Origin of the sequence: Amycolatopsis anabasis (assembly GCF_009765355.1) — a bacterium.
GTDB lineage: Bacteria > Actinomycetota > Actinomycetes > Mycobacteriales > Pseudonocardiaceae > Amycolatopsis > Amycolatopsis anabasis.
Genome location: NZ_VTHK01000012.1, coordinates 55,941 through 224,873, shown reverse-complemented (window position 1 = coordinate 224,873; position 168,933 = coordinate 55,941). Strand labels below are relative to the sequence as shown.

The following is a 168,933-nucleotide window of genomic DNA, read 5'->3' as shown; positions in this document are numbered from 1 at the left end:
CCGATGGTACTGCAGCCGAAGGGCTGTGGGAGAGTAGGACATCGCCGAACACAACATGAGAACAGGCCCGGAGCCTTGGTCGAGAACCCGTAGGGTTTTCCCAGGCTCCGGGCCTGTTTCAGTTCTGCCGGGTGATGCCCCGCCGCCGGACCGGTGAGGAGAACACCAGGGACGTCGTGGTCTCCCCGTAACGCTGGATGCGCTCCACCAGACTCTCCAGTTCCCCAGTGGAACCGCAGCTGATCCGGAGAAACCAGCACTCGTCGCCGGTGACGTGATCGGCGGCCAGTACCTGAGGCAGCGCGAGGATCGTTTCGCGGAAACGGGTGCCGTCCAGGCTGCGGACCTTGGCACGCACGATCGCCGCGATCGGCCGTCCCAGCTTCTCGGCGTCGACCTGCGCCGAGTACCCGGTGATGATCCCGCGCTCCTCCAACCTGCGGACCCGTTCGGTGGCTGCGGGCGCCGACAACGACACGCGCCTGCCGAGCTCGCTGTAGCTCATCCGGGCGTCCGCCTGCAACAGTTCGAGAAGCTGCCAGTCGACGTCGTCGAGATCCACCTTCAAACTCCAGCTCATCCGGGCACGCGGGCTTGAAATCCCAGGTCTTGGCGGTGTGGAACCTGGATTCGACCATGGGAACACAGCCCGCGGGCCCGGAGGATTGAGCTATGACCAATCCCTCCCGCGTACTCGCCCAACCCGCCGCGACGCCACCGGCCGCGGCCGCGTACTTCGCCGCCGAACTGGCTTTCGACGTGGACCCCGACGACCTCGTCCGTGATCTGCTCGGCGGCAACCAGCAGGGCTACCTGGTCGTGGAGACCCGGGCGCCGGAGGCGTTCGCCGCGGTACGCATCCCCGGTGCGATCAACCTGCCCTACCGCGAGATGACCCGGGAAACGACCGCTCGCCTTGATCGCGAACTCGTCTACGTCTGCTACTGCGAGAGCTTCCAGTGCAACGCGGCGACCAAGGGAGCGCTCAACCTGGCCAAGCTCGGCTTCCAGGTCAAACGCCTCGCCGGCGGCATCACGGCCTGGCAGTTGGCCGGATACCCCGTCGAAGGCGAGCGCGCCGCCGACCCGGCGCCCGCCATCGGCTGTGCCTGCTGATCCGCCCATATTTCCGTGGACCGCGTCCCGGCGTCGGTGTGATCGTGTGCGTATGGAGATCACTCTGCACACCGATGTCCCGGAATTCGTCCGCTACGCGCGGCCGTTCTACGAGGCCGACCCGGTCGCGCATACCGGAGCGCTGACCGCGCTGGCCAACGTCGAACGTACCGGGAAGTGGGCAGTGCTCGTCACGGTTCGCGATCGGGGCGAGTTGTGCGGCGTGATGATCGGCGACGGTGACCGGCCCGCCGGGGTCAGCGGCCTGCCGGTCGCGGCCGCGGCACCCGTCGCCGCCGCGCTCAGCGATGCGGGCGTCGAGCTCACCGCGGTCTCCGGGCCGCGCGAACCAGCCGAAGCGTTCGGCGACGCGTGGTCCCGGGTCACCGGCGGGCCGGTGCGCCAGGTGTCCCAGCAGTGGCTCTACGTCCTGGACTCCCTCGCGGAACCGCGCCGCCCTCGGGGAGAGTTCCGCGTCGCCACCGCGGCCGACATTCCCCGGATCGCCCGATGGCGCGTGGACTTCACCACCGAGCTCGAGCCGGTCGTCACGCCCGACGAGGACTCCGCCGAGGTGGTGCGGGTCGCCATGGCGCAGGGCGGAGTCCACGGCCTCTGGTGCGTGGACGGAAATCCCGTCTCGATGGCCCTGGGCCGCGCGCCGGAAGGCGGCGTCTCGCGCATCAGCTTCGTGTACAGCCCGCCCGGCCAGCGAGGCCACGGCTACGCGTCGGCCGTCACCGCGGCGGTGACCCGGCAGGTCCTGGACAACGGCGTGCGGAACGTCGTCCTGCACGCCGACGCGAACAACCCCGTCGCCAACGCCATCTACCAACGCCTCGGCTTCCTCACCCGGCACCAGGTCCTCCGCCTGGCGTTCCCGGTCGCGAAGAAGTAGGAAGGGACCTTTACTCCTCTTCACCGGAAGTAAAGGTCCCTTCCTATCGCTGGGGATACGCTGGACAGGGTGAGCACACCACGACTGTTGATCATTCAGCCCGACCCGCTGGACCCGCCGGGCCCGTTCGGTGACTGGCTGATCGAGGCCGGCGCGGAACTGGACGTACGGCAGCCGCCGCAGGAGGAGCTGCCGGAAAACCTCGACCACTACCAGGGGCTGGTGTGCCTCGGCGGGGCGATGGGCGCGGAGGACGACGCCGATCACCCGTGGCTGGCGAACGTTCGCCGGTTGCTCGCCACGGCTTCCGCCGCGCGCCTGCCGACCCTGGGAATCTGCCTCGGCGCCCAGCTGCTGACCGTGGCCACCGGCGGCCGCGTGGTGCGGGGCGGCAACGGACCCGAGGTCGGTCCCGCGCTGGTGTCCAAGAAGGACCTGGCGTGGATGGATCCGCTCTTCGCGGACCTGCCCCTGATGCAGGATGTCCTGCAGTTCCACAACGATGCCATCGAACAGCTGCCGTCGGGCGCGGAGTTGCTGGCCTCGGCACCGGCCTACCCGAACCAGGCGTTCCGGTTGAACCGCTGCGTTTACGGGGTCCAGTTCCACATCGAAACCACCCCCGAGATCGTACGGAAATGGGCGCGAGACGATCCCGAGATGGCGGCGTTCGCCCGTGCGGGTGTCTTCGAAACCGACAGCCTCACCCAGGTGCACGCCGACATCGCGCACACCTGGCGACCCTTCGCGCACCGGTTCGTCCGACTGGCCGACGGGACGCTGGAACCAGCCGCCGATTCCGGTAAAACGTTGCCGCTCGTGTAACACCCCCCGACGAAAGTCCTAACGGCACCTTAACGCTCGGGTACCTCCGTCAGGTACGTTGCGGAAGTAGTCCCAACGGGTTCGGAGGTCGGGGTGGACCCTACGCTGCTGGTCGTCGTCGTGATCGCCACGGCGTTGGTCTTCGATTTCACGAACGGATTCCACGACACGGCCAATGCGATGGCCACGTCGATCGCAACCGGCGCACTGCGTCCCAAGGTCGCCGTCGCGCTGTCCGCGGTGCTGAATCTCGCCGGCGCGTTTTTGTCCATTGAGGTCGCCAAGACGATTTCCAGCGGGCTGGTCGACGACAGCAAGGTCGGCCCCGCCATCGTGTTCGGCGGGTTGATCGGCGCCATCATCTGGAACCTCTTCACGTGGTTCGTCGGGCTCCCATCCAGCTCGTCGCACGCGCTCTTCGGCGGGTTGATCGGCGCGACCTGGGTCGCCGCGGGCAGCGACTCGGTGCACTTCATGAAAATCCTGGACAAGGTGCTGCTGCCGGCGGTGGCGTCGCCGGTGATCGCCGGTGTGGTCGCGATGACGGCGACCTTCCTGGTGTACCGGTACTTCGTGCGCACCAGGAAGCCCGAGAAGCGGGTGTCCGGATTCCGCGTCGGCCAGATCATCTCCGCCTCGCTCGTGTCGCTGGCGCACGGCACCAACGATGCCCAGAAGACGATGGGCATCATCACGCTGACCTTGATCAGCTCGGGCCACCTCGCGCCCGGCTCCACCCCACCGGCCTGGGTGATCGTCAGCGCGGCGCTGGCCCTGGCGCTCGGCACCTACCTCGGTGGCTGGCGGATCACCTACACGCTGGGCAAGGGACTCACCGATATCGAGGGGCCGCAGGGGTTCTCCGCGCAGACCAGTTCGGCCGCGGTCATCCTGGTGTCGTCGCACCTGGGTTTCCCGCTGTCCACCACGCACGTGTGCTCCGGCGGCGTACTCGGCTCCGGCGTCGGCCGACGCGGCGCACCGGTCCGCTGGCGCCTGGCGGGTCGCATGGTCATCGCCTGGCTGTTCACCCTGCCCGCCGCCGCCGTGGTCGGCGCGGTCGCGGGCAAGATCGCCGCCCTGGGAACCGCCGGGACGATCGGCGTCGGCCTGGGCGGTGTCGCCGTCGGCGCCGGCGTCTACCTGCTCTCCCGCCGCAAACCGGTCACCGCGCACAGCTTCCACGTCCCCGAGCCGTCCGCCCCCGGCACCGAACCCGAACGCCTCGCCGCCTGACCCCGAAGCAGGAAGGGAGCTTTACTCCAGAACAACCGGAGCAAAGCTCCCTCGCTACCGGCTATCGAGAGCGAAGGTCCCTTCCTGCCGGTTTCGCCGGAGTCCGCTGCCGGGCGCGCCTGGAGCAAAGGTCCCTCGCTGCGGAGCCGGGGCAGCGAAGGTCCCCCGCTGCCGACTTGCCGTAGCAAAGCTCCCTTGCTGCCTTCCTGCCCATTACGGTGAGGGGTGATGACAGAGCGAGCCCGGGCCAGCGCGTCGACGGCGAGGTACGGCTTCACCGACGGCCGCGCCGAGGAGCAGTTGCGCGCGGCGGGCTGGTGGGGGGCGAGCGGCCCGACAGACGGCAGCGTCGAGATCCTCGTCGCCCTGTCCCGGAGCGCCGACCCCGATCTGGCGCTTCGCGGCCTCGAGCGGATCCGGGAATCCGACGAGTCCGGCTGGCCCGAACTCGCCGCGGCACTGCGCACGGATCCGGCGTTGCGCGGTCGCTTGATCGGCGTGCTCGGGACGTCCACCGCGCTCGGCGACTTCCTGGTCGGCGCGCCCGGCCGGTGGCGCGGTCTCGCCGGATCGCCAGCCACCGCCACCGAGGAGTACACCGCCAAACTGCTGACCGCGGTCGGCAGCGGGACGCGGGAGCCGCTCACCGAGAACGCGGCGGAGCAGGCGCTGCGGGTCGCATATCGGGCGTTGCTGCTGGAGATCGCCGCGGCCGACCTCGGGTACGTGGTCGAATCCTGCCTTGATCGGCCGTCGTACGCCGACGTGGCCGCGCGGCTCACCGCCCTCGCCGAGGCCGCACTGATCGCGGGACTGGCGGTCGCCGAGTACGAGATCGGGGCTGCCGACGAGGCGCGCCTGGCCGTGATCGCTATGGGCAAATGCGGAGGACGCGAGCTGAACTACGTCAGCGACGTGGACGTGATCTTCGTGGGTGACGGCGATCCGCAGGTCGCGACCCGGCTCGCCAGCACGATGATGCGCGTCGTCGGCAAGGCCTGCTTCGAGGTCGACGCCGCGCTGCGCCCCGAGGGCAAGGCCGGAGCCCTGGTCCGCACCCTCGACGGGCACACCGCGTACTACCAGAAATGGGCGCGCACCTGGGAGTTCCAAGCGCTGCTCAAGGCACGCCCGGTGGCCGGCGACGCCGACCTCGGGCGGCAATACGCCGAGATGGTCGCCCCGATGGTGTGGTCGGCGGCGGATCGCGAGAATTTCGTACCCGATGTCCAGCAGATGCGTCGCCGGGTGGAGGGACACGTACCGTCGGAACTGGCCGAGCGCGAGCTCAAGCTGGGCCGCGGCGGGCTGCGGGACGTCGAATTCGCGGTGCAACTGCTGCAACTCGTGCACGGCCGGGTGGATCCCGAACTGCGTTCGGCGTCCACTATGGATGCCCTCAAGGCCTTGGGCGCGGGTGGTTACGTCGGCCGGGCGGACGCCGCCGAGCTCGCGGACTCGTACGAGTTCCTGCGCAAGGTCGAGCACCGGTTGCAGCTCCGACGACTGCGCCGGACCCACCTGTTCCCCGCCGCGTCGGAGATCACCGAACTGCGCGTGCTCGCCAGGGCCACCGGGATCCGTCCGGCCCGGGGGCGCGGTGAGGGCGAGGTGCTTCTCGCCGAATTCCGCCGGCACGCGCAGCGCATCCGCCGCCTGCACGAGAAGCTGTTCTACCGCCCGTTGCTGCAGTCGGTCGCGAACGTGCCGACCGACGCCCTGCGGCTGACGACCAAACAGGCGGCCAGCCGGCTGGCCGCCCTGGGGTACGCGGCACCGGACGGGGCGCTCCAGCACATCAAGGCGCTGACCGCGGGAGTGTCCCGGCGGGCGGCGATCCAGCAGACCTTGCTGCCGGTGCTGCTCGGCCTGTTCGCGGACACGCCGGATCCGGACGGCGGCCTGCTCGCCTACCGCAAGGTTTCCGAGGCGCTGGAGGCCACACCGTGGTACCTGCGGGTGCTGCGGGACGAAGGCGCGGTCGTGGAACGGCTCGCCTTCCTGCTCGGAACCTCGAGACTGGTCCCCGATCTCCTGGCGCGCGCGCCCGAGGTGCTGCAACTGCTGGGCGATCCGGAACGCCTCGCCGGGCGCTCACCCGCCGAGGTCGCGACCTCGCTCCGGGCCGCCGTCCGGCGGCAGCCCGGCCTCAACGCGGCCGTGGCGACCGCGCGTTCGCTGCGGCGGCACGAGATGTTGCGGGTCGCCTCGGCGGATTTGCTCGGGCTGCTCGACGTGCGAGCCGTCTGCGAAGCGTTGTCCAAGGTATGGGTCGCCGTGCTGCAGAGCGCGCTGGCCGCGGCGATCCGCAAGCGGGAAGCCGAACTGGGCAGCCAGCCCGCGAGTATCGCGGTGATCGGTATGGGCCGGCTCGGTGGCGCGGAACTGGGCTACGGCTCGGACGCGGACGTGCTGTTCGTCTGCGAACCCGCCGACGGGGTGCCGGATTCGGACGCCGTCCGGTACGCGTCCTCGGTCGCGGAAACCGTGCGCAAGATGCTCGGTGCGCCCAGTTCCGACCCGGCGCTCGTGGTGGACGCGGATTTGCGACCCGAGGGACGCAACGGTCCGCTGGTGCGCACGCTGGAGTCCTATCGGGCCTACTACCAGCGCTGGGGCGAGGTGTGGGAGGCGCAGGCGCTGCTGCGCGCGCGGTTCGTCGCGGGCGACACCGGACTCGGCGAGCGATTCGTCGCCGCGATCGACCCGATCCGGTATCCGGACGGTGGTCTGGAGCCGGCCAAAGCGCGCGAGGTGCGCCGCATCAAGGCCCGGGTGGAGACCGAGCGGATGCCCAAGGGGGCTGATCCGACCCGGCACACCAAACTGGGCCGGGGCGGGCTGGCCGACGTGGAATGGACCGTGCAGCTCTTCCAGCTCCAACATGCCCACGAGGTGCCGGAACTGCGCACCACGTCAACCCCGGGCGCGCTCGCCGCACTGGCCGAAGCCGGGCTCGTCGATCAGGCCGACGCCGACTCCCTGACCGAGGCGTGGCTGCTGGCTACCCGCGTCCGCAACGCGGGGATGCTCGTGCGTGGCAAGGCGGTCGACGAGGTCCCCAGTTCGGGCCGCGAACTTGCCGCGGTGGCACGCGTGCTGGGCTACTCCGCCGAGGACGACCCGGGCGAATTCCTGGACGCCTACCGCCGCACCACCCGCCGCGCCCATGCCGTCGTGCAGCGCCTCTTCTACGAGATCCCAGGGTGAGGAGCAAGGGACCTTTGCTCCAGCTCACCGGCAGCGAGGGACCTTTGCTACCGCGAGACGTGAGTGAAGCTCCCTTGCTCACATCCGCTGCGCCCGGAATGTCCTGCCGACTTAGGGTGAGGTGGTGAGTGAGCGGGAGCCGATGCGCGTCCAGATCAAGGTTCGGCACTACGAGCTGGACACGCTGGGACATCTGAACCACGCCGTGTACCACTCGTATGCCGAGGTGGCGCGGCTCGAGCTGCTGGAGCGGGCCGGCGTGCTCGCGGATGGCCTGCGCGAAGAGCAGCTCGGTTCGGTGATCCTCGAGACGCATGTCCGGTTCCGCCGCGAGTTGCGCGCGGGCGACGTCGTCGAGGTCACCTGCGACACCGTGTTCGGCGAGGGCAAGACCTTCCAGATGAACTCGAACATCTACAAACTCGACGGCACGCTTGCCGCCGAGATCAGCTGCACCCTCGGCCTCATGGACCTCGAGCGCCGCAAGCTGGTCGAGGACCCACGCGCGCGGTTCGAGCGCGCCGGAGTCGATCTCAAGGTTCTGTCGACCGCCGAATAACCGCTGCTACTCGGTGTGCACCGGGTAGCTCAGCGCGATGCTGCCGCCGGTCGCGTAGTTGGCGACCCCCGCGAGCGCGGTCCAGGCCCAGCACGCCCAGCACAAAGAAACGCCGACGGCGAGGGTGTTTCCACTCCTCGCCGCCGGCGTGTCCGGGTTATCGCCGACGTACGGTCACACGTCGTAGTAGAGCGCGAACTCGTACGGGTGCGGGCGAAGGCGCAGCGGGTCGATCTCGTGCTCCCGCTTGAAGCTGATCCAGGTCTCGATCACGTCCGGGGTGAAGACGCCGCCTTCGAGCAGGAAGTCGTGGTCGCGCTCCAGGGTGTCGAGCACGGTGCCCAGGTCGCTCGGCACCAGCTTGACGTCCTTCGCCTCCTCGGGCGGCAGCTCGTAGAGGTCCTTGTCGATCGGGTCCGGCGGCTCGATCTTGTTCTTGATGCCGTCCAAACCGGCCATCATCATCGCCGCGAACGCCAGGTACGGGTTGCCGGAGGAGTCCGGGCAGCGGAACTCGGCGCGCTTGGCCTTCGGGTTGTTGCCGGTGATCGGGATTCGCACGCACGCGGAGCGGTTCCGCTGCGAGTAGACCAGGCTCACCGGAGCCTCGAAGCCCGGGACCAGGCGGTGGTAGGAGTTCACCGTCGGGTTGGTGAACGCCAGCAGGCTCGGCGCGTGCTGGAGCAGGCCGCCGATGTAGTGGCGAGCGGTGTCGGACAGGCCCGCGTAGCCGGATTCGTCGTGGAACAGCGGCGTGCCGTCCTTCCACAGCGACTGGTGGCAGTGCATACCGGACCCGTTGTCGCCGAACAGCGGCTTGGGCATGAAGGTCGCGGTCTTGCCGGCGGCCCACGCGGTGTTCTTCACGATGTACTTGAACAGCTGCAGGTCGTCCGCGGCGTGCAGCAGGGTGTTGAACTTGTAGTTGATCTCGGCCTGCCCGGCGGTGCCGACCTCGTGGTGGGCACGTTCGATCTCGAAGCCGGAGCCGGTCAGGTTCTGCACGATCTCATCGCGGAGGTCGGCGAAGTGGTCGACCGGCGGGACGGGGAAGTAGCCGCCCTTGTACCTGGTCTTGTAACCGCGGTTGCCGCCCTCTTCGTCGGCGCCGGTGTTCCACCAGCCCTCGACGGAGTCGATCTCGTGGAAGGAGCCGTTCTCCGCGGAGTCGAAGCGTACCGAGTCGAAGATGTAGAACTCGGCCTCCGGGCCGAAGAACACCGAGTCGGCGACGCCGGATTCGGCGATGTACTGCTCGGCCTTGCGCGCGATGTTGCGCGGGTCCCGGCTGTAGGGCTCGCGGGTGAACGGGTCGTGCACGAAGAAGTTGATCGAGAGAGTCTTCTGCTTGCGGAACGGGTCGATGCGCGCGGTCGCCGGGTCCGGGAGCAGGAGCATGTCCGACTCGTGGATCGACTGGAAGCCGCGTACCGAGGAGCCATCGAACGCCAGTCCCTCGTCGAAGGCATCCAGGTCGAAGGCCTTCGCGGGAACGGTGAAGTGCTGCATCACGCCCGGCAGGTCGCAGAACCTGACGTCCACGAACTGCACATCCTCATCGGCGATGAGACGTTGGATATCGTCTGGAGTAGTGGACACCCTCGGTGACTCCTTCATATTCGTTGCCGTCGGCAATACTCTCTTCGGCTCACGCTAAGAGCGCGGTGTTGCCCGACCATCACCCGGATGTTTCGCCGATGTTAACGGATGGGTGGATATCGGGTAGTGGACCAGGGCGGATGCGGCCGGCGCCAGCGGCATACCCTGGACGGGTGGCGAGATGGACCGGCGAGTGGTTATCCGGACCCAACGCGGCGTTGGGCGGCGACGGTGAGCCGCCGCGCTGGCGAGGTGAACGGCTGGGCCTGCCCGAAAGCGGGGCCGGCGCGGTGGCGGGCGGTGGCGCCCGCCTGCTCGCACTGGTCCTCGACCTGGTGCTCGCATCGCTGGTGACCTCGTTGTTCATGCGGCCCGACCTGCAGGACTCCGCGTTGATGCAGTCCTACAACCTCTGGGCCGGAGTGGTGTGGGCCGTGCTTACCGTAGTCCCGGTCACATTCTTCGGTTTCACCCCGGGTATGGCGGCGCTCGGCATCCGGGTGGCACGGCTGGACGGAGCCGCGATGGTCGGCGGGTGGCGCGCGTTCGTGCGCGCCGTGCTGACGTTCCTGATCATTCCGGCCGTGCTGCGGAACCTCGACGGCCGGAGCTGGCTCGACCGGCTGACCGGCACCGTCGTCATCCGCATGCGCTGACGTCGCCTGCGGGAAGGGAGCTTCACTGCTGCTGGTCGGCAGGAAGGGACCTTTGCTATCGATCAGGCACAGCGAAGGTCCCTTCCTGCCGCCGCGGCCCCGCCCGCCCGGTTACCGGGGCTGGGCGGGGCGAGCGGTGACCGTGGGTGGTGGGCGGTTGGTGGCTTGGCGATGCGCGGTACGCAGTTCCCGGATGACCGCGGCGGGGTCGTGGCGTATGCGGGAAGGCAAGGTGCGCACGACGACGACATCCGCGGCGGCCAGCGCGGTGCCGTCTCCGGTGGCGTCCGCGTGGCGAGCCGGGCCGATCCGGTACTCGTGCGAGTCGATCTCCCACGCCAGACCGACGTCCTGCCAGTAGGCGTCGGCGAAATCGAGCAGCTTCCCGGAGCGGTCGCGGATCTCGACGTTCCACTCCGGTTCCGGCAGGTCGCTGCGCTCGATGAGGGCGCGGCCCCACTCCTCGGCAGCGGACCGGACACCCCGGTCGATCTCGTTGATCACCCGGCGGGGAAGCGCCGATCCGATCGTGGTGCCCGCTTCGAGTTCGTGCCGCAGTTCCAGCGGATCGCAAAGCCCGCGTTCGACCGCGTCCGTGATCATCGCGCGCACATCCTCCAGCCGATCCATCCGGTGGGCGGCGTCGATCAGCGCGCGGGCGAGCGGGGCGACCGGAAGGCCGTTGATCTCCACCGGCACCGGTAGGTGAATGGTGCGTTCGACGAGGGCGAATCCGCTGGTCGCGACCTTGCTCTCATGCGGAATGAGCACATGCACCCGGCGGTCGTTGGGGAGCTGCTTGACGCCGTGCAGGCGGGCCGCCTCGACACCGGTGACCATGGCCTTCTCACCGGCGTGGGTCAGTGCGGCCCAGCTCAGCTGGTAGCGCGTGGGCGGGCCGTTGTTCAGCATGACGACACCGGGTATCAGGCGTCGCCAGGGGCCCTCGGGGCGGCAGCGGGTGGACACGGCGGAATGCGACATTCCGAGCGCGACCAGTGTCGCCCGCGCGGCTATCCCACCGGGGAACATCTTGTTCAGCGCTTCGTGCTGGGGCACGCGTACTTTCGACACGCGGTCATGGTGTGACTACACACCGACAGTTCCGGTGTTTCGGGCTCCCAGAACAGTAGGAAGGGACCTTCACTGCCGAAAATCGGTAGCGAAGGTCCCTTCCTACTGCGCGTCAGCGGCGGCGGATGGTGCGCTGGACGTTGCGCATCTTGGCGCCCTGCGGCATCGGGCCCTTGGGCATGGCGGCACCTCGGTTGCCGAGCGCGGCCAGCTTCGCCTCGAGCGCGTCGACCTGGGCGGGTTTCAGGTTGCGCGGGAGCTTCATCAGGTAGCCCTGGAGCTTGCGCAGCGGGACCTGGTTTTCCTCGTGCCCGATGATGACGTCGTAGATCGGGGTCTCGCCGACCAGCCTGGACACGCGCTTCTTCTCCTGCGCGAGCAGGCCCTTAACGCGGTGCGGCGCGCCTTCGGCCACGAGAATCACCCCGGGCCCGCCGAGCACCCGGTGCACCGCGTCGAGCTGCGTCGTGGCCGCGACCGTCTGGGTCACCCGCCACCGGCCGCGCAGGTTGTCCAGTGCCCACGCGGCGGCGCCCGGCTGGCCGTCGGCCTTCGTGTACACCGTCTTCTGCACCCGCCGGCCGAAGATGATCACAGCGGCGAGCAGCCCGAGCAGGATGCCGACCGGCAGCAGCATCCACTGGATGCCGAAGATGAATCCGAGCCCGAACACCACGCCCGCGACGACGAGGAACGAGCCGAGCATCCACGGGATGAGCGCCTTGTCTTCCTTGCGCTGCATCTTGAACGCTTCGAAGATCTGGCCGCGCCGAGCCTTGCTCGCCGCACGCTTCTCCTTCTTGGCCTGCCTGGCAGCCTCTTTGTCCTGCTTTCCCGCCATATGAACCAGGATACGGCCGGGTGGGCACCCTCACCGCCGTCGGCCCCCTCTGCGAGGATGCATCGGTGGTTAGCGCACCTGCCTCCAAGACCAGGCCGGGGCTGCTGGACGGCCTGGACCCCGAGCAACGAGCCGCCGCCAGCGCGCCGCGCGGGCCGGTTTGCGTGCTGGCCGGCGCCGGTACCGGGAAGACGCGAACCATCACGCACCGCATCGCCCACCTGATTCGCTCCGGACATGTTGCCGCTGGTCAGGTGCTCGCGGTGACTTTCACCGCCCGCGCCGCGGGGGAGATGCGCTCCCGGTTGCGCGGTCTCGGCGTGGACGGCGCGCAGGCGCTCACCTTCCACGCCGCCGCCCGTCGCCAGCTGCGGTACTTCTGGCCGCGAGTGGTCGGCGACCGGCCCTGGGACCTGCTCGAAGGCAAGTTGCGGTTCGTCGGACAGGCCGCCCAGCGTGCCGGGGTCGGCACCGAGGCGGAGATCCTGCGCGACCTGGCCGGGGAGATCGAGTGGGCGAAGGCCTCGCTGGTCAGCCCGGACGACTATCCCGCGGTCGCCGCCCGGACACAACGGGACATCCCCGCCCCCGCCGCTCGCGTCGCCGAGGTCTACCGGGGCTACGAGAAGATCAAGAACTCGGCTCAGCTGCTCGACTTCGACGACCTCCTGCTGCACACCACCGCGGTGCTCGAGGAGCACGGGGAAGTCGCTCAGGAGTTCCGCGACCGCTACCGCTGCTTCGTCGTCGACGAATACCAGGACGTGACCCCGCTGCAGCAGCGGCTGCTGGACGCGTGGCTCGGCGGACGCGACGACCTGACCGTGGTCGGCGACGCCAACCAGACGATCTACTCGTTCGGCGGCGCGTCCCCCCGCCCGCTGCTGGAATTCACCCGTCGATTCCCCGAGGCCACGGTCGTCCGCCTCGAGCGGGACTACCGGTCGACTCCGCAGGTCGTCTCGCTGGCCAACAAGGTGATCGGGGCCGCGCGCGGCCGACCGGCGGGGTCGCGCCTGCGCCTGCTCGGCCAGCGGCCCGAGGGACCTGAGCCGCGGTTCGCCGAATTCGAGGACGAGCCCACCGAAGCCGCCGCGGTGGCCGCCCGGATCCGGCAACTGCTCGACATCGGAGTCGCCGCCAGCCAGATCGCGGTCCTCTACCGGGTGAACGCGCAGTCCGAGGCCTACGAGCAGGCTCTCGCCGAGGCGGAGATCCCGTACCTCGTCCGAGGCGGCGAACGGTTCTTCGATCGGCGCGAGGTACGACAGGCGATGGCCGCGCTCCGCACCGCGACGGGCGCCGCGGACGACGACCTGGTCACCACGGTCCGGCGGGTGCTCGCCGGGGTCGGCCTGACCGAACAACCTCCGGCGGGGGGTGCGGCGAAGGAACGCTGGGATGCGCTGCTCTCCCTCGTCGAGGTCGCCGAGGAGCTGTCGGCCACGGTCGAGGGCGCGGATCTGGGGCGGTTCGTCGCCGAACTCGACCAGCGTGCCGCTGCCCAGCACCCGCCGACGGTGGAAGGCGTCACGCTCGCCTCGCTGCACGCCGCCAAGGGGCTGGAGTGGGACGCGGTGTTCCTGGTCGGGCTCGCCGAGGGCACGATGCCGATCCAGCACGCCGACGGTGACGACAACGCGATCGAGGAGGAGCGCCGGCTCTTCTACGTGGGGGTGACCCGGGCACGGGAACATCTGTGGCTTTCCTGGTCCCTGTCCCGGCATCCGGGTAGCCGGCGCCTTCGGAGGCGGAGCAGGTTCCTCTACGGCCTGCTGCCGGAGGATCACCCGGCGGCCAAGGTCGGGCGAGCCAAATCCGGTATGGGTTCGGGCCCGAAGCCGCGCTGCCGGGTCTGCGGCGGACCGCTCACCGAGACGCTGGACATCAAGCTCGGACGGTGCGGCAAGTGCCCATCCAACGTGGACGAAGACCTGCTTGAGCGGTTGAAGAACTGGCGGGTGGAGCGGGCGAGGGAGCTCAAGGTCCCCGCCTACGTCGTCTTCACTGACGCCACCCTGGTGGCGATCGCCGAACAGCGGCCGACCGACAACGGGGCGCTGGTGTCGATCTCGGGCATCGGGCCGACCAAGCTGGAGCGGTTCGGCGCCGAGGTGCTCGCGGTGGTCCGCGAGGGCGATCACTCTTGACCGCGTTTCGGCCCTGATCCGCGCGGCAGAACCGCTGGTCGGAGGCGATCTTCGCCGCCAAGGAGAGATTTAGGGAAAATAAGTTGCCCCGGTGTGCTCGTGGGCAATAGCCTGCACAGGCGCGGGTGAAGAGCCCGGGGAGAATCCGCTTGTCGACTGGGGCGACGGGCGTCGGACAGCGAGAGGAGGTGCCAAGGTGATGAAGAACTTCACGATGATCGGCAACCCTGGCACCACGCTGTCCTGCGCGAGCGGGAAAGGCGCGTTGACCGGCCAGGGCACCGCCATGTTCGGAGCCAATGAGCGACGGCAAGTGATGACCAGTGGCCTCATCGCCCCGCGTCGTCACCGTTATGACGGGACCCTTGTGTCCCTCGCCGAAGCCGCTCGCCCGGCCTTCAACCCGTCCACCGCCGATTTGGTGCAGATCAAGCAGTTCTGTGTTCCGTTGTCTCGACCGGAGCGAAGTCCCTGACACCGTCAGGACGAGAGGCTCACGGAGGCCGCGGAACCGTACATCGGTACCGCGGCCTTCGTGTTTTTTGGGGTTCAGCAGTGTCCACATCCACCAACCAAAAACCGTTACGACACAAAGGAGAACGGGAAATGTCTTCGGCAATCGCCTTCGCGTCAGAGAGGGCGTTACCCGACGGACTCACCGACAGCCTGGGAGTCGGTGAGCTGCTCGACACCGTCGCGTCGCCCGATCGCGACTTGCCCTGCCGGACCGGTGACGCGGACCTCTGGTTCGCCGAGTCCCCGGCGGACCTGGAGCAGGCCAAGCGCTTCTGCGCGGACTGCCCGGTCCGGGCGGCGTGCCTGGCCGGCGCGCTGGCCCGCCGCGAGCCGTGGGGCGTCTGGGGCGGCGAGATCTTCGAGCGCGGTGCCGTGGTCGCGAGGAAGCGGCCCCGGGGGCGTCCGCGCAAGAACGCCGTCGCCGAGCAGCCCGTCGCGGAACAGCCCGCCGAGCAACCCGCACGCGAACAGCGGAGCGCGGCCGCATGACCGTCGCGCCAGTCACCACCCGAAAGCACAACGCGACGCTCGGCCGTCCGAGCGCAGCGCCCACCATGATCAAGGAGATTACCGAAATGTTGATCTATGAAGAACTGGCCAGAGCCCGAATACGGGAGTTGGAAGAGGCCATCCACACGCAGCGGGCGCGAGTCGGCGCCCGCGCCGGACACCGGATAGCCCGCTGGATCACCCGCCGGGCCCGGCGCTAATCCGTCCGGAGACCGGAGCAAGGGACCTTTACTACCGTTCAACGGCAGCAAAGGTCCCTTGCTCGCTCCCGGAGCCGGTGTTAGATGGGGGCCGTGGCACATACGCACGATGACGTGGACTGGGCCGAGCGGTTGCCGGCTTTGCGCAGGGCTGACGAACTGGACGCCGAGGCGCTCGCCGAGGCCGCCGCGCGCCTCACCGGAGGCCTTCCCGCGGGCGCGACCGTGGTCGACGTCGGTTCAGGGGCCGGTGGAATGAGTGCCGCCCTGGCCACCGTGCTGAGCAAGCAGGCTGGCGGCCGCCTGGTACTGGTCGACGCCGTTCCGGAACTGCTCGCCGCCGCCACCGAGACGGCCACCGCCGCGGTGTCCGGCGTCAGCGATGGACAAGCCGTGCGCATCGAGACGGTGCACGCCGACGCCGCTGCCGAGGACTTGCCCGAACACGTCCCGCCCGCCGACCTGGTGTGGGCGTCCGGGCTGGTGCACCACCTGCCGGATCAGCAGGCCGCCGTGGCCACCCTGACCGGGATGCTGCGCCGGGCGGGAATTCTCGCCCTGGGCGAAGGCGGCCTGGACACCCGGTGCCTGCCGTGGGATCTCGGTGTCGGCGAGCCGGGGCTGGAGCAGCGGCTGCTGGCCGGACGCGCCCGATGGTTCCTCGACATGCGCACCGCCATGCCCGGCTCGGTGCGCATGCCTTACGGCTGGAGCGAAGCACTGAATCGTGCCGGCCTGATCGACGTTGGTTCGTTCAGCACTCTGATCGATCACCCCGCTCCCGCATCTGCCGCGTTGCGCGCGTACGTGGTGGGCCAGATCGAATGGCTCGCCGACACGGCCGCTGACCACCTCGGTGAAGACGATCGGAACGTGGTGCGGCGGCTGCTCGATCCGGACGCCGCCGAGTTCCTCGGCAACCGGGACGATTTGTACCTGCTCACCTCGCACACCATCCACTATGGACGTAAGCCGTGACGGAAACCGCGCCTGCGGCGTGCTTCCGCTGTGGGGCCGTCCGAGATCCCGATGCCGACCCGGTCGCGGCGCTGGCCTGGGTCGCCGAGCGGGATCGCGGAACCCTGCGGTGGCTCTGCCCTGCCTGCGCCCGCGAGCACGCTCGCGACATCGAAGGAAAACTCCCTGGCGAATACTGGTGAGCTTGCTCAGCGCGTGCCCGGATCATGCCGCGCGCTCCATACCGTGGGGCTGAATCCGAGGCCGTGGCCGACGAGTCCCCTCGCCGAACGCGCTGGTCAGTTCGCGGATGACGGCTTCGGGTTCTTCATGCAGCCGTTCCGGCCTGGTGCGAACCAGGATCACTCCGGCCGCGGTCAGCGCCAGGTGCGTCATCTTCGGCTCGGTTTCCGGGCAACCCTGCGCGCCGAACTGCCAGCCCACCGCGACGTCGTGCCACCACGCATCCACGTGGCCGATCGGCCGGCCGCGAATGTCGCGGACCGTCACGTTCCATTCCGGCGCGGGCAGCGGGGCGCGTTTGACCAGGCGACGGGCCAGCCCCTGGACATAGGTGTCGCCCATGGAACCGAGATGGCGCAACAGAGCACGAACCGCCGCCGAGCCACGCTGGCTGCCGGCGTCGAGTTCGGCACGCAACTGTTCCGCCGTGCACAGTCCGTAGTAGACGGGCAACGTCACCAGCCGCCGGAGCACGTCCGGATCGTGCGCCTGCCGGGCGACGTCCAACGTGGCCCGGGTCGGCGGCGCGAACGGTAGCCCTTCCAGGAATACCGGTTGCGGTACGCGGGAAGTTCTTTCCAGGACCAGGAATTCCTGCGTCTGCATCCGCCGGGAGGAAGGAACGAGCAGACGCACCCGTGGGGGTAACGGCATGCTCATCCCGTATGCGCACAGAGCGTCGATTCCGGTGATCACCGATTCCGGGCCGGCTCGCGCGATCGCGGCGCGAAGTTGCTGGCGGCGGGTGGGTTCTCCACCACTCAACAGAATCACGCCGGGCAGCAGTCGCCGCCACGGACCGTCGGGCCGGCATCTCGCCGCGATCGTGCTGTCGGACATCCCCATCTTGCGCAGCTGAGCTGTCGTGATGATGTCGTCTAATGCGGTGCTGTTGAGCGCCGTTTCGTAGGCGCGTGTTGTGTGGGTCATGAGTCGAGCTTGCTCGTGCGCTCGTCGGGATGGAACCGGGCTCGGGGAAATGTGGACAACTCGCGGCGCGAGTGGTCATTTCGTGCGATTTTCCGCGCGGCTGTGGACAACTCGCCGGTTGAGAAGTGTCAGTCGGCGAATCCCGGCTGCCACCGCTCCACAATGGCTCGTGCGGGGATCTCCGCGTCGAGCTGGCACAGGATTCCCGTCGACCCCGCCGTTACCCGGTGGATCAGCAGATATTCCGGGGGGAGGTTCAGCGAGCGGCCGGTGCGGAAGTCCTGGCCGCGGGTGTCGCCCACCCGCCCTGCCTGCCGCTGCATCCAGCGGCGGGTGAAATGAAAGCGTTCGGTCGCCAACGGCTCGGTGAAAGGAGCGAGATATGCGAGTACGTCATCGGCACTCAATTCGGTGTCGGCCCGGATGAAGCCGGAATCGCGCAGGAGCTTCATCAGTTCATTCGAGCGGCCGTCGAGGGCGAGCCGGGTCATCTCACCGAGATGCCGGGGGATGCCCTGAGGCAACCGGGCGACCGCGCCGAAGTCGATCACGCACAGCCGGCCGTCGTCGAGAAGCATGAAATTGCCGGGATGCGGGTCCGAATGCAGCAGGCGGGCTCGCTCGGGCGAGGAATAGTGAAACTCCGCCAGCAACCTGCCGACCTTGTTGCGGGTTTCCGGCGTCCCGTCCTTGATGATTTTGGCGAGTGGAGTGCCGGTGATCCACTCGCTGACGACGACCTTCGGCGCGCTCGCCACCACCTTGGGGATCAGCACTTCCGGGTCGCGGTGAAACGCTTTGGCGAACCCACGCTGGTTCTCCGCCTCCGCGCGGTAGTCGAGTTCCTCGTTCATCCGCGCGGCAAGCTCGGCGAGCAGCGGTTTGACCTCGGTGCCCGGGATGAGGGCCTGAAAGAGGCGGCTGAACCGCTGCAACTGGCGAAGGTCGCTGCGTAGCGCCTCGTCGGCGCCGGGGTACTGGACCTTGACCGCGACTTCGCGTCCGTCGTGCCACACCGCTCGGTGGACCTGCCCGATGCTGGCGGCGGCCGCTGGTTCGTCGTTGAACTCGCGGAATCGTTCCCGCCAGGCCCGGCCGAGTTGCGCGGCGAGCACTCGATGGGTTTGCCGGGCCGGCATCGGCGGCGCGGCGGCCTGGAGCTTGGTCAAGGCGTCCCGGTAGGGCGCGGCCATCTCGTCCGGCACCGCGGCCTCGAACACGCTCAGTGCTTGGCCGAACTTCATCGCGCCGCCTTTGAGCGTGCCGAGCACCTCGAACAACTGCTCGGCCGCTTTGGCGGAGAGCGCCGCGTTGACCTCCTTGGCGCTTTGACCGGTGAGGCGCTTGCCCCAGCCGCCTACCGCCCGGCCCGCGATACCGAGCGGCAGGCTGGCCAGCTTCGCGGTTCGTGCCGCCGCCCGGCGAGGGATCACGGCATCGGTCCGGTCATCGGTCGAATCGCGATAATCGCTCACCTCTGCGATTCTGCCTTGCCGATCAAGGTCGGCGCAGCCGATCCAGGGAGGACTTGCGATCTACGCCACCGCGCGTACGCCGGCACCGTCCGAACGCGCTCGTCAGGCGTTGGTGCGGGCGGCCTCGCAGGTGCAGGCGGGATGCGGCGGCCATTCGGTGCGGCCCATGGTGCCTTCGTAGGTGTCGATCTCGATGGTCGCGTTCCACACCGGCGGCGGGCCGTCCCCCGGGTTCAGGATCCGCAGGACCTGGCCGCACGCCATCGCCGCGGTGGCGTGCACGCTGGCGAGATCGGCCTGCTGACGCCGGCCGGCCAGTTGGCTCGCGACCTTCGGCCAACATGCGTCGAGAGCAGTTCGATGGAGATCCGCGCAGCGCAGGCAACTGCTCCGGCCTGGCAGGACCAGCGGCCCAACGATGCCCAGGCCATCGCGGATGCGCACCGCCAGATGGGGCACGCTTTCGGCGACGAGCATGCAGACGACCTCGGGTGCGGGTACGACGGCGTCGGTGAGGACGACCAGTTCGGGGCGCCGATCGCTGGGCAGGCGCCCGGTCCTGGTCGCCGGATTCGTCCGCCGGATCGCCGCGATCGACGCGGCCGCCCGGGACGAGCCGAGGTCCGACTCGACGTAGCCGCAGCCCAGGTCCTCCTCGGTGACGTTGCCACTCGTTTCGACGTGGATGCGGCCGATCCCCGCCGCGGCGAGTTGCGTCGCCATCGCGATCGCCAGGCGGCCGCTGCCGTGCAGGACGACCGCGGCGTGCTCGCGACGGGTGGCGATCTCCTGGCGCGGCCGCCTGGAGCGCAGGGACCAGAGGCCAGCTTCGGCGGCCGGTCTCCGGTGGCGCGCGGGTGGCCCCGCGTCCTCGATCAGGCCGAGCTGGGTGAGCCCGGTGAGTACCGCGCGAAGCTCCTCGACGTGTTCGCTCTTGGCGAGCGCGAGCAGGGCTTCGGTCCGCCTGGTCCCGTCCAGGCTGCGGAGCGCCGCGACCAGATCGGGCGGTAGCCCGCTGGCCATCACGCCGTGCCGGGGATCAAGGCCGATCTGGATCTCGTCTTCACCCCGTTCCAGCACTTCGAGGCCGGTGAGGAGCCTCGGCCATTGAGGCAGGGTGACCTCGGGAAACTCGGTGAGTTGATCTGTCATGGGCAAAGCGTGACAACACCTCGCTAACCAGCCGCTAAGCAAGGTGCCGAGTTATCCACAGGTGTGGCTAAATGTGGACAACTCGGCCGATGTGACTTTCCAGCCATCGGAGTTGTCGGTCTCTGGCCGTACCGTGAATGGGTGGTCGAAGCACGGGTGCCCTCACTGGGGAGCCGGGACAAGAAGGCCCGGCAATCGCAGCCTTCACAACAAAAGATCGAGGTGCGGCGGAGCGCACGGCGTCGTCGCACGGTCACCGCGTACCGGGAAGGCGACACGCTCGTCGTCCTGATCCCGGCCAAGATGAGCCGTGCCGAGGAGGAACATTGGGTCGCTGAGATGGAGCGCAAGCTACAGCGCACCGAGAATCGGCGAGCGTCCCCGGCCAGGGCGTCCGACGCTGCCCTCGAGGCCAGGTGCTTGCAACTTTCCACCCGCTACCTGGACGGCACGGCGACCCCGGCGAGCGTGCGCTGGGTTCCGCCGATGCGGACGCGGTGGGCGTCGTGCACACCGGCCGACGCCACCATCCGGGTCAGCGAACGTCTGCGTGACGTTCCGTCCTGGGTGCTGGACTACGTCCTCGTGCACGAGCTCGCGCACCTGCTGGAGGCCGGGCACAACGCGCGGTTCTGGACCCTCGTCCGCAGGTATCCGAAGACCGAGCGGGCGATCGGTTACCTGGAGGGACTGTCCGCCGCAGCAGGCTGGGGCATCACCGAACTGGACTCGGACGACTGAGGCGAGGAGGCGACACATGGACAGGTCAACCACCGCAGGACGGCACCTCGGGTGGACGCCGCGACCTGCGCGGGGACCAGCCCCGCGGGGTCAGGCCTGGCCGGTCTTGCCGTCGTCGCCCTTGTCCTCGTCCGCCTTGGCCTGCTCTTCGGCGCGCTGGGTCCGCTCCAGTTCGGCGATCGGGTCGAGGTCGGCGTCCGCGCCGCCCTCGGCGCCGAGCCGCTCGGCGAACTCCATCGGGTCGTCCAGGTCCTCGGTGTTCGGCATCAGGTCGGGATGGGACCACAGCCCGTCCCGCTTCTCGGTGCCGTGCTGCTCGCCGACCAGCTTCCACAGCGCCGAAGCCGCGCGCATGCGGCGGGGCCGCAGTTCGAGGCCGACGAGCGTGGCGAAGGTCTGCTCGGCCGGGCCGCCGGTGGCACGCCTGCGCCGCAGCGTCTCGCGGAGGGCGTCGGCGCCGGGCAGCCGGTCGCCGATCGCGTCGGCGACCACGACGTCCACCCAGCCCTCGACGAGGGCGAGCAGGGTCTCCAGCCGGGAGAGCGCCGCCTGCTGCTCCGGGGTGGTCTTCGGTTCCAGCAGGCCGGAGGACATGGCCTCCTCGATGCTGGCCGGATTGTTCGGGTCGACCTGGCCGGCGAGCTGTTCGAGCGCCGACGTGTCGACGGTGATGCCGTGCGCGAACTCCTCGACCGTCGCGAGCAGGCGCTGCCGCAGCCAGGGGACGTGGGCGAACAGCCGTTGGTGCGCCGCCTCCCGGGCGGCGAGGAACACCAGCACTTCGCTGCTCGGCAGCTCGAGGCCCTCGGTGAACTTCTCGATGTTCGCGGGAAGCAGAGCCGAAGTGGCGTCCGGCCCCAGGGGAAGCCCGACCTCGGTGGAGGTGAGCACTTCCGACGCGAGCTGAGCCAGCGCGTTGCCGAGCTGGGAGCCGAAGGCCATGCCGCCCATCTGACCGACCATGGACAGCAGGGGGCCGGCCGCCTGCTTGGCCTCCGCGGGGAGTGCCTCGACCCAGGCGCCGGATACCTGCTGAGCGACCGGATCGCACAGCCGCTGCCAGGTCGGCAGGGTCTTCTCCACCCAGTCGCGGGCCGACCAGGCCACCGAGGTGGACGCGCCCGCGGGCAGGATCGTGGCGGCATCGAGCCACAGTTCGGCCAGGTGGGCGGCGTCGCGCACCGCGGTGCCGGAGTCGCCAGCCGAGGAGAAACCGACCTTGGCCTCGCCGGAGCTGGTGAGCTTCTGCACGGCGATCTGCTTGGCCAGGTCGTAGTTCACCGGGCCGGACGAACTACCGGCCTGGCTGAGCATCTGCCCGAGCTGGCTGAGCATCTGGCCCAGCTGGTTGAACGCGTCGGCGCCCATGTCGGGCTGCTGCTGACCGCCACCCTCCGCGGGATCGTTTTCGCGGCGCTTGTCGGGATCGGGTGGACCGAAGCCGAATGGGGGATTGCTCATAACACCACCGTACGCGGCCGACGCACTCGGCATTGCGCCAGCCGGATGCCGTTCACCTCGTGGGGCGTGGCCTCCACACTGATCGTATGCCGGTGACCGTACGCTGTCTCGGGTGACGGAGCCCCGCGACGAACCCGCAGCCAGAGGCGCCAGGCAGGCGAACGCGTCGCCTGGCGGGACGACCGCATCCGCGGAGCACGCGGAACGCGGACAACCTGAACCTTTTCCGCCACCGCCCAGCCCAAGCCGCGCGGACGGCGGAACGCGGCTGAGCAGGCGTGGCTGGACGCTGCTGCTCAGCGGGCTGCTGGTGGTCGCCTTCGGGCTGACCGGCGCGTTCGTGCGCGTTCCCTATGTCGCGATCGGCCCTGGCCCCACTTACGACACGCTCGGTCAGGCCGGTGGCGTTCCGGTCATCCAGATCGACGGGCAGCAGAGTTACCCGACGTCGGGTGAGCTGAGGATGACGACCGTGTCGCTCAACGACGAGGTCAGCCTGTTCGGGGCGCTCGGGCTGTGGGTGAGCGGCCGGTACGCGCTGGCCCCGCGCGAGGAGTACTTCAAACCGGGCGAGAGCGACGAGGAAGTCAAGCGCGAGAACGTCCAGCAGTTCCAGGATTCGCAGAGCAACGCCGAGGTCGCCGCGCTGCGCCACCTGGGCTTCCCCACGAAGGTGCTCGCGAAGGAGATCGTCTCGGGCAGCCCCGCCGACCACGTACTCGCCGCGGGTGATCGGCTACTGGTAGTGAACGGCAAGGAGATCAAGAACGAGGAGGACGTGCGGGCCGCGCTGGCCGGCACCAAACCCGGTCAGTCGATCTCGATCACGTTCCAGCACGACGGCCAGCCGCAGCGGACCGAGTCGCTGGTGCTGGGGCAGAACAAGGACCGGCCCGAGGGGTTCATCGGTCTGCAGCCGATCGACCGCGCGGACGTCGGGTTCGATGTCAAGATCTCGCTCCAGGACGTGGGCGGGCCGTCCGCGGGCCTGATGTTCGCGCTGGCGATCGTGGACCGGCTCACGCCGGGCGAGATGGTGGCGGGGGAGCACGTCGCGGGTACCGGTGAGATCACCGAAAAGGGTGAAGTCGGGCCGATCGGCGGGATCTCGTTCAAGGTCGTCGCGGCGCGCGAAGCCGGCGCGACGGTGTTCTTGACCCCGGAGAGCAACTGTTCGGAGGCGGCCGCCGCGGCTCCGGAGGGCCTCAAGCTGGTCAAGGTGACCAGCCTCGACTCCGCCCTCACCGCCCTCGATGATCTCAAGGCCGGTCGCCCCACCCCGTCCTGTTCGTAGCGTCGCGGCAGGAAGGGACCTTTACTCCGGTTCAACAGGAGTAAAGGTCCCTTGCTCCCCGCAGACGGGAGCGAATAGGCCTTCCTGCAAGTTTCCAGGCTAGGGGGCCAGGGTGGCGCGCAGGGCGGTGATGAGGTTCGGGGCGAGGTCGGGGTGTTCGATGATTTCGTCGACCGCGGCGGGGTCGGGCGTACCCGCGGCGCCGGTCGGGGACGGGGCCGAGTCGGTGGCCCCAGCTTGGACGGCTTCCGGAACTTCGGCGGGGGACGTCGGCGATTGGGCGCGCAGGCGCATCACGCAGGCGCCTTGACCGTCCCGCAGCACCGCGGCGACCAGCCGGGCTTCGGTGCGCCGCGGGTGATCGGCCGCCGCCTGCCGAAGCCGTTCGGCATCCCCCGCGCCCTCGTCGGGCAGCTCCGCCTCGGCATCCGGGGGCAGCACGATGATCTCCTGCGCGAGCGCGCAACCCGCGACGGCGTCGGGCCACGCGATGGTCGCCAGCGCTTCGGCCAGATCGCCTTCGGGCAGGGCCTCCTGGGCCACCGGGGTCAGCGGACCGGCGTCGCCGAGCTGCTCGGCGAGTTCGGGTTGCTCCCGAATCAGCGCTTCGGTCGGCACGAGCGCGAACAACTGCGGCGGCTGGTCCCACCCGCCGGATGCCACGAATTCCTCGACTTCACGGGCGAGGGCGGCCACACTCGTTTCCGCCGCCTGATTCTCACTCTGCGCCATTCGGCCATCGTCGCAGGCGCGCCTGGAAGGTGTCGCCCCGCGTCCGGTTTGGGTGGTTCCGGGAACTCGGAACACCATCCGTAGAGTTAGGTAGCCAGGGGTAGCTTGCGGGTGCCGGCAACCCCGGGAAAGAGATCACGACATCAGGAGCGTGTGCAGTGGCCAGTCGGCCCCCTGTCAGCCTGCCGAAGCTGTCCCGGCGTAGCCGGATCCTGCTGATCATCGCGGCCATCGTCGTACTGGCCCTGTTGCTCGGCGCGCGGTTGCTGGATACCTATGTCGACTGGCTGTGGTTCGGCGAGGTGGGGGCACGCAGCGTGTTCAGCACGATCGTGCTGACCCGGATCGTGCTGTTCTTCGCGATCGCGGTGCTGGTCGGCGGCCTGCTCGCGATAAGCCTGACGATCGCCTATCGAACCAGGCCGGTGTTCGTACCCATTTCCGGCACCGACGATCCGCTGGCCCGGTACCGCTCCGCCGTGGTCGGCCGGATCCGGTTGTTCGGTATCGGCATCCCGGTGATCGCCGGGGTGATCGCGGGCGCCACCGGACAAAGCGACTGGCAGCGCGTGCAGCTCTTCCTCAACGGCACCGAGTTCGGCCAGACCGACCCCGAGTTCGGCAAGGACATCGGCTTCTACGCGTTCGACCTTCCCTTCTACACCTGGCTGCTCGGCTGGCTGTTCATCGCGCTCGTGGTGAGTTTCTTCGGCGCGCTGATCGCGCACTACCTGTTCGGTGGCATCCGCCTCGCGGGCAAGGGCGGGCAGCTCGCCGGTCCGGCCCGGGTCCAGCTCTCGGTGACCATCGGGATCTTCGTACTGCTCAAGGCGGTCGAGTACTTCTTCGATCGGTACAACCTGCTGTTCTCCGACCGCAACGCCCCGCTTTTCTACGGCGCCACCTACACCGACCTGAACGCGGCGCTGCCCGCGAAGCTGATCCTGCTGTGCATCTGCGTGTTCTGCGCGATCGCGTTCTTCGTCGGCGCCTTCCTGCGCAACATCCAGCTGCCGGCGATCGCGCTGGTGCTGCTGATCCTGTCCGCGATCATCGTCGGCGCGGCCTGGCCCGCGGTGCTCGAGCAGTTCTCGGTGCGGCCCAACGCGAACGAGAAGGAAGCGCTGTCCATCCAGCGCAACATGGACGCCACCCGGAACGCCTACGGCCTGACCAACGTGCAATACGAGCCCTACAGCGGCAAGTCGCAGGCCACCGCGGCGGACATCAAGGCGGATCAGGGCACGATCCCGAACATCCGGCTGCTCGACCCGAACGTGCTGAGCCCGACGTTCACCCAGCGGGTCGCGCGGGAGAACATCTACGGCTTCCCGCAGAAACTGGACATCGACCGCTACACGGTCAACGGCAAGACCCAGGATTACATCGTCGCGGCCAAGGAGATCCGGACCGACGGCCTCGCCGAGAACCAGCGCAGCTGGATCAACCGGCACCTCGTCTACACCCACGGAAACGGGTTCGTCGCCGCCCCGGCGAACACGATCGACCGCGCGGTCCAGGGCGCCAACAGCGACGGCGGATACCCGGTCGCCTCCACCAGCGACACCCAGAACCCCAAGGGAAGCGGGATCGAGGTCACCGAACCCCGCATCTACTACGGGGAACTGGCCACCGACTACGCCATCGTCGGTGGCGCGCCGGGCAAGGCGCCCGGTGAGTACGACACCGCCGCCGACCGCAACTACCTGTACCAGGGCACCGGGGGCGTGCCGATCGACAACTGGTTCAACCGGCTCGTCTTCGCCGCCCAGTACGGCGAGCGGAACATCCTGTTCTCCGACGCCATCGGCGACGGCTCCAAGATCATGTACAACCGGGATCCGCGTGAACGCGTCCGCAACATCGCGCCCTGGTTGCAGGTCGACGGCGACCCGTATCCGGCTGTGATCGACGGCAAGATCCAGTGGATCGTCGACGGCTACACCACGATCGACAACTACCCCTACGCCCAGAAGACCGGCTTCGGCGCCGCGACACAGGATTCGCTCTCCGGCGTCGCGCGGCAGGCGAACAACTCGATCAACTACATCCGCAACTCGGTCAAGGCGACCGTGGACGCGTTCACCGGCCAGGTGAACCTGTACTCGATCGACGACAAGGAACCGGTGCTCAAGGCGTGGGAGAACGTCTTCCCCGGCATCGTGAAGCCGAGCTCGGAGATCTCGCCGAAACTGCGTGAGCACTTCCGGTACCCCGAGGACATGTTCAAGGTCCAGCGCGAGCTGCTGTCCAAGTACCACGTGCAGAACCCGCAGGAGTTCTACACGACCCAGACCTTCTGGAACGTGCCCCAGGACCCGACCCAGGAAGGCGGCATCAACCCGGACGCGTCCGGCGTCGCCAAGCAGCCCGCGTACTACGTCCTCGCGGAAGTCCCGGGCGAGGACAAGTCGAAATTCCAGCTCACCAGCTCGCTGACCGCGCTGCAGCGGCAATACCTCGCCGCCTGGGTATCGGTCTCCTCCGATCCCGAGGACTACGGGACCATCCGCGTGCTCCGACTACCCACGGACGGCAGCGCGCAGGTCGACGGCCCGGTCCAAGTGCAGAACAGGTTCCAGAGCGACGCCAAGTTCGCTCAGGACCGGACGTTGTTCACCAACCAGAGCGTCAACGTCATCTTCGGGAACCTGCTGACCTTGCCGGTGGCCAACGGCTTCCTCTACGTGGAACCGGTGTACATCCAGCAGCGCAACCAGAACAGCTATCCCCAGCTGGCACGGGTACTCGTGTCGTACGGGCCGAAGATCGGCTTCGCCCCCACCCTGGACGAGGCGCTCAAACAGATCTTCGGGGAGAGTCCGGGCACAACGACGCCGCCCGTGCAACAGCCACCACAGAACCCGACGACCACCCCCACGACGCCGAGCCAGACATCGCAGACCCCGGCGCCGCCGCCGACCGGCCAGGCCAATCCCGAACTGGACAAGGCGGTCGGCGAGATCCAGGCGGCGCTCGCGAAGCTCCGGGCCGCCCAGCAGTCCGGGAACTTCGCCGACCAGGGCGCCGCGCTGGCCGAACTCGACGCCGCCGCCAAGCACTACGAGACCGCCAAGAACGCCGGCGGCCAGACCGGCGGAGGGTGACACTGCTTACGAACGGGACACCCGCTTTGCACTCCGGCGAAACCGGAGCGTAAAGTAGGTGTCACCGACGCGGGGTGGAGCAGCTCGGTAGCTCGCTGGGCTCATAACCCAGAGGTCGCAGGTTCAAATCCTGTCCCCGCTACAGATGATGGATGCCGAGTGTCCGCGGAAGGCGCGGACCTCGGCATCTTTCGCATTGCACTGGGGGTCCGACCCCCAGACCCCGGCCAGGAGGGACTCCGTCCCCCTGGACCCCCTGGCGGGGGCTGCGCCCCCGTACCCCCGATTGGGGGCTTCGCCCCGTACCCCCGGTGGTGGTTGCGATTTGTTGGTGGGTGCGGCTTGGGTTGGGTGCACGATTGGGTGATCTTGGCTGGTGGGGGAGGGCGCGATAGGGAGGGACCTTTGCTCTTGCTGGGCAGGAGCGAGGGAGATTTGCTGCGGTTTGAGTGGAGTAAAGGTCCCTTGCTGCTGCGGCTCGCGCGGGGACGGGGTGTCGGTCCGTTGTGGACGAACGGTGGGCGCGGTGGCCGGTTGGACGGTGAGGTGGGCGATCGGGTACACCCCCGGCGCGGTACCCGATCGCACCTCACCTCCCCCACACCGGTCAAGAGCAGGGAGGCTCCACGCAGATACATGGCGCGGGGAGATTTCTTCGAAAAGTTTGGCGGAGATCGTCTTCGGCGCCGGTCGGGAGCGTTTGCTAGCCGCCGAACATTCGGCGGACGCCGGCGATGAGCGGCGTTTTCGTGCCCGTGTCCGTGGCGACCATGACATACCGCGCCACGGCGTGAACCACCCGCCGATCGCCCACCAGGCCGTCGAAACCGATCGTCAGCGAGGTCTCGCCGACCCGGTCCGCGCGCACCTGGAACCGGAGCAACTCGTCGAACCGGGCCGGTGCGAAGTAGCGGATGCGGAACTCGGCCAGTACGAAGTCGACGTTCTGGCGTTCCAGTTCCCGGTAGTCGCCCAGCCCCGCTCGCAGCGTTTCCACCATCGCCGCCTCGCAGAACACCGCGTACCGCGACGCGTGCACCACGCCCTGCCGGTCGCAGTCCACCGGCCGGATCCGGACCGTGTGCTCGTGCACCACCGGTGCGCTCACGCGATCTCCTCCCGTCGCCCGTGCATTGGCCCGCCGCGGACGGTATCGGACCAGGTCACGACCGTCCTCCCGCCACAGAGGGAACCCGCCGTAACGGCCGGATCAGGCACCCGCTACAGTTGACATCACAACGACGCGGGGTGGAGCAGTTCGGTAGCTCGCTGGGCTCATAACCCAGAGGTCGCAGGTTCAAATCCTGTCCCCGCTACAGAGGTTGGAGGCCCGTGCCTGCGGAAAGCGCAGGGCGGGCCTCTTTCGTGTTGTTCTGGGGGTCCAACCCCCAGACCCCGGCCAGGAGGGCTCCGTCCCTCTGGACCCCCCCCTGGAAGGGGCTGCGCCCCCTTGGACCCCCGATTGGGGGCTTCGCCCCTTGCCCCCGGTGGTGGTTGTGTTGGGAGGGGTGCGGTCGGTTGGTGTTATGGGGTTGGTTATGGGGCCCGTTGGGTGAGTGGGTCTACATAGGACTGTGTTGGGGGCACTAGGCCGAAAGGGGGATTTCGGGTGGGTGTCTAGCCATTGTGGACGGAAGCGGTGACCACTGTGGACAGATGGGGCGAAAAGTGGGAACGTGGAGGTGTGTCTGATTTGAATGCAACAGCCGCAGCATTGCTCGGGCTGCTCCACGACGGCCCCGCCACCGGTGGCCAGCTGGTCGCGGGCGCCTACGAGCGCTTTGGCGCCTTCTTCAGCGTCACCCGGAGCCAGGTGTACCGGGAGCTGCCCGCGCTGTCCAAGGAAGGCCTTGTCCGTCTCGGCAAGCAGGGCCCGCGTTCCAGCCAGCAGTACGTGCTCACGGCGGCCGGCAAGAAGGCCTTCAAGGCCTGGCTGACCTCCGAGGCTGGTCCGGACCACATGCGCAGCCCCACGATCCTGCGCTTGGTCAACGCGAGCGCGCTGACCCCGAAGCAGCGGGCGACGCTCGTGGACAACGCCCGGGCCAGCTACACCCAGGAACTGGACGAGGCCAAGGCCGCCACCAAGGCCGCCGAGGACCCGTACGCCAAGGCGGTCGCGGAGTTCGCCCAGGCGCACGCCAAGGCGGCCCTGAAACTGCTGGACACCATCCCGCAGGCGTGAAAACGGCGCCCGGAGCGTGGCCGGGACCCGGTTACCGGTAACCGGCCGCGGCTCTTGGCGTAACGTTGAACGCCGTGAGTGTTGAGTTCGAAGCAGAGCTGAAGGACCTTGCCGGCAAGCTGACGCAGGTCGAGTCGGTGATGGACCTCGAGTCGCTGCGCGCCCAGATCGCCGATCTGGAGCAGCAGGCCTCCAGCCCCAACCTCTGGGACGACCCGGAGGCGGCGCAGAAGGTCACCAGCCAGCTCTCGCACAAGCAGAGCGAGCTGCGCCGGGTCTCCGACCTGCGCCAGCGGCTCGACGACCTCGGCGTGCTCTACGAGCTCGCCGAAGCCGAAGGTGACGCGGCCAGCCGCACCGAGGCGGAGAACGAGCTCACCGGGTTGGCCAAGGACGTCGACGCGCTCGAGGTGCGCACGCTGCTGTCCGGCGAGTACGACGAGCGCAACGCGGTGGTCACCATCCGCTCCGAGGCGGGCGGCGTGGACGCGGCGGACTGGGCCGAGATGCTCATGCGCATGTACCTGCGCTGGGCGGAGCGGCACGGCTACCCGACCGACGTCTACGACATCTCCTACGCCGAAGAGGCCGGGATCAAGTCCGCGACGTTCAAGGTGAGCGCCTCCTACGCCTACGGCACGCTGTCCGTCGAGCAGGGCACGCACCGGCTGGTGCGCATCTCGCCGTTCGACAACCAGAGCCGGCGGCAGACATCCTTCGCGCACGTCGAGGTGCTGCCCGAGGTCGAAGAGGTCGACCACGTCGACATCCCGGAGAAGGACATCCGGGTCGACGTTTACCGTTCGTCAGGGCCTGGTGGGCAGAGCGTGAACACCACCGACTCCGCGGTGCGCATCACACACTTGCCGACCGGGGTCGTGGTGTCGTGCCAGAACGAGAAGTCGCAGCTGCAGAACAAAGCCGCCGCGCTGAAGGTGCTGCAGGCCAAGCTGTTGCAGCGCAAGAAGGAAGAAGAGCGCGCCGAGATGAACGCGCTCAAGGACGGCGGCTCCAGCTGGGGCAACCAGATGCGGTCCTACGTGCTGCACCCGTACCAGATGGTCAAGGACCTGCGCACCGACTTCGAGGTCGGGAACCCGTCTTCGGTGCTGGACGGCGACATCGACGGCTTCCTCGAGGCCGGGATCCGTTGGCGTAAGCAAACCACGGCGGCCTAGGCGAGCTGCCAAAAAAGCAAGGGACCTTTACTACGGTTCAACCGGAGTAAAGGTCCCTCGCTCTCGTTGAGCCGTAGCGAAGGTCCCTTGCTGCCGACGCCAACCCCGGCTTAACGAGCGGCATGAGTAGGATGCGCAACCGTGATCCGGCTCGAAGAGGTTTCCAAGGTCTACAAGACCTCGACCCGCCCCGCCTTGGAGCGGGTATCCGTCGAGGTGGACAAGGGCGAGTTCGTCTTCCTGATCGGTCCGTCCGGATCGGGGAAGTCGACGTTCCTACGGTTGCTGCTGCGTGAAGAGGTGCCCACCAAGGGTCGCGTTTTCGTCTCCAACTTCGACGTCGCCAAGATGGCCCGGCGCAGGGTCCCCCGCCTGCGCCAGACGATCGGCTGCGTCTTCCAGGACTTCCGCCTGCTGCCCAACAAGACCGTCGCCGAGAACGTGGCGTTCGCGCTCGAGGTGATCGGCAAGCCGCGCCAGACGATCCGGAAAGTGGTGCCCGAGGTCCTCGAGCTGGTCGGCCTCGACGGCAAGTCCGACCGGCTGCCCACCGAACTCTCCGGCGGCGAGCAGCAGCGCGTCGCCATCGCCCGGGCGTTCGTGAACCGGCCGCTGGTGCTGCTGGCCGACGAGCCGACCGGGAACCTGGACCCGGACACCAGCCAGGACATCATGCTGCTGCTCGAGCGCATCAATCGCACCGGCACCACCGTGCTGATGGCGACCCACGACCACTCGATCGTCGACTCGATGCGGCGCCGCGTGGTCGAGCTGCAGCTCGGCAAGGTCATCCGCGACGACGCCCGAGGGGTGTACGGCGTGGGCCGCTAACCCCGCCGGCGCCATCCCCGCCCACACCCCCCGCCAAGCCCCCGACCCACAAGGGACAGTCCCCGATGCGTGCCAGTTTCGTCTTCAGCGAGGTCATCACCGGTCTCCGCCGGAATGTCACGATGACCATCGCGATGATCCTCACCACCGCGATCTCGCTCGCCATGCTCGGCGGCGGCCTGCTCGTGGTGCGAACCATCGACAAGATGAAGGTGAACTACCTCGCCGACGTCGAGGTGACCGTCTTCCTCACCGAGGACATCAGCGCGAACGACAAGAACTGCGCGCAGCAGACCTGTGCCGCGATCCGCCAATCGCTGGAAGGCAACAAGGCGGTCGAGTCGGTCATCTACGAGAACCGCGAGGACGCCTACAACCGGTTCAAGAAGATCTTCGAGAGCCAGCCGGAACTGGTGCAGCTCGCCCGCCCCGAGTCGCTGCCCGCCTCGCTCCGGGTGAAACTGGTCGACCCGCAGCGCAGCGACGCGGTCGTGCAGGAGTACACCGGCAAACCCGGGGTGGACAAGGTCGACGACCAGAACAAGTTCCTGGACCGGTTCTTCAGCCTGCTCAACGGCGCCCGGAACCTGACCTTCGTGATCGCGCTCATCCAGGCGATCGCCGCGTTGCTGCTGATCTCCAACACGATCCAGATCTCGGCGTTCACCCGGCGAACCGAAGTCGGGATCATGCGCCTGGTCGGCGCGACACGCTGGTATACCCAGCTGCCGTTCCTCCTGGAAGCCGTCGTCGCCGGGGTGATCGGCGCGGTGCTCTCGATCGGCTTCCTGGTGGGGGCGAAATTCGCCTTCCTGGACCAGGTTCTCGGCGCGATGGGTGGTGTCGTACCGCAGATCTCCGCGTTGGAAGTGCTCTTCCCGGTCGCACCGATCCTGCTCGGCGTGTCCATCGTGATCTCCGCGATCACCGGCTACGTCACCCTCCGTCTCTACGTGCGGCATTAACCGGCTGCTCACGCCCGGAGAATCACGTAGAGTCGCGATTATGTCCAAGGAACGTGGCCGCAAAGTGATCGTGTCGAACCGCCGTGCGCGGCACGACTACTCGATCCTGGACACCTACGAGGCCGGTCTGGTCCTCGTGGGCACCGAGGTGAAGAGCCTGCGCGCGGGCAAGGCATCGCTGGCGGACGCCTTCGCGACCGTCGACGACGGCGAGGTGTGGCTCCGCAACGTGCACATTCCGGAGTACGAGCAGGGCACGTGGACCAACCACATGCCGCGGCGGAACCGGAAACTGCTGCTGCACAAGGGCGAGATCGAAAAGCTGATCGGCAAGACCAAGGAGGGCGGGCTCAGCCTCGTCCCGCTGTCCCTGTACTTCAAGGACGGCAAGGTCAAGGTCGAGATCGCGCTGGCCAAGGGTAAGAAGGCCTACGACAAGCGCCAGGCCCTGGCCAAACGCGACGCACAGCGGGAGATGTCCAGGGCCATGGGACGGGCACTGAAGGGGCGCTACTGAGTACGCGCTTCGGGCCGGGGTCCGATGAGGACGTCGCGGCCTGGGTTCGTTCGCTCGGCCTGGACGGCCTGGTTGATCTGCACGTGCATTTCCTGCCCGAGCCGATGCTGCGCAAGGTGTGGGCGTACTTCGACCAGGCCGAGGAGCATTACGGCACACCGTGGCCGGTGCACTACCGGCTGCCCGAGGATGAACGGGTCGCGGTGCTGCGCTCGCTCGGCGTGCGGTGTTTCGCGCCGTTGGTCTACCCGCACAAACCCGGGATGGCCGACTGGCTCAACGGCTGGGTGCGCGAGTTCGCCGACCGCACCCCGGGTGCGGTGCCCACCGCCACGCTGTACCCCGAGCCCGGTGCGGCGTCCGCTGTGGAATCCGCGCTGCGCGCGGGCATTCGGTGCGTGAAGGCGCACGTGCAGGTGGGCGCCTACGATCCGCGGGACCCGCTCCTCGACGGCGCGTGGGGCGCCCTCGCCGACGCGGGAGTTCCCGTGGTGGTCCACTGTGGACACGGACCGAAACGCGGCGACTACACCGGCCTGGACGTGTTCGGCGAGGTCCTGGCCCGTCATCCGCGGCTGGTCGCGGTGCTCGCGCACGCCGGGATGCCGGAGTTCGAAGCGGCGGTCGAACTGGTTCGCCGTTATCCGCGGGTGCACCTGGACACGACCATGGTCGGCGTTCCGTTCACCGAGTGGATGTCGCCGCTGCCCTCGAACTGGCCGGACCTGCTGGTCGAGATCGCGGACCGGGTGGTGCTGGGCACCGATTTCCCGAACATCCCGTATCCCTACGCCACACAGCTCGAGGCGATCGCCGGCTGGGCTGCCGACGATCGCCTCGGTGAACCGTTCCTGCGTGCCGTCCTGCACGACACCCCGGCCAAACTGCTCAGCGTTTGACGGCCTCCACCCGGGCCACCGCGCGGCCGAGCACGTAGGTGGCCGCTTCGCGGACCGGCAGCCGCCGGCCCGCCAGCGCGAACGCGGTGACCACGAGCGCCACCCAGGGGAGCGGACCGCTGAGCAGGCCGCCGCCGAGCGGGGCGGTGAACCCGTGCGCGGCCAGGCCGAGCAGCCCCGCGGAGCCGAGCACCGCCGCGACCGCGAGCTGTGCGGCAGGCGCGGTCACCGCGCCACCGGGCCGCCGGGTTTCGAAGCGGCCGAACACGCGCAGCAGGGCGGTGAGCACGAGTGCGGCGGCGGCGACCCAGACCGGAACCATGGCCAGCCAGAGCACGGTGCCCGGTTCGGGGGTGGCGTAGCCCAGGCCGAGCACGCTGATCCCGGCGACGACCACCAGCGCCGGCATGTGCCAGAGGTAGACGCTCATGAACCGCGGCCCGATCCAGCGCAGTGCCGTGGCCATCGCGGGCCGGGCGGCGAGCGCGTTCAGCGCGGGGCGGAGGAAGAGCAGCAGACCGATCTGGCCGACCGCCAGGCTCACCAGCAGCACGGTCGGCGGGCTCATGTTCGACACCGGCGCGCCGGGCATCCCGATCATGCTCGCCGGATACGGCCCGAAGGCCACCAGCAGCGCGGTGACGGTGAAGCCCGCGATCGACAGGCCGAGCGCGGACCGCCGGTCGAGCGTGCCGAGGCGGCCTTCGGCGTAGTGGAAGCCGAGCTGGTGCACGGCCAGCCAGACGAACACCGCGTTGGCGAAGCCGACCAGCCCCAGGTCGTTGAACCGGGCGATGTCGACGCCCACCGCGAGCACGGCGAGCACCGCCGGGACGGCCAGGCCCCACCTGCGGTGCGCCGCGGCCAGCAGCGGGGTGGCCAGCACGGTGATCAGGTACACCGCGAGGAACCACAGCAGCTGCGCGGCGATCGCGCCCGCGACCTGGAGTGGTTGTTCCGGGACGCCGAACTGGCGCAGGAGGTCCGGGACCACCAGCCACACCGCCATCAGCGGCAGCACCGGCATCAGCAGCCTGCGCACCCGGCCGGCCAGCCAGTCCCGGGCGGACGGGGCGGCCCGCAGCGACATCAGGTTCGCCGCGCCGCCCGCGAAGAAGACCAGCGGCATCACCTGGGACAGCCAGGTGACGATCCACCAGCCCGGGGTGGCCAGGGCGTTGCCGGTCGCGAGGTGACCGGCGGAGTAGGAGAGCACCGGCATGATCCAGTGCTGGGAGATCACGGCGAGGATCGCGCCGGCGCGGACGACGTCGAGGAAGGTGTCCCGGCCGCCGCGACGCGGGGCGGCGGGGCGCTGCAGGCTCGGTTGCATGGGGTAAAGCCTGGTCGCCGAGCGTGCTCGGCACAGCCAGGCAGGCCACCGTCTTGACGTTCGGCTTTCCGCCGTGGTTCTGGTGGGGCTTTCCCTACTAGTGCTCGCAGGTCTCGTCGGAGTTGAGCCCGCACAGCCGGTACTCCCAGCCGGTCTCCGCCGAATAGCCGAGCTCGTAATGCGTTTCGATCTTGGGGCCGTCGTGCAGGTGGACGTGCCGCATCACGGTGCCGCTGACCGGTTCGGCGTCGCCAAGATCCTGCACTCGGCCGTCCAGCGGGCCGCCGAAGAAGCGGACGATCGCCTCGGTCATCGGCACTCCTCCTCGCGGTCGCCGGCGTTCGCCCCATCGTAGGTGAGCCCGGAACGCGATGCCGCCCTCAGACGGGTGACGACATCCTCACCACACCGGCCGCAGGGTGATCCGGCGCTCCCGGGCCGCGTCGTCGACGTAGGCCAGCAGGTCCTGGCGCAGGTGGTCCAGCCGTTCCCGGCCGACCAGCCGGGCCCAGCGGTCCTCCGCTTCCTCGGACAGGGCGACGAAGCGCTCGATGCACCGCCAGCCGCGGGCGGTCAGCGAAACCAACCGGCTCCGGCGGTCGGTCGGATGCGGCCTGCGTTCGACGTAACCGCGTTTGACGAGCTCGTCGACCAGCTGGACGGCGGCCTGCTTGGTGATGCCGAGGTGGTCGCCGAGCTCGACCGCCGTCGCGCCGTCGCGGTGGGAGAGGTACTGGAAGGCGAATCCGTGCGCTGGGCGGACGTCCGCGAACCCTTCCGCGGCGAGCTGCTCGTGGATCTGGTCCAGCACCGCGCGGAACGTCAGCGCGAGCAGGGCGGGCAGGTCGCCTTCGGCCACGTTGCGACTCCTTTGGTCAAGTAGCTTGACTACTTGGTCAAGTCTCTTTACCTTATAACTCGTCAACCAACTTGACTACTTGGAGGTTATACATGACTTTGGCGACCCTCGCCGAGGCGCCGGTCTTCGAGAACGGGGGCTTCGTCTTCCGTTCCCTGGGGGTGCCCAGCCGCGGCTCGACGGAACTCGCGGTCTGGACCGTGGAGGTGGCTCCCGGGGCGCGGAGCGAACGGCACACGGTGAGCCGGGAGGAGGTCTTCGTGCTGCAGTCGGGTTCGGTGCGGATCGAGGTGGGCGACGCGGTCCACGAACTCGGGCCCGGGGACGCGGTGATCGCCGCGCCGGACACGCCGCTGCGGCTGGCGAACCCGGGCGGGGAGGCCGCCCGGCTGACCGTGTGCACGTCGAAGGGGATCCTGGGCACGCTCAACGGCCGCACCATCGCCCCGCCCTGGGCCCAGTAGCCCCGGGCTCGCGGCGGCAGGAAGGGACCTTCGCTATGGCTCAACCGGAGCGAGGGACCTTTACTCCTGTTGAACCGGAGTAAAGGTCCCTTCCTGCCGCCGTCAGCGGCCGAGGTAGGTGAGCACGGCGCGGACCCGGCGGTGTTCCTCGGAGCTGGCTTCCAGGCCGAGCTTGGCGAAGATGTTGCCGATGTGCTTCTCCACCGCGCCGTGCGAGACGACCAGGGAGTTCGCGATCGCCGTGTTGGACAGGCCCTGGGCCATCAGCCCCAGCACCTCGGTTTCGCGGGCGGTCAGCGAGTCGAGCGGGTTCTTCCGGCCCCGCGCCATCAACTGGGCGATGACATCCGGGTCGATGGCCGTGCCGCCGCCGGCGACCCGGCGCACCGCGTCCAGGAACTCGGCGACGTCGGCGACCCGTTCCTTGAGCAGGTAGCCCACCCCACCGGCGCCCCCGGAAAGCAGTTCGACGGCGTAGCTCTCCTCGACGTACTGCGACAGCACCAGCACCGGCAGCCCGGGCATGGCCTCACGGGCGCCGAGCGCGGCGCGCAGGCCCTCGTCGGTGAACGTCGGCGGCATCCGCACGTCCACGATGGCCAGGTCGGGCCGGTGCTCCTTGACCGCGCTGAGCAGGTCGTCGCCGTTGTCCACGGCGGCGACGGTCTCGATGTCCTCGTCGGCGAGCAGCCGCTGCACCCCCGCGCGCAGCAGAACGGCGTCCTCGGCGATCACAACTCGCATGAATGGACCCTACGGGCCGAGGGCCCCTCGGGGGTCTGGGGGTCGTCCCCCAGATAGATACAGCACTCACGACCGGGTTACCACTGGCACGGCAGGTCGGCTCGAATGACCGTGGGCCCGCCCACCGGACTGACCACGGTGATCACCCCGTCGATCGTGGCCGCCCGGTCGGCCAGCCCGGCGAGCCCGCCGCCGGGACGCATCTCCGCGCCGCCGTGGCCGTTGTCGGTGATCTCCACGACCACCTTGTCGTCCGTCCGCCACACCTTGACCCCCGCCTCGGTGGCGCCCGAATGCTTGGCGATGTTCGTCAACGTCTCGCCGACGATGAAGTACGCCGTGGTCTCCACCGCCGCCGGCGGGCGCGGTTCGCAGTCGACCGAGACGTCGACGTGGATCGGCGACTTGGCCGCCTGGGCGGACAGCGCCGCGTCCAGACCGCGGTCGCCGAGCACCGCGGGGTAGATGCCCCGGGCCAGGTCACGCAGCTCGGACACCGCGAGCTTCGCGTCGACGTGGGCCTCGTTGATCAGCTCGCGCACCGCGTTCGGATCGTTGTCCAGTTTCGTCTTCGCCCGGCCCAGGCTCATCGCCACCGCGACCAGCCGCTGCTGCGCGCCGTCGTGCAGATCGCGTTCGATGCGCCGCCGCTCGGCCTCGGCCGCGTCCACCCCGCGGGCCCGCGACGCCTGCAGCCGCTGCGCCTTGACCTCCAGCCGCTGCGCGCGGTTCGGGCCGAGCAGCGACATCGCCAGCTGACCGTGCGTCCAGCCGATCCACGGCACCACCCAGATCGCCAGCGGCACCAGGATGATCGCGGCCAGGCCGACGGCGAACTCGAGGATGCCGAGCGGGAACGAGATCATCAGGTAGGCGAGGTCGCGCCAGGTGGTCGGATCGACCAGCCGGGTCCGCCAGCGGCGCAGGAAGTTTCCCTCGGCCGGGAGCCGTTCGGCGGCCGGCAGCTCGGTGTTCAGCGTCGCGCGGACCCAGCGGCGTTCCACATCGCCGAACCCCCGCACCATGCTCGTGGTGAAGATCAGGATCGGGATGCCGATCCAGATGATCGTGGTGGCGATCCCGACCAGGCCCAGCGTCACGATCAGGACGAACTGGAACAGCCGCAGGACGAAGCTGCCGACCATGAACCCGATGGCCTTCGCCGCGTGCGGTCGCGGCTGGTCGAGCGGGCCCTGTTCCTCGGCCATCCGCCGACCTCCTGCCAACCCAACGGTGCTGGTCACCATCCTGCCACCGTGCTCATGCTCCCCGGCTCCCGAGCGGGCGCACCGGCTTCGGCGAGCCGGCGGACACTCGGCGCCGGGCCGAGCAACGCCCGCGCGAACCGGGCGTGCGTGGTCCCGAGTGCCCTGGTCAGCGCCATCGAAAGGGCGAGGAACAGGACCCCGAGCGCCGCCCACGGCAGCGCCTCCACCGTCGAGTCGACGGTGATCCACCGGACGTCCCACGCCGGGAAGTAGTAGGCGCCCTCGGGCAGGAACCGGAAGTAGATCGGCAGCGCGGTCAGCGCGAGGCTGGTCGCCCAGAACACCACCACCAGGACGAACTCGATGATCCCGAGCGGGAACAGCAGGACGAAGTACGCGATGTCCCGCCAGGTCGCGCCGTCGCCCAGCCGCGCCTTCCAGCGCGCCTTCTGCCCGCCGTCGGGCAGCGGCCGGTACGGGATCGCGATGTAGGTGTTCAGCAGGGCGTAGACCCGGGCCCGTTCGACCCGCGCGGCGCCCCGGGCGATCAGCACGGCCAGCGCCGCGAGCGGCAGCCCCACCCACACGATCGCCGTGCCGATACCGGCGGTGATGAGCGTGAGCAGCGTGACGAAGCCGGCGATCCCCACCGGCAGGTTCATCAGCAGGTACGCGACCGAACCGCCGACCGAGGGGCGTGGCCGGGTGCCGTCCTGCTCGACGAGGGCCGAAGTCATGGCTGGTTCCTTTCTCGGGGTGTCGCGAACCAGCTTCGCCCGCGAGGGCCCCGCCAACCATGGTGTGCACGGGCATCTCGCAGGTAGGGCTAACCCCACCGCCGCGCCGCGGGGGTGAGGGAAATATCCCGCTTGCCCGGCGCGTTATCCTGTGTGGGTTGTGATCCACCAGCAAGGGGGTGAACGGTTTCGACTCTGGACGTTGATTCAGGGGAAGCGTGCCGGTGCAGGCGAGAGACCACCGTAAGCGTCATCGCAAACCAATAAGCGCCAAGGCCAATAGCCAGCGCGACTACGCCCTCGCTGCCTAAGCGACGGCTAGTCTGTCGGCCCGGGAGTGCCTCCGTCCCGGTCGCCGGCATCAGCTAGGAGGCTTACCGCCGGTCCCGGCCACGGGGACCGGTTGGGAAACCCACAGTGGCTGGGCCCGTCACCTTGGCTTGTTCGCGTGACCAAGGGGGCCGAGTAGAGACCTAGCGGACTGCGCACGGAGAAGCCCTGTTGAGGCGGCAGAGGACCCGGGTTCAATTCCCGGCACCTCCACTCGTGGCGGCGAGTGCTCGCGGAGAGCGCTCGCCGCTTACTCGTGTTCGGACATTTCTTGTGGGGGCCGAGCCCCCGCACCCCCAGCCGGGGGCGCGCCCCCGGACCCCCATCCGCGGTGGTCGCTTTGGGCGGGTGGGGGACAGTCCCGAATTATGCGGCACGGTTGCGTTGGTGGGGGATTTCCGGTGTTGGGTGGTCGGTGGTCATTTCTTCGCGCAGCGTGTTGTGGACGTGGCGGGCGGCGGTGCGGAAGGCCAGGAGGAGCCCGGCGATCAGGACGAGGGCTGCGACGGTCAGGGGAGTGATGGTGGGCTCCGTGGGTGAATCGGCGGGGCGCTGAACGGACCCGTACACGATTGCCGGTGCGGCGCGTGGGAACCAGGGCATACCGTCCCGGACTGGACAGGGGCGAAAGTCCCTCAGCGGGTGGCCGGTGGCCGGGGTTTGCGCCTTGCGGCGTAGACGGCGGCTTCGGTTCGGCGTTCGAAGCCGAGCTTGTGCAGCACCGCGGACACGTAGTTCTTCACCGTCTTCTCGGCCAGGAACAGCTTCGCCGCGATCTGGCGGTTGGTCAGCCCGTCCGCGACCAGCTCGAGCACCCGCCGCTCCTGCGGGCTGAGCTGCGCGTACCCGGAGTCCTGCTGATTGCCCTCGCCGCGCAGCTTGCTCAGCACCGACGCGGTCAGGTGGGCGTCGAGCAGGGAGCCGCCCGCCGCGACGCTCCGGACCGCGGAAACCAGACTGGTCCCGCTCACCTGTTTCAGCAGGTACCCCGAAGCGCCCGCCATGATGGCGCCGAACAATGCCTCGTCGTCGGAATAGGAGGTGAGCATCAGGCAGGCGGGCGGCGGATCCACCGACGCGCGAATATCGCGGCACACGCTCACGCCTTCGCCGTCCGGCAATCTGACATCGAGAATGGCAACATCCGGTTTCGCCACCGGAATTCTGGCAAGGGCTTCGGCCGCCGAACCGGCCTCACCGGCGACTTCGAGATCGTCTTCGGCTTCCAGCAAGGTTTTCAGTCCGGTACGGACGACTTCGTGATCATCGAGCAGGAACACCGAAATCGTCATGCCCGTGCCTCCCGGAAAACCGATCACCCTCTCAAGGGGACCGTCCACACCAGTGTGGTACCACCCTCGGGCACGCTTCGCACAGTGCAATTCCCCTTTCGCGATGCCGCGCGTTCGGCGAGATTCGCGAGCCCGCTGCGCCGCGTGACGCCGACCGGAATTCCGGCGCCGTCGTCGGTCACCGTGACGGTCAGTTCCCGGCCCGCCCGGTCGACCACCACGCTCACCGCAACCGAGGTCGCCGCGGCATGCCGGGCCACATTGGACAGCGCCTCCCGCACGGTCGCGATCAGGTCGTCCCGCAGCGGGGCGGGGACCGCCGTGTCGAGCGGCCCGTCGAAGTCGATCCGCGGTTCGAAGCCCAGCATCCCCGCGGCTTCCGTCCCGAGCCGCAGCAACTCGGCGCGCGGGCTGTCCCGGCCCTCGGCCGGTTCCCGCAGCGAGAAGATGCTGTTGCGGATGTCCCGGATGGTGCGGTCGAGTTCGTGCACGAAACCGGTGACCCGGTCGGCGACCTCGGCCTCGGTGATCATCTTGCTGAGCCCGGCCAAGCCGAGCCCGGTCGCGAACAGCCGCTGGATCACCAGATCGTGCAGATCGCGGGCGATCCGGTCGCGGTCGGAGTACACGGCGAGCCGCCGCCGGTCCTCCTCGGCGCGGGCGAACTCCATGGCCAGTGCCGCGTGCCCGGCGAAGGTCTGCGCGAGTCGCACCTCCTCGTCGGTGAACGGGACCTTGTCCCCGATCTTGGCCACCATGAGGACGCCGAGCGTTTCCTCGCCGACGGTCAGCGGGACGGCCACCGCGGAGTCCAGATCCTTCACCAGCGCGGGCAACGAGATCCCGGTCCCGGCCTGCTGCGCGACCACGTGATCGCCGTACTGCCGGACGACCACCGGCTTCCCGCTGGTGAAGGCGAGCCCGGTCGCGGTGCCCTTCGCGGGCACGGTGATCCCGGCGAGCCGGGACACGGTTCCCGGCTCGTCCGATTCGACCACCTCGAACACCAGGGTCGACCGATCGCCTTCCCGCGGGCGCGCGATGCCGCCGACCGTGGCACCGGCGACCAGCCGCGCGCGTTCGGCGATCAGGTGCAGGGCCGCGGTCGGGTCCTCGCCGGTGAGCAGGGCGCTGGTGACCTGGTGCGAGGCTTCCAGCCAGCGTTCCCGCCGCCGCGTTCGTTCGAACAGCGTCGCGTTCTCGATGGCGACGCCCGCGGTCACCGCCAGCGCGCCGATGGATTCGCGGTCCTGCTCGGTGAACGGCTCACCACCGGGTTTCGGCGCGAGCTGAAGGGTGGCGAACACGGTGTCGCGGACCCGGATCTCGACCTCGAGCGAACCGGGGCCGATGCGTTCCGGCCGGGGACCGGCCTCGGCGACCCGCGTGCCGTCCTCGGCCGTCGTGAGCGCACCGTAACCGGCGCCGACCAACTCGCACGACGACTGCACGATCCGGTTCAGCACGTCGGGCAAGCTCAGGTCGGCGGCGACCCGCACCACCCCGTCCAGCAGGCGGCGGACATTGGATTCGATCACCACACCCCTACTGCCGTCACCTCGGTGTGGTCGGTGCCGTCAGGGGGTTCGTTACTGCCAGCCGAGGCCCTGAAGTCGGCGGCCGTTCACCACTTCCGCCGGGAGCCGGATTCGCCGATCGTCGGTCGCCGGATACTCCCACCGCAGGCCGGGCAGGCCGCTGAGCGGGTCCGGCGCCGTGTCCTCGCCGGCGCGGCCGAGCACGGTGACGCACCAGCCCTCGGTCAGGTCCGGCGCGAAGGAATCCGCCTCGAAGGCGATCACCGAGTCGTTCGCGGCGGCGAACAGGGCACTGTCCGCGGGCGCGGGGAAACACACGCAATCGCCGTTCAGCAGGAACCGCACCGGCTGCACCGCGGGTAGTCCGCGATTGGTGAACACGACCCTGCCGATCGGCGCGGTGCGCAGCAACGCGAGGCACTGGGCGCGATCGAGCACCTCGGGGGCGGAGGAGTCCAGCATCGAGTGCCTCGGCATTCGTGGTCGCAATGGTTTCGAGACTCACCTTCGCCCGATGGAGTGAACCTCGGTAGGGCCATAGGACCCGGTCGGCCGGGTGAGTGTTCAGTGCGCGCGGAGGAACCCGGTGACGGCCTCGACGTAGTCCCGTGGGCGCGTCACGAGCAGCGAATGCCCGCCGTCGGGGAACATCCGGAGTTCGGCCCCGGGGTGCAGGTCGAGCAGGCGGCGGGTGTGGGTTTCGGTGATGCTCCGGTCGTCGGCCGCCTTCAGCACCAGGATCGGGCCCTGCCACGCCTCGGACTTCCGCAGTTCGGGTTGGCGGCGCGCGAGGTCGAGCAGCATGCGGAGGGAGCCGATCGCGTCCCGCGGGCCGCCCCGCTCCTGGGCGGCGTCCACCTGTTCGGTCCAGAACTCGGCCTCGCCGGAGTCCTGCCACACCGCGCGCAGCGCCTGCCGGGTCAGCTCGCGGTAGTCCGCCCACGGGGTGTTCTCGATTTCGGCGATGCGCCCTTCGAGCCGCTCGACGTCCTCCGGGCCGTAGAGGCCGGTGCCGGTGAACACCAGCGAGCGGATCCGCCCGGGCGCGCGGCGGGAGAACACCTCGGCGAGCATCCCGCCCGCGGACTGGCCGACCACGTGCGCGCGGTCGACGTGCTCGGCGTCGAGCACCTCGGACAGGCCGTCGGCGAGCGCGTCGAACGAGCACGCGCCCCGCGGGTAGTCCACGACGATCGTGCGGAACTCCGGGGTCAGGGCGAGCGCGAGGTCGATCCAGGCGATGCCGATTCCGACGCCGCCGGTGAGCAGCAGCACGGGCTCGCCGCTGCCGCCGGTGCGGTAGTGCCAGTGCAGTGCGCCGGTGCGGAGTTCCCGGCTTTCGTGCGCCCGCTCGAAAGCCGCCGCCCGTTCCTGAATCGGCTTCATATAGTCAAATTAGCATAGCCTAACCAAAGTTGAAGCGGAGAGTCGATGGTCCTGGTCGGCGGGGGTCGTTGGACCCTTATGCGGTGACCGCGTGTGCGCGGATAGTGCTGGTGCGGCGCGAGTCGCACCAGGGGGAGTCGCGTATCAGGAGGGCCAGAGATGTCCGGCTACGACCTTGCCTCCATCATCCGCCGACCCGGTCGCGTCGGTTTGGCCGACGTCGAGCGCGTGGAAACGCTGACCGCCGGGCTTCGAGCGGTGGACTACCAGTACGGCGGCGGGTGCTGCCGGGATTCGGTGGTCGCGCTGCTCGCCTGGGGACATCAGTTGCTCGCCGCCGACTGCTCCGGGGCGGTCCGGAAGCGCTTGTGCGTCGCCGTGGCCGATCTGCACAACCTGGCGGGCTGGGCATCGTTCGACACCGGCATGGTGGACGCCGCCCGCCGCCATTTCGACTACGCGCTGGAACTGGCCAAGGAGGGCGGCAACGACGCGCTCGTCGCGAACGTGCTCTACCGGATGGGCCGGGTGCACCTGCACCACCGGTCGCCGGAGGACGCGCTGGCGCTGTTCCGGCTCGGGCAATCGGTCGCCGGGGCGAGCGGATCCTCGCTCATGGTGAGCATTCTGAGTGCCAACCAGGCCTGGGCCTTCGCGAAACTGGGGAAGACCGAGGACGCCCTGCGCCAGCTCGGCGGCGCGCAGGACAAGTTCGCCAGGGCCGATGTCGCCGAAGCGCCGCCGTGGGCCCGGTTCTTCGACTACGCCGATCTGCACGCGATGATCGGGACCGTGCACACCGAGCTGGCGCTGCACGCCGACGCGAACCACGTGCGGCGGGCGATCCCGGCGTTCGCCACCGCGCTCGCCCGGTACGGCGAGGGGACCGCGCGCAGCCGGGCGTTCAACCTCGTGCAGCTGTCGCTGAACCACCTGCTGGCCGGTGAGGTCGACCACGCGGCCGAGGTCGGGGCCGAGGCGATCGACCTGGCCGCGACGGTCAAGTCGACCCGGATCAAGGACCGGATCTGGCCGCTGAAGAAGGAGGCCGATCGGCGCCGCGACCATCCGGCGGCGGTCGAACTGTCCGACCGGATCCTGATGTTCATGGGCACGCTGCGCGCCGCGGCGTGACGGCGGTAGCCTCGCGGCATGCCGTCGGAGCACGTGATCGTTTCGTCCACAACGGACAGTGAAGACGCCGCCCGGGAACTGGCGGCGCGGGCGATCGAGGCCAATCTCGGCGCCTGCGCGCAGATCGTCGGGCCGATCACCAGCGTCTACCGCTGGGAAGGAAAGGTCCAGACCGACCAGGAATGGCGGGTGGAGATCAAGACCGCCGCGGACCGGGTCGCCGCGCTGACCGATCAGCTCAAGGCGAACCACACCTACGACGTGCCCGAGATCATCGTGACCCCGATCGAAGGCGGCAGCGCCGACTACCTCACCTGGCTGGTCACCGAAACCCGCCCCTGATCCCCAGCGCCGCACTTTCATGAGGGGACCCCTCCGGACAAAATTTGTCTGGAGGGGTCCCCTCATGAAACTTTCGCGCTAGGTGGCGAGGGGGAGGAGGAACTGCCGGGTGCGGGTTTGTTCGGCCTCGGTGCCGACCGGGATGGCGATTAGTTCGGTGGCCCCGGCGTCGGCGAGGCGGCGGATTTCGCGGACGACCGCGGTTTCGTCGCCGATGAGGGCGGTGTCCGCGATGCCGGTGTGGCCTTCGCGGTCGAGGATCGCGCGGTAGTAGGGGATTTCCGCGGCCGCGCCGAACTGGTCGGCGATCTCGGCGCGCCGGGCCGGTTCGTCACCGGTCACGCAGACGAGGACGTTGGCGACCACGCGGGGGTTCGTCCGGGGACCGGCGGCTCGGGTGAGAGCCGGGACGATGTATTCGGCGATGGTCCTGGGCCCGGCCCACACGGTCACCGTGCCGTCGGCGAGTTCCCCGGCCACGCGCAGCATCGCCGGCCCGAGCGCGCCGACGAGGAGGGACGGCGGCCGTGCCCCGGGAGCCTCGATCGATCCGACCGCGGTGAGGGTTTCGCCTTGGCGGGAAACGGTTTCGCCCCGGAGCAGGGGGCCGAGCACGGACAGGTATTCGCGGAGATGCCGGGCCGGGCGGTCGAAGGACAGGCCCAGCTGGCCTTCGACGATGTGCCGGTGGGCCACCCCGAGGCCGAGGGTGAGGCGGTTGCCGATTGCCGACTGCACGGTCAGCGCCTGCGCGGCCAGCGCGAGCGGGTGGCGGGGATAGGTCGGCAGGACGGCGGTGCCCAGGTCGATCCCGGGCACCTCGCGCCCGACGACCGCCAGGGCGCTGAGCACGTCCCAGCCGGTGCGCTGACCGGCCCAGGCCGCGGTGAACCCCGTCTCGGCGGCTTCGCGCGCCTGATCGACCATCGCGTCGACCGGGGCGCCCAATTCGTTGAGGAACAACCCGATGCGCATGAATTCTCCCTAGGCGTAGGCGCTGTGCAGGCGGGTGCGGTCGAGGTCGGCGGATTCGGCGAACAGTTCGATCGCGCGCGGGCCGACCGCTCGCAGGGCCTTGGCCGGAGCGGGCCGGGTGGGTTCGAACGCGTGCTGCACGGTGGTCGCCAGCAGATCCGCCTTGTGCTCGGTGGGCTCGGCCGTGCGCCCGCCGTTGTAGGAATCGGTCAGCAGGAAACCGTGCAGGGTCGCGTGGTAGGCGTAGGAGATCTCGCGCACGGTCAGGTCGGTGCGGAGCAGGTCGTGTTTCGCCAGCAGGGCCAGGTAGTCGTCGAACGCCTCGTGGTGGCGGGGGTGTTGCAGATCGTGCAGGGCCTTCGCGAGCTTGCCCAGGACTTCGGGATCGGTGGTGTAGACCGCGCGGAGCAGCGGTCGGCGCAGCACGTTCGTGAAATGGATCTTGGTGAGCCGGTGCAGCAGGGCGGTGGCGGGATCCGACCGCAACGCTTCGACGAGTTCGTCGAGCGAGGCCACCACCTCGCGCTGCAGCACGGCGAGGAAGAGGTCCTGCCGGGTCTTCCAGTGCAGGTAGACGGTGCCCTTGCCGATCCCGGCCCGTTCGGCGACGTCCTCCACGGTCACCCGGCGGTACCCCAGGTGCAGCAACAGGTCCGCGGCGGCGTCCAGGATGCGGTCGGCCCGGGCGAACCGGCCTTCGGTGTCCGAGGTGGAGGATGCGTCGGTCATGGTGCGAGCATATGACCAGATTTGAAATTTCGTCAACAGTCACATGTCAAGCGAGCACTGGTGACCGTGCGTGGCCGGAGGACGGTGTTCGAGCGAGTTTCTTCCGCTGACCACTGGAACGGCCGATAGACCATTTCGGGTAATTGGGAGAAAATGGTTATCCGGTCACGGACCGTGGGGGTCCGGCCTTGTGAGGTGACCATGGCCCTTGGAATCGATCTTTATGCGCGATACCAGAAGGTCACGGATTGGCGGGCGGTGCGCAACCGCGGGGTCGGCTATGTGTGGGTGAAACTCACCGATGGTGGCGGCCGGGCGCAATATCCGGGTGACGGTCTGGTTTCCGGTGCCCGATCGGTGGGCATTCCGGTCGGTGGTTACCACTACGCGCAAACTTCTCCCGCGCCCGAACGTCAGGCCGAAATCCTGATCAACGAGGTTCGCCGCCTCGGCGCGACCGGCCTCGTCCCGATGCTCGATCTCGAGGCCCCGTTCGCCCCGAACAACGCGGCCCGGGATTTCGCCATCCGGTTCTGCCGCAAGGTGGCTTCCCTCGGCTTCCGGCCCGGCGTGTACATGAACAACTCGTTCGCCAAGGCGCTGCGACCGGACAACTGGGGCATCGGCGAACTGGTCATCTGGCTCGCGCGGTACGGGGCGCGGCCCGATGCCGCCGCCGGCCGGTACGACGTCCACCAGTATTCCCAAGCCGGGCAGATCCCCGGAATCAACGCGAGCGGTGTGGACCTGAACGAGTCCTACACGAACCGGCACTTCGCCGAGGAGGAAGACTTGCGAGACGATGAACGCAATGCGTTGATGACCATTTACGGTTACATCGTGGACGGTCGCGGGGACAGCCCGATGCCCGGTCGCGGAATGGTCCTTTCGCAACGCGAAACCGAGAAGACCGTCAACCGGATTCTGGAACGCCTCGAGCTCGCGGTCATCGCCGCGATCTTCACCGGCGGGCCGTCGATGCCGAACGGGCAGTCGATCAATTCGATGCTGGCCGAGCTGCTGGGGCGCAAGGAATCGGCGGAAGTCGGTCCGGAGGCGCGCAAGGAGATCGCGACGGCGATGCTGGAAGCCCTGCCGGACGACCTGGCGAAGGAGATCGTCGAGGAGCAGGGCCGGCGGCTGGCCGGATCGAGCTGATCGCGCCGCAACCGGGGGTCGGTGAGGGCTGTCACACCGATGGGTGACATGCTGTCCGGGTCCCGACCATACGGGGGCCGGAAGAAGGTGCCAGATGACTTGGGCAAGGCACGCAAGCAGTCCGAAACCGGTTGACGAGCAGGGATGGCTCGCCGGGGTCCGCGCGGAGGAGCGGGTCCGGCTTGACGAGCAGAACGGCCGCGCGGCGCTCACCGTCGCGGGGCACTCGTCGGACGCCCGGGAATGCGCCGAATTGCTGGCGATGCTCGGCCTGACCGCGGATGGACGCAGCACGGCGGACAGTTAGCGACCCTTCACGGACGGCGACCGCCGATCCGGCTGGTCAGTTCGTCCGCGGTGCGGCGGATCTCGGCGGCCAGTTCGGGCCAGGTCTGCCCGCACACCGCGGGCTCGTTCGCGCAGTGGTGCCGGAAGGTCACGCTGATCGCGGCGAGCGGGCGGCGGCCGTGGTCGAAGACCGGATGCGCCACCGAGGCGAACCCCGGGGTGACGTATCCGTCCTCGACCGCCCAGCCGAGCCTGCGCTCGGTGCGCAGGACCTGCCGCAGCTCGGCGAGCCCGCGCGGCCCCCGCTCGGTGCGCCGCAGGAAGGCCGACGCGGCCGGGAACAGCGCCCGGACGTGGGCGGCGGGCACCTGCGCCAGCATCGCCCGGCCGGAGGCGGTCAGATGCGCCGGCAACCGTACCCCCACCTCGGTCACCAGCGTCTCCGGGCGGCCGGGACGTTCCTTGATCAGGTACAGCGACTCGTTGCCGTGCAGCACGCCGAGATGCGCGGTGTGCCCGACCCGGTCGACGAGCTTGCGCAGCAGCGGACCGGCCAGCCGCTCCAGCGGATCGTGCCGCAGGTACGCGGAACCGAGCTCGAACGCGGCGATGCCCAGGCCGTAACGGCGTTCGGCGGGCAGATGCGCGACGAACCCGGCGGCCTCCAATTCGGACAGCAGGTGGTAGGTCGTCGAACGCGGCAGGCCCAGTTCGCGGGCCACGGTCGCGGCCGACACCGGACCCGCGCGCCCGGCCAGCACGCGCAGGATGCTCAGGCCCCGGCGCAACGCCGGGACATCGCTGCTCGTGCCCACGCGGTGCCCTCCTCGATACTCCTGGTGATTCCCGAGGCTACGACTCAACAGAATGATCCGCCGTCACGTCTGAGGGACGACACCCCGCCGGAAGGACTGCCTTGGCCCTCAGCTTCGACGAGTTCGTGGCGGCTCGGCTGGACGCGTTGCTGCGCTATGCCACCGTGCTGACCTGCGACCCGCATCTGGCGCAGGACGTGGTCCAGGAGGTGCTGCTCCGCGCGCAGCAGCGCTGGCCGCGGATCGCGGAGACGGACGCGCCGCACGCCTACGTCAAACGGATGGTGACCAACGAGTACCTGTCGTGGCGCCGGCGGCGGGCGGCCCGCGAGGTCGCGCTGTCCCTGCCCGTGCTCGACGCCATCGGACCGGTGGTGCCCGATCCCAACCTCCAGTACGACGAGCGCGACGCGATGCTCGCCCGGATCGCCCGGTTGCCCCGCAAGCAGCGCACCGCGGTCGTCCTGCGCTACTACGAGCACTACACCGACGCCGAGATCGGCGCGGTCCTCGGCTGCCGTGAGGGAACCGTGCGCAGCCACCTTTCCCGTGCGCTGAGCACCTTGCGCACGGTCACCCGCCAGCCCGCGCTTTCCCCCAGGGAGGCTCTGTGACCGCGCCGCACGACACCGAACAGCTCATCCGGGACGCCCTGGCCCGGCAGGCCGAGCGCGCCCCGCATCCGCAACGCGTGCTCGCCGGGCTGCACCAGGGCCGCACCCCGCGCCGCGGATCCTTCCGGCTGCTGGCCGCGTTCGCCGCGGTGGCGATCGTGGCGGTCGGGGTGCCGTTGTCGTTGCGGCTGCTGGCCCCGGTGAACCAGCAGGCGCCGCTGCCGCCCGCCGCACCGGCCGCGCCCCCGGAGCGGCCGGGGACGCCCCTGCGTTTCGGCCCGGGCTGGCTGCCCGAGGGCCTGGTGGAGACCGAACGCGGCCACGCCAACGATCAGGGGGTGTACCGGACGTGGACCCCCGGGCACAACGGGGGCATTCAGGACGGGAACGAGCCGTACGCCCAGCTCTCCGTGTACCCGGCCACCGCCCCGGCCTGGGCCGACGTGCCGCGCGTCCTGGCCAGCGGCAAGAACGGGGTGCCGGTCGGCGGCACCCGCGGGTACGTGGCGGCCGACCGGGCGGAGGACCAGTTCGCCCGGCTGGTCTGGATGCCCGGGGCGGATACGGTCCTCGTGCTCAACGTCGGCAACCTGCCGAAACCGCTCGCGCTGGCGCGGCGGATCGCCGATTCGGTGCGCCCGGTCGAGGCCCCGGAGGTGCGGATGCCGGTGATCGGGGACGGCCTGCGGGACCTGGGCTTCTCGGTGCGTGGCGCCTCGCCGGACGGCTGGACCGCGGTCGCGCAGGGCCGCCGGGGGAAGTACCTGGTGTCGGTGGAACTCAGCCGGGCCGAGTTCCGCCCGGGCGGCCAACCGGTGACCGTGCGCGGCCGGTCCGGCAGCTACCTCGAACGGCCGGACGGATCGCTGCCGGGTTCGCGGATCGCGGTGCCGCTCGGCAACGGGCTGCTGCTGTCGGTCTACGGCACCGACGCCGACGGTTTGATGCCGCTGCCGGACCTGATCGCCGTGACCGACGCGCTGACCGTCGACGAACAGGCCGGTTACCCCTGGCTCGGCACTCGCTGACCCGCCCCGCGGCGCTCGCCGAAAGTGGCGGCACTTTCGGTGCGGTCCGGGGTGTGTCTGGGATACCAGACACTCTTGGTGGATCTCGGGTCGTGCGGCGGGCCGGGCCGCGCTGGGATGGGGGCATGGGTGAAACCGTCCTGCTCGGCTCGAAACCGCTGACCCGCGACGAGGTGGTCGCGATCGCCCGTGGCTCGGTGAACGTGCGGCTCACCGACGTCGCGGCGCGGAACGTCGCCACGGCCCGGGAACACATCGACGCGCTGGCCGAGGCCACGCAGCCGACCTACGGGGTGTCGACCGGATTCGGCGCGCTCGCGGTCCGGCACATCCCCGCCGACCGCCGCGCCGCGCTGCAACGCTCGCTGATCCGCTCGCACGCCGCCGGGGCCGGTTCCGCGGTCGAACCCGAGGTGGTGCGGGCGATGATGCTGCTGCGCCTGCGCACGCTGGCGTCCGGCTACACCGGGGTCCGCCCGGCCACCGCGGCCGCGCTCACCGGGCTGCTCAACGCGGGCATCGCACCGGTCGTGCACGAATACGGTTCGCTCGGCTGCTCCGGGGACCTGGCGCCGCTGGCCGCGGTCGCGCTCGCGCTGATGGGTGAGGGCGAGGTCTTCGACGCCGCGGGAAACCGGGTGCCCGCCGCCGACGCGCTGCGCGAGGCCGGGCTCGAGCCGATCGCCCCGGCCGAGAAGGAGGGCCTCGCGCTGACCAACGGCACCGACGGGATGCTCGGCATGCTGGTGCTCGCGTCCGCCGATCTGCACCGCCTGCTCGACGTGGCCGATCTGACCGCGGCGATGAGCGTCGAGGCGCTGCTGGGCACGGACCGGGCGTTCGCCGCGGACCTGCAGGAACTGCGGCCGCATCCCGGTCAGGCGCGTTCGGCGCGCCGGATGTTCGCCGCGCTGGCCGGTTCGGAGATCGTGGCCAGTCACCGCGGCCCGGACTGCACCCGGGTGCAGGACGCCTACTCGCTGCGCTGCGCGCCCCAGGTGCACGGCGCGGCGCGCGACACGTTGAGCCACACCGATCTGGTCGCCGACCGGGAGCTGATGTCCGCTGTGGACAATCCGGTGGTCTTCCCCGACGGCCGGGTGGAGTCCAACGGCAACTTCCACGGCGCGCCGGTGGCCTACGCGCTCGACTTCCTCGCGATCCCGGTGGCCGACGTGGCGAGCATCGCCGAGCGCCGCACCGACCGGATGCTCGACGTGGCCCGGTCGCACGGGCTGCCCGCGTTCCTCGCCGCCGATCCGGGCGTGGACTCCGGGCACATGATCGCGCAGTACACCCAGGCCGGGCTGGTCAGCGAGCTGAAACGGCTCGCGGCCCCCGCCTCGGTGGACTCGATCCCGAGCAGCGCGATGCAGGAGGACCACGTGTCGATGGGCTGGTCGGCCGCGCGCAAGCTGCGCCGCGCCGTCGACGGGCTCACCACGGTGCTCGCCGTGGAACTGCTCACCGCCGCGCGGGCGCTGGACTTTCGCGCGCCGCTGCGCCCGGCGCCGGTCACCGGCGCGGTCCGGGACCTGCTCCGCACCCGGGTCGACGGCCCCGGCCCGGACCGCCACCTCGCCCCCGAGATCGCCGCCGCCGAAGACCTCATCCGTTCCGGCGCCGTGCTCGACGCCGTTGCCGACCAGTGGGAGGAAATCCGATGACCAGGACGGTTCGCGCCGCGCGCGGCACCGAGCTGACCGCGAAGAACTGGCAGGCCGAGGCCGCGTTGCGGATGTTCCACAACAACCTCGATCCGGAGGTCGCCGAGCGGCCCGAGGATCTGGTGGTCTACGGCGGCACCGGCAAGGCGGCCCGCGACTGGGCCAGCTTCGACGCGATCAGCCGGTCCCTGTCCACTTTGGACGCAGATGAGACGCTGCTGGTGCAGTCCGGCAAACCGGTGGGCGTGTTCCGCACGCACGAGTGGGCGCCTCGCGTGCTGCTGGCCAACTCCAACCTGGTCGGTGACTGGGCGACCTGGCCCGAGTTCCGCCGGTTGGAGCAGCTCGGGCTGACCATGTACGGCCAGATGACCGCGGGTTCGTGGATCTACATCGGCACCCAGGGCATCCTGCAGGGCACCTACGAGACCTTCGCCGCGGTCGCCGCCAAGCGGTTCGGCGGAACGCTGCGCGGCACGCTCACCGTGACCGCGGGACTCGGCGGCATGGGCGGCGCCCAGCCGCTCGCGGTGACCATGAACGACGGCGTCGCCCTGGTGATCGAATGCGATCCGCGGCGTGCGCACCGCCGGGTCGAAACCCGGTACCTGGACGAGGTCGCCGACGACCTGGACGACGCCGTCCGCCGGGTCGAGGCCGCCAAACGCGAGCGCCGCCCGCTCTCGGTCGGGGTCGTCGGCAACGCCGCCGAGGTGCTGCCCGAACTGCTGCGGCGGGGTGTCGAGGTGGACATCGTCACCGACCAGACCTCCGCGCACGACCCGCTGGCCTACCTGCCGAAGGGCGTCGAGCTGGACGACTGGCACGACTACGCGGCGAAGAAGCCGGACGAGTTCACCGACCGGTCCCGCGATTCCATGGCCGAGCACGTGGACGCGATGCTCGGCTTCCTGGACCGGGGCGCCGAGGTGTTCGACTACGGCAACTCGTTGCGCGGCGAGGCCAAGCTCGGCGGCTGCGAGCGCGCGTTCGACTTCCCGGGTTTCGTGCCCGCCTACATCCGCCCGCTGTTCTGCGAGGGCAAGGGCCCGTTCCGCTGGGCAGCGCTGTCCGGGGACCCGGCCGATATCGCGGCCACCGACCGCGCGATCCTGGACCTGTTCCCGGAGAACGAATCCCTCGCCCGCTGGATCCGGATGGCTTCGGAACGCGTTGCCTTCCAAGGGCTTCCGGCCCGGATCTGCTGGCTCGGCTACGGCGAGCGGCACCTCGCGGGCCTGCGGTTCAACGAGATGGTGGCCAGCGGTGAGCTGAAGGCGCCGGTCGTGATCGGCCGCGACCACCTCGATTCGGGCAGCGTGGCCTCGCCGTACCGGGAGACCGAGGGCATGGCCGACGGCTCGGACGCGATCGCCGACTGGCCGCTGCTCAACGCGCTGGTCAACACCGCCTCCGGGGCGAGCTGGGTGTCGATCCACCACGGCGGCGGGGTCGGGATGGGCCGGTCGATCCACGCGGGGCAGGTGTGCGTGGCCGACGGCACCGCACTGGCCGGGCGGAAGGTGGAACGGGTGCTCACCAACGATCCGGGCATGGGCGTCATCCGGCACGTGGACGCCGGGTACGACCGGGCCGCCGAGGTCGCGGACGAGCGCGGGGTGCGGGTGCCGATGCGGGAAAGCGAATGACCGCCGACGTACTTTCTCCCGCGGAGGCGGCATGACTACCGCCTCGAGGCTGCTCGGCGAACTCGCGGACACCGGGCGGGACCGTTCCCGGGGCGGGTACTCCCGGCACGTGTTCGACGCGGCCGAAGGGGAACTGCGCACCTGGTTCGCCGAGCAGGCCGCCCGGCGCGGGCTGGACGTGGAGACCGACCGCAACGGCAACCTCTGGGCGTGGTGGGGGAGCCCGGGACCGGACGCGGTGGTCACCGGCAGCCATCTGGATTCGGTGCCCGGCGGCGGCGCGTTCGACGGGCCGCTCGGCGTGGTCAGCGCGCTGGACGCGGTGGATTCCTTGCGTGCCAAGGGGTTCGCTCCGGCGCGCCCGCTCGCCGTGGTGGTGTTCGCGGAGGAGGAGGGCGGCCGGTTCGGCGTGCCCTGCCTGGGTTCCCGGCTGCTGACCGGTTCGCTCGACCCGGACCGCGCCCGTGCGCTGCGCGATCCGGACGGCGTCACGCTGGCCGAGGCCGCCGCCCGCGCGGGCCACGATCCCGAACGGTTCGGCCGCGATGACGAGGCGCTCGGCCGGATCGGCCGGTTCGTCGAACTGCACGTGGAACAGGGGCGGGGCCTGATCGACCTCGGCTCGCCGGTCGCCGTCGGCAGTACGGTCATCGCGCACGGGCGGTGGCGGTTCTCCTTCACCGGCCAGGGAAACCACGCGGGCGCCACGCTGCTCACCGACCGCAGCGACCCGATGCTCCCGGCCGCCGCGGTGGTCGCCGCGGCCCGGCGCTTCGCCGCCGCGGCCGAGGACGCGCGGGCGACCGTGGGCAGGCTGGTGCCCACCCCGGGCGGGACCAATGTCATCGCGTCCACTGTGGACCTCTGGCTGGACGCGCGGGTGCCGGGCGCGAACCGCACCCGGGCGCTGGTCGAGGAGATCAGCGGCGAGGCGCGCTCGGCGGCCGCCGCGGAGGGCTGCGCGGTCACCGTCACCGAGGAGTCCTATTCGGACACCGTGACGTTCGACGCGGGCCTGCGTGACGAGCTGAACGGCGTGCTCGGCGGTGTCCCGGCGCTGCCGACCGGGGCGGGCCACGACGCGGCGATCCTTGCGGCGCACGTTCCGGCTGGGATGCTGTACGTGCGCAACCCGACCGGAATCAGCCATGCGCCGGAGGAGTTCGCCGAGGCCGGCGACGTCGACCGAGGCGCCTCGGCGCTGGCCGAGGTATTGGAGCATTTGTCGACATGACGACCTACTGGTGCGAATACGCGTGGTTGCCCGACGGCCTGGCCTCGGGGGTGCGGATCGAGATCGAGCGCGACGAGATCCGGTCGGTGACGCCGGACTCGCCGCGGACCGAGAACATGCTGTACGGCCTGGTCGTACCGGGTTTCGCGAACGCCCATTCGCATGCTTTCCACCGGGCGCTGCGCGGGCGGACCCACCACGATCGGGGGACGTTCTGGACCTGGCGCGAAAAGATGTACGCCCTCGCCGAGAAGCTGGACCCGGACAACTACTACTCGCTGGCGCGGGGCGTTTTCGCGGAGATGGCGCTCGCCGGATACACCTGTGTGGGCGAATTCCACTACCTGCACCACCCGGGCGGCGGCAAGCGGCACGACCCGCCGCACGAGATGGCGCACGCCCTGGTCTCCGCGGCGGAGGACGCCGCGATCCGGCTGACGCTGCTGGACACCTGCTACCTCGCGGGCGGGTTCGGCCGGGAGCTGGATCCGGTCCAGGAGCGGTTCAGCGACGGTGACGTGGACGCCTGGGCCGAACGGGTCGATTCGTTCGAACCGGAGACCCCGCAGGTGGTGGTGGGCGCGGCGGTGCATTCGGTGCGCGCGGTGCCCGCCGAGGCGCTCGGCAAGGTCGCCGAATGGGCGAAGGGCCGCCCGCTGCACGTCCACCTCTCCGAACAGCGCGCGGAGAACGAGGAATGCCTGAGCCACCACGGGCGCACGCCGACCGCGCTGCTCGACGAGCACGGCGTGCTGGGCGAGCACACGGTGGCCGTGCACGCCACGCACCTCACCAAGGACGACATCGCCCTGCTCGGCCGCACCGGGACCGGCGCGTGCTTCTGCCCGACCACCGAACGGGATCTCGGCGACGGCATCGGGCCCGCCCGCGCGCTGGCCGACGCCGGGGTGCGGCTTTCGCTGGGCAGCGACAGCCACGCGATCGTCGATCCGTGGGAGGAGGCCCGGGCGCTGGAGATGAACGAGCGGCTGGGCGTCGAGCGGCGCGGGCGGTTCACGGTCGCCGAGCTGATGGGCGCGGCGAACAACTACGCCTCGATCGGGTGGCCGCAGCTGGGCAGGCTGGCGCCGGGCGCGGGCGCGGACCTGGTCCGGGTGGACCTGGAGAACATCAACACCGCGGGCATCGAACCGGAGGCCGCGGTGTTCGCGGCGACGGCCGCCGACGTGACGGACGTGATGGTCGCGGGCCGGTGGAGCGTGCGGGACGGGCGGCACCAGAACATCCGGAACCCGCGCGCGGTGCTGAACAGGGAGATCGGAAAGCTGTGGCAACAGTCGTAACGGGAATCGCCGAACTCACCACCAACGACGAGGAACTGGGCAAACTGCGCGACGCCGCGATCGTGTTCGACGGCGACCGCGTCGCCTGGGCCGGCCCGGCCGCCCGGGCGCCGTCGGCCGACGAGCGGGTCGACGTCGGCGGGCGCGCGGCGTTGCCCGGCTGGGTGGACAGCCACACGCATCTGGTGTTCGCCGGGGACCGGACCGCCGAGTTCGAGGCGCGGATGGCCGGGAAGCCTTACACCGCGGGCGGAATCCTGGTGACCGTCGAGGCGACCCGGGCGGCGGAGGACTCCGCGCTGGCCGCGAACCTCGCCCGGCACGTCGCCGAGGCGGTGCGGCAGGGCACGACCTGCCTGGAGACCAAGACCGGCTACGGGCTGAACGTCGAGGACGAGGCCCGCTCGGCGCGGATCGCCGCGGCGGTCGCCGACGAGGTCACCTTCCTGGGCGCGCACCTGGTTCCCGCGGGCGCCGATCCGGAGTCCTATGTGGACCTGGTGTGCGGGGAGATGCTCGACGCGGTGGCGGAGCACGTGCGGTGGGCGGACGTGTTCTGCGAGACCGGCGCGTTCGACGAGGAGCAGTCCGGCCGGATCCTGACCGCCGCGGCGGAGCGGGGGCTCGGCCTGCGGGTGCACGGGAACCAGCTCGGGGAGGGCCCGGGCGTCCAGCTCGCCGTGCGGCACGGCGCCGCGAGCGTGGACCACTGCACGTACCTGTCCGAGTCCGATGTGGACGCTCTGGCGAATTCGGGCACGGTGGCCACGCTGCTGCCCGCGTGCGATCTGTCCACGCGCCAGCCGCTGGCGCCGGGGCGGCGGCTGCTCGACGCCGGGGCGACGATCGCGTTGGCCAGCAACGCCAATCCGGGCAGTTCGTACACCACGTCGATGGCGTTCTGCGTCGCGACGGCGGTGCTGCAGATGGGGCTGTCGGTGGACGAGGCGGTCCGGGCGGCGACCGCGGGCGGGGCGCGGGCGTTGCGCCGGGACACCGGGGATGGCGCGGTGGGCGTGCTGCGACCGGGCGCGCGGGCGGATCTGCACGTGCTCGACGCGCCCTCGACGACGCATCTGGCCTACCGACCCGGCGTCCCGCTCACCTGGGCCGTCTGGCGCCACGGCACCCGCGTGCACTGACCCGCCGTAATCCGGCAGGAAGGGACCTTTGCTCCGGTAGATCGGGAGCGAGGGACCTTTACTCCGGTCAGACGTGAGTAAAGGTCCCTTGCTATCGCGCCTGGGCGAAAACGGCGGGGCGCCGGGGTGGGAAAGCGCCGGTCGTCAGCCCGCCAGTTCGTCGAGCACGCCGAGTTCGCGGGCCAGGGCGATCGCGCGGTCCCGCGGCCCCGGTTCGAGGTTCTCGATCGAGGCCACCAACCGGGCCCGGCGTTCCGCGCCGACGTGCTCGAGCAGGTCCAGCGCCGCGGGCCACAGATCCCGCTCGCCCGCCACCCGCATCACGCCGTCCACCCGGTCGCCCGGGAGCAGGCCGAGCACGTGGTCGATCCGGTCCTTGTCGTCCAGGACGAACGCGGTGCGCAGCAGCGCAGCGTCGTCGATCACCTCGAGCGCCGCGAGCACCGTCCGGTCCGGCAGGTGGCCGACGAACCGGCCGATGGTGATCCAGTCCTCGCGCCGCACCAGTTCCCGGGCGACCGCGACGACCGTCGGCGCCGGGATCCGCGCGATGATCCCGGCGGCCCGGCGCGGATCCAGTTCCGCCGCGACATCGGCGAGGAACGCGGGGGAGAGGCGTTTGGCCACGTCGACCCCGCGCGAGACGTCGACCAGCCCGGCGATCCGGGCGCACAGCAGCGGGCCGAACGTCCGCTCGGCGATCTTCGCCAGCACCGCGCTGGGCAGCAGCCCGCTCGCCGCGGCCATCCGTCGCAGCGCGCCGAGGTTCGCGTCGAACAGGAAGTCGGTGACCTGATCGCGCAGGCGGCGCAGGTCCTCGGGTGTCCGGTCTTCCAGGTAGGCCAGGCGTTCGGGTTGGGTGCCGAGCAGGCGGGCGAGCTTGAGGACTTCGGCGTGCGAGTCGAGGCGCATCTACAGCCCCACCGCCTTGCGCACGGCGCCGCGCAGCAACGCGGGCACGTGCCGCAGGCCCGCCTCCCCGGCTTCGGCGAGGGCCGCGGACTGCCTGCGACGTGCGTCACGCAGGGCGTCCGCCAGGTCCTGCCGGTGTTCCTCGGGAAGCGCGACGATTCCGGCGGGCAGATCGTCCCCGAGCAGGTCGGCGAGGGTACGCCGCGGGCGCGTGCTCATCATCGGCCTCCGTTACTCGGCGTCGAGCGAGGTCGAAGATCATCATGCCTGATGGCGGAGTCCCGGGCGGGGTGATTACCGTGCGGGGTATGCCGCACGAGATCGAATCGTCACTGATCACCGTGGACGGATTGCGGGCCTATCTCTCCCGGCCGTCGGGCGGATCCCGCCAGGGCATGCTGCTGCTGCCGATGATCACCGGGATCGGCGCGCAGCTGCGGGAGTTCGCCGACGACCTCGCGCGGTCCGGGATCACCGCGCTGTCCTGGGACCCGTGGCACGGACCGAGCGCCGACGACACCCCGCTGGACGACCTGTTCGGGCTGATGCGGAAACTGGACGACGAGGTCGTGCTGGACGAGCACCGGCGACTGCTCGACCACCTGCTCGGCGAGCTGGGCTGCGCGAAGGCCGGGGTCATCGGCTGGTGCCTCGGCGGGCGGCTCGCCCTGCTCTTCGGCGGCCGGGACACCCGCGTCGCGAACGTGGTCGCCTACCACCCGACGGTCCCCGGCACCCCGGATCCGAACCACACGCTCGACGCCGCCGAGCACGCCGCGCGGATCGAGGCGCCGGTGATGATGCTGTACCCCGGCGCGGACGATCTGGTGCCGGTGGAGAGCTTCACCCGCCTGCAGACCGCGCTGAACTCGCGCGCCGGCGGGCCGAGCATCGTGCACGTCTACCCCGGCGCCGAGCACGGGTTCACCTCGCGGCAGCGGCGGGAGAAGCCGGTCAACGCCGACGCCTACGCCCTCTCGTGGCCGCAGATGCTGGAGTTCGTCCGGGTCACCACCGCCGGTTCTTGACTTTCGTCAATGGTGCCGCCGCAGGTCGGCCGGTAGCGTTCGGCGGGTGTGGGAGGGACTGCGGCGCAGGCAGGGGGTGCTGCCCGAAGCGGTGATCGGGGCGGCGCTGCTCGCGCTGCTGAGCTACGAGACCGCGGTGAACCGTTCGCCCTGGGAATTCGCCCTCGGCCTGGTGGCGGTGGTCGTTTCGGTGGTCACCGCGCGCCGGGCGCCGCTCGTCTCGCTGATCGCGACCGCGTCCTCCAGCGTCGCGATCCTGTTCGACTTCGCGGGCCGGGTGCCCGCGTGGCCGATCATGCTGATGCTGTCCATGGGGTTCCTCGCGGGCCGGCGGATGGAACACGCGCGCCCGGCCCTGATCACCTTCGCCGCGGTCTCCGCCACCGGCATCCCGATCTCGCTCGCCATCGGCCGGCACGATCTGGCGGACTGGGGCGGGATGACCACCGTCCTGGTCTTCGCCGCGCTGTTCCCCTGGCAGATCGGGCGGCATTTCCGGATGCGCGAGGAACTCGCGCGCACCGGCTGGCAGCGGGCCCAGGAGCTGGAGATCCAGCAGCGGATCGTCGCCGACGAGGCGCGGCTGCGCGAGCGGACCCGGATCGCGAGCGACATGCACGATTCGCTCGGGCACGAACTGGCCCTCATCGCGGTCCGCGCGGGTGCGCTGGAAGTCGCCGGTGGCCTGGACGAGCGGCAGAGGAGCGCGGCCACCGAACTCCGGCAGAGCGCCGCGACCGCCACCGAACGGCTGCGCGAGATCATCGGCGTGCTCCGGGCGGACGAGTCCGCGCCGACCGAACCGGCCGACGCGACCATCGGCGAACTCGTCGAGCGCGCCCGGGCCTCCGGGATCGAGATCAGGTCCGATGTGGACGATGGTGGCGAGGCCCCGCCCATGGTCGAGCGCGCGGCCTACCGGGTAGTCCAGGAGGCGCTCACCAACGTGGCCAAGCATGCGCCGGGAGCGGCGGTGACCGTGCGGGTCACCCGGACCAAAGAGGAGACCGCGGTCCGCGTCCGCAACACCGCCCCGCCCGCGGGACCGCTGCCCGGCCTGCCGTCCGGGCGGCGCGGGCTGGCCGGGCTGCGGGAGCGGGTCCGCCTGGTCGGCGGGACGCTGCGCGCGGGCGCGGCCGGCGGCGGCTTCGAGGTGGTGGCGACGCTGCCGCACCACGGTTCGCCCGCGCCTGCCAGCCCGGTCACCGACGCGGAACTGTCCGAATCCGCCCGGCAACTGGCCCAGCGGCGGCGGCAGGTGCGGCGCAGCCTGGTCTACGCGTTGATCATGCCGCCGTCGATCATGGCGGCGATCGCCGCGGTGGCCGGGATCTGGTTCGCCTACACCTGGCTGACCTCGCAGCTCAACTTCGGCGAGTACGACCAGATGCGGATCGGCCAGCCCCGCGATGAGATCGCGCACCTGCTGCCCCCGCGCCAGCGCGACGAACGGCCCCCCGGTCCGGAACCGGCCTCGCCGCCTGGATCGGTGTGCGAGTTCTACGGCACCGGCGTCAGCATGTTCGACTTCCGCAGCGACGTGTTCCGGCTGTGCTTCGTCGACGGTCGGCTCGCCTCAAAAGACCTGTTTTTGGACATCAATCAGAGGTATTACCAAGATGATTCGGGTACTGCTGGCCGATGACGAGGCGATGATCCGCGCCGGAGTCGCCGCGATCCTGGCCGCCGACGAGGGGATCGAGGTGGTCGCCGAGGCGGCGGACGGCCGCGAGGCGATCGAACGGGCCCGGAGCACGCGGCCGGACGTGGCGCTGCTGGACATCCGCATGCCCCGGCTGGACGGGTTGTCCGCGGCCGCGGAGATCCGCAAACTGGTGCCGGAGACCGCGGTGATCATCCTGACCACGTTCGGCGAGGACGCCTACATCGCGCGGGCGCTCGGCGACGGGGCGAGCGGTTTCCTGCTGAAATCGGGCGATCCGCGGGAACTCATCGCGGGCGTGCGCGCGGTCGCCGAAGGCGCGGCGTTCCTTTCGCCCAAGGTCGCGCAGCGGGTGATCGCCCAGCTGCCCGCCGGGAAGCTCTCCCGCGGCGCGGCGGCCCGGGAACAGGTCGCCGCGCTCACCGAACGGGAACGCGAAGTGCTCGCGCTGGTGGGGTCCGGACTGTCCAATGCGGACATCGCGAAGAAGTTGTTCGTGGTGGAGGGGACGGTCAAGGCGTATGTGAGCGCCATCCTGAACCGGCTCGGCGCGAAGAACCGGGTGCAGGCCGCCATCGTCGCCTACGAAGCCGGTCTGGTGGCGTAACGGAGAGTCTGTCTTCGGTCCCTCGGACTTGGTTCCCGTACAAGAGACGGTGACCGGTCTGGGCGTGCAGGCGCGGCCTGGCTGCCGTCCCGATGCTCGTCGCGCTTTGTCGGCTAGGAGGGGCCGCAACGAGGCCGTGCTCGTCGGGGTGCCCGGGGGCGCCTGCCGAAATGGGGAACTCGGCCTGCCGAAACGAGGGACTCGCGCGTCCGAAACGGGGGACACGCGCCAGCGGGATGCCCACCCGCGGCGAGTCCCCTCGTCCTTGGTCGCGTGTGTTCCCCGTTCCGGTACCCGGAGGACACCAGTGTGGCTTTCGGGGCGTTGAAGGTACCGAACGCCGCATTGGGTACCTCCGAGCACCACCACCCGCGCGGTTTCGCACTGTGTCGGCTAAGTGCGGGCTCGTCGAACGGAAACGCCAGGTCACAAGTAGGTGACCAAATGAGAGCCCGTTCTAACCGGCCGGAACACTCACGACGGGCGGGGTCCAGTCGGCGATCGCGGCGGCGGCGCGCGCGGTCAGGCTCGACGGCAGCAGCCGGAGGGCGGTGTCGCGTGCGGCGACCGCGAGCGGATTCGTCAGCTGCGGACCGGCCTTGCCCGCCCGCGCGGATCGCGTGGCGATCGTCTGGCTGCGCGGGCGGCGTTGTGCGTCGTAGCGGGCGAGCAGATCCGGCACCTCGGCAGACCGGGCGGCGAGCGCGGCGAGCACCACCGCGTCCTCGATGGCCTGGCACCCGCCCTGGCCGAGGAACGGGGGCATCGCGTGCGCCGCGTCGCCGAGCAGCACGACCCGTCCGTGCACATAGGACGGTAGCGGGGTGGCGAGCCAGTACAGGTCGTGGTGCAGGATCCGTTCGGCGGGGGTGCGTTCGATCACGTCCCGCAACTGCCGGTGGAACGAGGCGAACCGCTCGCGCAGGAAGGCTTTCGGATCCGCGTGCCGGACGCCCGGCGGGCTGACCAGCGAGATGTACCAGTACGCCTTCTCCTCGGCCAGCGCCATCAGGCCGAATTCGACGCCCGGGGCCATGGTGCCCGCCAGGTCCCGCGGCCGCGGCCAGTCGATCACCGCGCGGAAGGCGGTGGAGCCGCAGTAGACCGGGGCCGGATGCGCGGGCCACAGCCGGGATCGGAGTCCACTGTGGATTCCGTCCGCGCCGACGACCAGGTCCGCCCGCAGTTCGCCGCCCTCCCAGCGCACCACCCCGTCGGCGGTCACCTCGGTGACGTCGACGCCGGACCGCAGCGCGCCGGCGGGCAGGGCCGCGCGCAGGATGTCCAGCAGCCGGGCCCGGTGGACCGGGAGCAGCAGGCGGCCGAGCAAGCGGGCGAACTGCTCGCCGTCCACCCGGGTGAGCACCCGGCCACGCCGGTCGAGCATGCCGCCGGTGCCGTGCGAGACCCGCAGGGGAGCGAGCCGCGCCCCCACGCCGAGCTCGTCGAGGGCGCGCAAGGCGTTGGGCCACAAGGAGATTCCGGCGCCGATCTCCTCGAAAGCGGCCGCGCGTTCCAGCACGGTCACCCGCCAGCCCGCCTTGCGCAGCCCGATCGCCGCGCTCAGCCCGCCGATCCCGCCGCCGACCACCACCGCATGTGCCACGGCCGCCTCCTCTACGTCTGTAGAGAACTCTACCCCTGTAGAGACTCGGTTAGGCTGGGGATGTGGCAGGTGTTACCGGGGACCGGATCGCGCTGATCGGCGACACCGCGCTCGAGGTGATCGCGCGGGACGGGATGCGCGGGCTGACCCACCGCGCGGTGGACCGGGCGGCGGGGCTGCCCGCGGGATCCACCTCGTACTACGCCCGCACCCGGCTGGCCCTGCTGGAACTGGCCGTCGCGCGGATCGTCGAACTGGACCACGTGGAGCTGGACCCCCCGGAGGACGTGGCGGGTTTCGCCGAGTACATCGCGCGGTTCGTGCACGGCGCGATCACCGCGGGGCGGCTGCGGATGATCGCGCGCTACGAGTTCGCGCTCGAAGCCACGCGCCGCGAGGAACTGCGCGCGATCTACGACCGGGCGGGCCAGGCGCTTCGCGTGCGCGCCGCCGAGGTGCTGGCCAGGGTGGGTTCGGCCGAGCCGGAACGGCACGCGCGGATGCTGGTCACCTGGTGCGACGGCCTCATCTTCGACTCGGTCGCGGGTGCCGGGTCGAAAAGCCCGCCCAGCCTGGCCGAGCTGACCCGGAGCACCCGCGACCTGCTCGCCGCGATCCTCAGGCATCCCGCCGGGTGAGCACCATCCGCCCGGCCGCCAGGCTCACCGCCGACCACACCGCGCAGATCAGCAGGCCGATCCACGGCGCGTACGGGGACGGGGTGTGGAACACCGGGTTCTGCTGCCCGGAACCGACCATCCCGTTCGTTCCGGCGAGCCCGGGGAAGAAGCCCAGGATGGCCTCACCGCCCAGCGGCGCGAACACCATCGGCAGCGCGAGCAGGATCGCGAACACCAGCGTGATCGCCCCGGCGGTACTGCGCACCGCGGCGCCCACACCGAGCGCGAGCAGCCCGAGCAGCGCGAAGTAGGCGCCCATCCCGGTCATCGCGAGCAGGGCCGCGGGCACCGTGGTCGTCCGGCCGAGGCCGCCGAGCAGCGGCTGCGCGATCAGCATTCCGGCCATGGCCAGCACGAGCCCGAACACGAACAGCACGGGCACCAGCACGATGCCCTTGGCCAGCAGCATCCGATCGCGCACCGGCACCCATTGCAGGGTGGACCGGATGCTGCCGCTGGCGTACTCGCCGGTGATGAACAGCGCGGCCACGGCGAGCACCGCGAACTGGGACAGGTAGAAGCTGCCGCCGATCGCGATCTCGTGCGGGGCCATCGCGTCGTCCGCGCCGAACCGGATGGAAGACGCCACCGCCACCGCGTAGACGATCATCAGCACGGCCGCGGCGGCCAGGCTCAGCCAGGTCGAGCGCACCGACCAGAACTTCGTCCATTCGGCGTGCACGGCGCCGGTGAGACCGCCGCCGGTGCGGGCGGGAAGGGTGGTCGTGGTCATGGTTCAGCCCTGCACTTTCCGGAGTTCGGGATAACGGGCGGTCGGGTTTTCCAGCAGCGGGCTCGGTATGCCCCGCAGGTGGTGGTCGAACATCGCGGTCAGGTAGTCCCGCGCGAGCCCCAGCGCGTACCCGGAATCGATGTCGCCGTACTGGTTCGCGATCAGCCGCGGCGGCAGCCGGTCGCGCAGGCCCAGCCGGTCGACGAGCACGCCGTTGTCGGTGGCCGAGGAATGCCCGCTGCCGGTGAGCAGCAGCCACTGCTGCCAGCCGGTCACCTCCGGCCAGGCCGCACGCCAGGTGTCGCCGAACGACTCCGTCCCGATCGGACTGCTCAGCAACGCCAGCGGGCGATCCAGGCCGTGCACTTCGAACAGCGGGCCGTCGAAGTTCACGCCCGCCCGGACGCGGCGATCGGCGGCCATGGCCGCCGCGGTCGCCGATCCGCCCGCGGAATGCCCGGCCATGCCGATCCGGGACGGATCGATGAACCAGGAATTCCGGGCCAGCAAGCGGTCCAGCACGAACGAGACATCCCGCGCGCGGTTCGCCGTCGCGGCGGGCCACGGGTTCGGGTTCGTCATCCCGCACGGCAGGCAGGTCAGCATCCGGCCACCGGGGAATTCGACGTTGTTCGCCTCGTGGGCGTGGTCGATCCCGGCCACCACGAAACCCTTCGACGCCAACTGCTCGGCCAGCGCGGTGAGCGTATTGCGGCTGTTCCCGGCGCCGGGGGAGAGCAGCACGAGCGGCCACCCGCGCGGCGACGGCAGCGCGGGAGCCTCGGCCCGGGCGGCCACCCGGACCCGGGTCAACGTATCCGGTGGCAGGGGGATGCCGAGGGCTTCGACCGTCGCCGCGGATTCCGCCGGGGTCACGTACCGCGCGGGTTTTCCGCCCGGCAGCGCGGGATACCACAGCGAGACGAGCAGTTCCCGCCGTTCCTCCGGCCGCCACGGATCGGCCCGCGCGGGATCCACCAGGTCCAGGGTGGTCGTGCCGACCGGCAGGGGACCCGACGGCGCGGGGAGCGCGACCCGAGCCGGGGCGGCGGTGCCGACCGCGGTGCCGAGCAGGCCGAGGAGGACACCAAGGACAACAACCAGCGCACGCATGGTCACACCCCCGCGCCGTACTCGACCGAGGACGCGGTCAGTTCCATGTACGCCTGCTCCAGCGAAGCCCGGTGCTCGGCCAAGCCGTGCAACCGGACGCCGATCTCGTGGGCCAGATCGCCGACCTGCTCGACCGAGGCGCCGCGCACGGTCAGCTCGCCGCCGTGGTCCTCCGCCACCGCGCCCGCGGTGCGCAGCCGCCCGGCCAGCGCGGCCCGGTCGGCGGGCCGGGGCACGCGGACCCGCACGCGCGCTTCGGAATTGCCCGCGATGAACTCGTCGACCGGTGCGTCCGCGAGCAACCGGCCCCGGCCGATCACCACGAGCTGATCGGCGGTCAGTTGCATCTCGCTCATCAGGTGGCTGGACACGAACACCGTGCGGCCCTCGGCCGCCAGCGCGCGCATCAGCTGGCGGACCCAGCGCACCCCGTCCGGGTCGAGCCCGTTCACCGGCTCGTCGAACAGCAGGGTTCCCGGATCGCCGAGCAGCGCGCCGGCGATGCCGAGCCGCTGCCCCATCCCGAGCGAGAACTGCCCGGCGCGTTTGCCCGCGACGCCGGTGAGGCCGACCGTGCCGAGCACCTCGTCGACCCGGCTCGCCGGGATTCCGTTGCTGCGCGCCATGGCGAGCAGGTGCTTGCCCGCGCTGCGGCCCGGGTGCAGCGCCTTCGCTTCCAGCAGCGCGCCGACCTCCCGCAGCGGATGCCGGAGTTCGGCGTACCGCTTGCCGTTGACCAGCGCCTCGCCGGAGGTCGGCCGGTCCAGGCCGAGCAGCATGCGCATGGTGGTCGACTTCCCGGCGCCGTTCGGACCGAGGAACCCGGTGACCTTTCCGCTCGGGATGTCGAAGGTCAGCTCGTCGACCGCCGTTTTCTCCCCGTACCGCTTGGTCAGTGACCGAAGCGTGATCATGAACCCCTCCTGGTTTTCGCGGTGTCATGAGCACGCTAGAAACCGGAGCGGGGTGTCCACAGCGCACTTTGGCCCGCGGTCATCCCTTACTTTCGTCAGGGTTCGTGCGGCGTCCGTGTCCACCGGCAGGCACAATGCGGCGCATGACCACTGGCGCCTCGAGCCCCCGGCGACGCCGGGTCAGCCCGCTTGACCTGGCCATGCTGGTGCTCGCGATCTTCTCCGTGGGCCTGCTCCTCTACGTCACCTTCTTTCCGCATTCCGACGCCACCGCGCATCGGGTGTTCATTATCGACACGAGCATCTGCGGGGTCTTCTTCCTGGAATTCCTGTGGCGCTGGCGCAAACGCCGCTGGGAACCGAAGTTCCCGCTCCGCAACTGGTACGAGATCCTCGGCATGATCCCGATAGCGCATCCCGCCCTGCGCGGTTTCCGGCTGCTGCGGATCATCGCGGTGCTCGTCCGGCTCGCCCGCACGGCCGATCGCGCGTTCGGCGAACTCTTCACCCAGCGGCTCGTCGAACGGCTTTCCCGGCCGATCGTCCTGGCGATCAAGAAACCGATCACCATCGCGGTGCTCGACGAGGTGGTCAAGGTGCTGGAAACCGGGAACTACCCGCAGAACCTGGCGCGGTCGCTGAGCGAGAACCAGACCATGCTGCGCACGATCGTCACCGAGAAGCTCAAGAACGACCCGCAGGCGGGCCGGTTGTCGCGGCTGCCGTTCCACGACGAGATCGTGCGCACGGTGGTCGACACGGTCATGCGGATCACCCTGGAAGTCCTCACCGATCCGCGGATCGACGAGTTCTTCGCGCACGTCGTGCGGGAGAACCGGGAACAGATCCGGCAGGCGGTGCAGATGGGGCTGCACGAGGACGAAGATCCCGAGGACTACGAACAGCGCGCCCAAGCCCTGCCCACCCGGCCCCAGCACGAATTGCTCCACTGACCGGGCGAGCAGGGCGGTTCACCTAGCGGAAATCAGTACCACCATTTGTGGTACAGGTGGTTGTCGGTGCCTTCGACGAAGACGTCGATCCGGTTGTAACCCCAGGAAACGGCCGAAGGGTTGTGCAGGAAGACCCCGCCGAGGCCCTCCCAGCCGGACCAGCTGCTGCCGTTCCACCACTTGTGGTAGAGCTGGTTGTCGGTTCCGGTGCCGAAGATGTCGATGCGGTTCGGGCCCCAGGAAACGGCCGCCGGGTTGTCGATGATGACCCCGCCCAGGTCTTCCCAGCCGGACCAGCCGCCGCTGTACCACTTGTGGTACACGTGGTTGTCGGTTCCCTTGACGAACACGTCCAGCCGCCCGGAAGACCACGACGAGACCGCGGGGCCCGCGGTGATGACGCCCCCGAGGTCCTCCCAGCCGGACCAGGCGCTGCCGTTCCACCACTTGTGCCACAGGTGGTTGTCGGTGCCCCGGCCGAAGACGTCGATGCGGTTCGGGCCCCAGGAGACCGCCGCCGGATTGTCGATGATGTTGCCGCCCAAGCTTTCCCAGCCGGACCAGTTGCTGCCGTTCCACCACTTGTGCCACAGCGCCGAATCGGTGCCGCGGCCGAAGACGTCGAGCCGGTTGGCCGACCACGACGAAACGGCGGTGCCCGCGGTCAGGACGCCGCCGAGATCCTCCCAGCCCGACCAGGTGTTGACGACCACGTCGTCGTTCGGCTGCTGCCCGGCGGTGGCGGTGCCGAGTGGCGCGATTACCGAGAATACGGCAATCAAGATGGTGATTAACGCCCGTCTTCGCATTACAACTCCTCGGTATTTTTTTGCGGTCAATGAGGGATCCCTGGTTGGGAAGCTAGCATTGATTCCCGTTTTCGCTTGCCGGAAAGGGAAAAACCCTCGTTTCGAGCAGTAGGCGGGCCGGGTGGGCGACGGAGGGTTCCGGAGATAGCTTTCGTTAATGCGCCAGGTGGCTGTTTTCGCGAATCGAAAGTGTGAGTTGAAGCCTCAGCATCTCGTGCCGATAATTCTTGCTCCGCGCGATTTCGGCGGTTTCGCCTCAGCCGCGTGCGCGCCGGGTGGTGTGCCGGGTCGGCGTGGCCGCCCAGGGATCCTCGGGCCACGGGTGCTTCGGGTAGCGGCCGCGAAGTTCGGCGCGAACGGCCGGATAACCGTTGCGCCAGAAGGACTCCAGATCCGAAGTGACCGCGGCGGGGCGCCCCGCGGGGGAGAGCAGGCGGAGCACGACCGGAACCCGCCCGGCCGCGATCCTCGGCGTTTCGGCCCAGCCGAAGGTCTCCTGCAGTTTGACCGCCAGCGCCGGCACGTCCCCCGAATAGTCCACCCGGATCCGCGAACCGGAGGGGACTTCGAGCCGATCGGGGGCGAGTTCGTCGAAGCGGGCGGCTTCCGGCCACGGCAGCAGCCTGCGCAGCGCCGCGGCCGTGTCGATCCGCGCGAGATCGGCCCGCCGCCGGGCGGTGGCCAGTTCCGGGGCCAGCCATTCCTCCACTGTGGACACCAGCGCCGGTTCGGAAACGTCCGGCCAGGCCGCCCCGACTTCCCGGTGCAGGAAGGACAGGCGTTCGCGGAGCCGGATCGCCTCGGCGGGCCAGGGCAGCAACTCGGTGCCGTGCTTGCGGAATCCCGCCACCAGGGCCGTGCGCACGAGGCCGGGATCGGGATCGCGCAGGGGCCGGTCGGCGAGCACGATCGCGCCCAGGCGGCGCACCGAACGGGCGGTCACGTCCCCGTCGCGCCACGCCACTTCGTCCACATCGGACACCAGGTTCGGCGCCGCGCGGGCCGCCAGTTCGGCGTCCGCCCGGGCGGCCAGGCGGACCACGCCGTGCGCGCGCCCGGGATCCCGGGTGGCTTCGGCGACGGCCAGCCATTCGGCGTCCGCGAGCCCGCTCCCGGGCGGGAGTTCGGCGGCCGTGCCGCCCGCCAGCAGGTACACCGGCGACCCGGGTCCGCGCCGCCGCGCGAGCCGTTCCGGATGCGCCAGCGCGACGACCAGCGCGGGATCGGGGCGGTCCGGGCCACCGGGGACCAGCCCGGCCAGCCGGTCCGCCTCCCGCCGCCACCGCCGGGCGGGCTCGTCGGTGGCATTGCGCAGGCGCCGCAGTTCGGCGTCCACATCGGTCAGCGAACCCCCGGCGTCGAGCAGGGCGACCACCTCCGCGGCGGGCCGGGCGCCGACCTCGGCGGCGCCGTCCAGCAGTGCCCGTGCCAGCCGGGGATGCAGGCCGAGCCCGGCCATCGCGCGCCCCCGCGCGGTGACCTCGCCGTCCCCGCCGGTCGCGCCCAGCGTGCGCAGCAGGGCGCGAGCGGCGGCGAGCGGCCCCTCGGCGGGCGGATCCCACCACGCCAGGCCGCTCCCGTCCGGCGTCGACCAGCAGGCCAGTTCCAGGGCGAGCCGGGCCAGTTCGGCGGTCCGGATCTCCGGCTCGGGGTAGGCGGGCAGGCTCGCCTGATCGTGCCGCGCCCAGCAGCGGTAGGCGACGCCGGGCGCCTCGCGCCCGGCGCGCCCGGCGCGCTGCTCGGCCACCGCCGCGGACACCCGCACGGTGGCCAGGCCCGGCAGCCCGCGCCGGTGGTCGACGCGCGGCACCCGGGCCTGCCCGGAATCCACCACCGCCCGCACCCCGGGCACGGTGAGGCTGGATTCGGCGACCGCCGTGGCCAGCACCACGCGGCGGCGCGCGCCCGGCCGCAGCGCCGCGTCCTGCTTCGCGGCGGGCAGCCTGCCGTGCATCGGCAGCACGTCCACATCGGGCAAATCGGAAAGCGACGCGTGCACCCGCGAGATCTCCCCCACCCCGGGCAGGAACACCAGCACGTCACCGTCTACTTCGGACAAAGCGGTGCGAATGGCCCGGGCCACGCAGGCTTCGGCGCGTTCGTTCCGGGCGGGCGGGGAGTACCGCACGTCGACCGGGTGGGCGCGGGCCCGCGCGGTGATCACCGGGGCCTCGCCGAGCAGAGTGGCCAGCCGGTCCGCGGCCACCGTCGCGGAGGTCGCCAGCAGGGTGAGGTCGTCCCGCAGGCCACCGCGCACGTCGAGCAGCAGCGCCAGCAGCAGATCGGCGTCCAGGTGCCGCTCGTGGCATTCGTCCAGCAGCACGGTCGAGACTCCGGGCAGTTCGGGATCGCCCTGCAGTCGCCGCACGAGCAGGCCCGAGGTCACCACCTCGATCCGGGTGCGCGCGGAAACCTTCCGGTCGCCGCGCACGGAGTAGCCGACGGTTTCCCCGACCCGTTCGCCCAGCAGCGCGGCCATCCGGGCGGCCGCGGCCCGCGCGGCGAGGCGCCGCGGTTCGGCGACCAGGATCCGCCCCCGGACGCGTTCGGCCAGGGCGAGCGGCACGACCGTGGTCTTCCCGGTGCCAGGCGGCGCGACCAGCACCGCCGTGCCGTGGGCGTCCAGCGCCGCGCCCAGTTCGCCGAGCACTTCCCGAACCGGCAGATCGGGCAGCTTCACTTCTCGTTGACCTCCGGCGGTGGCGGCAGTTGATAACCCGACGGCCCGATATTGGCTTTCAGCGAATTCAGCCACACGCCGGTGGAGATCATTTTCCGGATCGCGTCGTTCAGTTTCGCCTGGCCCTCGGGATCGCCCAGGCGCAGCCCGATGCCGTAGCGCTCGGTGGAGAACGGGTGACCGACCAGCCGCAGCAGTTCCGGATTCTGCGCGGCATATCCGGCGAGAATGGCCGCGTCGGTGGTGACCGCGTCCACCTGCCCGGCCAGCAGCGCGGTCACGCAGTCCGGATAGCGCGGGTACTCCACCAGTTGCACGGCCTGCGCGAACCGGTCCTTCACCTTCTGCGCCGGGGTCGAACCGGTGACCGAGCACAGTTTCCGGCCGTTCAGCACCTCCGGGCCGGTGATGTCCGTCGACGACAACCGGACCAGCAGATCCTGCCCGGTGGTGAAGTACGGGCCCGCGAACGCCACCACCTGCTTGCGCCGGTCGGTGATCGAATACGCGGCGACGATCAGGTCCACCGCCCCCGAGGTGAGGTCGTTCTCCCGGGTCGCCGCGCTGGTCTCCCGCCAGGTGATGTCCTTCGCTTTCACCCCCAGCTCACCGGCCACGAACCGGGCCACGTCGACGTCGAAGCCGACCTGCCGGCCGTCGACCGTGCGTTCGGCGAGGCCCGGCTGGTCGAACCGGATGCCGATGGTGAGTTTTCCGGTGTCCTCCGCACGGGTGATCACCGAATTCTCACTCGCCCCCGACGAGCAGGCGACACCGCCGCAGAGCAGGACGAACGATACGAACATTCGGATGAACCGCATCGGCGTCTCCCCTCCCGGCGGTGGGATGACCTCACGGCGTTCTTAAGGCCGCCCGATAGCCTATGCCTGTGCGCCGACCGTCGCCCAAGGCACTCGACATCATCGGGACGCTGGTCAGACTGGGTCTGGCCGCGATGTGGCTGATTTACGGCGCGGTCAAATTCAGCGACCCCGGCCAGACCTACGTGGCCGTGCGGGCCTTCGACATCCTGCCCGGGAGCCTGGTCGGTTTCGTCGCGACCACGATGCCCCTGCTCGAACTCGTGGTCGGGGTGGTCGTGCTCGCCGGGCTCGCCACCCGGTTCGCGGCGGCGGTGTCCGTGCTGATGCTGCTCGCGTTCATCGCGGCGATCGCGCAGGCGTGGGCGCGCGGGCTGACCATCGACTGCGGCTGCCTCGGCGGGGGTGGCCAGGTCGCGGCCGGCCAGACCGAGTATCCGCAGGAAATCCTGCGCGACGTCGGCTACCTGCTGCTCGCCGGATGGCTGACCGTGCGGCCGCGCACACTGTTCTCGCTCGACGGCTGGCTCGGCTGGAACCGGCCCGCGCGCGACGAGTACTCGGGTGAACCGGAAGGGACTTGATCAGGTGGGTGGAGCGGAGCGCGCCGAGCGCAAGCGGCGCCAGCAGGAGACCGCGGGCTCGCGGGCCGTGGCGCAGGCCCGCGGTGGCGGCAACCAGACGAAGGTGATCGTCGCCGTCGTCGGCGTGGTGCTGCTCGCCGCCGCGGTGATCGGCGGGGTGATCTGGACGAACTCCTCGAAGAACAAGACCGAGGGGCAGACCATCGACCCGAAGTCCGGGCAGACCGTCGCGGCGGGCGTCGTCGAGAAGCGCGAGGGCGTCGTGGTGGTCGCCGGGAAACCGGATGCGAAGACCACGGTCGACGTGTACGCGGACTTCCTCTGCCCGGCCTGCGGCCAGTTCCAGAAGCGGGACGGGGCCAAGCTCGAGGAGAAGATCAACGCGGGCGATCTGAAGGTGCGCTACCACATGGTGCCGATGCTGGTCGAAGCGTCGGACCCGCCCGGGTACTCGCTGGATTCCGCCAACGCGGCGCTGGCCGCGGCCGACGCGGGCAAGTTCACCGCGTACCACGACAGCCTGTTCGCCGCCCAGCCCGAAGAGGGCAAGCGGGGGTACGACAAGGGCCAGCTGATCGATTTGGGCAAGCGCGTCGGCATCACCGATCCGAACTTCGCGACGAGCGTGCAGAACGGCGTCTACAACCAGCAGCTGATCAGCGAGTTCGAGAAGACCCAGCAGGACCCGAACTTCAAGGGCACGCCGACCGTGACGGCGAACGGCCAGCGGGTCGAGCTCGGGGACCCCGGCTGGCTGGACAAGCTGATCGCCGCGAACCGGGGCTAGCCGCGGCCGTCTGATCTGGCCGTTTTCACCCGTGTGGGCGTCCCCGGTGGTTTAGTCTGAACCCGGCGTGTCCGAGGGGAACCGCGCGGTGAGCGGGCACGTCGCACTCCAGGTCAGAGGAGGGGTAAGTGGACGGCACACCACGACAGGGTTTCCACGTCGAAGAGGGCGCCTACGGCAGCTACGCCCGGCAGATCGACCCGCTGGGGGACGAGGTGCGGGGCGCGGTCGACAAGCACCTGGCGCCGCACGCCGACGTGGACGGCGACGGGTTCGGCGAACTCGGCCACGAGACCGGGCTGGCCGACGCCTACCGCGGTCGCATGCAAGGTTTGCAGGACGACATCCGCAAGCTCGGCGGCAACTGGCGCGACATGGCCGACGCGTCGCGCCGGACGCAGGGCAACTACGACGTGCTCGAAGGCGATCACCAGCAGGTGATGCGCGATCTGGGTAAGGACCTGGCGTGACTGAACATGGCGCATTGCATGTCCTGGCGCGGAACGCGAACGAGGCGACGCTCAAGATCCGGCACAACGCGAGCGGGCTGACCGACGCCTCGCAGGGCCACCGGCAGACCCAGCTCGCGCTGAGCAACGCGGGCGGCACCGCGCAGACCCAGCGCGCGTACCTGGCCGACAACTCGGGCGGGGCCACCACCGACCGCGCGACCGGGGCGTCGGCCAACCTGGAGAAATCGCTCGAGCAGGTCAAGGGGCAGAGCCAGGAGATCCAGAGCGCGGTGGAGAAGACCACCGAGGCGCTCAAGATCGCCGAGACGACGAACCAGCAGAAGCTGGACGAGTTCGTGCGCGAGGCCACCCAGATCATGTCGGCGATCCAGTCGGTCAAGCAGGCCGATCCGGCGGGCGCCCGGCAGATGCTGGTCGACCGGCTCACCGAACTCGGCCGGCGGCTCGACATCGACGTCGCCGCGAACCTCCGCCAGGCCGACGGCGTGCTGACCCAGATCGCGTCGAGCCTGTCCGCCGGGGGCCGCCAGTCGACCACTACGTCCAGCGCGGGCAGTGCGCCGCCGCGTTCGTTCAACCGCGGTGGCGGCGGACGCGGCGGCGGTGGGGGAGGCGGCGGTGGCCGGGCCTCCAAACCGCGGCTGCCGGTGGCCATCCCGCCGCAGCCGGGCACCGGCGTGGACGTGAACCTGCCCGACGGCAGCACGGTGAAGGCCCCGAACGAGACCGCTGCGAAGGCCGTGCGCGCGGCGATCTCCCAGCTCGGCGTGCCGTACGTGTGGGGCGGCACCGCGCGGGGCCAGGGACTGGACTGCAGCGGCCTCACCATGACCTCGTACGGCGAGGCGGGGCTGACCATCCCGCGCACCGCGGCGACGCAGACGGTGGGCGCCGAGGTGCCCTCGCAGGACCAGCTGCTGCCCGGCGACCTGGTGGTGTGGTCCGGGCACGTGGCGATGGTCGTCGGCAACGGCCAGATGATCGAGGCCGGGGACCCGGTGCAGATCGGCCCGATCCGGACCACGAACGCCGGCCAGCAGTTCATCGGTTTCTACCGCCCCACCGGGTAATTCCCCCGGTTCGACGAGCGATAACCTGCGCAACGGACACGGGAGGGCCGCAGGTGGCGGAGATGGATTTCGACCGGGAGATCTCCCGGATGTCCGAGCAGGTGGATCGGACGGCGGAACGCGCGGGGCAGCAGTTCGCCCGGATGGGCCGGATCTCCGGCAAGGCGGAGGCGCCGGACGGTGCGATCCGCGTCGAGGTGAACCCCGGTGGCATGCTGACCAGCGTCAAGCTGACCCCCCTCGCGCTGCGCAGCGGTGCGGAGGCGGTCGCCGAGCAGATCATGCACCTGGCGAACCGGGCGACCCGCCGGGCGGGCGACCAGATGTACCACGCCCTCGCGCCCGTGCTGGGGCCGAGCGGTGAGAAGCACCTGCGCTCGCTCGGCTACGAGCCGATCCCGGAAGACGACGAGGACGCGCCCCCGATGCCCGGGTACGGAAGGTGAGCACGCCGATGGTCGAAGAAGTCCCCATCGTGCGGACCACCAAGCAGCTGATCGCCGACGCCGAAGCCCGCCAGGAAGCCTTCGCCCAGGTCCACGACCTGATGGCGAGCGCCACCGGTACGGCCCACGATCGGGACAACACGATCGAGGTCACCGTGGACGCCCGCGGCAAGCTGCAGAAGCTGTGGCTCGCCCCGGCCGCCGTGAACTGGGGGCCGGCCCGGCTCGGCGAGCTGATCGTCGAGGTCGCCGAGGTCGCCATGCGCGAGGCCACCCAGAACAGCTACAACAAGGTCGCCCTGCTGCTCGGCGAGGACCTGACCTACGCGATCGAACAACTGTCCGGTATGCCCGCCCCCGCCCGCGCCGAGGACGACGACCCCGGCATGACGGTCGAGGAGTTCCAACGGCAGCGGGAACTGCGCCTGCGCGGCACCCAACGCCGCACCCCAACCCCCGCCCCGGCCCCCGAAGATGACGATGTGTACTCGTTCGATCCCGCTTCGCTACGCTCCGACCGCTGACCCGACCCCCCGTGCGGCTGCGCCGGGCCGTCATGTACCGTATGTACCTACGAGGTGATGAGTTCACCTCAAAACTCGGGGCTATGGCGCAGCTGGTAGCGCACCTCACTGGCAGTGAGGGGGTCAGGGGTTCGAGTCCCCTTAGCTCCACAGAAGAAAGTTCCAGCTCAACGCCTCTTTTTCAGATCCTGCAGACGCAGGTCATGATCCTAGCGTCTCACAGAATCTCACAAACGGTCTTCACTACCGATCTCCAGCAGCGTGTCGAGCTTCTCCTTTCCCTGCAACAGGTGGTCGACCTGCGGGATGACGTAGTGCCTCCTGGTGACGCGGCTGCCGAGGGCGTGCCCGGCCCACGCGCTCACGATGGAGCTCGGCACGCCCGTCATCTCCAGGTAGGTCAGACACACGTGGCGTGCCCAGTACCACTCGATCACGGGCACCCCTGCGGCGATCATCAGTCCCTGCGCCTGGCGCCGCAGCCAGTCGGTCTCCTGCGGCCGCCCCGACTCGTCGACGAGGATGTAGCCGGAGTACTCGTATGCCGACCCGGCGCGTTGCCGTTCCCGTTCCTGCCGACGGTAGAGCCGGTTCAGCGCGGCATCGGCTCGCCGCGGCAGCGGCAGCCAGCGGTTGCGAAACTCGGTCTTGCCGGGCTTCTCGTCCACCACGCGACCGTGCTCCGTCCAGACCGTCGTCCGGGTGTTCGCCCCCGCGTTGATCATCGGTGGCTCACGATCCAGGCCGTTGAGCACGCAGCAACTCTCTCCCTCCTCCAGATCGATGACCGTGCCCCGGACCGCCCACGGATCGAGCACGGGACAGGTCGGCAGGTGCTTGCTCAGCCGCACGTCCTCGTCCCACCGCACCCCGCACACCTCGGCGGGACCCATGCCCATCACCCCTAGCAGGATCGGGCCTTCCAGTCGGTGCCCCGCGATGCTGTTGAGGTAGGTCCGCACCATCGGCGTCGTCCAATGCTCCTTCCTCTTCTCGATCTTGCGCGCAGCGTCCGCCCGGCGGGCCCAGAGCGGGATCTTCGTCTCCTCCGCGACGTTGCGGTCGAGATAGCCCCGATTCTTGGCCCTCCTCAGGTAGGTCCGGACGGCTTTGATGGTCATCTGCACCGTCGTCACACTCAGTCCGGTGCCGGGCTCGCCGCCACGTTTGCGGCCGGATCTCAGCATCCACTCCACCAGGTCGTCCATGTCCTGCTCGGAGAACTCCGACAACGGCTTTTCCCCGTAACACTCCTTGGCGGGGCGTACGGTATTCCGGTTCCTCTCCTGCGAGTGCAGTTCGACATGTTTTGCATCCTCCTCGACGCACCTGTCGAGCCATTCGCCGACGGTGACTTTCGTAGGGGTGATGTACTTGGGTGACTTGACCTCTTTCTTGATCCTCTTGTATTCGTCCTTGACCTTATTCTTGTCCCAGCCGTCGTCCGGGTCGTACGTGAAGGTCTTCTGAACACGCTTCTCGGTGATGGGATCTTTACCCAAATCCAGGACAAACCGATAAACCTGGTGTCCGTTCTTGTGGGTTATCGTCTTGATCGGATCCGGTTTGGCAGTGGATGCCTTCTTGGCCAAAGGCTACTCCTTCCTCGTGGACTTCCCTCCTTTTCCGGGAGAGGAGAACTTGATTCCACGCTCGCGGAGATCCGCCTCGATGAGCGCGGAAAGCTCACGCGTCGTCTTGTTCCGGCGGGCTTTGCGGTCGCCGGCCTCCGGCTGCTCGCGATCGCCAAGCCTGGCGTCGCGCTCCTCGGTCAGTGTCTTGTCCCAGAGCGCATACGCGGAGTCCAGGACTACCTGCGGGGCGACGCCAAGTCTCGCGGCAAGGACCAGATCGGCGTCGACCGGCGCCGGGTGCAGCGCCGCTTCCGCCGCCGCGATTTGATCCCGCGCACGAAACAGTTCCGCCCGCTTCGCGCCCGAGGGCAGATCGCTCAGGTCCTGGCGAACGTGGTCGCCGCGCAAGATTGCCCGGATCAGGCTGCGGCCCACGATCCGGTGCTCGGAAAGCCTGACTTCCCCCTCTCCCGCGGCGAACTCGCCAAGGGCCACGTTGAGCGCGGTCGCCAGTACCAGCAGATCCTCCACACGAAGTCCCTGCCGGCGACCGTTCTCGATCGCCTCGACCTTCCGGCGGTCCCACGCCGGATCGTGCGCACGCGCGAGCTGCGCGACCTCCTCCTGGGTCAACTGCAACTGCTCCCGCAGGCGGCGTAGATTGTCGCCGATCACTGCGCCGATTGCCTGCGGTGGTGTCACGATCGCAGTCTGCCACTTTGTGTGCTTGTTTGACAAGCACACATCATTCCACGACACTACACCTCGTTGGCGACAGCACGTCAGATCCCGCAGGGGGGTAGAAGATGGACGTGGTGACAGGCAAGCCTCGCCGCGTGCTAGGGAACCGGGCGCGGACAGTAGGGCAGATCGCACCCTCGCACGTCGGAGAGATGATCGCATGACCGCGGCGAAGGAAGCATCCGACGAGAAAAGGCCGACCCTGGAGGAACTGAAGGCATGGCCGGCGAACGTCTCGGTCGACCAAGCGGCAACGGCGCTGGGCATCTCGCCCTCACACGCGTATGCGCTCATTAATGACGAGGAGAACGGCTGCGGGGACCCCAAACGGAAGTTTCCCGCCAAGTTCTACCGCGCCGGCGAATCCATCCGCGTGGTCACCGCATCAATTATCGATCTCATGTCCGCCTAAGCGTGATCGCATCGCGGTCATGCTTAGGCGGGGCCTGCATGGCAACGGTCGCCGCGTGGACACCGCGGCTCATCCCTCGGATCCCGCCCGAACTGGACGCCGCAACTCCCGCGAGGGCTCCGGTGAACCGGGTCCGAGAGCGATGGTTGCCGTACATCAGCACAGCCTTGACCGCGCCTATGGGTCGTCACCATCGGTTGGCAATCCCGGCGCTTGCGGTGTTTCCGGACGGCGCCCAGCTTGAAGTCACCGACGAACCCGACCTGTGCCCCGGCTCGGTCTGGGACCCGCGTTTACCAGCCCGACCACCAAGAGTTACCGCTGTTGCTCCACTTGGGTGATACAGGGCTGCTTGGTGGCGGGTCAATGATGACTCTGCGTGGATGATGATCTAGGGTAACCGGCGGGGAGAGACAGCAAGCGCTTGCCGTGATGCCCATCCGGACGGCGAGTTCACGTCGATGTCGTTGACATTGGCTGGAGCGTCGGGAGTGAAGCTTGACGGATGGGCGTGGTGTGCCTGCGGAATGGCTCGTCGGAGGCGAGCCCCCGCCGGGGATAGTGCTGGCTAGTGATATCCGAGAGGTGGCGTCTGCGCCGGGAGCGCTTCTCGTGGTCTCGGGCATTTCGGAACCGTGGGTACGAACGGCTTCGATTCGATCCACGGTTGGCCCTGTCTTTGCGTTTGACCTGCAAGGCGCTAATGGTGGTTCGCAAACCTGTTGGTGGAACCCTTTTCGTCGTATTACTAGTGTTGCGGCAGCTGCAGGTTTGGCTCGCTCTTTCTTGGAAGCACATCGCTCTGCGCTTCAATCGTGGCGGCTCCATGCTCGGCAAGGGTTTGCCGATCCATTGGTTGTGATGCGTAATTTGTTGCTCGCAGTGGCATGTGCGGGTGGGTCGTTAGTGGATCTGAGTGATTGGCGGGACGCTCGTGACCTCGAAGACGCTGTAATCCACCTTGAGCATGCCCAATTTTATGCTCAAGCGGCGTCTTTGAAGTCCTTGTTCGACAATCCGGCCAGACTCGATTTGGTTCTTGAAATTCTGTCCATTGTCTCGACAGGGTTCGCCGACGCGTTACTGGTTAGATGGGTGACCCCGCCCGATGGTCGCGAGAAGGTGCATGGAATCACTGAATTTAGTCCTTGGGAGTTTGTTGCTGGCTTCGATGGACGCTGTCCCACCGTTTATGTGATGAACGCCGCGACGGAGGGCGGTGCCGCGGCGATAGCGGCGGCATTAGTCGATGAAGTCGTAAACGTGACTGTGCAGGCTGCCGCCCTCTCGGCTGGAAGACTCGACCCGCCGGTGACCATTTGGAACGAGCACTGGATCTCACAGGATTCGCACGGTGCTCGATGAACGGGTGGCGGCCTTTGTCGGGGTGTGTCTTGTAGAGGGGAGATTTGAGCGTGGAAGAATTCAAGGTTTGGCTTGATGGCGAGCGGTCAGAGCTAGTTTTCACCCCGGCGCCGGGAGAATGCGGCGGACGCTTGGATCCTGGTCAGACGCTGATTGCTGATGATCTTGCCCGGCAGATTGACTTCCATGTGTGGCCGTCAGTGTCGCCCTGGGCGATCTCTCGACAGGCGCGTACGGTGTGCGCGCATATCGATTACGAATCCATTCATCATGGCCAGCCGGAGTTGTTCGAGCGACGAAAGCAGTTCGGTGCCCCGGCACTGGCCGATATTTGGGAGGCCAAACACCAACTGGCAGGGCTGGGCTACCCCCTGTGTCTGGACATGGAGTTGGAAGATATCGACGGCGAACTGGCGTTGGTGTTGTGTGGCGCTGGAGTAGTTGGTCACCTCAGTGATGAAGCTTGGGAAGTTGCGGCCGCACTGCTGACCACTGACTGGTCCGAGGTGATCGAACCGGACCCCAATCTCGAAGACGGCGATCAACTGGAGCGTCCTGCGCGGCCGCCGACCTCGGTCGGCAAACGGAGTCTTCCGGTGCGGGTAACGCCACTCGGATGGCAGGTAGGCGACTGGGTGCATACCTGGTGGAGCTACCCCCTCATCGGACCACCAGATAGTGGAGCTCATTCGGTGACCATCGCTCGAAGGTCTTGAGGACGACCGCGGGATGGGTGGCGGGCGGCGAGCGTGCGCAGTTGCGGGCGAGCAGGCCGCGCACAGTCGGCCGCGTAGTTCGGCAACGTTGGCGAGCAGCCCAGCTTGAAGTGGCATGGAAGCCGAGGTCGGCGGCGTTCCCCGTAGTCGCAGCCTCAGCGCGGTCAGCAGCCTTGGTCACGTTGAGTGCTCGGCTTCAGTCTTGGTCTGTCGCGTCCGGGTTGCCAATGGTGACCGAGGCGATGCGGTCCGTAGGTGGGCACCCACCTTTGATCTTCGGCGGACCCGCGCCGACAAGTAAGATTGGCCGCTATCCGTAACTGATATACACCTGTTTGGAGTAATATTCCGGGCGAGAATCGGCCTTCTCGTGACTCTCGGTCATATTTGTGGTTAGCTCTCGGGCATCGTGACCGGAGCGGTCGGACAACTCCCCGGCGTTGAGCAGGCGTCGACGCCGGGATCCGGGAACGATGCTCAATATTGCGGAGAGTGACCGTCGTTAGGGCAAGGGGGGAACCTTTGGTTGCGACAGCACGGTGTAAGGCGTGGCGGAGACCGGGTCGGCCGGTGAGCTCGCTGGGCTTCCAGCCCGAACCGCGAGGGCGCGGCACCAGTTCAGCCCGGGGCGGACCCTGACTTCCGCCGAGCTCCCTTTATCGGATCGACTTCCATGTGTGGCCGTAGGTGTTGCCGCAGGTGCTTGCGTCGCGTCGCGTACGGCCTGTGTGCAACTAAAGGTGGAGCACACGCCCTGGTGGAGTGCGGGGGTTGCGGACCCGTCACCTGGAAACACCGGGGCCATATAAGTCTCCAAGAGCCGAAGGCCTATCGGCGCGCGCGCAAGCGAACGACGTGCCGGCGCATGGCCGGTAGGCCAAACGCGCATTGGTTTGGCCACTTGCGCCGGACCCTTGCAAGTTTCCGACTCGCTTTGCAAAACTCCACGTAGCGCAGCAACTGCGGCTATGTGGTTCGGCCCGATCCCTTCAGTCTCAGGGCGTGGCCATTCCGGCACCGTGTCCGGCACCACCGGATACGGCTGTCGGCCATGGACATGCGGACGTGGGATCTTTCTCTACGGCAGTGTCACCAACGGATTCCTGGGGCCTCGCCGTCGACACCGCCGACCGTTCCGCTCGAGAAGCCGATTTCATGCCCCGTGTCCTTCACCGAAAGGCCCGCTATCCAGCGCGGCCTCGACGGCGATTCAATCCCGGGGAGGACATCGACATGACCGCAGGCGACCGGAGGCTCCGCCGGCTGGCCAAGCAGACGATCCACGACCTGGTCCAGGCGGATCCCAACCCGCGCGAGCGGTGCGTCAGTGGTAACCGCTCACTGGACGGGTTTCTCGACGCGATGCTCGCGGGCCTAGAACTACGGCGCGGACGGCCGATCGAACTCGTCGAATCCCCGCATCTGGCCCGCAGGACCTGCGGTGCGGTCGTCCGCTATCCCGACGTCGACTTCGTCTGTGTCGCGGCCGGGCTCACGCCAGTCCACCGCGCGCATTGCTTCTTGCACGAATTCGGCCACCTTGCCTACTTCCACGATATGCCCGGCGTCCCGCGCGATACCGCGGCCACGCGCACAGTCACCGCCAAGGGACAAGTCGGGAACGAGCTTCTCCTGGACTGCGCGGCCCTGGAGATGCTGCTACCGGGGCGCGATCCTGCTCTCGCGCAGGGCTATCTCGGGCGCAACGTCTATGGCACCAGCGAAGAGCGTGCGGTCGAGATCCTCGCCTCGGTGGCCATGACCGGCGTGGGCGCGTGCCGTGCCACCCTCACCGAATCCTTCGAGGTCGACCCGGCTGACACTCTCCAGGCGCTGTTCGTGCCCCGTAGTCAATCCTGCACCTTGCGCCCCTGATGGCCGAGTACGCCGTGTTCCTGGTGGCTCTCGTGGCCGCCGCGTGCAAGCTTCTCACCAAATCCGGGCCGACCGTTCCGGCGTTCCGATACGTGGTCGCGGTGCTGCCGCTCGGCGGGGCCTCGACGGCCGTTGCCTCGCCGGAGACGCTGAAACTGATGGCTGAATCCGGGCTGGAACCGTGGCCGCATTTCACCTTTCTCGTGGGCAACGTCCTGGCGATGGCCGCCGCCTACTGCATGATTAAGATTCTCGGGTTCCATTTCCATTCCGCGGGTGCGCGCCGCCGCGCCCGCTGGTACGGAATCCTGCTGGCGTGCTGCACGGTCGCAATGGTCGAACTCATGCTCTCGGTGGACGCCGGCCCGGCACATGATTTCGTCACGTCCTACGGTGCGAAGCCGCAGGTAATGGTCTACCAGTTGCTGTATCTCGGGTTCATCTCCGCCGCCGCAGGCGAGTTCTTGGTCATCGTGCGGGGCTACGTCCGCGAGACACCGTTGGCCCGCTGGGCACTCGTCGGGCTCCAACTGGAGATGGCGGGTGCGATTGTTGCCCTGGTCTGGACCACGTGGGGCATGATCAAAGGCGTCCTCGCCGCCTGTCACATCGTATCGCCGGTGTTCTCGAATTCAGCGATGGGAGCCATCGGGGCTGTATGCCTCGTCTTCATGGCCGCTGGCATCGCATGGACCGCGTGGTCCTCGCCGACGGCGAAATTGCGCCGCTGGCTGTGGAGTCTGCGCACCGTCTACACGCTCGCTCCGCTATGGCGGCAACTCTCCGTCGCCGACCCGGACAAGATCCTGAACACCAGCCGCTATGGCGGCGCCCTGCTGTGGGCGATCATCCGCCCGGCCTACGTGCTTCACCGGCGCATCATCGAGATCAGGGATTGGCAGTTCACCCTGCGCGCCTACTGTCCTCGCGAGATACGTAACTGGGCCGAGGAACAGGCGGCGCAACGTCAGTTGAACAAGACAGATAGCAACACCTTCATTGAAGCTGTGGAACTCATTACCGCGCTCGCCGCGCATAAGGCGGGCCACCGATGTCGCGACACCGCCACGCCTCCGAGCGTGCTCGAGCCCCCAGAACCACATCAGCACGGTGAAGCCGACGCACTCCGGCGCGTGCAAGCGCTGATCCGGAATGGCGCCCTGCTCCACGAGCTACGCGCCGAGCCCAGCTTCAGCTTCCCCGGACCTACCGAGTAGCCGGCGGCGCAACGCCGCCTTAAGCCGCCGGTTCGGTAGACGCACCAATCACACACCGCTACCATAGGTACTCGCAACGTAGGCCCGTTCCCTTCAGTCTCAGGGCGTGGCCATTCGTCGGAAGCCACACGCCTGCGCGCGCTCACGCCCGCGACTAGCGGGCCTTCCGGCCGCAACGGCGAGACCTCTGCCCATTGTTGGTGTGACCGCCTGCGTGGCACGCTCGCCGGACGAACGACACACACCGTGGGGGACAGGGGTGCGAACACGATTCTGCGCGGTAGCAACGACCATCGCCGCGTTGTCCTTGGTGCTCGTCGCGTGCGGCGGACCGTCCGGAACCGCCTCGGATCCCGACGCCGCGCAGGCGAACTACCCGCCGACGGCGGTGTCCGACTGCGGTGGCAGGCAGGCGAAGTTCACCGCGCCGCCGAAGCGGGTCGTCGCGCTGACCACCAGCGTGCTGGAACTGCTGTTCTGGCTGGGCGTGCAGGACCGGATCGTCGGCATCGGCTCGCCCCCGAAAATCGCCACCCTTCCGCCGGGGTTCGACGCCGCGGCCCAGCGGTTGCCGAAACTGGCCGGGAGTTACGCGCCCGGTTCGTACAAACCGGTGCCGCGGGAACAGTTGCTGGGCGCCCAGCCGGATTTCGTGGTCGGCGGTTTCGCGTCGAACTTCGACGCCGACGGGGCCACCAAGCAGCAGGAGCTGGCCGACGCCGGGGTCCAGTCGTACCTGGCGCTGAGCACGTCCTGCCCGGCGGCGACCACCAGCCCGCGCGCCGATCTCGATCTGGTGTTCCGGGATCTGGAGAACCTGGGTGCGGCCTTCGGCGTCCCCGATCGGGCGCAGGCCCTGATCGGGGAGATGCGGCGCAAAACCGGGGACACCGCACGCGCCCTGGGCGGAGTCCCGCCCGTGAGCGTGTTCCCGTTCGAATTCGACGAGGGCACGCAGACCCCGTACGCGCCGGGAAACCGGCAGGCCGTGAACGCGGTGATCACGCTCGCCGGTGGGCGCAGCGTTTTCGCCGATCTGGACAAGCCGTACCAGAAGGTCAGCTGGGAACAGGTCGCCACCCGCGATCCCCAGGTGATCCTGCTGATCGTTTACGACAAGGGGAACCAGGCCGAAACGGACGCGGATTTCGCGGCCGCGGAGAACTTCGTCCGCACCTTCCCCGGCCTGGCCGGGACCACCGCGGTCAAGCAGGGCCGGTTCGCGCGCCTGGTCTACGAGGACGGTTCCAACGGCGGCGTGCGCAACGCCGACGCGGTGGTTTCCCTGGCGCGCCAGCTGCATCCGGGGCAGGTCAGGTGATCGCGCGGCGCCGGACCGCGCTCGTGTTCGCCGCCCTGGCCGTGGTGTTGCTGGCCGCCGCGACCGCCGGGATCGCCTACGGCTCGGTGACCGTCGCCCCGGGGGTGGTGTGGCGGATCCTGTTCCACCGGATCACCGGGCTCGGCGATCCGGGCGGCTGGACGCTGACCCAGGACGGGATCGTGTGGAACCTGCGGCTGCCGCGGGTCCTGCTGGCCGCGCTGGTCGGCGCCGGGCTCGCCGTGGTGGGCGTGGCCGCGCAGGCCCTGGTGCGCAACCCGCTGGCGGATCCTTATCTGCTGGGCATTTCCTCCGGCGCCTGTGTCGGCGCGGTGCTCTCGATCGTGGTGGGCCTGAACTTCTGGGGCGTCACCTCGCACGCGCTCGCCGGATTCGTCGGCGCGCTGGGCACGTTCGCCGTGGTGTACCTGCTGTCCCGGCGCGGTGGCGCGCTGGCCCCGACCCGGCTGCTGCTGGTCGGTGTGGTGATCGGGCACGCGCTGCTCGGCGTGACGAACTTCCTGGTGCTGCAGGCCGACGATCCCGGTAAGACCAATTCGGCGCTGTTCTGGTTGCTGGGCAGCCTTTCCGGCGCGCGGTGGGCCGATCTCGGCATCCCCGCGGCGGCCCTCGCGCTCGGCCTGGTGGCGCTGCTGGCGCGCGGCCGCGGGCTCAACGCGCTGCTCGTCGGCGACGAAACCGCGGCCAGTATCGGTGTCCCGCCGGGCCGCCTGCGCCGGGAACTGTTCGGCACCACCTCGCTGGTCACCGGCGTGATGGTCGCGCTGTCCGGGTCCATCTACTTCGTCGGGCTGGTGGTGCCGCACGCCGTGCGGCTGCTGGTGGGCAGCGATCACCGCAAGGTGCTGCCCGCGGCCGCGCTGGCCGGGGCCGGGTTCCTGATCCTGGTCGATCTCGCCGCGCGGTCGGTGCTCGCGCCCCAGGAGATCCCGGTGGGGATCGTGACCGCGGTGATCGGCGCGCCGGTGTTCCTGCTGCTGATGTCCCGGCGACGACTGTCGGAGACCGGGTTGTGAGCCTGCGACTGGACGACATCCACGTCGAACTGGCCGGGAAAACGATCGTGGCCGGGGCGTCCGTGCTCGTCTCCGCGGGCGAGGTCTGCGGCGTGGTCGGGCCGAACGGCGGCGGGAAATCCACGCTGCTGCGCACGATCTACCGGCACCTGCGCCCGAAGTCGGGCCAGGTCCGGCTCGACGACGTGGACGTACTCGCGCTGCGCCCCGCCGAGGCCGCTCGCCGGATCGCCGGGGTACCGCAGGAAACCCGATCGGACTTCGACATCACCGTGCGGGAAATGGTGGCGATGGGCCGCACCCCGCACAAACACCCCTTCGCCGCCGAGACCAGGACCGACCGCGCGATCGTCGCCGACGCGCTGCACCGGGTCGACGCGACCGCGCTGGCCGACCGGCACTACGCGACCCTGTCCGGCGGCGAACGGCAGCGCGTGCTGCTCGCCCGCGCGCTGGCCCAGTCGCCGGAAGTCCTGGTGCTCGACGAACCGACCAACCACCTCGACGTGCGCCACCAGCTCGACCTGCTGCGCCTGGTCCGGGAACTGGCGCTGACCACGGTGATGGCCGTGCACGACCTGAACCTCGCGGCGGGCTGGTGCGACCGCCTTCAGGTTCTCGCGGAGGGGCGGATCGTGGCGAGCGGCCCACCGGACGAGGTCCTCACCCCGGCCCTGCTGCGTTCGGTGTTCGCGGTGGACGCGGACATCACCACGCATCCGCGCACCGGCCGCCCGCATCTCATCCTGTCTCCGCTCGGCTGATCGGGGACGTCAATGGCTTCGGCTGATCGACAAGAACGTTGGTGTTTCGTGGGCCTTGGCCCAACCCCAACCGATGGTTTCGTGCGGGCCGGCGTCACGTCGGCTGTGACCCCGGCCCACCAGCCAGTGTCCCAACCCGGGAGAGGAGCCCGCAGTGAAGTTCCGGCGCACCCGCAGCCTTGTCGGCTACTGGCACCAGGGTCAGTTTGTTTTGGAGGACTACCTCGCCCCCAAGTCCTCAGACGTGGACGAAGACAACGCCATGGTTATCGACGAGAGCACCTGGAACTTTCTGTGCCTGTTCGACGACTGGATGGATATGGAAGCTGCTGTCGTGGCGTCGCCGGAATACACGCCCGAGTCTGTTCGGGAAGCTGTGGACGCGTTGGTGGAGGCTGGGCTGCTGCACACCCCCGAGCAGACCGCCCGGGAGGACCTGCTGGTGAACGAGTGGGCGAACTGGAGTGAGGAGGCGCGCTTCTTCCACTTCGGCACCAAAGACGCGGTGTACATCGGGGACGACGAGGACCACCGCCGCGAAGCTGCCGCGGTGGCGCTGGCGAGCGGGCCGCCCCCGCCCATCTTCAAGACCTACCCGGACGCGCCCCGGGTCCGGCTGCCGCGTGCTTTCCTGCCGCTGCGCGGCGAATTCGGCGAGGTACTGCTGGCGCGGCGCACGCACCGCGACTTCACCGGCCGGGCCGTCGGATTGCGCGAGCTGGCCACGGTCCTGCACTACACGTTCGCGCCGATGTACTTCGTGGACGCGCGCGAGTACGGGACGCTGCTGATGCGCACCAGCCCTGGCGGCGGGGCGCGGCACGAACTCGAGGCGTACGTCGGAGTGCTCAATGTGGACGGTGTCGCGCCCGGCCTGTACCACTACAACACCGAGCAGCACAGCCTCGAGCTGCTCGACGCGGAGTTCGGCGCCACCGAGGTCGACCGGCTTTCCTTCGGCCAGGAAATGGCGATCACCGCGGGATTCGTGGTGTTCCTGACCGCGCTGCTGAAACGGGCCACCTACAAATACGCGCATCCGCGCACGCTGCGGATGATCCTGCTCGACGCCGGTCACCTCGCGCAGACCTTCGACCTGGTCACCACCGCGACCGGGCTCGGCCCGTTCCAGACGGCCGCGTTCCGGGACAGCGAGGTCGAGTCCGCGCTCGGGATCGACGGGATCAGCGAGACCGCGCTCTACCTGCTCGGCGCGGGCCACCCCGCCGGACCGGTCGACGGCCACCCGATCGACATGACCGTCGCCCGAAAACCGAGCCGCCGATGAGCGGTACCGGATGCGGGGATGAGATTGGGAACGTGAAAGTCCTGGCGGATCCGCGCCGGGACTAGGAACGAGGAAGGGAGGTGAATCGATGACGAAACCGGCCGTCGTTGCGCCACTGCGCTCCACGCAGCAGGCAAAGAACAAGCCTCAGTCACAGCAAAAGATCATGACGGTGACCGTGCGTGGTACGAAGACCCGCAGCAAGTTGCTGTCGAACCACTTCGCCTGAGCATGAAGCGAAGCGCAAGGCGGGGGTGGAGCACAATGGACCTGTGCTCCACCCCCGCTGGGCGTACGCTAGCAGCACCACACCTCGACTCGATTCGAAATCCCACGACACGCGCGGATCCACATGCCGGTCAGCCGTCGCCAAGGCCGAGGAGGGGCACGACCTCCGGTGGATAGAAGTAGACGAGTACGTTCGACGGGTAACTCGTTGTGCGGACAGCGATGGCCTGAAGCGTCAGCTCGCGATAGCTTCCGTCCCGCTGACTCCGGCCGCCGGTGGCGAACCGTGCACGGATCAGCGGTGACGGCTCCGCTCGTACCAGCAATAGCTCTGGTGTGTTGTGCTGCGCAGCGGTTCGAACGAGCATCGCCATCAACCGCTCAAAATCGTCGGGATGGCACATCTCGCGCAGCAGGCGGTCAATGGGGAGGTACAAACCGAGCAGGTCGAACCGGTTGCTGCGTGACCACATCGCCCCGGTCGAGGTGTCGATCATCGCGTGTGGAGGCGCCACGGACGTGTGTGCGCCCGCCAGGTCCTGCAAACCCTCGACCAGATCGTTCTCGCCTGGTCGCTCATCCACCCCGGTCGTGGTCCCGCGGAGCAACTGGACATCCGGGCTGACCCCGAACGCCGTCGCGGCAGTGGCTTCTCGCCACAAGACCTGATGGAGGGTCTCTACTTTGCCTGTTCGCCTGTTTCCTTTGTGGAAGCGCTCATAGTGCGGCGTGTTGTGGGGGGCCCGTAGCGCGAGCTCGAACGCCCGGCGTAGCACCATGCGGTATGCGTACCCGACGTGCTCGTCGAAATACTGGGCACCGTGCCACCAGCTCAGGGCAGGATCGTCTGGATCGGTCTGCTCGGGGGCCGGTTCGGTGCCGTAGAGCAGGTGCATAGCTGGCGAGAGGTACATGCGCGCGCGCCGCTCTGCTGCGGCAGGCGGGACCAACCACTCGAACGCTCCCACAACCGGCGGTGACGCCCGTTCTTCGCCATAGCGTCCCAGCCAGGCAATCGGCGCCTTCGTCCACGGTCCTAGGATCGGAACGATCTGCACCACCAACTGCTCGCCGAACTTCGTGACCTCACGGGCGGCCTCCCCCTCCCCGCGTTCCCGAGCCTTCAGTAACGCTGGAAGAACCGTTCGGTTGGCCACCATATCCAGGGTCGAGGTGGCGGACTTTCCCTGGTACGGGGCAGGACCGATCTGCTGGATACGAAGCGCTGCGTCGAACAGGATCCACTGGCCCATGTGCCGTGTCGCCGCTCCCTTGCTCACCGCAGCATCGACCGCCCACCAGCAGGTAGCCAGCCCCACGATTGGCCGCACGTCACCAGTGAATCTCCCGAGTTCCTGACACGATCGTTCTTACTTCACGGTAAGTCTAGGAGGTGATCTCCGAAACCGCTGGTGGTTGCCATTCACGGCATCATGACATGGTGGCGACGACCATGACGAATCCGTGGACTTTCGCCGCCCGCCAGAGCTGTGGGCTACCCGGGTCACGCCGCTGCGGGTCGCTCGACGAGCTTGCCGTTGGTGAAGGTCGCGCCGGCGCGGACGAGAGCGGCCAGGTGTGGCGCGTTCACCGCGCGCCAGCGGTCGTGGGCGGCCTCGATGAGCTTGAAGGTCATGGCGAGCCCGGCGGCTCGGGAGCCGGGACCGCAGGTGATCTTGGTCCGGTGCCGAACGGTGAGGACCGGAGCGCGCATCCCACGCCGGGCGCAGTCACGCAGCAAGTCCGCCCACCCGGGGAACCAATGCGTTGCCGCAGGGCAAGTCGGGATCACGCCTGCGGTGGTGACCAGCCGTACTTGCGGATCAGGTCCTCGTCGAGCAGTTGCATCTTCCCGCCGCCCAAGGACCAGTCCTCCCGCCCGGACTCCTGCAGCATGATCAGCACATCGTCCGGTCGCACGCCGGCTTCGGACAGGTTGGCCACGATCGCCTGGTAGAGCGCGAGTTTCATGTCCCGGGTCCGCCCGCGGGTGAGCGTGATCTCCACCACCACCGGATCGCGTCGATCACCGTCGAGGAAGTGGCGGTCTACGTGGAAGGCGGTGGCCGGTTGCGCGTCGACGATCTGGAACCGATCGTCCGGGGGAACGCCGAGGGCGCTGACCAGCGCGCTGCGCACGCCTTCGGCAACGGCTGCGCGCATCGGTTCGGGACGGTCCGTACTCAACGTGATCCGGACGAACGGCATGGGGACCCCTTCGGTGGCTATTTCGCCGATTGTCGTGACGCCTTCAGTGTCAGGTAGCGGTCCGGGATGCCTCGTCCCCGCCGCCCTGCGTCTCCTGAAACTCATGCCTGGTCGTCGCTGGCCGGTGCGCGGAACTTGACTTCCGCAGCCCCGGACTGGGTGCTGCGGCGCCGGTTGAGGTCGCGCACCAACGCTGTCAGTTCGCGCAGTTGCTCGGGATCCACTGCGCTGAGTTCCGCGGCGAGTTCCTGCACGTCGTCGGAGTGCGAGCCACCGCGTAAGGCCACAATCGTGCCGCCTCCGGCCCGCTCCTGATACACGAACTCTGCGGCGACAACGATTTCGTCTAACGGCCGATGGTCGGTCGTGTCGAAGAACGCGGTGGAGACCTCGTAGAACTCGGCCAGCTTGTCCAGCAATTGGCGTTTGATGCCCTTTGTGGCCGTGCCGTTGAACAACTTGGAGGCGTACGCCGCGCTGATGCCTACCGAGCGTGCGACAGCGGATTGGTTGTAGCGCCGCTTCACCTCGGATTCGGTGAGGCCTTGGCCGAGGCTGTCCGCGCGGCGGCGCCGGTCCAGATACCGCAAGCGCCTGGCGAGCTCGCTGGGGAAGGAGTTGCTGGGCGACTCGACGTCGTCGTCACGGTCGGATCCAGTCATTGATACCCCACAGAAGCCATCCAGGTGTTCCTAGCGGTTGACATTCTACATGACCAAGCCGCGCAGTGTTTCCTAGTGGTTGACATCGTGAGGAGTTGACCTATCCTCGGTCCCAGGGGTGTTCCTGCCAGGAAACATCGCCATTGGCGAGGTGAACCGTTGGCAGGGCGCCGGGATCGGCGTTTGCACTGGTCAAGGGTGCAGTTTTGCGAACTTTCCGCACCTGCGCTCTCGGCCAGGGCGGACAAGGGGGGATGGATGGATTCGCGCACCCTGAGGCGGTCACGTCGCTTCCCGCGCGCTGGAACGGGATCGCGCTGTGCTCTACCCAGGACGTGGATGCACTCCACCCGCCGCCCGGGGGAGACCGGCGGCCAGATGGGGGGAAACTGGCTGGCCAGCCTGGTCAGGGTCGGTGTGCGGCGGCGGAGCGAGCAACTCGCTTACGTGCCGCGCACCGACCCGCATCTGCCGGTCCCGTACGCCGGGCGACCTGCTCGAGAGGGGAGGTGAAGCGCCCATGCCGCTGCTGGCAGAGCACAAGGACCTCCCCGGCCTCTACGCGACCGATTTGGACGCGGTCGAACGGGAAGCGCGCCACATGCTCACCGACGCCGCGTTTTCCTACGTCGCCGCGGGTGCGGGATCAGGTGCGACGGTCGAGGCCAACCGTGCCGCGTTCGCACGGTGGGGCATCGTGCCCCGTGTTCTGCGGGACGTCAGCGGTCACCAGCCGACGACGGTGCTGGGGGCGACCTCGCCGGGGCCGGTCCTGCTCGCGCCGGTTGGTGCGCTGCGGCTGATCCACCCGGACGGCGAACACGCGCTTGCTCGTGCGGCCCGCGAACTCGGCATACCGTTCGTGCTCTCTGCCGCCGCGTCCGTCCCGCTCGAACACGTCGCCGAGACCAACGGGCCGGGTGACCGATGGTACGAGTTGGTGTGGACCACTGATGAAGCGGTGAACGACAGCCAGATCGAACGTGCCCGGGCCCATGGTTACACCGTGCTGGTCATCTCCGTCGACCTCCCGATGGTGGGGTGGCGGCCGCGGCATCACGACGTCGCGAATCTCCCGTTCCTCGAGGGGATCGGCACGGAGAACCTCGCCCACGACCCCGCGTTCCTGCTGGGACTCGACGGCAAGGGTGACGAACGTGCGCAGGTAGTGCGCCGATGGGCGGAGATCATGACCGACCCGACGCGCACCTGGGATGACTTGGCCCACGTACGGGATCGGTGGGACGCCGGTCCCATCGTGCTCAAGGGCATCCAGCACGTCGACGACGCGCTGCGCGCCGTGGAAGCGGGCATGGACGGGATCGTGGTGTCCAACCACGGCGGCCGCCAGGTGGACGGCGCGCTCGGCGCGCTGCATGCGCTGCCGTCGATTGCTGACGCGGTGCGCACGCTGACCGCCTCGGCGGGCCTGCCGAAGACTACGATCTTGTTCGACAGCGGTATCAGGTCCGGCGCCGACATCATCAAGGCTGTGGCCTTGGGCGCGGACGCGGTGCTGCTTGGCCGCCCGTGGGTGTATGGCCTGGGCGCGTTCGGGCCTGATGGCATTGGGCATGTGGTGCGAAGCATCCTGGCCGACTACGGCCGGACGCTGGGCAACGCGGGCTACGCCAACGCCTACGAACTCACCAGGGCCGCGGTCAGGGAGGTGTCTTGATGCCGCAACGCGCCGGAACCTCCCCCGTCCACGCGGCCCCTCCGACGGTGCCCGCCGCCCGTTGCGGCGGAAGCACCGACCACGACGTCCGTCAATTCGCGGTTGGAACGCCACGATCGAAGACTGCGTTGCTGGTGAGCATCGCGTCGAAGCCCCGGGACCCTCCACAGAGGACCAGGCCGTCGACTCGCGCAGTTGCCGATCCGCAAACCGACGGATCATTGAAGTGAAAGCCCGGCTGCGGTCGCGTTCTCGCGACCCTGCACCTCAGAGGGTCGCGCCTCCCCGGCAATGCGACTCGCAGCCGTATTGGTCTCGCCGCGTCCTGTCACGGATGGGCGATTCGCGGGGCGCGGCGAGGCCATCCTACCGATTACGTGCAACCACCGAACAAGGTTCGGGCAAGACCAGTCGGGGTGCGAGGTGGTCACCCCAGCGCCACCGTGCCCCGGCTCCACCGGTTCCGTCGCGTGTCACCTCAGCTGTTGGCCCCGGCACGCGGGCGGAACCGGCACCAAGTTTCCGGGAAAGGAGCGAGCACCAATTACCCCGTTCGCGCGGTGTAGGCCGGTGAGGCGCCTGCATCGCGCGCTCACGTCCGGGAAAGTGTCCGCAGCACGCTAACCCATGGCGCACAACCTCATCCTGCCGGTTCGGCCACAAAACCGAACTGGCTATTCGAGCGTCTAGATTCCATGCCGAAGCAGTCAACGGATAATTGTCGAAGTGCTCGGCAAATAACTATTGACTACATTGTGTCTTAATGCCAAGGTGGCGGGGCGAATCGGAAATCTTTCGGTTCGACAGCAAGGGGAACACTGGTCCGCTCCAGGTGCACGGGAACCAGTTGTCAGGGGAAATCGATTGTGGCAGTGAGCGATCCGTCACGTCCTCGGTGTGAAGGTTGGTTTCTGGGAACGTCGCTAGACGACAATTCTGGCGCGGGTTGGTGACATTCGAGGAAACGGGGGAAATATGGCAGTAGTGCGATCAGCCCGCATCGCGGGCGTGGTGGCGGGAGCCGTGATGTTGGCCGGGATGGCTGCGGTGCCGGTCTCGGCGCAGGCGACCGGCAGTCCCGCGGAGACGACTGACCGCGCCGTGGTGGCGGGCACACACCCGAGTTGGGCGCTCCCACAGGCGCGCGTGGACGCGGTGGACACCAGCCAGCAGCGGGAGATCCGGATCGCGCTTGGGCTGCGCGACCCCAGCGGCGCGCGGCAACTCGCGCAGGCGGTGTCCACACCCGGATCGCCGCAGTACGGCCAGTTCATCACCGCGCAGGAGTTCGCCGACCGGTACGGGCCGACCGCCGAGACCGTCAGTCGCGTGCAGGACTGGCTGCGCGGCCAGGGCCTGGCCCTCGGAGAGGTAGCGGGCAACCGTCATTTCGTGGCCGCCCGCGGCACGGTCGCGCAGTTGCAGGTCGTGTTCGGCGTCCGGCTGGCGACCTACCGCAAGGGCCCGCTCACCCTGGCCGCGCCCGAAAGCGACGTCAGCGTGCCCCGCTCCGTCCGTCCGGCGATCACCGCTGTGCTCGGGCTCGACGACAGCGACCGCGCGGCCACCGCGACCGCACATCCCGACCAGGGCGTCACTCCCGCCGACACGCCCCGACTCGCCGCGCCGGACCAATACTGTTCGCGGTATTGGGGCGAGCACTCCAACCGCGACGTGCCCCAAAAGTATGGGAACGGGCGGCAAAGCAACCGCCTCTGCGGCTACACCGCCGGGCAGACCCGCGCCATCTACGGGCTCGGGGCCGGGCAGACCGGTGCCGGGCAGACCATCGCCGCGACCGGACTCTACGCGTCCCGGACGATCGTCGAGGACACCCAGCGATGGGCCCGTGAGGCGGGAGCGCCGCCGCTGGCACCGGGCCAGTACGAGAATCGCCTGCCCCCGGGCGGGATTCCGAGCAACTGCTCCGGCGGCGACGGCGAGGCGACCTGGAACTTCGAGCAAACGATGGACATCCAAGCCGCGCACGCCACTGCCCCGGCCGCACAACTTCTCTGGTACGCCTCGGGCGACTGCAACGGATACGACGGGCTCAACCGCGCAGTCGCCGAGGACCGCGCCGGAATCATCACCAACTCCTGGACCTCGAACCTACGCGACAACGAAATTCCCAGCGCGACCCGCGAACAGTTCGAGGCGATCGCAGTGCAAGCCGCCGTGCAAGGACAGGCGTTGCTGTTCGCCTCCGGAGACATCGGGGACGACTCGCGTGGCACGCGCACGCCCGGGGTCCGGTTCCCGGTTTCCTCACCATGGGTCACCGCGGTCGGGGGCACCACCGTCGCTCTTGACCGGGACAACAAAATCGCGTTCACCGGCGGGTGGGAGAACTCCGGCAACACGCTGACCAACGGGCGATGGGTCCCGCAGAATGATGCCGACGGACCATTCGCCGGCGGCGCGGGCGGCGGCCGGTCCACGATCTACGACCTGCCCGCCTATCAGCACGGTGTTGTCGGCTCCTCCGACGGGAAGCGGGCCGTGCCCGACATCGGTGCGCTGTCGGACAACTACACCGGCATGCTGGTCGGCGCCACCGGCAGGCAGGGTTACCTCGCCGGCCCGGCCGGGGGCACTTCCCTCGGCTCCCCGTTGATGGCGGGCATCGTGGCCGACGCCGCCCAGGCCCACGGGCAGGCCCGCCCCGGATTCCTCAATCCCGCTCTCTACCGGCTGGCCGGGAACAGCGCGGCGGTGACCGACGTGGTTCCGCAGCAGGCCGGGATCTGGACCCAGGGCATGGGCGCTCCGGGCGGAGTGACCGTGCCCAACGGCCCGGGCGACTACTTGGTCGATGTCGACTCCAAGCCGCAATCGTTGCAGAGCGCGCGCGGCTGGGATCCGGTGACCGGAATCGGTACCCCGACTACCGGTTTCGTCGCCGCGTTCGGCCGGTAGCCGCCCGCCACCAGTGGTGCGGCCCCGCTGCAATCCGGGGCCGCACCACCACGACCAGACCTACGAGGGAATGGGGAGACCACGCGATGGGCCGACACAGCAAACCCGATGACCACGACACCGATCTCACTCCCGCCAGTGCGACGCCCAGCATCCCGGAAGACGACAGCCACTCTGCTGATCCGCTGGGCGAGCACGCCGCGTCGACCGGCACCAAGCCATCCGCCGGGACTCCGCGATGGGGGCGGACCGCCTTCGTAGTCCTGGCCGGAATCGTCGTGCTCGCGGTTGTCGTCGCGGTCGCGGCGAGTTGCCGAACTGCAGCGTCCACCCCACCGCCTCTACCCGACCGTCCCTCGCCCGAGGCAGCGGAGCAGGAGGCGATCATTCCCGCGCGTCCGGTCAGCGACGCCGAACTCGCCGCGCTACCGAGCCAGACGACCTTCGCCGACATGCCCGCCGCGCCGCAGGATCCGGCTCCCGGCGAGGAACCTAGCGGGCTGGTGCTGCACCCGCGAACCACGGTGCCGCTCTACGCCGCGCCGGGAGGACCGGCGATCGCAGGACTCCCACCGCGCCAGTTCGACGCCGACACCTGGGTGCCGGTGATCGAACGGCAACCCGGGTGGGATCTCGTGCTCCTTCCCGGGCGCCCCAACGGATCCTCCGCCTGGCTATTCCGAACCGGGTCTGCTGTGGACGAAGCACGCACGCCTTACCTGTTGCGGCTGAACCGCGCCACGTTCCGCCTGGACGTACTGCGCGACGGCGTGGTGACCCACAGCTGGACTGTCGGGATCGGGAAACCACACTCACCGACACCGGCCGGTCGCGCCTACATTCTGGCGTCCATTCAGGACACTCATCCCACCTACAGCCCGCTCGTGCTGCCGCTCTCGGTGCACAGCGACACCTACCTCACCTACGGAGGAGGACCGGGGACCGTGGGCATCCACACCTGGCCCACCGCCGATGTCTACGGCCAGCAAAGCAGCGACGGCTGCATCCGCGTCCCGGGCGACGCCCTGACTCTCCTCAGCAGCGAGGTGCCACTGGGCACGCCGGTGCTGATCCGCTGAACCAACCCAACCACCGGCCCACCTACCGATCGTGGGCCGGGCGCACAACCACGAGGGGAAACGACATGGTCCACACCACCTTCCGACCGCGCGCCACGCTCGCGGCGCTGGCGCTGGGCGCCGGGCTCGCCGCCACCATCACCGGCACCGGCATCGCCCGCGCCGACACGGCGTCCACCGCCTACGGGATCTCCGCCTCCGGCGCGGACCCGCTCGGTGCGCAGCCCTCGGTCAGCTCGGCGGGGGCCGTCCGCACCAGCGAACTGGGCAGCGTCCGGTCGAAAGCGGGGTTCGTGGTCGCCAGTAGCCTGCGGGTGTCGGCCGGGGCGGGCACCGCCTCGGCCAGCGTGGGCAACGTGACCGTCGCCGGGAAATCCATCGGCGCGGTGTCGACCACCTGCACCAACGGCAAAGCCGCCGCCGGACGAACCGGCACAGTGAAGCTCACCGACTACCTGACCGTGACGTATGGCGCAGTCCGCGGCGGCAACGCGACCGGTGCCACGATCACGCTCACCGGCGCCGGAAACATGGGCGCGGAAACCGTACAGGTCGCGGTCGTCTCCTGCGGCACAGGCACACCGCCGAACAACCCGCCCGGCCCCGGCAATCCGCCCCAGCCCGGCCAGCCCGCGCCAGGCAAACCCGCTCCTGGGAAACCGGCTCCTGGCCACCCCGCAGGCGGCAAGCCAGCCACGAACCCGCCGAACGGCAAACCGGGCGTGGACATCCCGCCAGCGCCCAAGCCCGAACGCAAACCGGGCCACCCCGCGGTCACAGGCTGACGGGTAATGGTGCCGTCCCTGCGGACCGATCGTTCGCAGGGACGGAAACCCGGAAGCAGCAGGAAGACCAGGAATGAGGGCTGCTCCAGGCTCGCGTGGCCTCGCGGACGCGCATCGCCGCCAACCGGTCCTCACGGCCAATTCACGCGGAGTTGAGTCGTTCGACTGCAGTTGTCCTAGATGCCGGTATTACCCAACGTCATAGCGCTGGGCCGATCGGGTGATGAAAAGCGAGGAGTGTTTCCTAGCAGGAACACTCCCCTACAGTGGGGTGATCACTCGCCAACTATATTTGGTCACGCGCTGGCAGGGGGATGTCACGTGGGGGAACTACGGCGTGCCGGGCTCGGCAGCGAATATCGCATACTCGCGACCGGAGAGGCCATCTCCGTTCTAGGAGACCAACTGGCCAAGGTCGGGATCGCGTTCTACGTCTATCGCGCGACCGGCTCCGCCGCTCCGGCCGCCCTGGCTTTCGCCGCCACCTTCCTGCCCGATCTCGTGGCGGGCCCCCTGCTGAGTCCGCTGGCTGACCGGTTCGCCCGCCGGCCCGTGATGGTGACCTGCCTGCTGCTGCAAGCCGCGTGTGCCGCGGCCCTGGCCATCCCCAGCCTTCCCGTTGGTCTCGTGATCATCGGGGTGGTGGGCATCGCCGCCGCCTCCGCTCCCTTCAAGGCCGCTCAGGCGGTGACGGTCAACGACGTCCTGCCCACCGACGAGCAGCGCATGGCCGGGCGCCGTTGGCTGTTCATGATGCGCGAGGCAGGCCAACTGGCTGGAATCGGCACGGCCACAGCCATCGTGGCGGCGGTCGGCCCCAGCATGGCGCTGATCATCGACGCGGCCTCATTCCTGGCCGTCGCGCTACTGATCCAGCTCGGAGTCCGACTCCGGCCCCCCGCGCAGCACACCGCGGGCGGCCGGGACCGTCTGGGCTGGCAGTTGGTGTGGCGCGACCACCACCTGCGAGTGCTCAACGTGCTGGTGCTGGTCGGCACCTTGGCGATCCTCCCCGAGGCCGTGATCGTGCCGCTGCTGGCTGAAATGCCCGCCCCGACGGGAGCCCTCGGACTGCTGCTGGGCGCCAATGTGGTCGGCTACCTGCTCGGCACCTTGCTTCTCGGCCGCGCCAGTCCGCAGCGGCAGTCGTCGCTGGTCGGGCTCCTGCTCCTGCTGTCCCTGGCCCCGTTGGCAGGGTTCGCGCTGCGGCCCGGGCCGGCCTGGGCCACCGTGCTGATGCTCCTCTCGGGCGCGGGCGCGGCCTACCTATCGATCGTGCAGACGGTAGCCCTGTCCCTGGCCAGCGACCAAGTCCGGGCCCGGGTGGCGGGCTGGCTGCGCACCGGACTGCGCGCAGGCCAAGGACTCGCCGTCCTGGCGGGCGGACTGCTCGCCGACGTACTCGGTTCCCCGTCGCTGGCGGTCGCGGTCGCGGGCATGGCGGGAACCGCCGCCGCGGCGGCGTGCCTGGTGCCTTGGGCGCGGTCACCAACGATCCGGTACGGGGTGACGTGATGCGAAGCGTTCGCTCACATGTCGCGGTCGCGGTCAACCATGGCGCTACTCCTCTGCGTGAATGCGGGCAGGCCGAGACCTGCTCGAACGGATTTGTCCTCCAGCGCGATCACAGTCGCAGCCTGTATGGGGTCGCTCACATGTCGCGGTCGCGGCCGGCCATGGCGAAGCCTCCTTTCGCGGAACTCGCGCGGGAAACGAATGAGGGGTGGGCACGAGAATGAGAAAGCGTCTCGATGACGCGCACGGGGCTCAGGGGCTGTGGCGTTTCACGAGCAGCACAAAATCACCTCCGCTGCTCCCGATCGGCCCCGAGGCGCGACACGATAGCGGCAGGTCGCGAGCTAGCTGCGCCTGTCGCACGTCAGGGCGTATTCACGGATGGGCAGGGGCTAGCGTGACACGAATCGGAGAATATTTGAAAGCACGGCGGGGTCGCGATTCGTCCGTTCGGTCGGAAGAGGCACTCTCCGCGCTGAGCCTGCCGACCGTTGCATCCGTGATGGTGATCGACCTCATCGGCGCTGTCGCCGGCGGGCTGGGCTGGCACTTCTCCTCGACACCACAGCCGCGTCACTGGGTCCTGTTCGGACTGTTCCTCGCGGCTGCGCTCGGCTACACGAGGTTGACCAAGGTCGCTGAGGGACGCCGCCGCGCCGACCGGCTCGACCGCAAACGGGTCGAACACATCGACCTGACCAGCATCTGGTTCGGCGCGGCCGCCCTCGTGCTGCCCACCACCCTGGCACTCGTCCTGGTCGTGATCGTCCGCGCACACCGGTACCGCATCGCTCGTAAGCCGCCCGGAATCTGGATCAGCACCACCGCCACGATCGTGCTGGCCGTCGTCGGGGTCGGTGCTGTCCGGGACCTCATCGACCCCGCCACCTGGCTCGTCGACGGCGCGGCGCGCGACCTCGCAACCACGGGGAAGGTGACAGCTGTTGTAGTCGCCGCCGGAGTGGTCTACTTCGCGGCCGAGGCGATCCCGATCGGGATCTACCGTGGCATCCGCTTCTGCGGCCCGGCGCGGTCCTGGACCCTGTACAAAACCCTGGGCAGCCGAAAGGACAACCTCCTCGAGGCGCGCACCCTGCTCATCGCGGGGGTCAACGCCGCGGCCGTGGTGTTCTTGCCGCCAGGATTGGGGCTGGTCCTGGCCCTGGGACTGGCGGTGCGCGAGACTCGCAGCATCGCGCGGGATATCGCAAAGCAGGCCGAGATCGAACACCTGCGCGCCGAACTCGCCAAGGCCACCGCGCGAGCGGAAACCGACCACCTCACCGGGCTGTACAACCGTCGCGGATTCGAGGAGTTGGCGGACGCCGCGCTGAAGGTGGACCACGCCGCCGGGCACACCAGCGTGCTGCTCATGCTCGACATCGACCGCTTCAAATGGTGGAACAGCGAGATCGGTCACGACGGAGGGGACAAGGTGTTGGTGGCGGTCGCGGACGTGCTGCGAAAGCAGACCCGCAACGGCGACGTTGTAGGACGGTGGGGTGGTGAAGAGGACCTCGTGCTGCTCCCGGACACCACCGAGCGTGAGGGCCGCGAAATCGCCAACCGGATCCGCGTCGCGGTTTCCCAACTGAGGACCCAGGTGAGAATGCCCGTCGGCGGCAAAATCGAATACCTCGGAAGCGCCGCCGAGCAGCACGAGGACGGGCGCAAACGCGGCGACCTGCCCAAATGCACGGTCTCTATCGGCGTCGCGGTGGCCCCCGCCCATGGGATGACCACGACCCTGGAGCAGTTGCGACAGGAAGCCGACCGGGCGCTCTTCGTTGCCAAGGACGCGGGCCGCGACCGGGTAGTCGCTTACTCGGAACTGGTGAAAACGCCAGTTCCCATCCACGAGCCACAGGACCATACAATTGTGCCGAACGATGCTGCGACTCTTCACTGAGCGGTTCGCCGCCGATCCCTGGCCGGACCTGGCGCGGATGCGGGAAGCCGGAGGTGCGCACCGTGTCGCCACCCCTGACGACCCGCCCGCGTGGTTGGTGACGCGCTACGCCGACGTGAAGGCCGGGCTGCTCGACCCGCGACTGTCCACCCACGAGGTGGACGCCAGGAGCGAGGACTACCGCGGTTTCGTGCTTCCACCCCCGCTCAACGCGCATCTCTTGAATGTCCCGGCGGAGGACCACGCCCGGTTGCGGAGCCTCGTGACCACCGAGCTGTCTCCGCGCTGGCTGGCCACCCGGCAGGATGACCTGACCCGGCTCGTCGACCGCGCGTTGGCCGAGCTGACCGACTGCGGTCGGATCGAAATCGTCAACCAGTTCGCGATCCCCCTGCCCGCGCTCGTGGTTGGGGAGCTACTCGGCCTGGTCGACGACGAGGTCGCCGAGTTACAGCAGTGGGCGGAGGCGACCCTCCGGCCAGGAGACTCGGCACCACGCGCCCGCGACACCCTCGCCGTGATGCAACACCTGATCACTAACGTCATCACCCGGCGCATGACCCCGCGCAGCCCTGACGGCCCGCTCGCCCGGGTCGTTGCCGCACCCGGGCGCCACCAGGCCGCCGAGACCGAACTGGCCGGCTTGGTGTTCTACCTGCTGTTCGTGTTCTACGAGGTGCTCACCGACGCGGTCGCCTCCGCGGTCGTCGCGCTCGCCCAGCACCCGGACCAGGCCGGGCGCCTGCGAGCGGGACCGGCACACACGTCCCGTGCGGCGGAGGAACTGCTGCGCTGGGCCTCGCCGCAGATGCTGGCTGGGCCACGATTCGCCCGTGTGGACATCCCGATGGGCTCGGCGACGATCCGTGCCGGGCAGACGGTCCTGCTCTCGCTCGGGTCAGCCAACCACGACCCCGCGGTATTCACCGACCCGGACACCCTGGACCTGCGGCGCGAGCACAATCCCCATCTCGGGCTCGGTCACGGACCGCATGCCTGCCTCGGGTCCGCAATCGTGCGCAGAGTGCTGACCACCGTGCTCGACCGGCTGCTCCACCGCTGGCCTCGCATCACGTTGGCCACGCCCGTGCGGGGCTGGCGTTCAGGGTTCCGGCACCGCGGTCCGCAGGAGGTGATCATCGTTGTCGACACAAAATAGTCTCAGAATGCCACTCATCGTGAAGAAGGGCTCCGTGGGCCGCGAGCCCTCTCAGAGGTGTCTATGGGAATTCCCGCCCTTGCCGTCAGGCCAGGCGGCGGCCGTTTCTCGGCGGGGCTTGAAGCGATGCCAAGACGCCGCCTATAGTGGCTTCCATCAGGTCTGTCAACCATTGTTTACCGGAAGGCGGGCGCGGCGGAAGTCTGGGGAGACTCGTGGTGGACGAAACTAGCGCATTCTCAACCGAAGCGTTCCGGGAATTCGTATGTGCGTTATTTCCGCCACGCAAGAGCGATCCAGCCTCGGCTGACAGCTATAGGTTCCCCGATCCTGGCGTCACATTCAGCGAATTATCGCTCGATATCAGAGAAAAGACCGGGTACTCTATTTCTGTTGAGACTTTGCGGGGACTCTATCGTGGCAAGAATACAAACCCAACAATGAACACGTTGGATGCGCTCAGCAGATATTTCGGAGTTCCTGTCGGAGACTTCCACAACACCGAGCACGCGCAGCGGGACGCTCGGCAACTGCGAGCGCTCGTGGAGCATGGCCGGAACGCTCGCCAGGCCCGCGAACAGGCGCAGCGGCTGCACGAGCTGCTGCAGGAAGACCCGGATGGGGAACTGGCTGTGCTCCTGCGCGGTAAGGGACTCGACGCCGAAACGATCGCGGTCCTGGCTGAAGCCGTGGCGGAGCAGATCGCGGATGACAACGACACCGACCAGGAGAGCTGAGTGCTGCCGTGTCGGTTGACGTACAGGTCTGGGTGCACGAGGGATCGGACAGGACCTTCATGAACGACAGGGAACTGAGGAAGGCGCTCGCCGAACTCGGCCTACCCCGCCGGCGCCGCGTGTCCGCGCAGGAACTGGCGACGGCGCTGGCCGCTCATCGCGGGCGGCCGCTGCATCTGCGGGCCGTGGACTTTCCTCCCAAGGCCAACGGCGGAGTGGTGCGGACCCGGAAGTTCGACCTGCTGTGCTATCCCAAGAACGGCTGGCCTATCGAACGCCGCAACGCCTTCGCGCACGAGATCTCGCACCTGCTGCTGGATCACACCGGCGTCTCGCTGCACAGCCAGGACGTGCTGCGGTCGCTGCTGGCTCCGAACATCGCCCCGGAGGTTGCCTCGCGCCTGCTCTGCCGCACCGAGATGGACACCCCCGAAGAGCAAGACGCGGAAACGACCGGCATGCACCTCGCCAGGCATCACCTAACCTACGAGCTTCCTGATCGCGCTTGGGGTGCCACCCCGGAACAGCAAGGGGTTGTTCGGGGCCTGCTGCACAGCCTGAATCTGAACGAGGTGCTGTAGCGGGTGCCCAGCAGCTGGTTCACCGTGCTCTACGGCATCGTGGGCGGCCTGATCCTCGCCGCGACCGCATGGCGGCTGCGTGACGCGCTGCGTGACCCCGGCCGCCCCGACCTGTGGGCGGTGTGCCTGGCCCTGTTGTTCACCGGGATCGGGTTCCTCTCCGCCACGCCGCCGTTGTACATCGCCGCGGCCCGATGGACCGGGATCCCGAACATCGCCACGCTCGTGGTGTATGGCTCGATCGTGACCTGCGGGGGCGCAATGTGCGTGTGGACGTACTACATCCTCGCCCCGAAAACCGATGGCGTCCCGACCGCGGACGCCCATCGCCGCGGCGTGCGCGGGGCACGCTACATCCTGGCCGCCACGGTCGCGGTCCTGCTCACCATGGCCACCCTCTTCACCCTGGCACCCGTGGAAGACAGCATCCACGCCATCGACTTCGATGACGCCTACGCCCGAGTCCCGCTCGCGGTGGCCTTCCTCGCCGTCTATCTGACGGCCTACTGCACGGCCCTGATCCGGATCGTGTGGTTGTGCCGACGAGCCTGGTCCACAGTGGTCACCGTGCTCTGGCTTCGCCGCGGCATCCGCTCACTGGCAATCGGCGCCCTCATCGCCCTCGGCTACGCGGCTGGGAAAATCGTCTCGATCGTCGGTAGCTGGTTCGGCACACCGATGCACACCCTCAACATCGTGATCGCGCCCTTACTCGCAAGCATCGGCGCGTCGCTGATGATGGTCGGCTACGGAATCTCGGCCGCACCCAAGCTCCTCGACAGAGCCATAGAGGTCCGCACACTCCGCAGCATCCATCGTTTGTGGCGGATTCTGAGGGCCGTCGCACCGAACGTCGAACTGAGCATCCGGCATGCCGCGCGGCGCCCCCTCGCCAACCGGCTCTCGGTGCGGGAACGTGCCTATCGACGGGCCATCGAAATACTGGACTGGCTCAATCGGTTGAGCCCGCACCTGGACCCGCGCGTCCAACAGATCGCCCAGCGCCACGCCGACGCAGCGCGACTGCGTGGCATCGCCCGGGATGCCGCAGTCGAAGCCGCGCGGATCACCGTCGCCCTGCACGCCTGGGAAACCCAACAGGAACCCCGCACGTCCAGGGGAGGGGAGTGGCACACGCCCGGGCCAACCACCGGAGAGCAACTCCGGATGCTCGCTGCCATCGCCGAGGCGTACCTAGCGCCGTCGCCGGTGGTCACTGCCACTCTCAGTGAGCTGGATATCACGCGGCAAGGGGCGATCATGCTGCCTTGAGGTGGGCCCGTCATGGAACTCTGGCGCGGTCACTGCGAACGAGCGCGCGATTTGCTATAGTGAATCCCGTGACGCTCTACGTTCGGGATGCGTGGAACTTCCCCGAAGGGGAGGGTGGTGGTAGCTCAGAGTGGCCGCATGGTGCGAGTTGCGGCAGTAGCTGTGCGGCGGCGCCTCGCGTGCGCTCTCAATCCTTGCATTTTTCGTATGGGGACGTCACTTGAGGGGCGTGTTAAAGGCTGCCCTCTCTGGACAGTTCTCGACTGGACGCGGCCAGTTCTGACTCCGGCGAGGGAAGTCGAAGTGCCAGCCGTCATTTGGTGGCTGCTGCAGCGGCCTCGCGGAACCGTGCTAGCTACAACGGTCCAGTAAGACCTTGGGGAAAAACTGCCGTCATCGCCCATCCGGGCGGCAGTGACAGAAACGTAGAAGCGGGACAGGTGTCAGGGGGCGCATGACGGATGGGCCAAAAACGCCGTCATCCAGGTGTGAGTTCGGCGAATAGCCGGGGTATCTTGCGGCCGCCTTCTTGTTCGGGGATCGCTTCAGCGCACTCCCAGGGCGTCCGTCGCTCAGTGATACTCCTCGTTCACTCTGCCGGGCGCTTCATGGTCGTAGTGGCGCGGTCACCGTGGCTTGTGGGCCGTTGCGACGGAGGTTCTCCGGCGGTACCTGTGTGGCGGCTCGCCTTCTGGTGCTCGATTTTCGCGATGACATTCTCGGCCGGTGGCTGCGTTGTGGGCAATCCGCCGACGCCTGGGCGGCCCGTGCCGCTGCCATCGCTCGCGTTGTCGACGCCAGCGCCAGCGCCCGCGATCGGAAGGTGGCACGGGACTATCAGGGAAATGTAGCCGACCGATCACAATACCGTCGATTGGGCCCCCTGGTTTCTCGGCGAGCCAGGGTCATTTTGCTGCCTGAAATCATTATTGGTAACTCCAGTCGCGCGTCCAATAAACGTGCGATGAAGGTTGACAGCTGAGCGTTTGCTGTTGCAAAGTTGGTCGCATTAGAAGGAAGTTCCAGACGGCAACGGCGGACTGAGCGTGGCTGAGCACCGCCACCGCGCACCACGAGTAGACACGTTTCGGCGTGAAAGCGACGAGGTGCCACGTGCTCCGCTGTGAGCGTTAGTTTCGAGGGGGGTCTGTAGTGAACGAGCAGAATAAGTTCAACGCGCGTGGCCTGGTCAGGAAAGCGGCCGCGCTAGCGGTTCTCGCGTGCTCGGTGGTCGTCGGCACCGCGACGGCATCGGCTACACCTGCTGAGCACCTGAGCGATCGGCCCGCTATGGCGGAAGCGACCGGTCCGGATGGTGTGCGGATTACGGGTGCGCAGCTGGGCAACCGCGAGCTGGGCGTGAGTCCGGATGGTGTGCGGATCACCGGCGTGCAGCCGGGCAACCGGGAACTTTAGCGTCCTTGAGCACTCTGCGACAGGGGACTGTTGTGCGACTGGCGGGGAAAGCGGTTCGACGCCGATATGTGGTGAAGTCGCAGTATTCGATTGCGGCGGAACTTGCCAGCCTGGGCCTTGCTCACGACGAGTTCGAACAGTTGCAAAAGGATGGCCCGACGCCAGATGTGCTGGCGAGCGCCAAGCTGCTGGCGTTGCTAGAGCGAACCTGTTGGGTGGAACTTACAAGAAGTGTGGACCCGGGGCACCGCGTTGTCGGGCGTAGCCAGTACGTCCGGCATCGCGCCCCGATTCCAATCGGAGCTGTCTTGGCTGTCGATGCGCGATGTTCTTCAGTGAACGACACCCGCATCGACTGGAGCGTTCGCGCGTTCGTGGGCTCCCGGCTGGTCGCGACGGCCTGGCTCACGTTTGAAGTCGTCAGCCTTGAGTGGCCGGGCGCAATGGAAAGTGTTCGCGGCTCCACTGACCAGAGCAGCATTGCCCTGGCAACCCAAGCCCGAACCTGAGCGGGAAAGTTCAGGGAATTCTTTTTGGGGGAATATCATGAAAACTTCTGACTCCAGAGTGGTGCGGTGGGTCAACAAGATTGCCGCATGTGGACTGCTCATCGGCTCGGTTATGGCAGGCGGCGCCACGGCGATGGCCTCCCCGGGGACCGTGGCACAAACTCCATCCGAGGACGTCGCGGTGTCCGCCGCGCAACCGGCGATCAGCGCCGCGTATGTCGACTACTTCGTGCGGTACAACGGTGTGCGCGTCCGCGCGTGGAATACCACGCGAAGCGGTGTCGTGGCCGTCGTGAACAAAGGCCAGGGGTTCCGGGCCTATTGCACCCACGCCGGCGAGGGCGGTTACCGCTGGGCTTACGGCGTTCTGTGGGGCGGGCCGCCGGGCTGGATCCGGGGGGACATGGTCTACGGCGGTGGCGTCGGTTCGGGGATCCCGATCTGCCGCATGTGACGTCCGCCGACGGACCGTATCTACGAAACAGGGCTGTGAAGGGGGAACTGGTGTTCAATCTCAGACGAGCTCGAGCGCGGGCTGCGCTGCTCGGTGTTGGAGCAGGCGGTCTGCTGGCGGCGGGGGTCGCGGTGCTGGCGCCGGATGCCGTCGCGCGTCCGGACGAGACCGCGCACGGTGTGATCGTGACCGGCCTCGACGCGGTGGCCGCGGATTCCGGAACGGTTGAAGGCAGGACGGGAAGTTTCCGCGCCACCGGGATCTCCACAGAGAAGCGGCCTGGCTATGCCCGGGCCTCGGTCAAGGACCTGATCGTCGACGGGCGCGCGCTGGGCGGCGTCACCGCGATCTGCGATCAAGGTGTGTCGCGGGTGGTGTACGGCGGCGCGCCGCAGGACACCGGCCGGTTCACCGTGACGATCGGCCAGGGCGGTGCGGCGTCGGTGACGGGGTTGACCGTTACGGTCGTCGATCCCTGGGGAACGGTGACGCAAACCGTGCGCGCGGCCGCGATCAACTGCGACAACACCGCCACCTACGCGCCGGAACCGCCGGCCAACGGCGGGCCAGTGCAACCAGCATCTGGCCAGGTCGCGAACAGCACGCCAGGTTCCGGGGAGGTGCCGAAGGCGCCCGCGCCGCAACCGAATCCGGGGCACCACCCGGTCACCGGGTAGATGACCAACGGCCCGCGCGGGGGAGGCGCGGGCACAGCGTAACCGGGGTATCCGGGACTCGCCAGGTTCGACGATCTGTAGATAGTGGACGGCTGCCGTCGAAGCCCATCCGGGCGGCAGCGAGAAGAACCCGCACACCAGCGCGGGGACACGGTGTCTGGGGGGACACGTGACGGATGGGCAACGGCCGCTGCTGCTCGGCGGCGTCGCGGGCGGCGTGGGAACGTCCACGTTCGTCCGCGTGCTGCGCGCGGTGGCCACGATCCCGGTGCACGACTTGGGCGTCTACCGCGGCGGCTTGGTCGACTTGCTGATCACCAGCAACACCGCGAGCGCGACCGCGCAGCTGGGCTGCGCGCTCGCCGCGTGCCCGCGACCTCCGGTGCTGATCGTGATGCACACGGTTCCGGGCGGGATCAGCCGGGCGTCGAAGTCCCATCTGCGTAGCGCCGAGCCCCACCTGTCTTCCACGTTCGAGGTCTTCCACCAGCGGACCTGGCCGGAGTTGGACAGCCCGCCGGGCAAGTCCGTGCCGAAGCCGGTCGTGTCGCTGGTACGCGAGCTCCCCGAGGCGGTGCGGCGCATGTATTCCGTTCCCGCGCGCCACGTCGCACCGCAGAACAGTGGACCTCAGCCATTGCCGCCCGCGGTGACGCCGCCCGGGCGCACGGTGTCGCCGCCCAGGCCACGCGAGTTCCCCCCGCGCGCCGGTCCTCCGCCGCCTGCCGCGGGCCCGCCGTTGCCGGGTCCGCCTCAGTTTTCCGTGCCGCAGCCAGGGGGGCTGCCGCACGTCACCGGGGGATAAATGGGGGACACGCAATGCTCAGCAAGGCTTTTCTCGTAGCCAATACGTGGCTGCTCCAGCAATACGACTTACCTGACCCGAAACCCAAGGCGCCGGAAGGGAAACTATCCGACGCCGCGGACACCATCTTGGCCTGGATGAAATGGGGTGGCCTCGTCGGCGCGATCGCGGCGCTGGTCGCCGGGGGAATCATGATGGCGGTCGGGCGGCGGAATCGAAATAACATGGCCATCGAGGGCGCGCTGTCCATCCCGTGGGTGATCGGCGGGATCGCGCTGATGCTAGGCGCCACGTCGATGGTCGGGTGGCTGGCGAAATGACCCGCGCCCAGCGCCCCCGCCGTCGCTGGTGGATCGTCGCGGCCGCCGTGGTGGCTGTGGCCGCCGCGCTCGTCGGATGGCTCATCAGTTCCTCCGGGCCCGAGCCCACCGGTCCACCGGCCGCAGCAGCGTCTCCATCGATCCCGGACACCGTCCCGTCATCCGGTCCCGACCCGCGTTGCCAGTTGCGGTGGGAGACCGCGCCCAGCGGGGATCTCGTCCCGGTCAATGCCTGCGCGGGTCCGCGTGACATCAGCGGCGGCCGCGCTCGCGGGTTCGCCCACGACCAGACCGGCGCCGTCTACGCGGCGATCCACATCACCATGCGGATGTCCGCGACCGCGGGCCCCGCGGTGTACCGGCCCACCTATGCCGAGCAGACGGTTGGGGATTCCCAGGACGCGCTATCTCTTCTGGCGCGGGAGAAGTCGAGCACGCCATCGGGCGACTCCCGGGCTCGGCGGTGGTGGTGGAAGCTGGGCGCCGGCGACCCGACCGGGGACTTGGTCGTGGTCGAGTTGGCCGCCGCGACCGCGCAGGCCGAGGCCAGCGGCTCGGTGGCTCACCTGTCGGTGACGCTGCGCTGGGTCGATGGCGATTGGAAGGTTCAGCTGCCCCGGCCCCGTGCTACCCCGATGCCGTCGGTCGACGGGTATGTCGCGCTCGGCGACCTCCCTCGGGGAGGTGCGTGATGCTGGCCTTCCCCGGTTTTATCCAGCAGTTCAAGCCGCCGATCGAGCAGACCGACTGCGGGACGCTCGACCTCGGCTGCGAGGCCGGGGCGGCCGCGCGCAACTGGTTCACCGATCTCACGCTGTCGATTACCAAGGGCACCGCCGAGCTGATGGCGGAAGCGATGACGTTCTGGACCAAATCGGACCGGACCTCGATGTTGAAAAGCCCGGCCATTACCGACATTCAGGGCCTGCTGATGTACATCGGTCTCGTTCTGCTGGTCGGTTCGGTGATCTGGCAAGGAATTATCCTTGTCTACAAGCGCAAGATCGACCCGCTGGTCAACACCGGCCTGGGGCTGTTGAGCTTCTTCGGCTGGTCGACCGTCGGTACCACGGCAGCAGTGCTGCTCTACGAGGGCGGGCTGGCGTTGTCCGCTCAGGTGCTGGACGAATCGATCGAGAAGTTCTCGAACACCATGGCCACGGCGATGCAGGCCAATGTGGTCATGTCGGTCGCGACGGTGTTCTTCCTCGCCATCATCATGTTTTTCCTGGCCGCGATCCAGTGGGTCCTCGGGTTCTTCAGGATGGGCGCCTTGGTCATCCTGCTCGCGCTGCTGCCGACAGCCGCGGCCGGACAGATCAACGAGAGCACGAAACCGTGGCTGCAGAAGGTGTTGTCCTGGTCGCTGAGCCTGATCATGTATCAGCCGATCGCGGCGATCATTTTCGCGGTCGGGTTCACCCTCATCGGCGATGGGCGCGACATCGGCACGGTCCTGACCGGCATGGCGGTGCTGGCCATGGCCGTGATCGCCATGCCCACCATGCTCCGGTTTTTCGACTGGGGCGGGCAGCGTTTCGTCGGCGGCGGGGGTGGCGGCGGTGGCGCGATGGCGGCCGGTGCGGCGGCCAGCATGCTCGGCGGCGCCGCCGACATCAGCCGCCTGATGGAACGGTCGGGTCCTGCGGGGCCAGATAGCGGTGGGGGAGCCGGGCCCCCTCCGGTGGAGGCCGCCAATACCGGAGACGGTCCGGGCAGTGACACCGGCGAGGGCGCGGGTGTGCGCCCCGGCGGGCAGGACAGCACGCCCAACAGCGGCCAACCGGGTCAGGCCGCCGGAGATGACGCCACCCCCACCTCCGCGGCGACCGGTGCCGAGCAGGGCGCGGGAACAGCGGCCACGAGCGCCCAAGCCGGCGCTGGCGCCGAAGCAGCCGCCGGAGCCGGGGCTGGCGCCGCCGGTCCGTACGGCGCGGTCGCGGGTGCGGCCCTGGAAGCCGGGAACAAGACCAAACAGGCGTTGGGCGATTCGATGACCGATGGGTCCGGCGGGGGGTCCGGAAATGGCTGAACCACGCACATATGGAGGTTGGCGACCGCGTAGGGGCTTCGGCCTGGGCCGGTTGTCCGAGGCACAGACCGCGGTGATCGCCGGGTGCGTCCTGGTGCCGCTGGGCATGTGGATTCTGGTGGCCAGCTTCGGGTTACCGATCCTCGTCGTAGGTGTCGCGGTCGTGGTCGCGATCGTCGTCGGCGTGCTCACCGTGGTACCCCATCGCACTCGGGGTGTCTCGCTGGGCGGCGCGCTCATCATCGCCCTGCGCAGCGCTTCCGCGCAGCGCAGGGGCTGGTCGGAGTGGGAAAGCGGAGTGTTTACCACCCACCCACGCAAGGGCGAGTTGCCCGGGGTGCTCGCGCCGCTGATGCCACTGACCACAAAGGACGGTCTGGGAAACCCCTACGGCTTGCTGTGGGATCGCAGGACCGGGAGGCTCACTGCGTCCTTGCGGGTCGCGCCGGTCGGCACCGTGCTGGCGGACGAGGATCGCACCGACCTGTGGATCGGCAGTTTCGCAGCCTGGCAGGCCGCACTCGGCTATGAGCCGACGGTGGAATGGGCCTCGATCACCGTCGAATCGGCACCGAGTTCGGGAACCGAGCTCGCCGACTACGTCGCCGACAGGCTCGATCCGGCAGCGCCGGCCATCGCCCGGGAGACGATGACCGAGGTCGCCGACGCCCACCGCGGCTCGACCGCCGACATCTCCGTCCGCGTGTCGCTCACCTTCCAGCCGCAAAGGGCGCGCCCACAACCTCGCGACGACGCCGAACGGGTCGCGGAAGTCAGCCGCGCCCTGGCCGGGCTGGAGGGCGACCTGCCGCTGTGTGGCGTGGCGACGCTCGGGCGCGCGACGGCGGCGGACATCACCCACTGGCTGCGTTCGGCCTACGACCCGCACGCCCGGGGCGAGATCGGGCGCCTGTCCGAGCAGCAGCACCTGCTGGACTGGGGGGAAGCCGGACCGGTCAAGGCACAAGCGCTGGCCGATCACTACTGGCACGACTCGGGCTGGTCCTGCACCTGGGCCATGGCCGCGCTGCCGAACCAGCTGGTCACCTCGAACGTTCTCGCGCCCCTGGTCACGCCCGGTCGCTATCACCGCCGCGTCACGATCACCTACCAGCCGTATCCGGCAGACCAGGCCGGGGAAGTCGTGACCCGGGAAGCCACCGGCAGCGCGTTCCGCCGGGAGGTACGCCGACGCCGCGGGGTTGACGAGACCGCCCGCGACCGCGCGGACGAGATCCGCGCCCGTCAGGCCGCTGAAGAGGAGGCCCGCGGCGCCGGGGTCGGGCTGTGGGGCATGTACGTGACCACCACGGTCGAGGATCCGCGTCGCCTGCCGGACGCGATCGCCGATGTCGAAAGCCGTGCCCGGAATTCGAAGTTGCGGTTGCGCCGCTGCTGGGGCTGGCAGCACGCCGGGTTCGCCGCGAGCCTGGGCGTCGGAATCTATCCGCCGGATCTGGCGCGGCGGGGACGGATGGCGCGATGAACGTCCCACTTCGCCTCCAGCGCAGGCATCTGCGCACCGTCCGTCCACTCCCGACACTTCCGCGCCGGGTGGCACATCGCAGGGGCGCGCACCCGTATCGGGGCCGCTGCGTCGGCAGAGCACGCGGTAGCCGTGCACGGCACAACAGCGGGAAACCGTGTCCCGCGGTGCGCTTCCCACGGGGAATCACCACGGCCGGCCTGCGAACCGCCGGGGACGACGGGACGTAGTTGCCCAGACACGGACGAGACCTGCGGCGTACGCCCTTGCGCCCGGTGGCGGGGGCATGCGTCCGCACCACGGCGGTGTCCGGCCCGGCTGGGGGTCGCGCCGGACACCGCCACCTCAACTTCACACACCAGTTCACGCGTCTATCAGGGGGAACGCGATGAGCATGTTCGGTCGGCGCCGCACGCGCGCCACGACGAACGATTCCGCCGCCGATCCGGCGGCAGGCTCGACCACAACCGAAGAACCAGTTATCCCGCAGACGGTCGCCGACGCCGCGATCCGGCATCTGCCCGAACGGGTCGATCCGCTGGCCGATCTGCGCGCGCTACCGGTGCCACCGGCACGAGGGTGGGCTGTCCGCGACGGCGGCCGCGATCATCACGTCGGCACCCCCGTGCTGTGGCAGGGAACCACCACCCAGCTCGCCGGTTTGTATCCCTTCGTCGGGGGCTCCGGTTCCCGGGTTCGTGGTGTCCCTATTGGACACGATCTGCACACTCATGAGCCGGTCGGCCTGCATCCCGGGGACTGGCTCAAGACAGGCCTCATTTCCAACACCGGGCTGTGGGTGCAAGCGCAGCCAGGCGTAGGTAAGAGCGCGTTCGCGAAACGGCTCGGTACCGGACTTTGCGCCTTCGGCTGGATGCTGTTCGTCCCCGCGGACGTCAAAGGGGAATACACGGCGCTGATCCGCCGCCTCGGCGGAACCGTGATCAAGGTCGGGCGCGGCCATGACGCCATCAACCCTCTCGACCCCGGACCGCTGGCCGCGCTGCTGGCCACCACCAGCGGGCGCGAACGCGACGCCCTGCGCGAATCCATCCGGGCCCGGCAAACCACCCTGCTGGAAGGGCTGCTCCTGCTGGAGCTCGGCCGTGCCCCGACACCGACCGAACGCAACCTCGTCTCCCGCGCGATCGACCTCGCCACCGACGCCGCGGCGGACAACCAGCCCACCATCCCCGAGGTCCGCGCGGTGCTCGAGGCCGCGCCGCAACTGCTGCTGTCCGCCGCGCGCGTGCACGACAACCGCGAGCGCTACTACGACCTCACCCGCGAAGTGCTCAGCAGCTTCGATCTGTTGGTCGAAGGCCCGCTGCGGGGCTTGTTCGATCGCCGTTCCACCGCGCGCCTGGATCCGTCGTCCTCGGCGACCTCGCTCGACATTTCGGTGCTGGACGAGGAAACCGACGAAGTGGTCGCCGCGGCCATGCTGTGCTCCTGGGCCTGGGGCGCTGGCATGATCGAGGCGCGCCAGGCCGGCCAAGGCCGCAACATTTTGTGGATTCAGGACGAGGCGTGGCGCGCCCTGCGCACCGGCTCCGGCCTGGTGGAGAAGAGCGACCGGCTCACCCGCCTCAACCGGCACAAGGGCGTCGCCAGCGTCTATCTGACACACAGCATGGACGACCTCGAAGCGCTGCCTTCCGAAGAGGACAGAGCCAAAGCGCGGGGAATCGCCGCACGATGCGCGATCCATGTGTATGGCGGACTCCCGGCGTCCGAGCTACGCAGCCTGACGGTGTCGTTGTCCTCCCGCGAGAAGAACATGCTCTCGAGCTGGCAATCGGCCGGGACCTGGGTCCCCGGACAGCGGCACCCCGGCCGCGGGCTCTACCTGATCAAAGCCGGGGAACGCGCGGGGCTGCCGGTTCGGATGAACCTCACCCAGAGCGAGATCGGGCTGTACAACACCGATTCCGCCTTCGACACCCCTCCGGCCACGGCGGTGGCGTGATGAACGCCCTGATCACGCTGCTGCACCGTGCCCTGCGCGGCGCCGAGCTGGCGCAGATGCGGCTGTTGCGGTGGGAAAGCGCGACCGTCCGCCGCTGGTCGGAAGCGATCGCGCACCGGTTGCGCACCCGCTACCACCTCACCGACATCGACGCCGATCCCGACGAGCACAACGAGCACGACACGCGACGACCGGTGCCGCTGCTGCGGCACCTGGAAATCGCCGCCATGAAATGGAGCGACGACCGCGCGCACCGGCACGCCGCCCAGTTCACCGAGGCGTTCTGCGCCCGGCACGGCATCGACCGCGATGCGCTGTCCTCCCGCACCGGGCACGCGGCACCCGCGAGGGGGCGGCGATGACCTCCCCCAACGACCGCAGGCACGCAGGCGGCGCCATGCCGGTACTGCCGTGGGTGATCGTCGGCCTGATCGGCGCGGTGTTCGGGCTGCTGGGCATCGCCTGGATCGCCGCGCAGGCCACGGCCGCCACCGGCCACCCGATCCCCGCGGTCACCGACATCCCGAACACGCTCACCGACACGGGACTGGCCGGCCTGATCGGCACGGACGGATCCCGGTTCTGGTTCTGCGTCCTCTTCGGCGCACAGATCGCCGTGCTCCTGGCCGCCGCGATCACGATCGGCGTGCTCATCGCCAAGCACGGCCGACCCAAGGACGGGCACAAGGCCATGACCGCGGCCAAAGAGTTTCGCGAGCTGCAACAACCCGCGATGGCCAAACGCGCCCAAGGGCTGCAAAAGTCCTTGGAGAACACCAAAGCACGCGAACTCACCGCCCGGCAGGTCGGTGCCGCGCTGGGCGACATCGGCGGCCAGACCGTCTTCAAAAGCCACGAAGATGTGGAACTCGTGATCTGCGGGCCCCGCTCGAACAAGACGTCCGCGAAAGTGGTGCCGGAAATCATCAGCGCTCCGGGCACCGTGGTCGCCACCAGTAACAAGGGTGACGTGTGGGCTTTGACGGCCGGGTTGAGAGCCATGGTCGGGCCGGTGTTTCTCTTTGACTGCAACCAAATCACCTACCAGCCGCAGACCTTCTGGTGGAACCCGCTCGGCGGCGTCATCGACGTGGAGTCCGCGTCCCGGATGGCGGCCTATTTCATGCGTGAGGTCGGCGGCGGTGCGGGTGGCGGCGCCGACCGCGCGGACCCGTTCTTCACCCCCGCCGCGGAGAAAACCTTGAGGCAGATCCTGCTCGCCGCCGCGGTGTCGAAGCGTTCGCTGCGTGACGTCGTCGCCTGGGTCGCCACCCGCTCCGACGAGCCCGCGGTGCAACTGGACCGGCACGGCTTCTCCAGGCAGGGCGATTCACTGCGCGCCACACTGGAACTGCCACCGGAGACCCGCGGCGGCGTCTATGAGGGCGTCGCCACGGCGATCGCGTGCCTGGACTCGGAGAACCTGCTGCGCTGGGTCACCCCACCAAAAACGTGGGAGCAGCCGCCGCAGGACCCCAAGTCCATCAAGGAATTGAACCTGTGGGAGCTGATCACCCGGCCCGGCGACCAGCACCCCACCCTGTACTTGCTCACCCGCGAGGGGCAAGGCTCCGGACGCCCGATCGTCGCCGCCATCGTCGGCGAACTGTTCAACGTCGCCTTCCGCGCCGCGGCCGCCAACGGCGGCAGGCTCGACCCCGCTATGACCGTCCAACTCGACGAGGCGGCGAACATCGTCAGGATCCCGGAACTACCAAGCTGGTACAGCTGGTTCGGCAGCCAGTCGATCATGGTCACCACCGTTCTGCAGTCCCGCGAACAAGGGAGAGCGGTCTGGGGCAAAGAAGGATTTGATGCCCTCTGGTCGGCCGCGACGATCAAGACGATCGGCGCCGGTGTGGCCGATCCGGATTTCGCCGAAGACTTGTCCCGGCTGGTGGGCGATCACAAGGTCGAGGAGACCTCCACCAGCTACAGCTCCGGCGGGCCGTCCACGTCGCGTTCCCTGCGCACCGAACGCATCCTCACCGCCGCGGACATCGCGGCGATGCCGCGCACCAACGCGCTGCTGATCACCTCCGGCCGCCGCCCGGGCCTGCTGCGGCTGCACCCCTGGTACGCCGAACCCGACGGCGAGGAAAAGCGCAACATCATCCAGCTGTCCCAGGAGGCCACCGGGCAGATCCAGCAGGCCGCGATCGCCTACCTCGGCCCGGACAACCCTGTCACGCGGTCCCTGCAACAACCCGCTGCCCCGACACCGACCGGGGAAGGTGGTTCCCGGTGACCACGTTCCCTCCCGGCGAATCGCCGGGCGAGCAGCTACAGCCGCACCCGTTCGACATCGTGCAGATGGGGCTGCCCGCCCTGGAACGCCGCCTGACGGCGCGGGTGGACGCCGTGCACGTCGAGTTGCACGCCATCCTCAAAGTTCTCGCGCCGGGCCTCATCAACCACCGCGCGGAACCGCCTGCACCTCCGCATTATGACGAGTTGCATGCGTCCGAGACGCTCCGGGCCGACCCGACGCTGCACCGCTGGCTCACCGCCTTGGAGTTCTCGCTTTTCGAGGTGGCGACCGAGGCGCACCAGGCGCAGCGCACGGCGGAGGTGGCCAGCGACGGGCTGGACACGCTCGAACACGCCATCACCGAGCTGGCTGCGATGTACCACGAGCTCAATCAGCGCGTGCAGGACACCAACGCCGAACGCCAGGATCCGGCTGGTGGTGATCAGCAGCCATGACCATGCCACCACAGCCTCCGCCGGGCTCACCGCTCGGCCCGCGCCCGGCCCCGCCGGAGCGCTCGCTCGCCACAGTCGGCCAGTTGGCCGCGCTGGAGGAGAAGTTCGGCCGGTGGTTGCGGGCACTGGAAGTCGAGCAGTTCCACATCACCGGCGAGTTGAGCCACGTCCGGGACGCCGCGGACCGCGCGAACAACGGCCTGGACACCCTCGAAGACAGCCTGCTGGAGGTGACGGACAAGCTCTCCGGCCTTGCCGAGCAGACGCAGTTCGACGGCGTCGCACAACCCGTCGCCATTCCGCCGGCGCAACCTGCCCCGCCGACCACCGCGGCGCAGCCGGAGCGTCCCGCCGAGGACGGCGACGGTGTGGAGCGGCCCTCACTGGACAAGCTCTACGGCTGGGTGGAGGAACAGATCGCCCCGATGGTCCGGAAAACCACCACGACCGGCGAAGGCGGCGGGATCCGCTGGTGCCGTCAGTGGTGGCTGCACCACGACGCGGTCGAGCGCTTCACCGCGCTGTACCTGGCCCACACCGAGTTGTCCGAATCAGACGAAGCGACCTGGCTTTCCGCGTATCTGCGCGATCACCTCGACCCGCACCTGTCCACTTTGACCAGCCCGTACGGGCCTTTCCACGCCTGCACACCACATCGGCATTCCACGGCGATCACCGCACTGGGCCAGGACGAGGCTCCCGCGCGAACGGCCGCACCACCAAGGGGGAACACGTGACCGCGCCAGACGATGCTCCGCACTTCCTCGGGTTCGCCAACCGCGGAGTTCCGGCACCACCACCGGACTACCCCGGCGAACCGAGCCAGTTCTTCTTCGAGGTCGGACGACAACACGCCGCAGCAGTCGTGGATGAACTGATACGCCAGCAGCGCTCACCCCAGTTCCAGCTGCCGTACGACCTGGCGGAAGCAGAAAGAAACTTCCACCCAGAAGCCCCATTCAACTTCGGCCACGAGCACGACAACAACGCCGCGGACTACGCCATCGGGTTTTGCGACAAAATGGCGTCGGATGCCCTCTACATGCGCGACATAGCGGAGCTGGAGCACGTGCAGAGGATAGCGATACGGCTTGAATACCTTGCCCGGAACCTGTCAGCCAACGCGAACGTTCCGCTGCCCGAACCGTTCGCTGCCGACGACCTCAGCCGCGAGCAAGAGGCGGAACGGCATTTCACCGGCTATGCCGGACGTAGCGTTCCGATTCCGCCCTGGGACGTTTTGGAGGTAGACGAGGTCGCAGGCATGTACGGGGAGACTGGTGACTTCTTCCGCGAGGTCGGCGCGCGGCACGCCACCGCTGTCATAGGCGATTTGTTGCTGCAGCGGAGGTCGCCGGAATTTCTCCTGTCGTACGACTTCGACGACACGGTACGGAATTTCCGTCCGCAGGCGCCCGAACACTACGGCGGTGAATTCGACTTCAACGACCGGGATTACGTCAGCGGCTTCTGCCGAGAGCTGGTCGAGGAAGCCAACCGCATGCGTGAGGCGCTGGAGGCCGAACGTGAAGGAGAAACGTATCTGCCCTCCTACTTCCGGCACGAATCGGAAAGGTTCCAGGGCTGGTCCATCCGATTCCGGCAACGTCGAGGCGATCTCGACCCTGACGAAGTGCTGGCGATAGCCGATCAGTTCGACGACCTCGCCCGAACGCTGTCAGACAACGCACGTGTGGAGTTGCCCGAGCGGCTCAAGGAGGTCGACCGGCGACTCGAGCAGGAAGCACGCGACCGTGTCGCCGTCGCGGAGTTGACCGCCGCGATCGACGCCTACTGCCTGCACGCGGCGATGCCGGGCCTCCGCGAAGACGACGGGCAGGCGGTACGCCGCGACCAGCTCGCGGCCCAGGTCGCCATCCTCGATACGCGCAATCCCCACTTGCTCGCCAGCCTCACCGAAGATCGCGCCCGGGTGGTCCACGGCATCATCCCGGAATCGGCCACCCGTCGGCACCTCTACAGCTGGCCAGACCCGCTGCCGCCCGCCCCGGCGCCCGACGAGTTGTCCCTGCGCAGGCTCGCCGACACCGCGAACGAACTGGCCACCAGACTTCTCCACCCCGCCGTCGGCGAGATGTCCACCGACGACGCGGTGGACAAGGTCCGGCTCACCGACAGGATCAACGAACTGCACCAGCAGCATCCGACGCTGGTGGACTCCTTACCTCCGATGCAAGCGGGCCTGGTCCGAGATGTGGTCAACGTCTACGCCGAGGCTCGGGAAAACGCCGCACAGGACGCCGCTGTGGCATCGACCGCGCAGGGACGACAACGAGTCGACGGCTCGGCTGCGGACCACCCGAGGGACGAGAGCCCGCAACCCCGACTCAGCCCTGACGCAGCGCTCGCGCGTTGCCTGGACCAGCACGGCCGTTTCGACTTCGGCACCGTGCGGAGGCTGCTGGGTGTAAACGCGCGGCAGGTTCCCGAGCTGATGGGAGACCTCATCTATTGGGATCCGGCCGGGCCAACGTGGAGAACCGCCGAGGAATACCTGTCCGGCAACGTCCGTGAGAAGCTCGCCTTCGCCACCAGCGTCAACCCCGACGCGGTGCGTGGCGACTTCACTCGCAAGATCGAAGCGCTCTCGGCGGTGCTGCCGCCAGAACTGGGTCCGGACGAGATCCAGGCCCAGCTCGGCGCCTCATGGATTCCGGCGTCCGACGTCCGGGACTTCGTCGCGGAACTGCTGGACGACCCGGACGTGGTGGTCGAACGCGAGGATCCGGAGTTGCCCTGGCATGTACGGCCGGGCAGCAGGGAGCGCCGGCTCAGCGAGGCCGCGACCCAGCAGTGGGGCACCGAACGGAAGAACGCCTACCGGCTGATCGAGAGCACCCTCAACGCCCAACCGGCACGGGTCAGCACGGTGGATACCGGGCACCGGCTGGACGTTGAGGGCACCGAGCAGGCACTGCGCAAGCAGTTGGAGATCAACGACCGCTTCAGCACATGGGTGTGGGAGGACCCGGATCGCACGGCACGGCTGACCCGCGACTACAACGTCACGTTCAACTCCCACGTGCAACGCCGTTTCGACGGCTCGTACCTGAGTTTTCCCGGCATGGCACCGGAATTCCTGCCGGCCCTCCATCAGCGCGACCAGATCGCGCAGATCCTGGCCTCGCCGACCTCACTGTGCACCTACACCGATCCGGGCGAGCGCGACACGACCATGTTCGCCGCGGCGCTCGCGCTCAAGCAACGCGATCTGGTCTCGAAACCGGCGCTGCTGGTCAAGCAGGGCGAGGCCCACCGCGTCGCCGCGGCCGGGGTCGAACGGTTCCCCGGGTCACGCGTCCTATCCATCACCGGGGACCAGATGCGTGATCCGGTCAGCCGCGCCACGATGGTCTCGCGCTGCGCACTGGGTGACTGGGACGCCGTGGTCATCGACGACGCAGCTTTCAGCCAGTTGCCGTTACGCCCCACCGACCACGCGCGCCTGCTCGAACAGGACGCCGAGAAGCTCACCAGCGCGCTCAACTCCGGCGCCGAACCCCGACGCTTGCGCCGGATCGAGCAGCAACGTGACACCCTCCTCGCACACGCGCAACTTCTGCGCGACACCACAACGGGACTGGACGACGCGTTCTTCTCCGACACCCGCCTGGATTTCCTGCTGATCGACCAGCCGCACTGGCTGACCAAACGCGGCCAGGACACCGGAGTCGTCGGATGGCCCTCGACCGGGGCGCACAAGGCCGAAGACCTCGATCTCAAGGTCCGGTTGCTGCGGGAAAGCAACCCCGAGCGCGTGATGGCGGTTTTCACCTCCGGGACCTCGGTGAACAACCACTCCGAACTGCACGCACTGCTGCGCCTGCTCCAGCCCGAATTCCTCGCAGCCGCCGGCCTCGAGCGCCCGGAGGAATGGACCCGCACCTTCGTCAGGCAGCACCACGTGGTCGCGCCCACTCCGCACGCTCCGGACGGGGCCGTGCACGCCGCTCCGATCAGCCTCATCAACGTGCCCGAACTCCACGCCCTCTGGCAGCACACGACCGCTCCGGACCTCGCGCGGCCGATCGTGGCACAGATCAGTATCGCCTCGAACTTCGTCCCGGTGTTCAACGAACGCGCGGGCGCGGTCGAGATCGTGCCGGTCGAGTCCATCGAAGACAAGCACCTACGGCCACCTGCTGATCAGGGACCGGCCACATCGGACCACCGGCACCCTCCCGGGACCGCGGGGGCCCGGCATGCCGCAGTCACCAATCAGACAGGCACCGGCCGATCCCGGTAGCCCAGCCAGGCCACCACGGGCACCGGGCCGGTGGTGGAAACACACCGAAAACAGGGGGAAGCATGAAGCTCTACAGCTACACCGCGCAGGCACCGAGCCCGGCGGGAACGAAACCCACCTTCACGATCACCGGCGCCTGTGCGCTGGACCTGCTGCGCTACGTCACCAAGGACACCGGCGAAGAGTACGAACACATCCACGACGAGCACGGCCGCCAGGTCGAGATGGACGAGATCATCGCCGAATCCCGGGCCCTGGCCACGACCCCGGAGTCCCGCCACCACTGGGCGCACCACATGGCGCACGCGGTCCTCGCGCAACTGCCGCCCGCCGACCCCGACAGCGGAATGCGCGTCACCACGGAAGACGACTGGCTCGACGCCGGGCGCTGGTGGGCACGCCATGTCGGCGTCGTGCCCAACGCGGAGGTGCTCAGCCACCTGGGCTACGAGGTGCAGGACTACGACGACGAGCCGCTGTACAGCGCGATCTGGATCTTCCTCGAAGCGGCGATCACCCGACCCGTCGAGGGCGACTCCATCACCAATCGGACCGGCTCAGCCTCGGCGACGCGCCCGGGCTGAGCGAATCAAGGGAGGCGCCGCGCCCCGCGACCGGGTGGAGCGCGGGCCGCGGCGACTCCCCATCGGTCGCGCGGCGCCGGGGAACGCCGCACGTACCCAGCAGAAGAACAAACCAGGGCGCTATCTCGGGGGGGAAACGAGTGAGCACCGAACAACCAGACCTGTTCGACCACAATGGAGACCATGTCGATGAACCAGTACGGGGAGCGAGCCCAGAGGCACTGGCAGCAGTACCGGGCGACGGAGTACGCCCAGCTGCGGGATCCGGAGAAGTTCTTCACGGATCTCGGGGAGCGGATCGCGGCGGAGATCGATCACCGGAAGAACCAGCAGCGGACGCCGCTGGGCTCGGACTACCTGGCGAACGTGGGGGCGCTGAACAACGTGTCCAGCTCGGTGGAGGACGACGTGATGAGGGAGATGGCCTTCACCGATCCGGGCGGTCCGATGTAGCGCGGTTCCAGCCCTACAGCCAGGACGATTTCGCCCCGTCCGGGCGCAAAGCGCGCGTCGGGGCGAACCTGGCCGCGCTGCGGATCGTCCTGGAGCTGCGTGAGTCCGGGCGCGCCGCGACGGCCGAGGAACAAGCGGTGCTGGCGCGCTGGGGCGGCTGGGGCGCGTTCGGGCAGCTGTTCGACACCGACGAGTTCCTCGACGAGCGCGCCGAGCTGCAGCGGCTGCTGACCGCCGAGGAGTACGCCGCGGCCAGGTTGTCGACGCAGAACGCCCACTACACCGACGCCACGCTGGCGGCGTCGATGTGGGACGGCCTGCAACGCCTCGGGTTCACCGGCGGGGACGTCCTCGAACCGGGGTGCGGCTCGGGCCACTTCATCGGCCTGGCACCGGAGTCTGCGCGGTTGACCGGTGTGGAGCGGGAACCGATCAGCGCCGCGATCGCGGCCGCGCTCTACCCGGACGCCGAGGTCGTCACGGGCAGCTTCGCCAAGGTCGACGCGGACGAGGGCCGCTTCGACGCGGCCATCGGCAATGTCCCGTTCGCGAAGGTCAAGCTCCGCGACGACAAGCACAACCCGGGCCGCAAGCACTCGATCCACAACCACTTCATCCTCAAGTCGCTGCGGCTGACCCGCCCCGGCGGGCTGGTCGCGATGGTGACCTCGCAGTACACCATGGACAGCCTCAACCCGGCCGCCCGCGCGGAGATGGCGCAGCTGGCCGACCTGGTGGGGGCGGTGCGGCTACCCAACCGGGCGCACGAGCGCGCCGCCGGCACCGTGGTGGGCACCGACGTGCTGATCTTCCGGGTCCGCGAACCCGACGCGGACCCGATCGTGGATTTCGCGACCTGGGAAAAGGCGCTGCCCACTGAGATCGGCGCCGAGGGCGAACCCGTCAACGTCAACGCCTACTTCCGCGAGCACCCCGAGAACGTGCTCGGCGAGCTGGCGGTGGGCTCGAGCCGGTACGGCGACGCGCTGGAGGTCCGCGGCGACCTGGACACCCTCCCGGAGCAGTTCGCCGCCGCGCTGGGGCGCATCGCCGACGAGGCCGCCGAACGCGGCCTGGTGATGACCCCGCGCAGCGACGTTACCCCGCGCCCGGCGACCACGGTGAACCTCATCGATCCCGAGAGCGCCAGTTTCTCCGGGTTCCTCACCGCCCTGCCGGACGGCACCTTCACCCGCCGCGTCGGCGACCAGGACCAGCCCTACCAGCCGCCCGCGTCCCAGGCCGACGAACTGCGGGCGCTGCTGCACGTGCGCGACGCCGCGATGGCGCTGATCCGCGCCGAGCAGGCCACGGTGGACGACACCCCGCAGATCCAGGACCTGCGCGCCCATCTGAACACCGTCTACGACTCCTACGCCACCACCTACGGGCCGATCAACCGGTTCAAGGAACGCCGCCAGATGCGGCAGGGCTGGCACGTGTTCGGCGAATGGTGCGCCCGTAACGACCACGACAAGTTGCCCGCTAGCCGCGACGCGGTGCTGTCCTACCTCACCGAGCTGCGGATGAACGGGCTGGGCCAGGACCACCTGACCCGGCACCTCGATTCGATCGTCAAGAACCACAACACCGCGTTCGACAAGGCCGTCAAGAAGGCCGCGCAGACCTACGCCGAGCAACGCGCCAACCTCGATCCCAGCATCGACGTCGACGACCTGGCGGCGAAGCTGCCGACCCAGATGCGGCCGGAGAGCGTGCTCGGCCTGGCTGGCATGAGCGATCCGCGCCTGAGCGCCGCGGTGGTGGCCGCGGCGCGGGAGGTCGTCGCCGGCGCACCGGAGAAGACTGATCCCGATCTCGATCTCGATGAGCTGGGTCTGCGCACGACGATGATCGTCCGGGATCCCCAGGGTGGGTTCCGCGACGACCCGTTCGCCAACTGGGCCATCGGGTTGGAGGACTTCGACGCGGCGACCCAGACCGCCCGTAAGTCCAAGATCTTCACCAGCCGGGTGGTCAACCCGCCGGTGCAACGGCTCGGCGCCGACACCGCCGAGGAAGCCCTGTCGATCTGCCTGGACACCCACTCCCGGGTCGTCCTGTCCGAGATCGCGCGGCTGATGGGGCTGCCCGGTGAGGAGGAAGCCCGCGCCGCGCTCGAGGGGCTGGTGTTCGACGACCCCGACACCGGCGAGGTGGTGTGGGCGCCGCTGTACCTGGCTGGCAACGTCCGCCAGAAGCTGGCCGTCGCCCAGCTCGCCGCCGAGGACGACCCCCGGTTCGCCGCCAACGTCGCCGCGCTGGAACAGGTCATCCCCGAAGACCTGGGACCGGAGGAGATCGAGGTCCGGCTCGGTAGCTGGATCGGGCCCGAGTACGTGCAGCAGTTCCTGCGGGAACTGCTGGGCGACGAGAACGTGAAGGTCGAAACCGTCGCCGGGCTGTGGAATGTCGAGACCAAGAAGTCCGGCCTCAGCAAGGCCGCCCACCTGGCGGCGACGGAAATCTGGGGCGGCGGTGGGCTGGATGCCTATGAACTCACCGAACGGATTCTGGTTGGCAAGCCGATCAGGGTCACCAAGACCATCGAGGTCGACGGCCGGGACGTGGAGGTGCTCGACCCGGACGCCACCGCGGAAGCCTCCGACAAGGCCACCGAACTCTCCGATGAGTTCGCCGACTGGATCTGGAACGACACCGCGCGTGCCGAGCGGGTGATGCGGCTCTACAACGACACGTTCAACGCCGAAATCCCGATCGACTTCTCCAGTGTCGAACTCTCCCTGCCGGGGCTCTCGCAGGCCTACACGCTGCGCGACCACCAGAAGATCGCCATCGCGCGGATCATCTACCAGAACGGCACCGGCCTGGTGCACGACGTCGGCGCGGGCAAAACCCTGGAAATGATCGTCGGGATCATGGAACGGCGCCGTCGCGGGCTGGCGAACAAACCGGTCATCGTGGTTCCCAACGATTCCATCGCCGAGCAGTTCGTCCGCGAATGGCGGCAAGCCTACCCGGGCGCACGGTTGCTCACCGGCACCAGCGAGGAGATCGCCGACAACAAGAAAAAGGGCCGGAACGGCCGCGCGGAATTCGTTGCCCGCGTCGCCCATGATGACTGGGACGCGGTCATCATGACCAAGGAGAGCTTCCAGCGCATCCCCTTGCCGCCCGAGATCCAAGAGCGGTTCCTCAGCGATGAACTCGCCGATCTGCGCGCGGAGAAAGAAAAACACGCCGAGGCCATGAGCGAGTCGATGACCAAGCGCATCGAAACGCAGATGGAAAACGCGGAGGCGCGACTCGAAGCGCAGATCGACGCTATCGAGCGCGACACCGGCGGCATGACCTTCACCGACGCCGGTTTCGACCTCGTCGTCGTCGACGAAGCGCAGAACTACAAAAACGGTCTGGTCCTTTCGCAGATCCCGGATCTGGTGATCGAAGGTGCCAAACGGTCCATCGACCTCGATATGAAGCTGGGCCATCTGCAGGAGAAGTTCGGGTATTCCCGCGCGGTCCTGGCCACCGCTACACCGTGGGTGGGCAAATTCTCCGAGCTGTATCTGTGGATGCGCCGCCTCGGGCACGATCTGGACCGGTTCGACGTCTGGGCACGCACGTATGTCATGCCCGAGACCTTCATGGAAATGACACCTGGCGGAACGCTGCGGTCGAAAGTCCGCACCCGTCGCGTCATCAACGAACCCGAGCTGTGGCACGCGGTGCGGCTGACCTCCGACATCCGCATGAAGGAACTTCTCAACCTCAAGACGCCGAAGCTGCGCGGCGGCGAGATCGAGATCCTCGAAGTGCCCGCCTCGACCGAGGCCCGGATCGTGACCCTCGACCTGGCGCGCCGGGAACGCAACCTGAGTGGCCCGCCCGAAAAGGGCGCGGACAACCATCTGGTCATCGGCCACGACGGGCAGCTCGCCGCGCTCGACCTGCGCGCCATCGGGCTCACCACCGAGGAACGGCAAAAGGTCGATGTTGTCGCCGAGGACATCTACAACGAGTGGTCCGCGGCCAAGGACAACGTGTACCTGCGCGCCGATGGGACCGAACACCCGGTGCGCGGCGGGTTCATCCCGGTGTTCTGCGACGAGTCGACACCGAGCCGTCACTGGAACTTCTACGACGAACTCCGCAACCAGCTGATCCGGAAATGGGGCATGCCCGAGGGGTCCGTCCGGTTCATCCACGAAGCCAACAGCCCCCAGCGGAAAGCCGACATGCTCGCCGCCTGCCGCGAGGGCAGCATCTCCGTTCTCATCGGCTCCACCGCGAAAATCGGCGCCGGGATCAACATGCAGACCCGCGCCATCGGCGGCTACGAGATCACCGGTCACTGGCGCTACGACCTCAGCGCCCAAGCTATCGGCCGCGTCGAACGCCAGGGCAACCAGAACTCCGAGTTCTTCTGGAAGCGGGTCGTGCTCGCGCCCTCGATGGACGCCAAGAAGTGGGAGATCACCGCACAGAAGCACGCGATGTTCGACCCCCTGTACCGGTCCACCCCACCCGACCGCAGCCGCACCGTGCAGAACGAAGAGGCGACCGGCCTGGCCGACGTCATGGCCGCCGCGACCGGTGACCTCCGGTACAAGGAGAAGGCCGAACTCGACGCCGAGCTGAAGTCCCTCAACCGGAAGCGCTCCAGCCACAACCGGAGCCAACAGGCAATCAAGCTGTCGCTGGCCCGCAGCACCGTGCGGATCCCCCAACTCGAAGCGCGCGCCGAACGCCAGGACGCCCTCGCGAAACAACTCGTCGACCTTTCCGGTGACAAGTTCCGGATGCAGGTCGGCCAGACCACCTACACCAAACGCCCCGAGGCCGCCGCCGCCCTGCGCGACCGGTTGACCTCCGCGCTCGCCGCGGCCCCTCGCACGTTGAAAGGGCAGACCGTCTCCGTGGGGTCGATCAGCGGCTTCGAAATCACCGCCGACCTGTATCCCCTCCGCGACACCGGAATCGAGGTGCGGCTTCCCGGGGCTGCGGAGAGCACGACGGGCTTCGGCCTTGATGTGAAGGACCTGCCCGGCGGGATCGGCCTGGTCATCCGTCTGGAGAACCAGCTCAAGCAGATCGCGGGCGCCGGTGATCGCAGCCGTGCCACGATCGAGGAAGAACGGGGCAACATCGCGCAGGCCGAAGAGGCGGTGGGCAAGGAATTCCCCGGCGAAGCACGGCTCGCGGAAGTCATCGCCCGGCGCAAGGAGCTGATCAGCCAGCTGAGTGAGGACGAGGACCTCGATCGCGGCGGCGACGAGGACCCCGACTCGCAGGAAGCCCAGGCCCGCAGGGCGCGCGCCGAAGCACGCTACGCGGAGTGGACCCGCCTGCAGAACGAGGCGCGTGAAGCAGCCGAACTCGCCGGCCTGAGCGAAGAGTCCGCGAAAGACTTCGAGAGCTGGTATCTGGCCATCGCCGGACAGGTGAGCGCGGAACATCGCCCCCCGTTCGAGCAATCACTCGACGTCTGGGCCGGAATCGGGCGCCCCAGCTCGGGCGGTCGCACCCGCCTGGCGCCCCTCGGAGCGGACGCGACGTACACGCTTCCCGCGGCCGATGAGGATGCAGCGCACACCCCTGCCGGTGCCACGACGGTGGAGGCCACGGAATCCGCTGCCGCAGCCGACGTTCCCAGCGAGCCGACCGACACGACGGACCCGCCACACCAGCCACCCGACACCGGACTCACCACACCACCCGTTTCTCGCGGCAACGCCGCGCCGGGGCTGACCCGACCGGGCACCGAAGCCCCCGCTGGCGACGAGTTCGACGAGGAACTGCCAGCCATCGGCGAGCCTGCGGGTGAAAATGTCCTGGCGACGCTGGACGCCATCGATTCGGCTCAGCAGTGGGTCCAGTTGCAACGGGAGGTCAACGACGCCGGCTACGCGCACGTGCGCAGGGACGATGCCGGGCTGGGCGGAATCAACCACTACTCGCGGCTGGTGCTCACCGACAGCGGCGACAACTTCGACCAGGAACTGCGGGTGCTGGCCACCCACGTCGAAGACCTGCGCGAGTACCTCAACACCCCCGCGGCCACCGCCGCGATCGACGGCGTCCTGGCCGCCGACGTGACCCACGACCCGGAGGAACGCCTCGCCACCATGCAACTGGTCCGCGAGACCGGGCTGCGCGGAACGGCCGTGCGATGGGCCACGGACTCGCTGAGCCAGATCTCGGCGCTGCGCGCGATCGCCGCGGCCGCCGCCACCACGCCGGACGCCCCGTTCCTTGCCCCCAACGGCAACGAACTGACCAGCGATACCCACCTTGCTGCGTGGAGCAGTTACCGCGGTGGACCGGTCACGTGGGGAGACCTGGAGATCCATCTGACGGATTCCCCGGCCGGGCGTGAGGCCCGCATCACGCCCGCTGGTGGCGAGCTGCACTCTCACTGGCTCCGGCTGCCCGCATCCTCCGGCGAGGACAGCACGCAGGCGCTGGAGGCGATCACCCACGTCATCACCACCGCCCGCGAAGCCGCCGACCGGATGCACGCCGAGACGATCCACGAACTCGCCATCGCGCTGCCCGCAACTCCACCTCCGGACCACGTCGAGGCCACCTCGGACCTGCTGGCGGAGTGGGCGGCAGTGACGAAGCTCCGGCAACAAGCGGTCGCCCTTCCGGCCGACGCGCCCGCTCGGGACGAAGCGCTCGCCGCGGTGACGCGGGCCGAAGCGCACTACGACCTCGCCTACGTGGTCGATCCGAACGCGCGCCGCCTGCTGCGGCCGGGGCCGCCCCCGCTGCGCGTCGAGGGCGACCTGATCGGGCTCGCCATCGCCGAGTCCGCCTTCAACGCCTTTCGCGACCGCGAGCCGGAGAGCCTCCGGTGGCGCGGGCTCCGCCTGGAATTCGGCTACGTCGACGGCAAACCGTGTGCTGCGCTGTCCCGTTTCGACGACCCCGCCTACCAGCCGCTGCACCCGGACACCCCCGTCCATTCCGCCGACACCGACACCTACGTGCGGGTGCCGATCGACGAGCGGTGGGTCACCAACCCCGCCGACCTCGGCCGCATCCTCACCGCGCTCGACGAAGCGGTGGACAACCTCGCCGAACGGGCACGGGAATGGCAGCAGATCGCGGAGAACCACCTGCGCGCTGCCCAACCGCAGCCGTCCCAGACCGCCGCGGCAACCGACCCTCGAGAGGAAACGGACGCCACCCCAGTCACCGCACCGGAATCGTCGAGCGCCGAGCAGTTGGTTCTCACCCCGGAAGAAGCCGACGCCGTCATGGAGGCCACCGACCTGGCCGACGCGCTGCGCCACCTTGCCGAGAACGACCCGGCGCTGCAACCGATCACCGACCAGGGCATGGCCATCCTGACGACGGCCGGCAACCACTTCTCCCTCACCCTCGCCACCGCCCGGGCCGACACGCAGGACGCGGTGCGGTCGGGAGCCCCCTCCGAGTCCGTCCCGCCCGGAGAGATCGCCCGGGTGCTCGGCGAGATCGCCAGGCAGGCGCTTGCTGACCCTCGCCAGGCTGAGCACCTGGTGTGGCGCGGGCTGCGCGTTGAACTCGGCAACCAGGACGGCCGCCTGGTCGGTGCGGTCTCCCGGCACGGCGACGAGCGCTACAGCAGTCCTGTCTGGTCCGAAGGCGCCGGGTTCGTCGCCGTGGACTTCGGCAGCGTCACCGGCCCGGCGCCGGACGGCGAAGCGATCCTGACCGCGTTGCACGAGGTGGTGGACTCCGCGGCTGATCGTGCCCGCCGAGGCCGCCAGCAGGCCGCTGAACTGCTTGCCGCGCACCAACCGGAGCAATCCACGGGTACTCCCGTGGTGGAGGACACGGCGGCCGCGCAGGCCCGCTCGGACCACCCGGTGCCCGAGCCTGCCACGACGCAACCACCGGAACCGGCGCCGTCCCCGGCGGAACAGGTCCCGATCGACGCGGCCGACCAAGACCCGGCGGCACCGGCAGCTCAACCCGGTAAGTGGACGCGCAGGATCCAGATCGAGGTCACCGGCTCCACGGCGACAGTGTCCGGCACGGACACCAACGATCCCCGGCAACTCCGGGAGGCATTGAAGAGCAACGGTTTCCGGTGGAAGCGGAATGAAGGCGAGGTGTGGAAGTTCGTTCCGCGTCGCAACGGGCCATCCCGCGACACAGCGGTGCAAGCGTTACGCGACGTACTGGCCGAACTCGACGCGCAGGAGGCTCCGAGTTTTCCGCCGACCGCGCAGCAGCAGGCGATTATCGACGCGTGCCTGGCGGGGAACGACGTGGCCGTTCGGGCCCTTGCCGGTACTGGGAAAACCAGCACGCTGCGCATGATCGCCGAGCGGATGCCCGACAAGAAGATCGTCTACTTTGCGTTCAACAAGAGCATCGCCAAGGAAGCCCGTGGGGTGTTTGCCAGCAACGTCCTGCCCACGACCTTCAACGGCTATGCCTTCAGAGCCCTGTCGTCAGATCCCCGCTATCGGGACAAGCTCGGTCGGGACGAGAACGGGCGCAGCAAGATTGCTGGGAACGATGGCTTCCCCAACGAAATCGCTCGTACCTTCCTTGAGCAGGATGCGGCTCGCGGGGATTCGGCAGCGTTGGGTAAAGATCCCGACGATGTGCTGTTCGGTGTGGCGGCGACCGGTGAGGAGTGGAGCGCCGCCGACATTGCGCGGCTTGCGTTGGGGACGGTGACCCGGTTCCGTCACAGCGCCGACCCCGAGATCACGACCCGGCATCTGGCCAGTCGAGTAGCCGAACATGAACACGGTCTCGACCGTGTTGTGCTCGACTACGCGCGCCGGATCTGGGAGGACAAGACCAACCCGGACGGCGTGCTGAAGTTCACCCACGACGACTACTTGAAGATTTGGGCGCTCGGAAATCCGACCATCCCGGTCGACGTCATATTTTTCGACGAGGTCCAGGACGTCAACGAACTCCAGGCCAAACTGGTGCAAGCCCAGACCGCCCAGACCATCGTGGTCGGCGACAGCTACCAGTCTATCTACGGGTTCCGGGGCGCCCGGGATTACCTGCGCAACTGGCCGGCCGAGGTGAACCTGCCACTGACCCAGAGCTGGCGGTTCGGTCCGGCCGTCGCCGCGCTGGGCAACGATTTCCTGCAACTGCTCAAAGCCAAGATCGAACTGCAAGGGAATCCCGCGCTCGGCTCCGAGATCGGGCCGGTCTCCGATCCGGATGCCGTGCTGTGCCACACCAACGCGGCGGCGGTCGCCGCGGTGTTCACCGGGTTCGAAGCCGGCAAACGCGTCGCACTGGTCGGAGGCGGCGATGCGATCAAAGACATCGCGAAGGCCGCCAAGCAACTCGCCCGTGGCCGTCGGACCTCACATGAGGACCTCAGCGCGTTCGCCTCGTGGGCCGAGGTCCAGGACTACGTCAACAAGCATGAGGAAGCCCAGTCGCTGCGCACCTTCGTCCGCCTGATCGACCAGTACGGCCCGGACGGGCTGATCGCCATGGCCGACGACCTCACCCGCGAGGACGAGAAGGACCCGGAACTGGCCGCCGAACTGGTCGTGTCCACCGCACACAAAGCCAAGGGACGCGAATGGGACACCGTGCGGATCGCCGACGACTTCCCCGGACCGACCACCGACGAAAACGGCGAAGTCGTCCTTCCCGACGCCGAGGCGCTGCGGTTGGCCTACGTCACCGTCACCCGGGCGAAGAAACGACTCGAACTTGGCTCTCTGGAATGGATCCTCGACTACGCGAGCACTACCACGCCAGCGACCGCGACTGTCGAGCGCCCAGTGCGTGTAACCGCTGACCAAGCGAAACCCCAGGCGGGAGCACAGGATGTCCAGGCGCGCACTGAGGACGCCGCCAACAATCCTGCCGTCGAACCCGCGCCACCTGAGTCCACCGAAGACGCACAGCCCGAGCGGGACGCCGCCACCCCCGACATCGCCCCGAGCACCAGCCCCGAGCACCCCGAGACCACGGCCCCGGTGGCGCCAGCAACCGAGTCCGCACCGGCGAACGCTATGTCCGCTGCCGAGCCAGGTGCGGGGGTACCGAGCTTGGCGCAGGTGCGGGAGTTCGCGTCCGCGCACGAATTGGACGTCACGGTGGTGCGGGTCGGCCTGAGTACGTGGGTGACCGTGCACGAGCCGGGGGTGCCGGTGCCGCCCGTGCTGTCGTATTCGGCGGATCGGACCAGCGTCACCGACGGCGCTGGCCGGCCGCTTCCCTTGGAAACCGTGCCCACGTATGTGGGCGCCTACATCGCGGCGATCAGTCCGGCGTTGTTCACCATGGCCACGACGGTGCGGCAGTGGCCGCGCCGGGTGGCGCAGCTCGCTCCGCACCTGGTGTTCGGGGAGCATTTCCGGCCAGCGGTACGAGAGCAGTTCGGGGAGTATCACCGGCCCGAGGTGCGCGCGGCATTCGAAGAGGCTTTCCGGCTGATGGACCTCGGCGAACCCGAGGACGCGGAACAGGCGCTGCGCCGCGCGGAGGCGGCCGCCGGGCCGTTGACGCTCACCCCGGAGCGTGAAGCGCAGATCGTCCGCGCCATCACCGACTACGCCTCGGGCTATCGGCTCAGCGGCGACCCCGGCCGCCACCTCACCGAGACCGACGCCCACCTGGTCGGGGGCGGTACGTGGCGGGAATGGGACTGGATCGACAACTACATCTCCCAGCACCGCGAGGTGATGGAGGGCCATCCGGACCATGAGGGCATCGCGGCACGCAACGCCGAGGAACTGGAGCAGGCCAAGGAAGCCGCCCGGCCGCTGTCCAAGGAGGCCTTCGACAAGTTCAAGGCGGGCGATTTCGAGCGGGCTCTGGAACTGCTCGACGCGACCGAGCTGGCCTACCCGGACAACCGGGACCGGATGGAACAGGCCCGCCGCAGGGTTCGCGCGGCGATCGCCGAGCGCGATGGCCAACCAGCACCGCCGGAACCCACACAGGATGACGCCTCGGCGTCGATCGCGCCCGCCGCACCCGAGGATGCGACCGGGTTGGACACTGCGGTCAGCGGCGTCACCGAGCCGACGCTGGACACCTCGGACTACCAACTCACCCTGCACGCCTCGCTCAACGAGGCGGCGGCGGCCTGGTTCGACCAGCAGCTGGACAGCAGCGCCTACGCCCAGGAGTACCTGCGCAACCGGCTGCGGGGCCAGGCCGCGGTGGATCGCGTCCGGGCGAAGACCCCTGGCGAGGCGGGCAAGCTGCGGATCGGCTACGCCCCGGACAGACCCGGGACCGGGCTGGTGGAGCACCTGCGCGCCCGGGGAGTCCGGGATCAGGATCTGCTGGACGCCGGGGTCGCTGCGCTGGACAGGCAGGGCAGGTTGTATGACCGGTTCCGGGGCCGGATGGTGTTCGCCGTCCACGATCTTGAGGGCCGGATCGCGGGCTTCACCGGGCGCGCGTTGTCTGAGCACGCGGAAATCAAGTACCTCAACACCGCGGCCACACCCCTCTACGACAAGAGCGAACTGCTGCTCGGGCTGCACGAGCAGCGCGAGCGAGTCGACGAGGGGGCCGAGCCGGTCTACGTGGAAGGTCCCTTCGACGTGGCGGCGATTCTGGCCGCCTACGACCCCGAGCGGCCCCTGCTGCCGGTCGCGGCTTGCGGCACCGCGCTGAAGCCCAGCCACCTCGACGTCCTGGACACGCTCGTGCCCCTGGGGCGTCGGCGTGTCCTCGCCTTCGACGGCGACACCGCCGGGTTGGACGCGTTGGTGAAGGTCGGCGAACCCATGCTGCCCCGCTACCGGAATCTCGACAGCACGCTCTTGCCCGCCGGGCTCGACCCGGCGAAGTTCGCCGAGCAGGTGAGCCGGGACGAACAGCTCGCGGCCTACCGGGAGCCTCCCTACACCCGCCCGGCGCTGGAGGTGCTGGTCGACCTGCGGATCGCGCCGTTCGCCGACAGGCTCCGCGATGAGAACGACTGGGAGGTGGAGGCCAGTACCGCCGCCGCCCGCAGCGCAGCGCAAGTCCTGGCCCTGGTCGATGCCGACCGGATCAAGGACCTCGCGCTGACGGTGGCCGAGCGTGTACGCATCGATCCGCTGCACCTGGCGGACTACATCCAGCAGGAACGCACGGTCCCTGCCGGGCAGCCAGCCGCCCCGCCGGTGCTGGAGTCCCGGACGGCAGCGGAGTCCGCGTCCACCCCGCCCGGTACACAGCCAGAGAGCCCCGCCGAACAACGCGAGACCGACCGCGGCGCCGCCGGTGAGGCCGAACCGTCCGAACAGGACACCAGAACCGAGCAGGCGGGGAACGGGGCCGGTATCGAGCCCACCGTCGACTCCGACACCGCCACTCAGGAGCGGAACGAAGGCACCGGGCCGTGGCTGCTCGAGCCCGTCGCCCGCGATCTCGACGCCCAGACCCCGCTCTCCCGCGTCCACCGTGCGGAAAACGCGAACGCCGCCTACGACGCGCTCGCCACGGTGGTCACCGACGAAGCTGTGGAGCAACTCCCGGAAACCGAGGGCCACCTGGTAATGGATCTGCTACTGCAAGCGGATCGGCTGGAGGCCATCGCGCAAGCCGTCGAGCGCGGCGAACGTGCCCCGGTGGTGCTGGTGCGCGGCGACACCGAGCGCGAGATCGAACCCGACAAGATCGACAACGCGTTCACGCTGCTTGCGCAGCGTCCCGGCTACGGGTTATCCCTGCGCTGCGGGGATTTGGTGCTGCGCTCGAACACCGATCCGCGGGGACAGTACCTCTCGATCGAGCCCACGGTCTGGCACTCCGAGGGTGATCAGCCCTGGCGTGACGTAGTCCGGCTGACCCCGGACGCGGTCCAGCCGGAAGCCGCTGCCCGGCTGCGGGCGCGGGTGCTGGATCAGATGCGCACCGCGCGGGGCCGCGCGACGATCGCGCGGGGCCAGCTGAATGCCCTGCTCACCCGTCGGGCACTGAGTGAGGGCGCCCTGCTGCGCACCCGGCTCGGCGAGACGAGCGAGCGGCTCGGGGCCGTGGCCACCCGAGACATCCACGCCCAGATCACCCGGGCGGACGTGCTGCGCCACCTCGCCGCCGTCACCGCCCTGCCCGCGGACCCGGAGTTCACGCTGGCCGGGCAGCCGATCGCCGATGCCGGTGCAGTACTCGCCGCGGTGGCGCCGGATCCGGACCAGCCGCACCACTCCGAAGTGCTGCGCTGGCGCTCCGGGCCCAGGCGGCCGGGACTGGAGGTCAGCACCCGGTGGGAACCGGGCGCCGAGGCCCCGACTCTCTGGGTTGCCGCCGCGCCGACCGGGCGAGCGGGCACCGAGCGTCGGTTCCCGCTGTCGTTCGCGCTCGATCCCGCGTGGTTCACCGAAGACCGGCACGACCAGATCGTGCAGCACCTGCGCCGCACCATAGCCAATGCCGAACGCATCGCGCTCAGAGAGCTGAACGCCGCCGAGCAAGCCATCGGCGAACCCGAGCGGCAAGAGGAAGAACAGGCCGCGGCCGCCGCCGAGCAGCGCGCCGCCGCCCGCGCCCGCGCGGCCGAGGGTGTGCTGGTCATCGAGCACAACCACTCCGGCACCGTGCTGCACGGGGCGCACCCTGGCGATCAGGCGTTGGACAGCCTGCTGCACGACAACTATTTCAAACACTCCAAGCGGTATGACTTCTGGCACCTGAGTCGGCAATGGAAGTACCGGACCCGCGACGTCCACGTGCGCAGCCTCGTGCGTGCTCTGGAGCAGACGGACCGCACGTTCGAGTTGTGGGAGGCCGAAACCGCACTCAACGCCGAGGACACGCCACCACCCGTACCGGTGGTCGAGCCGTTCACCACCAACCGGCAGTTCCTGGACGCGCGACAGGCAGTCCACCGGGCCTACCGCGACGTCCTCGACACCGCCGCGGGCAGGCGCATGCTGCACGGAGACGATCGCCCGGATGCCAGAGCCCTGGCCACGGCGATGGACAACACCCGCAGCAAGGACAACGGGCCCGCCGGCGAGGTCGACCGATACGTCGCGGTGTTCCGCACGGCGAAGGTGCTGCACGAGAACCTCACGGCTGTGCGGAAGAACGCGCCGAAGATGATGAAACGGCTGAAGGCGCTGGTCGAGCGGTCCGGCTACTTCGCCGGTGGGTTGTCCGCGGTGGTCGACCAAAACTCCGACACCGACCAACTCGACACCCTGGTCATCACCTCGGACGCGCAGGAGCAGCCCGCCACGTCGCCGGAGCCGACAACTGCGCCGGCGGAGGAGCAGCTGGACATGTTCGCCGGGCTCGGCAGCACCGAGCCCACGGACCCCGCCGAACCGCAGCCGGAGAACTCCGGTGAGTCCATCTCCGCCGAACAACTCGCCGCATCCCCGGAGCACACGGAAACGGGCAATGCCACGCCCGCCTCCGGTGTGGACGATCCCGCCTCTGGGGAACGGGACAGCGCGGGAGACGTGGAGTTGCCCGAACTCACCGGCCTCCAGCAGGCGGACTTGCGCGCCACGCACAACACCCTGCTGAACCAGCTCACGGCCGCGAGCTTCACGCACGTGCAAACCCATGGTGTCGGCGTGCCGGGAGAGATCGACGTCGAAGCGCGCACCGTGACGACCGATCCGGATCTCCCGCTGCTGGAAGAAATGCGGTGCCTGACCCTGCAGACCGACCGGATGCGGCTGTACCGGGCCCAGCTCGCCGAACGCGCCGACACCGCCCTGCTCGCCGACCACGGTGATCCGGCCCTGGTCGAACGCGCTACCGAGTTGGGGGTGCTGGCCATGAACCTGGACACCCTCGGGGAAACGGTGGCCAAGGCCACGGAATCCCACCAGCGCTACATCATCCCGAACCCGGTGATGCCCCAGCAGCTCAACGACGGGCAGATCGAGGCCGCTCTGCTCGGATTCGCCCGCGCCGCCGAAAACGGCACCAGCCCCGCCAAGGCATTCACAGGCCACAAGTTCCTCATGGTCAGCCCACAAACAACCGGGCTGAGATGGCACGACCTCCAGTTGCAGTTCACCCGCGACGACGACCACAACGTGGTGCTGTCGATTACCACCCCCGATTACGGCGCCCGCGCCCGCGACCAGATCACCCTCGATCCGGCCTGGTTGCGCAGCGCCTCCGGCGGCGAGCACATCCGCGCCGCATTCGAGCAGCACATCACCAACCTTGGCACCCGTGCCGACACCGCCCGGCGCGACATGCTCGCCTTGCTCACCACGCCCGAAACGCCACACGAAGACCGCCCAGCCGAGCCCGATCGCGAGATCACCACGGGCACGGCGGTCGAACAGGCTGATAGCGCGGCCCCTGCGGAGGAGCCAGATCCGGCGGCGACCGCCACAGGGGATCCCGAACCTGCTCACTCGGTTCGCATGGGCTGGGGCGATCGGGTTCTGCAGATTACCGCCCGGCCGCTGGGCGAGGGCGCCCTCGGCGGGGGCTGGACATCGCTGGATGCGGTGGAGCTCCACTGGGAGCAGATGGCAAATCCACATCCGGTCGACAGCCCCGAAGGGCAGGACTGGGAACGCGGCCGGGCGGCGCTCATCGCCGACCTGCACTACGCGACCGCGGCGCATCTCTCGCCCGGCGGGGCGCTGCTGGCCTACGAGAAGGGGCGGGACGCGGCGTCTGACGGCGGGCCGTGGGCGGTGGTGCAAATCTCCACTGGTCATCATTTGACCGGCGCCTTCGGCAACGTCTCGCTCCCGCCGCGGCCCATGCCCGGCGCTGCAGGCGAGGACACCTGGTTGTACCTGCCCGAAGTGGCAATACCACGGTATTTGGACGCGCTGGAGCGCGGTGTCGACACCCGGGGCCAGCAAATCGATTGGACCGACCACGCCTCCGTGACCCGGACCGCTGACCTGTGGCACGGCGCGACGGCAGACGGCACCCGGGCCAAGCATGACTCGGAAACCCATCCCCTGCATGTTCAAGCGCTGTGCCACGCTGCGGCCGCGCATCCCTATGCGGTGGCCGGATCCCGGGCGTTCAACCACGCGTTGTGGGCGATCGAACCTGACCTCGACGAGGTGTGGGGCAACCGGCGTGCCGGTGAACTCCCGGTCGCGTTCGACACGACCGCACACCAGTTCAGCGCGGAGGGGCCCGGCCAGGGGGATACCAGCCAGGCGCGTTTCCGTGAGGACGACCAACACACGCACGCCGTGATCAGGCTGGCCGCCGCGCACGCCTTCGGTGGGAACCCGCACGAAGCGGTACGGCAGTTGCGCAACCGCGCCGAAATGCTGTCCCTGCACGACGATGACCGCCCCCCGCAGTACAACTCGGCTCGTCTGCGAGTGCTGGCCGACGAAGTCGCCGACCTGTTCAGCCCGGCCGACACCGAACTGGACCGGCTGCTCGCCGCCAAGCCGGGCGACCACATCGTCGGCGGCGTGGCAGGCCGCGCCGCCGACGGGGTCGGTGCGGTCTGGGTCGTCACCGGCCCACCGCAACGGCGGCCCGGCGACAACGACGGGCGACTGGAGATTCCGGTGGATCTGCTCCGCGAGGACGGTCCAATGCCGGGCACCGTGCACGTCAGGCCGCGGGAAACGGGGCAGCGTGTCGTCGTCCGCTACACCGACTCCACCGAACTTGACCGGCTGCACCATGTCGCCGCGGGCAGTTGGGCGGTCATCGACTCCGGCGACCCAGTCCCGACCACCGGCGAGGCACTCGATGCGCTATCCCGGCGCGCGGAAACCACGTTCGTCGAAGCGGACCCGCGCCTGAGCGTGACCTTCCCCCAGGACGGTCCGATCTCCGTGGAGTCGCTGTACGCCCTCCAGGCCCTCAACACGGTGGCCACCACCGGCGACCCCTCACCGGGCAACATGGCCGCCGAGGAGGAATCCACCGGGCAGTCCCGGGATTTTGCCCGGGAGTTCTTCGAGCACACCGTCTCCGTGGCGGCGAGAACGCTCGCCGACAATGCCGCGGCCGGAGCAGGCAGCGATCACAGCGTGAATCCCCACCTGTGGAGCGATTGGCGAAGGCTGATGCGCAGCGATCCGGACACCGGGCTCGAGGGCGGTGGCAGCACCGAGTACTACGCCAGGATCGATCGGCGGTGGTTCGACCTGGCCACCGAAGCGGCAGCCGAGGCCGGTTACCAGATCGAGGAACGCCGATACCCAGGGCGGCCGCAGTATCGGGACGCCCAGATCGAACTCGCCCTCGATCAGCGGCTGATCGTTCTCGACGCTGCATTTCCCAGAAGCGCCAACACAGGCAAGCTGATCCTCCAGCTCGCCAAGATCCGCATGGACGCCGAGCGGGAGGCCGCCCTGCGCACGGTCGCCCCACCGCGGCAACCGATCCGGACCGACAGTGCGGCCATCGATGCCGATCTGCAGCTGTACGAGGTCACCGAGCCCGACCAGTTGCGGCACCAGACGATCGCGCTACCGGACAAGGGGACCACGTTCGGCGCGCACCACATCGACGTCGACGAGGCAACCGGCCGTTGGGTCCTCTGGCACCGCGACGGCACGGGGGAGTACTTCGAGCGCATCGTCGAGCCGGGACTGTGGTTCGACGAGCCCGGGGGCGAGTTCCTGACCCGCGAGCAAGCTGACGAGCTGCGTCGGCAGTGGCACGACTTGGTCGCTGAGGCCAACGCCGCTGGCTACGAGTTGCGCCATGGCCATCATCGCCGGTTCGAGCGGCCGCTGCCGCTGCACACGCTGTTCGTCAGTGCCGGGCAACCGCTGCGGGAACGGATCGCCGAAGGACGTGTGCTGCTGGCCGGTGCCCGGATCCGCACCACCGAGGATCTCACCGGGCATCTCGCCGTCGACTACGTACGGCAAGCGCTGGCCCGCACTCGGCCGCCTGAGGATCCGCGGGGCCGCGAACATACGCGGGCGCTCGTGGCGGCCGAGGCGGTTGCGGAATTCCTTCCGGTGGCGGGGAACTCCGACCTGGCGGCGCTCGTGCACGACTTGGTGCGTGTGCCGGGGGACACCGCGTGGGCACTCCCGCGCTGGCTCGACTTCACTCCCGGCTTCGCCTGGTCCGAGTGGGCCGACATGTTGCGGCAGGCCGCGCGGGTGATCGACACCGCCGACGTCGGCCTGTCCTGGCTGACCTGGCGCCTGCGCGACGCCGGACGAGCCATCGACGTCGGTGTCGCCGACCTGAAGCACACCAGCGAGGCGGCCCAAACCCGCCGGGGCTTCGCCGGAATGGTCCTGCTGCCCGCCGACCATCCGGCCACCCCGCCGCTGGACGAGCAGTTCGACCACTACCACTCCATCCCCCTGCTCCACCGCAGCGGCGAAGGCCTGGAATCGATGTACGCGCTGCCGCACCTGCGCAACGTCTTCACGAACCCGGCGGACACCCCGGCCGAGCAAGCTGCGCGCGTCCTGGAGGTCTCCTCGGTGTCGGGGCGCAGGGCCTTCCATATTGGACAGCAGTTCGTCGACTTCGCGCCGCGGTTGCGCGCCGCGGGCTACACCGAGCCGATTGGGAACCCGGGACTCCCGATGCCGGACTACCTGCACGAGGTCGGCCGTGTACTGATCGACCGCTCCGAGGTGACCGAAGCCGACCTGGTGCACGTCTTCGTCACCCGCCCGCAGTATGCCGGTATTCGGGGCAGCGATCCGGTCGAGCGGGCACTCACCCGGATCCGCACCGCCGAGAAACAACGCGAGCTGAACGCCCGATATGCCGCCGAGGTCGTACCCAACGCCCGGGAAGAAATCGAGGACACCTTCCAGCGCACCGAGAGTGTCTCGAAGGCCGCCCAGGCGATGGAGAACGCGCACACCGCGGCACAGGCCGGGGACATCCCTTCGGCGCGGGTGCATCTGGCCGAAGCACTGCTGGTCGGCCCCCTGTATCACACCGCCGCCGACGGAGACCAGGCACGAGGTTTCCTCGCGCTGGCGCTGCGACGCCCAGTCCTCGGGGACGAGGCGCCGTCCCTGCGCTGGCTCGCCCGCGCCATCGAGCCCGGCGAACGCATCGGGGCCGAGTTCGTCGCCGCGAACCTGACCACCTGGGTCTCGGAGTTGCGCCACCGCGCCACGCTCGACGACCCACTGGGGGCGCTGCTCACGAAGATCGGCATCAACGAGGTCACAGCCGAACTCCACGACCTCGCCCGCCAACTGGCTGCGCGGAACAGATTCACCCTCCCCACGGCGCGCCAAGCACAAATCACATCCACACCGGCGCCCGAACGTGAACAGACCCTGTTCGACACCCTTGGCGAGCCAACCGCGTCCGACTCGGCATCTCAGTCCCATGTGGACGCCACGGCCTCCAGTGCCCGCCCGGAGACCGCATTACGGGACCTGCTCGCTCCGGGAATCGTTTCTGAGCACGATGAGCGAGCATGGCAAGCGGTGCTCGCTCACGTCGTGGATGCGGGGTGGGACGTGGAACGCCTCCACGGCACGAGTGGGTTCCCGCATGCCGCCGCGGTCCTTGCGCTGGGGACCGAAACCCGCGTTTTCGTGGCCGGAATCGACCGGCGACCCGAGCAGGCGGTGCTCGACCTTGCCCGCGCGGCGGTGGCCGCATACGAGGGCAGAAGCCTCCGCGAGGTCTCCCTGGACGAAGCCTCGGACCTGGTGTACTCCCTCACCACCCGTCGGATCGTGCCGGCACCGGTCGATGTCGAGCACGACTTTTCCCAGGCCCGCGAGCGTGCCCGGGCACTGCTCGACGCGATCGACGGGAAGACCGTGTTCACCGCGGCGCAGTTGATCCACGAGCCGGGAGCCGTGGAAAGCGTGATGGACGACCTGTGGCGGAGCCTGCCCCTGGACAATCACGAGTTGATCGACCGGTCGACCAGGCTGATCGTGACCGATGCGCTCCACGCAGTGACACGCGGGCTCGATTTCGACCCGGCCGAACGAGCCAAGCTCGCGGTCAAATCCGGCGTCGGATCCAACACCGCGTTCGCGATCACCGCCCTCGCCGACGAGATCACGACACGACGTGACGCAGGCGACCCTCTCGGCCGGGTACTGGCCCGTACCCGTTTCGACGAAGTCGTCACCAACCTGCATGCCGTCGCCGACTGGATGGCCGACCACGCCACGTTCACCATCCCTGGCCGTACCCCGGTGGTCGCGGAGCTGGAGAACGCGGAGGAGCTTTCTTTCTTCCCCACGGACCCATTCATCGACGGGTTGACCGACGTACCCGAGCTGTTGCGGAGCAACGGCTGGACGCTGCGGTTGCGAAGCCAGTCCGGCGATCTTCGGATCGAACAGTGGCGTCGCCACGGCGACTCGATCAGGGTCTGCGTCGACTCCGACGGGCGCGCGATGCGGCGGCTATACCTGCACCCGGCGCGACGGGAGTGGAACGACGGCGACTGGGACGTCGAAGTCTACGTCCACGCCGAGTGGCTGCGGGAAGTGATCGAGCATCGCGGGCTGCACGGATTCGCCGAACCCGCCCGGTTGCCCGGGCTGTGGCGCATCACCATCACCGACAACCCCGACGATGCGCAGGCCGCCACGGCGGACGGCGATGAGGGCACGCGGCTGATTACCCGCCTGGACGTCGACGACGACACCTGGTACTTCGCCGATGACGGTCAACCGGTCCCGATCGCGCCACCCTTGCCCGACGTGCCGGTCAGCACCCGGAACGACCTGATCAACTACGTGCTCGCCGGGCGCGACGACAAGAAACTCCGCACCCTCGTCTCACGGGTGTTGCCCGCCCGCAACACCAGCGAACATCCCGGCGAGGAACTCCGCGCCCTGGCCGCGGAAAGCGAGGAGATCTACCGGCGCGCGGTCACCGCCAGGGCGGGCGTGAGGGACCTCCACAAGGAGCCCCTGCAGGTGGATCACGCCAGGGATGCCTTGGTCCGTTTGGCTGAGGGAGACCCCTCGTTGCCGATGAACAGCATCGGGCAATACGTCGCACTCGATCTGCGGGGCGAACCGGTTCGCGGGCTCGTGGTCGCGGTCACGCCCACGCCCGGCAACCGCGTGCGGGTGGTGATCGAGCGGGATTTCCCCGCTGCGGACGGCGATACCCGGGCCGAGCGCCTGGTCCGGATCGACGCCGACCTGACGGTCTTGGACCTAGCCACCCGACCGTCGGAGGCTGACCGCGCTGCCGCACACGCAGCACGACAGCCGGAGGTGGCGCCTTCCCCCGAAATGGTCCAGCGCGGCACCAAGCCCGAGCAGGACGTCAACGACGTCCACGTCGAGAAAGGTCGCGCGCTCATCCCAGACCTGACCGGGATTTCCGACCGGTTCCGCGCGCAGCACTGGACACCGGTGGGGGAACAGGCCACCGAGCTGTTCGGCATGTACACCGAGCACTGGTGGCGCCACGACGTCTGGATCGCCGTCGGCATCACACCCGAGGACCGGGTGCTGTCCACTGTGCTCCGCCGGATCGAGCCTTCCGACCCTGAGGACTGGCAGGAAGCGGAATTCGCCACCGCGCAACAACTGCTCGACCTGGTTGACGAAGCTGGCCTTTACGGCGCGGCCCGGCCCGCGCGGGTGCCTGGCCAATGGCGAGTCCAGACCGCCGACTACGCCGCCGAAGCCCGCTCCGCCGTCGAATCCGACGCCGCACTGCAGTTGGTCACGCGGCCAGCGGGCGCTACCGAGGACACCTGGTACTTCTCCGATGGGCGACCGGTGCCGCTCGCGCCGCCGGCGCCCGAGGTGCAGGTGACCAACCGCGCCAGCCTGCTCAAGTACATCCTGGGAGAGCGCCACAACGAGAAGGAAATCCGGGACCTGGTCTCGATCGTGATCTCAGGCAAGGCCCGCAAGGACCTCTACCCGCAGACGGCACTGCGCCAGCTCGGCGAACTCGATGAGGCGATCGCCCAGCGGGCGCTCACCGCGGCCGCCGGGCTGCCCCGCAAACGGGGGGAGAAGTTCAGCTTCGACCGGGCCCGGGACGCGCTGGAGCGGCTGGCCGAGGGTGACCCGTCGCTGCCAACCAACGCGGTCGGCCAGTACGTCGAGTTCATGCTGGAGGAGCCGCAGCCACCGGACGAGGACGGCTGGGTCCCGGTGCCCAAAGCGCCGCAGCCGGTACGCGGTGTGGTGACCGAGGTCGAACCTATCCGCGGCGTGCAGCAAGTCCAGGTGATCATCGACCGGGATGTGGTGGACTCGGACGGTGCGTCGCACGCAATGAACGAGTTCGCCGTTGACGGCCAAGTGCGCGTCCTGGACCCGGCAACGCGGCCCACGCCGGAGGAACGCGAGGCCGCGAACGCGGCGATGGCGTCCGCGCTGGCCGCCCACCAGCGCAACCGCGAGCGCCTGCTCGGCCAAAGCCTGGCAACAGCCCTTGAGCGCACGGCCGACCCGGACGTCGCGAACGAGGTGGCCACGGTCACCTACGCCAATCCCAGCGACTGGCACGTCGAGGTCGGGGAATACCAGTACAAGCCCCACAGCGCCGACGACCGGCGCAGCCTGGGACACAACCTCGCCGCAGCCTGCGAGTGGGCGACTCGCACTCTCACCGAGGACGGGTGGCATCTGAACGGCGACTGGACCCGCGTCGACGACCGGACCGCCACCATCACCGCCCGGCGGGAGTCCGTGCCGGGAGCCACCGAACCAAGCACCGTGCAGGAAACGCAGGAAACCGCCCTCTCGGCGCCGCCGTTGCGGTTGCCGGACGGGCGCGAGCTGACTTACCAGGTCAATCCGCGCGGCCATTTGGCCACACACGCGTATGTGTGGTCCGAACCTGGACGGTTCCGACTGGTTGTCGGGCGGGTTTCCGGCGTCGGGGACGACAAGCCGCAGTGGTGGTGGGCCCTGGACCAGATCGACGCCGAAGGCAAGGTCTCCGGATCCGGTATCGCGCCTGGTTCCACGATGCACGCCACCGCCGAGGCGGCAGCGACGACCGCGGCGAGATGGTTGGAGCCGCTGGAACGGTATCTCGACACACCGTCGCTGTTCGCGCCGCAGGTGTCCGGACCGTTGGCCGCGATCACGTTCGTCCCGGAGTGGGGCACCATCCCCGAACAGCTTGAGCTGATGGGGGCGAGGACTCCGCCTGCTGTGACCCGACACGAACCCGCGCGGCTCGCGATGATCCTCGCGTTCCGGTTGTACGACGGCGCCTACCCCTATGAGCGCATACATTCGGGATGGCTGCTGAAGAATGCCGGGTCAGCCGAGATTGCCCGAGAGGCCGCTGACCAGATCCAGCAACTCGTTGACCTGATCGCCGCGACGGGCCTGCCAGATACGTTGCGCGAGGGCAAGTGGACGTTGCGCGACGCGTTGCTCGCGAACCGGGACGCCGTTCTGGAACAACTCGCCGCTGCGTCATCTCCGGCCGAGCAAACCCCGGTGGCGGCACCAGCCAACCTCGCCGCCCCGCACACCAGTGACGCGGCGGCGGTGTTCTCCGACCTGGCGCGGTGGCGTCATGCACAGCGCGACGGCAGCGACGTCGGGGTGCCGGACCAGGTCGCCCGCGTGCACAACCGTCTGGTCGACCTGCTGACCCCGGAGACGATCTCCGCCCTCACCGAGCGGGACCGCGACGACGTGGCCGCGTGCGTGCAGCGGTCTTACCAAGTCAACCTGCTCGCCGCCGCGCACGCGAGCGCCCGGGAATCTCGCGCGGTGCTGCAATACCGGGAGCACACCGCCCGCGGGGACGTGGTGTTCAACGGCCCCGCGGACGCGGGCGCCTGGGACGACACGTTCGCGTCGCTGGTGGCCCGCCCGGTCGACGGTGCTACCGGCTCGGTGTGGTGGGACCGGATCCGGTTCACCGTCGCACGCGGCGACGACACCGTGGTCGAACTCGCGGTGCCCGCCGGATCCGACGTTGAGGTCGTGGAGCGGGTGGAGATCGAGCCGCAGTGGCTGGAACCCGGCCACAATCAGGAGATCGGGAGCGCCGTGCGGCGCGCCGTGGATCGCGCCGAGGCACAAGCGGTGCTGGCGCGGTCCAGCGTGATCGCCGTGCTGCGCTCGCCGGGGCAAGCCCGGGCGCGGTTGGACGCGCTACCCGACTTCCCGCAGAAGGCGCCGCTGCTCCGCCAGGCCGACGAAGCGGCGCGCTGGGCCGAGGTGGCTCTCACGGTCGCCGCGGCCAGAAACCGCGCCGCGGACCAGGGCGGGCCCGTCGACGACGCGGCGGCGTTCGTCCCCGACTCGGCGACCGCCGTGAAGGACTTCATCTCCGACCGCGAGACGATCGGGACGGTGCTGACCACCCTCCACGAACGGCGCGGATACCGGGAAAGTGACTGGCTCTGGTGGCGTGACCTTCTGGTAGCGACACACCAGGACGAGGACGGCCAGCGGATGCTGCTGCTGTGCGACGCCGACGGCGCGGTATTGGTCGACGTTGCGATCCCGGCCGACAAGTTCACCCCTGACGGTGTGCCGGACGTGTTCTACGACGCGATCGACGCCGCCGAGCAGAACGTGCTCGACCGCATGGATTCGATCACGGCCGCGATCACCGAGTTCGACACGCGGACCGTCACGGCACCCGCTGAAACGCCCGCGCCGACGACCTCCCCTGAGTCCGAAAAGTCCGCACGCGACAGCAGTGAGGAACCGGCGGCCGCGACGGCCGCAGCGACGCCTCCCGCGAGGCCAGCAGAATCCGCGCCTCCCGCCACATCGCCCCCCGACAGCAGCGGCCAACCGGGAACCGCACCCCCGCCCGGAACGGAGGATCCGGCCACGGAGCCGAGCCTGTTCGACCTCGAACCGCATCCGGCGGCGCCCACGCCCGCCGTCGCTGAAGCGACGGGCACAGCCCCGGAGACTGGGCAGCCATCGACCGGCGAACGGAACTCGGAACGGGACACCGAGCCGAGCCGTGCTCCGCTGACGGCGGCGGATATCGGCTTCGCGCTGCAACTGACGCTGGGCAACCGCCTGGACGAGTTCCTGCGCGCGACCACCACGCCCGGCGCGCAACTGGTCCCGGAACCCTACCTGGCACACCGGGTCACCCGGGCCGAAGGCGAGCCCGACGCCGGCGCGCTCGTGGTCGTGCAGCCCGCGTCCGCCGGTGTGCGGATCCAGGTCGAGACCACAGACGAGTTACGGACGGGCAGGCCGAGCTGGAAGGCGATGGCCGAGTGGCTGCGGGCCGGGCTGGAGCGCACCGATCTGCGGATGCTCACCGAGGCGGCCGCCGCATACCGACGGTTCGCCGAGCATCGCGACGCCTTCGCCACAGCAGAGGACGCCGAACTCGCCCGCCAGGCCACCGCCGAGCTGGCCGAGATCCGGCAGACCGCGACCGCGAGCATCCTCGAGCGCGCCATCCACACGCACACCAGCGGCGAGGTTCCGGTGCCGTGGAAAGGGCGCGGCCGCGACCCGCTGAAGCGGGCCGCGTCGGACAACGAACTCAGCGACCAGCAACTGGCCGCGCTGGCCAGGATCCGCGAACTGGTGGCGGTGCTGCCGGAGAACCCCGAAGACCGCCCGGGATCACTGGCCACTTTGTTCGGACGGGCCACGCACACCTCCGCAGACCGGCCCTCCGATCCGCCTGAGGTATCCGAGGCGGCCACGGCAGACCAACCGGCCGAGACCCCCACCGCGGCGGCGGACACCCCGCTCGCCGCGATCACTTTCCAGTCGGACGGGCCGGGACTCGCCGAGCAACTACGCGATATGGCCATGCCCGACGCGGTCCGGCGGCATGAACCCGCCCGTCTGGCATTCGTCACCGCCACCCGTGTCATCCAGCAACCCGGCACCGCCCTCGACACGCAGGCGACCTGGCTGGCGAACGTGGCAGCCAGCCCCGCCGAAGCGCGGGAGACAGCCCAGCAACTGCACCAGCTGGCCGCGGTCATCACCGCGACCGGCCGACCCGACGACGTAATACCAGGCAGTGACCTGCATCTGGTCGACGCACTCACCCAGACTGAGACGGCGCTGCGCACCCGACTCGGGCTGGACCCGGAACCCACACAGCCAGCCGCAGCCTCCCCGAGCAACGCGGAACCGGCGACGTCGAGCGACGCTACCGAACCGGCGGCGTCCGATGCGTCCACCGTGTTCCCGGAGGAGATGGAGCTGAGCTGGGACGATCTGAAAGAGATGGCGCTGGAAGTCGGGTACACCACGGCGTTGAAGCGCAACGTGAACGAGCCCTCCACCGATCACGCCTATCGCGTCATCACCATTCCGCTGATCAGCGACAAGACACGTCGTCTCGAACTGCTCAGGACCGAGGTCGCCGCGGTCCTGAGCAAGCCACCGGCACCGATGCCCCCCGAACCCCCGGCAGCCAGGTTCTACCCGGCGGCAGGGAGCACCAGCGACGAACCGGTAGCCGAGACGGCCGAGCGCACACGGGAACCGGCACCCAACCTCACCACCCCGGCATCCGCCCACAAGGAAACCAACGAGGCCCGGCAGGCACCCGCCGAGCAAACCCTTAACGACCCGGGAAACGCCCCACCGAACGAGACGACAACGGAAACACCCGCCGACCCCGGGCACACCGTCCCAGCGGACAAAACGCACACCATGGACACCGATCAAGCCGACGAGAGCAGCGACGAGGAGCTGACGCTCTTCGAGGACTACCTCGCGGACCAGGCGAAGGACTCGCAGGACGGCGCGGTGCCCATCGGGACCGTAGAGGAGGGCGACCCATTCCTTCCAGGGGCGGCTACCGCCGCGGAGCGCGGCGAACAGACCCCGCAGCCTCCAAGGCCAGCGCAGGCGCCGGCGGTGAGAACAGACCAGCGCGCCGAGCAGTCACTGCAACCGGAACCAGCCGAGGTTGCCGCCGCCCGGGCCGGGGCCGAGCCGGAACCACCGGCAGCGCCCGCTGCCGCGCCAACGGACAAGGCAGGCACCTCGCCGCAGGAGACCGTTGGCCTTGCCGATGCCGAACCGAGCGAGGAGGATCTCGCGGCCTTCGAGGAGTACCTCGACGAACGGCAGGCCGCCGACGCCCCGCCTGCCAACCACACTGCGGACGGGACGGCGGAAACGGCCACAGAAGCGGCTGCCGAAGTGCCGAGCACAACCGATCCTGCGCCGACGAACCGCGCGACCGCGCCGCCCTCGACCGGGCCACTCGCGGCGAGCGCCGAGCGCGAGCCCTCCACCGCCCGTGGCCCCGCTGCGCGGCCGGAATCGTCGGCGGTGAACGCGTCGCCGCCGGTACGCCGGGACCGGCCCGCGCGGCAGGAGTCGCCGCGTCCATCCGGCGCGGGTCGCGCGCCGGGCTCGAGTGACCCCCGGCAGTTCGATTTCGTGGCGCAGCAATGGGCTGAGCTGGTGGATCAGGCGACCAGCCTCGGGTTCGAGGTCCGCACCTCGTACCACGGTTCCACCGCCGTGGATTGGGACGACCGGGTCATGACGGTCGCGGTCGACGAGCCGGTGAAACGTGTGATCGCGCTGGCCAAGCTGGTGGGCGAAGTCGGCGCCGCAGGCACCCAAAACCACGGCGCGCGCGCGATCACCGGCGCCCAGCCCCTGGACGCTCGACTCGCTCGGACCGTGGAACGTTCGTTGCCCGCGCCGGAACGCGATCGTACGGACCGCGCCACCGCGCCGAGTTCCTCGACGCCTTCACCCGAGACAACCAGGGTGGTTCGGTCAACGCCCCCCGAACCGGATACCACGGAGGTGCCCGCCGACGACCCATTTTGCGACGAGATCCTCGCCGAGCTCGGCTGGGCGGACGAGCCGCCGTTGACGGTTCCCGACACCTGGCCAACCGGGCCGGTTCGCCACGAACCAGCGTTCACCGCGCGACCACAACCGTCCACAACGGACAACGAAATGGCGGGGATCACTGTCGCTCAGGGCGGTGTCGCGGTGCAGCAGCACGTGGCGACGCAGACGGATGAGGTGCCCTCGGACGACCCGATTTTCGATCGGCTGCTGAGCGAACTCGGCTGGAACACCGAAAACGTTCCGCACACCGACCCTGCGCCCCCGGCAACTGGAATCGACCACGGCAACCAACTCCCGAACGGGACCGACCAGGATCGGCCGGACCCAGCCCCACCGTCGCAGGCGCCGCCGGTGGAGCCAAACGCGGGCACGCCGCAGTCTGGCCGGTCGGAGAAGCGACCGGGAAAGCCCACCGACCGCTCAGCGGCCGGTCCGGTGCAGCGAACCCCGGCGGCACGTAACGCCGCGGCGCGGGCCCTCGACGCGTTCGGCTTCCGCCGCCCGGGAAGGCGGTGATCACCGAGCCCACGATTCTGACCAGCCGCGCGGAGCCGACGGGAGAGAACGGCCGCTGACCGGCGACCAGCAGCACAGCTCAGGTCTCGATGGGGATCGAGACCTTCATGGGGGGACACATCATGGGGGAACGACGCCCTCACACGGGCACATCACCACACCGCGTATCGCGCCGCCGTCTCGGCAGGATCACCATGCTGGCCACGCTGGTGGTCCTGGCGGGCACCGCGTGCTCGCACACGAACCCCGGCACCACGCACCACGACGGCGAGGAGCCCGGCACGCCGATCGCGGCACCTGCACCGGTTCCGGCCGACGTGCAGCAGCAATGCACCCGGTTCGTCACCGCGGCGTTGTCGGTTGACGCCGCCACCGATTCCGGACCGGGCGAGGCCCGCCAACGGGCGGCCGACCAGTTCGGCATACCCGGCCTGGCACAGCAGATCGGGGGAGAAGGCCGCGACAACGGCTGGGAGCAGCTGGCGGCGCACCGCGCGCACGTCGAGGTCACCACCGAACCGGTGGGTGACGACCCGCCGCCGGTGCGCGGCGACGAAACCGGCGCCGGGGTCAAGGCCAGCAGGGTCGCGATCGCCGAGGGCTGGCGCCAAAGCCTCGACCCGCTGGTGGCCTACTGCTCGCTGCGCCGCGACGGCGGCGGCTGGAAGATCACCGGTCTCACCCTCTCCGACGCTCCCGACGCCGGAGCCGGCTGATGGGCCGTCACACGAAGATCGCCGCCGCAGCAGCGTGCGCACCGCTGATCGTGCTGATCCTGGTGATCGTCCTGCTCTTCGGCGGCGGAGGAGCACACGAGACCATCGACTCGGCCGAGAAAGGCGGCCGGGTCGCGCTCGATTTCAACGGCGACTCCGTGCCGTCGTGGGCGACAGGTCCGTTGCGGGAAGCGGCGACGACCTGCCCCGAGATCACCGCGCCCATCCTGGCCGCGCAGATCGAAACCGAAAGCAACTGGAATCCCAACGCGCACAACGCGTCCGGCGCGGACGGGCTGACCCAGTTCATGCCCTCGACCTGGGCGACATGGGGCCTCGACGGGGACGGCGACGGCCGCGCAGATCCGCGCAATCCCGCCGACGCGATCAAATCCCAGGCCGCCTACATGTGCCACCTGGTGGACTACGTCAAAGGGCAACAGGGACTCTCCGGCAGCGTCGTCGACCTGGCCCTGGCCTCGTACAACGCCGGACCCGGCAACGTAACGAAGTACCGGGGGATTCCACCGTTCACCGAGACGACCAACTACGTGGCCAAGATCAACAGATTGGCGGCTTCGAAATACGGCAAACCCCGCCCCGGCGGGGGCGACAGCAGCGGCGGAACCGGAGGTGTGAGCGGAGCGGCCGGGCCGGTCATCGAAGCCGCCCGCAAGCAGATCGGACTGCCCTACGCCTGGGGCGGGGGAGGGCTCAACGGTCCCAGCGGCGGCTCGGCACCAGACGTCGGGGTCGTCGGCTTCGACTGCTCCAGCTTGGTGCGCTTCGCCTACTACCAGGGCACCAACGGCAAGATCACGTTGCCACGCACCAGCCGTGAGCAGTACGCCGCCACCCAATCCCGCCGGATCCCGGCGGAGCAGCTCCAGCCCGGCGATCTGTTGTTCTGGGGCAAATCACCCGGGTCGATTCATCATGTCGCGCTCTACATCGGCAACGGAAAAATGATCGAGGCGCCGGAGTCAGGCAAAAAATTGCGCGAAACCCAAGCGCGGACCTCCGGCGGGGATTTCTTCGCCGCGACCAGGGTGCAAGACCCGGCAGCCAGCGCAGCTTAGCGCATATGAACAGAACCTTTTCAGTGTCTCAAGGAGAGTACCATGAGCCAACCAGATCAAACCGAACCCCGAGGCGCCGCACGCCCGAACCCTGGCCAACGCACCGAGAAACTCCTCATGCCGAACAACTGGATGCGAGAACTGCCGGGTGGCTGGTTGTACTGGATGGGAGCAGCCCCTCCTGGAGACGAATTTGACGTCATGTTTTTCGGGCGCGGGGATGATCCGAATAACCCGGCTTCTCCCGAATGGACCATGGTTTTGCAGCCCGCTCGGGATGGTGACCTGATTCTCCGTAACCCCGTGACGTTTGAGGGGCCTGACGATGAAAAGCATGAATTCTGGCCTGACTGCATCGAAGACCTGGAAGCCCTACTCCTGCAAGTCGGACGCTATGGCTACGCGCAACCGGCTCCGGGCGGTTGGAAAGTCGAAGCCACGGTCACCGCGGCCGCAGCTCGCGCAGCCGCCGCGGACGAAGACTTCCGCCACACGGTGAACCGCCCCGACGGGGTCGGATGGGTGTTCACTGAAACCGGAACGCCCGTCCCTATCGCCCCCGAACCTTCCTCACAGGCAACACCAGGTGACGCCCGAGGGGGCATCCGAACCAAGGTGAGCGAGCAGCACAATCGCGCCCCTCGCCGAGGGACGCAAGCTCCAGCGGGCGGGCACGCTCCACGGCGCCCTGGTACCGCGGGAGCGCGACACGAAGTACCGGGAGGTCGCTCCGGAGGTCGAGGGCGGAGCTAAGCGGCCAAGGCAAATGCTCAACTCCCCCGGAACAAGACCCCGCCCCCGGGATTCAACTACTCCGGAAACGGCGGCAAACGGGGGCCACCAGTGAGCATCTTCGGCAGGAAAGGACAAGCCAGCGCGTGATCACCAGCCGTGTTATGCGCGGCAAAGAAGCCATATCGAAAGGAGACTAACGTGCGAGCAGGGGGAGTCCTCGAATTCGCAGGCACCGGGGAATTACCGGTGCCAGGCAGGATTGACCGGCCTCCGGACACTGACCACCTACGTCGTTCCGCCCTCCCGGAAATCGGGCCCGGTGACCGGCCGCTGGTTCTCGTCAGCCCTCACGGTGATGATCTTCTGCCGCTGGTGACCGCCTCCGGCCGGGTTGCTCCCGGTGCTTTCCCGCCGGTGGCACTGGTGACCGGCGAGCCGAATAGCGATTGCTGGCCCGTCACCACGGTTGGCGGGTGGTCGCTGGAAGACCTCGGCGGCGTGCGGCGGCGCTGGAACGCCACCGACCTGGACGACCTCGTCCGCTTCGCCGCGGTGTCGGTGAACGCGGTCGCATCCCCCGACCGACCCGCGCTGATCGTTCCGTGGGCGCCGAGCCCGGCCTGGACGGTGTGGGCACGCACGCACCCGGAACAGGCCGACATCGCGGACTTTCACGACACCGCGGCAACCGTCCTCACGAACAAGATCGTGACCCGGGAATGGCTACGCCGCTCCGCACTGCCCGTGCCACGCAGTGTCGCCGCACTCGCCGACGCGGTCGATATCGACGACATCACCGGGGCGGTGGGGTTGCCGTGCGTGCTGCAGGAGCCCACCGGCTCGGTCGGCAGCGGCACCTACCTGGCCTTCGAGGACACCGACTTCCAGCGCATCGTCACCAAGAGTCCGCAGGTGCCCGCCTGGCTGATCTCGTCGTTCACCGGAGATGTGATCGTGAACTACCACGGCGTGGTCTTCGCCGATGCGGCGATCGTGACCGCCCCGTCGATCCAGCTGACCGGCATCGCCGAGGTGGGAGCCGAGTTCGGCACCCACTGCGGCAACATCTTCGGAGCCACCGACTACCTGGGCGAGGCGACCAGGTTCGCGGGGGAGCTGCTGACCTACCGGATCGGGGCCTGGCTGCACGAACTCGGGTACCGGGGCGCGTTCGGCGCCGACTTCGTCCTCACCCCGACCGGGCCGGTACTGCTGGAGATCAACGCCCGCCTGCAAACGTCCACCGGGCTGCTGGCCGAGTTGGAGGCCGAGCGCGGCCACACAACGGTCCTGGACCGCCACGTGCGCGCGGCTCTGGGCCAGCACCGCGGCGCGGACGTATCCGGGCCGGTGCGCCGGATGACGCAACTGGTCGTCCACTGGACCGGCAGCGACCAGATCGTCGAGCACTCTCCGCCGCTCGGGCTGTATCGCCTGGACGGCACCGATCTCCTCTCGCGGGCACCCGGCCTAACCGGATTACCCGACGCGGGGACAGGCGAAATCCGGCTCCAGGCCACACCGCGCCCCGGTACACGGCTGGCCCCCGGCGCGACGCTCGCCCGCCTGACCGCCAGCACCGACCTGACCGTGCCCGACGGCACGGAACTGACCCCGTTCGGCCGCCGGTGCATCGCGGCCGTGCGCCGCGCCGTCCGCTGAGCCGTCACACCGTGCTCGCGCTCTTCGCGGCCAACCAAACGCACGCCCCAAGTCGGGGCTCGCGGGAAGGGGACATCACCGTGGACGACCTGTACACGATTGAGTGGACCGGGCACCGCGACACCGGCGCCCGCCCACGCATCCGGGGCGAGGATCTCACCGCACTGGATGTGCTGTCGCTGATGGTGTTCGACCAGAACCCACCGGCGATGCTCGTGCGGGACGCGACCGGCACACAGGTCGCGGTGGCCACCATCGTGCGGGCCGCCCGGACACAGGCGAGCACGCCAGCCACTCGTCGGCAGTGGACTCGCTGCATGGGCAGGGCGCTGGTCGAGCAGCTCCTGCTGCACGCCGATACCGACGGCGCAATCACCGATCACGACTGGTGGCGCACCGGCCTGTGGTGGAGCGCCACGGTCGGCCCCGGAGACATCGATGCCGACGTGCTCGACGACTTCCGACGGCGCGGCGTACCCGACAATCCCAGGGACCGGCAACGCGGAATCCGCCTGCTGACCGCGGCGGCCATCGGCTTCCCGGTACCGCCGCCAGGAGCCCGCTGGCTGGCCACCACGGCAACCATCCCGGCGCGCCCCGCCCCGTAGCGAGCGTGCAGGGGAGCCCACGAGATACTGGCCGCATGGTCAAGGTGGCGACCGCCGCAGTGACAACATCAGCCAGCCACGGGGACGTTCGCGAGCAGACGTCTCTCTTCGCGAAGACGCTGCTCGTACTCGGTGGAATCCACCACCTTGAACCACAGCCACACTCGGCTGAGGATGGCAGCGTGCTCGTTGCGTACGTCGACTTTCCAGGCGCTGGATGGGCCTTCGGCTTCGAGGCAGGACGCGGTGATCGTGATCTCGGTGCCGATGACAGCGGGCCGGTGATGCTCGATGAACATCGTCTTGCCGAGACTCCAGTCGTCGGCGGTGATGAACTTGCGGATCTCTTCCATGCACGGGCCTTCGGCCAGCTTCAACAGGTGGGCCGAACCTAGGACGTTGGGCTTGCGAGCGTATTCGGGGCTTTCGTCGGCCATGGATTGCACCGAGTCTTCGGCGCGCACGCGGCGCTGCACACTGATCGAAACGCCCAACGGGGACAGCTGCTTCATCGAGAACTCCTTGACCTGCAAAGGAAGGCTGTGCACGGCAATGGATAAGTGGCGGTAGGACTGGGGAACTAGCGCAGGCGGCCCCGCGGCTGCTGCTCCGCCGGCGGGTGCGGCCGGGGCGTTGGCGCGTCGTCGAGCACGCGGGTGAGCGGGGTTTGCGCGGGGCGGCCGGTCAGCCGCTTCGCGTCGCGTTGCAGTTGGGATTCGGCCGAGCGAGCGGTGTCCACCACGTCGCGGATCGGGCGGCCGCGGTCGTTCGCCGCGGCGTGCATCGTCGTCGCCATCTCCTGCCCATGGCGATAGAGCGCGGCCTGCGCCACGGTGGAGAGCGTGGCGTCGTTGACCGGTGCGGGTTTGCGGCTCATCGCCAGAAGTTCCTCGGCGTCGAGCCCGGGATTGCCCGAGATCTTCTCGGTTTCGAACGCCACGAGAATCGGATCGATCGGTGCCGCGAGTTCGGTATTGCCCACCGCGAGGATCGCTCGCCAAGTGCTGGCATGCTCGGGGGTGGAGAAGTCGCGGGGTTCGAAGCGCTCGCGCAGATCCGGGCGCCCGTGCTCGAGGTCGGCCAACACGGCAGCGATGAGTCGCTTCTCCGCACGCTCGACCAGATTCGCCGGTGGCGAGGTTGCGGGAATCGGAATCAAGTCCGGCTGGTCGACGGCATTGACCGTGCCGAATCCGCTGGCGCGGCTGAGCCGGTTGCTCATCTGGACCAGGTCGTGGCGCAGTTGTGCCGGGTCGATCGCGGCCACCTCGCCAGAAGCGGCAGAAATGCTCAACAGTCTCATGTGGACGGCTCGTTGCTCGATCTGGCGCCGGAACGAGCCTTCGAGCACGATATGCGCGTAGCGGTGGTGCCGTGGCGCCGCGCTGGTCGGGGCCGCGGCGAGCACGTCGTGCATCAGCTGGCCGTAGCGGGCGCTTCCGGCGGGGCCGTCGGCCAAGGCGTCCTTCACCGTGAGGGCGTTGCCGATGATGGTGGAGCGCGTCTCGGCGGAGAACTCGGCCCTGACCAGCTCGTCCTCGGGCACCGAGTGCAGGCGGCCCTGGGCGTGCAGGGACTCGATGGCCGCGTAGGCCTGGCCCAGTTGCGGGTCGGCGAAATCCTCCGGACGGAGCCACTCTCGCACGTCGCGCAACCGATCCGGGCGACGTAGCAAGGCGCCGACCACCGCGCGCTCCGCGTGCCGGGTCGCTCCGGATGGCTGCGGAACCGCCGCCGCAACCGCTGCTGCGGCGGCGGGCGTACCCGCCGCACCGGCGGCCGCGGCACTGCGGCTCCCGGCCGCGCTGCTTGGCGCCCCTGTGGTGTTCGGGGCGGGCGCGGTCATCCGCCTGCGCGGACGTCAGCCTTAGCAACAGCCTCGTCGGCGAGGGACAGGCGCGCGTCCGCGTCGTCGAACAGTGCGGCCAACCTGGGCGACGCTGGGATGTAGTCCTCCCTGCCCAGTTCCCGCACGTACCAATCGTTGTTCATCTTGACCGCGTCTGGCACTGCTCCGCCCAGCGATCGCGTCCAGCGCTGGGCGCGGCCAGCCCGGACATGGGCGTCCATGTCCTCTGCCGTGATTTCGCGCTGCGGTTCTGTCATGGTGATCTCCTCGACGTTGTCCCGGTGATGTGCCTGATCGGCGAGTTCGCGTGTCCGAGCCCGGTCATCTCGTTGCCCCGCGGTTGCCGAGCATCTCGGTGGCCCGTTGGTGCTGCGTTCCGGCGGTGTCGGCCCGTTTGGTCAGCTTGCTGACCTCGTCCTTGGCGTAATTCAGCAGCGCTTGTGGATCGACACCGCGGTTGCGGGCCGCCGCCTGTACGGCATCGCGGGAGTTCCCGGAGAACTTCCTGAGGCCGGCCGTGACCACGGTGCGCAGCGAACGGCCGATCCTGGCTTCGTCGTTCTTGGGTTCGACGGTGCCCATGTCGAGGATCGTCTTGTCCGACAGCACCGGCCGTGGATGGTTTTCCCGGGCCAAGTCCGCGGGTTTGACTGCCAGGAACACCGATGTGGCATTGACCGTCTCGCCGGCGGCTTGGACCCGTTGGATCGCGGCCCAGGTGTTGGCGTGACGCCGGTTGGAGAAGTCGTCTGGGGTCAGGTCGATATCCAGCCCGGTGCCCGAGTACAGGGCAAGGTGGATCAGGTGCCGCTCGGCACGGTACACCTGCGCTTTGGTCAGCCATCCACGCCACGGCTTGTATGGCTTCGCCTCGTTCTGAGCGACCCGGGCAGGGTCGATGTCGGACTGGTGCGCGGCCGGACCGGTGCGTTCCACCGCGAGAGCCAGACGCTGCGCGAGCTTATCGAGCGAGGCGTCGACCAGCGCGAGGTTGGACCGCATCTCTTCAACCGTGCCGCGCCCCTGGACGAGCGGCGGCCGGGTCAATGCCGCTGGCCGCACCATCTGCACGCCGAGTCCTTCGACGTGACGACGGATGGAGTCCTCTAACACCATTCTGCCCAGGCGCATCTGCGCGCCCTCGTCGTAAACGCCACGGTAGGGCAGTGTTTCCGCTGGTGCGGCGCGATACATCTGTGCGAGCAGTCTGGATGCGTTCGGAACCGTGTCCTGCGTGAATCGCTGGTCGGCCAGCGCACGGACCACTGCGAGGCGGTTCTTGTCCGCGGCTTCCTTGCGGGGGCCGTCCCCTTGCACGGAGAGAACATCGATTAGTTCACGGGACACCGCGAGACCACGCACGGTGGTGTAGATCGCCCGCACTGACTGCGAAGAAAAGTCGCGCGGTCCCAGGAACTTTTCCAGGTCGTTGATCGCGTTCGGAGCGTGGATCAGGCTGCCGATCAACGCATGCTCGGGCAGCAGATTTCGTTGGTATGTATAGAGGGTCGGTTCGTCCTCCTCTTGTCCGGGGGCGGTGTCGCCGTCCTCGGGTGTGGCGCCGGAGTCGTCGGGAGGCGGAGTCTGGGCGGCAGTCGCCTGCTGAGGTTTCGCCCGTGTCGCCTGTGCGCTGTCGGCTGCTTCCGTCGGCGCGATCGCCGCACGGAGGTCGGTATCCGGTACCTGAAAACCATCGTTGGCCGGGACGGCAGCATTCAGGCGGGTGACCAGTTCCGCAGGGTCGGCGACCGCTGCGGGGATGAATCGCTGATCCCGCAGGGCCTCGAATACAGCCGTGTAGTTGCCGAACGCCGCTTGCTTGCGCTTGTCGTCACCTACGATCTCCCGCACATCGCGTAGTGCTCCCGCTTCCGCAAGGCCTTTCACGGTGCTGTAGATCGCGCGCAGTTCCGGTGTGATGAGGTGGTGCTCTTCGAGCGGACGCTGGCTCTTCTTGATCACATCGAACAGATTGTGCGCGTTGAGCAGACCGCCCAGGGTTTGGTACTGGCGCTGTTCTTTCCGCTCGTTATCTGCGGCCGTTGGGGATTCTGCCCCGGAGCTTTCCGGCTGCGCCTCGTCTTCCCTGGCCGCCTGGTCGTCCCTTGTGGACGTTGGACTGGTGGGCTCGTTCGGTGCGCTGGTCCGGACTTCTTCGGCCGGGCGTCCGTCTACGACGGTTGGAGTGGGTTCGGTCATGGTGTTCCCCCCTGGAACTGCTGGCTGCGGGATGACCGCGTGCAGCGCGGCCCCCACGGCGCTGCACGCGGCCGGTCAGCGGCGAGTACGCGGGCGTGCTGGCGGTGTGGCGCCGGGATGGCGCACTGTGGCGGTCCGGGCGCTGGCCGCGCCTGCGGCGGCTTTCTCGGCGTTGGCGGCGTGCTGCTCCCCGGTGGCGGCTGCTTGCCCCTGCGCCTGTTCGTCGACCGCCGGTGTCTGTGGAGAGTCCGGTGTGGACATGTTGGCGGCGGCGTGTGCGTCGTCCGCGTCTGCCCGGTTGCGCCAGGAGGCGGCCTCGGGCAGCCCGTCCGGGTACAGCTCGGTGACGCGCTCGGTGATCCGCTCGTCATCGGCGAACTTGTCCGCGATCATCCGGTCGATCTCGGGCGGCACGTGGCCGAGCATCGTGAGCGCTGCCCGCCGGTCGATGGACTTCGCAGGGTCGAGCCGTTCCACGTCCTTGGCATGTGCGGCCAGGGTCTCGGCGTCGATCTCGCGCGCCGCCGGGGTCTCCGCCGCCGACGTGCCGGTCGTGGCGGCCGCAACCGGTGCTTCGCCGCGGCGGCGCGCTTCCTTACGGGCGGTGTCTTTGGCTTTGGGAACCACCGACGGGAACTTCTCCTGCAGAACCTCGTCCACGGCTGATCCCCACCGGGTGTATTCGGCCTTCGCCATCACTCGGTGCTCCAGGTTGCGCGGATCCAGGCTTTGCGCCCATTTCAGCGCCTCAGCTGGTGAGCTGCCCGCGCGCGGCCGCGGCGGCGTCGTGTCCACGACCTCGCTGTCGACGACCATGCCGTTGCCCCCTCCCGGGCCGCGCCCGCGTTCGTCGCGAGCGCCGGTTCCCGGGGCCGGACCGGCCTGCTGGCCCGGGAAAGTCGAGCGGACCATGTCCTCGTAGCGCGGTAGCTCACGAGCCTGGTTGAGCACGGAATGCGCCGCCCTCGACGGCCATTTGACCTCGCGCCACCCACTGAGCATCCGGCCGATCACGCCGGCCAGCTTGTCGGGGTCGGCACCGACCCGGCCGACCTCCTCGTTGGCGAGCCGATGCAGTTCCTGCCAGGCGGGGAAATCCGGATGGTTCAGGTCGCTCTCGGCGAGCAGCCGGGTGGCCAGCGGCTCGGGCACGTTGCGGCCCAGCGCCGCTGCCCACGCGTCTTCGCCGAGCACGAGCGGGCGGGCCGCGCGGTCACCGCCGCGCCGGGGACCGGTGTTCTGTTCGGCGCCGTCAGCGTCTGCGGTGAACTCGTACTCGCCGGGGGAGTGTCCGGCGACTTCGTGGATGCGCGCGAGGTCGCGCGGGGTCGGATGGTCCCGCAGCCACCGGGAAAGCTCAATGGCGTCCTCGTGGTCGCGGCAGACGACGAACAACGACGAACTCGGCGCCCCCGAGGGGGTGTAAGTGTGGGCCTCGACTCCCCAGCCGCTGCCCTCGTCGTCCATTTTCGCCCACCACACGGCGAACGGTTCGCCGTCGGTCTGCGTGGCCAGATCGGCGGGGACGCGCCGCTGCCAGGCTTCCTGTTCCTCGGTGCTCATCAGCCGCATCGGCGGCACCTGGCGTTGCAGGTGCGCCAGGGCGGCCTGCTCGGCATCGTCGTAGGCCATCCGGCCTTTGCGCTCGCGGTTGGCGGCCAACCGCTGGAACAACGAAATAAACCCCTGTGCGGCAATCGTCCATTGGTAGGCCGTCTGCCCCGACGGCACTACCGCCGGCGGCTCGCCGTCGTTCTCGCTCATCTGGTGTTCCCCCAAGGTTCGCCGGTGCCGGATGAGCCTCGTGTCCCCACACGAGTTGCGCTCTTCCCGCTACCGCAGTCATCTCCTATCCCTGGCGCACGCGCCAGCACCCCAGATGTGCAGTACCGCCGACGATCGGCCGAGGAGAGGTGAGAACGACGCACCGGCCCGCTGGCGCGGCTGCGGCACGAGCCGTGTACGCGCCACGTCGAGTCGACACCGTTCCTCCCCCGGGGAACGTCAACTAGGACACAGAGTAACCACAAATCGTGTCTTGATGTAACCCTACTCGGAAATCCGCAGCTAAACGCTGGTCAGTGATCCACTGAAGGCTCACAATCTGTTACAGACGGTGGGAAGCTGGTGTGGTGAGCGTTCGCGCCGGTGAGCAGAAGCGAGGGCGCGCCAGGACTTGGGGGAGCGGATGCTGGACGACACCTTTTGGCAGCAGTGGTCTCCGGAAGCGCATGCGTGGTACGCGCGCATCATGGACGCCCTCGAACTTGTGCCGGGCTTTCGGAACCGGTACCGGTTCACCGCGGCCGCGCCCGTGCCGCGCTGGCTGGCGAGAGCAACCGACGGGCTGTTGCTGGCGCCGGAAGCGCCAGCGCTGCAGATCGCCCGGATCTGGGATCGGGTGGAGTGGCCGAGGCTGCTGGCCGAGCACAGCGAGGACCTGGTGGTGGCCGGGCCGGTGGGAGCGGGCGGGCCGCGGTGGGAAGCCCTGCTGCACGCGTGGCAGATCCTCGATGACGCTGATCACCGTCCTGCGCTCGATGTCGATCTCGACGTCGACGTCGACGGGCGCGTGCTGGAACTCCGGCACGGCGGAATCTCCACCGGATCCGGCCGCCCAGTCACCGACGCCCTCGCGGAACAGCTCGCCGAGGTCCTCGCCGTGCCCTGCGAGGTCATCTGGCCAGCGAGCTCGCTGGCCAGCGAACTCGGCCCGCCCGGGACGCCTCCGGAGCCCCGGGCGCCGGTGCGCCCGCACCAAAGCATCTGCGATACCTGGTGGTCGTGGCTGAGCCTTGGCCCGGAAGACATAGCGCCTTCGGCGAGCAGGTAGGCGACGATCCCGGACCCGTCCCGCCAGGTGTGAGACACCGTCGGCGCTGGCGCGACGCCCGATCGAGCAGCGGCTCGCCGAGATGCTGACGCCAGGAGACTGGCGTCGGAAGCGACACGGTGCCAAAGGCGACGGAAGGGCGTGGACCGGGAGCGCTGGGGCGCGCGCCACCAGGCGGCGGGATGTTCGCGTGGCGGGTTCGGGCGTTCCCGGTGGCGGGATCGCGGCTATCTACCAGCAGGCACGTTGATGTGGCCCCCTACGTTCCGGCTTGATCCACACGCTTGTCAGCACGCCGGTGCCGGATTAGCGCGGAGGTCGCGAGGCAGCTGGGCGGCGCTGGTCGGTCACGGGCGTTGGTCTGGCGGGCTGCTGCTGGTAGTCCGGGCTGGCGGTCGCGCGCTTGGCCGCTGCGGCCGCGACGCGAGCGGCGCCACGAGCGGCAGCCTCCCGGTCGATGGGCAGGGCGCTGATCGCGCGCTCCGCGGCGGCCGCCTGGTGCGGCCGTGCCTTGGCCAGCTGCCAGTCCCGGATCGCGGCGATCAGCCCGGCGAGCGCGAGCACGAGCGCCGCCAGCGCGAACTTCTCATGCCCCCGGCCGGACAGACTGCCCACCAGCGCGATCCTGCGTGAGGCTCGCCGAAGTTCGCGAGCAAGGGCACCGGGATTGCGGGGCTGAGCCCGGACGGGGCTACGCATGGCCCGGTCGTAGCGGTCCATGGCGGCGGTGAGCGGGCCATGCGTGCGGTACTCCTTGCCGAGCGCGAGCGTGCCGAGCAGCTCGCCAGCGGCGTGCGCGATCCCGTCCGGATCCTCTTTCCCGGTACGGACCCGCTCGGCGGCTTCGTCGACCACAACGGCAGCTTCCTCGAGCACCTCCAGCCGGGCTGCCGCGGTGGAGCGGCGGCCGTCGTCGGTGCGCTCGACCGGTTGGGCTGACGGGGTGCTGGCCCAGCGTTCCTGGAGTTTCGGCCAGGTGAGGTCGGCAGCCAGGCGCCCGCCGCCGAACCACACCGGCTCGCCTGCTGCGGTGGTGTCGTCGGCCATCGCGCAGCGCCAGCCCCGGATCTCGCCGCTGGCGCCGCGCGTCAGCTGGTACTGGACCTGGAGCTCGTCCAGCCGGGCGAGGAACTCGTCCGGCCCGGCCGCGGTGGCGGCGGCTTGCGCGACGAGCCGGTGCAGCTGGGCGCGTGCGGGTTCGGCGCGGCCGAGGCGGCTGGCCTTGCCGACCTCGTTGCGGGTGGGCTGGCGGCTGGCCGTCCAGTCGACGTCCGGCGTCGGGGTCAGGCCGAGTTCGCGTTCAAGGGCGCGGCAAGCCTCGCGCAGCCGCATTCTGTAAAAGGATGGATGGAACCGATGCAGTTGCCCTCCTTGGTCGGTGACGAGCGTGGCCATCAGGTGAATGTGGTCATCGCCGTGCCGCACGGCGACCCACCGGCAGCCGGACTGGTGGATACCGGTGGCCTCCATCAGCCGCTGCGCGATGCGCTCCCACTGCTCATCTGACAGCACCGGGTCGTCCGGATGCAGCCGCACCGGGCAGTGCCACACGTAACCGGGCCGGAGCACTACCTGGTCGAGCTTGGGGTCGTACCGGTAGAGCTTCACCCAGTCCGGGGCGTGCGCCGGTGGGCGCCGCTTGCCCGCGATTCGCAGCCAGTCCATCCACTCCGCGGCGTCGGTGAGCCCGTCCGGCGTCGGGGCGGGGTTGTCCAGCGGCAGGCCGAACTCCTTCGGCAGCTCCGACATCACCCCGATTAGGGCGCGCAGGTCGAAGTCGAACTCGCCCGGCCCGCACTTCGGCGGCTGGTGCAGGCCGGGTGCTCCGTCGAAGGACGCGACGATGCGCGGGTTGCGGTGTTCCTCGTGCGTGCCCGGGCCCATGAGGTAGGCGAGCAGCCCGCCCGGCCGCCACCCGTCGATGGCTTTGGCGATCATCGGGTCATCGCAGGGCGTGCCGCAGCCCGGCCAGCAAGCCGCGTGATTCGGCGATACGGCGGCGCACGATGTCCAAGATGGAACTCGCCTGGGCGCTCACCGTGTCGATCTCGCCGGTGCTGTTGCCGTACGCGGCGATCTGGTTGAGGTTGGTGCCGATCTTGGCGAGCTGGTTGCTCAGGTTGTTGATCGCGTCGTAGAGCTTGCTCAGTACGCCGCGGTCGAGCGTCACGCCGCTGATCCTCATCCGGGCGGCGTCGAGTGCGTATCGCGAAACCCACGATCCCGGTGTCAGCCCGTCGAGCGCGGCGGCCTGTTCGATGATCAGCCACTCGGTGTCGTTGTAGGACAGCGAGGTTCGCTGCCTGCGCCTGCCCTCTTGGCTGTGCTCCCGCTTCCTCGCTCCACCCGGCTTCGATCGGGCTACCGGTGTGGCGGTCGCGGTTTCCTTGTCCCCCATCGTGTTCGTCCCCCCATGCGGCCCGCCGGCCTGAGGCACCCCCTGCGCCTCGTCGCTGGTCCGCTTAGGACCAGCGTGCCAGGTCGCGCAGCGACCTGGGGAACTTCGTATAGAAGTTCCACATCTTGCTCTGCGGAATCCGGCTGTGCCACAAGGGTTTCCCACTGGGCACGTGGTCGGCCTCAACAACGTAGCGGCAGCGGCGTGGAAAGTCCACGATGTACCGCCTGCACACCATGCTCGGAAGTAGGAGAGCACAGCAACGCCCCGCAGGAGGAGTTCGCTGCCAGGGGTGGCCGGTGGCGTGTCTGTGTGGATCGCGACTCCGGCGGGTCGCTGGGCGCGGGCATGGGAAGCCACATTCAGCACCAACCCGTGACGCTTCAAGGCGTCACGATGCGCGGAGCCGCGCGCTGATCTGCGTGGGAACGGGCCTGGATAGCTGCGTACAAGGGAACGCCCCGCGGCGCCAGGGCGCTACGGGGCGAGGATTCCTGCGGGACGTTACGCGCACCTCATCCGTACAAGGTCAGACCAAGGTGGTCCGCGAGGTCGTCTGCGAGGTACTTCGGGTTGTACTCATCTGCGGTGACGTACCGGTCGAGGACGGCGCGAGCATTCCAGTAGTCCACGTCGCCGCTGTTCCACAGCGCGGCGAGTTCACGCGCGCCAGGACTGCGGCCCTGTCGGCGGGGATGCGCGCCTCGTCTTGAAGCCAAGTCTGAAGCACATTCTGGTGGATCGTCGTCATCCGGAGGTCACCTCTCGATCTTGGTCGGGTGCAGTGCTCGCCGAACTGGTGTCCACCGCCGTCGTAACCGTGCTCCCTGAGCTTCGCCGTGACCGCCTTGGCGATGACCGTAGCGCAGGATCGGCTCCTCCTATCGAGCGTGCGTTCCTCGGCTTCGCGGTCCAAGTCGTCGTCCACCAGCCGCGAGAACCGCTTGGACGACGCCCCGACGCGGGCGAGATCGCTGCCGCTGAGCGGAGCGGTCACTGCGTCCCCAGCCAGGTGGTGAGGAACATCGCCATGGCGACCACCAGCGGGAGCATCACGTACAGGACCAGGTGCCCTCGTGGATCTTCCCTCCAGTCCCGCGGCCAGCCGTGCCGAAGCCATGACCAGACGCTCAAGCTTGCGGAGGGCCCGGCTTGGTCGCGGTCGCCAACCTGGACGGTCTCGACGTCATGATCGTCCGGCTCTCGTTCGAGGTCGACAAGGATTCGGCGACCGTCCGGTGCGGTCAATTCCACGATCGGGCCGGTGCTCTCCCTGACGTTGTCCCACATCTCCTCGGCGGCTTCGCGCGGTGTCCTGCCTTCTACATCCCACTCGATCTTGCCGTGGTAGCTCTGCGTCGGCATCGGCGCCCGTCCGCCCTGGCCGCTGGTGTCGGTGGCCGAATTGGTTTGCACAGGGTCCTCCTGATCTACGTGACGTGCGTGGGGTTGGTGTCGATTGACCGGGCATGCTCACCGGTTCCGACACGATCCACTCTACCCTCAGGGGGTATCTTGCTGGCCGGTTTCGGGGCGCGTGATCGACTGCGGAACAGTTCTGCGCCAGTAGAGGAACCGGCTGAGCTGGCGCCGGGTGAGCGCTCGGCTCGGGACGCGCAGGGGTCAAGTGCTGCGATAGGGCTCGGGTCCCGCAGGACGTCGTGGGCGCCTCAGTCCTACTACGCGAACGTGAGCACCCCGCCGCGCCGGCCGGGCGGGCGGGGTGCTTGTGTGCGCGGTGCGGACGCGTTCGTGTGGCTGTCAGTTTGTGGACACGGCGGTCAGCATGGCCTTCACGGCCGCATCGCCGAACGCCTTCAGCAGCACGCTTTGGAAGCTGTCTCTCACGTCGTCCCACATGCCGTGAAGGACTTCGTAGGCGCCCTCGTCGAGGTCCTGCGCGGGTTCCTGGCTGTCCTCGTAGATGAACTGGTGCCCGTCCGGGTCTGGCCAGGTGAGCACCACCCTGCCGTTGGGGAGCTGGTAGTGCAGCACCGGACCACTCAAGCCCGGGAAGTACGACGTGTGCTGGTAGCTGATCGCGAGCAGCCGCCCGTCCACTCCGTCGCGGTACTTCCGGACCCAGGTCAGATCGAGGTCAGCCTCGATGGCGGGGATGGTGACGATCGTGGTGGCCGATTCGGCCATGGGAATCTCCTTTGAGTCGGTGCGGCACTGACTCCGGTGCGGCGCCTGGTGCTGGTCCGGTGTCACGGCATGCGGGAGAGTTGCCGTCGAGAGTCGGCTTCTCGTGCGGCCTCGGTGCGCTGGTCGCGGAGGTAGCTCTGGAGCTTCAGGTAGCGTCCGGCCCCGATGAACAGGTTGAAGTCCGAGTAGTCGCTATCCGGGCCAGAGCGGATGTTTACCTCGCCGCGGTACGCGGTGAGGTAAGCGGCTCCACCGTCGTAGGTCACGGGCAGGGTTACCGCGCGGCCGTACCGGGTCTCGGTTCGCGGAGCGGTCACTGGTCATCACCATCCTTCTGTCAGTGTCGGAAGTCGAACAGACGCCGCCACTCGGAGGTGCGACGTCGTCCGCGCGCGGGGGCGGGCGTCCCCGCTGCGCTTGCCCCGGATGTCCTCGGGCCTCACCATAAGAATACCCCTATGGGGTATATCGCCATGGGCGTTTTGATCTGGCTGATCGAAACCGGAAGCACTTTGCAGACGGGGAAATTCGCGGGCGTGGGCGGGGAAGGTGCGGGCATTCAGGGGGCAGAAGTCATGCCGGGGTTCGAAAGACGTCGCTGCGATCCGTGGGGACTCCCGTGCTTCGGCGGATCACGTGGCGCGGACATCCGGCGATACCTTCAGTACCAACCCGTGACGTTTCAAGGCGGCACGGAGCGCACGCAGCTGCGCGGCGGCTTGCCGGGAGCGGCCTGCCTTCGCGAGGGTCTTAACCCACAGCAGGTGAGATTCGGCGATGAACTCGGCGCGCTCCGGGGCAGCGTCCAACACAGCCCGCACCCGGGATTGGACGCGGCTCTGCCCCTCCCAGATCACTCCCGACTCGTCCGTCCGCTCGCGCACGCGAACCCAACCATCGATGACGTTGAGTTCGTAGGAGACCCGAGTCACTCGGTCCCTCATGCGCTTCTCGTCAAGCGCTATACCGCGGATCGCTCCCAGAAAGAACTCTTCGCGGATGTAGGTGGTTGATGTCCCGGCCTCCCCGGATGTGGACGCGCAGGCGACCATGTCTGGACTCCTTGGTGCTCGTGGCTTGCGGATGCAGTGGATACGCGGCACGGCTCGGCGCCTCGCGCGCCTCGGAACCGGTCTGCGCAGGGAAAGCGGGCTACGTCGGGCCGAATGCCGTCGGGTTCGTCTGCCCTTGCACTCCGGCTCGAAGACCACGGCGGTGCCGGGGTTCGCCCGGTAGCAGTCCCGCTCGTCAACGCCGAGTTCGGCGCACGCGCGACGGACGGTCTGCCGGTACGCCTCGGCCGCGCGCTCCTCGACGTTGCCGAACGTCCGGACGACGGGCAGGTTGAGCAAGTCCTCGATCGTGGGGAACGGTGACGACCGCGATGTCCGATTCGGCCATCGAAACTCCACCGCGTTAGGGCGGCGCGGCATCCGCGCGGGTACCGCGCCGCCCG

At 69.0% G+C, this 168,933-nt stretch carries 136 protein-coding genes, 3 tRNA genes, 1 other RNA gene and 1 pseudogene; 91 read left to right on the top strand and 50 right to left on the bottom strand.

What is annotated here, in order from left to right; genetic code table 11:
* Window positions 1-118: 118 nt before the first annotated feature.
* The gene (locus FXO23_RS18370; RefSeq protein ID WP_158886482.1) at window positions 119-562 is read right to left on the bottom strand and encodes an Lrp/AsnC family transcriptional regulator; all 444 of its coding nucleotides are present in this window, start codon (window positions 560-562) and stop codon (window positions 119-121) included.
* A gap of 110 nt (window positions 563-672) precedes the next feature.
* Between FXO23_RS18370 and FXO23_RS18365 the strand changes: the two genes are divergently transcribed.
* The 6 genes from FXO23_RS18365 to FXO23_RS18340 all read left to right on the top strand — a co-directional run bounded on the left by FXO23_RS18365 (window position 673) and on the right by FXO23_RS18340 (window position 7,844).
* Window positions 673-1,116 (top strand): rhodanese-like domain-containing protein, encoded by a 444-nt coding sequence (locus FXO23_RS18365; RefSeq protein WP_158886447.1) that lies wholly within the window; start codon window positions 673-675, stop codon window positions 1,114-1,116.
* A gap of 52 nt (window positions 1,117-1,168) precedes the next feature.
* Complete coding sequence (locus tag FXO23_RS18360) at window positions 1,169-2,014, top strand: GNAT family N-acetyltransferase (RefSeq protein WP_158886445.1); 846 nt, start codon at window positions 1,169-1,171, stop codon at window positions 2,012-2,014.
* 69 nt (window positions 2,015-2,083) lie between these two features.
* On the top strand, window positions 2,084-2,839 hold the full coding sequence (locus tag FXO23_RS18355) for a type 1 glutamine amidotransferase (protein WP_158886443.1): 756 nt from the start codon (window positions 2,084-2,086) through the stop codon (window positions 2,837-2,839).
* A gap of 93 nt (window positions 2,840-2,932) precedes the next feature.
* Window positions 2,933-4,075 carry an inorganic phosphate transporter gene (locus FXO23_RS18350; RefSeq protein WP_179956803.1) on the top strand — a complete coding sequence of 381 codons (1,143 nt, stop codon included), beginning with the start codon at window positions 2,933-2,935 and terminating at the stop codon, window positions 4,073-4,075.
* A 228-nt stretch (window positions 4,076-4,303) separates the two neighbouring features.
* Window positions 4,304-7,285: a bifunctional [glutamine synthetase] adenylyltransferase/[glutamine synthetase]-adenylyl-L-tyrosine phosphorylase gene (locus FXO23_RS18345; protein WP_158886440.1), complete on the top strand. Its 2,982-nt coding sequence runs from the start codon at window positions 4,304-4,306 to the stop codon at window positions 7,283-7,285.
* 124 nt (window positions 7,286-7,409) lie between these two features.
* A complete protein-coding gene (locus FXO23_RS18340; protein WP_158886438.1) occupies window positions 7,410-7,844 on the top strand; it encodes an acyl-CoA thioesterase in 435 nt (144 codons plus the stop codon).
* 174 nt (window positions 7,845-8,018) lie between these two features.
* Here FXO23_RS18340 and glnA read toward each other — a convergent pair whose 3' ends face one another.
* Window positions 8,019-9,443, bottom strand: a complete 1,425-nt coding sequence (gene glnA / locus FXO23_RS18335; RefSeq protein ID WP_158886436.1) for a type I glutamate--ammonia ligase — start codon at window positions 9,441-9,443, stop codon at window positions 8,019-8,021.
* A 173-nt stretch (window positions 9,444-9,616) separates the two neighbouring features.
* Between glnA and FXO23_RS18330 the strand changes: the two genes are divergently transcribed.
* Window positions 9,617-10,099: an RDD family protein gene (locus FXO23_RS18330; protein ID WP_158886434.1), complete on the top strand. Its 483-nt coding sequence runs from the start codon at window positions 9,617-9,619 to the stop codon at window positions 10,097-10,099.
* A gap of 111 nt (window positions 10,100-10,210) precedes the next feature.
* Here FXO23_RS18330 and FXO23_RS18325 read toward each other — a convergent pair whose 3' ends face one another.
* Window positions 10,211-11,173: a hypothetical protein gene (locus tag FXO23_RS18325; protein WP_246257498.1), complete on the bottom strand. Its 963-nt coding sequence runs from the start codon at window positions 11,171-11,173 to the stop codon at window positions 10,211-10,213.
* 112 nt (window positions 11,174-11,285) lie between these two features.
* On the bottom strand, window positions 11,286-12,014 hold the full coding sequence (locus FXO23_RS18320) for a DUF4191 domain-containing protein (RefSeq protein WP_158886432.1): 729 nt from the start codon (window positions 12,012-12,014) through the stop codon (window positions 11,286-11,288).
* Between the two features lie 65 nt (window positions 12,015-12,079).
* Between FXO23_RS18320 and FXO23_RS18315 the strand changes: the two genes are divergently transcribed.
* The 5 genes from FXO23_RS18315 (at window position 12,080) to FXO23_RS18295 (ending at window position 16,368) form a co-directional block, all read left to right on the top strand.
* Window positions 12,080-14,164 (top strand): ATP-dependent DNA helicase UvrD2, encoded by a 2,085-nt coding sequence (locus tag FXO23_RS18315; RefSeq protein ID WP_158886430.1) that lies wholly within the window; start codon window positions 12,080-12,082, stop codon window positions 14,162-14,164.
* Between the two features lie 196 nt (window positions 14,165-14,360).
* Window positions 14,361-14,639, top strand: coding sequence for a hypothetical protein (locus FXO23_RS18310; protein WP_158886428.1), 279 nt, complete (start codon window positions 14,361-14,363; stop codon window positions 14,637-14,639).
* Between the two features lie 131 nt (window positions 14,640-14,770).
* Window positions 14,771-15,169: a WhiB family transcriptional regulator gene (locus FXO23_RS18305; protein WP_158886426.1), complete on the top strand. Its 399-nt coding sequence runs from the start codon at window positions 14,771-14,773 to the stop codon at window positions 15,167-15,169.
* Entirely contained in the window at window positions 15,166-15,390 is a 225-nt protein-coding gene (locus FXO23_RS18300) for a hypothetical protein (protein WP_158886424.1), read from the top strand. Before FXO23_RS18305 ends, FXO23_RS18300 begins: the two co-directional genes overlap by 4 nt.
* Before the next feature lie 84 nt (window positions 15,391-15,474).
* Entirely contained in the window at window positions 15,475-16,368 is an 894-nt protein-coding gene (locus tag FXO23_RS18295) for a class I SAM-dependent methyltransferase (protein ID WP_158886422.1), read from the top strand.
* Window positions 16,369-16,572: 204 nt separating this feature from the next.
* Here FXO23_RS18295 and FXO23_RS18290 read toward each other — a convergent pair whose 3' ends face one another.
* The 3 genes from FXO23_RS18290 to FXO23_RS18280 all read right to left on the bottom strand — a co-directional run bounded on the left by FXO23_RS18290 (window position 16,573) and on the right by FXO23_RS18280 (window position 20,147).
* Window positions 16,573-17,430: a hypothetical protein gene (locus tag FXO23_RS18290; RefSeq protein ID WP_246257494.1), complete on the bottom strand. Its 858-nt coding sequence runs from the start codon at window positions 17,428-17,430 to the stop codon at window positions 16,573-16,575.
* Between the two features lie 218 nt (window positions 17,431-17,648).
* Entirely contained in the window at window positions 17,649-18,995 is a 1,347-nt protein-coding gene (locus tag FXO23_RS18285) for an ABC1 kinase family protein (protein WP_158886418.1), read from the bottom strand.
* Window positions 18,996-19,097: 102 nt separating this feature from the next.
* Entirely contained in the window at window positions 19,098-20,147 is a 1,050-nt protein-coding gene (locus tag FXO23_RS18280; RefSeq protein WP_158886416.1) for a ThiF family adenylyltransferase, read from the bottom strand.
* Between the two features lie 216 nt (window positions 20,148-20,363).
* Between FXO23_RS18280 and FXO23_RS18275 the strand changes: the two genes are divergently transcribed.
* Window positions 20,364-20,888 carry a M48 metallopeptidase family protein gene (locus tag FXO23_RS18275; protein ID WP_158886476.1) on the top strand — a complete coding sequence of 175 codons (525 nt, stop codon included), beginning with the start codon at window positions 20,364-20,366 and terminating at the stop codon, window positions 20,886-20,888.
* A 90-nt stretch (window positions 20,889-20,978) separates the two neighbouring features.
* On the opposite strand, the gene FXO23_RS18270 is transcribed toward FXO23_RS18275, so the two are convergent.
* Complete coding sequence (locus FXO23_RS18270) at window positions 20,979-22,349, bottom strand: zinc-dependent metalloprotease (protein WP_158886414.1); 1,371 nt, start codon at window positions 22,347-22,349, stop codon at window positions 20,979-20,981.
* 289 nt (window positions 22,350-22,638) lie between these two features.
* Between FXO23_RS18270 and FXO23_RS18265 the strand changes: the two genes are divergently transcribed.
* Window positions 22,639-23,643, top strand: a complete 1,005-nt coding sequence (locus tag FXO23_RS18265) for a YlbL family protein (RefSeq protein WP_179956805.1) — start codon at window positions 22,639-22,641, stop codon at window positions 23,641-23,643.
* A gap of 99 nt (window positions 23,644-23,742) precedes the next feature.
* On the opposite strand, the gene FXO23_RS18260 is transcribed toward FXO23_RS18265, so the two are convergent.
* Complete coding sequence (locus FXO23_RS18260) at window positions 23,743-24,375, bottom strand: PPA1309 family protein (protein WP_158886410.1); 633 nt, start codon at window positions 24,373-24,375, stop codon at window positions 23,743-23,745.
* A gap of 158 nt (window positions 24,376-24,533) precedes the next feature.
* Here FXO23_RS18260 and FXO23_RS18255 point away from each other — a divergent pair, with 158 nt between their 5' ends.
* Together FXO23_RS18255 and FXO23_RS18250 are read left to right on the top strand one after the other, a co-directional pair.
* Window positions 24,534-27,482, top strand: coding sequence for a UPF0182 family protein (locus FXO23_RS18255; protein ID WP_158886408.1), 2,949 nt, complete (start codon window positions 24,534-24,536; stop codon window positions 27,480-27,482).
* 68 nt (window positions 27,483-27,550) lie between these two features.
* A tRNA-Met gene (locus FXO23_RS18250) sits at window positions 27,551-27,624 on the top strand.
* Between the two features lie 561 nt (window positions 27,625-28,185).
* On the opposite strand, the gene FXO23_RS18245 is transcribed toward FXO23_RS18250, so the two are convergent.
* Window positions 28,186-28,590: an acyl-CoA thioesterase gene (locus FXO23_RS18245; protein ID WP_158886406.1), complete on the bottom strand. Its 405-nt coding sequence runs from the start codon at window positions 28,588-28,590 to the stop codon at window positions 28,186-28,188.
* Window positions 28,591-28,724: 134 nt separating this feature from the next.
* Between FXO23_RS18245 and FXO23_RS18240 the strand changes: the two genes are divergently transcribed.
* From FXO23_RS18240 to FXO23_RS18210, 7 genes are all read left to right on the top strand, one after another.
* A tRNA-Met gene (locus FXO23_RS18240) sits at window positions 28,725-28,798 on the top strand.
* 368 nt (window positions 28,799-29,166) lie between these two features.
* A complete protein-coding gene (locus FXO23_RS18235; RefSeq protein ID WP_158886404.1) occupies window positions 29,167-29,667 on the top strand; it encodes a PadR family transcriptional regulator in 501 nt (166 codons plus the stop codon).
* A gap of 74 nt (window positions 29,668-29,741) precedes the next feature.
* Window positions 29,742-30,845 carry a peptide chain release factor 2 gene (gene prfB / locus FXO23_RS18230; RefSeq protein ID WP_158886402.1) on the top strand — a complete coding sequence of 368 codons (1,104 nt, stop codon included), beginning with the start codon at window positions 29,742-29,744 and terminating at the stop codon, window positions 30,843-30,845.
* Between the two features lie 141 nt (window positions 30,846-30,986).
* Window positions 30,987-31,676 carry a cell division ATP-binding protein FtsE gene (gene ftsE / locus FXO23_RS18225; protein WP_158886400.1) on the top strand — a complete coding sequence of 230 codons (690 nt, stop codon included), beginning with the start codon at window positions 30,987-30,989 and terminating at the stop codon, window positions 31,674-31,676.
* A 65-nt stretch (window positions 31,677-31,741) separates the two neighbouring features.
* Entirely contained in the window at window positions 31,742-32,641 is a 900-nt protein-coding gene (gene ftsX, locus FXO23_RS18220) for a permease-like cell division protein FtsX (protein ID WP_158886398.1), read from the top strand.
* A gap of 40 nt (window positions 32,642-32,681) precedes the next feature.
* Window positions 32,682-33,158, top strand: a complete 477-nt coding sequence (gene smpB, locus FXO23_RS18215; protein WP_158886396.1) for an SsrA-binding protein SmpB — start codon at window positions 32,682-32,684, stop codon at window positions 33,156-33,158.
* The gene (locus tag FXO23_RS18210; protein ID WP_158886474.1) at window positions 33,155-34,057 is read left to right on the top strand and encodes an amidohydrolase family protein; all 903 of its coding nucleotides are present in this window, start codon (window positions 33,155-33,157) and stop codon (window positions 34,055-34,057) included. Before smpB ends, FXO23_RS18210 begins: the two co-directional genes overlap by 4 nt.
* On the opposite strand, the gene FXO23_RS18205 is transcribed toward FXO23_RS18210, so the two are convergent.
* The 3 genes from FXO23_RS18205 to FXO23_RS18195 form a co-directional block, all read right to left on the bottom strand.
* Window positions 34,047-35,390, bottom strand: a complete 1,344-nt coding sequence (locus FXO23_RS18205) for an acyltransferase family protein (protein ID WP_158886394.1) — start codon at window positions 35,388-35,390, stop codon at window positions 34,047-34,049. The genes FXO23_RS18210 and FXO23_RS18205 overlap by 11 nt on opposite strands.
* 97 nt (window positions 35,391-35,487) lie before the next feature.
* The gene (locus FXO23_RS18200; protein WP_158886392.1) at window positions 35,488-35,703 is read right to left on the bottom strand and encodes a hypothetical protein; all 216 of its coding nucleotides are present in this window, start codon (window positions 35,701-35,703) and stop codon (window positions 35,488-35,490) included.
* 87 nt (window positions 35,704-35,790) lie between these two features.
* Complete coding sequence (locus tag FXO23_RS18195) at window positions 35,791-36,249, bottom strand: MarR family winged helix-turn-helix transcriptional regulator (RefSeq protein ID WP_158886390.1); 459 nt, start codon at window positions 36,247-36,249, stop codon at window positions 35,791-35,793.
* A gap of 92 nt (window positions 36,250-36,341) precedes the next feature.
* Between FXO23_RS18195 and FXO23_RS18190 the strand changes: the two genes are divergently transcribed.
* A complete protein-coding gene (locus FXO23_RS18190; protein ID WP_158886388.1) occupies window positions 36,342-36,713 on the top strand; it encodes a cupin domain-containing protein in 372 nt (123 codons plus the stop codon).
* Between the two features lie 102 nt (window positions 36,714-36,815).
* On the opposite strand, the gene FXO23_RS18185 is transcribed toward FXO23_RS18190, so the two are convergent.
* The 3 genes from FXO23_RS18185 to FXO23_RS18175 form a co-directional block, all read right to left on the bottom strand.
* Window positions 36,816-37,457: a response regulator transcription factor gene (locus FXO23_RS18185; RefSeq protein ID WP_158886386.1), complete on the bottom strand. Its 642-nt coding sequence runs from the start codon at window positions 37,455-37,457 to the stop codon at window positions 36,816-36,818.
* Between the two features lie 77 nt (window positions 37,458-37,534).
* A complete protein-coding gene (locus tag FXO23_RS18180; RefSeq protein WP_158886384.1) occupies window positions 37,535-38,665 on the bottom strand; it encodes a sensor histidine kinase in 1,131 nt (376 codons plus the stop codon).
* Window positions 38,666-38,697: 32 nt separating this feature from the next.
* Window positions 38,698-39,402, bottom strand: coding sequence for a sensor domain-containing protein (locus FXO23_RS18175; RefSeq protein ID WP_158886382.1), 705 nt, complete (start codon window positions 39,400-39,402; stop codon window positions 38,698-38,700).
* A gap of 175 nt (window positions 39,403-39,577) precedes the next feature.
* On the opposite strand from FXO23_RS18175, the gene ssrA reads away from it, so the two are divergent.
* Window positions 39,578-39,948, top strand: a transfer-messenger RNA (tmRNA) gene (gene ssrA, locus FXO23_RS18170).
* Window positions 39,949-40,367: 419 nt separating this feature from the next.
* Here the strand turns inward: ssrA and FXO23_RS18165 are convergent.
* The 4 genes from FXO23_RS18165 to FXO23_RS18150 all read right to left on the bottom strand — a co-directional run bounded on the left by FXO23_RS18165 (window position 40,368) and on the right by FXO23_RS18150 (window position 43,948).
* Window positions 40,368-41,024, bottom strand: a complete 657-nt coding sequence (locus FXO23_RS18165) for a response regulator (protein WP_158886380.1) — start codon at window positions 41,022-41,024, stop codon at window positions 40,368-40,370.
* Between the two features lie 23 nt (window positions 41,025-41,047).
* A complete protein-coding gene (locus tag FXO23_RS18160; RefSeq protein WP_425484873.1) occupies window positions 41,048-42,565 on the bottom strand; it encodes a GAF domain-containing sensor histidine kinase in 1,518 nt (505 codons plus the stop codon).
* Window positions 42,566-42,613: 48 nt separating this feature from the next.
* Entirely contained in the window at window positions 42,614-43,024 is a 411-nt protein-coding gene (locus FXO23_RS18155) for a pyridoxamine 5'-phosphate oxidase family protein (RefSeq protein ID WP_158886376.1), read from the bottom strand.
* A gap of 102 nt (window positions 43,025-43,126) precedes the next feature.
* Window positions 43,127-43,948, bottom strand: coding sequence for an alpha/beta fold hydrolase (locus FXO23_RS18150; protein WP_158886374.1), 822 nt, complete (start codon window positions 43,946-43,948; stop codon window positions 43,127-43,129).
* 159 nt (window positions 43,949-44,107) lie between these two features.
* On the opposite strand from FXO23_RS18150, the gene FXO23_RS18145 reads away from it, so the two are divergent.
* Entirely contained in the window at window positions 44,108-45,082 is a 975-nt protein-coding gene (locus FXO23_RS18145) for a tetratricopeptide repeat protein (RefSeq protein WP_158886372.1), read from the top strand.
* Window positions 45,083-45,100: 18 nt separating this feature from the next.
* Window positions 45,101-45,424, top strand: coding sequence for a divalent-cation tolerance protein CutA (cutA, locus tag FXO23_RS18140; RefSeq protein ID WP_158886370.1), 324 nt, complete (start codon window positions 45,101-45,103; stop codon window positions 45,422-45,424).
* 78 nt (window positions 45,425-45,502) lie between these two features.
* Here cutA and FXO23_RS18135 read toward each other — a convergent pair whose 3' ends face one another.
* Together FXO23_RS18135 and FXO23_RS18130 are read right to left on the bottom strand one after the other, a co-directional pair.
* Window positions 45,503-46,399 (bottom strand): TIGR03564 family F420-dependent LLM class oxidoreductase, encoded by an 897-nt coding sequence (locus FXO23_RS18135; RefSeq protein WP_158886368.1) that lies wholly within the window; start codon window positions 46,397-46,399, stop codon window positions 45,503-45,505.
* 9 nt (window positions 46,400-46,408) lie between these two features.
* The gene (locus FXO23_RS18130) at window positions 46,409-47,128 is read right to left on the bottom strand and encodes a TetR/AcrR family transcriptional regulator (protein ID WP_158886366.1); all 720 of its coding nucleotides are present in this window, start codon (window positions 47,126-47,128) and stop codon (window positions 46,409-46,411) included.
* 201 nt (window positions 47,129-47,329) lie between these two features.
* Between FXO23_RS18130 and FXO23_RS18125 the strand changes: the two genes are divergently transcribed.
* Together FXO23_RS18125 and FXO23_RS18120 are read left to right on the top strand one after the other, a co-directional pair.
* Window positions 47,330-48,286 carry a glycoside hydrolase family 25 protein gene (locus tag FXO23_RS18125; RefSeq protein WP_158886364.1) on the top strand — a complete coding sequence of 319 codons (957 nt, stop codon included), beginning with the start codon at window positions 47,330-47,332 and terminating at the stop codon, window positions 48,284-48,286.
* A 94-nt stretch (window positions 48,287-48,380) separates the two neighbouring features.
* Window positions 48,381-48,593: a hypothetical protein gene (locus FXO23_RS18120; protein ID WP_158886362.1), complete on the top strand. Its 213-nt coding sequence runs from the start codon at window positions 48,381-48,383 to the stop codon at window positions 48,591-48,593.
* A gap of 7 nt (window positions 48,594-48,600) precedes the next feature.
* On the opposite strand, the gene FXO23_RS18115 is transcribed toward FXO23_RS18120, so the two are convergent.
* Window positions 48,601-49,389, bottom strand: coding sequence for an IclR family transcriptional regulator (locus tag FXO23_RS18115; protein WP_158886360.1), 789 nt, complete (start codon window positions 49,387-49,389; stop codon window positions 48,601-48,603).
* 101 nt (window positions 49,390-49,490) lie between these two features.
* On the opposite strand from FXO23_RS18115, the gene FXO23_RS18110 reads away from it, so the two are divergent.
* The 7 genes from FXO23_RS18110 to hutI all read left to right on the top strand — a co-directional run bounded on the left by FXO23_RS18110 (window position 49,491) and on the right by hutI (window position 58,027).
* On the top strand, window positions 49,491-50,003 hold the full coding sequence (locus tag FXO23_RS18110; RefSeq protein WP_158886358.1) for a SigE family RNA polymerase sigma factor: 513 nt from the start codon (window positions 49,491-49,493) through the stop codon (window positions 50,001-50,003).
* Window positions 50,000-51,031: a hypothetical protein gene (locus tag FXO23_RS18105; protein ID WP_158886356.1), complete on the top strand. Its 1,032-nt coding sequence runs from the start codon at window positions 50,000-50,002 to the stop codon at window positions 51,029-51,031. The genes FXO23_RS18110 and FXO23_RS18105 overlap by 4 nt, the downstream gene beginning before the upstream one ends.
* Window positions 51,032-51,156: 125 nt before the next feature.
* Window positions 51,157-52,698: a histidine ammonia-lyase gene (hutH, locus tag FXO23_RS18100; RefSeq protein ID WP_158886354.1), complete on the top strand. Its 1,542-nt coding sequence runs from the start codon at window positions 51,157-51,159 to the stop codon at window positions 52,696-52,698.
* Window positions 52,695-54,347 carry a urocanate hydratase gene (hutU, locus tag FXO23_RS18095; protein WP_158886352.1) on the top strand — a complete coding sequence of 551 codons (1,653 nt, stop codon included), beginning with the start codon at window positions 52,695-52,697 and terminating at the stop codon, window positions 54,345-54,347. Before hutH ends, hutU begins: the two co-directional genes overlap by 4 nt.
* Before the next feature lie 31 nt (window positions 54,348-54,378).
* Window positions 54,379-55,581, top strand: a complete 1,203-nt coding sequence (locus tag FXO23_RS18090; RefSeq protein ID WP_158886350.1) for an allantoate amidohydrolase — start codon at window positions 54,379-54,381, stop codon at window positions 55,579-55,581.
* Window positions 55,578-56,885, top strand: a complete 1,308-nt coding sequence (locus FXO23_RS18085) for a formimidoylglutamate deiminase (RefSeq protein ID WP_158886348.1) — start codon at window positions 55,578-55,580, stop codon at window positions 56,883-56,885. The genes FXO23_RS18090 and FXO23_RS18085 overlap by 4 nt, the downstream gene beginning before the upstream one ends.
* Window positions 56,870-58,027 carry an imidazolonepropionase gene (gene hutI, locus FXO23_RS18080; RefSeq protein ID WP_158886346.1) on the top strand — a complete coding sequence of 386 codons (1,158 nt, stop codon included), beginning with the start codon at window positions 56,870-56,872 and terminating at the stop codon, window positions 58,025-58,027. Before FXO23_RS18085 ends, hutI begins: the two co-directional genes overlap by 16 nt.
* 144 nt (window positions 58,028-58,171) lie before the next feature.
* Here the strand turns inward: hutI and FXO23_RS18075 are convergent, their stop codons facing one another.
* Both FXO23_RS18075 and FXO23_RS18070 read right to left on the bottom strand, forming a co-directional pair.
* A complete protein-coding gene (locus FXO23_RS18075; RefSeq protein WP_158886344.1) occupies window positions 58,172-58,939 on the bottom strand; it encodes a hypothetical protein in 768 nt (255 codons plus the stop codon).
* Window positions 58,940-59,161: a hypothetical protein gene (locus tag FXO23_RS18070; RefSeq protein WP_246257490.1), complete on the bottom strand. Its 222-nt coding sequence runs from the start codon at window positions 59,159-59,161 to the stop codon at window positions 58,940-58,942. It lies immediately after the preceding gene.
* An 86-nt stretch (window positions 59,162-59,247) separates the two neighbouring features.
* Here FXO23_RS18070 and FXO23_RS18065 point away from each other — a divergent pair, with 86 nt between their 5' ends.
* The 3 genes from FXO23_RS18065 to FXO23_RS18055 are packed head-to-tail and all read left to right on the top strand — an operon-like array spanning window position 59,248 to window position 62,237.
* A complete protein-coding gene (locus FXO23_RS18065) occupies window positions 59,248-59,967 on the top strand; it encodes a dienelactone hydrolase family protein (protein WP_158886342.1) in 720 nt (239 codons plus the stop codon).
* A gap of 46 nt (window positions 59,968-60,013) precedes the next feature.
* Window positions 60,014-61,612, top strand: coding sequence for a sensor histidine kinase (locus tag FXO23_RS18060; RefSeq protein WP_246257488.1), 1,599 nt, complete (start codon window positions 60,014-60,016; stop codon window positions 61,610-61,612).
* Complete coding sequence (locus tag FXO23_RS18055) at window positions 61,587-62,237, top strand: response regulator transcription factor (protein WP_158886340.1); 651 nt, start codon at window positions 61,587-61,589, stop codon at window positions 62,235-62,237. Before FXO23_RS18060 ends, FXO23_RS18055 begins: the two co-directional genes overlap by 26 nt.
* Window positions 62,238-62,694: 457 nt before the next feature.
* Here the strand turns inward: FXO23_RS18055 and FXO23_RS18050 are convergent, their stop codons facing one another.
* Window positions 62,695-63,843 (bottom strand): FAD-dependent monooxygenase, encoded by a 1,149-nt coding sequence (locus tag FXO23_RS18050; RefSeq protein ID WP_158886338.1) that lies wholly within the window; start codon window positions 63,841-63,843, stop codon window positions 62,695-62,697.
* 62 nt (window positions 63,844-63,905) lie between these two features.
* Between FXO23_RS18050 and FXO23_RS18045 the strand changes: the two genes are divergently transcribed.
* A complete protein-coding gene (locus FXO23_RS18045; RefSeq protein WP_246257483.1) occupies window positions 63,906-64,481 on the top strand; it encodes a TetR/AcrR family transcriptional regulator in 576 nt (191 codons plus the stop codon).
* Here FXO23_RS18045 and FXO23_RS18040 read toward each other — a convergent pair.
* From FXO23_RS18040 to FXO23_RS18030, 3 genes are read right to left on the bottom strand one after another with little or no spacing between them, the layout of a single operon-like run.
* Window positions 64,462-65,256: an ABC transporter permease gene (locus tag FXO23_RS18040; RefSeq protein WP_158886336.1), complete on the bottom strand. Its 795-nt coding sequence runs from the start codon at window positions 65,254-65,256 to the stop codon at window positions 64,462-64,464. The two genes, FXO23_RS18045 and FXO23_RS18040, sit on opposite strands and share 20 nt — an antisense overlap.
* A gap of 3 nt (window positions 65,257-65,259) precedes the next feature.
* Complete coding sequence (locus FXO23_RS18035; protein ID WP_158886334.1) at window positions 65,260-66,369, bottom strand: alpha/beta hydrolase family protein; 1,110 nt, start codon at window positions 66,367-66,369, stop codon at window positions 65,260-65,262.
* Window positions 66,370-66,371: 2 nt separating this feature from the next.
* Window positions 66,372-67,283, bottom strand: coding sequence for an ATP-binding cassette domain-containing protein (locus FXO23_RS18030; protein WP_158886332.1), 912 nt, complete (start codon window positions 67,281-67,283; stop codon window positions 66,372-66,374).
* 143 nt (window positions 67,284-67,426) lie between these two features.
* Here FXO23_RS18030 and FXO23_RS18025 point away from each other — a divergent pair, with 143 nt between their 5' ends.
* Window positions 67,427-68,236, top strand: a complete 810-nt coding sequence (locus FXO23_RS18025; RefSeq protein ID WP_158886330.1) for an ion transporter — start codon at window positions 67,427-67,429, stop codon at window positions 68,234-68,236.
* Window positions 68,237-68,268: 32 nt separating this feature from the next.
* Here the strand turns inward: FXO23_RS18025 and FXO23_RS18020 are convergent, their stop codons facing one another.
* The 3 genes from FXO23_RS18020 to FXO23_RS18010 all read right to left on the bottom strand — a co-directional run bounded on the left by FXO23_RS18020 (window position 68,269) and on the right by FXO23_RS18010 (window position 72,546).
* Entirely contained in the window at window positions 68,269-69,018 is a 750-nt protein-coding gene (locus tag FXO23_RS18020; RefSeq protein WP_246257480.1) for a PLL family lectin, read from the bottom strand.
* Between the two features lie 283 nt (window positions 69,019-69,301).
* The gene (gene hrpB, locus FXO23_RS18015) at window positions 69,302-71,725 is read right to left on the bottom strand and encodes an ATP-dependent helicase HrpB (protein ID WP_158886326.1); all 2,424 of its coding nucleotides are present in this window, start codon (window positions 71,723-71,725) and stop codon (window positions 69,302-69,304) included.
* A complete protein-coding gene (locus FXO23_RS18010; RefSeq protein WP_158886324.1) occupies window positions 71,722-72,546 on the bottom strand; it encodes a glutamate ABC transporter substrate-binding protein in 825 nt (274 codons plus the stop codon). The genes hrpB and FXO23_RS18010 overlap by 4 nt, the downstream gene beginning before the upstream one ends.
* 68 nt (window positions 72,547-72,614) lie before the next feature.
* Here FXO23_RS18010 and FXO23_RS18005 point away from each other — a divergent pair, with 68 nt between their 5' ends.
* From FXO23_RS18005 to FXO23_RS17975, 7 genes are all read left to right on the top strand, one after another.
* Window positions 72,615-73,130 (top strand): MauE/DoxX family redox-associated membrane protein, encoded by a 516-nt coding sequence (locus FXO23_RS18005; RefSeq protein WP_281356549.1) that lies wholly within the window; start codon window positions 72,615-72,617, stop codon window positions 73,128-73,130.
* Between the two features lie 4 nt (window positions 73,131-73,134).
* Window positions 73,135-73,917: a DsbA family protein gene (locus tag FXO23_RS18000; RefSeq protein WP_158886320.1), complete on the top strand. Its 783-nt coding sequence runs from the start codon at window positions 73,135-73,137 to the stop codon at window positions 73,915-73,917.
* Window positions 73,918-74,045: 128 nt separating this feature from the next.
* Window positions 74,046-74,387 (top strand): hypothetical protein, encoded by a 342-nt coding sequence (locus FXO23_RS17995; RefSeq protein WP_158886318.1) that lies wholly within the window; start codon window positions 74,046-74,048, stop codon window positions 74,385-74,387.
* Window positions 74,384-75,460: a C40 family peptidase gene (locus FXO23_RS17990; protein WP_179956802.1), complete on the top strand. Its 1,077-nt coding sequence runs from the start codon at window positions 74,384-74,386 to the stop codon at window positions 75,458-75,460. Before FXO23_RS17995 ends, FXO23_RS17990 begins: the two co-directional genes overlap by 4 nt.
* A 62-nt stretch (window positions 75,461-75,522) precedes the next feature.
* Window positions 75,523-75,906 carry a YbaB/EbfC family nucleoid-associated protein gene (locus FXO23_RS17985; RefSeq protein ID WP_158886464.1) on the top strand — a complete coding sequence of 128 codons (384 nt, stop codon included), beginning with the start codon at window positions 75,523-75,525 and terminating at the stop codon, window positions 75,904-75,906.
* Window positions 75,907-75,914: 8 nt separating this feature from the next.
* Complete coding sequence (locus FXO23_RS17980) at window positions 75,915-76,430, top strand: YbaB/EbfC family nucleoid-associated protein (protein ID WP_158886317.1); 516 nt, start codon at window positions 75,915-75,917, stop codon at window positions 76,428-76,430.
* A 77-nt stretch (window positions 76,431-76,507) separates the two neighbouring features.
* Window positions 76,508-76,580, top strand: a tRNA-Ala gene (locus FXO23_RS17975).
* Window positions 76,581-76,657: 77 nt separating this feature from the next.
* Here FXO23_RS17975 and FXO23_RS17970 read toward each other — a convergent pair.
* Together FXO23_RS17970 and FXO23_RS17965 are read right to left on the bottom strand one after the other, a co-directional pair.
* On the bottom strand, window positions 76,658-78,022 hold the full coding sequence (locus FXO23_RS17970; protein WP_158886315.1) for a site-specific integrase: 1,365 nt from the start codon (window positions 78,020-78,022) through the stop codon (window positions 76,658-76,660).
* A 3-nt stretch (window positions 78,023-78,025) separates the two neighbouring features.
* Window positions 78,026-78,706, bottom strand: a complete 681-nt coding sequence (locus tag FXO23_RS17965) for a helix-turn-helix domain-containing protein (RefSeq protein ID WP_158886313.1) — start codon at window positions 78,704-78,706, stop codon at window positions 78,026-78,028.
* A gap of 199 nt (window positions 78,707-78,905) precedes the next feature.
* On the opposite strand from FXO23_RS17965, the gene FXO23_RS17960 reads away from it, so the two are divergent.
* From FXO23_RS17960 to FXO23_RS17915, 10 genes are all read left to right on the top strand, one after another.
* On the top strand, window positions 78,906-79,157 hold the full coding sequence (locus FXO23_RS17960) for a DNA-binding protein (protein WP_158886311.1): 252 nt from the start codon (window positions 78,906-78,908) through the stop codon (window positions 79,155-79,157).
* A gap of 906 nt (window positions 79,158-80,063) precedes the next feature.
* Window positions 80,064-80,522: a hypothetical protein gene (locus FXO23_RS17955; RefSeq protein WP_218952087.1), complete on the top strand. Its 459-nt coding sequence runs from the start codon at window positions 80,064-80,066 to the stop codon at window positions 80,520-80,522.
* A 50-nt stretch (window positions 80,523-80,572) separates the two neighbouring features.
* A complete protein-coding gene (locus tag FXO23_RS17950) occupies window positions 80,573-81,238 on the top strand; it encodes a hypothetical protein (protein ID WP_246257477.1) in 666 nt (221 codons plus the stop codon).
* A gap of 1,233 nt (window positions 81,239-82,471) precedes the next feature.
* On the top strand, window positions 82,472-83,113 hold the full coding sequence (locus FXO23_RS17945) for a hypothetical protein (protein WP_158886305.1): 642 nt from the start codon (window positions 82,472-82,474) through the stop codon (window positions 83,111-83,113).
* Window positions 83,113-84,330, top strand: coding sequence for an MAB_1171c family putative transporter (locus tag FXO23_RS17940; protein ID WP_158886303.1), 1,218 nt, complete (start codon window positions 83,113-83,115; stop codon window positions 84,328-84,330). Before FXO23_RS17945 ends, FXO23_RS17940 begins: the two co-directional genes overlap by 1 nt.
* 259 nt (window positions 84,331-84,589) lie before the next feature.
* Window positions 84,590-85,651 carry an ABC transporter substrate-binding protein gene (locus tag FXO23_RS17935; protein WP_158886301.1) on the top strand — a complete coding sequence of 354 codons (1,062 nt, stop codon included), beginning with the start codon at window positions 84,590-84,592 and terminating at the stop codon, window positions 85,649-85,651.
* Window positions 85,648-86,688, top strand: a complete 1,041-nt coding sequence (locus FXO23_RS17930; protein WP_218952086.1) for a FecCD family ABC transporter permease — start codon at window positions 85,648-85,650, stop codon at window positions 86,686-86,688. Before FXO23_RS17935 ends, FXO23_RS17930 begins: the two co-directional genes overlap by 4 nt.
* Entirely contained in the window at window positions 86,685-87,452 is a 768-nt protein-coding gene (locus FXO23_RS17925) for an ABC transporter ATP-binding protein (protein ID WP_158886299.1), read from the top strand. The genes FXO23_RS17930 and FXO23_RS17925 overlap by 4 nt, the downstream gene beginning before the upstream one ends.
* Window positions 87,453-87,606: 154 nt before the next feature.
* On the top strand, window positions 87,607-88,740 hold the full coding sequence (locus tag FXO23_RS17920) for a SagB/ThcOx family dehydrogenase (protein ID WP_158886297.1): 1,134 nt from the start codon (window positions 87,607-87,609) through the stop codon (window positions 88,738-88,740).
* 88 nt (window positions 88,741-88,828) lie between these two features.
* Window positions 88,829-88,969 (top strand): hypothetical protein, encoded by a 141-nt coding sequence (locus FXO23_RS17915; RefSeq protein ID WP_158886295.1) that lies wholly within the window; start codon window positions 88,829-88,831, stop codon window positions 88,967-88,969.
* A gap of 130 nt (window positions 88,970-89,099) precedes the next feature.
* Here the strand turns inward: FXO23_RS17915 and FXO23_RS17910 are convergent, their stop codons facing one another.
* The 4 genes and pseudogenes from FXO23_RS17910 to FXO23_RS17895 all read right to left on the bottom strand — a co-directional run bounded on the left by FXO23_RS17910 (window position 89,100) and on the right by FXO23_RS17895 (window position 91,838).
* Entirely contained in the window at window positions 89,100-90,299 is a 1,200-nt protein-coding gene (locus FXO23_RS17910; RefSeq protein WP_158886293.1) for a hypothetical protein, read from the bottom strand.
* A 173-nt stretch (window positions 90,300-90,472) separates the two neighbouring features.
* Window positions 90,473-90,664 (bottom strand): annotated as a pseudogene (locus tag FXO23_RS17905) (IS256 family transposase); the annotation flags it as partial.
* A gap of 92 nt (window positions 90,665-90,756) precedes the next feature.
* The gene (locus tag FXO23_RS17900; RefSeq protein WP_218952085.1) at window positions 90,757-91,131 is read right to left on the bottom strand and encodes a tautomerase family protein; all 375 of its coding nucleotides are present in this window, start codon (window positions 91,129-91,131) and stop codon (window positions 90,757-90,759) included.
* A gap of 146 nt (window positions 91,132-91,277) precedes the next feature.
* A complete protein-coding gene (locus FXO23_RS17895) occupies window positions 91,278-91,838 on the bottom strand; it encodes a helix-turn-helix domain-containing protein (protein ID WP_158886289.1) in 561 nt (186 codons plus the stop codon).
* A gap of 520 nt (window positions 91,839-92,358) precedes the next feature.
* Here FXO23_RS17895 and FXO23_RS17890 point away from each other — a divergent pair.
* The 32 genes from FXO23_RS17890 to FXO23_RS17735 all read left to right on the top strand — a co-directional run bounded on the left by FXO23_RS17890 (window position 92,359) and on the right by FXO23_RS17735 (window position 156,050).
* On the top strand, window positions 92,359-93,516 hold the full coding sequence (locus FXO23_RS17890) for an alpha-hydroxy-acid oxidizing protein (protein ID WP_158886287.1): 1,158 nt from the start codon (window positions 92,359-92,361) through the stop codon (window positions 93,514-93,516).
* A gap of 984 nt (window positions 93,517-94,500) precedes the next feature.
* Window positions 94,501-96,435, top strand: a complete 1,935-nt coding sequence (locus FXO23_RS17885; RefSeq protein ID WP_246257475.1) for a S53 family peptidase — start codon at window positions 94,501-94,503, stop codon at window positions 96,433-96,435.
* Between the two features lie 86 nt (window positions 96,436-96,521).
* A complete protein-coding gene (locus FXO23_RS51615) occupies window positions 96,522-97,514 on the top strand; it encodes a L,D-transpeptidase (protein WP_246257468.1) in 993 nt (330 codons plus the stop codon).
* A 65-nt stretch (window positions 97,515-97,579) separates the two neighbouring features.
* On the top strand, window positions 97,580-98,299 hold the full coding sequence (locus tag FXO23_RS17875) for a hypothetical protein (RefSeq protein WP_158886285.1): 720 nt from the start codon (window positions 97,580-97,582) through the stop codon (window positions 98,297-98,299).
* Window positions 98,300-98,620: 321 nt separating this feature from the next.
* The gene (locus tag FXO23_RS17870; RefSeq protein ID WP_158886283.1) at window positions 98,621-99,814 is read left to right on the top strand and encodes an MFS transporter; all 1,194 of its coding nucleotides are present in this window, start codon (window positions 98,621-98,623) and stop codon (window positions 99,812-99,814) included.
* A gap of 502 nt (window positions 99,815-100,316) precedes the next feature.
* Window positions 100,317-101,723 carry a GGDEF domain-containing protein gene (locus FXO23_RS17865; RefSeq protein ID WP_246257501.1) on the top strand — a complete coding sequence of 469 codons (1,407 nt, stop codon included), beginning with the start codon at window positions 100,317-100,319 and terminating at the stop codon, window positions 101,721-101,723.
* The gene (locus FXO23_RS17860) at window positions 101,704-102,882 is read left to right on the top strand and encodes a cytochrome P450 (RefSeq protein ID WP_158886279.1); all 1,179 of its coding nucleotides are present in this window, start codon (window positions 101,704-101,706) and stop codon (window positions 102,880-102,882) included. The genes FXO23_RS17865 and FXO23_RS17860 overlap by 20 nt, the downstream gene beginning before the upstream one ends.
* A 218-nt stretch (window positions 102,883-103,100) precedes the next feature.
* On the top strand, window positions 103,101-103,619 hold the full coding sequence (locus FXO23_RS17855; RefSeq protein WP_158886277.1) for a helix-turn-helix domain-containing protein: 519 nt from the start codon (window positions 103,101-103,103) through the stop codon (window positions 103,617-103,619).
* A 59-nt stretch (window positions 103,620-103,678) separates the two neighbouring features.
* Window positions 103,679-104,200, top strand: coding sequence for a hypothetical protein (locus FXO23_RS17850; protein WP_158886275.1), 522 nt, complete (start codon window positions 103,679-103,681; stop codon window positions 104,198-104,200).
* Between the two features lie 3 nt (window positions 104,201-104,203).
* Window positions 104,204-105,472, top strand: a complete 1,269-nt coding sequence (locus FXO23_RS17845; protein ID WP_158886273.1) for an MAB_1171c family putative transporter — start codon at window positions 104,204-104,206, stop codon at window positions 105,470-105,472.
* Between the two features lie 1,152 nt (window positions 105,473-106,624).
* On the top strand, window positions 106,625-106,888 hold the full coding sequence (locus FXO23_RS17840; RefSeq protein ID WP_158886271.1) for a hypothetical protein: 264 nt from the start codon (window positions 106,625-106,627) through the stop codon (window positions 106,886-106,888).
* A 32-nt stretch (window positions 106,889-106,920) separates the two neighbouring features.
* Window positions 106,921-107,397 carry a thioesterase, FlK family gene (locus FXO23_RS17835; protein WP_158886269.1) on the top strand — a complete coding sequence of 159 codons (477 nt, stop codon included), beginning with the start codon at window positions 106,921-106,923 and terminating at the stop codon, window positions 107,395-107,397.
* 37 nt (window positions 107,398-107,434) lie between these two features.
* The gene (locus tag FXO23_RS17830; RefSeq protein ID WP_158886267.1) at window positions 107,435-107,851 is read left to right on the top strand and encodes a hypothetical protein; all 417 of its coding nucleotides are present in this window, start codon (window positions 107,435-107,437) and stop codon (window positions 107,849-107,851) included.
* Complete coding sequence (locus tag FXO23_RS17825; protein ID WP_158886265.1) at window positions 107,848-108,528, top strand: hypothetical protein; 681 nt, start codon at window positions 107,848-107,850, stop codon at window positions 108,526-108,528. The genes FXO23_RS17830 and FXO23_RS17825 overlap by 4 nt, the downstream gene beginning before the upstream one ends.
* A gap of 169 nt (window positions 108,529-108,697) precedes the next feature.
* Window positions 108,698-109,333 (top strand): hypothetical protein, encoded by a 636-nt coding sequence (locus FXO23_RS17820; RefSeq protein ID WP_158886263.1) that lies wholly within the window; start codon window positions 108,698-108,700, stop codon window positions 109,331-109,333.
* Between the two features lie 14 nt (window positions 109,334-109,347).
* Window positions 109,348-109,653: a hypothetical protein gene (locus tag FXO23_RS17815; protein ID WP_158886261.1), complete on the top strand. Its 306-nt coding sequence runs from the start codon at window positions 109,348-109,350 to the stop codon at window positions 109,651-109,653.
* On the top strand, window positions 109,650-110,345 hold the full coding sequence (locus FXO23_RS17810; RefSeq protein WP_158886259.1) for a DUF8175 domain-containg protein: 696 nt from the start codon (window positions 109,650-109,652) through the stop codon (window positions 110,343-110,345). Before FXO23_RS17815 ends, FXO23_RS17810 begins: the two co-directional genes overlap by 4 nt.
* Window positions 110,345-111,685: a hypothetical protein gene (locus FXO23_RS17805; protein WP_158886257.1), complete on the top strand. Its 1,341-nt coding sequence runs from the start codon at window positions 110,345-110,347 to the stop codon at window positions 111,683-111,685. Before FXO23_RS17810 ends, FXO23_RS17805 begins: the two co-directional genes overlap by 1 nt.
* Window positions 111,654-113,171, top strand: a complete 1,518-nt coding sequence (locus tag FXO23_RS17800) for an SCO6880 family protein (RefSeq protein ID WP_343034492.1) — start codon at window positions 111,654-111,656, stop codon at window positions 113,169-113,171. The genes FXO23_RS17805 and FXO23_RS17800 overlap by 32 nt, the downstream gene beginning before the upstream one ends.
* A gap of 394 nt (window positions 113,172-113,565) precedes the next feature.
* A complete protein-coding gene (locus tag FXO23_RS17795; RefSeq protein WP_246257462.1) occupies window positions 113,566-115,140 on the top strand; it encodes a hypothetical protein in 1,575 nt (524 codons plus the stop codon).
* The gene (locus tag FXO23_RS17790) at window positions 115,140-115,502 is read left to right on the top strand and encodes a hypothetical protein (RefSeq protein ID WP_158886253.1); all 363 of its coding nucleotides are present in this window, start codon (window positions 115,140-115,142) and stop codon (window positions 115,500-115,502) included. The genes FXO23_RS17795 and FXO23_RS17790 overlap by 1 nt, the downstream gene beginning before the upstream one ends.
* The gene (locus FXO23_RS17785) at window positions 115,499-117,388 is read left to right on the top strand and encodes a type IV secretory system conjugative DNA transfer family protein (protein ID WP_158886251.1); all 1,890 of its coding nucleotides are present in this window, start codon (window positions 115,499-115,501) and stop codon (window positions 117,386-117,388) included. Before FXO23_RS17790 ends, FXO23_RS17785 begins: the two co-directional genes overlap by 4 nt.
* On the top strand, window positions 117,385-117,846 hold the full coding sequence (locus tag FXO23_RS17780; RefSeq protein WP_158886249.1) for a hypothetical protein: 462 nt from the start codon (window positions 117,385-117,387) through the stop codon (window positions 117,844-117,846). The genes FXO23_RS17785 and FXO23_RS17780 overlap by 4 nt, the downstream gene beginning before the upstream one ends.
* The gene (locus FXO23_RS17775; protein ID WP_246257459.1) at window positions 117,843-118,583 is read left to right on the top strand and encodes a DUF4913 domain-containing protein; all 741 of its coding nucleotides are present in this window, start codon (window positions 117,843-117,845) and stop codon (window positions 118,581-118,583) included. Before FXO23_RS17780 ends, FXO23_RS17775 begins: the two co-directional genes overlap by 4 nt.
* Entirely contained in the window at window positions 118,580-122,113 is a 3,534-nt protein-coding gene (locus FXO23_RS17770; RefSeq protein WP_158886247.1) for a hypothetical protein, read from the top strand. The genes FXO23_RS17775 and FXO23_RS17770 overlap by 4 nt, the downstream gene beginning before the upstream one ends.
* A gap of 62 nt (window positions 122,114-122,175) precedes the next feature.
* Window positions 122,176-122,697: a hypothetical protein gene (locus tag FXO23_RS17765; RefSeq protein ID WP_158886245.1), complete on the top strand. Its 522-nt coding sequence runs from the start codon at window positions 122,176-122,178 to the stop codon at window positions 122,695-122,697.
* Between the two features lie 183 nt (window positions 122,698-122,880).
* Window positions 122,881-123,150, top strand: coding sequence for a hypothetical protein (locus tag FXO23_RS17760; protein WP_218952084.1), 270 nt, complete (start codon window positions 122,881-122,883; stop codon window positions 123,148-123,150).
* Window positions 123,151-123,287: 137 nt separating this feature from the next.
* Window positions 123,288-151,250, top strand: a complete 27,963-nt coding sequence (locus tag FXO23_RS17755) for a UvrD-helicase domain-containing protein (RefSeq protein ID WP_158886244.1) — start codon at window positions 123,288-123,290, stop codon at window positions 151,248-151,250.
* Between the two features lie 194 nt (window positions 151,251-151,444).
* Window positions 151,445-151,966, top strand: coding sequence for a hypothetical protein (locus tag FXO23_RS17750; protein ID WP_158886242.1), 522 nt, complete (start codon window positions 151,445-151,447; stop codon window positions 151,964-151,966).
* A complete protein-coding gene (locus tag FXO23_RS17745) occupies window positions 151,966-153,045 on the top strand; it encodes a C40 family peptidase (protein WP_158886240.1) in 1,080 nt (359 codons plus the stop codon). Before FXO23_RS17750 ends, FXO23_RS17745 begins: the two co-directional genes overlap by 1 nt.
* A 1,149-nt stretch (window positions 153,046-154,194) precedes the next feature.
* Entirely contained in the window at window positions 154,195-155,442 is a 1,248-nt protein-coding gene (locus tag FXO23_RS17740; protein WP_218952083.1) for an ATP-grasp domain-containing protein, read from the top strand.
* A gap of 80 nt (window positions 155,443-155,522) precedes the next feature.
* Window positions 155,523-156,050 carry a hypothetical protein gene (locus tag FXO23_RS17735; RefSeq protein ID WP_158886236.1) on the top strand — a complete coding sequence of 176 codons (528 nt, stop codon included), beginning with the start codon at window positions 155,523-155,525 and terminating at the stop codon, window positions 156,048-156,050.
* Window positions 156,051-156,118: 68 nt separating this feature from the next.
* Here the strand turns inward: FXO23_RS17735 and FXO23_RS17730 are convergent, their stop codons facing one another.
* The 5 genes from FXO23_RS17730 to FXO23_RS17710 form a co-directional block, all read right to left on the bottom strand.
* On the bottom strand, window positions 156,119-156,562 hold the full coding sequence (locus tag FXO23_RS17730; protein ID WP_158886234.1) for a thioesterase, FlK family: 444 nt from the start codon (window positions 156,560-156,562) through the stop codon (window positions 156,119-156,121).
* A 68-nt stretch (window positions 156,563-156,630) separates the two neighbouring features.
* Window positions 156,631-157,896, bottom strand: coding sequence for a DnaB-like helicase N-terminal domain-containing protein (locus tag FXO23_RS17725; protein ID WP_281356548.1), 1,266 nt, complete (start codon window positions 157,894-157,896; stop codon window positions 156,631-156,633).
* Window positions 157,893-158,156: a hypothetical protein gene (locus FXO23_RS17720; protein ID WP_158886230.1), complete on the bottom strand. Its 264-nt coding sequence runs from the start codon at window positions 158,154-158,156 to the stop codon at window positions 157,893-157,895. Before FXO23_RS17720 ends, FXO23_RS17725 begins: the two co-directional genes overlap by 4 nt.
* A 64-nt stretch (window positions 158,157-158,220) precedes the next feature.
* Window positions 158,221-160,098 carry a DnaB-like helicase N-terminal domain-containing protein gene (locus FXO23_RS17715; RefSeq protein ID WP_158886228.1) on the bottom strand — a complete coding sequence of 626 codons (1,878 nt, stop codon included), beginning with the start codon at window positions 160,096-160,098 and terminating at the stop codon, window positions 158,221-158,223.
* Between the two features lie 75 nt (window positions 160,099-160,173).
* Window positions 160,174-161,862 carry a hypothetical protein gene (locus tag FXO23_RS17710; RefSeq protein ID WP_158886226.1) on the bottom strand — a complete coding sequence of 563 codons (1,689 nt, stop codon included), beginning with the start codon at window positions 161,860-161,862 and terminating at the stop codon, window positions 160,174-160,176.
* Between the two features lie 487 nt (window positions 161,863-162,349).
* On the opposite strand from FXO23_RS17710, the gene FXO23_RS17705 reads away from it, so the two are divergent.
* Entirely contained in the window at window positions 162,350-162,931 is a 582-nt protein-coding gene (locus FXO23_RS17705; protein ID WP_158886224.1) for a hypothetical protein, read from the top strand.
* A 306-nt stretch (window positions 162,932-163,237) separates the two neighbouring features.
* On the opposite strand, the gene FXO23_RS17700 is transcribed toward FXO23_RS17705, so the two are convergent.
* From FXO23_RS17700 to FXO23_RS17670, 7 genes are all read right to left on the bottom strand, one after another.
* Window positions 163,238-164,869, bottom strand: coding sequence for a relaxase/mobilization nuclease domain-containing protein (locus FXO23_RS17700; RefSeq protein ID WP_158886222.1), 1,632 nt, complete (start codon window positions 164,867-164,869; stop codon window positions 163,238-163,240).
* A gap of 4 nt (window positions 164,870-164,873) precedes the next feature.
* Entirely contained in the window at window positions 164,874-165,329 is a 456-nt protein-coding gene (gene mobC / locus FXO23_RS17695) for a plasmid mobilization relaxosome protein MobC (protein WP_158886220.1), read from the bottom strand.
* Window positions 165,330-165,844: 515 nt separating this feature from the next.
* The gene (locus FXO23_RS17690; protein WP_158886218.1) at window positions 165,845-166,048 is read right to left on the bottom strand and encodes a hypothetical protein; all 204 of its coding nucleotides are present in this window, start codon (window positions 166,046-166,048) and stop codon (window positions 165,845-165,847) included.
* Window positions 166,049-166,322: 274 nt separating this feature from the next.
* Entirely contained in the window at window positions 166,323-166,745 is a 423-nt protein-coding gene (locus FXO23_RS17685; protein WP_158886216.1) for a hypothetical protein, read from the bottom strand.
* Between the two features lie 345 nt (window positions 166,746-167,090).
* Complete coding sequence (locus FXO23_RS17680) at window positions 167,091-167,477, bottom strand: hypothetical protein (RefSeq protein ID WP_158886214.1); 387 nt, start codon at window positions 167,475-167,477, stop codon at window positions 167,091-167,093.
* Window positions 167,478-167,539: 62 nt separating this feature from the next.
* The gene (locus FXO23_RS17675) at window positions 167,540-167,794 is read right to left on the bottom strand and encodes a hypothetical protein (RefSeq protein ID WP_158886212.1); all 255 of its coding nucleotides are present in this window, start codon (window positions 167,792-167,794) and stop codon (window positions 167,540-167,542) included.
* A gap of 315 nt (window positions 167,795-168,109) precedes the next feature.
* A complete protein-coding gene (locus FXO23_RS17670; RefSeq protein ID WP_158886210.1) occupies window positions 168,110-168,829 on the bottom strand; it encodes a hypothetical protein in 720 nt (239 codons plus the stop codon).
* Window positions 168,830-168,933 lie beyond the last annotated feature (104 nt).

Bases quoted from the DNA above. Each gene is read 5' to 3' on its own strand.
- FXO23_RS18365 (WP_158886447.1), top strand. From the start codon at position 673: ATGACCAATCCCTCCCGCGTACTCGCCCAACCCGCCGCGACGCCACCG.
- FXO23_RS18360 (WP_158886445.1), top strand. From the start codon at position 1,169: ATGGAGATCACTCTGCACACCGATGTCCCGGAATTCGTCCGCTACGCG.
- FXO23_RS18345 (WP_158886440.1), top strand. From the start codon at position 4,304: ATGACAGAGCGAGCCCGGGCCAGCGCGTCGACGGCGAGGTACGGCTTC.
- FXO23_RS18320 (WP_158886432.1), bottom strand. From the start codon at position 12,014: ATGGCGGGAAAGCAGGACAAAGAGGCTGCCAGGCAGGCCAAGAAGGAG.
- FXO23_RS18305 (WP_158886426.1), top strand. From the start codon at position 14,771: ATGTCTTCGGCAATCGCCTTCGCGTCAGAGAGGGCGTTACCCGACGGA.
- FXO23_RS18300 (WP_158886424.1), top strand. From the start codon at position 15,166: ATGACCGTCGCGCCAGTCACCACCCGAAAGCACAACGCGACGCTCGGC.
- FXO23_RS18295 (WP_158886422.1), top strand. From the start codon at position 15,475: ATGGGGGCCGTGGCACATACGCACGATGACGTGGACTGGGCCGAGCGG.
- FXO23_RS18290 (WP_246257494.1), bottom strand. From the start codon at position 17,430: ATGTCCGACAGCACGATCGCGGCGAGATGCCGGCCCGACGGTCCGTGG.
- FXO23_RS18280 (WP_158886416.1), bottom strand. From the start codon at position 20,147: ATGACAGATCAACTCACCGAGTTTCCCGAGGTCACCCTGCCTCAATGG.
- FXO23_RS18270 (WP_158886414.1), bottom strand. From the start codon at position 22,349: ATGAGCAATCCCCCATTCGGCTTCGGTCCACCCGATCCCGACAAGCGC.
- FXO23_RS18260 (WP_158886410.1), bottom strand. From the start codon at position 24,375: ATGGCGCAGAGTGAGAATCAGGCGGCGGAAACGAGTGTGGCCGCCCTC.
- ftsX (WP_158886398.1), top strand. From the start codon at position 31,742: ATGCGTGCCAGTTTCGTCTTCAGCGAGGTCATCACCGGTCTCCGCCGG.
- smpB (WP_158886396.1), top strand. From the start codon at position 32,682: ATGTCCAAGGAACGTGGCCGCAAAGTGATCGTGTCGAACCGCCGTGCG.
- FXO23_RS18205 (WP_158886394.1), bottom strand. From the start codon at position 35,390: ATGCAACCGAGCCTGCAGCGCCCCGCCGCCCCGCGTCGCGGCGGCCGG.
- FXO23_RS18200 (WP_158886392.1), bottom strand. From the start codon at position 35,703: ATGACCGAGGCGATCGTCCGCTTCTTCGGCGGCCCGCTGGACGGCCGA.
- FXO23_RS18190 (WP_158886388.1), top strand. From the start codon at position 36,342: ATGACTTTGGCGACCCTCGCCGAGGCGCCGGTCTTCGAGAACGGGGGC.
- FXO23_RS18185 (WP_158886386.1), bottom strand. From the start codon at position 37,457: ATGCGAGTTGTGATCGCCGAGGACGCCGTTCTGCTGCGCGCGGGGGTG.
- FXO23_RS18180 (WP_158886384.1), bottom strand. From the start codon at position 38,665: ATGGCCGAGGAACAGGGCCCGCTCGACCAGCCGCGACCGCACGCGGCG.
- FXO23_RS18175 (WP_158886382.1), bottom strand. From the start codon at position 39,402: ATGACTTCGGCCCTCGTCGAGCAGGACGGCACCCGGCCACGCCCCTCG.
- FXO23_RS18165 (WP_158886380.1), bottom strand. From the start codon at position 41,024: ATGACGATTTCGGTGTTCCTGCTCGATGATCACGAAGTCGTCCGTACC.
- FXO23_RS18155 (WP_158886376.1), bottom strand. From the start codon at position 43,024: ATGCTGGACTCCTCCGCCCCCGAGGTGCTCGATCGCGCCCAGTGCCTC.
- FXO23_RS18150 (WP_158886374.1), bottom strand. From the start codon at position 43,948: ATGAAGCCGATTCAGGAACGGGCGGCGGCTTTCGAGCGGGCGCACGAA.
- FXO23_RS18145 (WP_158886372.1), top strand. From the start codon at position 44,108: ATGTCCGGCTACGACCTTGCCTCCATCATCCGCCGACCCGGTCGCGTC.
- cutA (WP_158886370.1), top strand. From the start codon at position 45,101: ATGCCGTCGGAGCACGTGATCGTTTCGTCCACAACGGACAGTGAAGAC.
- FXO23_RS18135 (WP_158886368.1), bottom strand. From the start codon at position 46,399: ATGCGCATCGGGTTGTTCCTCAACGAATTGGGCGCCCCGGTCGACGCG.
- FXO23_RS18130 (WP_158886366.1), bottom strand. From the start codon at position 47,128: ATGACCGACGCATCCTCCACCTCGGACACCGAAGGCCGGTTCGCCCGG.
- FXO23_RS18125 (WP_158886364.1), top strand. From the start codon at position 47,330: ATGGCCCTTGGAATCGATCTTTATGCGCGATACCAGAAGGTCACGGAT.
- FXO23_RS18120 (WP_158886362.1), top strand. From the start codon at position 48,381: ATGACTTGGGCAAGGCACGCAAGCAGTCCGAAACCGGTTGACGAGCAG.
- hutH (WP_158886354.1), top strand. From the start codon at position 51,157: ATGGGTGAAACCGTCCTGCTCGGCTCGAAACCGCTGACCCGCGACGAG.
- hutU (WP_158886352.1), top strand. From the start codon at position 52,695: ATGACCAGGACGGTTCGCGCCGCGCGCGGCACCGAGCTGACCGCGAAG.
- FXO23_RS18090 (WP_158886350.1), top strand. From the start codon at position 54,379: ATGACTACCGCCTCGAGGCTGCTCGGCGAACTCGCGGACACCGGGCGG.
- FXO23_RS18085 (WP_158886348.1), top strand. From the start codon at position 55,578: ATGACGACCTACTGGTGCGAATACGCGTGGTTGCCCGACGGCCTGGCC.
- FXO23_RS18075 (WP_158886344.1), bottom strand. From the start codon at position 58,939: ATGCGCCTCGACTCGCACGCCGAAGTCCTCAAGCTCGCCCGCCTGCTC.
- FXO23_RS18070 (WP_246257490.1), bottom strand. From the start codon at position 59,161: ATGATGAGCACGCGCCCGCGGCGTACCCTCGCCGACCTGCTCGGGGAC.
- FXO23_RS18065 (WP_158886342.1), top strand. From the start codon at position 59,248: ATGCCGCACGAGATCGAATCGTCACTGATCACCGTGGACGGATTGCGG.
- FXO23_RS18055 (WP_158886340.1), top strand. From the start codon at position 61,587: ATGATTCGGGTACTGCTGGCCGATGACGAGGCGATGATCCGCGCCGGA.
- FXO23_RS18040 (WP_158886336.1), bottom strand. From the start codon at position 65,256: ATGACCACGACCACCCTTCCCGCCCGCACCGGCGGCGGTCTCACCGGC.
- FXO23_RS18035 (WP_158886334.1), bottom strand. From the start codon at position 66,369: ATGCGTGCGCTGGTTGTTGTCCTTGGTGTCCTCCTCGGCCTGCTCGGC.
- FXO23_RS18030 (WP_158886332.1), bottom strand. From the start codon at position 67,283: ATGATCACGCTTCGGTCACTGACCAAGCGGTACGGGGAGAAAACGGCG.
- FXO23_RS18025 (WP_158886330.1), top strand. From the start codon at position 67,427: ATGACCACTGGCGCCTCGAGCCCCCGGCGACGCCGGGTCAGCCCGCTT.
- FXO23_RS18010 (WP_158886324.1), bottom strand. From the start codon at position 72,546: ATGCGGTTCATCCGAATGTTCGTATCGTTCGTCCTGCTCTGCGGCGGT.
- FXO23_RS17985 (WP_158886464.1), top strand. From the start codon at position 75,523: ATGGATTTCGACCGGGAGATCTCCCGGATGTCCGAGCAGGTGGATCGG.
- FXO23_RS17980 (WP_158886317.1), top strand. From the start codon at position 75,915: ATGGTCGAAGAAGTCCCCATCGTGCGGACCACCAAGCAGCTGATCGCC.
- FXO23_RS17960 (WP_158886311.1), top strand. From the start codon at position 78,906: ATGACCGCGGCGAAGGAAGCATCCGACGAGAAAAGGCCGACCCTGGAG.
- FXO23_RS17945 (WP_158886305.1), top strand. From the start codon at position 82,472: ATGACCGCAGGCGACCGGAGGCTCCGCCGGCTGGCCAAGCAGACGATC.
- FXO23_RS17940 (WP_158886303.1), top strand. From the start codon at position 83,113: ATGGCCGAGTACGCCGTGTTCCTGGTGGCTCTCGTGGCCGCCGCGTGC.
- FXO23_RS17915 (WP_158886295.1), top strand. From the start codon at position 88,829: ATGACGAAACCGGCCGTCGTTGCGCCACTGCGCTCCACGCAGCAGGCA.
- FXO23_RS17900 (WP_218952085.1), bottom strand. From the start codon at position 91,131: ATGCGCGCAGCCGTTGCCGAAGGCGTGCGCAGCGCGCTGGTCAGCGCC.
- FXO23_RS17895 (WP_158886289.1), bottom strand. From the start codon at position 91,838: ATGACTGGATCCGACCGTGACGACGACGTCGAGTCGCCCAGCAACTCC.
- FXO23_RS17890 (WP_158886287.1), top strand. From the start codon at position 92,359: ATGCCGCTGCTGGCAGAGCACAAGGACCTCCCCGGCCTCTACGCGACC.
- FXO23_RS51615 (WP_246257468.1), top strand. From the start codon at position 96,522: ATGGGCCGACACAGCAAACCCGATGACCACGACACCGATCTCACTCCC.
- FXO23_RS17875 (WP_158886285.1), top strand. From the start codon at position 97,580: ATGGTCCACACCACCTTCCGACCGCGCGCCACGCTCGCGGCGCTGGCG.
- FXO23_RS17865 (WP_246257501.1), top strand. From the start codon at position 100,317: ATGGTGATCGACCTCATCGGCGCTGTCGCCGGCGGGCTGGGCTGGCAC.
- FXO23_RS17860 (WP_158886279.1), top strand. From the start codon at position 101,704: ATGCTGCGACTCTTCACTGAGCGGTTCGCCGCCGATCCCTGGCCGGAC.
- FXO23_RS17850 (WP_158886275.1), top strand. From the start codon at position 103,679: ATGAACGACAGGGAACTGAGGAAGGCGCTCGCCGAACTCGGCCTACCC.
- FXO23_RS17830 (WP_158886267.1), top strand. From the start codon at position 107,435: ATGAAAACTTCTGACTCCAGAGTGGTGCGGTGGGTCAACAAGATTGCC.
- FXO23_RS17815 (WP_158886261.1), top strand. From the start codon at position 109,348: ATGCTCAGCAAGGCTTTTCTCGTAGCCAATACGTGGCTGCTCCAGCAA.
- FXO23_RS17810 (WP_158886259.1), top strand. From the start codon at position 109,650: ATGACCCGCGCCCAGCGCCCCCGCCGTCGCTGGTGGATCGTCGCGGCC.
- FXO23_RS17805 (WP_158886257.1), top strand. From the start codon at position 110,345: ATGCTGGCCTTCCCCGGTTTTATCCAGCAGTTCAAGCCGCCGATCGAG.
- FXO23_RS17800 (WP_343034492.1), top strand. From the start codon at position 111,654: ATGGGTCCGGCGGGGGGTCCGGAAATGGCTGAACCACGCACATATGGA.
- FXO23_RS17795 (WP_246257462.1), top strand. From the start codon at position 113,566: ATGTTCGGTCGGCGCCGCACGCGCGCCACGACGAACGATTCCGCCGCC.
- FXO23_RS17790 (WP_158886253.1), top strand. From the start codon at position 115,140: ATGAACGCCCTGATCACGCTGCTGCACCGTGCCCTGCGCGGCGCCGAG.
- FXO23_RS17785 (WP_158886251.1), top strand. From the start codon at position 115,499: ATGACCTCCCCCAACGACCGCAGGCACGCAGGCGGCGCCATGCCGGTA.
- FXO23_RS17775 (WP_246257459.1), top strand. From the start codon at position 117,843: ATGACCATGCCACCACAGCCTCCGCCGGGCTCACCGCTCGGCCCGCGC.
- FXO23_RS17765 (WP_158886245.1), top strand. From the start codon at position 122,176: ATGAAGCTCTACAGCTACACCGCGCAGGCACCGAGCCCGGCGGGAACG.
- FXO23_RS17760 (WP_218952084.1), top strand. From the start codon at position 122,881: ATGTCGATGAACCAGTACGGGGAGCGAGCCCAGAGGCACTGGCAGCAG.
- FXO23_RS17750 (WP_158886242.1), top strand. From the start codon at position 151,445: ATGCTGGCCACGCTGGTGGTCCTGGCGGGCACCGCGTGCTCGCACACG.
- FXO23_RS17745 (WP_158886240.1), top strand. From the start codon at position 151,966: ATGGGCCGTCACACGAAGATCGCCGCCGCAGCAGCGTGCGCACCGCTG.
- FXO23_RS17730 (WP_158886234.1), bottom strand. From the start codon at position 156,562: ATGAAGCAGCTGTCCCCGTTGGGCGTTTCGATCAGTGTGCAGCGCCGC.
- FXO23_RS17725 (WP_281356548.1), bottom strand. From the start codon at position 157,896: ATGACCGCGCCCGCCCCGAACACCACAGGGGCGCCAAGCAGCGCGGCC.
- FXO23_RS17720 (WP_158886230.1), bottom strand. From the start codon at position 158,156: ATGACAGAACCGCAGCGCGAAATCACGGCAGAGGACATGGACGCCCAT.
- FXO23_RS17715 (WP_158886228.1), bottom strand. From the start codon at position 160,098: ATGACCGAACCCACTCCAACCGTCGTAGACGGACGCCCGGCCGAAGAA.
- FXO23_RS17710 (WP_158886226.1), bottom strand. From the start codon at position 161,862: ATGAGCGAGAACGACGGCGAGCCGCCGGCGGTAGTGCCGTCGGGGCAG.
- FXO23_RS17705 (WP_158886224.1), top strand. From the start codon at position 162,350: ATGGACGCCCTCGAACTTGTGCCGGGCTTTCGGAACCGGTACCGGTTC.
- FXO23_RS17700 (WP_158886222.1), bottom strand. From the start codon at position 164,869: ATGATCGCCAAAGCCATCGACGGGTGGCGGCCGGGCGGGCTGCTCGCC.
- mobC (WP_158886220.1), bottom strand. From the start codon at position 165,329: ATGGGGGACAAGGAAACCGCGACCGCCACACCGGTAGCCCGATCGAAG.
- FXO23_RS17680 (WP_158886214.1), bottom strand. From the start codon at position 167,477: ATGGCCGAATCGGCCACCACGATCGTCACCATCCCCGCCATCGAGGCT.